This is a genomic window from Myxococcus sp. XM-1-1-1 (assembly GCF_020037095.1).
Classification (GTDB): Bacteria; Myxococcota; Myxococcia; order Myxococcales; family Myxococcaceae; genus Myxococcus; species Myxococcus fulvus.
In genome coordinates this window covers 1-230686 of the sequence record NZ_JAIQDH010000006.1, presented here as the reverse complement: position 1 = coordinate 230686, position 230686 = coordinate 1, and the positions used below count along the sequence as shown (strand labels likewise).

Genomic DNA, 230686 nt, shown 5'->3' with positions numbered 1-230686 from the left:
GGCTGCGCAGGATGTAGAGCGAGGTCTCGATGACGCCCAGCGGGTTGCGCAGCTCGTGGCCGATGGAGCCGACGAGCTGGCCGAAGGTGGCCAGGCGCTCGGTGCGCGCCTGCTGCGCGAGCAGGTCCTCGCGGTAGGTGTGGAGCATGATGGCCAGCTCCAGGTCCAGGATGCGGCCGAGCGCCGCGCGCGTGTCGTGGAGCACCTGGGGCTGGGTGGTGAACGCCGTGTCGATGATGGCGTTGAGCTCCTGGCGCAGCACGTTCATCGCGCCGAACATGTAGTGCTGCTCCAGGGAGATTCTCACGTGCATGCGGCCGATGCGGCAGCGCAGCGCGAAGTACGCCTCATCCCACGGGCCGCGCAGCAGCTGGTCCATCCAGACCTGGAGCGTGCCTCGCAGGTGGCCCACCTGGCTCTCGCCGCCCTCGAGCGCCTGGCGGGCGCCCTCGTGCTCCAGGATGCGGTCGTAGAAGACGCGCGCGATGCGGGGGAAGTGCGGCTTCGCGAGGGAGTGGAGGCCGACGAGTGACAGCTCGTCCCGCGCTCCGAACCCCACGTACCGCTTCAGCTCCTCGAACAAGGTTTCCGCCATGGTTTCGGGGCGGACATTAACCGCTCGCCCCACATCGGACGAGCAACTCCGCAGCAAGCACCGCGCCAGCCCGCAGCGGGTCCGGGCGACCCGGTGGCACGCAAGAAATGCGCGCCTCGGAGCTCATGGTCCGGGGCGCGCAAATCCTGCGCGACGGCGGCGCGTCAGTGCATCAGGGAGGTCCGCCCGCTCCGGTTCGGGGCCAGGGACTCGCGCGTCACGGTCTCGTGGCCGGTGGCCTTGCCGCGCTCGAGCAGGGACTTGAAGCGCAGGAGGTCGTCGTCCATCTGCCGCTTGGGGTCGACGCCCAGCAGGCGGGCGAAGGCGTGGCCGATGGCGCCGGCAGGCGGGTTGTATGACAGGCGGATGTCCACGCGGGTGCCGCCCTTCGCGGTGGGCTCGAAGTGGATGACGCCGGCGTTCTCCACGGAGGTGCCCTTCACGCTCTTCCAGGCGAGGAGCTGGTTGGGCACTCGCTTCGTGACGACGGCTTCCCATTCGAAGTGGAGGCCGGCGGGGCCACGGACCTTCCAGTGGGAGCGACCGCGCTCGTCGACGCGCACCTCGTCCACGTGGGTCATGAAGCGCGGGAAGTTCTGCATCGCGTCCCAGAAGGCGAAGACCTCCTCCACGGGCGCGTTCACGGTGATGTCCTTGTGCAGGGTGATGGCGCGAGGCCCCGCGCCGATACCCGTGAGCCGGCGCAGCTCCAGGTTGCTGAGCGCGCGGATGCCGAGGACCGCGCCGCCGAGTCCCAGGAGCGAGCCCAGGACACCGCGTTGCTGGAGCGCCCAGGACGCGAGGGAGATACCTCCGAGCGCGCCGAAGAAGCGTGACGAGGGGGACCAGTGCTTGGAGCCGAAGGGGCGTCGCCGCGCGATGCCGCCCTGGAGCTCGGACTGGCGGCCGGGCTGGGCGAAGGGGAGCAGTCGATTGTCCACGCCGCGCACGCCTCGGACGCGGCCGAGGTAGGGGACGGCGGACTTGAGCTCCTCGAGCAGGATGGAGCCCTCGAGCGTGACGATGCCGTCCCTAGCGGACACCTTCACGGAGCCCGGATGCGAGCAGACCCGTCCGAGGGCCGCGCGGACGCGCTCGGTGAGGGTGACGTCGTCGACGGGCTCCGAGCGGAAGCGACTGACGGACTCGAAGAACAGGCCTCGCGAGCGCTGGGCCAGGTCGCGGCGGACGACGTCGACCGCGGAGCTGGCCTCGTGGGCGGCGTGCACGGCCCTGCCCTGTAGATGAGACCTGCGCCAGCGGCCGCTGCGTGGATCGCTCCAGTACATCAGCCCCACGCCCAGCCCCAGTCCCCCGAGCCCCCAAATGGCTGCCTTCATGAAGTGCCTCCTGTTGGGTTGTCGATAAGTCCCATCGGGAGAACCTGACGGCGGACATGGCGCGATGCAGCAACCACGGGACGTCCGAGCCGGGCCCCGTGAGCACGGCCCCCTCGCGTGAGGGCCACGAGTGCCTGGGTGTCTCACGCGAGCGTGTGCGGGAAGGTGCCCGCATGGCCGGGCGTGCACACCTTGAGCGGGCAGACGGACCGAATCTCTTCAAGGAGCGCCGCAAGAATGCCCACGCAGCAGCCGCCGATCCCCGGGACTCCGCACCCGACGCCCCTGCCTCCCGAGCCCGAGCCCAACGCGCCGGTCAAGGAGCCGGACCCTCGGCAGCCCCAGCATGAGCCGCCCTTCCGGCAGCCTCCCGCCGAGGAGCCGCCGCGCAAGCAGCCGCCGGAGATCGAGCCTCCCCTGCCTCCTGACATCTCGCCGCCGGGGATTCACGACCCGCCGCCTCCCGGGCAGCCGGGCAAGCCGAACATCATCGCGTAGAGAGGCTCACGGCGACCACGGGTCGCCCGCGCGAACGTCCGCTGCGCGCTGGGCGATGGTCAGCCAGGAGAACCGGGCCGCGAGGGCGTCGAGCACTTCATCCGAGTGCACGTGCGCTCTCGCTGCGTCATCAAAGAAGAGTCGATCCAGCTCGAACACGACGCGCGAGCCGTTCGACGGGCCTGTCCTTGAGTCCTGCAAGGGAGAGATGAGGCCGCCTCGAGAATAGGCACTCTCGCAGCATCGCTCTCCGTTCGAGACCTGCAGGAGTACGCGGGATGACAACGCACTGAGTAGAATGCCGTGGCCATCGAGGAACTCCCAAGTCCTTGGGCCCCCCGCGAAAAGGTTCAACATTCTCCACTCGATGGAACTGAGGGTGGAGCGCCCACGGCCAAGAAACTCGGACGAAGAACACTGCCAGGGGCAGGTCATCTCGAATGCGGGGCCTGGCCAGAGCCGGAGCACGACCGGAAGCCGCTCGGCACCATTTCCTGTGATGGCCATGCTCTCGACAGTCAACTTGAGCAACACCTCGGCCTGCGAGCACGGATCAGAGGCACCCTCCAAGTACATCCCCGGACGAGCCCGGATGGCTTCATGCGGCCAGAGAATCTTGATGTTCACGGTCGTCATGGATGCAAACTCTCACCCTGAGTGGTCGCCCACGTCTACGTCGACCTCGCAGGACGACGAACTGCTTCACGGGCCAGAGATCATGCCCACAGGGCCCAGACGGGCCGTGCCCGAGCAGGGACCCCATCCCCTCTGCGTCGACCACGAATAGGGAATGTCCGGCAGCAGATAGCGACCCGGTCATCCCAGACAGTGGCCAACCGGCCAACCCGGGCTCCATTCTCAGAGCAACCAGACACTGGATGCAGTATCTGGCCGCCCTGGCTCTCCCCTATGACCAGGGTCTCTTCTTCAACCCCTGGCCTGAACCATGTCGATCCCCAATCGGACATTCTTGTGGATGTTGAGCTGTGCACTGATGCTGGGAGCATGTGGCCCCGAGCACAATGACAGCCTTGGCGAGAATCAAAGTCTCCCACCCATGGACAACACAGCGGAGGCGTCGCCCGAGATGTACTCCGAGACTTCATCACCAGTCTCCGGAGGCGAACCTGAATCCCTATCCGTCCAAACATGCAGACTCGAATGGCACGACGTCTGTCGGTCGGACCTCACGACCTGCAACGTAAGGTGCTGTGATGGCTACTACGACAACACGCATGTGGCCTGCTCCGACTGTGAGCCTTGGGCCCGGGGCAAGTGCATCAACCGTGGTGGAGTGAAACGCATCCGTTGGACACCGTGACGCGTACCCAAGCAGAAACATTCGCAGACCCTGAGTCATGGCGTGTGAAAAAGAGAAGCGCCATGCCACGCTCCATGGGCCCGAGCCAAACAGGGCTCGGGCAGCAGGATGTGACTAGGCCGTCCGTGCACCTCCGCTGAGTGCATGACCACGTTGAACTCCGAGGCACGTCCACCCACCCACGCACCGAGGAGCCACACATGACAGGACCCGCGTTCCAGGATCGCTCCACGGCGGGCCGGGCCCTCGCGCGGCTGCTCCGCCACCACGCCCACCGTCCCGACACCCGCGTGCTCGCGCTCCCACGCGGCGGTGTCCCTGTCGCCTATGAAGTCGCCCGCGCGCTCGGCGCCCCGCTGGACGTCTTCATCGTCCGCAAGCTGGGCACGCCCGGCCACGAGGAACTCGCCATGGGCGCCATCGCCACTGGCGGCACACGCGTCCTCAACCCCGAGGTCATCGACGAGCTCGGCATCACCTCCGCGCAGCTCGACGCCGTCACCGCGCATGAAACCCGCGAGCTCCAGCGTCGCGAAGTCAGCTACCGCCAGGGCCGCCCCGCCCTCGATGTCCACGGATGCGACGTCATCCTCGTCGACGACGGCCTCGCCACCGGCTCCACCATGCGCGCCGCCGTCGCCGCCCTGCGCCTGCAGCACCCTTCCCGCATCACCGTCGCCGTCCCCGTCGCCCCTCCCGACACCTGCGACGCCCTGGCACCACTCGTCGACGAGATGGTGTGTGCCCGGACCCCGGAGCCCTTCGGCGCCGTGGGCCTGTGGTACCGGCACTTCGACCAGACCTCCGACGAAGAGGTCCAGGACCTCCTCGCCCGCTCGGCCCATGACGCCGCGCCGCGGCCAGGAGTCTGAGCCACCCCCGCGGCGCACCCCGGACCCGCCCCCTTGCCCACCAGACGACGAGAGCACCCGTCCCTGGGCCTCGATGCACGGCGCGCCCCTGGATTCCAGGTAGGCTCGCGCGGCCCACGCCCCCATGCACGAGTTCCCCTCACGCAGTCAGATGCTCCTGGCCGCCTTCACCGCCGCCGCGCTCGCCGCCCTCATCGAATGGGCCTGGACCAGCGCGGACGCGGCCAATCCCCTGCCCCGCATCCTCGCCACCTCCGCGCTCGTCCTCACCTGCGCGGGCGTCCCCGCCCTCCTGCTCGCCCACGCCCGCGAGCGCACCCGCCGCGAGCGCGACGCAGCCCTCCGCAGCGCCGGTGACTCCAGCGCCCTGCGCGACGCCCTCATGGACGTCACCCCCGTGGGCTTCGCCTTCTTCGACCGCAACCTGCGCTACATCCACGTCAACACCGCGCTCGCCGCCATGAACGGCCTGCCCGCCGGTGGACACCTGGGCCGCCACGTCACCGAGGTCATGCCCGAGCTGGGCCGACTCCTCGCCCCACGCCTCGAGCGCGCCCTCGGCACCGACGCCCCCGTCCAGGACACCTGCCTCGAAGTCGAAACCCCCGCCGCCCCCGGCGAGCCCCGCTTCTGGTTCGGCAGCTACTCGCGCGTGCGCGGCGCCGGCGGCGAAGTCCTCGGCGTCATCGCCTCCCTCTCCGAGCTCACCGAGCGCATGCGCGCCGAGCAATCCCTCCAGGAGCACGAGGGCCGCCTCGACGTCCTCACCCGCTCCCTGCCCGACTACCTCTGGGGCGGCAAGCTGCGCGACGGCAGGCTGCGCGACTTCTACTGCACCCCCGTCATCGAGCGCACCACCGGCTACCCCGCCTCCGCCTTCGTCGAGCCCTCCCCCGGCGGCGGCCCGCCCCGCCTCTGGGCGGAGATGATCCACCCCGAGGACCGCGCGCGCTACCGCTCCCGCATCGAGTCGCTCGCCCCCGGCTCCGAGGTGGAGCTGGAACACCGCCTCATCTGCGCCGACGGCCGCGTGCGCTGGGTCCGCAGCCGCGCCGCCGCCTCCGCGCGAGACGCCCAGGGCGAGCTCCACGTCGGCTGCGTCGTCACCGACATCACCGACCGCTACCTCGCGGACGAGCTGCGCCAGCGCCTCCACGACAGCTTCCGCCGCTCCGCCCAGGAGTGGACCCGCACCTTCGACGCCGTCGCCGCCCCCCTGCTCGTGCTCGGCGCGGACGGCGTCATCCACCGCCTCAACGCCCCGGCCTGCGCGCTGTTCGGCGGCCTGGACCCCTCCGGCCAGCCCCTGTCCACCGCCGCCAGCAGGCCGCCCTGGTCCAGCACCCCGCCCCTCATCGACGAGCTGCGCCGCACCCACGGCACCATCACCCGCGAAGTCACCGACCCGCACTCGCGCCGCACCTGGGAGCTGTCCGCCGCCTGGGTCGACGAGGCCGGAGGCGACGACTCACGCATCATCCTGGTCGCCACCGAAGTCACCCGACTGCTCGAGCTGCAGGCCAGCCTGCGCCGCAGTGAGACCATGGCCGTCATGGGCGCCATCGTCGCGGGCGTGGCCCACGAGGTGAGAAACCCCCTCTTCTCCATCTCCGCCGTGGTGGACGCGGTGGAGGCCACCGTGGGCCAGCGCGCGGACCTGGCCCCGTACATGGACGTCCTGCGCGGCGAGGTGCGCCGCCTCAACCACCTCACCCAGGAGCTGTTCGAGTACGGCCGGCCCACGCGCGGCGAATGGGTGGAGGGCCCCGTGCACCCCGTCGTCGAGGAGGCCCTGGCCGCGTGCGCCCTCACCGGCGAGCAGGCCCGCGTGGCCGTCACGCCGCTGCTCACCGAGTCCCTGCCGCCCGTGCGCATGGACTCGCGGCGGCTGTTCCATGTCTTCCGCAACGTGCTGGAGAACGCCGTGCAGCACTCCCCCGCGGGCGCCACCGTGCGCGTGTCCACCGCGGTGCTCGAGGAGGAGGGCCGCGCCTGGGTGCGCTGCACCGTGCGCGACGGCGGCCCGGGCTTCCGCGAGGAGGACCTGCCCCACGTCTTCGAGCCCTTCTTCAGCAAGCGCCGGGGCGGCACCGGCCTGGGCCTGTCCATCGTCCAGCGCATCCTCGAGGAGCACCAGGGCGCCATCCGCCTGGGAAACCACCCCGAGGGTGGCGCCGAAGTCACCCTGCTGCTACCAGCGGTTTCCTCGCCTCCGGCCACCGTGCCCCTAGACTCGCTCGCCTCATGACCCGTACCCGCATCCTCCTCGTGGACGACGAGCCCGGCGTCCGGCTCGGCATGAGGGGCTATCTCACCGCCCACGGCTTCGACGTGGACGAAGCCCAGAGCCTCGCCGAGGCCCAGGAGGTCTTCCGCACGCACCGCCCCGACGTGGCCGTGGTGGACTACCGCCTCACGGACGGCACCGCCCTGGAGCTGCTCCCGCGCCTCAAGGAGATCGACGCGGCCGTGCCCCTGGTCGTCCTCACCGGCCATGGCTCCATCGAGCTGGCCGTGCAGGCCGTGAAGGAGGGCGCCGAGCAGTTCCTCACCAAGCCCGTGGAGCTCGCCGTCCTCAAGGTCGTGCTGGAGCGCCTGGTCGCCCAGCGCCGCGAGCGGCAGCGCCTGCGCGCGGACCTGTCGCGCACCGCGCGCGCCTCGGTGGACCCGTTCCTGGGCACCAGCGTCGCCATCCAGAACCTGCGCGCCGAGGCCGAGCGCATGCAGCACAGCGACAGCCCCGTGCTCGTCACCGGCGAGACGGGCAGCGGCAAGAGCGTGCTCGCGCGCTGGCTGCATGAAGGCGGCCCCCGCGCCGACGCGCCCTTCGTCGACCTCAACTGCGCGGCGCTGTCCAGGGACTTGCTCGACTCGGAGCTGTTCGGCCACGAGAAGGGCGCCTTCACGGGCGCGGTGGCCAACAAGCAGGGCCTGCTGGAGGTCGCCGACCGGGGCACGCTCTTCCTCGACGAGATTGGCGACATGGACCTCACCGTCCAGCCCAAGCTCCTCAAGGTGCTGGAGGAGAAGCGCTTCCGGAGGCTGGGCGACGTGCGCGACAGGCGCGTCGACGTGCGCCTCATCGCCGCCACGCACCAGGACCTGGGCACCGCCACCCGCGAGAAGCGCTTCCGCAGCGATTTGTACTTCCGCGTCAGCACCCTCATCCTCCACGTGCCCGCCCTGCGCGAGCGCCCTGAGGACATCCCCGTGCTGGCCCGGAGCTTCCTCGCGGAGATGGGCACCGCGCGCGGACGCGGCGGCGTGGGCCTCCAGCCGGACGCCGAGACGGCCCTGATGCGCTACGCCTGGCCCGGCAACATCCGCGAGTTGCGCAACGTCCTGGAGCGCGCCGTGCTGCTCTCCGGCGGCGGCGCCCTGTCCCGCGGCGACCTGCGCTTCGAGTCCTCCCCCGACGAGCCCGCCGCCGAGGATGACCTGACCCTCGAGGAGCTCGAGCGCCGCCACATCGAGCGCGTGCTTCGCCGGGAGAACGGCCACGTCGAGCGCGCCGCCGTCCGCCTGGGCATCCCCCGCTCCTCCCTCTACGAGCGCCTCAAGCGTTTGGGAATCAACAGATCTGGATTCCAGAAATCGGATCCGTGATCTGGACGCAAGGTGGACGAGGCACCGGGCGACAGCCCGCAAGTATCGGGAAAGTCGTATCGCGGGGGGCCTGAGTACGGTTGGCCCCAGGCTTGCTCTCCGGCGGCCGCGTGTCTCAGAACCTCCTCATCGTCGACGACGAATCCACCCTGTGCTGGGTGTTGGGGCAGTTCTTCTCGGGGGCCGGCTACCGCGTGGACTCGGCGCAAGCGCTCGATGAGGCGCTGGGGTTGATGACGACGGGCCGCTACGACCTGGTCATCAGCGACCTGCGGCTGAGCGGCACGCAGTCCGAGGAGGGGCTGGTGCTGGCGGACTTCGTGCGCCGCTTCACCCCGGATACCCGCGTGGTGCTGCTCACGGCCTTCGCTTCTCCGGAGCTGACGGCCCGGGCCCGTGAGCTCGGCGTCGACCTGGTCTTGCCCAAGCCGCAACCCCTGCCTTCCCTGGCCCAACACGTGTCGCAATTGTTGGCGGCACGTTGATGTGGGTGGTGCCCTTCTGGCACCGTCGGAGCATGCGAGTGCTTTTTCCTCCCACCCGCCCGTGGGCGTGGTTCGCGCTGGCGCTGTTGCTGGCGAACGGCGCCCAGGCTCAGATTCCGGCCTCCCAGGCCATCGACGTGCAGCAGTACAAGCCCGGCCCGGGCGCCTATGACGTGCTGGGGCTGCACGGCGCGCGCGTGGGCCGGCACCTCGACTGGAACCTGGGGCTGTCAGTCAACTACGCGGATGATCCGCTCAACCTGCTGGACCCGAGGCGGGACGCGTTCGTCTACCGCATCGTCGACAGCCAGCTCACCGTGGACGTGCTGGGCGCGCTGGCGCTGTTCGACTGGCTGGAGGTCGGCGTGGCGCTGCCCATCTCCACCACCACGTCGCAGCCCGCGGGAGAGGTGGCCCCGTCGCTGGCGCAGGGCGTGGATGCCACGGGCATCGGGGATTTGCGGCTGGTCCCCAAGGCGCGCCTCCTGTCCACGGACGGAGGCCTGCACCTGGCCGTGGCCGCGTCGGTGACGATTCCCACCTCGGGAGGCGACGAGTTCCTGGGCTCCGACGGGCTCACCTTCCAGCCGAGGCTCATCGCCGAGTGGGCCACCGAGCGCGTGCGCCTGCTCGCCAACGTGGGCGTGAACCTGCGCGGCGAGGAGCGGCTGCGCAACCTGCGCGTGGGCAGCGAGTTCGCGTACGGAATCGGCGCCGAGGTGCCGCTCACCGAGAAGCTCTCGGTCGCCGCGACGCTCGCGGGCGCGCTGGGGTTGAAGGAGACGAACACGGAGGAGCGGCCCCTGGAGGCGCTCGGCGCGGTGAAGTACCGCTTCACCCGTGAGCTCGCGGCCCATGTGGGCGCGGGCCCCGGCCTCACCCGAGGCTATGGCACCCCGAGCTTCCGCGTGCTGGGTGGACTGAGCTGGACGGCGTCCTCGGCGCCCTCGTCGGCCCCCGCGTGCACGCTCGGCCCCGAGGACTACGACGGCTTCCAGGACGACGACCACTGCCTGGACCCGGACGACGACAACGACGGCATCCTCGATGGACCGGACGTGTGCCCCGGCGAGCCGGAGACCTTCAACGGCTATCAGGACGAGGACGGCTGCCCCGATTCGCCTGGCGAGCACGCTCCCGCGTCCGAGGACGCACCCACCCAGGCCCCCGAGGCGAGCGCGCCGATGACGCTCCCCCCCGCCCCCGTGGACACGGACCAGGACGGCATCGTCGACAGCGAGGACCGCTGCCCCAGCGAGCCCGAGGACCTGGATGGCTTCGAGGACGCGGACGGCTGCCCCGACCCGGACAACGACAGGGACGGCATCCCCGACACGGCCGACGCGTGCCCGCTGGAGGCGGAGACCATCAACGGCGTGAAGGACGAGGACGGCTGCCCCGACCAGGGCACGTCGAGCGTGCGCCTGGAGGGCTCGCGCATCGTCATCCTGGAGAAGGTCTACTTCGCCACGAGCAAGGACGTCATCCTGCCCAAGTCGTTCAGCCTGCTCGCGCAGGTGGCCTCGGTGCTCAAGGCGAACCCGCAGCTCCAGTTGGTGCGCGTGGAGGGCCACACCGACAGCCAGGGCTCGGACGCGAAGAACCTGGACCTGTCGCAGCGCCGCGCCAACAACGTGAAGGCCTTCCTGGTGAAGTCCGGCATCGCGCCGGAGCGCCTGGAGGCGGTGGGCTTCGGCGAGACGAAGCCGGTGGACACCAACAAGACGCCCAAGGGACGCGAGAACAACCGCCGCGTCGAGTTCAACATCGTGAAGGCCGCCGACTCCTCGGCGGGGGAGGCCACGCCATGAGTCGGTCCACTTCCTGGCTGATGGTGCTGACGCTCTCGGGCTCGCCCGTGCTCGCGCAGTCGCAGGGCGCGGAGCCGTGCGGCGGCGTGCGCTTCAACAATGGCCGCGTGGAGCTGGGCCGCACGCTCGCGCCCCAGGGCCCGGAGACGGAGCAGTGCCTGAAGCACGTGGGACAGGCGCTCGTGGCCCGTCCCGCCATCCGCTCGGTGACGGTGGCCGCCCGGCTGCCGGACGCGGAGCGGCTGGGAGGCCAGGGCCTCGCGGTGGCGAAGGCGGCGGCGCAGGTGCTGGTGGCGGCGGGCGTGCCCCAGACGCGCGTGTCCGTGGTGGCGCCTCCCGCGGTGCCGGGACAGCCGGGGCAGCTCCAGCTCGCCTACGTCGAGCGCCCCGCTCAGCCCCGCGTGGCCCGCGTGCGCGCGGCGGGTGGAAGCATCCTGGCGGGCGCCACGGAGGACGCGCTGCAGCCGCGCGCCATCGGTGACTCGCTCCACACGGGCGAGCTGTTCCAGACGGCCAGCGACGCGAGCGCGGAGCTGGAGCTGGCGGACGCGAGCCGGGTGCGTGTGCAGCCCGACAGCCTCTTGCGGCTGGGCACCCTGGAGCTGAGCGCCCAGGGCACGCGCGTGGTCCGCCTGGAGCTCTTGAAGGGCTCGGTGGAGACGGTGGCCGCGCCCGGTGGCGAGGGCTCCGTGTTCGAGGTGCGCACGCGCGGCGCGGTGGCCGGGGTGCGCGGCACGCAGTTCCGCGTGACGGCGAAGGAGGACGGCGTCAGTCGCCTGGAGACGCTCGAGGGCAAGGTGGCGCTCGGCGCGCAGGGGGCGGAGGTCGACGTGGGCGCGGGCCAGGGCTCGCGCGTGCTGCCCGGCGTCGCTCCCGAGGCGCCCCGCGCGCTGCTCACGGCGCCGCGACTCGAAGGGCCTCGCGGCGGGACGTTCACCACGCCGCCCACGCTGAAGTGGTTCGAGGTGAAGGAGGCGAAGCACTACCGCGTGGAGCTGGCGCGGACGGCGGACTTCGCCGCGGGCGTGCGGACCCTCGATGCCACGGGACTCACGCTGACAGTGCCCGGGGAGCACACGGGCAAGTGGTTCTGGCGCGTGTTGCCGGTGGACAAGGACGACTTCATCGGCTTCCCTTCCAAGATCCATGCGTTCGAGCTGAGGCCCTGAGACGCGCCGATGAACCCGAGCCCCGACACGCCTGCGCGAGGCCCCTGGCTTCCCCGCCCCTCTCCGGGGCTGCTTCGCGTGGTGGCGGCGGGAGTGGGCGTGGCGCTGGCGTGCGTGACGGCGGCGACGGGCGGAGCGCCGGGGCCCCTGGAGCGCTCGCTCTATGACCAGGTCGTCAGCCGGCTCTTGCCGGGTGTCCCACGCAGCGCGGACCTGGTGCTGGTGGAGGTGGATGACCGGGCGCTGATGGCGCTGGGTGAGCGCTGGCCCCTGTCGCGGGCCACGTGGGCGCGGGCCTTCAAGGCCCTGGCGGCGCAGCGTCCGGCGGCGGTGGCGGTGGACGTGGTGTTCGACCAGCCCGGGCCGCGCGACGCGCTGGAGCTGGGCGAGGACGTGCTGGCGGCGCTGCGGGAGTCGGGGCTCACCGGGCAGCCCGCGGGCGCGGCGCTGGTGGCGGACCTGGAGGACCGGCTGCGCGAGCAGGACGGCGACGCGCGACTGGCGGAGGCGCTCGGGGAGAACGGCGCCGTCATCCTGGGCGCCGCGGCGTTGATGGACGAGGTCTCGATGATGGCGCCGCTCGAGGACACCGCGGCCGCCGATTCGGTGTCGATGCCCGTGGACCGGCTGCGGCTCCAGGCCCGGAGCGTCGCGGGCAGCATCGCCCCGCTGCGGATGGCGGCGCACGGCAGCGGCACCTTGAACATGCTGGTGGACGCGGATGGCGTCATCCGGCGCTACCCGTTCGCCGTCGACGTGGACGGCCGGAGGTGGCCCTCGCTGGCGCTGGCGACGGCGCTCAAGCTGATGCCGGAGCAGTCGGAGTCCCTGCTGCGCCGGGCGAGCGTGGACCAGGGCGCCCCGCTGATGCGGCTGCCTTCACCCGACTGGCTGCCGAGGGTGAGCCTGGCGGACGTGCTCCAGGCGGACCCGCGCTCGGTGGGGCTGGACCTGGCGCTGCGGGGCAAGACGCTCTTCGTCGGCGTCACCGCGACGGGGCTGCACGGCCAGAGCACGCTGCCAGGCCAGGTGGCGGTGCCGGGAGTGGAGATCCACGCCTTCGCGCTGGACAACCTCCGCGCGGACCGGCTGATGCGCTCGTCGGGCGGGGTGGCGCTCATGGGCCTGCTGGAGACCGTGGCCCTGCTGTGGCTCTTCGGCTGGCGCTGTCGCCGCGTGCGGACGCTGGGGGCCGTGGGGAGCACGGCGCTGGTGCTCGGCATGCTGCACGTGGCGCTGGTGGGGTGGCTGGCGGCGGACCTGGGCTGGGTGTTGCCGCTGGTGCCCGGGTGCCTGGGGTTGGGGCTGATGCTGCTGGTGGACTCGGCGCTCCGGGCGGAGGAGCTGGGCCGTCAGCGTGGCGCCCTGCGTCGACTCTTCGTGCGCTATCCCCAGTCCGCGCCGGGGACGTCGGCCCCGCCGGGCGAGGGCCGGTAGCGGCCGGGCGGGCAGCGTTGCCCGAACAACCTCGCGCGGTGGCGACCATCACCGGCGCGGGCCCATCCGTGGCAGCATCGGAGAGACATGGCCCGCTACGCCCTCATCGCCGAGCCCGACCCGCACCGCGCCGCCAGCCTGCTCACCCTCGTCGCGGGGGAAGGGCTCGAGGGCATCCTGGCCCGGGATGGCGCGGAGGCCCAGGAGGTGGTCCGCCAGCGCAGCGCCCCGGCCCTGTTGCTCACGGACCTGGCCTTGCCGCGCGTGGATGGCTTCACGCTGCTGTCGTGGCTGCGCGAGCGACAGGACGCGGGCGGCACGCAGGTGGTGGTGGTGACGGCGTTCGACGAGCTGCGGGTGCGCGCGTGGCAGCTCAAGGAGGCGCTCGGCATCCACTCGCTGCTCAGCCGACGCGCGCCGACGGAGACGGTGCGGGACACCGTGCGCCGGGTCCTCGCGGGACAGCGTCCCCTGCCCGCCACGCCCACGGAGAGCGGCCCCGACGACGAGCACCAGCGCCTGGCGCACATCGACGCGCTGCACCTGGTGGACGACGGCCCTCCGGAGGCGGAGCTGCAGGAGCTCGTCACGGAGGTGGCGCAGGCCTTCGGTGTGCCGGTGGCGTTGCTGACCTTGGTGCTGGGCGACAGGCAGTGGTTCAAGGCGCACGTGGGGCTGCCGCACGCGCTGGCGCGAGACAGGGGCACGCCCCGGGACTGGGCCTTCTGTCACCACGTGGTGATGGGGCGCGAGTCGCTGGTCGTCCCGGACGCCACGCGGCACCCGGTGTTCAAGGACAACCCGCTGGTGCGCGACGGCATCGTCGGCAGCTACGCGGGCGCGCCGCTGGTGACGCCGAGCGGTGAGGTGCTGGGCACGCTGTGTGTCATCGACACGCGGCCCCTGGTGCTCGGCACCGAGGACATGGCGGCGCTGCGGGAGCTGGCCCGGCGCGTGGCCGGGGACCTGGAGCTGAAGTCCCGGGCGAGGACGGAGGCGAGGGACTGGAGCCGCTCGCGGCAGGAGCCCTCGCGCTCGGAGCTGGCCGCGCTGACGCAGGTGCGGGACGCGATTCAAGCGCTCGACGTGGCGACGCTGCTGGTGGCTCCGGGCCGGCAGCCCTTCGCGGGCAACGCCGCGCTGGCGGAGCTGCTGGGGCTGCCGTTGGAGGGGATTGCGAAGCTGACCTTCGACACCTTCCGTCAGCACGTCGCCAGCCTGACGGCGGACCCGACGGGGCACTCGCCGTTGCTCGACCTGGCGTCGGACACGTCGCGGGGGCTGCACCTGTCGCTGACGCTGGAGCACCCACGTCCCCGTCGCATCCGGTGGGTGGCGCGGCCATTCGCCATCCCGGGCGGCATGGCGCAGCTGCTGACGCTCTCGGAGCCGGGGGGCGTGTCTCCGCGCGACGAGCGTGAGCGGATGCTGCGGGTGGATGCGCTGACGGGACTGGCCACGCGACGCGCGGGTGAAGAGCGCCTGCTGCGTGAGATTGGCCGATGCCGGAGGGACGGCGTGCCCTGCGGCGTGTTGCTGGTGGACCTGGTGGGGCTCGGTCGGCTCAACCTGCGGCACGGGTTCGACGCGGGCGACACGGCGCTGCGGGATGTGGCACGGCATCTGGAGCCGGTGGGGGCGCCCACGGGCTTCGCGGTGCGCTGGGAGGGCGGCACGCTGCTGGTGGCGCTGCCAGGGCTGGACGCGGGCGCGACCGAGGCGCTGCGGGAGCACCTGCTCTCCGAGCTGGAGACGTTCGAGGTCCACACCGTCGCCGTGGCGGTGGAGGGCGAGGAGGACCCGGGGCAGACGCTCGCCCGGGCCCATGCGGCGCTCGCGCGGGTGAAGGCGGAGCACCGCGGGTTGAGGGACCGGGGAACGGTGTAGAACAGGGGCTCATGGCCCCGCCCTCCGTGCCCGACCGGCTGCGATTGCCTCTTCGCTTCGACGTGAGCCGTCTCCAGGAGGAGCTGGCGCGGGTGCCCTCGGAGGCGTGGGTGCCGCACTTCAACACCCGCTTCTACGAGGGCGAGTGGAGCGGCGTCCCGCTGCGCTCGGTGGGAGGGATGGAGGGGCGCATCTACCCCGACCCCACCGCGCGACAGGAGTACGCGGACACGCCGCTGCTCGGGCGTCACCCCGCGTTCCGGGAGGCGCTCGCGATGTTCCGGTGTCCCATCGGCTCGGCGCGGCTGTTGAAGCTCGCGGCCCGCGCGAACATCCGCGAGCACACGGACTACAACCTGGCGTTCGAGGATGGCGAGGTGCGCATCCACGTCCCCATCGTCACGCATCCGGAGGTGAGCTTCGTGCTCTCGGGCCAGCGCGTGGACATGAGGCCCGGGGAGTGCTGGTACCTGAACTTCAACCTGCCCCACCGCGTGGACAACTCCGGGGACACGGACCGCGTGCACCTGGTGCTCGACTGCGTGGTGGATGACTGGCTGCGGGACGTCTTCGCGAGGGCCGCGACGGAGGAAGGCGGCGCTCGTGTCGCTTGAGGACTTCGAGCGCTTCCGCGTGCGGGTGCTGGAGGACGGGGTGCTCCAGGAGGCGCTGCGCGGGCCGAAGGATGTGCCTGGGTTCATCGCGCTCGCCATCCGGTTGGGGGCGGAGCGGGGCTGTCACTTCACGGAGGCGGAGCTTCGCGAGCTGATGCGCGAGGAGCGCAAGCGGTGGCTGGGGACGTGGGTATGAGCTCGCGGCTGGATGGGTGGATACCGGCGCGGCTGCAGGTCGAGGGTGAGCAGCCCTGGGTCGACTGGTGTCACCTGGGGAGCCAGCGCTTCACGGACCCGTTCTTCGACGAGACGCTGGAGCGCCGGCTGCGGCATCCGTTCCCCCTGCTCTTCCGACATCGGACGTCGATGGAGACGCTGGTGGAGAGACAGACGTCGCACCCGGGGTTGCCGGTGCGAGGGCTCGTGTTCCACATGTCCCGCTGCGGCTCCACGCTGCTCGCGCAACTGCTGGCGTCGCTGCCCCGCCACATCGTCCTGTCCGAGGCAGCCCCCGTGGACACGGTGCTGCGCATCCATTCGCGGCTCCCGTGGGTGGATGAGGCGCGGCGAATCGAGTGGCTGCGCGCGGTGGTGGCCGGGCTGGGGCAGAAGCGGAACCCCGAGGAGCAGGCGGTGTTCCTCAAGCTGGATGCGTGGCACGTGTTGGAGCTGCCGTTGCTCGAGCGGGCGTTTCCCGGGGTGCCGTGGCTGTTCATGTATCGGGACCCGGTGGAGGTCATGGCCTCACATCAGAAGCACCGGGGCGCGCACATGCTGCCGGGGGTGCTGGAGCCCGCACGCGTGGGGCTCGGCACGGCGCAGTTGTCCGAGCTGTCGCTGGAGGAGTACGGCGCACGGGTCCTCGCGCGACTATGCCAGGCGGGGCTGGAAGGCTATCGCGCGCGGAAGTCACCGGCGTTGCTGCTGAACCACCGGGGGCTCCAGGACACCGCCGTGTCCCGGCTCGTGGAGCTGTTCGGGTTGGAGCCTGATGCCCTCGAGCTGGAGTTGCTGACCCAGGCCGCGTCCCGTGACGCGAAGAACCCCGTGCTCCCGTTCGAGGACGACACGAGGCAGAAGGCCGAAGCGGTCAGCGAAGCCTCACGGAAGGCGGCCGAGAACTGGGTGCGCCCCGTGTACGAGGCGCTGGAAGCGGAGCAACCGCGGGCCGAGCCTCAGTAGAGCGACGACACGAACTGTTCGAGCGGCTTCGGCAGCAGGTCCTCCGGGCGGCTGCTCATGTGCGACATGCTCTCGCTCGTCGCCTTCAAGCGGGTGCTGTTCACGACCTTTCCCGTGGCAACGTCGATCAACTCGAGCTTCACGTCGATCTGATCAGGCTTCCCTGACCACTGGGTGGCGCGGTCCTCCCAGTGCACGAGGGTCGGCCGGACCAGGTACTTGCTCTGGGCCGCACGCGCGGCCTTCATCCCCTCCTCGAAGCTCTCCGTCAGGTTCCCGAGCTTCACATGCTGGGTGCGTTTGTAGAAAGCGACGAACACGGCCTTGGAGGTCGCCAGGGCCGAGCCAGCAAACCGCTTGCTTTCATAGACACCGTCCGCGGGAACGAACATGAAGGTCGCCGACCCACGCTTGTTCGAAGAGCTGTCCCAGGCCCCCGGGTTCATCTGCATCCGAGCCCGTCGAGCGGCCTGAGCCAGAAACCCGCGACGGGCGCTGGCGCCTCCGTCACCACCGGGCCGACTCGCCCGACAGCGCCGACATGGCCAGACGCGCCATGAAGGACTCCACCTGCTCGCGGTTCGGCAGCCCCGACAGCGCCCCCAGCCGCATCGTGGCCAGGGCCGACGTGGCGTGCGCGAAGCGGGCCGCGTCGGATAGAGAGCGCCGCTCACCCAATGCCACACATAGGGCCGCGGAGAAGGCATCTCCCGCCCCCGTGGTATCCACCCAGTCCACGGGGAGGTTGGGCAACCACAGCTCAGCCTCGGACCCGAGGAGCAGGTTGCCCTGCGGCGCGGCGACCACCGCGGAGCCGACGCCCCGACGCAACAGGTTCTCCGCCGCCTGACGGGCGGACTCGCGGTCCACCACCTCGACGCCCGTCAGCACCTCCGCCTCCAGGTCATTGAGCCGGATGACATGGACCGCCTCGAGCAGCTCCTCGGGCAGCGCCGTGGGCGGCGCCGGGTCCAACACCACATGCGTCCCCGCGGCCCGCGCGACATGGACCGCCGCGACGACGACCTCGAGCGGGACCTCCAGTTGCACCAGCAGGACATCCGCGCGGGAGATTCGCTCCTCGGCGGCGAGCACGTCGGGGACTCGCATCCGTCGGTTGGCCCCTTCCGCGGACAGGCTCTGCCGGTGCCCTGACTCATCCACCATCTCGAGCACGACGCCCGTGCTCGCGCCCGGGTCCCTCGTCACGGCGAGCGTGTCCACGCCCTCGCCCTCCAGTTGCTCCAAGAGCCCGAGTCCCCGGGCATCCGCGCCCACCCGCCCCACCAGCGTCGCCCGGGCCCCCAGGCGCGCGGCGGCCACCGAGGCGTTGGCGCCCTTTCCTCCCAGGCTCTCCAGGAACAGGTGCCCCTCCACGTTCTGTCCCTGCCTCGGGAGCCGAGGCCCCTGGACCAGGAAGTCCGTGCTGATTCCACCGACCACCAGGATGTCCGCCTGTCGACGCGCAGCCATGACCGTCGTCCCCCTCCCCACCCCACCGTCCGATGCCGCGACTCGCGCGGGAACACGCCGAGCACGAAGCCTCATCAAGCTAGGCATCACCGGGGCACGGCACGGCGGACGACCACTCGTGCCTCCGCCGCGCCGGCATCCCGAATGGACGGCGGCGTCGCACTCCCCGCCTCCACTCCGAACAGGGATTCAGGACCCGGGACGCACCTCGCGTCCGCTCAACAACCTCGGCCGTACGCGAGCTGGAACACGTCGTGATCCACCTGATTCACCACGCCGTTCCCGTCAATGTCCGCCCACAGGGAACCCCTGCCCCAGTACACCATGAAGGCAGCGGCATCCATCACGTCGACCACGCCGTTCGCGTCGAAGTCCGACGCGCAATACAGCAGCAGGTCCATGCTCCACGCCCCCGAAACGGCCCCCGACGCGGGGCCTCTCGCATCCACCGAGGCCGAGACATCGCCCTGCAAGGTGTACGGCCCGGCCGGCAGCCAGCCAGCCAATTCCTCCGTGTCGCTCTGCGAAGGCGACACATCGAAGGACAGGACCGGCACCCCGCTCTCCAGATTGGCCAGATGCAACAACGTCGAGACACCACCGAAGGACTGCCCCCCGTTGCTCGCGTTCGACCAGGCCGACACCGTCACGAACGCCCTGTAGCGCGCGCGGCGGTTCAACTCGAACGTGAGGTACATGTCCGCGTTGCTGATGCCCTGCCCCCGCGCGGAGGCATCCACCGCGGTGCCAGAGGCCCAGGCACTCAGCGAGGCCCGGATGCGTCGCTCCGACATCTCCGACGACTGGCTCCCACCCGCCGTCGCGTCCAGTCGTGGATTCGGAGCCTGGGGCGGCGACGCCGACAACGCGAGGGACGCGTTGAACGACTCGAACCCCTCCGTCTCCACGAAGTCCGAGTCCTCCGACTGGCCCGCCGCGTCCACCGTCAGGAAGCTCGCGGAGACGGAACGGCGGCCTTCAACCGGGGTGATTCGCTGGGCGTACGCCGACGTCGACAACAGCAAGGAAACCGCACCGGCCCACAACACGCTCGGACGCATGCCGACCTCCACGGGTGTGACGAGGGAAGCCCACCACGTTAGGCCGCTCGCTCTCCGCAACCCGAATACCCCGCGCGCAATCCCCTCCCCGAAGTCCCAGCGCTTCCCCAACCCACTGAAACTCCTATGCGGAGCCCACAACCCCCGACCCACGAGCGCGTTGACACCTCGCGTCGACCGGTGCTACCTACCGGTCGGTAGGTCGTGGCTTTTGAAAACTTTACAGTCCACCGTGACGAGGCACACGTGACGCATAGCGGACGGAAGCCGGATGAAGGCGAGCGCTACAAGGCCATCCTGGAGACGGCGGCGCGGCTCATCTGCGAGCGCGGCTACGAAGGCACCTCGATGCAGGAGATCGCCGCCGCGTGCCGGATGACGAAGGCGGGGCTCTACCACCACATCCAGAACAAGGAGCAGCTGCTCTTCGCCATCATGAACTACGGGATGGACCTGTTCGAGGAGCAGGTCCTCTCGCGCGTGCAGGACATCGCGGACCCGGTGGAGCGGCTGCGCGCGTGCATGCGCCACAACATCCTCTTGGTGACGCGCGGGTGGAGCAAGGAGGTCATCATCATCCTCCACGAGCACGCCACGCTCACCGGTGAGGCGCGCGCGTTCATCGACAGCCGCAAGAAGCGCTACGTCGACTTCCTGGAGGAGGCCTTCTCGCAGGCCGCGCAGCAGGGGCGCATCCGTCCGGTGGACCCGACCATCGGCGCGTTCTCGTTCCTGGGCATGGTGCTGTGGGTCTACAAGTGGTTCAAGCCCGACGGCCGCCTCTCGGATGAGCAGATCGCCGACGGCATGGTGGAGCTGCTCTTCCCGCCCATCGTCGCCGCCGCCGTGGATGGCCAGCCCGGGGTGTCCTCGCTGCGCATGGTGTCTCGCTCCGGAACGGAGGGGACGTGAAGACCGCGCGCTGGTGCTCGCTGGAAGACGCCGTCGCGTCCATCCCCGACGGCGCGTCGCTGGCCACGGGCGGCTTCATGCTCGGCCGCGCGCCCATGGCGCTGGTGATGGAGCTCATCGCCCAGGAGCGCCGCGGCCTTCGCCTCATCTCGCTGCCCAACCCGCTGCCCGCCGAGCTGCTCGTCGCGGGCGGGTGTCTGGCCCACCTGGACATCGCCTTCGGCGCCCTGAGCCTGGAGGGCCGCGTGCGCCCCATGCCCTGTATCAAGCGGGGAATCGAACAGGGCACCCTGTCGTGGCGCGAGCATGACGGCTACCGCGTCGTCCAGCGCCTGCGCGCCGCCTCCATGGGCCTGCCCTTCATCCCCGCGCCGGACGCCGATGTGTCGGGGCTGGCGCAAGCCGAGCCGCCACGCACCGTGGTGGACCCGTTCACCGGTGAGAGCGTCCCGGTGGAGCCCGCGTACTTCCCGGACGTGGCGCTCATCCACGCGCGCGCCGCGGACGAGCGCGGCAACCTGTACATGGAGGACCCCACCACGGACCTGCTCATGGCGGGCGCCGCGCGCCGCGTGATTGCCACGGTGGAGGAGCGCGTGACGAAGCTGCCTCGCGCCACCATCCCCGGCTTCCAGGTGGACCGCATCGTCCTCGCTCCCGGCGGCGCGCTGCCCACCGGCTGCGCGGGGCTGTATCCCCACGACGACGCGATGCTCGCGCGCTACCTGTCGCTCGCCGAGACGGGCCAGGAGGCGGAGTTCCTCGCCTCGCTGAGGACGCGGAGGGCGGCATGAGCGCGGCCCTGGACATCACCCCCGCGGAGACCGTGGTCTCCCTGCTCGCGCGGCAGATTGACGACGGCGCCGTGGTGGCCACGGGCGTCGCCTCGCCGCTGGCCATCCTCGCCATCGCCGTGGCCCGCGCCACGCACGCGCCGGGCCTGACGTACCTGGCCTGCGTGGGCTCGCTGGACCCGGACATCTCCTCGCTGCTCCCCTCCTCCGAGGACCTGGGCTACCTGGAGGGGCGCTCGGCGGAGATCACCATCCCCGACCTGTTCGACCACGCGCGCCGGGGCCGGGTGGACACCGTCTTCTTCGGCGCCGCCGAGGTCGATGCCACCGGCAGCACCAACATGACGGCGAGCGGCAGCCTGGCGCACCCGCGCACCAAGTTCCCCGGCGTGGCCGGCGCCGCGACGCTGCGCCAGTGGGTCCACCGCCCCGTGTTGCTGGTGCCGCGCCAGTCCCGCCGCAACCTGGTGCCCGAGGTGCAGGTGGCCACCACCCGGGACCCGCGCCGCGACGTGCGGCTCATCTCCGACCTGGGCGTCTTCGAGCTGGGCGCCTCCGGTGCAAGGCTGAAGGCGCGCCACCCGTGGGCCTCGACCGAGGACATCGCCGAGCGCACGGGCTTCGACTTCACGGTGGACGACTCGCTCACCATCACCCCGCTGCCGGACGCGCGCACCGTCGCCGCCATCCGCGCGCTGGACCCTCGCGGCCTGCGAGACCAGCTCGTCGGTCGCTGAATCCAGACATCCCTGTTTCGACTTTTGTGTCTCGCGGAGGTACGAGATGAAGGCCATTGTTCTGCGCAGTTTTGGTGAAGCCGGCAACTTGAAGCTGGAGGACGTCCCCGTGCCCGCACCGGGCAAGGGTGAGGTCTTGCTGCGGGTTCACGCTTGCGGGGTTTGTTATCACGATGTCATCAACCGTCGCGGAAACCTGCCTCGCACCCACGTGCCAGCGATTCTCGGCCACGAGGCCGCGGGTGAAGTCGTCGCGGTGGGGCCTGAGACACCGGGGTGGAAGACAGGCGACCGGGCGGCGACGCTCCAGCGGATGTCCTGTGGCACCTGCGCGCTGTGCCGCAGCGGGCGCAACAGTCTGTGCAAGACGGACAACCGCTTCTTCGGCGAGGAGCTGCCGGGCGGGTATTCACAGTTCATGGTGGCGCCCGTCGCGGGACTGGGCCGCGTGCCGTCGTCGCTCCCCTGGACGGAGGCCGCCACGGTGTGCTGCACCACGGGCACGGCGGTGCACACCCTGCGCACGCGCGGTCGCATCCGTGCGGGTGAAACAGTGCTCATCACCGGGGCCAGCGGCGGCGTGGGGATGTCCGCGGTGCAATTGGCCAAGCTGGACGGAGCGCGAGTCATCGCCGTGACGTCTGGCGAAGCCAAGGTGCAGCCCCTGCGGGCCGCCGGCGCGGATGAAGTCATCCTGTCTCGGGGGCTCGATTTCGCGGCGGAGGTGCGCAAGCGGACGCAGGGCCAAGGTGTCGACCTCGCGGTGGAAATCGTCGGCAGCGCCACCTTCGACCAGACGCTCAAGGCCATGGCTCCCGGCGGCCGGCTCGTCGTGGTGGGCAATCTGGAGTCGGGGCTCGTGCAAGTGAATCCCGGGCTCATTATCGTCAAGGAGCTGGAGATCATCGGTGCGTATGCCACGAATCAGGCCGAGCTCGATGAAGCACTCCGGCTGACGGCGACGGGCGGGGTGCGCCAATTCGTCACGGACACGGTTCCGCTGGCTGAAGCAGCGCGGGCGCATTTCCGACTGGAGAACCGCGAGGTGGCGGGCCGGTTGGTCTTGGTGCCGCCAGAGGCGTGAGCAGAAAAAGTCCTGCAACCCCAGACATCGACGCTCGAGTTGGAAATGAGGAAGCCCATGCAGAGAAAAGTTGGAATCGAGGCCCTGGCGGTCGCGGTGCCCTCCCGGTACGTGGACATCGAGGACCTGGCGCGCGCCCGGAACGTGGACCCGGCGAAGTTCACCTCGGGGCTCGGCGCTCGGGAGATGGCCGTCACGGACCCGGGTGAGGACACGGTGGCGCTGGCCGCCACGGCGGCGGCGAGGCTCATCCGGCAGCAGGGCGTGGACCCGTCGCGCGTGGGCATGCTCGTGGTGGGCACGGAGACGGGCATCGACCACTCCAAGCCTGTCGCGTCCCACGTCCAGGGTCTGCTGAAGCTGCCGCGGACGATGCGCACGTATGACACGCAGCACGCCTGTTACGGCGGCACCGCGGGGCTGATGGCCGCGACGGAGTGGATCGCCTCCGGCGCGGGTGCGGGCAAGGTCGCCATCGTGGTGTGCGCGGACATCGCCCGGTATGGCTTGAACACGGCGGGCGAGCCGACGCAGGGAGGCGGCGCGGTGGCGCTGCTGGTGTCCGAGCAGCCGGACCTGCTGGCCCTGGACGTGGGGCTCAACGGCACGTGCACCATGGATGTGTATGACTTCTGGCGGCCCATCGGCCGGCGGGAGGCCGTGGTGGACGGGCACTACTCCATCAGTTGCTATCTGGAGGCGCTGTCCGGCGCGTACCGGGGCTGGCGCGAGAAGGCGGTGGCGGCGGGGCTGGTGCGCTGGTCCGGCTCGCTGCCGGGTGAGCAACTGGCGCGCATCGCGTACCACGTGCCCTTCTGCAAGATGGCGCGCAAGGCGCATACGCAGCTGCGGCTGTGTGATCTGGAGGACGCGAAGGACTCGAAGGCCGGGACGCCGGAGGCTCGCGAGGAGCTGGCGAAGTCGGCCGCGAGCTATGACGCGCAGGTGGCCTCGTCGCTGGGGCTCAACGCGCGCATCGGCAATGTGTACACGGCGTCGCTGTACCTGGCGCTCGCGGGGCTGCTGCACGGCGAGGGCGCGAAGCTCGCGAACCAGCGCATCGGGCTCTTGTCCTACGGCAGCGGCTGCATGGCGGAGTTCTTCTCCGGCGTCGTCGGGGAGAAGGCCGCCGAGCGCATGGCGCGCGCGGACCTGGACACCGTCCTGGCCCGGCGCGAGCGCGTGCCCATCGAGGAGTACGAGCGGCTGATGAAGCTGGGCTCGGATGCGCCCGAGACGAAGGCTCCGCCCCCGGGCGCGTTCCGCCTCACGGAGATTCGCGACCACAAGCGCCTGTACGCCGAAGGCAGCGCGGCCTGAGGCTCACGGCTCCGTCCCACACGCAATGGGACGGAGTGAGCCTGCGGACCCGTCTCGGCTCCGCGCGGAGGACGAACGCGCGGGGCCCCCTCACCCGGGGACGGCGGGCCGCATCTCGCGCTCCGTAGCAACGAGAGTGCGAGGAGACGCGCCCACGCATTGGCCGAGTTCCTCCACGCCGCCGCTCACTCGCTGGCCCGGGCCACGTGCCGACGATGCGGGGGCGCCTGGATGTCCGCACCCGGGGACGAAGGGGGCTGGGAGCCCCTCCCCACTCCAGGACGTGAGTTCCGCCACGCCGCCGCTCACTCGCTGGCCCGGGGCCACGTGCCGACGATGCGGCGACTCCTGGATGTCCTCACCCGGGGACGAAGGGGGCTGGAGCCTCTCCCCACTCAGGGCGTGAGGTCCTCCACACCGCCACTCACGCGCTGGCCCCGGTGCCACACGCCGACGATGCGGCGGGTGTCCAGGACGTCCGCCGCGGGGTTGCCCTCCACCAGCACGAAGTCCGCGCGCTTGCCGGCCACCAGCGTCCCACGGTCGTCGAGCTTCAAGAGCGCGGCCGCATCCCGGGTCGCGTGACGCAGGGCCTCCAGCGGAGTCAGGCCCGCATGCACCATCAACTCCAGCTCCCGGTGCTCCGCGAAGCCGGGAATGCGCAGGGGGTTCGCCCCCGAGTCCGTCCCGAAGCCGATGGACACGCCCGCGTCGTGGAGCGCCTTCACGTTGCGCAGGTTCATCGCCACCGACGCCCGGTTCTGCGCCAGCGCCTTCGCATCCCCCAGCGCCTTCGCGCGCCACGCCGGGTCCGCGAACTGCGCGGCCAGCTCCGGCTGCACCGCGTGCTGGAAGAACGGCGTGCGCATCCACTCCGGCGCCTCCGCGTAGATGTAGAACGTCTCGTCCAGCCCCAGCGTCGGCACGTACCACGTCCCTCGCGCCTTCATCTCCCGCACCAGCTCGTCGTCCACCGGCCTGTCGCGGATGCCGTGCGCGAGCACGTCCACGCCCTCGCGCACCAGTCGCTTCGCGTCGTCCAGATAGTAGACATGCGCGGCCACGCGAAGCCCCTGCCGGTGCGCCTCGTCGATGATGGCCGCCTGCACCTCCGGCAACATCTTCACGGGGACCGAGTGATGGAAGTCATCCACCCAGATCTTCAACAACGCCGGCCGGCGTGACGCCGACTCCCGCACCGCCGCCCTCGCCTCCTCCACCGTCCTCGGCCGATAGAGCTGGTCCGCCCCCACGCCCACCGGTGGCGCGCCGTCCGGTACACCGAGCCCCCGGTCCGCGCCCAGGATGTCCGCGCCCTTCGGCGCCCCCGCGTTGAGCTCCTCCTGCAACTTCGGGAACAGCTCCGTGTTGAACCCGAGCGACATCACCGTGGTGACGCCGTACACCTCGTACTGCCGAGCCTGTCGCAGGACATTCTCCCGGGTGAAGTGCCCCGAGCCGGACTTCGTCCCCTCCACCACGCCCAGATGCGAGTGGTCCGCGACGAGCCCCGGGAACACGCTCCTGCCCTTCACGTCCAGCACCTGGGCGCCGGACGGCACCGTCACCTCGGCCGACGGCCCCACCGCGCGGAGCGTCTCGCCCTCGATGACCAGCGTCGCATCCTCGATGGGCGGGCCACCGTTGCCGTCAATGAGCCGCGCACCCTGGAGCACCACCACGGCTCCCTCGCCACCGCGCACCGCCTCCGGCACGTTTCGCGCGCACGCGAGCACGCCGAGGAATGAAACGAGCCACCAGGACTTCCAGCCGGCGTGCGGCGTCGACCAGGACACGAGGACCTCCCTGCTGCGAGGAGAGAAGGAGCACCACCCGAGCCAGGGGTAGCGCGCCCCACGCCCCGGAGGACACGGAATGAATCCCATGTCCCCCGGAGCGTTCAGCCAACGACATCGCCTCGCCGTGCCCGGAACGCCCCCGTGTGAAAACCAGCGCCGGCCCCCGCGCGCCACGCGTTCGCGCCTTGACGGGTGGGGCCACGCCACGTCATCCACCTCCCCCTCCACCGAAGTCACAGGAGCCCCCATGACCCAGATGACCTACCGCCGCCTCGGACGCTCCGGCCTCACCGTCTCCACGGTGGGCCTGGGCTGCAACAACTTCGGCCTGCGCATCGACGCGCAGGGCACGCGCGCCGTCGTGGACGCGGCGCTGGACGCCGGCATCACCTTGTTCGACACGTCGGACTCCTACGGCACGTCGGAGGAGCTGCTGGGCGAGGCGCTGGGCAAGCGCCGGGGCGACGTCATCCTCGCCACCAAGTTCGGCAGCGACCTGAAGGGAGACAACGGCGCGGACTGGGGCGCGCGCGGCTCGCGCCGCTACATCCGCCGCGCCATCGAGCGCTCCCTGCGGCGGCTGCGCACGGACTGGATCGACCTGTACCAGCTGCACTGGCCCGACCCGGCGACGCCGCTCGAGGAGACGCTGAGCGCGCTCACCGAGCTCGTGCGCGAGGGCAAGGTCCGCTACATCGGCTCGTCGAACCTCAAGGGCTGGCAGGTAACGGAAGCCGAGTGGCTCTCCCGCACGCGCGGGATGGAGCGCTTCATCAGCGCCCAGAACGAGTACAGCCTCATCGGCCGCGGCGTGGAGGAGGACCTGGTCCCCGCGCTGCAGGAGCACGGCATCGGCCTGCTCCCCTACTTCCCGCTCGCCAGCGGCCTGCTCACCGGCAAGTACCAGCGCGGCGCGAAGGCGGGCGAGAACACCCGCGTGAAGCAGTGGAACATGGGCGGCCTGCTCGCCGACAAGGTCTTCGACGCCATCGAGAAGCTGGAGACCTTCGCGAAGGAGCGCTCCCTCTCCCTGCTCGACGTGGCCATGGGGGGACTGGCGGCCCGGCCCACCGTGGCCTCCGTCATCGCCGGCGCCACCTCCGCCGAGCAGGTGCGCGCCAACGCCAAGGCCGGCCTGTGGACGCCCAAGCCCGAGGACGCCGCCGCGCTCGAGGCGCTCCTGCCCAAGGGCCGCGGCATCAGCGTCAACGACGTGCTGCGCGGCGAATAGCCGCCGCTACAGCTTGATGACCTCGGTGCCCCGGCGCGGCAGGCTCACCCGGAACTCGGTGTAGGGGCTGGAGCCCGACTCCACCTCCACCGCGCCGTGGTGGGCCTGGATGATCTGCTGGACGATGTAGAGCCCCAGCCCCAGACCGCCGGTGCGCCCTCGTCGCTGGGCGCCGCCCCGGAACGGGTCGAACAGGTGCGGCTGGAGGTCCAGCGGAATGACGCCCAGGTTCCTCACCGAGAAGCGCACCGCATCCACGTCCGTCCCGTCCAGCCGCAGCTGCACCGGCTCGCTCGCGTCGCCGTGCTGGAGCGCGTTGCCGATGAGGTTCGACGCCACCTGCGCGAGCCGGTCCGAGTCCCAGTCCCCCACCAGGTCTCCCTGCTGGGACACCTCGATGGCGGGCCGCGTCGACGCCGACTGGTGCTCCTGCACCATGCGCAGCACCAGCGCGCCGAAGTCCGTCTCCCCACGTCGGAGCGGGATGCCCCCGGCGAGCCGCGCCCGCGCCAGGTCCAGCACGTCCTCGATCATGCGCCCCATGCGCTTGCCGCTCGACAGCATCCGGCCCGCGGTCTTCCGGACGCGCTCGTCCTCCGAGCGCCGCTGGAGCAGGTCCGCCGCCGTGAGCATGGCGCTCAAGGGGTTGCGCAAATCGTGGCCCAGCACCGCGGTGAACATCTCGTTGAGCCGCAGCGTCTCGGTCAGCTCGTCGAGCTGGCGGGCCAGCTGCTGCTTCTGCCGGTGGAGCTGGAAGAACACCTCCGCCTTGTTGCGCAGCACCAGCGGCTCCAGCGGCTTGTAGAGGAAGTCCACCGCGCCCGTGTCGTAGCCCTTGAAGAGGCGCCGCTTGTCGGTGGAGCCCGCCGTCACGAAGATGATGGGGATGTGCCGCGTGCGCGCCATGCCGCGCATCAGCTCCGCCAGCTCGAAGCCATCCATCTCCGGCATCTGCACGTCGAGGAACGCCAGCGCCACGTCGTCGTGCTCCAGCAGCAGCTCCAGCGCCTCGGCGCCCGAGCGCGCCTGGAGGACCTCCACGTCGTCGCGCTTGAGCAGCGCGTCCAGCGCGATGAGGTTCTCCTCCAGGTCATCCACGAGCAGGCACTTCACCGCGGGCGACGACTCCATGTGTTCCTTCCTGGGAGCAATCACCGGTCACCCCTTCTGGAAGATGCGGTCGTCCCGGGACACCACCGAGAACGCCGACTCGTGTTGGGAGAAGCGAATGGACTCGCGGGCACCCAGGCCCAGGAAGCCCTTGCGGCACAGGGAGTCCTTGAACAGCCCCAGCGCGCGCTCCTGCAGCTCGCGGTCGAAGTAGATGAGCACATTGCGACACGACAGGAACTGGACCTCGGCGAACACGCTGTCGGTCGCGAGGCTGTGGTCCGAGAAGACGACATGCTTCTTGAGCGAGCGGTCGAACACGGCGTTGCCGTACGCCGCCGTGTAGTAGTCCGACAGGGAGCTTCGCGCGCCGGACGCCACGTGGTTCTGGGTGAAGGTGGCGATGCGGTCCACCGGATACACCCCCGCCTCCGCCTTCTGGAGCGCGCCGGGGTTGATGTCCGTCGCGTAGATGAGCGTGCGCTCCAACAGGCCCTCCTCTTTCAGCAGGATGGCCAGCGAGTAGACCTCCTCGCCGGTGGAGCAGCCCGCGACCCACAGCTTCAGCGACGGATAGGTCCGCAGCATCGGCACCACGGACTCGCGCACCGCGCGGAAGTACGAGGGGTCGCGGAACATCTCGCTCACCTGCACGGTGAGGTAGTCCAGCAGCGCCGGGAAGACGAGCGGCTCGTGCAGCAGCCGATCCTGGAGCTGGGAGAGCGTCTTGCAGCCGAAGTTCTCCGCCGCGAGCACCAGCCGGCGCTGCAGCGACACGGTGGCGTAGCGACGGAAGTCGTAGTGGTACTTCAGATAGATGGCATCGAGCAGGAGCCTCAGCTCGATGTCCTGGGCCATGGAGTCCATGCGCGGAAGCAGGCCCGGCCTAGGCCTTGGGCATCCAGACGCGGATGAGCGACAGCAGCTTCTCCACGTCCAGCGGCTTGGCGATGTAGTCGTTCGCGCCCGCCGCCAGGCACTTCTCCTGGTCGTCGCGCATGGCCTTCGCCGTGAGCGCGATGATGGGCAGCTTCTGCCACTCGGCGCGCTTGCGGATCTCGCGCATCGCGGTGATGCCATCCATCTCCGGCATCATGATGTCCATCAGCACCAGGTCCACGCCCTGCGTCGTCTGCGCCAGGCTGTCCGCCAGCCGCTCCAGGGCCTCGCGGCCGTTGCGGGCGATCTCCACCTTCGCGCCCCGGGGCTCCAGCACGCTGGAGAGCGCGAAGATGTTCCGCACGTCGTCCTCCACCACCAGGATGCGCCGTCCGTCCAGCGCCGCCTCCCTGTCGCGGGCGACCTGGAGCATCCGCTGCCGGTCCGGCGGCAGCTTCGACTCCACCTGGTGCAGGAACAGCGTCACCTCGTCCACCAGCCGCTCGGGCGAGCGCGCGCCCTTGATGATGATGGACTTGGAGTAGCGGCGCAGGCGCTGCTCCTCCTCGCGGGTGAGCGAGCGGCCCGTGTAGACGATGACGGGCGGGAACGACACGGTCTCCAGCTCCGCCATCTGCTCGAGCAGCTCGTAGCCGCTCAGGTCCGGCAGGTTCAGGTCCATCACCATGCAGCCGAAGGTGTTCTGCTGGAGCCGCTCCAGCGCCTCCGCCGCGGTGGCGACGCTGTCGATGCGCACGTCCTCGCTCTCCAGCAGCTTCTCGATGCTCTCGCGCTGGCGGGCGTCGTCCTCCACCACCAGCACGCGCTGCACGCCCGGCGACAGGCGCGTCTCCAGCTTGCGCACCGCCTCCATGAGCTGCTCGCGCTTGACGGGCTTGAGCGCGTAGCCCACCGCGCCGCGCTCCAGCGCCTCGCGCGAGGCGTCCGTGACGGAGATGACGTGCACGGGGATGTGCCGCGTCCTCGGGTCGCGCTTGAGCTGGTCCAGCACCATCAACCCGGACTGGTCCGGCAGGTTCATGTCCAGGAGGATGGCGCTCGGCTGGTATGCGACGGCCGCGTCGAAGGCCGCTCCGCCCCGGTCCGTGGCGACGCACAGGAAGCCCAGCTCCCGGGACAGGTCCCTCAGAATCTCCGCGAAGCGCACGTCGTCCTCGACCACCAGGATGAGGCGCGCGCCGGGCGTGTGCCGCTCGCGGTCATCCTCGATGGGCGCGCTCAGCCCCGAGACGCCGTCCGTCTCCGACGGGGCCGGCAGCTGGGCCACCGCGTTGGCCACCCACTGCGTGGACGAGGGCTCGGCGGAAGCCTCGGGCCTGGCGCCCGTGCCCGACGTGGCGAGCACCACCGGCACCGTGACGGTGAAGGTGCTCCCCCGCCCCGCCTCGCTCACCACCGTGACGTCGCCGCCCAACAGCCGCGCCAGGTCCCTGGAGATGGACAGCCCCAGCCCCGAGCCGCCGTACTTGCGGTGCGTGCTGCCGTCAGCCTGTCGGAAGGCCTCGAAGATGAGGCCCTGCAGGTGCGCGGGGATGCCGATGCCGGTGTCGCTCACCGCGAACGACACCTGCCCCGGCCCCGCTGGCGACACGCGCAGCGACACCTCGCCCCGCTCGGTGAACTTCAGCGCGTTGGCGAGCAGGTTGCGCACCACCTGCCCCAGCCGCTGCGGGTCCGTCTCCAGCGACTCGGCGCACCCGGGGTCCACGCGCGTGGAGAAGCCAATCTTCTTCTCCTGGGCCAGCACCTGGAACGAGCGCCCCAGCCCCTCCACGAAGCGCGGCAGGCTGAAGACCTCGGGCACCACCTCCACCTTGCCCGCCTCGATTCTCGACAGGTCCAGGATGTCGTTGATGAGCGCGAGCAAATCATTGCCCGCGGAGCTGATGGTCTGCGCGAACTTCACCTGCTCCTCGGTGAGGTTGCCCGTCTTGTTGTCCGCCAGCAGCTTGGCCAGGATGAGCGAGCTGTTGAGCGGCGTGCGCAGCTCGTGGCTCATGTTCGCCAGGAACTCGGACTTGTAGCGGCTGGTGCGCTCCAGCTCCGTGGCCTTCTGCGTCAGCTCCGCCTGCGCCTTCGTGAGCGAGTCGCGCTGGCGCTCCAACAGGCGCGTCTGCGTCTCCAGCTGCACGTTGGTCTGCTCCAGCTCCGCCTGCTGCTGCTCCAGCCGGCCCTGCGAGTCGCGCAGCACGCGGCTCTGCTCCTCGATCTCCTCGTTGGACGCGCGCAGCTCCTCCTGCTGGGCCTGCAGCTCCTCGGACTGACGCCGCGTCTCCTCCAGCAGCTGCTCCAGGCGCGTGCGGTCATTGGCCGAGCGCACCGCCATGGCGATGGGCTCCGCCACCCGCTGGAGCAGCTCCAGGTCCGAGGGGTGCACCGCGTGCAGGAAGCCCAGCTCCACCACCGCGTTCACCTTGCCGTCCACCTGCGTGGGGAACACCACCAGGTGCCTCGGCCGCCCCTGCCCCAGGCTCGAGTTGATGGGCAGGTAGCCCTCCGGGACGTCCTTCACGTGGAAGGTGCGGTTCTCCTTCAGCGCCTGCCCCGCCAGGCCCTCGCCGGGGCGCAGCCGCGAGTCCCCTGCTGGGAAGGAGGCGGGCAGCGCGTAGCCCGCGAAGCGGTGGAAGTGGTCCAGCCCGTCCGCCAGGTAGATGGCGCCCACGTGCGCGTCCAGGTACGTGGCCAGGAACTGGAGCACCTGGTCGCCCAGCTGCTCCAGCCCCGGCCCCCCTTGCATCCGCGCGGCCAGCAGCGTCTGCCCCTGCTGCATCCAGCCCTGGATGGAGCGGGCGCGGTAGTCGCGGGACGTCATGTACGCGGAGATGCCCATCAGGGACAGCAGCACCGCGGCGCCCAGCCAGCTGATGACCAGCGACAGCGTCGCCGAGGCCTGGAACGCCGTCGTGCGGTCCGCGAGCAGCCGCCGCTCCTCGTTCTCCATCTGGTCCACGAGGACGCGGATGCGGTTCATCAGCTCGATGCCCTCGTTCGAGCGCACGCGCACGAGGGCTATCTCCCCCTGCCCACCCGTCTTCAAATCAATGGTGGCCTGCAGCTCGGCCAGCTTCGCCTCGACGAGCGGCCTCAAGGCGTCCACCCGCTGCACCTGCGCGGCGTTGTCGGACACGCTCTCGCGGATGCCCACGAGCTGCTCGGAGACGGCGCGGCTGGCGCTGGTGTAGGGCTCCAGGTACGTGCGGTCCCCCGTGAGCAGGAAGCCGCGCTGGCCCGTCTCCGCGTCCTTCAGCGTGGACAGGAGCGTCTTCATCCGCTCGACCACTTCCATCGTGTGGCGCACCAGCGCCGCCGCGTCCGCGTGGGACTCGAGCGAGCGGTACGACAGGATGGCGATGACGAAGATGGCGAGTGCCGCGACGATGAAGCCCGCCAGGGTGGCGGTGGGCAGCAGCGGGCCGAAGCGCGTGGCCCTCGAGCGCGAGCCGTCCGGGGCAGGCGGAGTCACGACTCACGCCCTCCACGCGAGGAGGACTGTCCCTCCTGGGAAACCATCCGACGGACCCGAGGTCCGCGCACACAGCACGGGAGAACACCTGTCATGGGAGAGCGCGTCCGGCAGCGGGGGACCACACGCGGAAGCCTCCCGTAACATGGCTCCGACGACGGCCCGCACCTCCGCCTCGCGCACGATGTCGGCTTTCGTACGTTGAGCGCGGACCTCGACCCGGAGTGCCGCCCTTTCGATGCTCGCGGTCCCGGTCCGCATCAGGGATCTCCCGCATCCGGACGGCTGGAATAGGCTGCGGGCATGCCGACGGACCTCACCCGCCTCCGAGTCTCGGGCTTCCGCTCCCTGCGGGAGGTCGAGCTGCGCCCAGGCGCCATCTGTGTCCTGGTGGACACCGAGGGGACGGCGACGCGCGACTTCGTCCACCTGTTCGAGCTGCTGCGGGCCCTGGCCGAGGGACAGCTCCAGCGGCACCTGAGGGAGGCAGGCGGCTCACCGGCCGCGCCCGGGGGGGAGTCCATCCGGTTGCAGCTGGGCCTGCGGACGGACGACTACGGCGTCGAGCTGCGGCGGACGGGCACGGACACGTGGCGGGTGTGCTGGGAGCTGGCGGACCTGCTCGTCGGGTTGTCCGCGCTGCTGGTGGACCCGGACCTGGACGCGCCTCGCGAGGAGTCCTCGCTGGCGGAGCTGGCCCCCCAGGAGCCGTCGAGAGATCCCCCCGCGGGCACGAGCACCGACGACCTGGAGCGCTGGTACGTGGGCAACGTCCTGGAGAGCGTGCTGTGGGAGATGCGGTGCTTCCTGCGGGGGGTGCGAGTGGAGGGCCGGACGCCCCAGGACGTGGGGACGCTGGTGCTCTTCCAGGCCCCCGACGCGGACCCGCCGCCCGCCGCCATCTGGGACACCGTCCAGCGCGTGCGAGAGACCTCGCGCCATGCCCAGGTGCTGCTGTGCACGGCGTCGGAGTCGCTGGCCGAGGCGTTCGACCCCCGGGAGGTCCTCCGCGTGACGACGCATGACGGGAGCTCGCGGCTCGAGCTCCCCCCGGACGCCTCGCCCAGGCCCCGGTGAGGCTCACGGCGCGAAGCGCCACACCCGCACGGCCACGTCACCACCGCCCGTGGCGATGAGGTCCTCCGCGGAGCGCCACGACACGGCGGCGACGCCCCTCTCGTGGAAGCCGATGACTTCGGCGGGGCTCTCGAACCGGGCCGTGTCCCAGACCAGGACCTGTCCAGCCAGGGTCCCTCCCACGAAGCGGCGCCCGTCCGGACTCCACGTGAGCGACAGCGGCCAGACGGAGGTGGTCGCCGACATGACGAGGCTGCCCGTGGCGACCTCGCGCACGAACAGGCCGACGTTGTTGCCCAACACGAGCCGCGTCCCATCCGGGCTCAGCGCCGCGGCGCGGAACAGGTCCGCGCCATGCGCCGGGACGGTCGACACCTCGCGGGTGGTGGGGTTCCAGATGGACCAGCCCACGTCCACGAAGGTGGCGACCAGCTGGCCCTGGGGCGTCCACTGCAGCGACAGGACTCGCCGCTCGCCCTCCGGGAAGCGGAACACCTCCGCGCCCGTGCCGACACGGAAGACGCGGATGACACCCCGCTCGGTGGGCAGACCCGGCGAGCTCGCCGCCGTGGCCAGCAGGGTTCCATCCGGGCTCAGGCCGACGTGGTCGATGGCCAGCGTCGCCGGTGACTGGGTGATGGGGAGCTGCGCGAGCGTCCCGTCCGCCGCGTTCCAGAGATGCACGAGGCCGTCATCGCCTCCCGACGCCAGTCGCGTTCCATCCGCGCTCCAGGCGAGCGCCCGCACCCGCTTCCCGCCGGGGCGGGTGAGCGTCCGCAACCACTCACCGCCGGGCCCCCACAGCTGGACCTTTCCCTCGCCCCCGCTGGACGCGAGCATCGCGCCCGTCGGACTCCACGCCACATTCTCCACCGACAGGTCGTGCGCGAGCAGCTCGCTTCGGACCACCGTCGCCTTGTCCAGCTCCAGGGTGAAGACATCGAGGACCGACGTGGGCAGGTCATCCACCACCGCGAAGCGAGGCTCGGTGGGATGGAAGCTCAGCGCGTCGTAGCCCGTGGCGGTGCCCGTCGGCGGCGTCTGGCTGGCATCCACGAGCACGGCGCCCGTGGCCGCGTCCAGCACGAACAGCTTGCGCATCGGGTCGCCCACCGCGAGCCAGCGCCCGTTCGCGCTCCAGTCCACCAGCGTCGCCCGGCTCCAGTCGCCCTTGTACGTGGACTCCAGGAGGTGGCCCGCGGTGAGGTAGACCCGGACCTCGCCCTCGAAGCCCACCGCGAAGCGCGTCCCGTCCGGACTCCACGCGAAGCCGCCGGGGATCTCCAAGAGCTCCTCGAGCGTCCGCGTCCCCACGCCGTGGAACTCCACCCACTGCGAGAAGGCGCCGCCCCACCGGCCCGCCTCCATCGCGAGCCGCGAGCCGTCCGGGCTCCACGTCAGCGCACGCACGCGGTCCACCGCCGTCAGGGGCGCGCCCTCGCGCTCACCGGTGGCGGCGTCCCAGACATGGACCTCCTTGCTCGCGTTCGTCGCCGTGGCCAGGCGCGCGCCATCCGGGCTCCACGCGAGCGCCTCCACGGCCCCGCCCTGGACGGCCCACGTGCGCAGCGTGGCGCCCGTCACTGCGTCCAGCAGGACCACGCGGCCCGTCGACAGCCCCGCGGCCAGCGTGTTGCCCTCCGGCTTCCACGCGAGCCCGACGAAGCGCGCGTCGGCCGGCGCGAAGATCATCCGCGTCACCGCGCCGCTCCGCGCGTCCCAGATGCGCAGCGGCCCGCCGCTCGAGGTCCCCTCCAACGCGGTGAGCCGCGTCCCGTCGGGGCTCCACTGCGGCGACCCGGGCAGGCGCGCGCCCGAGCGCTGCCAGGACAGCGTCGCGTCGGTCTCCGGCGCGAAGAGCGCGGTCACGAAGCGGTCGCCGTCGATGACCACCTCGCAGCTTCGCGCCGCGCCCTGGCAGGGTTTCATCTCCAGCAGGCGCCACCCCTCGGCGGGCTCGGCCTCCACCGTCATGCGCGTCCCGGTGGCGAAGCGCGCGTCACACGCCTCCGAGCAGTCGATTCCCACCGGAGTGCTCGTCACGCGCCCCTTCCCCACGACGCGGACCCGCAGCTCCCAGGTGCCCGCCGGCGAGGCGTCCCGGACGGTCAGCGCCACCGCGGCAGACCACTCGCCCGCGGTGCCATGGGCGTCCACCGCGCGGCAGCGGACCTGGAACGTCCCTTCCCGCTCGAAGGTCGCGACCACGCCGGACGTCGTGCCGCTCGGGACCTCCGGAGAGGTGACCAGGCTCGTCGTACCGCCCCAGTCGAAGACATACGTCACGGCGTCGCCATCCGGGTCGGACGCGGTGCAGTGCATGGGCGTCGGCGCGCCGGGCTCCACCACCACCGTGTCGAGCTGGAGCCGGGCCACCCCGGGGGCACGGGAGGGATTGGGGGTGGGCGGCTGTCCACCGGAGGAACAGGCGCCGAGCCACGAGACCAGCAGCAGCACGACGCACAGGGACACGGGACGAGAAGTCATGGGCTCTCACTCGCGCGTCCCGGCCCCCCAGATGCGCGTTGCGCCCATCCCTAATCCCAGACCCCGCCCTTGTCAAAGCCTGTCGTCCCGGCGGCGGGGACTGGATTGCCCCCCGCGGCTACGTTTGCGCGGCCTTGCGCTCCGAATAGAGGGCCCACTCCTCCTTCACCGCCCTGGCGAAGTTCGGGCGCTCGCGCAGCCTCGCCACGTAGGCGCTCAGCGCGGGCCACTTCTTCAGGTCCAGCGGCGTGGCGCCACACCAGTTGAGGACGACGAAGAGATAGGCATCCGCCACGCTGAAGGCGTCGAGGAGGAACTCGCGACCCGACAGGTGCTGCTCCACGACGTCGAGCCTCGCGGGCGCCTTCGCCAGCGCATACTCCTTCACGGCGTTCGGTGAGTGCAGGTCGAACACGGGCGCGAACACCACCTTGTGCAGCTCCGTGGCGATGAAGGACAGCCAGCGGTGGAGCTGCTCCCGGCCCTGCGGGTCCACCGGGGCCAGCTTCGCCTCCGGCCAGCGGTGGGCGATGTACTGGAGGATGGCGGTGCTCTCGAAGAGCAGCGCCCCATCCTCCTTGCGCAGCGCCGGGACGAGCGCCAGCGGATGGACCTCGCGATAGTCCTGTCCCTCCGCGGTCTGCTTCGTCTTGCGGTCCACCGGGATGAAGCGGACGTCCGCGCCGGCCTCGTAGAGGGAGATCCGGGTCGCGAGCGAGCAGGACATCGGCAGGAAATACAGCTGCATGGGCATACCTCCACGAGGCGGGGCTGGATGCCCCTCGGGAACGCCCGCGACTCTGCCCCTCCCCACCCTATGCGTCCAACGCATCCTTGGCATAGGCTCGATGCATGGATGACATCGCTCCGCCTCCGAGCACCCGCCTGGACATCAAGGACCTGCGGGTGGTGATGGCGCTGGCCTCGGCCGGCACGACGGCGCAGGCCGCGTCCCTGCTCCACCTCACCCAGCCCGCCGTCAGCCGCGCCCTGCTCTCCGCGGAGGACAAGCTGGGGGCCTCCCTGTTCGACCGCACGCCGCGCGGGCTGGTGCTCACGGACGCGGGGCGCCGGCTCGTCGCCGGGGCCGGCAAGCTGCTGGTCGAGCTGGGAGAGCTGGAGCGCGAGGTGCGCACCCCCGCCACGCCGCCCGTCCGCCTGCGGCTGGTGTGCGAGTGCTACACGGCCTATCACTGGCTGCCGTCCCTGCTGATGGAGCTGCGCCGCTCCATCCCCCGGCTCACGGTGGACCTGGCGGTGGAGCACACGCTGTCCCCGCTCCCCGCGCTCGAGGCGGGCGACATCGACGTGGCGCTGCTCACCAACTCCCCGCTGCGCCGCTCCTCCACCTTCGAGGTGCGCCCGCTCTTCCACGACGAGCTGGTCTTCGTGGTCGCGCCGTCCCATCCCCTGGCGGCGCGAAAGACGTTCACCGCCGAGGACCTGAAGGCCCACACCCTGCTGACGTCGCACACCCCCAGGGCGCAGGACGTCTGGTTCGTGAACCAGATCTTCGGCCGGGAGCGCCCGCGCCTGCGCGTCGAGCGCATCCCGCTCACGGAGGCCCTGCTGGACCTGGCGCGGGCGGGGCTCGGTGTCGCGGTGCTGTCGGAGTGGATCGTCGCGCCCCACCTCGCGCGCGGCGACCTGGTCCTGCGGCGGCTGGACACCGGGCCACTGGAGCGGCCGTGGCGCATCGCCTGGCGGAGGGAGGCGGGGGACGCCGCCGCGCGCCTCGGGAAGGCGCTGCTCGGGCTGGCCCCCCAACGGGTCGCGGAGCTGGACGTGTCACTCCAGCGTGGGTGACGGCGCGTTCACCGGCTCGGGCGGCGTGAAGGCCGGACGGGTGATGAGCTGGTCGATGGACGGCCGCGCGCGACGCTCGAAGGGCGGCAGCTTCACCGCGCGCCCCGTGCGCGCCGACTCCTGGAGCGCGACGACCACCCGCACGTCCGCCAGCCCCTCCCAGCCCGACGGCTCCGGCTCGCGCCCCTCCAGGATGCACCGCGAGAAGTAGAGCAGCTCCGGCGCGAACTGGTCCTGGTCCGCGAAGCTCCGCTCCTTTGTCTTCCCATCCACGGTGAGGAAGTGCTTGCGCTCGGTGCCGTAGCCGAAGCCCGGCTCCACGCGCAGATCCCCCTTGGAGCCGACCACGCGGTAGGTGGAGACCTCCGACGCGGCGTGGCTGATGGCGAACTGCGCCAGCCGCCCGCCGGAGAAGCGCAGCAGCGCGAGCGCCGTGCCGTCCACGCCCTCGAAGCGCGCGTCCGGGTCCTCCTGCGTGAAGCAGACGACTTCCGTGGGCTCGGCGCCGAAGAGGTAGCGCGCGGCGTTGATGGGATAGGGCCCCTCGTCGAGCAGCGCCCCGCCGCCCACCTCCTGGCGCGTGCGGATGTCCCCCGGCCGCGCCTGCTGCGTCATCACCGCGGCGAAGAGCGACGGCTCGCCCAGCGTGCCCGCGCGCAGCAACTCGATGGCGCGCAGGTTCGCCTCCTCGAAGTGGAGCCGGTAGGCAATCATCAGCCGGACGTCGTGCTCGTCCGCGACGCGAATCATCGCCTCGCAGTCCTCCACCGTCGTCGCCATCGGCTTCTCGCACAGCACGTGCACGCCCACCCGCGCGGCGCGCTCGGTGAACTCGCGGTGCATCGTGTTGGGCAGGACGATGTAGGCGGCGTCCACGCGCGCGTCGCGGCACACCTGCTCGAAGTCCTCGTAGCCGGCGCACTCCACGCCGTACTGCTTCTTCAAGGCCGCGCGCTTCTCCCGGTCCGAGGAGAAGATGGCCACCAGCTCCGAGTTGTCCTTCGCGTTCTGGAACGCCGGGAGGATGGCCACCTGGGCCAGGTTGCCCGCTCCCACCACCGCATACCGGATTCGCCGCTCACCTTGTCGGGCCATGGACACACGTCCTCCTCTGCGCGTCACGCTGGGCGCCCGAGCCGTGCGTCACAACCCCCGCAGGCACGGCGGCGGGCCCGCACGCGTGCAGGGCGAGCGACAGGGTTCGAGGAAACGAACCGCGCTGCCCAGGTGCGCGCCTCCGCGTCTGGGAGAAGGAGGCACCCGGCGCATGCCTGGAGGCTCGTCCGTCCCGGCGGGCGGGCACGGGCGGGCCTGCCCGCGTTCCCTTCGAGGCACACGGCAGGCTCCCCTGCCCTCCGGGCCATCCGTACCGTTGGCGGGTACCGAAAGCGACGGAGGACGAAGTCCATGAGCGAGCAAACCCAGGCCAGGGCCGCGGTCGTCTGGAAGAAGGGCGGTCCCTTCCAACTCGAGGACGTCACCATCGACGCGCCCCAGGCCGACGAGGTGCTCGTCCGGATGGTCGCCACCGGCATGTGTCACACGGACATGATCGTCCGGGACCAGTACTACCCGGTGCCCCTGCCCGCGGTGCTCGGCCACGAGGGCGCGGGCATCGTCGAGCGCGTGGGCAGCCGGGTGACCAAGGTGGTGCCGGGCGACCACGTCGTCATGGCCTTCACCTTCTGCGGCAAGTGCGACCTGTGCCAGTCCGGGCACCCGGCCTACTGCCGCGAGTTCTTCGCGCGCAACATGGGCGGCGGGCGCATCGACGGCTCCACCGCCACGCAGAAGGAGGGCAAGCCGCTGCACGACCACTTCTTCGGTCAGTCCTCCTTCGGCACGCTGGCCATCGCCACCGAGCGAAACATCGTCAAGGTGCGCAAGGACGTGCCGCTGGAGCTGCTCGGACCGCTCGGCTGCGGCATCTCCACCGGCGCGGGCGCGGTGCTCAACTCGATGAAGGTCACCGCGGGGAGTTCGTTCGCGGCGTTCGGCTCCGGCGCGGTGGGCCTCTCCGCCATCATGGCCGCGAGGCTCGCGGGCGCCACCACCCTCATCGCCGTGGACACCAGGCCCCACCGGCTCAAGCTCGCGCTGGAGCTGGGCGCCACGCACGCGGTGAACGGCCAGGACGAGGACGCGGTGGAGTTCATCCGCCGCGTCACCGGCGGCAAGGGCGTGGACTTCACGCTCGAGTCCACCGGCCACCCCAAGGTGCTGCGGCAGGCCGTGGACGCGCTCGACATCCTGGGCACGTGCGGCGTCGTGGGCGCGCCCCCCATGGGCACCACCGCGAGCTTCGACGTGAATGACCTGATGGTGCCCGGCAAGAGCATCCGGGGCATCGTCGAGGGCGACAGCGTGCCGGACGTCTTCATCCCCCAGCTCATCGACCTCTACTCGCAGGGCAGGTTCCCGTTCGACAAGCTGGTGAAGTTCTACCCGCTGACGCAGATCAACGAGGCGGCCAAGGACTCCGAGAAGGGCGACACGCTCAAGCCCGTCATCCGGATGACGCAGTCGAACTGAGACCCCGAAGGAGAGTCCATGACGGAGCCATCGATTGCCGTCACCGGTTGCACGGGCAAGCTGGGCGGGCGCGTCGCGCGACAGCTCGCCGAGAAGGGCGTCCCCCAGCGGCTCATCGTCCGCGACGAGAAGCGCGCCCCCCACCTGCCCGGCGCCGAGGTGCGCGTCGCGACGTATCAGGACCGGGCCGCGCTCTCCCGGGCGCTGGAGGGCATCAAGACGGTGCTCTTCGTGTCCGCGAAGGAGGCCCCCACGCGGCTCGATGAGCACTTCGCCTTCATCGAGACCGCGGCCTCGGTGGGCGTGCAGACGCTCGTCTACACGTCGTTCCAGGGCGCGGCCCCCCACGCGACGTTCACCTTCGCCAGGGACCACTGGGCCACCGAGCAGAAGCTCCGCGAGCAGCGCTTCGCGTCGGTGGTCCTGCGCGACAGCCTCTACCTGGACTTCCTGCCGATGCTGGCCGGTGAGGACGGCATCATCCGGGGACCCGCGGGCAACGGGCGCGTCGCCGCCGTCGCCCAGTCGGACATCGCCGACGTCGCCACCGCCGTGCTGCTCCATCCGGAGCCGCATCGGGGACAGACGCTCACGCTGACGGGCCCCGCGGCGCTGGGCTTCGACGACATCGCCCAGGTGCTCACGCGGAGGCTCGGCAGGCCCATCCGCTACTACGCCGAGAGCATCGACGAGGCCTACCGCTCGCGCGCCCACTACGGCGCGCCCCAGTGGCAGGTGGACGCGTGGGTCAGCACCTATACGGCCATCGCCTCCGGGGAGATGTCCACCGTCACCTCCGACGTCGAGCGTGTCACGGGCCACCCTCCCCTGGGGCTCGAGGACCTGCCGCTGTCGCCCCCGTGAGCGTGCGTCGGGACGCACCGCGGCACGGAGGGAGGCGGTCGCGACCCACGCGGGAAAAGTGACGAAGGCCCGTAGGATGGCCGCATGAACGCATGGCTTCGTCGCGCGGCGGTTCCGGGTGTCGTCACGCTCCTGCTTACCACGGCCTGTGGAGATCCTCGGGAGGCCCGGGGGGAATGTCGAGGAACCCTCCAGGGAGAACAGGTGGACTGGCCCATCGACGGCGAGTACTCGCGCCTGACGCGAGACCGCTTCGGGGTCATCGACCCGTTGTTGTTCATCAGCTACCTGCCCGACGGGCAGGCGACGCTCTCCGACTTCGGCGTGGACATCGAGCTCGTGGATGGCGCGGCGTTCGACAGGGGCGACGCCCCTCGCACCGCGCAGCTCGTCAACACCGGCGCTGCCCTGGCCCCCGAGGAGGGCTCCGGGGTGAAGCGCTGGCGCCCCACGCGCTCGGACTCGGGGGGCAGCGGCACGGGCTACCCGGAGCGCTCGGGGGTCCCCGCGAGCGGCACGTTGACGGTGGAGGTGCTGGCGGATGATCACGCCGAGGGCCACTTCGTCTATCGCTATGCGAGTGGAGACGAGCTGAAGTGCACCTTCGACATCCCCACGCCCGCGGCCGCCGGGAGCGTCTGGGATGGCGCGGGCGACGGCGATGACGATGACGACGACTGAGCCACCGTGAAGCTCAGCCCGCGGGGAACCACCACGACAGCTTGAGCGCGAAGGTGTGTCCCCCCGGGCTCAGCAGCGCGTCGCCCAGCGCCTTGGGCGCCAGCGCGTTGCCCCCGAGCGAATCCGCGGAGCGGTCCTGCTGCCACACCGCGTAGAGCGTGCTGCCCGGGCGCCACTCCCAGCGCAGCACCACGTTGCTGCGGAAGGAGCGGACGTTGAAGTCCTGGTTGGCTAATTGGAAGCCGCTCGCGCCGTCCGTCACGTCCCAGTCCCCGCCCTCGCCTCGAGACAGCGACGTGCCGTCCTGGCCGTACCTGCGCAGCTGACGTCCGCGCGCGCGGGCCAGCTCGCCGGGCGCGCTGAAGACGCCGCTGGACGCGAACGGCTCCGCGTAGGCCTCCAGGCTCAGGTCCGGGGTGATGAAGAGGTTGGCGCGGAAGCGCAGCGCCAGCTCGCGGCGTCGCACCGCGCCGAAGACGTAGCGCCGCGCATACGTCTCCTCGCGGCCGCCGTCCAGCGTGGCCATGTACTGACGGGCCTCCGTGTACAGCGAGCCCACGGGCTCCACCGACAGGCGCAGGTTGCGCAGGGGCTGCACGGTGACGGTGCCCGTCAAGGTTCCACCGCCGCTGCCGTCCTCGTATGTCCACGCCAGCGCGTCCACCTCCCACAGGTTCGTCCCGGAGGCGTTGTTGTTCAGGAGCAGGTTCGCCTCCAGTCCCTGGGGCGTCTGCATCAGCGGACCGCCGCGCGTCAGCTGGTCCGAGAACGCGCGGGGGTAGTAGGTGACGAGCAGGCTGGCCTCCCAGAAGTTGGGGAAGGTCACCTCGCCGTTGAGCATGAACTGGTTCACGGTGCGCGTGCCGCCGTGGTTCCAGTTGCCGTACGTCAGGAGGCCCACCTTGTAGCCGCGCAGGAACGTGCCGGGGTTCGTCTCGCGGTAGTACAGCCCCAGGTTCAGGTCCACGTCGTCCGTGGTGCTCAGCCGGCCCAGCTCGTTGAGCTCGAAGCCCGGGGACTCCACGCCCACGCTGCCGTTCCACAGCCAGTGCTCGCCGCTCTGGCGCACCACCTTCGCGCCCACGGTGTAGCCCGACATCGAGCGCGCCTCCGGATCCAACCGGACGTAGGTCTGGTCCGGCCGCTGGAAGTAGCGCGCGCTGGAGCGCTGCAGCCGGCTGATGGCCGCCGGGTCGCCTCGCACCAGGCTGCCGCCCGCGAATCCGGAGACGATGTACTCGCCGTCGCGCAGCCGCAGCCGGAAGTCCGCGCCGCCCGTGTACGCCTCGCGCGCCAGCTCCCCCGTGCGCCCCTCGCCCTCGCCGATGTCTCGGTGGACGGTGGTGAGCGTGGCGCCCACCGTCGAGCCCCTGCCCAGCTCCTGCTGCGCGCGCAGCACGCCGAAGCCCGTGCGCGAGTCCACCTTCACGCGCCCCTGCTCCTGGGTCGCGAAGTCGTACGTGTCCGCGTAGCCCTCGCCCGTGAGGGCTCCCAGCACGCCCAGCGACAGCCCCGACGACAGGCGCCCGGTGAGCTTCGCCGCGCCCCAGATGGGCGTCGCCCGCGAGGGCTCCACGTAGTCCGCGCTGGCGCGCAGCCGCGGCGCCGCGCCGATGCGCCGCGAGTAGAAGTACGCGGGCCCGTTGTTGTTCGTGTTGTTGTTGTTGAACAGCTGGCTGCCCTCGGTGAAGAAGGGCCGCCGCTCGTCGACCACCACCTCGAAGTCCGTGAGGTTGACCTGGGCCGGGTCCGCGTCGATCTGCCCGAAGTCCGGGTTCACCGTCACGTCCAGGTTCAGGTTGGGCCCCAGCCCCACCTTGCCGTCCACGCCCACGCGCGCCGAGTACGCGCGCCGGTCCTCGAAGGGCGTGCCCTCGCGCGGGTTGGCGCCCGAGTCCAGGCGCCAGTCCCCCGTCACGTACGGCAGCAGCTCGACGCGACGCGATGGCGCCACGCCGCGCAGGCCCGACAGCTCGCCGAAGCGCGAGGACCAGCCGGTGATGTCGCGCGGCACCACCACCCAGAAGTCGTCCTCGTTGCGACGCGGGATGACGCGCTGGATGTTGAGGCCCCACACCTGCTCGTCGGCCGCGTCGAAGCGCAGCTGCGAGAAGGGGATGCGCAGCTCCGCCACCCACCCGTCCGCCGTCCGCGTGGTGCGCGCCTCCCACACCGGGTTGAAGGACAGGTCGACGACGTACTCGTGGTCATCCGGGTGGTACCAGTCCACCCGCACCCCGGCCGCGGTGACGGCGAAGCTGTAGGCCGTGCGCCTGTCGCGGTACGTGTCCAGGGAGATGATGAGCCGCTCGGCCGAGCCGCTCTCGTCCCGCCGGGTCATCACCGTCTCGATGTCCTCCGGGCCCAGGCTGGACATGCGCGCGCCCACGTAGAGCGCGTCCGCGTCGTACACGAAGGCGACCTCGGTCTTCACCGAGGCGGGCATGCCCTGCACGGGCTCCTTCTGGAGGAAGTCGCTGGTGAAGGCGGCGCTGCTCCACGCGTCGTCATCCAGCACGCCGTCCAGCGAGGGCCCCTTGTCCACCCGGCTCGCCTGGAGGCGGCGCCCCTCCACCTCCACCGTGGGCACCTGCGCGAGGACGGACGGCCCCCACGCCAGCAGCAGGAGGACGAGCCAGCCTGGTGCCCGGCCCACGCGTGCACCGCGCCTGTCGACGAGGGCCTCCACGCGTCCGCTCACTCCACGCTGACGGCCGCGCGAGGGGGCTCCACCCGGGGAGCGGCGCGCAGCGCGGTGACGGCCCGGGCCAGTCGGGTGCCCGCCACCAGCGCCGCCACCATCAGGATGACGCCCGCCAGCCCCGTGATCCGCCGCGTGTCCACCAGGTCGATGAGGTAGCCCGCGCTGCTGGCGCCCAGCAGCAGGCACGCGGTGCTCACGGAGCGGAAGACGCCCATCACCCGGCCCAGCAGCCCCAGCTCCACGTGCGTCTGCATCAGCGGCCCCAGGCCCACGTTGAGCAGCACGTTGCCCAGGCCGATGAACACCATGCCGCCCATCGCCACCGCGAGCGTCGGCGCCACCGCCATCAGCAGCACGCCCAGGCCACACACGCCCAGCCCCAGCCCCGGCAGCCACTCCAGCCGGAGCCGCCGGTGAAGGCTCCCCGCCACGGCGAAGCCCGCGAACATGGACACGCCCAAGGTCGTGCCCAGCCACGCCAGCCGCTCCTCGGGCAGCCCCAGCTCCCGCGTCACCAGGTAGAGCTGCACCACCTCGATGAGCCCCGAGGCCGCCATCGCCAGCGCGCCCAGCCCCAGCAGGCTGCGCACGAACACGCTGCCCCGGACGTACGCGAGCCCCTCCTTCGCCTCGCGCAGCACGGACGTGCCTTGCGCGGACGGCACGCTCACGCAGCGCGCGCGGATGGCCAGGTTGATGCACATGGCCACCAGGAAGGACGCCGAGTCGAGCGCGAAGCTCACCCACGGCCCCAGCACGAAGTAGATGCCCGTGCCCAGCGCCATGCCGAGAATCATGATGGCGCTCGTCGTGGCCTGCCTGAGCGAGCTGGCCGCCACCAGGTCCTCGCGTGGCACCGTGGAGCGGATCAACGCCACCCGCGCCGGGTCATACAGCTGCTCCACCGCGCTGGAGCAGAAGGCCACCGCGTACGCCAGCGGCAGGCTCTGCTTCGCCACCGCCACCAGCTGCAACAGGCTCAGCACGCACCGTGCGGCGTCACAGAACACCATGACGCTGCGCCGCTCCCACCGGTCCGCCAGCGTCCCCGCCGTCAGCCCCAAGAGGAGCGCGGGCGCCGTCGTCGCCACGGTGATGGCCGCCGTGGCCACGGGGGACTCGCCCCCCGTGACGGAGAAGACCCAGAACAAAAGCGCCATGTTGCGCAGCCAGTCCCCGAGCCCGGAGACCAGCTGGCCACACCAGATGAGCGCGAAGTCACGATGTCTCAGGACCGCGAAGATGGGAGCCCCCTGCCGCTCAGCTGTCGCGCTCGGAGCGCATCTCGCCCATCGCCACCACCACCCGACGCGCCCCCGCGAAGGGCGTCCGGCCATGGGTCACGAGCATGTTGTCCAGCAGCATCACGTCCCCCGCCTGCCAGGGGAAGGCGAACGTCGTCTTCAGGAACGCCTCGCGCACCTCCTCCAGGTCCGCGTCCCGGATGGGCGTGCCATCCCCGTACAGGCTGTTGCGCGGCAGGTCCTCCTCCTTGAAGACCATCCGCATCGCCGCGCTCACCTTCGGCCCCAGATTGGATACGTGGAAAAGATGCGCCTGGTTGAACCAGACATCCTCTCCGGTGAGGGGGTGCTTCATGACCGCAGGGCGCACCGAGCGGGTCCGCAAGCGGTTTCCGCCCAACCACTCCGCCTGCATTCCCACACGCTCACAGTACGCGTCCACCTGGGCCCGGTCCTCGGTCTGAAAGACTTTCTGCCAGGGGAGGTCAACGCCCGTGCCGTAATTTCTCACATACATCACCCGGTTCCGGGTGAAGCGCTCACGCACTTCGGGTGAGAGACATTCCAGGACGGCCCGGCTGTCTGCGATGGGTGTGGCGCCACCCTCCAGAGAAGGTTGTACGCAGTGAAAGAACAACTTCATCGGCCAGGCCGACGCGTACGACATTTCATTGTGTTGCGGAATGGTTTCGTTCGCGGGGTACTCGGTGGATGTGTACACCTTGCCACTGACTTCCGTACGTGGCGTGGAACGCTCCTGATACTCGGCCAGGGACGGCTGGATACACTCCGCGAAGCGCTCGAACGCCTCCACGCCCGGCACACGAAAGCCGCGAAAGAGCATGGCCGGCCGCTGTGAGAGCAGGTGCCTCAGCGCCTCTGCGTGAGCCCGTCCCCACTCGACCAGGTCCACGCCCTCCCGCTCGGGGCCGAGCGCCAGCAGACACGGCGGTGCCCCTGGCAGCGCACGCTGCGACACGTCCGACAGTACTCGCAGATCCAACGGCTTCTCCTACTCCACCAGAGCCCTCGGCTCCGCGCGGACATGGACCCTGTGTGACACACCCTCATGCCGGGCGTGCTTCACGGACCCCTCTTGACTTCCACGCATTACCACTTAAAAGATTTGAATTCGATAAGCAACAGTCACCGGGATTGAGATGGACAGACAACGAGTCGAGCCGCGCGTGCGCCGTTGTGGGTCCCCACTCCGCGAATAAATCAGACAGGGGCATTCGCTTGCCTTCCGCCAGCAATCAGCACCGGTCCCCCTCGGGCCGGCCTCATTCCCGTTGTGTCACATCCGGCCAGCGGCGCTTCTGGTTCCTGGACCAGTTGGAGCGCCACAATCCCTTCCACAATCAGCTGGTCTCGCTGGAACTTCACGGGGTGGTTGAACCGTCCGAGCTGGCGCGACGTCTCGCGGCCTTGACCCTGCGACACGACATCCTGCGCGCGCGATTCACGGCGCACGAAGGACAGCCGTTGCAACAGATACAGCTGGAGCAGCCTCCGGCGTTCCGCCGGGTGGACCACCAGGGTCTCCCGCCCACCGAGCGCGAGGCCCGGGAGGCGGCGCTCGCGAGCGAGGAGGCGTTGCATCCGTTCGACCTGGAGACCGGGCCGCTGCTCCGCGCGACGCTGGTGAAGCGGGACGCGGCGGCGCACCTGTTGCTTTTGTCATTCCATCAGATGGTCTGCGACGCGGGCTCGGTGCCGGTGCTGGTGGATTCGCTGGCGGCGGTGCTCAGCGGGCGCGACGACGTGGCGGGGCCGTACGTGGAGGTCGCCGAGCGGCAGCAGCAGTGGCTGCGCTCGGCGGAGGCGAAGCAGCAGGTGGAGGCGTGGCGCGTGGCGCTGGACGGCGCGCCCCAGGTGCTCGCGCTCCCCACGGACCAGGCGCGGCCGACGGTGCAGACGTACAACAGCGCGACCGGGCGCCAGGGCGTGCCGCTGGAGCTGACGCGCCGGCTGGAGGCGCTCGCCCGGGCGGAGGGCGCGGACCTCTTCGACGTACTGCTCGCGGCGCTCCAGGCGGTGCTGTATCGCTACACCGGCCAGGAGGACCTGTGCATCGGCACGCCGTCGAGCCTGCGTGAGCCGTCCGAGCGCGGCGTGCTGGGCTGGTTCGGGAACATGCTCGTGCTGCGCGGTCACCCGCGGGCCGCCACGTCGTTCCGCGAGCAGGTGTCCCAGGCGCGCCGGACGCACCAGTGGGCGCTCGCGCACGCGGCCGTGCCGTTCGAGCACCTGGTGGAGACGCTCCAGGTGGAGCGGAGCCTGGTCTACACGCCCTACTTCCAGGTGACGCTGGAGCTGGAGTCCGCCCCGCCCCCGTCGTTCGAGACGCCGGGCGTGAGCGTGCGGCAGCTCCCGCTGGAGAAGCGCTTCGCGCGGTATGACCTGTCGCTGACGGTGAAGCCTGGACCGGCGGGGCTGGAGCTGGCCTTCACCTACAACGCGGACCTGTTCCACGCGGACACCGTGCGCGGGCTGCAGGGCCACCTGCTCAACGTGCTGCGACACGCGGTGGAGGCGCCGGAGACCCGGCTGGGTGAGCTGTCGCTGTTGTCCGCGGAGGAGCTGGAGCGGACGCTCCGGACGTGGAACGAGACGACGGCGGCCTACCCGCGCGAGCGGCTCATCCACGAGCACATCGCCGAGCAGGCCCGCCTGCGGCCCGACGCGGTGGCCGTCACGCATGGCGAGGGGCGCCTCACGTATGGCGAGCTGGAGCGCCGCTCGAACCAGATGGCCCACGCGCTGAGGGCGCGGGGCCTGGGGCCGGGGCGGCTCGCGGGCATCTGCGTGGAGCGCTCGCTGGAGATGCTCGTCGGGCTGCTCGGCATCCTGAAGGCCGGCGGCGCGTACCTGCCGCTGGACCCGACGTATCCCCGGGAGCGGCTGCGCTACATGCTGCGCGACTCGGGCGCCGCGCTGCTGGTGACGCAGGAGCGGCTCGTGGAGCGGCTGCCGTCCCAGGACGTGCCCGTGCTGGTGCTGGAGCAGCAGGCCCTGGACGCGCTCAGCGCCGAGCCGCCCCTGGTGCGCATGACGTCCGAGCAGCCGGCGTACGTCATCTACACCTCCGGCTCGACGGGCAAGCCCAAGGGCGTGCTGCTGTCGCACCGGGGGCTGGTCAACCACGTCACCTCGCTCCAGGGGACGTACCAGCTCACCGCGGAGGACCGCATCCTCCAGTGCACGTCCATCAGCTTCGACATCTCGCTGGAGGAGATCTTCCCCACGCTGGCCACGGGCGCCACGCTGGTGCTGCTGCCCTTCGAGCGCCTGCCGTCCGTCGCCGAGTTCCTGCGCATGGTGGAGCACGAGCGTCTGACCGTGCTGAACGTGCCCACGGCGTACTGGCACGAGTGGGTCACCGACGCGACGCTCCGACAGGCCCAGCCTCCGCCGGACGTGCGGCTGGTCATCGTGGGCGGAGAGCGCGCGGCGCCGGAGCAGCTCGCCGCGTGGCGCGCGCTCACGGGGGAGCGGCTCGGGTGGTTCAACGCCTATGGCCCCACCGAGGCCACCATCACCTCCACGCTCTTCGCGCTGCCGCCCGGCGCCCCCACGCCCGGCGCGCACCTGGGCATCCCCATCGGCCGGCCCATCGCCAACACGCGGGTGTACCTGCTGGACGCGAACGGACGCCCCGTGCCCGTGGGCGTGCCGGGTGAGCTCTACATCGGCGGCGATGGCCTGGCGCACGGCTACCTGGGCCGACCGGAGCTGACCGCCGAGCGCTTCGTGCCGGACGCGTTCAGCGGCGAGCCGGGCGCGCGCCTGTACCGCACCGGTGACCTGGCCAGCCAGTCGCCGGACGGGCAGCTGCGCTTCCTCGGGCGCGTGGACCACCAGGTGAAGGTGCGCGGCTTCCGCATCGAGCTGGGGGAGCTGGAGGCGCACCTAATGGAGCACCCCGCGGTGCGCGACGCGGTGGCGGTGGCGCGCGAGGACTCGCCGGGGCAGCCCCGGCTGGTGGCCTACGTGGTGCCCTCGCCCCCGGGCGAGGCGTGGGGTGACGCCATCGACGAGCAGGAGCTCAACGACGAGCAGATCTCCCAGTGGCAGACGCTCTACGACGACGCCTACCACCGCGCCGCCGACGAGGAGGACGGCGAGTTCAACACCGCGAGCTGGAACAGCAGCTACACGGGCCAGCCCATCACGGCCGAGGAGATGCGCGAGTTCGTGGACCACTCGGTCCAGCGCATCCTGGACCTGAAGCCCCGGCGGGTGCTGGAGATTGGCTGCGGCACGGGCCTGTTGCTGGTGCGAATCGCGCCGCACTGCGAGCACTTCACCGGCGCGGACTTCGCGCAGGGCGCGCTCAAGGGCCTGCAGCGCTTCGTGGACAAGATGTCGCCGAAGCTCGGCTCGGTGGCGCTCCTGCACCGGGGCGCCGAGGACTTCACGGGCATCGAGCCCGGCTCACACGACACGGTGGTCATCAACTCCGTGCTCCAGCACTTCCCCACGGTGGACTACCTGGTGAAGGTGCTCGAGGGCGCGGTGGCCACGGTGGGCGAGCGGGGCCGCGTCTTCGTGGGCGACGTGCGCAGCCTGTCGCTGCTGGAGTCCTTCGCGCTCTCCGTGGAGCTGTTCCGGGCGCGGGACACGCTGCCGCTGGAGCAGCTGTCCCAGGCCGTCCGGCGGCGCGTGTCGCTGGACAACGAGCTGGTGGTGGACCCGGCGTTCTTCCTCGCGCTGCGCGCCCACCTGCCCCGCATCCAGCGGGTGGACCTGTGGCCCAAGCGCGGCCAGCACCACAACGAGCTCACGTGCTTCCGCTATGACGTCGTGCTGCACGTCGGCGACGCGGCCGAGGCCGTGGACCCGTACGCGGGCACGGTGCTCGACTGGAAGCGCGACGGGCTCAGCATGGCGAAGCTGCGTCGGAGGCTCGAGACGGAGCGGCCCGAGCAGCTCGCGGTGACGCGCATCCCCAACGCGCGCCTCACGGAGGTGCGGCGGGCCCGCGAAATCCTGGAGCGCGACGAGCGGCCCTCGACGGTGGGAGAGCTGCGCGCCGAACTGCGCAGCCAGCCCGAGCCCGACTGCGTCAACCCGGAGGAGCTCTGGGCCCTGGAGGCGGAGCTCCCCTACGCCGTCAGCCTGCACTGGTCCGGCGGCGAGGAGGACGGCGCCTTCGAGCTGCGGCTCCTGCGGAGGGGCGCGGTGGCGCCGCCGCTCACGCCGTCCACCGAGCGGGCCTTCGTGGCGAAGCCGTGGCGCGCGTACACGAACCAGCCGCTGCAGGCGGCGCTGACGCGGCAGCTGGTGCCGCTGCTCCAGGAGCACCTCAAGCAGCGGGTGCCCGAGTACATGGTCCCCTCGGCCATCCTCAGCCTGGATGTCCTGCCGCGCACGCCCAACGGCAAGGTGGACCGCAAGGCGCTCCCCGCCCCCAGCCAGGCGACCCTCGCGCGGCAGGTCGAAGCGGAGGCGGCGCGGACGCCGGTGGAGGAGCTGCTGGCCGGCATCTGGGCGGAGGTGCTCGGAGGCAACGCCTTCGGACTCCACGACAACTTCTTCGAGCTGGGTGGCCACTCGCTGCTCGCCACGCAGGTCATCTCGCGCGTGGGCCGGGCCTTCGGGGTGGAGCTGCCCCTGCACGCGCTGTTCGAGACGCCCACGCTTCGCGGGCTCGCGGAGAAGGTCACCCAGGAGCTGAGGACCCGGCGGGGCGTGAGCATCCCCCCCGTTCGCGCGGCGGCCCGGGGCGACACCGTCCCCGCGTCCTCCGCGCAAGCACGGCTGTGGTTCACGCAGCGGATGGACCCGACGGGGGTCTCCTACAACACGCCGTTCGCCCTGGAGCTGAAGGGGCGGCTGGACGTCCCCGCGCTGGAGAAGAGCCTCCAGGCGCTGGCGCGACGCCACGAGGCGCTGCGCACCACCTTCCGCGAGGTCGACGAGGCGCTGGTCCAGGTCATCCACGCGTTCGAGCCTAAGCCCCTGCCCGTGGTGGACCTGGGCGGGCTGCCCGAGTCCGAGCAGGAGCAGCGGCGCCAGGAGACGCTGGACGCGAACATCCGGACGCCGTTCGACCTGGAGCACGGCCCGCTGCTGCGTCAGGTGCTCATCCGCATGGGCGAGGAGGACCACCTGCTGCTGCTGACCCTGCACCACATCGTCTCCGACGGTTGGTCCATGGGCGTGGTCGTCCAGGAGCTGGGCCGGCTGTACGCGGCCTTCCGGGATGGGCTGGAGTCACCACTGGAGGAGCTGACGCTCCAGTACGCGGACTATGCCCTGTGGCAGCGGCAGTGGCTCCAGGGAGAGACGCTGGAGCGGGGGCTGACGTACTGGAAGCAGCAGCTCGGCTCGTCGTCGGGCGAGCTGGTGATGCCCACGGACCGCCCGCGTGCCTCGGCGACGCACCACCGCTCCGCCATCCAGCGGGCCCGGGTGAGCGCGGCGCTGGTCGCACAGCTCGACGCCCTGTGCCGTCGTGAGGGCGTCACCCTGTTCATGACGCTGCTGGCCACCTGGAACATCCTGCTGAGGCGCTACAGCGGACAGGTGGACATCAACGTCGGCACGCCCATCGCGAACCGGCACCGCGCGGAGATCGAGGGGCTGGTCGGCTTCTTCGTCAACTCGCTCGTCCTGCGCACGGACATGTCGGACGCGCCCTCGTTCCGCGCGCTGATGCACCGGGTGCGAGACGCCGCGCTGGAGGCCTACGCGCACCAGGACATCCCCTTCGAGCGCATCGTCGAGGCGGTGAGCCCCGAGCGCCGGTTGGACCAGCATCCGCTGTTCCAGGTGATGTTCGCGCTGCACAACGCGCCGCTCCAGCCGCCGACGTTCGACGAGCTGAGCATGTCGTTCGAGGAGCTGGGCACGGGCACGGCCAAGTTCGAGCTCATCCTCACGACCGAGCAGGACGGGTCGGAGCTGGACCTGGCGCTGGAGTACGACACAGACCTGTACGACGCGGCCACCATCGAGCGCATGCTGGGCCACTACCAGACCCTGCTCGCCTCCGCCGTCCGCGCGCCCGACACCTCCATCACCACGCTCCCGCTCCTCACCGACGCCGAGCGCCAGCAGCTCCTCGTCGACTGGAACGCCACCTCCACCGACTTCCCCCGGCACCAGTCCATCCACCAGCTCTTCTCCGAGCAGGCCCGGGCCACGCCGGAGGCCATCGCGCTCCACTTCGGTGAAGAGGTCCTCACCTACGCCCAGCTGGAGGCGCGCGCCAACCAGCTCGCCTGGCACCTCCAGTCCTTCGGCGTCCGTCCGGACACGCTCGTCGGCCTCTACCTGGAGCGCTCCCCCACGCTCATCACCGCGATGCTCGCGTGCCTCAAGGCGGGAAGTGCCTATCTGCCGCTGGACACGTCCTATCCCCCTGAGCGCCTGGCCTTCATGCTCCAGGACGCACGGGCGCCGCTCCTCGTCACCACCGAGGCCCTCTCCGCCAACCTCCCCGTCCCGAGCGGCGTGCACGTCATCGAGCTCGACTCGGATGAGCGCGCCATCTCGCGGCAGCCCACGCGGGCCCCCGCGACGGAGACGGCCCCGTCGAACCTCGCGTACGCCATCTACACGTCGGGTTCGACGGGTCAGCCCAAGGGCATCGTCGTCCCCCACCTCGGCGTCGTGCGCCTCGTGCGCGACTCCAACTTCGTCCAGCTCTCCGCGGCCGACCGCATCGCGCAGATCTCCAACGCCTCCTTCGACGCCGCCACCTTCGAAATCTGGGGCGCCCTCCTCAACGGCGGCGCGCTCATCGGTGTCCCTCGCGACGTCTCGCTCTCGCCTTCGCTCTTCGCCGAGTACCTGCGTCGCGAGCGCATCTCCGCCCTCTTCATCACCAGCGCCCTCTTCACGCAGATCGTCCACCAGGTCCCCGACGCCTTCGCCACGGTGTCCACCGTCCTCTTCGGCGGGGAGATCGCGGACACGGGGGCCGTGCGCTCCGCCCTCCTCGGCGGGCCTCCCCAGCGGCTCATCAACGCCTACGGCCCCACGGAGAACACCACCTTCAGCACGTGGCACCTCATCTCGCGGGCACCTCCGCCGGGCCACGCGGTGCCCATCGGCATCCCGCTCTCCAACTCCACCGTCTACGTGCTCGACGAGGCGCTCCAGCCCGTGCCCATCGGTGTCCCGGGTGAGCTGTACCTGGGCGGCGAGGGCCTGGCGCGCGGCTACCTCCACCAGCCCGCGCTCACCGCGGAGCGCTTCGTCGCCCATCCCTTCGAGCCCCAGGCCCGGCTCTACAAGTCGGGCGACATCGTGCGCTGGCTGCCGGACGGCCACCTGGAGTTCGTCGGCCGACGCGACCACCAGGTGAAGATTCGCGGCTTCCGCATCGAGCTGGGCGAAATCGAGGCCGCGCTCACGCGGTCCCCGGACATCGACGAGTGCGTTGTCCTGGCGCGCGAGGACAGCCCCGGAGACCGGCGGCTCGTCGCCTACTTCACGTCGTCGCGGGCCCCGGCCGTCCCGGAGCTTCGCGAGCGGCTCAAGGGCTCGCTGCCGGAGTACATGGTCCCGTCCGCCTTCGTCCGCCTGCCGAGCCTGCCCCTCACGCTCAACGGCAAGGTCGACCGGAAGGCGCTCCCCTCACCCGACGGAGTCTCCGCGCCCACCGACAGCTACGTCGCGCCGCGCACGCCCATCGAGGAGCTGCTCGCCAACCTCTGGGCCCACCTGCTCTCGGTCCCCCGTGTCGGCGTCGAGGACAACTTCTTCGACCTGGGCGGGCACTCCCTGCTCGCCACGCAGCTGCTCTCCCGCATCCGCGCGAACTTCGGGAAGGAGCTGCCGCTTCGAGCCCTCTTCCAGAACGCCACGGTGGCGGGACTCGCGCAGCTCTTGTCCTCGCCCATGGAGGACACGGAGACGGGCCCCCTGGTGCCCATCTCGCGCGACCAGGAGCTGGAGGCCTCGTTCGCGCAGCAGCGCCTGTGGCTCGTCGACCAGCTCGAGCCGGGCAGCTCGTTCTACAACGTCCCCATGGTGCTCCGCGTGAAGGGGCCGCTGCAGCCGCGAGTGCTGGAGCAGGGCCTGGATGCGCTCGTGCGCCGCCATGAAGCGCTGCGCTCCACGTTCGAGCACCGGGGTGGACGGCTCCTGGTCCAGGTGGCCGAGGACGCCCCCGGGCACACCCTCCCCCTCGTCGACCTGACCCACGTCCCGGCCGAGGAGCGGGAAGCGCGGGCACGACAGCTCATCGAGACCGAGGGCCAGCGCCCGTTCGACCTCGCCCGCGGCCCGCTGCTGCGCACCCTGCTCGTCCGCCTGGGCGAGACCGAGCACCTGCTGCTGCTGACGGTGCACCACATCATCTCGGATGGATGGTCGCTGACGGTCCTCTTCCAGGAGCTCGGGACCTGCTACGAGGCCTTCGCCGCCCACGAGACGCCGAACCTCCCGCCGCTGACCATCCAGTACGCGGACTTCGCGCACTGGCAGCGCAAGTGGCTGCAGGGCTCGGTCCAGCAGACGCAACTCGACTACTGGAAGAAGCAGCTGGCCGGAGCGCCCTCGCTGCTGGAGCTGCCCACGGACCGTCCTCGCCCCGCCACCCAGCGGCACCGGGGCGCCACGCGGTGGTTCAACCTGGAGGCCCCGCTGGTCGAGGCGCTGCGCAAGCTGAGCCGCCAGGAGGGAACCACGCTGTTCATGACGCTGCTCGCGGCGTGGCAGACCCTGCTGTCCCGCTACAGCGGGCAGGTGGACATCAGCGTCGGTACTCCCTTCGCCAGCCGCAATCGCGCGGAGCTGGAGGGGCTCATCGGCTACTGCATCAACTCGCTGGTCATGCGCACGGACCTGTCTGGTGCGCCGTCGTTCAAGGAGCTGCTGCGCCGCGTGCGCGAGGTGGCGCTGGATGCGTACGCACACCCGGATGTCCCCTTCGAGCAGGTCGTCGAGGCGCTCCAGCCCCAGCGGGACCCGCGCCACACGCCGCTCTTCCAGGTGATGTTCAACCTCCAGAGCATCTCCACGACCCCGCTGTCGATTCGCGGCTGCGAGGTCCACCCCGAGGAGGTCCAGACGGGCGCCGCCAAGTTCGACATGCTGATGGCGCTGGAGGAGACCTCCACCGGCATCGTCGGCGAGTTCGAGTACGACACGGACCTGTTCGACGCGACCACCATCGAGCGCATGCTGGGCCACTTCCAGACCCTGCTCGCCTCCGCCGTCCAACATCCGGGCGTCTCCATCACCGCGCTTCCGCTCCTCACCGACGCCGAGCGCCAGCAGCTCCTCGTCGACTGGAATGCCACCTCCACCGACTTCCCCCGGCACCAGTCCATCCACCAGCTCTTCTCCGAGCAGGCCCGGGCCACGCCGGAGGCCATCGCGCTCCACTTCGGTGAAGAGGTCCTCACCTACGCCCAGCTGGAGGCGCGCGCCAACCAGCTCGCCTGGCACCTCCAGTCCTTCGGCGTCCGTCCGGACACGCTCGTCGGCCTCTACCTGGAGCGCTCCCCCACGCTCATCACCGCGATGCTCGCGTGTCTCAAGGCGGGAAGTGCCTATCTGCCGCTGGACACGTCCTATCCCCCCGAGCGCCTGGCCTTCATGCTCCAGGACGCACGGGCGCCGCTCCTCGTCACCACCGAGGCGCTCTCCGGGAAGTTCCCGGTCCCCGATGGCCTGCACGTCATCGATCTCGACTCCGACGAGCGCGCCATCTCCCGGCAGCCCACGACGGCGCCCACGACGAACAGCGCGCCGTCGAACCTCGCGTACGCCATCTACACGTCGGGCTCGACGGGCCAGCCCAAGGGCATCGTCGTCCCCCACCTCGGCGTCGTGCGCCTCGTCCGCGGCTCCGAGTACATCCAGCTGTCCTCCCAGGACCGCGTCGCCCAGGTCTCCAATGCCTCCTTCGACGCCGCCACCTTCGAAATCTGGGGTGCGTTGCTCAACGGCGGCGCGCTCATCGGTGTCCCTCGCGACGTCTCGCTGTCCCCCTCGCTCTTCGTCGAGTACCTGCGCAACGAGAAGGTCTCCGTCCTCTTCATCACGACCGCGCTGTTCAACCAGCTCGCGAACCAGGTCCCGGGCGCCTTCTCCACGCTGTCCACCGTGCTCTTCGGTGGCGAGAACGTCGACGCCGGCGCGGTCCGCTCCGTCCTCCTCGGCGGTCCCCCCTCCCGCCTGCTCCACGTCTACGGGCCCACGGAGAACACCACCTTCAGCACGTGGCATCTCGTCCCCCGGGCCCCCCTGCCCGTGCACTCGGTGCCCATCGGCGTCCCGCTCTCCAACTCCACCGCCTTCGTGCTCGACGACGCGCTCCAGCCCGTGCCCGTCGGTGTCCCGGGTGAGCTGTACCTGGGTGGCGAAGGCCTGGCGCGCGGCTACCTCCGCCAGCCCGAGCTGACCGCGCAGCGCTTCATCCCGAACCCCTTCGCGACCGGGGGCCGGCTCTACAGGTCGGGCGACATCGTGCGCCGGTTGCCGGATGGCCATCTGGAGTTCGTCGGCCGACGCGACCACCAGGTGAAGCTCCGTGGCTTCCGCATCGAGCTGGGTGAAATCGAAGCCGCCCTGCTCACGCAGCCCTCGGTCGACGCGTGCGTCGTCATCGTCCGCGAGGACGTGCCGGGAGACCGGAGGCTCGTCGCCTACTTCACCTCCACGCAGCCGCCCTCCAGCACGGACCTGCGCGAGAGCCTCAAGCGCTCGCTGCCGGAGTACATGGTCCCGTCGGCCTTCGTCTGTCTCGCGGCCCTGCCGCTGTCCCCCAACGGCAAGGTCGACAAGAAGGCGCTCCCGTCGCCCGACGCGGAGGGCTCGCGGACCGATGACTTCGTCGAGCCCGGCTCTCCGGTGGAGAAGGTCGTGGCGGAGCTGATGGCGGAGATCCTCAACGTCTCACGCCTCGGCGCGCACGATGACTTCTTCACGCTGGGCGGCCACTCCCTGCTCGCCACGCGCTTCATCTCCCTGGTCCAGGAGATCCTCCAGGTCACCGTCCCGCTGCGAGTCCTCTTCGGGAATCCGACGGTCGCGACCTTCTCGGAGGCCCTCCTGAATCCCCCGGCGGACCGGGAGGAGCTGCTTCGCACCGCGGAGCTGGTCCTCTCGCTGTCGTCCCAGCCCGACGAAGCGGCCCTCGACTGAGCGCCGCGCCTCTCTTCGAAGAACGAGACCTTCATCCATGAGCAAGTTTTCGGACCGCATCCTGAACGCCAAGGCCCGGGCGTCGCTCGCCGCGCTCAAGAAGGACGCGCCCGCGCAGCAGGCCATCACGCCGAACACCTCGCGCGGCAATCAGGTCGCGCTGTCCTCCGCGCAGCGTCGGCTCTGGTTCCTCGACCGCCTGGAGCCGGGTCAGGCGCAGTACAACGTGCCGGTCTTCGTGCGCCTCCAGGGGCCGCTGGATGAACGCGCCCTGCGCGCGGCCCTGAACCAGCTGCTGCGCCGCCACGAGTCGCTGCGCACCTGCTTCACCGTCCAGAGGGACGAGCCCCTCCAGCTCATCGCGGAGGAGCTGTCCCTGGACCTCCAGGTCGTCGACCTCGGCGGCCTGTCCGAAGTGGAGCGCGAGCAGCGCCTCCGGGACCTCGCGACGGAGGAGTCTCGCAAGCCGTTCGACCTGAGCCAGGCCCCGCTCGTCCGAGCCACCCTGCTGCGCGTGGCCCCCGAGGACCACGTCCTGCTCCTGGCGATGCATCACATCGTCTCGGACGGCTGGTCGATGTCCGTCTTCTTCTTCGAGCTGGGGGCGCTCTACAGCGCCCTCCGGCTGGGCACCGAGCCCTCCCTTGCTCCCCTCAAGCTCCAGTACGCGGACTTCGCGCTCTGGCACAACGAGTGGCTCCGGAGTGACGCCGTCCGTGAGCAGCTCGAGTACTGGAAGAAGCAGCTCGCCGGAGCGCCGCCGCTGCTGACGCTGCCCACGGACCGCCCGCGCCTGCCAGTGAAGCGCCACCAGGGCGGGGCGGCGCGGTTCTCCATTCCGCTGGATGAGGTGAACGCGCTCAAGAAGCTGGGCCGCGAGGAGCGGACCACGCTCTTCATGACGGTGCTGAGCCTGTTCAACGTCCTGATGAGCCGCTACGCGGGCCAGACGGACGTCTGCGTGGGGACGCCCATCGCCAACCGCAACCGTCCGGAGCTCGAGGGGCTCATCGGCTTCTTCGTCAACACGCTCGTGCTCCGCACGGACCTGTCCGGCGCGCCAACCTTCCGACAGCTCGTCCAGCGCGTGCGCGAGGTCTCGCTCGGCGCCTACGGGCACCAGGACCTGCCCTTCGAGCACGTGGTCGAAGCGCTCCACCCCGAGCGCAACCTGGGCCAGAACCCGCTGTTCCAGGTGATGTTCTCGCTGCAGGAGTCCGCCACCGCGTCCGCGTCGCTCGATGGGCTCACGCTCACCACGCTGCCAGTGGAGACGGGCACATCGAAGTTCGACCTGTTGATGGCGTTGGAGGAGACGCCGTCGGGTCTCACGGGAGAGCTGGAGTACGACACCGACCTGTTCGACGCGGCCACCATCGAGCGGATGCTGGGGCACTTCCGGACCCTGCTCAGCGCCGCCGCGACGCAGCCCGACACCTGCATCACCCAGCTGCCGATGCTCACGGAGGCGGAGCGGCAGCAGCTCGTGGTCGACTGGAACCACACGTCCACCGACTTCCCGCGCCAGCATTGCATCCATGAGCTGTTCTCCGCCCAGGCCTATGCCTCGCCGGATGCCATCGCGGTCCGCTTCGGAGACGAGTCGCTCACCTACGCTCAGTTGGAGGCCCAGGCCAATCAGCTCGCGTGGCACCTCCAGGGCCTCGGTGTCGTCCCCGATACGCTGGTCGGGCTCTACCTGGAGCGCTCGCCGTCGCTCATCGTCGCGATGCTCGCGTGCCTCAAGGCCGGCGGGGCATACCTCCCGCTGGACACGTCGTATCCGGCGGAGCGCCTCTCGCTCATGTTGCGGGACTCTCGCGCGCCCATCCTGCTGACCTCACGCGCGCTCGCGGGAGCGATTCAAGCGCCCGAGGGAGTCCGCGTGCTCGGCTTGGAGGAGCTCGCGCCGACGCTCGTGAAGCTGCCCACGCGCGCGCCCTCGACGCTCACGACGCCCTCGAATCTGGCGTACGCCATCTACACGTCGGGCTCGACGGGCCAGCCCAAGGGCATCCTCGTCCCCCACCTCGGCGTCGTCCGTCTCGTCCGCGACTCCGACTACATCCAGCTGTCCTCCCAGGACCGCGTCGCCCAGGTCTCCAACGCCTCCTTCGACGCCGCCACCTTCGAAATCTGGGGCGCCCTCCTCAACGGCGCGCTCCTCGTCGGCGTCCCCCGCGACGTCTCCCTCTCTCCGCCTCTCTTCGTCCAGCACCTGCGCAACGAGAAGGTCTCCACCCTCTTCCTCACCACCGCCCTCTTCAACCAGCTCGCCCACCACGCGCCCGACGCCTTCTCCTCCCTCTCCACCGTCCTCTTCGGCGGGGAGCTGGTCGACCCTGACGTCGTCCGCGCCGTCCTCCTCCACGGCCCTCCCTCCCGTCTGCTTCACGTCTACGGGCCCACCGAGAACACCACCTTCAGCACCTGGCACCTCATCTCTCAGGCGCCCGCGCCGGGCCACACCGTCCCCATCGGCAGGCCTCTCGCCAACTCCACCGCCTTCGTCCTCGACGGTGCCCTGCAGCCTGTCCCCGTCGGTGTCCCCGGCGAGCTCTACGTCGGCGGTGACGGCCTCGCCCGCGGCTACCTCCACCAGCCCGGACTCACCGCGGAGCGCTTCGTCGCTCACCCCTTCAAGCCCCAGGCTCGCCTCTACAAAACCGGAGACCTCGTCCGCCTCCTCCACGACGGCTCCATCGAGTTCCTCGGCCGCTCCGACTTCCAGGTGAAGATTCGCGGCTTCCGCATCGAGCTGGGCGAAATCGAAGCCGCCCTGCTTCGCCACCCCTCCCTCAACGACTGCGTCGTCCTCGCCCGTGAGGACTCTCCCGGCAACCGTCGCCTCGTCGCCTACTTCTCCTCCTCCTCTCCTCCCTCCTCCGCCGAGCTGCGCGACTTCCTCAAGCGCTCCCTCCCGGAGTACATGCTCCCCTCCGTCTTCGTCTCCCTCCCCTCCTTGCCCCTCTCCCCCAACGGCAAGGTCGACAGGAAGGCGCTTCCCTCTCCCGACGGAGTGGCCGACGCCTCCGACTCCTACGTCGCGCCTCGCTCTCCCCTCGAAGAGCTCCTCGCCAACCTCTGGGCCCAGCTCCTCTCGCTTCCTCGCGTCGGCGTCGACGACAACTTCTTCGACCTGGGCGGCCACTCCCTCCTCGCCACCCAGCTCGTCTCTCGCGTCCGCGAAACCCTCCGCCTCGAGCTTCCTCTCCGCGACCTCTTCGCCAACCCCACCGTCGCCTCCCTCGCCCGCGTCCTCGCCGCCTCTCTCTCCGGCGCCCAGTCTCCCATCCTCCCTTCCCCCAGGGACGCTCGCCTCCCCCTCTCCTTCGCCCAGCAGCGCCTCTGGCTCATCGACCAGCTCCAGCCCGGCAGCGCCGCCTACAACGTCCCTCTCGCCATCCACCTCTCCGGCGAGCTCTCCCTCCCAGCCCTCCAGCGCGCTCTCGACGCCCTCATGGCGCGCCACGAGTCCCTCCGCACCTCCTTCGCTCTCCACGACGGCCAGCCCTTCCAGCTCATCGCGCCGTCTCTCCCGCTGCCATTGACGTGTGTGGACCTGCGGCAGGTTCCCGTCGACGAGCGTGAGGAGCGACTCACGCAGCTCTCCGAGGAAGCGGCGCGACTGCCGTTCGACCTGAGCCAGGGACCGCTGATTCGAGCCGCCCTGCTTCGCGCGGACGACAGGAAGCACATCTTGCTGCTGACGATGCACCACATCGTCTCGGATGGCTGGTCCATGGAGGTGCTCTTCCGCGAGCTGAACGCGCTCTACACCGCGTTCACCCGTGACGAGCCCTCGCCCCTGTCCGCGCTCCCCATCCAGTACGCGGACTTCGCGGTGTGGCAGCGTCAGTGGCTCCAGGGCGAGCGGCTCGATGCCCAGCTCTCATACTGGAAGGAGCAGCTCGCGGGTGCGCCGCCGTTCCTGCCGCTGCCGACGGACTTCCCGCGTCCCGCCATCCAGACGTTCCGGGGCGCGGTCGCGAGACGCACCCTGCCGCTGTCGTTGCTCGACTCGCTCAAGCGGCTGAGCCGGAAGGAGGGCACCACCCTCTTCATGACGCTGCTCGCGGGCTTCCAGGTGCTCCTGCGCCGCTACAGCGGACAGACGGACATCAGCGTCGGAACACCCATCGCGAACCGCAACCGCGCGGAGCTCGAGGGGCTCATCGGCTTCTTCGTCAACTCGCTGGTGATGCGCACCGACGTGTCCGGTGCGCCATCCTTCCGCGAGCTGCTGCGTCGCGTCCGCGAGGTCGCGCTCGGAGCCTATGCGCACCAGGACGTCCCCTTCGAGCAGGTCGTCGAAGCCCTGCAGCCCGAGCGGGACCCGAGCTACTCACCGCTCTTCCAGGTGATGTTCGCGCTCCAGAGTGGCGTCGAGCAGTCGCCGCCCACATCGGCCTTGTCGATGGAGTCGAGGGAGCTTCGGACGCACACGTCGAAGTTCGACCTCATCGTCGCCACGGTGGAGGGCTCCGAGGGGCTGGACTGCGCGGTCGAGTACAACACCGACCTCTTCACCCCGGACACCATCCACCGGATGCTGGGGCACTTCCAGACGCTGCTCACCGCTGCGGCGGAGCAGCCGGACACCCGCATCACCGGGCTCCCGCTCCTCACGGAGCCCGAGCGGAACAAGGTCCTCCTCGACTGGAACAAGACCTCCACCGAGTTCCCCCGGCACGGCTGCATCCATGAGCTGTTCTCCGTGCAGGCGCGAGCCACACCCCACGCGCTCGCGGTCCGCTTCGGAGACGAGTCGCTCACCTACGCGCAGTTGGAGACCCAGGCCAACCAGCTCGCGTGGCACCTCCAGGGCCTCGGAGTCGTCCCCGATACGCTGGTCGGCATCTACCTGGAGCGCTCGCCGTCACTCATCGTCGCGATGCTCGCGTGCCTCAAGGCCGGCGGGGCATACCTGCCGCTGGACACGTCGTATCCGGTGGATCGCCTCTCGTTCATGCTCCGGGACGCGCGAGCCCCCATCCTCGTCACCACACAGGCGCTCTCCGGCAAGCTCTCCTCCGAGAGTGGGGTCCACGTCGTGGCGATGGACACGCAAGCGGAGGTGCTCGCCCGGCAGCCCCCCCGCGCGCCGCCCACTTCGACACAGCCTTCGCATCTGGCGTACGCCATCTACACGTCGGGCTCGACGGGCCAGCCCAAGGGCATCCTCGTCCCCCACCTCGGCGTCGTCCGTCTCGTCCGCGACTCCGACTACATCCAGCTGTCCTCCCAGGACCGCGTCGCCCAGGTCTCCAACGCCTCCTTCGACGCCGCCACCTTCGAAATCTGGGGCGCCCTCCTCAACGGCGCGCTCCTCGTCGGCGTCCCCCGCGACGTCTCCCTCTCTCCGCCTCTCTTCGTCCAGCACCTGCGCAACGAGAAGGTCTCCACCCTCTTCCTCACCACCGCCCTCTTCAACCAGCTCGCCCACCACGCGCCCGACGCCTTCTCCTCCCTCTCCACCGTCCTCTTCGGCGGGGAGCTGGTCGACCCTGACGTCGTCCGCGCCGTCCTCCTCCACGGCCCTCCCTCCCGTCTGCTTCACGTCTACGGGCCCACCGAGAACACCACCTTCAGCACCTGGCACCTCATCTCTCAGGCGCCCGCGCCGGGCCACACCGTCCCCATCGGCAGGCCTCTCGCCAACTCCACCGCCTTCGTCCTCGACGGTGCCCTGCAGCCTGTCCCCGTCGGTGTCCCCGGCGAGCTCTACGTCGGCGGTGACGGCCTCGCCCGCGGCTACCTCCACCAGCCCGGACTCACCGCGGAGCGCTTCGTCGCTCACCCCTTCAAGCCCCAGGCTCGCCTCTACAAAACCGGAGACCTCGTCCGCCTCCTCCACGACGGCTCCATCGAGTTCCTCGGCCGCTCCGACTTCCAGGTGAAGATTCGCGGCTTCCGCATCGAGCTGGGCGAAATCGAAGCCGCCCTGCTTCGCCACCCCTCCCTCAACGACTGCGTCGTCCTCGCCCGTGAGGACTCTCCCGGCAACCGTCGCCTCGTCGCCTACTTCTCCTCCTCCTCTCCTCCCTCCTCCGCCGAGCTGCGCGACTTCCTCAAGCGCTCCCTCCCGGAGTACATGCTCCCCTCCGTCTTCGTCTCCCTCCCCTCCTTGCCCCTCTCCCCCAACGGCAAGGTCGACAGGAAGGCGCTTCCCTCTCCCGACGGAGTGGCCGACGCCTCCGACTCCTACGTCGCGCCTCGCTCTCCCCTCGAAGAGCTCCTCGCCAACCTCTGGGCCCAGCTCCTCTCGCTTCCTCGCGTCGGCGTCGACGACAACTTCTTCGACCTGGGCGGCCACTCCCTCCTCGCCACCCAGCTCGTCTCTCGCGTCCGCGAAACCCTCCGCCTCGAGCTTCCTCTCCGCGACCTCTTCGCCAACCCCACCGTCGCCTCCCTCGCCCGCGTCCTCGCCGCCTCTCTCTCCGGCGCCCAGTCTCCCATCCTCCCTTCCCCCAGGGACGCTCGCCTCCCCCTCTCCTTCGCCCAGCAGCGCCTCTGGCTCATCGACCAGCTCCAGCCCGGCAGCGCCGCCTACAACGTCCCTCTCGCCATCCACCTCTCCGGCGAGCTCTCCCTCCCAGCCCTCCAGCGCGCTCTCGACGCCCTCATGGCGCGCCACGAGTCCCTCCGCACCTCCTTCGCTCTCCACGACGGCCAGCCCTTCCAGCTCATCGCGCCGTCGCAGTCCCTGCACCTGGCCCTGTTCGACCTCTCCACCCAGCCGAACGCGGATGAGACGGCGCGTGCGCTGGCGGTGGAAGAAGCTCAGCGCCCCTTCAACCTCGCCCAAGGCCCTGTCATCCGCGCGACGCTGCTGCGGACCGCGCCTCAGCGCTACGTGTTGCTGCTGACGATGCACCACATCGTCTCGGATGGCTGGTCCCTGGAGGTGCTCTTCCGCGAGCTGAGCGCGCTCTACACCGCGTTCACCCGTGACGAGCCCTCGCCCCTCGCGCCGATGGCCATCCAGTACGCCGACTTCGCCGTGTGGCAGCACCAGTGGCTGAACGGTGAACGGCTCGATGCTCAGCTCGGGTACTGGAAGGAGCAGCTCACGGGCGCGCCGTCCTTCCTCCCGCTGCCGACAGACTTCCCGCGTCCTCCCTCCCAGTCCTTCCGTGGCGCCGTCGAGAGCATCACGCTGCCGCCCGCGCTCCTCGAATCGCTCGTGCGTCTCAGTCGGAAGGAGGGCACCACCCTCTTCATGACGCTGCTCGCGGGCTTCCAGCTCCTGCTCTCACGCTACTCGGGGCAGGACGACATCAGCGTCGGCACGGCCATCGCGAATCGCCACCGCGCGGAGCTGGAGGGCCTCATCGGCTTCTTCGTCAACTCGCTGGTGATGCGCACGCGCCTGTCCGGCGAGCCCACGTTCCGCGAGCTGCTGCGTCGCGTGCGTGAGGTGTCCCTGGGTGCCTATGCGCACCAGGATGTCCCGTTCGAGCAGGTCGTCGAGGCGCTCCAGGTTCCGAGAGACCCTCGCTACTCGCCGCTCTTCCAGGTCCGCTTCAACCTGCAGGACAGCCCCTATGGCCACCTGAAGATGGCGGGGCTCGACGTGTCGATGCTCGAGACGGAGTGGAACTACACCAAGTTCGACCTCCACCTCTTCATGAGCGAGGCCGCCGAGGGTCTGCAGACCTCCTTCGCGTACAGCACGGACCTCTTCAAGCCGGAGACCATCCGCCGGATGCTCGGCCACCTGGGCCAGCTGTTGGAGAACATCGCGGCCAACCCGGATGTGCCCATCAACTCCGTGTCCATGCTGACGCCGGAGGAGCAGCGGCAGCTCGTCCGGTGGAACACGGCCCCAGCGCTGGAGTCGCCCGCGACGTGCTTCCACGCACGGTTCGAGCAACAGGCCGCCGCCACACCGGACGCCACGGCGCTGGTCTCCGAGGACCGGTCCCTCACCTATCGACAGCTCAACGAGCGCGCGAACCAGCTCGCCGCGCAGCTGCAATCGCTCGGCGTGGGACCGGACCGCGTGGTGGGCCTGTACCTGGAGCGCTCGCTCGACCTGCTCGTGGGCCTGCTCGCCATCCTCAAGGCCGGCGGCGCGTACCTGCCGATGGACCCGGGGCTCCCGCGGGAACGACTCGCGTTCATGATGTCGGACCAGCGCCTGCCCGTGGTGCTCACGCAGGAGTCCCTCCGCGCGTCGATTCCTCCCGGTGAGGCGCACGTCTTCTGCGTCGACTCACAATGGGAGGAGCTTGAAGGACGGCCTCGCGAGAATCCGCCGCTCACCGTCGAGCCGCGGCACCTCGTCTATGTCATCTACACGTCCGGCTCCACGGGTCGGCCCAAGGGCGTGGGCATCACGCACGGCAACCTGAGCCACTACCTGTCGGGCATCGCCCGCGTCCTCGACGTGCCTCCAGGGCTTCGCTACGCCACGGTGTCCACGTTCGCCGCCGACCTGGGGAACACCATGGTCTTCCCGGCGCTCGCCACGGGCGGAGCGCTCCACATCATCTCCGACGAGCGAGCCTCGAACCCCGAGGCCATGGCCGAGTACATGCACTCGCGGAGCATCGACTGCCTGAAGATCGTCCCCTCGCACCTGACGGCGCTGCTCACCGCGTCCCGTCCCGAGCACGTCCTGCCGGGACAGCGGCTCGTCCTGGGCGGCGAGGCGTCGCGATGGGAGCTGATGGAGCAGGTGCAGACCCTGGCTCCGGAGTGCCGGGTCATCAACCACTACGGTCCCACCGAGACGACCATCGGTGTGTTGACCTGGGCGGTGCCACCGCGACTGGCCTCGAAGCCCGCGCCCACCGTGCCGCTCGGCTTCCCCATCGGGCACACCACCACGCACGTCCTCGATGCCCACCGGCAGCACGTTCCCGTCGGTGTACCGGGGGAGCTGTTCATCGGTGGACCGGGTGTGACGCGCGGCTATCTGGGACGGCCCGAGCTCACCGCCGAGCGCTTCGTGAGGTTCGGTGAGGAGCGCGTCTACCGGACGGGAGACGTGGTGCGGCGGCTCCCGGATGGAGCGCTCGAGTTCCTCGGCCGCATCGACCATCAGGTGAAGATTCGCGGCTTCCGCATCGAGCTGGGGGAGATCGAAGCCATCCTCTGCCAGCAGCCCGAGGTGCGTGACGCGGTGGTGCTCGCGCGCGAGGACGACGTGGGCACGAAGCGGCTCGTCGCGTATCTCGTCTCGCCCCCGGGCCAGACGCTCGCGACCGAGCCGCTGCGCGAGCGGCTCGCCCAGCAGATACCGGAGTACATGGTGCCGGCGGTCTTCATGGTGCTGGAGGCGCTGCCCCTCACGCCCAACGGCAAGGTGGACCGCAAGGCGCTGCCCGAGCCCGTGAGCCCCAGCGCTCCGAAGCCTGCGGAGGCACAGGCGCCCCAGTCGCCAACGGAGCTGCTCCTGGCGGACATCTGGAAGCAGGTGCTGCGCGTGGAGCACGTGAGCCCGGCGGACAACTTCTTCAAGCTGGGGGGCGACTCCATCCTGAGCATCATGGTCGTCGCCAAGGCCATCCAGGCCGGGTTGCAGCTCACGCCGCTGGACATCCTGGAGTGCCAGAGCCTCGCGGAGCTCGCCGCGCGCGTGCGCAGCCCCGAAGAGGCCGCTGACGAGCAGACGGTGTCCGGGACCTTGCCGCTCACACCCATCCAGAATCGCTTCTTCGAGCTGTACCCGACGGAGCGGCACCACTGGAACCAGGCGTTCCTGTTCGAGGTGCACCAGCGGCTGTCGCCCGCGCAGATGGAGGAGGCGGTGCGCAAGCTGATGCGGCACCACGACTCGCTGCGCCTGCGCTTCGTGCAGGGCTCCGCGGGGTGGGAGCAGTCCTACGCCGGACCCGACGTGCCGGTGCCGTTCAGCCACCACGACTTGAGCGCGCTGTCCGCGAGCCAGCGGGTCCAGGAGCAGGAACGGCTGTCGACCTCGCTCCAGAAGAGCCTGGACCTGTCCGCGGGGCCGCTCATGCGGGTGGCCTTCTTCGACTGGGGGCGCGAGGAGCCTGGGCGGTTGCTGCTCATCGTCCACCACCTGGCCACGGATGGGATTTCGTGGCGGGTGTTGATGGAGGACCTGCAGACGCTGTGGGAGCAGCTCGGCGCCGGGAAGGCGCTCCAGCTTCCGCCCAAGAGCACGTCGTATCAGGCGTGGGCGCGGAAGCTGTCGGAGTACGCGCAGTCGGACAAGGCGCGGCGGGAGCTGCCCACGTGGACCTCGGAGGTCTACGGCCGGGTGGCGCCGATTCCCCGGGACTTCCCGGAGGGGCGGAACCTCGAGGGCTCGACACGACTGGTGGAGGGTGCGCTGACGCAGGAGGAGACGCGCGTGTTGCTGCACCGGATGCGCGACGTGCACGGCGTCAACGTGGACCACGTGTTGCTCGCGGCGCTGGTGCGTGCGCTGACGGAGTGGACGGGCCGCGCGGCGCATCTGCTCGAGCTGGACAACCACGGCCGCGAGTCGATTCTGGAGGGCGTGGAGCTGTCACGCGCCGTGGGTTGGTTCACGGCGCTGAGCCCCGTGGTGGTGGAGGAGCCCGCGGGAGCCTCCGCGAGCGCGCTGCTCCAGGCGGTGAAGGAGCAGCTCCAGGCGGTGCCCAACCGCGGCGTGGGCTTCGGGGTGTTGCGCTACCTGAGCCGGGACACGGCGGTGCGAGAGCAGCTCGCGCGGCTGCCGAGGACCGAGGTGTGCTTCAACTACCTGGGCCACTTCGACCTGGTGCGCTCGGGCAACGCACCGCTGCGGCCCGCGTCGGAGTCCGTCGGGCCCGAGCGGGCACCGGCTGGCCCGCGCTCGCGCGTCCTGGACATCACGGCCTACGTCTCCGAGGGCACCTTCCACCTCGCGTGGGCCTACAGCGAGAACCTCCATGCGAGGGGCACGCTCGAAAAGCTGTCCTCGGCGTACCTCACGCACCTGAGGGCCCTGCTCGCCACGGCGGGGGCAGCGTAGCCCCGAGGAGGGCCTCGTCACCGGGGCCCTCCAAGACGTCTACTTCGTCGACTCGGTCGCGCCGTCTTCCAGCAGCCGGCCCCACAAGGACGAGTCGTCGACGACCAGGCGTCCCGAGGACAGCTTCACGCTCCGGTCGATCTGCGCCTTGCGGAACTGCCTTGGCGGGATGCTGGGCTGCTTGGGGTCCATGTCGTTGACCACCATCTGCTCCTGCAACCGGATGGCGTCCGCCGCGAAGCTCAGCGCCGCCGTGTAGTCGTAGCGACGCAGCCACCGGCTCGGCAGCGAGCGCGACGCCGTCCGGTTCAGCTGGAAGAGCGCCGGGCTCGCGCACGCCCCCTCCGCCGTCAACACCGGCTCGTTGATGAAGCGGTTGCCCCGCTGCAACAACACCCGCACCGCGCGCTGGCACGCCGTCCCCATCGGCCCCGCGCACCGCTCCCCCTCCGCCACCAGCAGGTCCACGCCCCCCATCCGCTCCAACCGCAACCTCGCGTTCTTCGTCCTCGAGCGCAGCACCCCCAACGCCCGCACCGCCAACCCTCGCGGCGTCGACTCCACCAACGCCACCGGGCCCAGCCCCTCTCCATCCGCGAAGTGACGCGCCACCGCCCACACCAGCCGCAGCTCGGGACGGATCTCGCTCACCACCACGTCCCCCGCCGTCAGCGTCGTCGGAGGCAACATCGCCGCCGTGGAGCCCGCCTCCACGCACTCCCCCGGCGCCGGGTCCTGCCAGAGCACCGGCGTCCCCATGCAGTCCGTCACCGGCGTCGCCACCTGCCACGTCCGCGTGTCGTAACCACTCAGCAGCAACGGATAGAGCACCTCCGCCCGCCACTGGTCTGGCGACAGCGCATGCACCCCCGTGGGCCGCTCCGAGAAACACAACGCCGCCACCGCCGGCGCCGCGCGCACCGGCGCGGTGCTCTTGCACCCCGCCAACGCCAACGCGCACCCCAACACCAACGACTGTGTCTTCCTCATGTCCCTGATGACTCCCGAGCCCGGCGCTTGGACACCACTGAGACCTCCCCATCACCACTCTTGTTCGCCGCGTCACCCACGATGGCGTGGTACGCCTTCGCGAACTCCGGACCGAACAACACCGCGCTCAGCTCGCGCTCCTCCTCCATCAGCGTCCTGAGCCGCTCCTCCAGCCGCTTGAGCTTGCGCGACGCCTGGAACGGCCACAGCCGCGAGAAGAACGAGCCGCCCTTGCCCTCCTCCAGCTCGCCCGGCAACAAGCGCTGGAGCAGGTCCTTCACGCCCTCGCGCATGCCGTTGAGCAAGGCAATCTGGTGGATCATCACATCCACGAACCCGCCCATCAGCTCCTGCACCCGCTCCGCGCTGTCCGGCGCCTTCCAGTCCAACAGGTAGCGCAACACCTCGCGCGTGTTGCGACTCTTGGAGAGCGGCGTCACGTCCCGCGCCAGCATCACCGCCATCTCCTGACCGAACTGGTCATGCCCCTGCCGCAGCTCCACGAACGCGCGGCCGAACGTCTCCAGCACATCCGCCAACCGGTCCAGGAAGCGGTCGATGTCCGCCCCCGACTCCAATCCCTTGCTCCCCGGCAGGTACGAGCGCACGAACTGACCCAACAACTCCCGCGCCATCACATCCAGCCGGTTGCCGCCCCCCGGCGCCGCGGGCACCGGCGTCACCTGGGAGTTGCCCCCGGACGACTGCGGCAGCGCCACCCCCAACGAGCGCGCGAACTGGCCGAACTGCGGCTCGTGCGCCACCCCGGGCAGCCGCCGCTGCAGCTGCGCGACGAGCGACGCCCGGTCCGCCTCCGGCAGCGTCCCCGCCTGACGGACCATGGACTCGTGCAGCGTCTGCCACGCGTTGCGGTACGCGTTGTAGAGCGGCACCAGCTGCTGGATGGAGCTCTGCAAGCCGTTCGAGGACGCGGCGGGCGGCGGCGGCGCCACCACGCGCACGCTGTTGCTCGTCGGCGCGCGGCGGCCCGCGGGCGCCGTCGGAGGCTCGGGGTCCGGGATGGGGATGCCGGAGATGATGGTGCGCTGCCCCGGGTCCTGTCCCTCCAGCTCCTCGTCGAGCGCCGGCACCAGCAGCGTGCGAGGGCTCACCTCCTCCTGACGGCGGGACTGCGAGATCGCCGCGTCGCTCAGGGCCGGCAGCATGGCGGTGGCCACCACCTGCTCGCGCCCCTGCACCGGCGTCGGCTTGAAGCTCATGGGCGTCCCGTCATCGGGGCCCTGCAGCGTGGCCAGCGCGCGGAACTGCGTCATGCGCGACTGCCCATCCCCCGCCGACGCCGCGGCCTCCCGCGACAGGCGCATCTCGATGGTGCCGATGGTGACGCGCGTCTCCTCGCCCACCCGCACCGGGACGTTCTTGTCGATGCGCCGCCCGTCGATGCTCAGCCCGTTCGTCGAGCCCAGGTCCACCACGTGGATGGACTTCTGGTTGAACCGGACCAGCGCATGGAACAACGACACGAACGACTTGGGGATGGAGATGTCGTTGAGCTGGTTGCGACCGATGCGCACGGGCGAGTGCGTGAAGACATACTGCCGCTCCTTCGGCGGCTGCGTCTCCAGGTCCTTGATTCGGATGACGAGGGGCAGCACGGCTCACTCCTATCCCGAAGCGGTGGGGGGAAGCCCCCCCGGGGGGTGTACCTCGCGACAGTTCGTCACGGCCCGGCGGGAGGCATCATCCCTCCCCCAGGTCCGAGATGCACCACCCGACTATCAGCTGTCTGAGAATGCGAGGTCCCAGTCGCCCCCGGCCCCCAGGCCGACCCTCAGGCGGCTCGGGACGCCTCCCGCGGCGAGCCTCTCCAGGACCTCCAACGACAGCCGGGGCATCAACGAGGCACGCAGCACGTGGTCCACGTTGCGAGCCCCCGAGTCGTTGTCCTGGCAGCGCCGGGCGAACTCCTCGTACACCTCCGGGGCGAACTCCGTCTTGACCCGGTGCGACGTGTGCAGCCGGTCCGCCAGGGCCGAAAGTTTCATCTCGGCGATCTGCTTGAGCACGTCCTTGGCGATCGGCAGGAACGGCACCACCGACATGCGCGCCAGGAGCGCCGGCTTGAAGTGCCGGCTGAGGATGGGGCGGATGGTCTCGCTGACCGTGTCCGTGCTCGGCGCCTCCGGGCCCGAGTACAGCTGCATCAGCGCGTCCGTGGCCAGGTTGCTGGTGAGGATGACCACCGTGTTGCGGAAGTCGATGAGCCGCCCCTCGCCGTCGGACAACATGCCCTTGTCGAACACCTGGTAGAAGAGGTTCATCACCTCCAGGTCCGCCTTCTCGCACTCGTCCAGCAGGACGACGGAGTAGGGCCGCTGGCGCACCGCCTCCGTCAGCACGCCGCCCTCGCCGTAGCCCACGTAGCCGGGCGGCGAGCCGATGAGCCGTGACACGGTGTGCTTCTCCTGGAACTCCGACATGTTGATGGTGGTGAGGAAGCGGTCTCCGCCGTAGAGCGAGTCCGCCAGCGCCAGCGCCGTCTCCGTCTTGCCCACGCCGCTGGGCCCCACGAAGAGCAGCACGCCGATGGGCGTGTTGGGGTTGCGGATGCCCGCGTGCGACATGCGCAGCGTCTCCGCCACCGCGCGCAGCGCCGCGTCCTGCCCGCGCACCCGCGAGCGCAGCGTCTCCTCCAGCGAGAGCACCGCCCCCACGGAGCTGCTGCGCAGCTTGCCCACCGGCACCCCCGTCCACCCCGCCACCACGCGCGCCACCACGTCCGGGTCCACCTCCACGTGGATCAGCGGAGACTCGCCCTGCAGCGTCTCCAGCTTCGCGCGCGCCTGGGCCACGTCCGCCTTCAGCTTGGCGGTGTCCGCGTCGGGCTCCGCCGCCTCCAGCGCCGCGCGGGCCTTCTTCACCTCGTCCACCGCCGCCCGCTCCTGCTCCCAGCGGGCCTTCACCGTGGCCACCTGGTCGCGCGTGGCGGAGAGCTTCTCCTCCAGCGTCGGGCCCTCGTCCTCGTCCTTCGACACGTGCCCCGCGGCGCGCTCCCGCTCGCGCACGCCCAGCTCGCGCTCCAGCGCCGCCAGGCGCGACTCCGCCTCCACCAGCTCGTCCGGCCGGGCGCTCTGCTCAATCTTCACGCGCGCCGCCGCCGTGTCGAGCAGGTCCACCGCCTTGTCCGGCAGCTGCCGCCCGGAGATGTAGCGGTGGGACAGCTCCACCGCAGCCACCACCGCCTCGTCGCGGATGGTGATGCCGTGGGACTGCGCATACGTGGGCGTCAGGCCACGCAGCATCAGCACCGCGTCCGCCTCCGACGGCTCGTCCACCTTGATGGGCTGGAAGCGCCGCTCCAGCGCGGCGTCCTTCTCGAAGTACTTCTTGTACTCGGCCCACGTGGTGGCCGCGATGGTGCGCAGCTCGCCGCGCGCCAGCTCGGGCTTGAGCAGGTTCGCCGCGTCGCCGCCGCCCTGCTGGCCGCCCGCGCCGATGAGCGTGTGCGCCTCGTCGATGAACAGGATGATGGGCTTGGGCGAGCCCTTCACCTCGGAGATGACCGCCTTGAGCCGGTTCTCGAACTCACCGCGCACCCCCGCGCCCGCCTGCAGCGCGCCCAGGTCCAACCCGAGCACCTCCAGGTTGCGCATGGACTCCGGCACGTCGCCCGCGACGATGGCGCGCGCCAGCCCCTCCACCAGCGCTGTCTTCCCCACGCCCGGCTCGCCCACGATGATGGGGTTGTTCTTGCGCCGCCGCGCCAGCACGTCGATGACCTGACGAATCTCCCGGTCCCTGCCGAAGATGGGGTCGATCTTCCCGTCGCGCGCCTTCTGCGTGAAGGAGTTGGTGAAGCGCGTGAGCGCCTCCTCGCCCCGGCCCCCTCCCGCCGCGGGCGCCGCCGAGGCCGCGCTGCCCACCTCCGCCGCCTCCTTCGAGCCGCCCACCACCTCGTCGAAGACCTTCTTGAGCGCCTCCACGGAGATGGCGTCCAGCGCCGGATAGGACTCCGCGGAGTAGCGCGAGGAGCGGGCGATCCACTGCCACATCAGCGCGCCCGAGCGCAGCCGCGCCGCGCCGTGCTCCAGCGAGGCCACCAGCCACGCGTCCTCGAACCACTGGAACAGGCTCTCGGAGAACACGGGCCGGCCCGCGTTGCCCGTGCGCAGCTCGCGCAGCGCGTCCTCGATGGAGCCGATGACCTTCGCGCGGTCCACCTGGAAGTGGCGCAACAGCCGCGAGGCCTCGCCGTCCTCGTCCTCCAGGAGCTGGCGCAAGAGGTGCTCGGGGATGATTTCGTAGCAGCGCGCGGTGCTCGCGCGCGACACGGCGGCCTCCAGCATCCGCGTGGCCGAGGGCGTCAGGCGCCGCACGAGGGTCTTGGGTTCAACGCGCATGATTACGCTCCAGGGGTTTGGCTGGCGGCGGGTGGGAACACCGGAAGGACGGCGTCATGACGGCGAAGGCGGCGCGGCGCGCCGGGGGGCGGCCGGCAGTGGCACGGTGCGCAGGCGCAGGCGCGTGTCGCTCCGGCGCTGCCCCAGGTAGCAGTCGTGGCCCAGCCGCGAGGGGGACTGCGTCGCCAGACGGAAGCGCGGCAGCTCCGCCTCGCGCACGCCCAGCACCAGCGAGCAGTCGAGCGGGTCCCTCACGACCAGGTCCACCACCTCGCGCACCACCGGGGACAAGTCCCCCTCAGGCATCAGCCGCCGGTAGACGTCCCCCTCCAGCGGCGCGATGTGGATGTCGAAGCTGCCCGAGCGGTCGAACATCCTGGAGCCGAGCAGCGCGGTGCGGCTCAGGTTCGTGTTCGTCCGCCCCAGCCGCATCCGGTTGTCCGCCTCGATGTCCACCCAGTGGCCGGAGAACTGACGCAGCGACACCTTCGCCTCGCCCAGCACGGGCGCCAGCACGTCCGTCAGCGCCAGCTCCAGCGTGCCCGCCGTGCGCGCGCGGGCGGCGAGCAGCGGAGCCAGGCGCAACAGCTGCGCGGACGACAGCGCGCCCGGGTACGGCCGCTCGTAGGTGTCCAGCCCCGCCAGCGACAACAGCCGCTGGGACCAGACGTCGCTGCCCTCCCGCGTCGTCTCCGCCTGCAGCGAGTAGCGCGACAGCGCCCGGTACAAGAGCGACAGCAGCCGGTGATGGAACAGGTCCAGGAAGTCGCGCCGGCGCGCGGAGTCCGGGTCCTCCTGGGCAATCTCCTCCGGGATGTAGTCCGGCAGCGGCGACACGGCGCCGGTGAGCCCCAGGAACGTGGTCATCACCTCCACCACGTGCGAGGAGCCACCCAGCTCGCCCGACGGGGGCACGACGCGGATGCGGCTGACGTCCCCCGCGCTGAAGGTGAGCGACGGGTCATGCCGGAAGCGGATGGCCTCCTCCACGACGGGCCCCGTGCCGCCCACGGGCACCGCCTCCGACGTCAGCCGCTCCAGCAGCGCCACCAGCGGCCTGAAGGCCCACTGCCCGGGGCGTTCGCTCAAGCGCTGGACGGCCTTCAGCAGATCGTCTGTCGGCCGTTCCGGGGAAGCCACCGGTACTCCAGTCGAGAGGGTTGGAGGCGCAGCACGAGCTCGCTGAAGGAGTTGAGGCTCACGTGCGAGGCGAACAGCTCGTCGAGCACGCAGCCGAAGAGGAACGCGTCCCCCGGGCCCGTGAAGCCCGCCTCGTCCAGCTCCACCGTCACCTGCACGCCTCGCACGGGGGCGCCCTGGAGGAAGCGCGTCAGCGGCTGTCCCCTCACCTCCCGCAGCGCGCCCACGCGCAGCTCGTTGGCGCGCGCGGTGGACTGGTCCGCCGTCGCCTGGAAGTTGTAGAGCGCCAGCATCGACTGCAGCGCGCCGGGCTCCAGCAGCGAGCGCTGGTTGAGGCTCAGGTGGGAGAGCAGCCGCCAGTGCAGCTCCGAGCCCATGGGCGGCCTGGACGGCCGCGTCACCGCGACGATGTTGCGAAAGCGCGCCGTGGTGGGCGACGCCGCGGTGGGCACGCTCAAGTCCCCCACCTGCAGCCGCGAGGGCAGCGAGCGGTTGGTGCACGTCAGCTCGATGGACAGCGTCTCATCCGCCAGCGACGGCGTCGCGTCGCGCGGGCTGCCCAGCGACAGCGAGACGTCCATCGCGTCATCCAGCGGCGACAGGGCATGGTGCAGCCGATAGAAGCGCGACGCGTCGCCCGTGGCGTGCGCGAAGTCGAAGTACGGCCGGTACTGCTGGCGCTCGGTGCGGCCCTGCGGCAGCCCCGTGACGGAGTCCACCGAGTACACCTCCATGTGCCCCGGCTCCACGCCCGAGGCGCGCACCAGGTGCTCGTGGCCCAGGGAGCCGGTGCGCACCGGGTCCGCGGACGCGGCGAAGAGGTTGACCACCGGCGCGCAGTGCAGCCGGAAGACGTCCTTGGGCAGGCGCCCGGGCAGCGTGGGCGGCCGCTCGAACTCGAAGAGCAGCTCCAGCTTCTGGCCGGTCAGCTCGCTGGCCGCCTGCAGCCCCTTCACGTCGATGAAGAGGAACTTCTGCGGCAGCGTGAAGTACTCCTGCAGGAGCCGGTAGCCCTCCGGCACCGTGGCCGGCCAGGGCCACAGCGAGTTGCCCGCCTCCAGGCCCGTGGCGCGGATGCACTCCGGTCCCAGCCGCACGGACGGACCGCCCGCAGGGTTGCGCAGCACCACGCCCTTGCAATGGCGCAAGAGCCACACCAGCAGCATGGACGCCACCGGCAGCTCCGCGTGGAGGAACAGCGACAGGCCCTCCTCCGTGAAGATCTCCGCCCGGCCCTGCTCCACCAGCTGCAGCTGCGCGCGCAGCACGGGCGCCGCGGGCGAGGACTGGTCCAGCGTCGTCTCCGTCAGCGTCAGCGGCAGCAGGTCCACCGCGCGCGTCGTGCGGAAGGTGCAGACGGTGCCGTCCACGGGCTTGGCGCCCACCTCCGTCCCCGCCGCAATCCGGGAGCGGCCGCGCAACAGGCGCGCGTGGGGCGTGAACTCCACCACCGAGCACGCCGGCACCACCCGCAGGTAGTGCGGCAGGAGCAGCTCCGTCAGCCCGTGAATCACCTCCGGCACCGCGCCGTCGATGCGCTCGCGCACGCGCGCCGTCAGGAACGCGAACCCCTCCAGGAGCCGCTCCACGTCCGGGTCGCCACCGCGCTCCACCAGGAGCCCGGCCAGCGCCGGGTTGACGGTGCCGAACGCGCGGCCCATCTCCCGCAGATATGTGAGCTCGCTCTGGTAGTACTTGCTGAACACCGCGACTCCCCCGCCGTACCGGTTCGCTTACCAGACCTCGACCTTGCCTCCCGGCGACATCTGCGTCCGGAAGCGGAGCATCCCCCGCGCGCCCTTGCCCGCGGGCTGCGCGGTGATTTCGAAGCGCAAGAGCAGCGGGTCCACGTCCGGGACGTGGCGCACGCTCACGTGCTGGATGCGCGGCTCGAACTCCAACACCGTCGCGCGGATGGCCGACTGGAGCGTCTGGATGGCCGTGGGGAAGGTGTGCACCAGGTCGGTGAAGTCCATGACTCCAAAGCCCGGTACCGTGGCCGAGCCGCCCTTGCGCGCGTTGAGCAGCACGCGCAGGTGTTGGGCAATGGAGTCAGTCATGTCCTGCTCTCGCTCGGCCGAGCCCGTCCCCACCTCGATTCGCGACAACAACCCGCGTCCCATCCCGTCGCTCCCTCCTGCCTCGCCGCCCTGGCCCGCGCTCCCTCCAGGGAGCACGCGCCATGGCTCCCCTTACTGCTGCTTGTCCCACGTATCCTCGTGCGTCACGCCACCCTCGCTGACCGTCCAGCTGATGGTGTGGAACACGAAGGAGACCTCCTCCAGCGGAGGGTTGGTCGCCGTCGCGGGGACGATGGTGTTCTCCACCACCTGCTTGACGCTGGCGACGCGGCCCTTGGAGAACGTCACCGTGTAGAACTGCTCCGTGGTGCCGTCACCGGTGGGGCTGGGGCGGAAGAACTTGAACGTGGCGTCGATGGCCTCGTTGTTCGTCAGCGCCTTCATCAGGAGCGGCGTCGCCTTGTCGATGCGCTTCCGGATGAGCAGCGGCTGGTACTGGCGGCGGCCCGTGGCGATGCCGGAGCCGGCCTCGCGCGCGGTGACGACACCCTGCTCGTAGTAGACGCACTCGATGGAGTCCTCGCGTCCGAGGCTCGTCTGCGTGCTCGCGCCCTTGATGTCCTTCCCGTTCGCCTTCAGGTACAGATGTACTGTCTCGGCCATGTGGCTCTCCCCCTGCTTGTTGGTGGTGTGACGCCTGCGACGTGGAACAGGAGCCCTCGTGCCGCGGGGCTCCGGACTGCATGGTGGCCGCCGTCCCTGATGGGTACGGCGACCGGAAGGACCCTTCGGCTCCGGGTCTCACGCCCGCTCAGCTCACTCCTTGTCCAGCTTGCCGACGAGCGAGAGCGTGAAGGATGCGCCCATGTACTTGAAGTGCGGGCGGACCTGCAGGTTGCAGCGGTACCAGCCCGGCTGCCCCTCCACGTCCTCCACCTTGATGCGGGCGGTGCGCAGCGGACGGCGCGAGCGCACGGACGGCGCCGGGTCGTCCATGTCCGCGACGTACTGGTTGATCCACTGGTTGAGCTCGCGCTCCAGGTCCGAGCGCTCCTTCCAGCTGCCGATCTGCTCGCGCTGGAGCACCTTCACGTAGTGCGCCAGGCGGGACATGATGAACATGTAGGGCAGCTGGGTGCCCAGCCGGTAGTTCGTCTCCGCGACCTTGCCCTCGGGGCTGTTGCCGAAGAACTTGGGCTTCTGCACGGAGTTGGCGGAGAAGAACGCCGCGTTGTCCGTGTCCTTGCGGAACACCAGGCCGATGAAGCCCTCCTCCGACAGCTCGTACTCGCGCCGCTCGGTGAGGAGCACCTCGGTGGGGATCTTCGTCTGGATCTCCCCCATGGCCTCGTACTGGTGCAGGGGCAGTTGCTCCACCGCGCCGCCCGCCTGGGGACCGATGATGTTCGGGCACCAGCGGAACTTGGCGAACGAGTCCGTCACGCGCGTGGCGAACGCCGTGGAGGCGTAGCCCCACAGGTAGCGGTCATGCGAGCCGACCACGTCCTCGGTGAAGTTGAACGACTTCACCGGCACCGTCTTCTCGCTGTAGGGCAGCCGCAAGAGGAAGCGCGGCATGCACAGGCCCACGTAGCGCGCGTCCTCGCTCTCGCGGAACGAGTGCCAGCGCGCGTACTGCGGCCCCTCGAACAGGGACTTCAGGTCCTTGAGCGCCGGCAGCTCCAGGAACGACGGCTGGCCGAAGAACTCCGGCGAGGCGTTGGCCACGAAGGGCGTATGGGACATGGCCGCCACGGAGGCGATGCTGCGCAGCAGCGTCAGGTCCTCCGCGCCCGGGCCGATGTCGAAGTTGCCCACCACCAGGCCGTAGGGCTTGCCGCCGAAGACGCCGTACTCGTTGGAGTAGACGGTGCGGTACAGGCCGGACTTCACCACCTCGGGCGCGTCCTCGAAGTCGGTGAGCAGGTCCTGCTTGGAGGCGTTGAGCACCTCCACCCGGACGTTCTCCCGGAAGTCGGTGCGCTCCACCAGGAACTTGAGCGAGCGCCACGCGGACTCCAGCGACTGGAGGTCCTTGTGGTGGAGGATCTCGTTGACCTGCGCGCTCAGCCGCTGGTCCACCTCCGCGATCATCGCGTCCACCAGCGCCTTGTCCACGCGCTCGGCCGACCGGCCCGGGGCCAGCATCTCCGCGATGAAGGCCTGCACGCCCCGACGGGCCACGTCGTAGCCGTCGTCGTTGGGCTTCATCTTCGTCTCGGACAGGATTTCGTCCAGGAGCGAGGGGGCGGCATCGGCGGTCTCGACCGGGGCCAACGCCTTGGCTTCAGTGCTCATCTGTGTCACGCCTTTTCTGAGTGCGTTTGCGAATGCCGCCCTACTCCGACTTCTTGTCCAGCCCCAGCTCCGCCATCAATCGCTGACGTCCCTCGGTGTCCCCGAGCAGCGCCTGGATCTTCTTGCGGAAGGCGGGCACGTTGCCCAACGGGCCCTTCAGCGCGTTGAGCGCCGCGCGCAGCTGCAACAGCTGGTGCAGCTCCGGCACCTGGTTGACGATGCCCTCCGGGGTGAAGTCCGCCAGCGTCTGGAACTTCAGCGAGACAGACATGGACGCGTCCGGCTCGTTGGAGAGCTTGTTGGGCACACTCACGTCCAGTGAAAGCCCCTGCTTGGCCATCACCTCGTTGAAGTTGCCCTTGTCGATGTTGATGGGCGCGCGCTCCTCCACGGGGCGCTCATCCTGACGACCGGTGTAGTCGCCCACCACGAGGACCTTGAGCGGCAGCTCGACCTCCGACTGCGCATTCCCGGTCTCCGACTTGTAGACGATGTTGACGCGCTCCTTCGGAGCCACAGACCCTTCCTTGCTCACCGCACGACCTCCTGGTTGGGGATGGCTTCGCTGCCCCCCGTCACAGAGACACCTTCAGCGCAGCACCGGGATCAAGCAGACACAGCCGATGATAACGGGCAGTGAAGTCAGACACCAGCGCCTCCGGCGACTTTGGAGGAGGCCGCGTGAGCGCAAGCCATCCTTCCAGACACTCCGCCGCGAGCGCCGGCTCCCAGACATCCAGCCCGTGCGTCACCGACTCCCGGTCCAAAGACTCATAGAGGGCCCGCGCCACGGGGGCCTGCCCCGCCGCCGCGCACAGCCGCGCGAGGGAGAGCCGGGCCACGAATCGCTTGCGGCCCGTGCCCGCAGCGCCCACCTGGGTCTGCAACAGCCCCACGGCGCCCGCGGGGTTCCCGCCAGCCAATAGCTTGCGCGCCTCGGCGAGCACGTCCGCGCTGGCGTCGTCCTTCTCGTCGCGTGAGGCGGGTGTAACGGCTGGCGCCACAGGCGTGGCGAGCACCGTGTCCAGCCAGGTCCGCGTCTCATTGGAGGCCACGGGGGTGCCGTCGCCGAAGAGCAGCCCCGGGACGGTGGGCATGCGCTTGAGCCACGAGGCCAGTTCGCCCATCAGCGCCTGGCGCGCGGCGGCGTGTCCCAGCTCGCCCAGCGCCCGGGCGCTGAGGAAGTGCGGGTCCAGGAAGAAGCGGTGCTGGACGAGCGCCGACTCGGACTCCTCGAGCAGCTCCACCCAGCGCGAGTTCGCCGCCATGCGCTCCAGGTTGGCCCGCAGCGCGGCGGGCGGCGCGGGGATGCTCGTCTTGCCGCTGGCGTCCCCCGGAGGCGGCTGGGCCAGGTGCAGGTAGAGCCCCACCCGCAGGAGCCGGTAGGGCATGGGCTCCGCGGGCGACGCGCGCCGCACGAGCCCCGCCGCGCTCGCCAGCGCGGTGCCCGTCTGACGCAGGAAGTCCACCGCGCCCTCCGCGCTCGCGAGCGCGCCCACCTCGGGCATCGCCGCCGCGGGCGCGGCCACCGGAGCGATCTTCGGTGGCGGCGGAGGCGCCACGGCCGGAGGAGTCGGCGCGCTCGGAGCCGGTGCGGGCTTGTACGTGACGGGTGCGACGGGCGGCGGGGGCGGCGCGGCCTCGGGCAGCGACGCGAGCAGGCGCTGGACGCTCTCCAGCAGCGGGCGCATCGCGGGCCCGTTGGTCTCGAACTTCTGGCGCGCCACCTCCGCCAGGCGCCTGGCCGCGACGTCGAGCGCCTCCACGCGCTCGCGGTCCGACGCGCCCACCTCCAGCGAGGGCAGCTGATTGGACGCGCGCTCCACCAGCCACGTCACCGCGTTGGAGCGGCCGCGCATGCGCGTCAGCTCCGGGAAGAGCTCCGGCCAGTAGCGGTCCATCAGCTCGGAGACGACGACGAGGCCCGTGGCGAGCCCGTCCAGGCCCTGCGTCTGGTACAGGCCCTGGGCCAGGTACGTGGCGATGCGCAGGTCCTTCGAGCTGGTCTGGAGCACCTTGCCGCTGGAGTCCAGGACGAGCGCCCAGTCGACGGCGCCACCGGTGACGGCCTCCAGCTTGGCCACCTCCGCGAGCACGGCCAGGTAGCCCGGCTCCGACTTGGCCGCCTTGCCCGCGGGCGACGCCGCCGACACCGGCTCCAACCACTCCTTCGCGCGCTGCTTGAGCTGCTCCAACGTCATCGCCATCCGCCCTCCTTTCGCCGTGCGGCCTTCGTGCTCAGGTCCCGAACGCGGCGAGCAGCGACTCCACCGGGGTGGTGGGGTCCTCGAGCGCCTGCCGTCTCGCGGGGGTGAGCGCCTTCTGCGCGCTGTCGATGGCGGACTGCTGCCGGGTGAGCAGCGGCCACACCTTCATGCTGGAGTGCTCGGGCTTCGCCAGGTGCATCAGCAGCGCGACGCCCGGCGTGCCGATGGACAGCAGCAGCCGTGGCGACGGCCCCAGGTGCCAGAACATCGCCGGAGGCATCGAGCGCCAGCCCAGCTGCCGCTTCGCCAGCTCCGCCCAGCAGAAGGGCCCGAGCGCCTCCGGGAACGGACACTCCAGTGTCACGCCCGGCTTCGCGGGCTCCTTGCCGCGCTCGGCCTGGCAGGCCTTCAGGAAGGTGTTGAACGCGTAGTAGGCCACGCCGGGCGCGGCGCCGTCGCCCTGCAGTCGCTGGACGAGCGGCCCCGCGGGGCTCGACTCCAGGCGTCGGCGCTGCGCGCTCGCGCCCATTGTGTCCGCGGAGGACACGGCCGAGAGCGCCTCCACCCGAGACTCCAGCTCGCTGGCGGACAGCGTCGCGGCGTCGGCGAGCAGGCGCGCGCCGGCGGCGAAGAAGGCCCGGAAGCTGTCGGGAATCGAGGGGAACTGCTCCGCCGCGCCCGCCGCGTCGACGGCGACGTACACGGCGAGCGGGAAGACGCGCCCCACCTTGTCCGTGCTCGTCGCCAGCGTGCCCACCAGGGCCTGGCGTCCGCCGGGCATGGTGAAGACGAAGCACGTGGGCTCCGAGGGCAGCTGGGTGTTGGCGCGCCGCACCGCCTCGTGCGACTCCTCCAGCCACCGGTGGAAGGCCTGTGACACCGCATCCGCCGCGTTCCAGCGGATGAAGTCGCCCTGACACGGCGCCTTGCCCAACAGCGCCACCTGGTTGCGGCCGACTACCCCGAGCATCCCACGCCTCCCTTCGCGATGACGCGTGGAGGACTCATCCCCGGCGCGCGGAATGGCTGCATCATCTTGGGGGTGCGGCCCGGGGACACGCCGAAGAACGGCGAGGCGCTGCGCGTCGGCCGGAAGTCGATGATGACCTCGGTGTCCAGCGAGGGCATCGCCCACGTCACCGAGAACGTCCGCCCGGCGCCCGCGACACTCGGCGTGCCCTCCTCCATCAGGCGGAACAGGCCCCACTCGCCCTCCTGCTCGAGCGTCTCCGTCTTGCCCTGGTTGTTGCGCACGCGGATGGTGGCCCCCACCGACTTGCCGCCCTTCCCCGGCCACTCGAAGTTGTGCCACTCCTCGGGGCCGTTGTTGTACTCGACCGTCTGTCCGTCCACCGTGAAGCGGATGGAGGACAGCTTCGGCGAGGGGCGGATGTGAAAGGCGAACTTCACGCCCGGCTCGGCGTCACGCGGGGCGAAGAGTGATTCGGAGATCTCCCGCGAGCGCGCGAGGAAGGAGAGCACGGAGCCGTAGTACATGTTGCCGCCCGCGCGGCCCGCGCGCGTGACGAACTTGAAGCGCGTCCCCGACTGCTCGACGTGGCTCTTGAGCACGCCGCCGTAGAAGCCCCACAGCGTGCCGGACTCGAAGCGATAGAAGTCCCCCACGTCCGCCACCGCCGCGTCCTGCCCGTTGCGGTTGAAGGGGTAGTGTCCCGCCAGCTTCTGCTTGAAGGCATTGGCCACCTCACTGCACCACTGGTCGCTCGCCTTGCCGCCCTGCTCGCGGATGGTCAACTCGGAGATGGCCTCGATGGGCGGCCACAGCAGCGAATGGATGAGCGGGCGCCACCCCTCCTGCGCATTGATGAGCGTCTGGATGCTCACGCGCGCCGTCTGCACCCGCGTCATCATCGCGGCCGTCTCCGACTGGCTCTCCATGGAGGCGCGCTGCGCGTCGCGAAGGAACTGCAACTGCTCCTGGTAGATGTCCAGGGGGATGGCCTCGGGAGGAGGCGCATCGGGCCCCTTGGCCTGCGGTGGCGCGGCGCCGAACTTCAAGAGGCCCGCGAAGGCCGGCTCCACGTCGTCCGCGGCGTAGTCGCGCGCTTCCTCCCTGGAGTCGTCTGCCGGCTCCTCGTCCTCGCCCAGCTTGCCACTGACATACCGGGCACCCTTCTCGATGGCCTTCCCCTTGGGGCCCAGCTTCTGCTTGAGCTTGTCGAGCATGCCCTCCGCGTCGGACTTGCCCTCCGCCTGCTCGCCGCCCAGCCGCACGTTGAAGGCCACGGCGCGGAAGAGCTTTCCCAGCAGAGGAGGCTCGCCACGAGTGAGGTCCTCCAGCATGGCCAGCGCCACCGTCGTGTCCGTGGGCGCCTTCATGCTCAGCTTGCTGAGGAACTCCTGCCACTCCTCGATGTACTGCTTGTAGTAGGCGGAGCGCAGCGCCCGCTCCTGGCGCGCCAGCTCGATTTCGTTGGTGGAGTCGGCGTCCTTGTCCAGGACCCAGATGTCCGCGCCCTGCAGCGGGTGCTCCAGCCTGGGCGCCACGACCTTCTCCCATGCCCTGCGCGTGAAGGCGGCGCGCACGCGCCCGGGGGGGTCATGGGGCTCCTTCACATGGCCGTCCTTGATGTGCTGGGCGGAGCTGCCCAGGATCGAGGAGAGGGTGACGTCGTACTGATCCTTCTTGCGCGACACCTCCGAGATGAGCTGCGCCAGCGCGAGCTCGGAGAACGGCAGCCGGTCCAGCACCACGCGCACGTCGCGCACCACCTGGTCGTTGCGCGTGAAGGCGAGCGCCGGGTCCTGCGCCAGCAGCTTCACGTACAGGTCGATGTGGTTCGCCATCTGCGTGGTGCGGTGGGCGCTCTCGGTGAAGCCCGCCTTGCGTCCCCACCGATCCCGGAGGCTGGTGACGATCCACTCGCGCTCCGCCTCACCCAGCTCCGGCTCACGGGGCGTGCGCGGTCCGGAGAGCAGCAGGTGCAGCTTCAGCCGGTCAAAGTAGAGCGCGTATGAGTTCGCCGAGGGCCGCTCATCCTCGCGCGACCTCGCCACCCAGGCCTTCGCGTCCTTGAGGTCCCCCGTGAGCACCGGGTCCACCAGCACGCGGCGCACGGTGGCGCCGTAGAACGCGCCGAGCGGCCCCAGCAGGTCGTCGCCCCGGTACATGCCGAAGCGCATCCCGGTGGGCGGGCCGTCCTCCTTCCACTGGAGCAGCTGGTCGAGCTGCTGCCGCATGGGCATCATCGCGTCGACCATCTTCCCGGCGCCGCCCTCCTTGTTGGCCTCCTCCAGCTTGAGCGCCTGCGCCATCACCCGCGTCGTCTGGATGAACTTGCGGTTCTCGAAGAAGGAGATGGCCGGGAAGAGCAGGATGAGCAGGGCGACGGCGAGGCAGCCTCCGGCGTAGGCCAGCTGCATGCGCTTCTGGCGCTGCACCTCCGCGGAGCTGCGCATCGCCAGGTTCTGGTCCGGGAACACCACGTCCGCGAACATGTCCCGCAGGAAGTAGGAGCGGGACTCCACCGCGGGGCGGCTGCCCGAGGGCGTGGTGGTGCGGCGGATGCCGAAGGCCTCCGCCATCTTGTTCATCACCCGGTCGATGGGGCTGCCTTCCTGCGTGCCGCTGGTGAAGTACACCCCGCGCATCACCGGTGTGTCCGCGTAGACGTTCTCCGCGAACAGCGCCTGCACGAACTCGATGAGGTTGCCGCGCAGCCCCTCGAACTGCTGGGGGAAGCGGAAGATGCGCTCGCGCGTCTCGGGGTGCCGCTCCGAGCCCAGGCGCACGATGGAGCGCTGCTCCACCACCTCCGCCAGCTCGTCGAAGCGCGCGGCGAACGTCTCGCCGATGGCCTCGCGCGCGTCCTCGGGCCGCAGCGTGAAGCCCCAGATCTGCCCGCGCTCCGCCTTCGCCAGGTCGCCGAAGAGGTCCACGAAGCCCGCGAGCAGGTCGCACTTGGTGAACATCACGTAGACGGGGACGATCATCTTCAACCGCTCCATCACCTCGTCCACGCGCTCGCGGATGGTCTGCGCGAGCTGCACCGTCTGCTCCTCGTCGATGCCGATGAGCTCCCCCACGCTCACCGCCACCACCAGCCCGTTGACGGGCTTGCGCGGTCGGTTGCGCTTGAGCATGTCGAGGAAGCTCAGCCACTCCTCGCGGTCATCGTCCTCCGTGGTGTAGCGGCCGGCCGTGTCGAGGATGACGCCCTCGTTGGTGAGCCACCACTCGCAGTTGCGCGTGCCGCCCACGCCCTTCACGCCGCCGCCGCGCGCCGACAGGTAGGGGAACTGGATGCCCGAGTTGCGCAGCGCCGTGCTCTTCCCGGAGCCCGGCGGGCCGATGATCATGTACCAGGGCAGCACCGACAGCGCGTCCTTGCCCTGCCGCGCTCGCGCGAGCTTCGAGGACTTGAGCGACTGGAGCGCCTTGGAGAACTCGGCCTGCATGGCCTGGATCTCCTCCTGCTGATCCGGCCGCACGTTCTGCAGCTGGGCGTCCGCCTGCACGCCCAGCTCCCGCTCGATGTCGCGCGCGGCCTTCGACGCCAGGTGGCGCTGGTACAGGTACGCGCCGATGACGATGGCCACCAGCAGCACGGTGGGGACGATGGCGCCCCACAGCGGCAGGCTGAAGAGGATGACGACGGTCCACACCATGACGATGAAGACCGCGATGAACAAGGTGAGCAGCAGCATCGCGAGCGTCCTAGGGCTGCTGGGGAGAGGAGGCCGCGACCTCCTCGACGAGGGAGGACACGCTGCTGGACAGGCCGATGCGCAGGCCCGTGTAGACCAGCAGCGCGAAGACCACCGCGGCGGCGGAAATGGCCAACAAGGGCAGCGTGCGCTTGGCGCTCACCGCGCTGTCGGGCGGCCGGTCTCCATGGGGGGAGAGCGTCTCGGTGTCGAACTTGTGCGTGCGGGCCAGCTCCCGCTGGAGCGTCTCGGTGAGCTGCATCAGCTCCAGCTCGCCGCCCCGCACCCGGAAGCGGCCCTTGAAGCCGAAGATGAGGCACAGGTAGTAGACGCGGAGGATTTCGGTGCGCTGCGAGTCCTTGCGCACCTCCTCCAGCCGCGTGAAGAACCCGTCACCGGCGCGGTTCTCCCGGAAGTAGTGGAACTGGAGCAGGTTCGCCAGCCAGTACTCCCGGAAGGTGTCGGCGCGCGCCAGGGCCAGCTCGTCGGCGAGCGCGACGATGGGATAGGCAATCTCCTGCGCGTCCTGCTGGTTGAAGCCCAGCTCCCCGGCGCGCTTGAGCAGCCGGTCGAAGAACGTGCGCAGCTGCCGGTGCACGAGCTCCGCCGAGGGGAGCGCATGGTCCCCGAACTGCCTCAGCTGCAGCAGTGCCCCGAAGCACTCCTGCGTGATGGAATTGATCCGGTCCATCCTGTCGATGCCTCCACCCCATGTCGACAGGGAGCCTCACCGCGAACCGCCGCTCGCCGGTGATTGGACGGCCCCCCGCACGACCTTGTTTCAACGACTGACGGCGTTCTTCTTCGCCGGAGGCCCCCCGCTCCCCCCCTTGGGGACCGCGAGCAGCTCCAGCTTCGTCTTCGACGGCTCGAACGGGCGCGGCAGGTACACGGCCACGTTCTGCTCGCTCATCACGTTCTTCCAGTAGGGGTCGCCGCTCTCGAGCGAGAAGTACACGACGCCCGGCTTCACCGGCACCTCGGCGGGCGGGCGGAAGGTGACCTCCACCGGCACCCCCGGGGCGGCGGCCTTGATGATGTCGCGTATCTCCGCGAAGTTGGCGATCTTCGACAGCACCGGCAGGCTCTTGGCGACGTCCGCCTCGGGCAGGTCGCTGCGCACCGCGAGGATGAACTGCGAGCACTTCAGGAAGCGCTCGTCCTCGATGCGCCCCAGGTGCATGCCGTCCTTGCGCGGCTCCAGCGACACGGTGATGCACTGCTCGATGGCGACCACGTCCAGGAGCTTCTGGAGCACCTGGAACAGGCCCTCGAAGGTGGCGCGCAGGTTCGTGTACTGGAACTTGGGCAGGTCCCCCGGGTCCGCCTCCGCGGAGAACGTGGAGAGCTGACCCGCCGCCTGGCACAGCAGCAGGTACACCATCTGCGGGTTGAGGTCCGCGACCTCCACCACATGCGCCACCTGGGGGATGAGCCCGTTGAGCGCGCTCAGCTGCAGGTACTTCGTCACGTCCCCGGCGGTGAACTCGAGCGCGGTGGCGTCGCGGTGCCGGCGCCCGTCCGCCAGCTCCCGCTGCTTGCCCTGCATCGCCTTGAGGATGCTGCGCATGCGCTCCAGGATGAAGGGCGAGGCGGACACGCGCAGGCACGGGGGGATGTAGTTGCTCGCCAACGCCACGCCGCCCGTCTTGTCGCGCACCAGCTCCGCGATCTTGATGACGTCGTAGTCCTCGCGCGGCTCGGTGCCGAAGAGCAGCCGGAGGTTTCGCTGCGCGAAGGCCACCGGCACCACGGACTCGGCCGCCGCCAGGTCCGGCACCGTGCGGTTGACCAGGGAGAAGCGCGGCGACGTGGTGGACTCGTCCGGCGCGCCGTAGCTGGCGATGCCCTCGCGCTCGCGCGCCACGCCCAGGTACACGTCCAGCGAGCGCTTGTTGGCGCTGAAGTGCTCCTCGATGGGCCGTGTCTGCGGGGCCTCGGGCTGGCCGCGCTCGAAGGACAGCGGCAGGCCATCCGGGAGGATGCCGGAGAAGCGCAGCAGCTGGAGCTGGCCGGCGGAGAGCGCCTTCTCGTCCACCTCCTGCTCCACCACGCCCCAGTCGTAGGGCGTCAGCGCGCCGAGCCGGGCCGCCAGCAGGCCCTCGTGGTAGAGGTCCGACTGCTGCAGGTGCTGGGGATTCATGAACATCCCCTCGGACCAGACGACCCGCTGCGGCGTCTTCATCTGCGGACCTCGCCGGCCCGGGCCTCGACGCGGTAGTCCTCGACGAGGAAGCGCAGCGACGTCTCGCGCGGCGCGCCCGGGCGGCAGTCCTCCGGCTTCACCGCGGGCAGCCGCTCCACGTCGCGCCACACCACGCCCGCGGGACGGCGGAACACGCCCACCACGGCGAGGTACTCCGCCTTGGGCGTGCGGTTCACCTCGCGCGACAGGCGCTGGCCCGGCTCCAGGGTGAGCTCGTCCACGGCGAGCAGGTCCTCCTCCAGCACCTCCTTGGGGCGCTGCCAGAGGTCCTGGAACTCCGCGGCCTCGAAGCGGCGCGAGTCCTTGAGCTGGTACACCTGGATGTTCGTCGGCAGCGAGCGGCCCTGGTCATCCGGGTTCAGTCGCGTGCCGGCCTCCAGCTGGATGAGGAATGGAGGCGGCTGCTCACACGCCGCCGGGGGCGGCGGGTTGTGGGCACAAGCACCCGCGAGCAGCCCCCAGAGCAATGTCACTCCCGGGAACCCCCCGACGCAAACCCGCGCCCGTGGGCCGAAGCCCCCCCCACTAACCGGCATGGCATCCTCTCTGAAAGTCGCTGCGCGCCAGCAGAATCGCTCACAACGTGCCACAGCCACCCCTTTCAGTTCAAGACAGGGCACAGCCAGCGTCCGGGATGTCATTGACGCATGACGACGCGACATTTTCGCGGGAATTATCTCCCGCCACTGTTCACGGAAAGTGCGAGGGCTCACGCTTCACCAGGGGTCCGTCAGCGCATCGAGCGCTCGTCTAGAGGGGGTCGCCGCCAGCCTCCACGGGTCCTCCAGGAGTACGGGTCGCGGACTTGTGACCGAAGACTTCACACCGTCCGCGTTCACCCCACCCAGGGAGGTGTTGGCCGCCAGGGATGAGGGCGACCGCGCCACATGGAGTTGCATATGGGCAAGGATGTCCTTGAGACTGACATCCTGAACGACGAGGGGGAGACAGCATGGAGGTGCGTGCCCATATCGACCATGCGAGCCTTCCCGCGGAAGCCATCGTGTTGCGGGCCACGGCTCGCGAGGGATTGTCCGAGCTCTTCGACGTGGAGCTCGAGTTCGCCTGTGATGATCCGGATCTGGACCTGACGGCCCTCATCGGGACGGCGGGGACGCTGAGGCTCTCCCCCACCTTCTCGGAGGGCAGCTTCGAGGAGCGCTGCTTCCACGGCGTCGTGGAGGAGGCGGAGTACCGCTCCAGGCTGGCGACCCATGGCTTCGTCTACCGGCTGCGCCTGCGGCCCCGGCTGCACGGCCTGCGCTACCGCAGCCGCAGCCAGATATTCCAGGACATGACGGCGGTGGAGATCATCCAGGCCGTCCTGGAGAAGGCGGGCCTTCCGGCCGAGTCCACCGAGTGGCACCTGTCCCGCGATTACATGAAGCGGGAGTACTGCACCCAGTGGAAGGAGAGCGACCTGGACTTCGTGCTCCGGCTGCTGGAGGACGAGGGCATCTTCTTCTGGTTCGAGCACCTGCCCACCGAGCACGTGCTGAAGCTCGCGGACGCCCCTTCCGCCCACGAGCCCATCCTGGGGACGCCCGCGCTCGGCTTCACGCGCGACTCGCTCATCCACGCGGAGGACGAGCGCGTGGCGGAGCTCACCTTCACCTCGCGACTGGTGCACGGCCTGTACACCACGCGGGACTGGAACTGGCGCAGCCCCAGCGAGCCGCTGGAGGCCGAGGAGCGCTCCAGTGAGGCGGACTTCCCGCGCTACGAATACCCGGGCTCCTTCTCCAGCCCCTCGGATGGCGTCCGCCGCGCGCGCAACCGCCTGAGCGGGCTGGTGCAGGAGCGGATGGTCCTGGAGGCGCGCAGCAACAGCTTCCGGCTCCAGCCCGGGCGCCTGTTCTCCCTGCTCGACGCCCTGCCCTCCTTCCTCTGCCAGGAGTACCTGCTCCTGCAGGTCACCCACGACTACGCGCTGGTCCAGGCGGACGACGGGGAGTCCACCCGCTTCGGCACCCGCGTGCGGGCCATCCCCTCGGCGGGCGCCGACTTCCGCCCCCCGCGGCGCACCCCGCGCCCGCGCGTGTGGGGCAAGGAGAGCGCGGTCGTCACCGGCCCGCCGGGCGAGGAGATCCACGTCGACGAGTTCGGGCGCATCAAGGTCCACTTCTATTGGGATCGCGAGGGCAAGGTGGACGACACCGCCTCGTGCTGGATGCGCGTGCAGCAGCAGAACACCAGCGGCAGCATGCTCCTGCCGCGCGTGGGGTGGGAGATGGAGGTGGGCTTCCTGGACGGAGACCCGGACCGCCCCGTCGTCCTGCAGAAGCTCTACAACCAGGAGACGATGCCGCCGTACGCCCTCCCGGACGAGCGGACCCAGTCCACGCTCCAGTCAGCCACCTCGCCCGGCGGCGGGAGCACGAACGAGGTGCGCATCCAGGACGGCAACGGGGGCATGGAGTTCTTCATCCACTCCTCCAAGGACTTCAAGCTCGTCACCGGGCACGACCTCTCCGAGGACATCGTCAACAACGCGCAGGAGGAGGTGGGCGACCAGTCCACTTCGCTGGTGGGAGGCGACGAGTCGGTGGACATCGGCGCCAACCAGGGGCTCAGCGTGACGAGCAACGCGGTGCTGGAGACGACGGGCTCCAAGGTGGTCCAGGTCGGCGCGGTGGACGACTGGGGCGTCACCGGCAACTTCTCCCAGACGGTGGACGGCCAGCGCAGCGACACCATCGGCGGACCGATGAACGTCCTGGCCAACCACGTGCTGGAGACCTTCAACGCGGACTGCTCGCGCACCGTGGGCGCGGCGTTCTCCATCAACGCGGCGACGGCCATCGTCGAGACGGTGGGCGGCGGGAAGACGGAGACGGTGGGCGGCGCCAAGGTGGAGCTGCTCAAGGGCGCCAAGTCCGAGGACGTGGGCGCGGCGAAGGTGCTCACCACGGGCCTGGCGGACTTCAAGACGGGCGAGGACCTCATCCTGGAGGCCGTGGGCGCGGTGGCCGTCACCTCCGCGGGGCCCATCTCCGAGAAGGTGGGCAAGGACTTCGCGATGTCCGCCAAGACGGTGACCCTCACCGCGCCAGGCGGCGCGAAGCTCAAGGGCGGGGGCAAGGTGTTCGAGCTGTCGGGCTCGACGCTGACGGTGGACGCGGAGGGCCTCAAGGGCGGCGCCAAGGTGCAGCTCAAGGGGAAGATTCACTTCAAGAAGTAGGGGGCGCTCATCATGGGGATGCGTCGACTGAGCCTGGAGCTGTCCCTGGAGGGGTTCGACCCCACCAGCTTCCGCGTCCTGCGGATGGAGGCCACGGAAGGGCTGAGCGAGGGCTGCCGGGTCCAGGTGGAGGCCGAAACGCCGGAGCAGGTGGACCTGGACGCGCTGCCGGGCACGCCGGCGGCCCTGTGGCTGCGCTTCCATGACGACTCGGAGGACCGCCCCTTCCACGGCGTGGTGACCGAGGCGCACCTGGAGGCCACGCAGAGCCATGCCTTCCGGCTGGTGGTCGTCATCTGCGCCCCGGTGGAGCTGCTCAAGCTGGGCCGCACCTCGCGCATCTTCCAGGAGCAGAGCGTCCAGGAGGTCGTCTCCAGCGTCCTCGACGACGCGGGCCTGGGGGACGCGTCCAGCTGGGATTTGATGGAGCCGCCCCCCACGCGCGTCAACGTGGTCCAGTACAACGAGAGCGACTTCGCCTTCATGTCGCGGCTGCTCCACTCGGAGGGCATCGCCTTCGCGGTGCACCACGAGGCGGACGGCGCGCGGATGCTCTTCTTCGACGACAGCACCCGGCTGGAGCCCATCCGGGGGCAGAGCCTGCTGGTGGACCGGGACAGCAGCCAGCTCGACGACGACGTGGTCATCGACCTGCGTGATGGCCGGAGCATGGCCTCCGACCAGGTGTTCCTGCGCGACTACGACTTCAAGCGCCCCGCGGTCGACCTGTCCGCGACCCACAGCGCCGAGTCCACCACGGGGCGCGAGGTCTACGAGCATCCGGGTGACTTCGTGGAGGCGGCGGCGGGCCGCACGCGCGCCAGGCGTCTGATGGAGCGGCTGCGACTGGGGACGCGCACGCTCCAGGGCCAGAGCACCTGCCCGAGGCTGGAGCCCGGCAGGACGTTCTGCGTGACGGGGCATGGCCGGACGGAGGCCAACGTGGACCTGCTCATCACCCGCGTGGTGCACCACGCCTCCAGCGAGCACGACACGCAGCGGCCCGGCTTCTACTCGAACGAGGTCTGGGCCATCCCGCACACCGTGCCCTACCGGCCGGTGACGGCGCCGCCCAAGCCGCTCATCGGAGGCACGCAGCTGGCGTTCGTCACCGGGCCCTCGGGCGAGGAGATCCACACGGAGTCCTTCGGCCGGGTGAAGGTGCGCTTTCCGTGGGACCGCTCCGGCCTGAAGGATGACCGCAGCTCCACGTGGCTGCGCGTGGGCCAGCTTCCGCTCAGCGGCTCGCTCATCATCCCCCGCGTGGAGTTCGAGCTCCTGGTGGACTTCGAGCTGGGGGACTTCGACCGGCCCTTCGTCGCGGGCCACCTCTACAACGCCGAGCACACGCCTCCGTACGCGCTGCCGGACGGCGCCACGCGCAGCTCCATCCAGAGCGCGACCACGGGCGGCGGACCGGGCGCCAACGAGCTGCGCTTCGAGGACGCGGCGGGCGCCGAGGAGATCTTCATCAACGCGTCCAAGGACTACACGCTGCTGGTGGACAACGACGCGGAGATGACGGTCGCCAACGCTGAGCGCTGCTCGGTGGGCGTGGACAACACGGTGAGCGTGGGAGGCAACCACTACGCCAACGTCACCGGCAACCGGACGCTCAGCGTGGGCGCCAACCAGGACATCAACGTGGGGGGCGACTACACGGATGGCGTCGGCGGGGACTTGAGCGTGAGCGTCGGCGGCGCGCGCATGGTGAAGGTGGGTGGGGACATGGCCGAGAGCATCCAGGGCACCCTGGACCGGAAGGTGGCCGCGATGCAGGTGGTGACGGCGCTCGTCGCCTACACTCGCAAGGTGGTGGGGGCCTCCTCGACGAAGGTCGGCGCGGCCTGGATGGAGCTGGCGGGGAAGAGCCGGCTCGTTTCGGTGTCGACGAACTTCACGGAGACCATCGGCGCCCTGAAGTTCACCAAGGCCAAGCAGATGTCCGTCTCCTGCGGCGCGGGCTACGTGATGAACGCGGGCGTGGAGAAGGTGAAGTGCGGCGGCAGCAGGACCGACACGGCCAAGGGCCTGGTGGCCATCACCGCGGGCGGAGGCATGAAGGTGAAGGCCACCAACGTCACCTTCTCCGCCCAGAACAAGCTGGTCCTCCGGGGCGGCGCCTGCACGGTGGAGCTGCTGGCCAGCGGGCAGATCAACATCAAGGCCCCCACCGTCGTCATCAAGAACAACAAGGTGCTCAACCAGCTGCTGCACAAGAGCGCCTGAGGCTTTATGAGCGACTCGCCCTCGGCAGTGTCCGTCACCGCCAGCATCCCCGGTCAGCGGGGGGACCTGGTCGTCCACGCCCTGCGTGGCGAAGAAGAGGTGTCACGGCGGTTCGTGTTCGAGCTCGACCTGTCGGCAACGGAGCTGGCGCCGGAGGAGGCGCGCGGCGGGTTCGCCCACGTGGTGCTGGAGGACGCCTTCGGGCAGGTGCGCGAGGTGTCGGGGGTGGTGGACCGGGTCGACGTCGTCGCCACGGACGACCCGGCGCAGCTCGTGCGCTACCGGCTCACGCTCGTCCCGCAGCCGTGGCTCGTCGCGTACCGGTACGGCTTCCGCATCTTCCAGGAGCTGTCCGTCCCGGACATCGTGAAGGCCGTCTTCAAGGACGCGGGGCTCGAGGACAAGCTGTTCCGCTGGTCGCTGGAGGGCGCGTATCCCCGGCGTGAGTACTGCGTGCAGTACGACGAGTCGGAGTGGGACTTCGTGTGCCGGCTGCTCGAGGAGGAGGGCATCTGGTTCGCGTTCGAGCACAGCGCGGACGGGCATGTGATGGTGCTCTCGGACGCGAGCGAGTCCGCCGAGGTGATGGAGCCGGACGCCCTGCCCTTCCGCTACGACGCCTCGCTCGGAGGCGACGCGGTGGCGGTGTGGGACTGGCGCAGCGGCGTGCGCGCCAGCGTCTCCAAGGTCAGCCTGGACGACTACGACATGCTGCACCCCTCCAAGAAGCTGGCCGCGGACCAGCTCGCCGAGGACTCCGTGCAGGCGGAGTGGTACGAGTACCCGGGCCGCTACACGCAGCCCGCAGACGGCAAACGACTGGCGAAGCGTCGCCTGGAGGAGCTCCGGGGACGGCGGAAGTCCGCGCGGGCGCGCACCAACGCGATGACGCTGGCGCCGGGCCGGCGCGTGTCGCTGGTGGGCCACCCCTTCGCGGATGGCGAGTACTTCATCACCGCCTCGCGGCTGCACCTGCGCTTCCACGGCCAGCAGGAGCCCGGTCCGCTCGTGGACACCGGCGCGGCGCACTGCGAGGTGGACTTCGACGTGGTGCCCTCCGCGCAGGTGTTCCGTCCCCGACGTGAGACGCCTCGGCCGCGCATCCTGGGACTCCAGACGGCGCGAGTCACGGGGCCCTCGGGGCAGGAGCTGCACTGCGACGAGCATGGCCGCGTGAAGGTGCAGTTCCATTGGGACCGAGACGGCATGCTCGACGACAAGTCGTCCTGCTGGGTCCGCGTCACGCAGGCGCACACCACGGGCTCCGTGATGATTCCCCGCATCGGCTGGGAGGTGCTCATCGAGTTCGTGGAGGGAGACCCGGACAGGCCCGTGTGCCTGGGGCGCCTCTACAACCCGCTGAACCCGCCGGACTACAGCCTGCCCGCGCAGAAGACGGTGTCCGGGCACCGCTCCAATTCGTCGCCCGGCGCGGGGGGCTCGAACGAGGTCAGCTTCGACGACTCGGCGGACAGCCAGCGCGTCTACGTCAATGGCGCCTACGACATCAACATCAAGGCCGCCAACGACAAGAGCGCCAAGGTCGCGGTGAACCAGAAGCGCACCATCGGCACGAATCGGGAGATGTCCGTCGGCGCCAACGAGAAGATGGCGGTGAAGGGAATTCACAACGCCTCGGTGGGCAAGGACCACAAGGTCACCGTGGGCGCCAACCGCGCGGTCAAGGTCAGCGGCATCATCGGCGAGGAGATCACCGGCGCCGTCACGCTGAAGGTCGGCGGGCTGGAGAACATGCAGGTCGGCGACCCGGCGGAAGGGCTGCTCGAGAGCATCGAGACACTGGCCCTCGAAGGGGCGATCGCCCTCGCGGGCAAGGCGGCGAGCCGCGCCGAAGCCGCCCTGCTCGGGCCCTTGATGCCGGGGCTGAACGCTGCCCGGGAAGCGCTGGGCACCGCCGCGGAGCTGGCCGGCCCGGCAGCGGCCCTCCTCGGAGGCGACAACACCGCAGTGGCCGTCTTCGGCTCGGAGGTGGGCCAGCTCGCCGAGGACGGGAACCTGTCCCTCTCGAGCGTCATGGCATCCGGCATGGCGCAAGCCGTGTCGAGCGGCGCGCTGACGCGAGGGGGAGCATCACCCCAGGGCGGAGGCGCGTCACCGCGCGGTGGTGGCGCTGGGGGACAAGGCTTCGGGGGCTTCGGAGGGGGAAGTGGTGGCGGAGGCGGCGCGTCGGGGTCGTGGGACGCTCCGGCCACCGGGAACGCGGGGAGTGATGGCCGCGGTGGAGGTGGGGATGGAGGAGGAGGTGGTGGTGGTGGTGGTGGTGGTGGTGGTGGTGGTGGCGGCGGCGGAGGTGGTGGCGGCGGCCCCGGTACGTGGGGCACGACGGTCGAGGGCTCCGTCACCGAGAAGATCGGCGCGCTGGCGGTCATCAACGCGGTGACGGGAGTCTCGTTCGCGGTCGGCGGAGACTCGACGGAGACGATCGGCGCTGCCCGTATCGAGTTGATCAACGGTGGCAAGAACGAGCAGGTGGGTATCGCGAAGCTCGAGACCGTGGGCGCGTACATGGTGAAGGTGGCCAAGGCGCTCGCCATCGATGCGAAGGGGGCCGTGGCCATCAACGTGGCCAGCCAGACCCAGGACATCACCGGAGGCCACTCCATCACCGCGGGCGCCGCGGGCGTGGTGACCGCCGCCAATCTCAAGCTCGAGGCGTCCGGGAAGATCACCCTGACGTGTGGAGCCTCCGAGGTCGTCATCGATTCCAGCGGCGTGGCCATCAAGGGCGCGCTGGGCGTCACCATCGAAGGCACCTCCGAAATCAAGATGCACCCTCCCGCCATCATGCCGGGATGAGGAGAAGGACATGAGCATGCAGGCACTCAAGAGCGTGGCACGTGAAGAGGCCGAGACCTCCGAGGAGTCTCCGCGTCAGGTGAGGCTGGCACCGGCGCCCGCGGCCGCCCTGCCTCCGATGAGCCTGGGGCGACTGGTGGCGCGGGAGGGCGAGGGGTGGCGCGTGCGCATCGGCGCCACGGAGCACCTGCTCCAGGTGGACCCCGCGGTGGACCCCGCGCTCCTCGACGAAGCGCTCGCCTCGGGCGCGAGGGTCATCGTGGATGCCTCCGACGAGACGCCGCTCATCGCGGGCCTGCTCACCACGCAGCGCGCGCTGCACCTGGACCGGCAGGGAGCGGTCAACGCGCGCGTGCGCAGCTTCTCCGTGACGGCGGACGAGAAGGCGCTGCTGCGCGTCCCCGGCGCGTTCCTCCAAGTCACCGCGACCGAGGTCGAGCTGTACGCCGACCGGGTCATCACCCGTGCACGCGAGGTGGCCAAGGTCCTGGCCACCCTCATCAAGCTGAACTAGGAGCCCGCGCCATGAGCGTCACCGCGCTTGGAATGACGGTCGTCGGAGAGAAGAGCAAGCACACCGTGGTGCCCATGGCGCCCAACATGTGCCACACGCCCGCGGCGCCCAGCCCGCTGCCCATGCCCTACCCCATCACCGGGGACTCGGGCTCGCTGAGCGTCAAGTGCAGCAACATCGAGATCGAGAGCAAGCACGTCCACAGCTCGTTCTGCAAGACGGGGAACATGAAGGGCAACGAGCCTGGCGTCGCGCTCACCAAGGACATCACCGTCGCGGGCGTCAACCGCGGCGTGGCGTGGGGGCTGCCCGTCCCCGCCGTCACCGTGCACTTCGAGGGCAAGCCCGTCTGCGTGACGGGGAACGTGGGCTTCGGGGACTCCCGGTAGGGGCGTGGGCGTGACGGAGCGGATGGGCATCCAGACAGTCCAGGCGTTGCTCGATGAGGCGTTGCTCGGCTTGAGGGCGGTGACAGACCCGGCGCTGCCCGTCCGGCAGGCCGAGGAGCAGCTCGCGCTGGCCCTGCGTGAGGCGTACGAGGCCCACGCGGCGCGCGCGCAGTTCAACGTCCGGCGCGAGCGCATCCGCGCCATGGCGACGAACCTCCACGCGGCGGCGCGGCTGCTCGCGCAGGTCCCCACGGAGGACCCGGGCGGACTCGCGGAGCTGGCGCTGCTCCAGCAGGCCATGAAGGCGGCCATCGGCGCCCTGGGCGAGCCCTTCTCCACGGGCGCCGACGCGCGCCCACTGCCGCCCAAGGTCCGCGCCGAGCCCCTGCGCGCGAGCCTCCGCGAGCCCCGGCTGCTCGAGCCGGTGCGCGAGGTCCTCCTGCCGGCCATCCCCCTGCCGGAGCTGCCCGAGCCGGAAGCGCCGCCCCCTGCCCCACCCGCGGCGCCTCCGCCCGTGACGACGCTCGCGCAGCTCGACGCGCTGCTCGCCAAGGCGCACGCACGGCTGGCGGCGTTCGAGGCCGAAGAAGACGACGACGAGGACGCCGCGCCGGAGGAGGACGAAGCGAGGGTCGCGGCGACGGACGCGCAGGCCCTGCCCCTCCACTTCGGCCACCCGAAGGCCGAGGAGGACGTGCTCTTCGGCCATGCGCGCACCTGCCTGGAGGAGCTGGGGATGTTCGGGCTGATGCGGCGGGCCCGGTCCCTCACGCCCTGGTCGAACAGCGAGCGCACCGAGCAACGGCTGGTGCGCCGCGTGGACGCCATCGTCGCCTGTGGCCCTCCCATCCTGCCGCGCCTGGTGAAGCTGCTGGAGGAGCGTCCCGAGCCGGACCCCGAGCTCACCTGGGCCAACGTGTTCCTCTTCGGCTCGCTGGCCGGGGACGACGCGCTCGACCAGGCCCTGCGCATCATCCGGACCGTGGAGCTGAGCGAGCCGAGGATGGCCGAGGCGGTGACGGACGCGCTCTCGCTCGCGCCGCATCCCGGCATCGAGCGGGCGGTGCGCCCGTGGCTGGACGCGGAGCTGCCGGCGCGGAGGGCCGCGGGCCTGCGCGTCCTCGCGCGGCGCGGCGCGCTCTCCGTGTCTGACGTGGAGCGAGGACTGGAGGACCCGGAGCTGGAGGTGATTCGAGCCGCGAGCCAGGCGCTCGGAGCCACCCAGGGTCCCGTGCCTCACCGCGCGCTCGAGCAGGCGCTGCGCCACGAGGACGAGGAGGTCGTCCGCGCCGCGCTGGAGAGCACCCTGCTGCGAAGAAGCGAGCAAGGCCTGGAGCGAGCGCGCGCGTTGGTGCTGAAGGGTCAGGGCGCCTTCGCGGACGCGGCCCTCTTCCTGGCGATGTCCGCGGACGCGTCCGGAGCGGACGACCTGCGCGCCGCGCTGGACTCGGGTGACGTGCCCGCGGTGCTGCGGGCCCTGGGGTGGTTCGGGGACCTGTCGTTCATGGAGGTGCTGCTCGAGCACCTGGCGATGGACGCTCCCGACACGAAGGTCGCGGCGCTGGACGCGCTGCAACGGATGACAGGCGCGTCCCTGACGGAGGACGTCCCGAGCCCCGAGTACACGCGGGACGCCCTGCCCTTCCAGCGACCCTTCACGCCGCCCACGCCCGTGCTCGACCTCACGGACCGGGCCGTCGTGTGGGCGGACTGGTGGGCGAAGCATGGTCGCCATGCCAGGAAGGGCACGCGCTACCGCTTCGGACATGCGTGGAGTCCGAAGGTCTCCCTGTGGGAGCTGGAGGCTCCGGAGTCACTGCCCGCGATGCGCCGCTGGGTGCACGTGGAGCTGGCGGTGCGCACGGGCGGAGCCGTTCCGTTGGACCGCGCGGACTTCGTCGTCCGGCAGCTCGCGCAGCTCGAGGCCTGGAGGGTTCATGTGGAGTCGGGCAGCCGGCGGAGCCCGTCGGATGGATGGACGACGCGGTATGCGAGGTGACGTGACGTGAACACGCCCGAGCTGCTCAACGGCACCTCATCCACGGTGGCCCTCGTTCCCCAGTTGGGGATGGACGGAGGCATCCTGATGGTGGTCCTCATCAAGGAGCTCTTCTCCATCGCCCCGGGCAGCGCGCGGGTGACACGCGTCGGTGGCGCCCAGGTCCGCCACGCCGACGAGCCCTGGGACAAGAAGGCGCCCGAGGCCAGCAGCATCCAGCTCCCCGCGGACGTGTGCATCCGCAAGCCCTCCACGGATGTGGTGGTGGTGGGCAACGCCATGAGCAAGGGCGGCCAGGCCGTCAAGCAGCTGGACGTCCACATCGAGGTGGGCCCCGTCGCCAAGAGCCTGCGCGTGTTCGGCACGCGGGTCTGGTACCGGGGCGCGCTCGGGATGGCGCTGGGACCGCCGCAGCCCTTCACCAGCGTGCCCCTGAAGTGGGAGCTCGCGTATGGGGGCTTCGACGCGAGTGACGCCAACAAGCCGCCCGTGGAGGAGGCACGCAACCCCCTGGGGCGCGGCGTCGCGCGGGACTCGGACGCGCTGGTGAACCAGCTTGCTCCGCAGATCGAGGATCCACGCGACCTCATCTCCTCCGCCAGGACGCGGCCCGCGCCCGCCGGCGTTGGCGCCATCGGCAGACACTGGGAGCCCCGTCGTCGCTACGCGGGGACCGCGGACGAGAAGTGGATGAAGGAGCGCATGCCGCTGCAGCCGCTGGACTTCGACGAGCGCCACAACCAGTGCGCGACGCCCGAGCTCATCTGCCCCGAGTACTTGAAGGGGGGCGAGATGGTGAAGCTGCTCAACCTCTCCGCGGGCGGCTCGTATCACTTCGCGCTCCCCCGCCTGCACTTCGCGGTGACGGCGCGGACGGCGCAGGGGGACACGGACCACCGCCCGGTCCTGGACACGGTGCTGCTGCGGCCCTCGGACGAGGAGACGCTGGAGCTGACCTGGCGCACCGTGGTGCCCATGCCGCGCCCCGCGCGCCGCCTGCACTACATTCAGGTGCACGAGAAGGAGGTCGTCCGATGAGCACCGCTCGACACCTGGACTCGGCGCACTACGGCGGACGGTGGGGTTCGGCGCCCGTCATCGTGGGGACGGCCGCGTGGAACGGGCTGGCCTTCGCTCCGTACCAGACGTGGGCCTTCCGCCGCGCGGAGCTGTCCGCCTACGCGGAGACGCCCTTCCGCGCGCCCAACGGGAAGCGCGTGACGATGGCGCCCATCCGGACGCTGCCCACCCGGGACTCGGGCGCCGAGCGGCTGGTGCCCATCGCCACCCGGACGTTGACGCAGCTGCTGACGAACCTGGAGGAGCTGCCGCCGAACGCGACCGTGGCCCTGGTGCTCTGTCTTCCCGAGCGGATGGGGGAGCGGACGCAGGAGGGCTTCGCCACGCAGCGACGCCAGGTGGAGAAGGCGCTGGTGCGGCTCCTGGAGGAGCGAGACGTCCGGCCCGTGGTCCACGTGGTGCCGCGGGGGCATGCCTCGCTGGCCTTCGCGCTCATCGAGGCGGGCGAGGCGCTGCGAGGCCGCAAGGTGGACGTCGCGCTCGTCGGAGGCGTGGACACGTACTACGACCCGGAGGTGGTCCAGACGCTCATCGACCAGCAGCGCATCTTCGATGGGGAGAACCTGGACACCTTCGTCGGAGGAGAAGGCGCGGCCTTCTGCGCGCTGACCCGGACGGACGTGGCGAAGCGGACGAAGTGGCCGGTGCTCGCGCGGCTCGACACCGTGGCCACCGACGTCGAGCTGGCCACCCAGGACAACGACATGCCCTGCATGGCGGCGGCGCTGACACGCGCGGGCCGCGTGGTGTCCGAGCGGCTCCGTGAAGAGCGACGCACGCTGGACTGGTGGCTCTCCGACATGACGGCGGAGGAGCTGCGCGTGCACGAGTTCAAGCTGGCCTGGCCTCGGGTGGCCCACGACGTGATGCCGCCGGAGGCCACGCTCGAGTACCTGTCCGAGTGCCTGGGGGACCTCGGCGCCGCGGCGATGCCGACGGGGCTGGCCGTCGCGGTGGAGGGCATGCTGCGAGGTGACCCGGGCGCGGCCACCTGCCTGCTGACGGGCTCGAGCGCGGGCGGCGCGCGCGGCGTGGTGCTGCTCTCACGGGAGCCGTGAGATGGGCTCAGCGCAGGTCCTCCGGGAAGACGAAGCGGCGCAGCCAGGCCCCTGTCTTCTGCTCCTCCTGGAAGCCCCCCCAGAACTCGGTGGGCTTCTTGACGAAGTGGGGTTCCAGGACACGCGCCACCTCGGCGTAGGCGGAGGGGTACTCGAGCGCGTTGACGTCACCGAGCGTCGGGGCTTCACCCGCCTGGATGAGCGTGGTCCCCTTCAGCGTGTGCACGTGGACCTCGGACGTCCAGGCACGGGCCTTGAGCGCGGCGACGTCCAGCGCGAGCTTCCCGGCGAGGCCGTCACCCACGAGCGTGAGCCAGTTGCTCCCGGGCAGCCCTTCGCCCACGCACCAGGACATGGCATCCGGGTCCTGGATGTCGAGCCCGAGGTAGCGCTGGCTGGAGCGGTACAGACTCCAGAACGCGGTGGACTTGACCCACTCGTTCCAGGTGCCCACGTAGCCGCCCACGCCGCAGAGAAGGGGCCAGCGCTCGCCAACCTCCTTGGCCAGTTGAAGCAGCTGCTTCGGGTCGAGGGTCTCCGGCAGCAGCACCTGGAGGAAGCCTCGACGGCCCCGTGCCGCGTCCAGCTCCCGGTAGATGAAGCCGAGCCCTGGCGCTCCGAGGTCATCCACCAGGCGGAACGTGAACAGGTGCCTGACGCGGACATCGGCCCAGGAGACGGAGAGGGAGGCGAGCACGTCGTCGGCGACCCGAGGCGTGAAGCGGTGCCACTCCGGAAGCGTGGAGGTGGTGTACCAGGTGAGTCGCTCGGCGGGAGCCAGCTGGAGGAAGCGCCGGAGCAGGGCCGCGGCGCCCTCGGTGGCCCAGACGTAGGGCTCATCCAGGTACAGCGTCAGCCCGAGGGCATATCGGGTCAGCGTCACCTCCGGGTTCTCCGCGAGCACGTCGCCCCCCGGTCCACGCAGCTTCGACATCGTCACCGCCTCCTGGCAACACCCCGAGCGATGTACGACTATCACGAGACCGTGGCTTCCAGAGACCCAGGCGAGCTTCCCGCCGCCGCGAGGCGCCCCGTACCCGAGGACCCCACATCATGAAGCTCGCACACGCATTCCGCCGGGCCAGCGGCGAGTCGGCCTGGGATTGCCATTTCCTGGCGGACCGGTGGGATGGCAAGGACTGGATGGAGGACCACGCGGAGTCGTGGGTGGGCCAGGTGGTGGACGGGCGCGTCTACACGTTGCTGGGCCAGGTGGGGTGGCTCACGTCGCTCTGGCGCTCGCCGTCGGGCACGGTCTACGTGGCCGAGGGCAGCTTCCGTCGCGGAGGGGTGCACATCAACCGCTCGGAGAATCCCTCGCGTCCGGCGTGGGAGTTCCACGAGCTGCCGTGCGTCGTGTCGGGCATCTGGGGATTGGATGACCGGTTCGTGTTGGCCTGGGGACCGCATTCACAGCAGCGCAAGGAGTCGTTCTACCGCTGGGATGGCAGGCAATGGCATGAGCTTCCCTGCCCTGGCGAGGTCTTCGCGGTGCATGGGCTGGCGCCGGACCTGGTCTACGCGGTGGGTGGGGAGGGGCTCATCGCACGCTGGGATGGAGCGCGGTGGCATCCGGCACCGTCCTTCACGGAGGCGGTGATGACGGCTGTGCATGTCGTCAGCAAGGATGAGATGTATGCGTGCAGCGACGCGGGGGTGCACGAAGGCAGCGTCTATGGTTGGTCGGAGGTGGCGGAGTCCCCCGGGATGTTGATGAGCGTGGCGAAGTACCGGGAGCAGGTCTGGGTGGCGGGTGGGACGTATGGGCTCTTCACGCTGCGCGGCAATCAGCTCGAGGAGGTGGAGGCGCCTGTGAAGCCCCTGAGCCTGGACACCCGGAAGCGGCTGGTGATGGCCACGTCGGAGGGGTTGGTCGACACCGAGGACGCGAAGGAGTTCCGGACCATTCCGCTCGCGGACTTCGTCGCCTGCGTCCAGGACATTCCACGCAAGTGGTGAGAGACTCGATTCACGAAGGTCAGCGAAGCCGTCCGTTCGAGGGGGACCCGACATGACAGCCAGCGCGCCCACGCCACCACCGCACACACCCGTCAACTACCTTGAGGGCGGTGGCAGCAGCTTCTTCTCCCGGCAATGCCAGCAACTGCTCATCAAGGCCAAGCTGAACCCGGAGTGGTTCGGCTCGTATGACCACGTCGCAAAACTCAACAGAGAGGCGAAGGCCAAATGCGCGCGGTGGGACACGGCGACCGCCGCGGAGCATGCGGCTGGGATGAAGGACGGAACTCCGTTGGAGCGCCCCACCGCGGGTGACCGCTACCTCCGAAGTTGCCAGTCAGGCCATCTCGTCCGCGACTCCAACTTCCGGGAGAGCGGTGCGGATGACATGGGCAACGATGCGCGTGGGGACCCCTGCCGGAACGTCATCGACGGCTATGAGTCGGATCGCGCGCCCGCCGTTCCGCAGCAGGGCATGGCATCCGAGAACATGGAGCACGGACGTCATACCCGTCGGGAGAACGCGGATGCTCAGCGGCGACGGTATGACAACTCAGAGTCAGGTCGGCCAGAGACCGAGTACGGACAACGTCAACGCCACGCGGATGAGGACGCGCGCGTCAACCAGTACGTGAGAGAGCACCAACAACGCTGGCGTACCTCCGAGCGCGCCGCCAACCAACAACCCCCGGGGCTGGCTGGAACCAGTGGGAGTGGCGCCAGCGGCTCGGCAAGCGCTTCGGGCGGACCAGGAGGTGCAGCGGGCTCAGGCCTGGGGTCGGTAAAATCCCCCACCTGTCCTCCAGCCGACGTCATCGATGGGAAGTCCGCCGCCAAGTGCATCAACAACTGGCGTAAGAAGGCCGAAGCACAGATGAAGCAGAAGATGGCGGATGACATGGCCAGGCATGAGCGAGACAGTACTGTGCCCGCCTCATTCACCGGCTCACCTCCGCCCCCTTCTCGCCAGGACCAGTACCAGGCTCATCTGGACCAGAACGTCCACAATGCCGAGGCGGCCGAAGCAGCCGCACAAGGCACCCCAGGGGCAGCCGCGGCGGCACGCACAACCAGCACCGCCAAGCGCAGGGCCACCTCCTTCCGGAGGGCACGCTGCAGAGCCGAACAAGGTGCGCGCCTGCGAGGAGACCCAGGCGCGGGCCCGCCTCGCACCAAGGGCAATGCTCGCTGAGCCCCCATCCACCGACTCAAAAACACTTCTGGAGATCTCTCGAATGAGCCCTACCCATATCGACACCGTCGCAGATACCGCCACGTCCTTCATCGACGACTACCTCACCCAACACGGGAACTTCACGCCTGATGAGGAGGTTGACTCATCGGATCCCGGTGCCCTGCGGCTCTCGCTCTACAGAGCCATGCCAGACCAGACTACACCAGGAACCATCGTGTACACCTTCATCTATGGGTCGAAGGTCGAGAAGGACAGTCCCGAACTCCAGAATTGGCTGCAGCAGATCATGGTCGCGCTCAAGGAGGCCCATCCAGAGATTTCCCAGTACAAGAGCGTCATCGAGCTGAATTCATCGGACTACTGAGGGCCCATTCAATGCGCGGGCCGCGAGACCCATCACGCGAAACACACGTTTGAAGCCCTCCTGCGAATGAGTCCCCCTGACATTCATACGGTCGCCAGCACGGCAACGTCATTCATCAAGAACTATCTCACCGAGCACGGGTACTTCACGCCCGACGACGAGGTGAACGAAGAGGAACCCGGTTCGCTGCGCTTCTCCTTCTACAGAACCATGCCGGACCAGACCTCGTCCGGAACCCTTGTCTACACCTTCGTGTATGGGTCGAAGTACAGCGAGAAGAGTCCCGAGCTTCAACAGTGGGCCCAGCAACTCATGACCGCGCTGAAGGACGCCCATCCCGAGGTCTCTCAGTTCAAGAGCACCATCGAGCTCGACCCGGCAGCCGACTGAGTACCCATCAACCAAACTGGGCCGGCGGGATCACCTCTCGGCCTGCCTCGTCTGCACTCTCACAGGTTGCCGCGAGCCGCCGACAGGGGACCACAAGAGGCCACGTTCGGAACTCTCCTCGAATGAATCCCACGACCATCGACACCGTTGCCGATACCGCCACGTCCTTCATCAGCGACTATCTCGCCAAGCATCATTACTTCACGCCCTCAGACGAGATAGACGAGAACGACGACGGGGCCCTGCGGCTCTCGCTCTACAGAGCCATGCCGGACCAGACCGCTCCCGGAACCATCGTGTACACCTTCATCTATGGGGCGAAGGTCGAGAAGGACGGTCCCGAACTCCAGCGTTGGCTGGAGCAGATCATGGTCGCGCTGAAGCAGGCCCATCCCGAGGTCTCTCAGTACAAGAGCACCGTCGAGTTGGACGCCTGGGACTACTGAGCCTCTACTCCACCCTGAGCAACGAACCCCACCGCGGGTGGCGACGAGCGCGCCACCCGCGGAAGGAAGCCCGGCTCACTCCATGGCGGAGACGACCTGCGCGTCACACGTGGTCGGGTTGATCCACGACTGCGCATTGTCCAGGTAGCAGAGGACGCCCTGCGTACCGTAGGCCGCCTGACCGATGGTGGCCGAACAGGTCGCGGTGCCGGCGTTGTACGTCACCGCCAGCTGCCAGAGGCACGTCTTCGCCGCGCCCGTCGGGTCCGCCGGATTGGTCGTGTAGTAGTACGTCTGCGTCACCGAGGTGGCCGGAGCAACCTCAATCTGGAAGACGCCGTTGACCGACGGCTTCGCGACGGGGCCGAGCGGGTTCGGAGGGGGAATGGGCAGGCGGACGCCGGAAAGCGTGCCACCGAAGCTGACATTGACGCCCGTCCAGTTGCCCACGGCGAAGGTCTGCAGAGGGTTCGCCAGGAGCGACACGCCACCCTCGGCGTGACGCGCCTTCAGCTCGAAGGTCTCCGTCTTCACCGCGGTGACGTACTCACCCCGGAAGAACTCCAGCCCACCAAAGTCGAACTGCTCGGCGGCGGCGACGGACGGCGCGAGGGACAGCAGGGAGACGGCCAGGAAACGCTTCACGTTCCTCGTCATGGGTATTTCTCCTGTGTTGTCTGGTGTTGGCCTGAGCCGCAACCTTCCTAACATCGGGCTCCCTTTCATTGCAAATCACAACAAGGAAAACACGCATTTCCAGTTAAAATGGAGGATTTCAATCAGCACTTGTCTGCCATTGCCCGGACCTGGAAGAACGCCACGGATGGGTCAGCGGCGCACCCAGGTGTCATTCGAGAACCGTGGATTCGTCCGCTCGCGGACACTCATCAAGTCAGACATCGAGAGCCGTGGAAAAATCCAGACGACTCCTCAAAGACACACACCCGAACCTCCCAGTGGGGTTACGAGGAACCATGCTTCGAGCCTGGAACCCCACGTCGGCTGCAGCGCCCTGACGCGGCCCTCACCTGCTCCGGCCGCCACGTCCGCGAGCGCGTCGTGCTCGCCCCCGCTTCGAAGAGACCTGGAGGAGTGGAGCCCCGCGCGGCGGCTTCCGGACACAACGACCGCGGGAACGCACGGAGGCGCGGAGCCCCCCCATCCCGGAGCCTCGAGCGCAAGCCCGCCCGCCTCCAGGGCGATGAGGCAAGCCCGGGAACCCGGCCGCCCGGCGAGCAGCACGCCGAAAAGAAAAAGGGCCGGCTGCTTTCGCAACCGGCCCTTCTCTACTCTCTAGCCGACACCCAGGCTTGAACTGGGGACCTACTGATTACGAATCAGTTGCTCTACCGCTGAGCTATGTCGGCGCAAGGCGGCGCGGGAAGTACCATGGCGTTCCGGGTAGGGCAAGCCGAAATGAAGGCCCTCCCGTTTTCAATCCGGCCCAGGTGCTTCGTTCCCCAACGAACAAACCCACCCCACCGTGACATCCATGACACGGTGCATCCGCCGTCGGTGACACAGCGCGTTGCCATAAGTCCCCGTCATCGCTCCGGTTTTTCGGGAGGAAGCGTGGCGCCACGGCGGTTGAACTCGGTTGGCGCATATGCACATAAGGGCGCCGCTATCCCCGCGTCCCCGGCCCGAGCGTGGCTGGGACCACAAGGAGCCGTTTTCGACATGGCCAGCGAAGAGAACTTCATGCGCGCTCCGGCGCCGACGCCGAAGCGCACCGTCTACACCGAGGCGATGGAGATCTTCCATCGGGCCGCCGACCTCATCAAGCTGGACAAGCGCGTCCGGCTGGAGCTCGAGGAGCCCGACTACGAGCACATCTTCTATGTGACGGCGAAGCTGAAGGATCGCCTCGTCCCGCTCATCCCCGAGCGCGCCAAGCAGTTCGCGGACCTGCCGGAGACGCAGGTGCGCAACAAGGAGGGCCTGGAGGCCCTGGCCAACGGCAGCATCATCCTCAACGGCCGCGCCCTCCTGGGCTCCGACGTGGCCATCCGCCAGGGCCACCTGCGCCTGCCGGACGGCAAGGTCTACCAGCTGGTCCCCGGCGAGTCCCAGCGCTTCAAGGCCTACCGCGTCCAGCACAACCAGGCCCGTGGCCCCTACAAGGGCGGCCTGCGCTACCACCGCGAGGTGTCCCTGGACCTCTTCAAGGCCCTGGCCGCGGAGATGACCTGGAAGACGGCCATCGCCGAGGTGCCCTTCGGCGGCGGCAAGGGCGGCATCCAGATCGACCCGCGCGAGTACGGCCGCGAGGAGCTGGAGGCGATCACCCTGCGCTTCATGTACCGGCTCAAGAGCCTCATCGGGCCCAACATCGACATCCCGGCCCCGGACGTGGGCACCAACCCGGAGATCATGGCGCTCCTGTACCGCCAGTTCTCCGACGGTGAGCGCGAGCGCCACAACCTGCGCGGCATCGTCACGGGCAAGGACGTGCGCATCGGCGGCTCCGAGGGCCGCGGCAAGGCCACCGGCCAGGGCGTCGCGTTCTGCATCGAGGACTACTACGCGGACCGCGGCGAGAGCGTGAAGGGCAAGACCTTCGTCATCCAGGGCTTCGGCAACGTGGGCAGCCACGCCGCCAACATCCTGGGCGGCATGGGCGCGCGCCTGCTGGCGGTCAACGACGCGGACGGCACCATCTACAACGGTGACGGCATCGACGTGCAGGCGCTCACCGCCTACGTGCAGGACCCCAAGAACCTCAAGCGCAGCGTGCTCGGCTTCCCGGGCGCCCAGCGCATCGAGAAGAAGGACCTGTGGGATGTCCAGGCGGACATCCTCGTCCCCGCCGCCCTGGGTGGCGAGATCACGGCGGACATCGCCGAGCGCCTCAAGGTCAAGCTCATCGCCGAGGGCGCCAACGGCCCCACCACCCCGGAGGCCGACCGCGTCCTGCAGAAGCGCGGCATCGAGCTCATCCCGGACATCATCGCCAACGCCGGCGGCGTGACGGTGAGCTACTACGAGTGGATCCAGAACAAGCGCATGGAGCGCTGGAGCGAGGCCGAGGTCGACCAGCGCCTGGAGCGCGCGATGAAGCGCAACTACCGCATCATCCGCGACATCTCCCGCAACCAGCCGCGCAAGACGGACATGCACGACAGCCGCCAGTACTGCGTCGGCGAGGCCGTGGACAGCCGCTGCGCCGCGATGATCCTCGCGCTCAAGCGCATCGAGGCCCACTACCTGCTCGAGGGCTTCTCGCAGTAGGCCCTCCCGCCTCCTGAAAGCACCAAGGGCACGGCTCTCCTCGTGAGGACCGTGCCCTTGTCATGTCGTGGCGCCCGCTGTGGCGGCCCCAGGCGGCCCCCTGTCCCGGGAGCGTCGTCGGGCCACCGGGCCGCTCAGCCAGGCGGCCACGCTACGAACCTCAGTGCATCACCCGCTCGCGGTCCACCAGGAGCAGCGGCGCGTCGTCGTGCGTCTCGTACGCCACGATTCGCAGCCCCACCCCGCGGCTGGAGCCCTCGCGCCCGTCCTTGCGGCCGAACGCCAGCGCCACCTGGTAGCGCACCTCGCACAGGCACGTCATCTCCGTGCCGTCCTCGCCCGCGAACGTCACCTTCAGCTTCTCCCCCAGCCCCACCGCGTCGCGGACCTCCACGAACATGCCTCGCGCGCTGATGTTGCGCCCCACCCCCCTCATCATCCCGTCCTGGGTGGTGAGGTAGACGGTGAAGACCTTGTCGAAGCGCAGGTGACTGCGGCGCTCTTGCGGACGCTCGAACACTGGGGGTGCCTCCCGGCAACAGGTGGTGACAGGCACACCCTACATGGTAGCCACATGTAGGCAATTTATTCACCTACATCCACCCTCACACACCTACGAGAAGGCTGCCCCCTGTTGCGCGGGGACATGGCACCATCCGGATTCCCCCCGTACCCCGGAGCCCCTCGTCTTGAGCCGCTTTCTGGTCGCCGCCGTCGCCCTCCTCCTGCCCACCCTGGCCCTGGCCGACGTGGACTCGCGCTTCGCCAAGCTGCGCGACGAAGCCGAGCCGCTGGGGGGCCTGGGGGCCTTCCTCGAGAAGTACATCGGCGCGTGTGAAGGGGCGCTGGTGGACCCGAAGTGCAAGTCGGACGCGGAGGCCTTCCGCAAGAAGTACCAGGGCAAGCGGCTGTACATGATCATCGGCGAGGACGACGCGACCATGCTGTCGCCGGGGCCGTACAACCCGGGCGCCGGGGAGTACACCATCAACATCACCCCGTTCTTCCCGGGCGGCCGCTACGCGCTCACCCACGGGGCTCCGAAGAAGCAGGACGGCAACGGCAACCCGGTGCTGCCCTTCCTCACCGTCACGGGCACGCTGCCGGAGGGGTGGAACGGCTCGCTCTTCTCGCGCATGTTCTCCATGCGGCAGGTGCGCGCCCAGGTCGTCTTCACGCCGCAGGCCGTGTGGTCCCTGCCGAAGAAGGGCGGCGGGAAGAACCACGGCGTGACGGCCCGCATCGACGGGCTCATCCTCACCGAGGGCCGCACGGGCCACCCGCTGGGCCTGTGGCTCAACGGCAAGGACGCCAACGCCAGCCGCTAGGCGGACGTCCTCGGGGGCTCCCTCACCGGGCGATGGCCAGGTACTGCTGGGAGTCCCCGCGCTTGACGCGCAGGAGGATGCTGGCCCCGGAGCTCCCCTTGGAGAGGGCCGCGCGCACCCCGGCCGCGTCCTTCACCCGCTTGCGGTTGACCTCCGTCACCACGTCGCCCATGCGCAGCCCCGCCGCCTCCGCGGGGCTTCGGGGCGACACCGCGGCCACCAGCGCCCCGTCCCAGGCCACCTGGTTGAGCGGCGCGGCCACCTCGGGCGTCAAATCCCGCAGCGTCAGCCCCAGGTCCTCGTCGCTCGTCACACGCTGGACCAGCCCCTCGGCGGCCTCCTGCGCGGGGCGCTCCACCAGCCGCACCGCCACCTCCTGCGTCGTCCCCTGGCGCAGCAGCGTCAGCTTCGCTTCCGTCCCGGGCGCCAGCAGCGCCACCTTCCGGAGCAGCTGCAGGTAGGAGCCGATGGTGCGCCCGTTCACCGCCACCAGCCGGTCCCCGGAGCGGATGCCGGCCGCGGCCGCGGGGCTGCCCTGGTAGACGTCCTTCACCAGCGGGGCCCGGCGCTCGGCGCTCTCCCGGTCGTCGTTGACGATGACGCCCAGCCAGCCGCGCGTCAGCTTCCCGTTCTCCCGCAGGTTCGGCAGCAGGTCCTTCACCAGGTTGATGGGCACCGCGAAGCCGATGCCCTGCCCCTGGCTGATGATGGCCGTGTTCACCCCCACCACCTCGCCCTTCATGTTGAAGAGCGGCCCGCCGGAGTTGCCCGGGTTGATGAGCGCGTCGGTCTGGATGAAGTCGTCGAACTGGCCCACGCCCAGCACGCGCTCCTTGGCCGAAATCATCCCGTGCGACACCGAGTGGTCCAGGCCGAAGGGGTTGCCGATGGCCACCACCCAGTCCCCCACCTCCAGCCGGTCCGAGTCCCCCAGGTAGAGCGCGGGCAGGTCCCCCATCTCCGAGCCGCTGAGCCTCAGCAGCGCCACGTCCGTGGACGCGTCGCGGCCCACCACCTCGGCGGAGAACTCGCGGCCGTCCGACAGGCGCACGGCGATCTTGCTCGCCCCCGACACCACGTGGCTGTTGGTGACGACCAGCCCGTCGGGCGTCAGCACGAAGCCCGAGCCCGTCGAGCGCTTCATCCCGGCAAGGCCACTGTCCCGGGGGCTCACCGTGGTGATGTTGACGACGCCCGCCTCCACCGCGCGGATCAACGGCGCCAGCGACGTGGGCGGCACGAAGGCGGGCAGGCCCGTCTCCCCGGCGGGGCGCTCGCGCCACAGGCCCAGCGCGCCGCCGGGGCGGGCCTCACCCGAGCCCTGGTACGAGAACCAGGCGGCATGCTCTCGCATGCGCGCCTGCAGCCAGGGCCCCACCGGCCCCTCCTCGGCGGACGCCGTCAGGGGGAGCACGGCCACGGACAACAGGACGAAGAGCAGTCGGGAAGCCACGAGGTGGCAGCTTATACGGCGGCGCATGACGAGCGACGGGAACAACCCACCCCGCCGCCGTCTTCCTCGTTTTCCGGTGGGGACGTCCTCAGGCCTGGGCGGGCGCCACGTACTTGGCCACCTTCACCCGGGCCGGGCGGATGACGCGCTCCTTGAGCCGGTAGCCCGCGCGAATCTCCGCCACCACCTTCTGGTCCTCGTCGGGCGAGGTGGTGATCTCCATGTCCGTGGCCTCGGCCACGTTGGGGTCGAACGGCTGCCCCGTCACGCTGATGCGCTCGATGCCCATGCCCTGGGCCTTGCTCAAGAGCGAGTCGCGGATCATCCGCACGCCCTGCGCCAGGGGCGAGTTGTCCTGGCCGCTCATGGAGAGCGCCCGGTCCAGCTCGTCGATGGCCTCCAGGAGCGCCACGGCCACGTTGCCGCGCTCCACGTCCATCATCCGCTCGCGCTCGCGGGTGAGCCGCTGCTTGAACTCCTCGCGGTCCTTGTTCACCGCCTGGTAGGCGCGCGCCAGCTCGTCCACCCGGCGCCGGGAGGACTCCAGGTCGGCGCGCAGCCGCTCCTTCTCCGCGTCGGCCGCCTCGGAGACCACGTCATCGGCGGGCGTCCTGGCCTCGGCCTCGCCCGCCGCACCGGCCTCCGGGCCCGGCGGACCTCCGCCGTTGGCGGACTGGGCGTGCTGGGATTCCTGGGAGGGGTCGGAGTGCGAGGGACCGGACATGTCGAACCTGAAGTCGAGGTGGAAGAGCGCGCTTCACGCGCGGGTAGGCGTCAACAGGCGCAACCTAACCGCGCGCGAGTGCGTGTCAACGAGCGGAGCTAGTGCTCCTGGGCGGCGGGGGACTCGGCCATGAACCCATGGTCGACCTGTCCCGTCACCTCGTCGATGATCTCCACCTGGGCGGCCCGCAGCGAGTAGTAGAGGAGCCAGCGCTCCGCCGCCGTCAACGTCCCCGCCGGCAGCGCCTCCTCTATCTCCTGAACCGTGAGCCGCCCCTCCTTGAGCCCCTTCGCGAAGAGGGCCTTCCGGGCCATGTAGCTCTTGCCGATCCTGTTCTCCACGGCGACGCCTCCTTTAGGTCTCAAGATAATTTCGCCCCCCGGACACCGCAGGAATGCGCGGTGGCGGGGGGCGTGGGCCAGGCCGGAGAGCAGGCGCCCGGACGTCGGCTACGAGTCCAGGGGCTTGTCGGCGTGCTGCGTCGGCGGAGGCGGCTCCTCGTTGCTGCCCACCGGGTGGGCGGAGATGACCTGGCGGGCCTCGGGGTGCAACAGCCCCCGCTGCGCCAGCACCTTGGGGCCGAGGATGGTCACCATCGTGTCCTCCTCCACCACCTCCACCGCGAGCAGCCGCGCCGCCAGCGCCTGCACCTTGTCCCGGTGCTTGCTGAGCACCTCCCGGGCCCGGTCCAGCGCCTCGCTGACGAGCTTGCGCACCTCCTCGTCGATCATCCGCGCCGTCTGCTCCGAGTACGTCCGCGACTCGGGCAGGCCCGCGGAGCGCAGGAAGTTGGGGCCGTGGTCCGCGCTGAGCGCGACGGGCCCCAGCGTGCTCATGCCGTAGTCGCGCACCATCATCTTCGCGACCTCGGTGGCCTGCCGGATGTCGTTGGACGCGCCGGTGGACACCTCGCCGATGAAGATCTCCTCCGCGGCGCGGCCCCCCATCATCCCCGCCATCTTGTCGCGCAGCTCGTCCAGCGACATGAGGTAGCGGTCCTCCAGGGGCAGCGACATGGTGTAGCCCAGCGCCGCGAGACCGCGCGGGATGATGGAGACCTTCGTCACCCGCTCGGCGTGCGGCAGCATCCACCCCACCACCGCGTGGCCCGCCTCGTGGTGCGCGACGATCTCCTTCTCGCGCTCGTTCATCCGGCGGTTCTTCTTCTCCAGGCCCGCGACGACGCGCTCGATGGCCTCCTCGAAGTCCGCCCGCATCACCGCGTCGCGGTTGCGTCGGGCCGCCAGCAGCGCCGCCTCGTTCACCACGTTGGCCAGGTCCGCGCCCGCGAAGCCCGGCGTGCGCGAGGCGATGGTCTTCAGGTCCACGTCCGGGCCCAGCTTCACGCCGCGGGCGTGGATCTCCAGCACCCGCTCGCGACCGCGCTTGTCCGGACGGTCCACCAGCACCTGCCGGTCGAAGCGGCCCGGCCGCATCAGCGCGCTGTCCAGGATCTCCGGACGGTTGGTCGCCGCCAGGATGATGAGGCCCGCGCGGCTGTCGAAGCCGTCCATCTCCGCGAGCAGCTGGTTGAGCGTCTGCTCGCGCTCGTCATGGCCGCCGGCCACGCCCGAGTTGCGGCTCTTGCCGATGGCGTCCAGCTCGTCGATGAAGATGATGCAGGGCGCCTTGGCCGTGGCCTGGGCGAACAGGTCGCGCACGCGGGCCGCGCCCACGCCGACGAACATCTCCACGAACTCCGAGCCGGACAGGCTGAAGAACGGCACGCCCGCCTCGCCCGCCACCGCGCGCGCCAGCAGCGTCTTGCCCGTGCCCGGCGGGCCCACCAGCAGCACCCCCTTGGGGATGCGGCCACCCAGGCGGCGGAACTTCTCCGGCGTCTTGAGGAACTCGACGATTTCGCGCAGCTCGTCCACCGCCTCGTCCACGCCCGCCACGTCCTTGAAGCCCACGCCGGTGTCGGCCTCCGCCTGCACCTTGGCGCGCGTCTTCCCGAAGCTCATGACGCTCTGCGGACCCTGGCCGATGCCGCCGGCCACCCGGCGCATCATGAAGCTCCAGAAGAGGAAGAACAGCCCCAGCGGCAACAGCCAGATCCACAGGGCCTCGCCCAACCCGGACTGCGGCACCGCCTCGAACTGGACGCCCTTCTGCTCGAGCAGCGGCACCAGCGACTCGTCCCCCTGGACGCGGTAGGCCATCCACGGCAACGCGCTGGGCTCGCCTCGCAGCGGACGATCCCCCTGCGCCGGCGGAGGCGGCTGGGCGGTGTCCTTGAGGAAGCCCTTCACCCACTCGTTGGAGATCTGGACCCGGCTGAAGTTGCCGGACTCCACCGCGTCCCGGAACTGGCTGTAGCTCACCCGGCGGACGCCCGCGTCCTGGAACACGTTCCGGAAGAGAAGGAAGCCCAGGACGAGCAGCAGGATGTAGCCCAGCGGTGAGCCGAACTTGAACCCCTTGCCCGGCGTCCCTGGCTTGTCGGACTTCTTTCCCCGCGGGCCCACACCCGGCGGGAGCTCCTGTGGCTTCATCGTCGGCACGCTCGCCCTCCCCCTCCCCGCTCATTCGGGCCCCGTGCCCGGATGGCGTCACACTCAGCCGGGCAAAGATGTTCACCGGCGCCAGAGCGTCAACCCGCTGGACGGTTTCCCTGCACCCCGGACGCACCCGAGTCGCGAGATCAGCGACACCCGACGCGCCACAACGGTTGACCGGTGAACTCCGTCCCCAGCAGATACCCCTCGCCATCCGACAGGTACGACACCGCCTCGGCCTGGGCCTGGGGTCCGCCCGGCACCTCGACGAGCGAGCCCTTCAAGAGCGACTCGAAATCCTCCGCCCCCGGCTGGCGCAGCTCCCACACGCGCGAGTAGGTGCGAATCAGCATCCGCTGTCCGGAGGCCTGCAGCGACGCGCCCGTCGTCGCGCGGTCCACGCCCCCGGGCGCCTCCAGCGCTCCCAGCTTCGTCGCCTGGATGGCGGCGCCGGGCTTCAGGCCGTCCAGCGCGAAGACCTCCCCCAGCGAGCGCCGCGTCTTGGTGAAGACCATGAGCCGCCCCGAGCGCGCGTCCGCCACCAGCGCCTCCACGTCATGGGCGCCGTCCGGATAGGTGAAGGCCAGCACCTCCACGGCCACCGTCGCGTCGCCGAGCGCGTCCGGCTCCGGCAGCCGGTACAGGCGCACCTGGTCGCGAATCTCGAAGTTGTCGCCCGTGTCCGCCAGGAAGACACACGTGCGCGTCTCCCCGGGTGAGCACGGCCCCACAGCCACGTCCTCCAGATCCCGGGGCTGGGCGCCGGTGAGCTTCAGCCGGGCCCGCACTCGGCCGGTCTCGTCGATGGCGAACAGCTCGAAGTCGTTGCCGGAGTCGTTGTGGGCCCAGAAGACGCCGGGGAAGCGGCGGCTGGCGGCCAGGCCGGACAGCTCCGGCAGCTCGGAGGGCACCTCACCGCTGCGCAGCGGCACGCCGTACCAGGTGCACCCGGGCAGGCCCGTCGCCGGGGGCTGGGCGCCGGCGTCCTCGACGCCCGAGTCGGGCGGCAGGGGCTTGGGGCTGGAGCAACCGGCGAGCCCCATCCCCACGAGGAGGGCCCAGGTCCAGCGGGGCCACACGTCAGGAGTCCAGGTCCAACAGCTTCGCCAGCGTCTTGGCGTCCGCGTCGGGGAAGCGGTACTGCGACATCTCCTCCAGCGTCACCCAGCGGTGGTCATGCACGCGCAGGTGGCGGATGTGGTGCTCGGCCTCGGCCAGACGGCAGCGGAACACCCGGAAGTCGATGTCGTAGGTGGGATACTCGTGGCGGGTGTGCATGGCCTGGTCGAGCACCTCCACGGCCACTCCCATCTCCTCGTGGATCTCCCGGATGAGCGCCTCGGGGTCGCTCTCCCCCTCTTCCACCCGTCCGCCGGGGAACTCCCACAGCAGGGGGAGCGACGCGGTGGGGGGGCGCTGGGTGATGAGGTAGCGTCCCTGCTCGTTCTCGAGCATCGCACCGACGACGCGGACGTGGCGACGGGCCATTCGCTTCTCCTGACTCCTGGGCAGGCCAACGAGGGAGGGGCGGCCTAACACAGCCCTCGCCCGGCGCCAATGCCACAGCCCCCATTCAGGCAGCCTAGGCACGCCCCAGGCAGGCGCCCAGCCCTCCTCCAGGGTGGCACTCCACCCTGCGCCGGGCACCCCGCCGGCCGAGGCCTCCCCGGCTCCGACTCCAGCCCCACGTCAGTGTTGGAGGCCGGGCGTCGGCGACAAAGCATGTGGTGAATTGGATGACGAGCGGGCCGGATGGCGTCATGCTCGCATCCATGAAGACGAGTCGCGCGGAAAGGGCCGAGGTGCTCGGGGCGGCACTGAAGGCCGCCCGCCAGGCAAAGGGGTTCGGCATGGAGGAAGTCGCCGAGCGCCTGGAGATGCCCGTGGAGGTTCTTTCCCGAGTGGAACGCGGGGTGATGGTGCCCACCATCTCCACCCTGGTACGGCTGTGCATCATCCTCCGGTTGGATCCGGACAATCTGCCGGAGGAGCTGCCGGAGATGAGTGACTGAGGATGCGTCCGGAAGCGCGCCGGGACGAGGGCTGATGGCCCCGACCGGCGCCTGACGGATGGACGGGGGCGTATCGGGGGAGGTCTTCCGTCCATGCCGCCGAGAGGCGATGCTTCGACGGGCCCGCTCGCACGTCGGACTCTCTCTCCCCCCTCGCCGCCGCCATCGATGCGCTGTCCCGCCTGTCATCGCCGTGTGGTGGAGCACTGTCCCCTCCACCCCTCGGCCGAGCTCCCGCCGAGAGTCCCCCCGGCCCCCCTTCCGGACGTCCCGGGGTACCAGCGGGGCGTCTCCGTGGGACGAGGCGGCTTCGGGCGTGTGCTCGCGGCGCGGCGGGAGTCCGACGGCCGGCCCGTGGCCCTCAAGGTGCTGGAGCCGCTCGCCGCGGAACGATTGGCGCGGGAGCTGGAGGCACTGCGACGCATCGGCCCGCCCGTGACGCCGGAGCTGCTGGGCGAGGCCCGCACGCTGACGGGTGAGCCCGTGGTGGTGATGGAGTTGATCGCCGGGCAGACGCTCGCGCAGCGGTTGGCGGAGCTGCCCCGGTCGGGCGCGATGCCGTGGGAGGAGGCGAGGCCGGTGATGCTCGCCCTGGCGCGCGCGCTGGCGCGGGTGCACGCCGCGGCAGTGGTGCACCGCGACCTCAAGCCGGAGAACATCATGCTCTCCGGAGAGCGGCTGGTCCTGGTGGACTTCGGGCTGGCGCGCCTGGGCGCGGAGCGGGACGCGGCGCCCGCGCCGACGGTGACAAGGACCGGGCAGCGCCTGGGCACGCCCGAGTACATGGCGCCCGAGCAGTGCCTCGATGCGCGAGCCATTGATGCGCGCGCGGACCTCTACGGGTTGGGCGTCGTCTTCTTCGAGCTGCTGTGTGGGCGTCCGCCGTTCGTGGGAGACACCGCGTCGGTCCTCCAGGCGCATGTCGCCCGGAGGCCACCGGTGCTCTCGAAGCTGGCGCCGTGGGCGGTGCCGCTCGAGTTGGATGCCCTGGTGTCCCGCTTGCTGGCGAAGGCCCCGGAGGAGCGCGGGCCCGGCGCGGCGGGCGTGGCGGATGCGCTCGAAGCCGTGCCGCGGAAGGGGACCTCTGGGAGGCCACGGGGCAGCTCGACGCAAGAGGCGGTCGTGGCGGATGCGCTCGATGCCGAGACCGGGGCGAGGACCTCCGCACCGCCGCAACTCACCTCGACGCAAAGGGTGGTCGTGGCGGATGCGCTCGATGCCGAGACCGGGGCGAGGACCTCCGCACCGTCGCAACTCAGCTCGACGCAAAGGGCGAACGTGGCGGATGCGCTCGATGCCGAGACCGGGGCGAGGACCGCCGCACCGCCGCAACTCAGCTCGACGCAACGGGCGGACGTGGCGGATGCGCTCGAAGCCGAGACCATTTCGAGGGCCTCTACCCCGCCACTACTCAGCGCGACGCAAGGCGCGGACGGGGTCCCGATGGGGACCTCCGCGCCAGTGCTGGAGTCTCCCGAACCGCGCACGGTCGCCACGACGGGTGAGAGCCCCCCGGGCCTTTCGGAGACCTCCGCACAACGAGCCAGGGACGTCGCCCTGCTGGGCGTCAAGACGCCGCTCGATGTCCCCACGCTGCGGGGACTGCTCACCAGCACCGGCGCGGAACTGGCGCGCATGGAGCCGGGGCTCGCCATCTTCGCGTTTCCCCATGAGCCCCAGGTCGAGTCGGGGCTGCGCGCCGCGCTCAAGGCCGCGGAAGCCCTGACGAGCCAGCTTCCTCCCGGCTCGATGCGCGTCGTGCACCAGGCACGGCTCCGCGTGCGCGAGCGAGGTGGCCGATGGGTTCTCGGTGGCGTCGCGCTCGAACAGGAGGGCAGGTGGTGGCCCGAGCCCGCGGCCCCATCCGACACACTCCTGCTGACCGCCGAAGCACGTGAAGGACTCGGCGCGCTCGACCCTGTCAGCACACCCACGCCATCGGACCTCGCCCCCCTCCCCATCGCCACCGTGCAGGGCCGCGACGCGGAGCTGGACTGGCTGCGCGCGCGCATCACGAAGGTGCGCGAGCAGCGCTCGCCCATGCTGCTGACCCTGCTGGGCGACGAGGGGCTCGGCAAGACGCGGCTGTTGACCGAGCTCCACGGTGAGCTGCTGACAGCAGGCGCTCTGTCCACCCTGCTGGTGGGAGCGCAGCGGGACGAAGGCAGCGCCACCGAGAGTGGCTTGGGTCACCTCATCTCCACCCTCCTCGGCCTGCCGCCAACCACCTCTTCTGACGAAGGGGTGCGCAGGCTCATCGAGAGCACGAACACGACGCTGGACCTGGCGACCGCGCATCCCGCGGCGCGCAGGCAGCACCTCGCACGAGCGCTCGCGTCGCACCTGCGCCGCCGTGCCGAGGAGCGCCCCCTGGTGCTGCTCGTGGACGATGCGGAGACGCTGGACCCCACCGCGCTCGACGCGCTGGAGCTGGCCACGCTCTCCGGCCTCACCTCGCCGCTTTGCATCGTCCTCACTGGACGCCCTCGACTGCTGGAGCTGCGCCCATACCTCGGGGAGCGCGCGGCGGACAGCGCCCGGCGCACGCTCGCGCCCCTCGATGACGAAGCCGCGAGCCATGTGCTGCGGCAGCTCCTGCGTCCCGTCGATGTCCCCGCGGAGAGCATGCTCCGTGAGCTGGTGGAGCGCTGTGGCGGTTCGCCGCTGCGCCTGGTGGAGACGGTCCGCGCGCTGAGGGCCGCCGGCGCCATCCGGACTCGCGCCGGAGGAGGAGGCTATCTCGCGGCGGAGGCCCTGGATGCGCTGGCCGTGGAGAGCCCGGACGAGCGCGTGGCGGAGCGCGGCCTCCTCGCCCTGCCCTCCGGGCTGCGCGCGCTGCTCCAGGTGGCGGCCGTGCTCGGCGAAGACGTGCGCTGGGAGGAGCTGTCCGCCACGCTCACCCGGCTCGACGGGAGCGAAGCGCTGGACCTCTCCCTGGACCCGGGCGTCGGACTGGAGCGACTGGCGCGGCTCGGGATGCTCGAGCCCCGAGGCCCCCGCCGCTGGCGCTTCGAGCACGCCCTGTTGCGCGAGGCCTTCGCCGCGAGGCTGCCTGGAGCGCTCCGTCGCCGCATCTGCTCCGCCGCCCTGGAGTCCCTGCCCGACGCCCCCTTGCCCCGGCGCGCCCGATGGGCCGAGGGCGCGGGCGAGACAATCCTGGCGCTCGAGCTCCACCACGCCCTGGCGGAGTCGAGCCGCCGTGGACACCGGTTGCTCGAGGCAGAGCGCCACTTCTCCGCCGCGTTGGAGTGCGCGCCTCGCGAGCATGACGTGCGTCGACTGGAGCTGCTGTCGGGCCGGGGCCGCGTCCGCTACCGGCTCCAGCGCATCGACGACGCCCTCGAGGACCTGCGTGAGGCGCGGCGAATCGCCGTCTCGCGAGGCGCCGTGCTGCGCGAAGCGGACCTGCTCCTGGAGGAAGCCACCGCGCTCGACTGGCGGGACGACACGGACGAGTCCACCGCCCTGCAGGAACAGGCGCTCCAACTGCTCGGAGAACCCGTCCCCTCCGAGCTGGCCGCGCGCCACGCCTTGGCCAAGGCGCGCGCCTTCGTGCGTCGGGAGGACATCACGGGGGCCATCGCGCCCCTCGAAGAAGCCGTGACGCTGGCACGCGCGACGGGCGACGAGGAGACGGAGGCCATCGCCCTGGCCATGCTCGGCGCGATGCTGGGCTGGACGGGGCAGCTCGACGACGCCGAGCGCCGCTTCGCCGAGGCCATCGCACTGTGCGAGTCCACCGGAGACACGCTGCACCTGGGGGTCGCGCTCAACAACCGCCTGGTGCTCCACGTCCAGCGTCGCGACGTGGCGGGGGCGCGCACGGACCTGGAACGCGCGGTGAGCCTGGGACGCGAGCTCGGCAACGTGCAGATAGAGCGCACCTCGGCGTTCAACCTCGCCGTGCTCCTGGGCTACCAGGGCCTCGCGGAAGAAGCCCTGCCGCTGGCCAGACGCGCGGGAGTGCTCAGCCAGCGCTGCTTCCCCCACTCCATGGCGCAGGACGCGTTGCTCGTGGCGCGCCTGTGCTGCGAGCTGGGCGACCTGTCCGAGGCCACGAAGCAGCTCGCGTGGCTCGATGAACAGGCCTCACGCGTGCGCCTCACGTCGGCGGACCAGCTCATGGGCGAGGTGGTGCGCCGCGTGGTCGCCGAGGCCTCTGCCTCGGTGCCCTACTCCCGCGAGCATTGGGAGGCCCAGGTGGAGGCCTCGCGAACACGGATGCCGCCCGATGAACGGATGGAGGTCCTCGTCTGGGCGGCGCGAGCGGCCCGTGCGGCGGGCGACGACGAAGCGCTGGGTGCCCGGGTGGCCGAGGTGGAGCAGACCGCACACGAGGCTCCACTCTGGACCTCGCGTGTGCGAGGGCTCGAGTCGGCCGTGAAGGGCCAGTGGCCGGATGGCGCTCCCGCGAGTACGCGTGCCAAGACAGGTCCATAGGCACCCGATGGGACGTCCTGGAAGGACGCGAGCGCAGGGGATGGAGGGCCGGAATGAGTGAGTGGGAAAAGCGCGAGGGCAACGCCCAGGTCGCCCTGTACGGCGACGAGCTGGAGCCCGGAGCCCTCGTCGGCGCGTGGATGGTGGAGCGGCGGGTCCACTCCGGCATCACCGCGTCGCTCTATCGCGCCATCCACCTGGACACCCGGACGCCCGCCGCCGTGAAGGTCGTGCGGGCCCACCTCAACCACGTCAGCGAGGTCCTCCTGCGCTTCAAGCAGGAGGCGGACACCCTCCTGGCGCTCGACCATCCCCACATCGTCCGCGTGCTGGAGTACGGGGAGCTGCGAGACGGAAGGCCCTGGCTCGCCATGGAGTGGCTGGAGGGGGAGAGCCTGGACCGGTGGCTCTCCCAGCGAGGCCCCTTCTCGCTCGCCGAGGCCCACACGGTGATGGAGGAGCTGGGGAGCGCGCTCGCGGCGGCACACGGGCAGGGCATCCTGCACCGCGACCTGAAGGCCCAGAACGTGATGTTCCTGCCGCGCCCCGAGGGCTTCACGGTGAAGCTGGTGGACTTCGGCATCGCCAAGGTGGCGCCCCTGTCCGGAGGCACGGCGCTGACCACCGCGGGCGCGGTGCTCGGAACTCCGGTGGCGATGGCGCCGGAGCAGATCCTCGGCCAACCCGTGGACGCGCGCACGGACCTGTACGCGCTGGGCGTGCTGCTCTACCAGCTGCTCGTGGGACGCCCCCCGTTCGACGGCGAGAGCGCGGTGGAGGTCGAGGAGCAACACCTGCACGCGCCTCCGCCCCGCTTGAGCGAACACGTCCGGGTGCCCGCGGCGTTGGAGGCGGTGGTCTCACGCTGTCTGGCCAAGAGGCCCGAGGAGCGTTGGCCGGACGTGACGAGCTTCCTCGCGGCGCTGCGCGCGGCGCTCATCGCATCCTCCGACTCCAACACCTGGGCCTCGGCGCTGTACCTGGACCTGCGCTTCGCGACCTCGGACGTGGACCCGACGGACGAAGCGCTCGACGCGAGGGACGCCGCGCTCGACGCGGGCCGTGAGCTGCTGGAGTCCGAGGGGTGGACCCTGGCGCTGGAGGGAGGCAATGCCCTGCTCGCGTGGCGCGCGCTGTCCGACGAGGCGCCGGCGCGGGCGCTGGAGCAACGGGGTTGTCGGCAGCTCGCCGAGCGGCTCCTCGCGCGTGTCCTGGAGCTCGCGGGGACGGAGCTCGAGACGCGCGTCTATCTGCACGCCGAGCCCGGAGCGCTCTCGACGGATGCGCGAGGCGCGCGGCAGCTCGCGGGGAGCCCCCTGGCCCGGCTCGAGGGTTGGACCACGGGTGGCGTGCCCGGCCAGGTGACCGAGCACGCGGCGCGCTAGCTACGTCCGCAGTCCGCGCTTGCGCAGCAGCCGGTAGAGGTACACGCGGTCCATCTCCGCCGCGGTGGCGGCCTGGGACACCTTGCCGTGGTGAAGCTGCATCAGCGCGTCCAGGTACTCGCGCTCGAAGATCTCGAGCGCCCTGCGACGTGCATCCGCGTAGGGCTGCTTCGGGTCCACCAGGCTCCCCATGACACCCTGGGCGCCCACGGTCTCGGTCTCGGGCGGCAGCGCGTCCTGGAACACGAGGCAGCGCTCCAGGTGGTTGCGCAGCTCGCGCACGTTGCCGGGCCACGCGGCGTGCTGGAGCTGGTTGATGAACTCGGGTGTGTTGAGCGCGGAGACCTGCTCGGGCGCGGCGCCGAAGCCCGCGAGGATGCGCTCGGCGATGGCGGGGATGTCCTCGGGGCGCTCGCGCAGCGAGGGGATGAGGATGCGCACCACCGCGAGGCGGAAGAAGAGGTCCGGCCGGAAGCGGCTCGCGTTCACCTCCGCGCGCAGGTCCCGGTGGGTCGCCGCGATGACCCGCACGTTGACGGGCTGATACGTGTTCGCGCCCAACCGGCGAATCTCGCGCTGCTCCAGCACGCGCAGGAGCTTGGGTTGCAGCTCCGCGGGCATTTCACCCACCTCGTCGAGGAAGATGGTGCCGCCGTCGGCCTCCTCGAAGGCGCCGATGCGCCGCTGGAGCGCGCCGGTGAAGGAGCCCTTCTCGTGCCCGAACAGCTCGCTCTCCAGCAGGTTGCCGGGGATGGCGCCGCAGTCGACCGTGAGGAAGGGACCGGCGGCACGCGAGCCCGCGCGGTGGATGGCCAGCGCGGCGCGGCTCTTGCCGGTGCCCGTCTCTCCCTCCAGGAGCACGGTGGCGTCACTGGCCGCGGCGCGCTCCATGAGCGCGAAGCTGGCGCGCGCGACGACGGAGGTGCCCACCAGCTCGCCGAAGGCGGTGCGCTCGGAGATCAGCAGCCGGTTGCTCTCCGCGCTGAAGTCGAAGCGAAGGCTGACGCGGCCCAGGCGCAGCACGCTGCCTCCGCGCAGGTAGGCCTCGCGCACGTGGACCCCGTCGAGCACCGTCCCGTTCAGGCTGTCGAGGTCCCGCACCCGGGCGCCATCACGCTCGATGCGCACCTCGCAGTGGAAGCGCGAGACGGTGGGCTCGTCGATGACGAAGTCGTTGAGCCCGTGCGAGCCGATGGAGAAGGTGTCCGCGTTGGAGTCTTTGTAGACGCCGGGCTGGGGGCCTTCCAGGACCGTGACCCGGAAGCGGCGGACCGCGCCCGTGAAGCCGGGGCGTCCGGTACCCGTGGGTCGGGTCTGCTGGGCGTCCTCGCCCTTGGAGGGTAAGCGGTCTGCCCCGGGGGGACGCTCGGAGGTACTCATGAGCATCCCACGCTAGCACGGTAGACTGGGGGTCATGGCCTCCCTCCATTTCCTCGGCGCCGCCGGAACCGTGACGGGTTCCAAGTTCCTCCTCGAGCATGACGGGCAGCAGGTGCTCGTGGACTGTGGGCTCTTCCAGGGACAGAAGGAGCTGCGACAGCGCAACTGGCAACCGCTCCCGCTCCCCGCGCGTGAGCTGGACGCCATCGTGCTCACGCACGCGCATATCGACCACACGGGTGGGCTGCCGCGCGTGATTCGCGAGGGCTATGACGGCCCCATCTACGCCACGCCCGGCACCCGGGATTTGACGGCCCTGCTGCTGCCGGACTCGGCGTACCTCCACGAGGAGGAGGCGCGCTACGCGAACAAGGAGGGCTACTCCAAGCACCACCCCGCCCTGCCCCTCTACACGGTCCCGGACGCCGAGCGCGCGGTGAGGATGATCGAGACCTTCGGCTACGAGCGGCCGAAGGAGATCCTCCCGGGCATCACCCTGACCTTCTATCGGGCGGGACACATCCTCGGCTCGGCCGTCTGTGTCTTCGACTTGAAGAGCACGCGCCAGCGCGTGGTCTTCAGTGGAGATCTGGGTCGCTATCAGGCGCCCATCTTGAGGGATCCGCAGAGCGTGGACTCGGCGACGACGCTGGTGGTCGAGAGCACGTATGGGGACCGGCAGCACCGCGAGCAGAAGCCGATGGAGGCGCTGCGAGACGCGGTGAAGGGCGCGTTCGACCGTGGGGGCGTGGTGGTGATTCCCGCGTTCGCGGTGGGGCGCACGCAGGAGCTGCTCTTCCACCTGCGCAACCTGGAGGAGGCGAAGCAGATCCCCGTGGTGGATGTGTTCGTGGACTCGCCGATGGCCTGTGACGCGACGCCCGTGTACCTGGCGCACCCCGAGGAGCACGACCTGGTGATGAAGTCGCTGGTGGAGCGTGGGGCGTCACCGTTGGCGACACAGAAGACACGGTTCGTCACGTCGGCGCAGGAGAGCAAGCGGCTGAACCTGCACGAGGGGCCGGCCATCATCATCTCCGCGTCCGGCATGGCGACGGGAGGCCGCGTGCTGCACCACCTGAAGCACCGGTTGCCGGACCCGCGCAACACGGTGTTGTTCGTGGGCTACCAGTCCGTGGGCTCGCGTGGGCGCAAGCTGCTGGATGGGGAGAAGGAATGCCGCATCCACGGGCAGGTGGTGCCGGTGGGCGCGGAGATCCGGACGGTGAGCGGGTTCTCCGCGCACGCGGACTGGACGGAGACGATGCGCTGGATGGAGGGGTTCGACTCGCCGCCGCGCCAGACGCTGCTGGTGCACGGCGAGCCGGACGCGCTGGAGGCCCTCCGGCGGCGGGTGCAGTCGAAGGGCTGGAAGGCGTACGTGCCGGGCTACCTGGAGAAGGTGGAGCTGGAGCTGGCGGTCTGACACTCAAGGCCTCGGCGTGCGGGCCCCCGAGTGGAAGGAGCACCGGACGACGAAGTCCGGTGCGTTCGGGGACTCGGGGGAGACGTGTTCGAGGAACGCGGTCCGCTCGTCTCCGGTCCAGAGGTTCACGAAGTCGCCCATCCACCACTGGGAGAGGGAGCGCGCGGCGCGGGCCACGGAGTCCCGGGACACGGTGGTGAGGGAGCGCTGGGCGTCCATCAGGTCACGCACCAGTCGGGCTGGGAGCATCCAGCACTCGGCGCGAGGGATGGGCGGGACGAGGAAGAGGCAGTAGGCCGAGTCGGTGCGTGACAGCAGGCCATCGACCATTTCACGGCCGAGCCGGAAGTGGGGCAGCCACTGGCCCTCTCCACGTTGCTCCAGCTTCACGACCTGGACGAGCACCGCGCGCTCCGTGTCCACGAAGCCGTCGACCTCGGCGTTCATCATGAACGCCACCTCGGTGCCCGAGGTGCGTGAGTCCGGGACCCGGTCCGACGAGCCTCGTCTGCCTCGGCCGCGCCGCGAGCGTGCGGAGGGGTCTTCGTCGGGGAGACGTGCTTCGGAAGCGGAGGTCTCCGTGGGCGCGACCAGCGGAGGCAGCGGCTCCGCCTGGGCCGTTTCGGCGGCGGCCGAGGGCTCAGCTGCGGAGGCGTCGACCTGTGAGCCGCCGTCAACCTCCGCATGGGCCGTTTCGGCGGCGGCCGAGGGCTCAGCTGCAGAGGCGTCGACCTGTGAGCCGCCGTCAACCACGCCATCAGCGGCCGGCGTGGCGATGACCATGGAGGAGGCGCTCTCGACGACGGCCTCCACCTCCCGCGGGCCCCGTGCATCGGCGGCAGGCACAGACTCCCCGACGGCCAGTCCGACAGAAGGCCCCTCGTTCACCTCCGCGAGCGACGTTTCGTCGGAAGCCTCGACCCGCGACAGCGCCTCCGCCTCCAACAGGCGCGAGACCTCGTCCTCCATCGACAGCGATTCGTCCCCACTCCGCGCGCTCTCATCCTCGGCCATCACGGACTCGACCACGGGAGCCCAGGAGGTCGACATGTCCAACACGCCCACCGGCCCCACCTCGGTGGCCACGGGCGCGGCTGGCGCCCTCCCCCGTCCTCGCCTCGAGGGCTTCGGCGCCTCGACCACCCGCTCCGCGACACGTCGCACCGTCAGCTCGAAATCGAGCGGCGGCGGCTGGCCCTGGGCCAGCAACGAGAACAGGTCCGCCTTCACGCGGCCCAGCTCGCCACTCAGCGCCTCGAGCAGCGAGTCCACCAGCTCCACCGTGTCCTCACGGAACCGCTCCGGATAGCGCGCCGAGAAGTCCGCTTCCACGCGAGACACCGCGCCGAACAGCAGCTCCTCCAGGTCACGGTCCCTGAGCCACGTCCGGCCACTCAGCGGCACCGCACGCGTCACGTGCAGATGCCTCAACGCATCCGTGAGCGACGCCGGAGCCACCGCGCCCGTGGGCGGCGGAGCCTTCGCGCCATCCTTCGCCGTGGCCCCCTGGAACCAGCGCTGCAACGTCCGGACGCGCAGCCGAACCCGGGACGACGGATGGTCCTTGAGCCGCCGCACCTGTCGCCGGTCCGTCTCCGTCCGCGTCAGCGACAGCACCACGAGCTCCGCCTCGGACGACGCCGCGTCCGGCGCACACCACAGGAAGAACTCGATGGCCGCCTTCCGAGGCATGGGCTTGCGAGCAATCCGCTCCGCCACCTCGTCCCGCCACGCCGCCAGCTCGTCCAACCCGGGCCGATTCTCCGACCCCAGCTTGGGCCACAAGTCCGCGCACTCCTCCGCCAGCCAGCACAGGTGCGCGAAGCCCGTCGCCATCGGCTCCAGCTTCGCCCGCATCCGCTTGCGCCGCTCGAACGCGTCCGACAAGCCCTTGCGCACCGACGCGCGGAACAGCCGCTCCTCCAGCCACACCTGCGTCAGCACCAGCCCCGGCTCACCCTTGCGCAGGTTCGCCTGACAGTGGTCCAGCACGAAGCGCACGGGCCCCAGGTCCGTCAGCGTGTCGAAGTCACTGCCCACCAACGCGCCCAACGCCCCGCGCAGCCCATCCACCGGCGGCGCATCGAAGCGCGCCAGCAGCTCGCACAGGTTCTCCACCACCGCGGGCGCCCCACCCACCTCCAGCGTGCGCGCCAGCAACACCCCCGCGCGGGCACACCACTCCGGCTCCTTGCGCCCGTTCGGGTAGCACGCCAGGAACCCGCGCATCGCCCCGCGTCCATCCGGAGACGTCGCCAGCGCGAACAGCCGCTCGGCCAGCACCTCCGAGGCCTCCTGCCACGGAATCCGCGAGGCCCGCGTTCGGATGTAGTCCGCCAGCTTGTCGCGCCCGGCCTCCGCCGTCGCCGGCAGCAGCAGGCGCAGCTGCTCCAGCATCCCGATGGCCTTGTTCCCCGAAGCCATCACCCGCTTGAGGTCCACCTCCACCGAGTCGAGGAAGCGAAGTGCATGCCCGTCATACGTACACGGCACGTTCCCCACCAGCGACAGCAGCGAGTCCGGGTGACGCTTCAGGTACCGCGTGAGCACCGTCGACAGCGCGGCCTCGCTCTCACGAAGCACCCGCGCCGCGACCTCCGGCTCACCCGTGCCCCGCAGGATCTCCAGCATCGCGCCCTGCCGCGACAACAACCGCTCCAGCAAGCCCGCCGGCGGCGCCGCATAGGGCCACAGAAGCTCACTGCACGAGCCCACCAGGAACAACAGCTCGCCGAGCCCGCGCTCTCCCCGGGCCAGCCGCTCCCAGGCGGCGAGCTGCGCCAGCGTCCGCTCCTCCAGCGACGCCCCGCGCACCCAATCGGCGAAGGACGTGCTCCAGCGCGCGGACGCCTCCACCGCCTCCGTGGCGGGAGTGCTCGCGACTTCCTCGTAGAGCGGCCGGAGCGACTCCGGCCACGCGGCTTCACCGGGCGGGTGCATGCGCGCTCACGGACCTCATGAAGTCGAACCCTCGACGAGGGAAGGCGCCTCGACCGACGGCGCCACGGTGATGACCACGGACTTCGAGGCCGGCGTGCGGCTCTTCTCCGCGAAGCTGTCCACCGGCACCAGCACGTTCGTCTCCGGGAAGTAAGTCGCCGCGCACCGCCGGGGGATGTTGTACGGCACCACCACGAATCGCCTCGCCACCCGCGTCTCGCCCCGGAAGTGGCTCGTCAGGTCCACCACCTGGCCCTCGGTGAGCCCGCGCTCCTGGATGTCCTTGGGATGCATCAACACCACGCGCCGCCCACCCTTGATGCCACGGTAGCGGTCATCCAATCCATACACCGTGGTGTTGAACTGGTCATGCGTGCGCAGCGTCATCATCATCAACTGCCCGGGCTCCAACTCCTCGCCCGGCATGGTGTGCACCGTGAAGTGCGCCTTCCCACTCGCCGTGGTGAAGCGCCCTTCCCGAGGCCCGTTCGGCAGGTAGAACCCGCCCGGCTCCTGGACGCGCCGATTGAAGTCGGCGAACCCCGGGATGACCCGGGCAATCAAGTCCCGCACCCGGGAGTAGTCCTCCACCCATGACATCCACGGCACCTTCGAGCGCGAGCCCAACACCGCCGTCGCCAGCCGCGCGACGATCACCGGCTCGCTGAGCAGGTGCTCGGACGCCGGGGCCACCGCGCCGCGCGTGGCGTGCACCACGCCCATCGAGTTCTCCACCGTCACGAACTGAGGCCCCCCCGCCTGCACATCGCGCTCCGTCCTTCCCAGGCACGGGAGGATGAGGGCGCGCCGTCCGTGGACCAGGTGCGCGCGGTTGAGCTTGGTGGACACATGCACCGTGAGCCGGGTGCGCCGCAGCGCCCGCGCGGTGAACTCCGTGTCCGGCGTGGCCGACAGGAAGTTGCCCCCGAGCGCGAAGAACACCCGCACCTGTCCCTCGTGCATGCCGTGGAGCGTGTCCACCACGTCCTTGCCATGGTGCCGGGGAGGCTCGAAGTCGAGCTCCCGCGCGAGCGCGTCCAGGAACTCGGGCTTCGGCCGCTCCCAGATGCCCATGGTGCGGTCGCCCTGCACGTTGCTGTGCCCGCGCACCGGACACAGGCCCGCGCCCGGCTTGCCGATGCTGCCGCGCAGGAGCGCCAGGTTGACGATCTCCTGGATGTTGGCCACCGCGTTGCGGTGCTGCGTCAGGCCCATGGCCCAGCAGAAGATGATGCGCTCGGAGCGGGCCAGCAGCTCCGCAGCCGCCTGAATCTGCGGTCGCGGCACCCCGCTGCGCGCCACCACGTCGTCCCAGCTCACCGCGCTCACGTTGCGCGCGTACGCGTCGAACCCGAGCGTCTTGTCCTCGATGAACCCGCGCGCCACCACCGTGCCGGGCCGCTCGGCCTCCATCTCCAGCAGCGCCTTGCCCAACCCCTGCAGCAGCGCCACGTCCCCGTTGATGCGCACCTGGAGGAACTGGCTGTTGAGCGCCGTTCCCGGGCCCAACAACTGGAACACCTCCTGCGGATGCCGGAAGCGATTGAGCCCCGCCTCGGGCAGCGGGTTGATGCTGACGATTTCGCAGCCCCGGCGCGCCGCGGCCTGGAGCGTGGAGAGCATGCGCGGATGGTTGGTGCCTGGGTTCTGGCCGATGACGAAGACGGCCTGCGCCTGCTCGAAGTCCTCCAGCGTGACGGTGCCCTTGCCGATGCCAATCGTCTCGCCGAGCCCCGTGCCGCTGGACTCGTGACACATGTTCGAGCAGTCCGGCAGGTTGTTCGTTCCGAACTGCCGCACGAACAGTTGGTACAGGAACGCCGCTTCGTTGCTCGTGCGCCCGGAGGTGTAGAAGCACGCTGCGTCGGGCGACTCCAGCGCGTTGAGCTCCTCGGCCACGAGCGCGAAGGCCTCGTCCCAGGAGATGGGCGTGTAGTGCGTGGCGTCCTCGCGCAGCACCATCGGGTGCGTCAGTCGCCCCTGCTTGCCCAGCCAGTGGTCCGACTGCGCGCACAGCTCCGCGACGCTCCACTGCCGGAAGAAGTCGGGCGTCACGCGCTCCTTCGTGCCCTCCTCCGCCACCGCCTTCGCGCCGTTCTCGCAGAACTCCGCCACCGAGCGATGCCCTGGGTCCGGCCACGCGCAGCCCGGACAGTCGAAACCGTCCTTCTGATTTACCTTGTGCAGGAGGAACGTGCCGCGCACCGGGCCCATCTCGCCCCACGCGTGCTTCATCGAGGAGACGATGGCGGGCACGCCACCCGCCACGGTGGGAGGGAGACTGACCAGGGGAGGCCTCGGCTCGTCGGGCGGTTGGACCGGTGGCAGGGGCCGGGCCAGCGCCGCGCCCTGCCCACTCCGGGTGTCCTCGTCGTCCCGCTGTGTCTCGGCCATGCCCGCCCTCTCCTGGTGCCCTCCGGACGACCGTCCGCTCGTGGCGCGCGCGACTCTACCGCTCCCGGGCCTCGCGGTAACGCCTGCTCGAAGCCCGTCGGGCCCCCGCTCCCCGCCCGGCCCACGCCCGGACGACCGACGAGGCGAGGCGGCGTTGCCGGGAACGCTCGCGGTCAAAACCCTCTGGAGGACAGGACCCCACGCGCGAGCCGGAATCCAAGGAGGCGGATGACATGAGTGGAAGGCGCCATGATGACCCCGACCGACGGGGCAAAGAGCGACACGGCCGCGGAGAGCACGAAGGCAGACGCCACCCGCGCAGCGAACACGAGGGCCCGCCTGCCTGGCGCGCCGGGGACCCGGGCCACCACCGGGGCCCGCCCCGTCACGAGCACCCTGAGCACCATGCTCGTCCGGGCCGCGACTCCCACCGCTCTGACTGGGACGCCCGGCGCGACTTCGAGCACCCCTCCCGGGACCTCGACCGCGACCGGGACTACCGCACGCTCCGAGGCGACCGGGACTCGCTCGACTATGAAATCGACCGGGACTTCGGCGACGCGGCCAGGGCGCTGGACCGGGCCCACGAGTATGGCCGGGACTTCGACCGCGACCGAGAGATGGACCGCCGCGCCCGGCACTTCGACCCGGAGCGGATTGCCCGACGACCGGGCTACAGCCCGAGCGGCACCTTCCGCGCGCTCGACGAGGATGCGCCACGACGCCACGGCCCGCCCGACGACCGGGGCGGCGCGCACCGGGCCTCCTGGAGAGACGCGCCCTCGGACTCGCTCCGTCGCGGGGACGTGAGCCCGAGCCACTCGCGCCACGGCCCGCCCGACGACAGGGGCGGCGCGCACCGGGGCCGCTGGAGGGATGCGCCTTCGGACTCGCTCCGTCGCGGGGACGTGGGGCCGGGCCACTCGCGCCAGGGGCGACGCGGCGCGGATACCTGGGATGAACCCGAGGCGTGGATGGACGAACTCCGGGAGCTGCGCCCTCGCGAGCGGCCCGCCGAGGCGGATGTGCGGCTGGGCGGCACCCAGCCCTCGGGACACGGACCGGGCGTGGAGAACATGGCGCCGCCCCGGGTGGGGTTCTCCACCAGCGCGACGCGCGCGGATGACCACGACCTGGGCCATGGTGGCTACGCCGGAGGCCCCATCCGCCCCCGCGCGCCCCAGGGACGCGGGCCCCGCGGCTACCAGCGAGGCGATGACCGCATCCGCGCCGACATCTGCGACCGGCTGATGCAGGAGTGGATGGACGCCTCGGACGTGGGGGTGCAGGTGCAGGACGGCGTGGTGACGCTCGCCGGGAGCGTGCGCAGCCGCGACGAGAAGCGCGCCATCGAGGACGTCACCGAGTCGGTGCTCGGCGTGAAGGAGGTCCTCAACCACCTGCGCCTCCACCGGAGCGAGGGCGTGGCGCGGCCTCCCACCTCCCAGGCGCCGCTCCAGGTGCCGGACGACGACGGCTCGCTGCACTCCTGAAGCGGGCTTCGGCCCCGCGCGTCATGGACGGAGCGTGCCCGTCCCCACCTCGGGGACGGGGCGCGCCCCAAGCCTCCAGCGGACACTGCGCGCGAAGGCCCTCACGGTGCTACCCCCGCGCTCCACGGGTTCGGGTAGTGTGCCGGGCCTTTCCGTCAGCCATTCCTCAGGAGTCCGTTCATGTCCCGCGTCATCCGCGCCCCCCGTGGTTCCACCCTCTCGTGCAAGGGTTGGGTCCAGGAGGCCGCGCTCCGGATGTTGATGAACAACCTCGACCCGGAGGTCGCCGAGAATCCCGCGGACCTCGTCGTCTACGGCGGCACCGGCAAGGCCGCTCGCGACTGGCCCTCCTTCGACCGCATCGTCTCCAGCCTCCAGGGCCTCGCCGACGACGAGACGCTGCTCGTCCAGTCCGGCAAGCCCGTGGGCGTCTTCCGCACGCACCCCGACGCGCCGCGCGTGCTCATCGCCAACTCCAACCTCGTGGGCCGCTGGGCCAACTGGGAGCACTTCCACGAGCTGGAGAAGAAGGGCCTGATGATGTACGGCCAGATGACGGCCGGCTCGTGGATCTACATCGGCACCCAGGGCATCCTCCAGGGCACCTACGAGACGTTCGCCGCCGCCGGCCGCTTCCACTTCGGCACCGACGACCTCTCCGGCCGCCTCATCCTCTCCGGCGGCCTGGGCGGCATGGGCGGCGCGCAGCCGCTCGCGGCCACCATGAACAACGCCGTGTTCCTGGGCGTGGAGATCGACCCGTGGCGCGCCCAGCGCCGCGTGGAGACGCGCTACCTGGACGTCGTCGCCAAGGACCTCGACGAGGCGCTGGCGATGGTGAAGGAGGCTCAAGCCAAGCGCGTGGGCCGCTCCATCGGCGTCATCGGCAACGCGGCCTCGGTGTTCCGCGAGCTGTACCGCCGCGGAATCAAACCGGACCTCGTCACGGACCAGACCAGCGCGCATGACCCGCTCAACGGCTACATCCCCACGGACCTGTCGCTGGAGGCCGCGGCCGAGCTGCGCAAGAGAGACCCGGAGGGCTACGTGCGCCGCGCGCGCGAGTCCATGATTGAACACGTGGAGGCGATGAACGACTTCCAGGCCGCCGGCTGCCACGTGTTCGACTACGGCAACAACCTGCGCGGCCAGGCGCAGCTGGGCGGCATGGAGAACGCGTTCGAGTTCCCCGGCTTCGTGCCCGCGTACATCCGCCCGCTGTTCTGCGAGGGCATGGGCCCGTTCCGCTGGGTGGCGCTGTCCGGAGACCCCGAGGACATCCGCGTCACGGACCGCGTGGTGCGCGAGCTGTTCCCGCAGAAGGCCTCGCTGCAGCGCTGGCTGAACATGGCGGAGGAGCGCGTGGCGTTCCAGGGCCTGCCCGCGCGCATCTGCTGGCTGGGCTACGGCGAGCGCGCCAAGGCGGGCCTCGCGTTCAACGAGCTGGTGCGCACGGGCAAGGTGAAGGCGCCCATCGTCATCGGACGAGATCACCTGGACTGCGGCTCGGTGGCGTCGCCCAACCGCGAGACGGAGGCGATGAAGGACGGCACGGACGCGGTGGCGGACTGGCCCATCCTCAACGCGCTGGTGAACGCGGTGAATGGCGCGTCGTGGGTGTCCTTCCACCACGGCGGCGGCGTGGGCATGGGCTACTCGCTGCACGCCGGTCAGGTCATCGTCGCGGACGGGACCGCCGAGGCCGCGCGCCGCATCGAGCGCGTGCTCACCAGCGACCCCGGCATGGGCGTGCTGCGCCACGCGGACGCGGGCTACCCCGAGGCCATCGAGGTGGCCAAGGAGCGGGGCGTGAAGATTCCGGGCATCACCGTGTAGCCTTGTGCCTCGCCATGGCCCACCCCGCGCGCCCGAGCCTGACGCTGTTGCTCGCCCTTGCTCTCGGAGCGCTCGCGGGGTGTGCGCCCTCCGCCGTTGGCCCCATGGTGATGCGCCTGGGGCCCGGCTCGGCCCAGCAGCGGATGCTCCAGGCGGGCATCCGCACCGGCCCCCGGCTCAGCGCGCCCATCGCGGGGACGGTGCCCTCCGTCGGCACCGATGACCGCTTCCGCGGCGACGACGCGAGCTTCTCCACCCAGCAGTGGGGGCTCGCCTTCGACGCCGCGATGACGTGGCCGCTCACCGAGCGGCTGCACCTGCACACGGGCCTGCAGGGCGAGATGTTCCTGCCGCTGCCCGTGCCCGGCTACGGCGTCTACGCGGGCATGTCCTATTACATCGGCTCCGAGCAGCTGGGACTCGCGCCCTCGCTCGCGGTGCGCGGGGCGTCCGACTTCGGCATCTCCTCGAGCAAGGGCGGACCGGGCAGCATGGCGGGCGCGGAGGCGACGTGTGCCCTGAGCTTCTCGCCGGAGCCCGGGGTGTCGGTGGGCCTGGTCCCCTTCGTCGCCGTGCACACGCTGTCGTCGCATGGCGTGAGCAACGGCTCGCTGTACTACGGCGGTGTCGTCGCCGCGCGCTTCACGTGGGGATGGCTGGACACCCTGGAGCTGTCGGGGGGCTTCGGTCGCGCGCGGGTCGGAGACAGCACCAGTTGGAACGTTCCCATCGTGGGTGTGCGTGGAGGTCGTTGACGTCATGGATGCGCTGGACTTGCTGGTCCGAAACACGTCCGAGGTCCTCACCCTGGAGGGCACGCACCGCGAGCCCGCCGAGGCCGCCCTCACCTCGCGTCCCCACGCCTGCGTGGGCATCCGCGCCGGTCGCATCGCGTACGTGGGCGCGGAGGCCACGCTGCCGCCGGGCAGCGTGGGAACGGGCACGGAGGTGCTCGACGCGAAGGGCGGCTTCGTGGGCCCCGCCTTCGTGGACCCGCACACACACCTGGTCTTCGCCGGCGAGCGCTCCGCGGAGTTCGACCTGCGCAACCAGGGCGCCACGTACCTTGAAATCGCCAAGGCCGGCGGCGGCATCGTCAGCACCGTGCGCGCCACGCGCGCGGCCAGCGAGGAGGAGCTGGTGCGGCTGGCGCTGCCCCGCGTGCAGCGGCTGCTCGCGCAGGGCGTGACGGTGGCGGAGGTGAAGAGCGGCTACGGGCTCGACGTGGAGACCGAGCTGAAGATGCTGCGCGTGGTGCGCAGGCTCAACACGATGACGCCCGTGGAGCTGGTGCCCACGCTGCTGTGCGCGCACGCCATCCCCGCGGAGTACCGCGAGCGCCGCGAGGACTACGTCCGCCTCTGCATCGACGAAATCCTGCCCGCCGTCGCCCAAGAGAGCCTGGCGCGCTTCTGCGACGTCTTCGTCGAGGACAGCGCCTTCACCGTCGACGAGGCCCGCCGCATCCTCACCGCCGGCCGCGAGCTGGGGATGCAGCCGCGCCTCCACGCCGACCAGCTCACCGCCTTCGGCGCCTCCGAGCTCGCCGCCGAGCTGGGCGCCGCCACCGCCGACCACCTGGAGCAGGTCACCGACGCCGGCCTGCGCGCGCTCGCCGCCGCCAACGTCACCGCGGTGCTCGTGCCCACCTCCACCCTCTTCCTGCGCATGCGCCCCTACGCGCCGGGACGTCGCATCCGCGACGCGGGCCTCAATGTCGCTTTGGGCACCAACGTCAACCCGGGCTCCGCCATGAGCGAAAACACGGCGTTGGCGCTGGGGCTCGCGTGTCTGGAGAACGGCCTCAGTGCCGCGGAGGCGTACTGGGCCGCGACCCGTGGCGCCGCGTTGTCATTGGGACTGCAACGACAAGGGCGGTTGGCCGTGGGTGATGCAGGCGACCTGGTGTTGTTCAGTTGTGCGTCTTTCCGCCATCTGCCCTACCATTTAGGAATAGGGCACGCGCGCACGGTGGTGAAAGCCGGGCGTGTGGTCGTCCAGCAGGAGCTGAATTCCTGCGGGTGAAGCGACGTCGACTGGTGACACGTGCGTCGCACGGGAGTGCAGGAGAACTTCCCGTCGGGGCCGGCCGTTATAAGTACCAACTGCAGCCATGTGCCGACTTTTTGGATTCAGATCGTCAGTCCCTTCCGCGGTCCACCCCTCGCTGGTGACGCAGAAGAACTCGCTCCTCATCCAGTCACGCGAGCACAAGGATGGATGGGGAATCGCCGCCTACGGCGCCGAAGCGGCGCCTGTCGTGGCCCACGGTGTGGGGCCCGCGCACAGTGACCCCGACTTCGAGCGCGTCAGCAGCCGTGTGTCCTCACACACGGTGGTGGCGCACATCCGTCTGGCGTCGGTGGGCGCGGTGGAGCTGCGCAACTCCCACCCCTTCCACCACGGCCGCTGGACGTTCGTCCACAATGGGACGTTGAGGGAATTCGCCCGGCACCGCGCCGCGGTGGAGGAGCTCATCTGTCCGACACTGCGCGTGGGCATCCGGGGCACCACGGACAGCGAGCGGTGCTTCTACCTCTTCCTCACCCGCCTGGCGGCCAGGCATCCCATCGTCGGCTCGGTCCCCGTCGAGGACGTCGCGCGGGCGCTCGCGGAGACGATGGGGCTGGTGGCGGCCATCACGGATGACTCGCAGGCGCAGCAGCGCTCCGCGATGAACTTCCTCGTCACCAACGGCGAGGTGATGGTGGCCTCGCGGCGCAACCGGACGCTCTTCGTCTCCGTGGGCGGCGCGCGGTGCGAGCTGGGCGGCCTGCCCGTCGCGGGCACGCGGCTTGAGCAGCTCATCGTCTCCAGCGAGGCGCTGTGCGGCGGGCCGCACTGGGCGCCCGTCCAGGAGGAGGACGTCATCGGCGTGGACGCCGGGCTCGTCTTCCACCGCTGGCGGGTGCCGGAGCTCGCGGGCGACGTCGTCCCGCCGCCCACGCCCGGCCCCAGCCAGCACGCCGCCTGACGTCAGGGCAGCCAGGACGTCAGCAGCGTCGAGGCCCGGGCCCCGAAGGCCTGGGCCTCCAGGGTGCGCGAGTCCTCGCCCGCGTGGGCCAGCGTGACTCGCAGGTGCTCGCGAGGCGCGGCCTCCGGCACCCGGTCCAACCACTCCACCAGCACCGCGCCCTCGCCGCCCACCAGGTCCATGAAGCCGGTGGCGTAGAGGTCGTCGTAGCCCGTCAGGCGGTACAGGTCCGCGTGGTACAGCGGGATGCGGCCGGAGTACGGGTACACAATCGCGAAGGTGGGGCTGGCCACCTCGGAGCGAGGCACGCGCGCGCCCTCGGCCACGCCGCGCACCAGGTGCGTCTTGCCCGCGCCCAAATCGCCAATCAGGCCCACGAAGTCCCCCGGCTCGAGCAGCTCGCCCAGCCGGACTCCGAGCCGATGGGTCTCCTCGGGCGAGGCCAGCGTCACGCGCCGCTCCACCGTGTTGGACTCCCTCATCGCCGCACCTCGCTCGACAGCACCGTGTCGCTCATCGCTCCCACCGCAGCCACACCTCGCAGAGCCCCTGCTCGATGAGGTCCCCCGCCACCAGTCCCAACTGCCCGCGTCGCGCCGCCGCCAGGTCTCCGGCGAGGCCATGCGTGTAGACCGCCGTCCAGATGGCGTCGGGCAGCGGGAAGGCCTGCGCCAGGAGCGCGCCGCACACGCCGGACAACACATCCCCGGAGCCACCCGTGGCCATGCCCGGGTTGCCCGTGGTGTTGATGAACACCCGGCCATCCGCGTGCGCGGTGAGCGTGCGGTCCCCCTTGAGCACCACCGTCGCGTTGAGCCCGGCCGCCAGTCGACCCACGAGGTCCAACCGGTGTGACTGGACCTCCTTGGTGGACCTGCCCGTCAGGCGCGCCATCTCGCCCGGGTGGGGCGTGAGCACGACGGGCCCCTTGGCGCGGCGGAGCACGGAGAGGTCCTCCGCCACCGCGTTGAGCGCGTCCGCGTCCAGCACCGCGGGCAGCTCCACGCGCGAGAGCAGCTCGCCGATGAGCCGGCCCGTCTCGGGGCCCCGGGGGATGCCCGGACCCATCACGAGCGCGTCCTTGCCCTCGGCCGCCGCGAGCAGCGCGTCCAGATCCCCCAGCCCCAGCGGGCCCGAGCCGTCCAGGGGGATGCCCATGATTTCGGCGGAGTGCGACTGCACGGACTCCAGCGCGTCGCTTCGCGTGGCCACCGTGACCAGCCCCGCGCCGGAGCGCAGCGCCGCCTTCGCGACCAGCGCCGCGGCGCCCGTCTTCCCCCGGCTGCCGGCGACCACCAGCACGTGCCCGTAGGTGCCCTTGTGCGTGTCCGCCTTGCGCGCGGGCAGCGTGCGGCGCGCGTCGGCCTCCTCCACCACGAACAGCTCGGCGCCGGTGATGTCGCGCGACGCCGCGCCCCCCATGCCGATGTCCACGCGGTGCACGCGGCCACACAGCGAGGCCCCGGGCTCCAGGACCTGGCCCGGCTTGAGGAAGCCGAAGGCCACCGTCGCGTCCGCCTCCACGCAGGGAGAGAAGGGCTCGCCCGTGTCGCTCCGCAGCCCGGAGGGCACGTCCGCGGCCACCACCTTCGCGCCCGCGCGTCGCCACCGGTGGAGGGCGGAGATGGCCTCCGCGAACGCGCCCGCCGGCGCCCGGCTCAGCCCCGTGCCGAACAGCGCGTCCACCACCACGTCGCCCGTGGAGGGAGGCTCCACCGACTCCAGCGCGAGCGCCGAACCACCGAAGCCCCGCAGCGCCTCCAGGTTGCGCTTCGCCTCGGGCGTCAGCTTCGCGGTGTCGCCCACGAGCGTCACCGAGACGCGCGCGCCGCCCTCGAGGAGGAAGCGCGCCGCGACCAGCCCGTCGCCGCCGTTGTTGCCCGGTCCACACACCACCACGAAGCGGCCATCAGGCCCCGCGAGCTTGCGCGCCACCTCCGCCAGCCCCCGCCCCGCGTTCTCCATCAGCAGCGCGGAGGGCATGCCGTGGCGCTGCTCGGCGGCCTCTTCGGCCTGACGCATCTGGGCGGCGGTGAGGACGCGCAGCATGGCTTCACTCCCCTTTCGACTGCAGCACCACCGTGGCGGCGGCCACGTCGGCGTCGTGGGTCAACGCGAGGAAGGCCTCCAGCCCCCGGGCCTCCATCACCTCGAGCGCCACGCCGGACAAGCCGAAGTACGGCGCGCCGCCCTCGCGACGCACCTCCATGTCCTTCCAGCGGATGCCCGGCGGCGCGCCCAGGGCCTTCACCAGCGCCTCCTTGGCCGCGAAGCGCGCGGCGTAGGCGCTGGCCGCGTCGTGACGCTGGCCACACAGGGCGCGCTCGTGTTCGGTGTAGACGCGGTTCAGGAACGGCTCCGCGCGAGGCCCGTCCAGGATGCGCTGGATGCGGGAGATGGAGCAGATGTCCAGACCCAGGCCCCGGATTCCCATGGCGCGCTATCCCGGGTTGCGCATCAGGTCGAGCATCTCCCGGACCGCCCGGTCGAAGCCCACCAGCACCGCGCGCGCGACGATGGCGTGGCCGATGTTCAGCTCGTCGATCTCCGCGATGCGGGCGATGGGCTGCACGTTGTCGTAGTTGAGCCCGTGGCCCGCGGCCACGCCCAGGCCCAGCTTGGTGCCCGCCTTCGCCGCATCGACGATGCGCGCCAGCTCCCGCGCGCGCTCCTTCTCGTTGCGCGCCTCGCAGTAGCGGCCCGTGTGCAATTCAATCCGGTCCGCGTTCACCTTGTGCGACGCGCGCACCTGGTCCAGGTCCGGGTCGATGAACAGCGAGACGGTGATTTCGCCGTCCTTGAGGTTCTTGATGATCTTCGCGACGTGCTCGCGCTGGCCGGCGACCTCGAGCCCACCCTCGGTGGTGAGCTCCTCGCGGCGCTCGGGCACCAGCGTCACCACGTCCGGCTTGTGCTCGTAGGCGATCTTCACCATCTCCGGGGTGGCCGCCATCTCCAGATTGAGCAGCGTCTGCGTCGTCTCACGCAGGATGCGCAGGTCGCGGTCCTGGATGTGGCGGCGGTCCTCGCGCAGGTGGATGGTGATCTGCTGCGCGCCGGCCAGCTCCGCCAGCGCGGCCGCCGTCACCGGATCCGGATACGTGGTGCGCCGCGCCTGCCGCAGCGTCGCCACATGGTCCACGTTGACACCCAGTCGCTGTCCCATCGACCGCACCTCGCTTGACGCGCGGTGCCGGGATTGTCGGGGGCCCCGGCACGCGCTGGCCCCTCTAATCGCGGCCAGCGTCCGGAAGTCAACCGTCGTGAACGACGACTAGCGGTTGAGCGCCTTCGCCAGGGCGTCGGCGATGTCCTTCGCGTAGGCCTCGTTGCGAGCGGCGTCCTCGCCCTCCACCAGCACGCGCGCCTTGGGCTCGGTGCCGGAGAAGCGCACCAGCACGCGGCCGGAGTTGCCGAGCTTCTGCTCCACGGACTTGATGATCTTCATCACGTCCGGCAGCTCGCCCAGCTCCTTCTTCTGCTTCACCACCACGTTGACCAGCGTCTGGGGCACCGGCTCGAAGATGGAGGCCAGCTCGCTCAGGGGCTTGCCCGCGCGGCACATCACCGCGAGCAGCTGGAGCGCCGCCAGCGTGCCGTCCCCCGTCGTGGTGTGGTCCAGGAAGATGAGGTGGCCGCTCTGCTCGCCGCCCAGGTTGTAGCCGTTCTTGCGCATCTCCTCGACGACGTACCGGTCCCCCACGCGCGTGCGAGCCACCTTCACGCCCCAGCGCGCCACCGCGCGCTCCAGGCCGACGTTGCTCATCACCGTGGAGACCAGCACCTTCTTCTTGAGCTGCTTTCGGGCCACCAGCTCGCCGGTGCAGATGGCCATGATGGCGTCGCCATCCACGACCTTGCCCTTCTCGTCCACGACGATGAGCCGGTCGGCGTCACCGTCCAGCGCGATGCCCAGGTGGGCGCCGTGCTTGAGCACCGTGCGCGCCAGGTTCTCCGGGTACAGCGCGCCGCACTTGTGGTTGATGTTCTTGCCGTCCGGCGAGACGCCCAGCGTGATGACCTTCGCGCCCAGCTCCTCCAGCACCGCGGGCGCCGTCTTGTAGGCCGCGCCGTTGGCGCAGTCGACGACGATGGTCATCCCCTCGAGCGTCAGCTCGCGCGGGAAGGTCGCCTTGAGGAACACGATGTAGCGGCCCCGCGCGTCCTCCATGCGGAACGCGCGGCCAATCTTCGTCGCCGTGGGACGGATGGAGTCGATGGCGCCCGTGGACAGCAGCTCTTCAATCTTGCCTTCCGTCTCGTCCGGCAGCTTGAAGCCGTCGCGCCAGAAGAACTTGATGCCGTTGTCCTCGTACGGGTTGTGGGACGCGGAGATGACCGCGCCCGCGTCCGCGCGCATGGACGTGGTGATGTTGGAGATGCCCGGCGTCGGCAGCGGACCGACCAGCTCCACGTCGACGCCCATGGACGTCAGGCCCGCGGCCAGCGCCTGCTCGAGCATGTAGCCCGACAGTCGCGTGTCCTTGCCCACGATGACGCGGTGGCGGTGCGGTCCATTGCGGATGAGGTACGCGAGCGCCCGCCCGAGCTGCATCGCGACTTCCGCTGTCATCGGGTAGACGTTCGCCTTTCCGCGAACCCCGTCCGTGCCGAACAGCTTCTGCGACGCGCGCTCCTCCTTGGGAGGCATGTTCATCCTGTACGCCATGGCTTTCCGCTCCACCTTTCCCACGCCGGGCCTGCGCCGGTCGCTCGACGTCGGGGCTTATACCCCGCCCACCGCCGGGGCTCGAAGGTAGGGCCCCGATGCTCCCCCGGCAACGGCCCGGGCTTGCAGGCTGTATCACCGTTGAAGGTCAGTGCGAAAACGATACCAGCCCCCGCCCCACGCCTACACGCGGCTCCACCGCCGCCGTGTGGCGCGCGGCCCACGCCGGCTCAGCGTCCGAGCAGGGTCCCTCCGTCGCGCGCCACGCGAATCGCATCCGCCACCAGGAGCGCGTCGCGAGCCTCCGCCACGTCGTGCACCCGGACGATGTCCGCGCCGCCCATCACCGCCATCGCCGCCACGGAGCCCAGCGTCGCCGCCAGACGCTCGCCCGCCGGCTTGCCACCCGTCAGGGCGCCGAGGAAACCCTTGCGGCTGGTGCCCACCAGCAGGGGCAGCCCGAGCACGCGCAGCTCCCCCAGCCGTCGCAGCAGGTAGAGGTTGTGGTCGAACGTCTTGCCGAAGCCGATGCCCGGGTCCAGCAGGATGCGCTCGCGCGGCACCCCCGCGGCCGCCGCCACGGCGGAGGAGTCCTCCAGGTACGTCAGCACCTCGTCCACCAGGTCCTCGTACGACGGCGCCTGCTGCATCGTGCTGGGGGTCCCCTGGATGTGCATCAGACAACAGGCGGCGCCGAACTCCGCCACCACGCGGGGCAGCTCCAGGTCCGTGCGGAAGCCGGTGATGTCGTTGATGAGGTGCGCGCCCGCCTGGAGCACCTCGCGCGCCACGGCCGACTTGGTGGTGTCCACCGACAGGGGCACGGCGGTGCGGGCCCGCAGGCCCTCGATGACCGGCAGCACCCGGGCCACCTCCTCCTCGGCCAGGACGGCCCGTGAGCCGGGACGCGTGGACTCACCGCCGATGTCCAGGAGGTCCGCGCCCGCCTCCGCCAGCGCGAGCCCATGCGCCACGGCCGCGTCGACATCCCGGTAGCGCCCTCCGTCGGAGAAGCTGTCCGGCGTCACGTTGACCACGCCCATGAGGTACGTACGCGAGCCCCACTCGAAGGTGCGCTCGCCGAGCACCAGCGGCGTCGGCGCCACGTGAGCGCCCAGGGCCCGCTCCAGCGCGCCCGCCAGAGCGACGAGCTCGCAGCCCTCGGCGCGCGCGAGCGTGATGAGCCGCTCGAGCTGCTCCCTGCGCCCGGACAACAGGCCCGCGCCGGGGCGGGTGCGCACGTCACCCGAGACCCACGAAGGGAACTCCTCGCGGCCCGGCGCGTTCGAGCGCTCCCCCAGCCCGTGGAGGAACTGGCCGACGTCCTTCGAGACGCCGGTGAGCAGCCACTGGCCATGCGGCACCTTCTCCAACAGGTACTCGCGCGCGGGCGTGGGCAGCCCCATGCGACGCAAGGCCAGCGTCAGGTCCTCCGGACGGTCGACGCTGATGGGGCGGGCGCGAAGCATGGGCGAGGACTCCTGCGAGGGACGTGGCGTCCACCCTACCCCCTTGGCGCCGCCCGCCTCCCCACAAACGAAAAGGCCCTCCCCGGGGTGGGAAGGGCCTTCGTTCAGCGCCGCAGGGCGGCCGCTGGAGCTACGCCTTGTTCGGCTCCATCTTCGGCAGGCCCTCGAGCGCGTCGAGGATCTTCCGCTTGTCCTTCTTCTCCGTCGCCTTCGGCGGAGCGTTCACGCGCGGGGGCGGACGCTCACGGGTGAGCTGGCCACCCTGCAGGAGGATGTTCACGTCCTCGGCGTCGAGCGTCTCGTACTCCACCAGGGCGTCGGAGACGCGCTTGAGCGCCTCCAGGTTCTCCGTCAGGAGGCTGCGACCCTTCTCGTAGCAGCCGACGACGATGCCGCGCACCTCGGCGTCGATCTGCCGCGCCGTGTCCTCGGAGTAGTCCTTGGACGAGTTGAAGTCGCGGCCCAGGAACACCTCACCGTCGCTCTTGCCGAACGCCAGGGGCCCCAGCTTCTCGCTCATGCCCCAGCGGCACACCATGGCGCGCGCCGTCTCCGTCGCCCGCTCGATGTCGTTCGCCGCGCCGCTGCTCATCTCGTTGAAGAGCAGCTCCTCGGCGATACGGCCACCCATGGCCATGGAGATCTGGTCCAGCATCTGCTTCTTGTAGCCGTTGACCTTGTCCTCGGTCGGCAGGCTCCACGTGACGCCGAGCGCCTGTCCACGCGGGATGATGGTGACCTTGTGGAGCGGGTCGCACCCCGGCAGCAGCTTGGCGAGCAGCGCGTGCCCCGCCTCGTGCACCGCGGTGTTCTTCTTCTCCTTCTCGGTCATGATCATCGAGCGCCGCTCGGGGCCCATGAAGACCTTGTCCTTGGCGGCCTCGAAGTCGCTCAGGTCCACGCGCTCCTTGTTCTGCCGCGCGGCCATCAGCGCCGACTCGTTCACCAGGTTCTCCAGGTCCGCGCCCGTCATGCCCGGCGTACCGCGAGCGATGACCTCCAGGTCGACCTCCGGCGCCAGCGGCACGCGGCGGGTGTGCACCTTCAGCACGCCCAGGCGGCCCTTCAGGTCCGGCCGCGGAACCACGATGCGGCGGTCGAAGCGACCCGGGCGCTGCAGCGCGGGGTCCAGCACGTCCGGACGGTTCGTCGCGGCGATGAGGATGACGCCGTCGTTGGACTCGAAGCCGTCCATCTCCACGAGCAGCTGGTTGAGCGTCTGCTCACGCTCGTCGTGACCGCCGCCCAGACCGGCGCCACGGTGACGACCCACGGCGTCGATTTCGTCGATGAAGATGATGCAGGGGGCGTTCTTCTTGCCCTGCTCGAACAGGTCACGGACGCGGCTGGCGCCGACGCCCACGAACATCTCCACGAAGTCCGAGCCGGAGATGGAGAAGAACGGCACGCCCGCCTCGCCGGCGACCGCGCGGGCCAGCAGCGTCTTGCCCGTGCCCGGAGGACCCATCATCAGCACGCCCTTGGGGATGCGGCCGCCGAGCTTGGTGAACTTCTTGGGGTCCTTCAGGAAGGCGACGATCTCCTCGAGCTCTTCCTTGCACTCGTCCACGCCGGCCACGTCCGCGAACGTGACCTTGTTGTGGCTCTCGCTGAGCAGCTTGGCCTTCGACTTCCCGAAGGTCATCGCCTTGCCACTGCCGCCCTGCAGCTGACGCATGAAGAAGATGAAGAAGAGGAACAGGAAGACGACGGGCATCCACTGCCCGAGGATGGTCAGCCAGAGGCTGTTCTGCTCCTCCCGCTCATACTTGACGTCCACTCCGTTGTTGCGGAGCTGGTTGAGCATCGCCGCATCCGGCGCGGGCCCCGTCGTGCGGAACCGCTCGCTCGTGTCCACGAACTTGCCGGAGTAGGTGTTGCCCTTGACCGCCACTTCCTTGACCTTCTTCTCCTCCACCTTCGACAGAAGCTGGGTGAAGGAGGGCTCCTGGACCTGGTCGTTGCCCTGGGAGAAGAAGTTGTAGAAGGCGACGAAGAGGACGATCAGGATGACCCAGAGCCCGATGGTCTTGTAGGTCGAACGCACGTGTCAGCTGCCCTTTCGGTACTCGGCGGGTGAGGGCCGTGCCGGGAGAAACCCAGCCTTTTCAATCATTTGCCCGACACCAGGCGAGCTCCCAGTCGTCGGACCGTATCAGCAACAGCAAAAAGCCCTCAACTATTTAGGGGGCACGGCCAACCCCCGACAACACTCATTCCACTCTATAACGAAGGGTCCTGGTGATTGCTCGGACCCACGGGTGCGGCCCACAGGTAGTGTCCGGAAACCTCCGCCCGTGACGGAGGTGTCCACAGCCCTGGGAGCCACACCACGGTGCCCTCGGCGTCCAGCACCACCGGCCGCGAATCCCTCGACTCCGCGGGCACCCGAAGATCCACCAACACATCCTGCAGCCGGCGTTGTTTCTCGCCCGCGCGCACCCGGTCTCCCGGCCTGCGCGTCCGCACGGTCAGCGGCCAGAGGACATCGCGCGCCAGCGCCAGCCCGTGCATGCCCGGAGGTGGCTCGCGCGACTCCACGCTGAAGCACCACCCCGTGCCCTCCAGGACGCCGGAGGCCCCCTGCCCCGTCAGCACCATGGCCCGCACCGAAGGCGTCCTCACCTCCGACGACGCCACGCAGCGCACCCGCCCGCCCGTGGCCCGGAGCCGCAGCGCGCGCCCCACCGTCGCCGAGCCTCCCTGCTCCACCGCCCGCAGCGCGCGCTCCACCATCGCCGCGTCCGCCACCACGTCGTGCGCGGCCAGCAGCCTGGCGAGCACCCTGCGCCGCAAGGGCACCTCCAGCGCGCGCACCGCCACGGCGTCCAGCGCGCCGTCGGCGAGCCGCACGCGCTCCCAGGCCGCGTCCGCCAGGTCGCTCAGCAGCGCGTCGTCCTCGGCCGCCAGCCGCGCGTACGACGCGAGCCGCGCGTCCACCGGGAAGCCCGCCGCGCGCGACAGGGCCGGCAGCGCGTCGTGTCGCACCCGGACGCGCAGGAAGGCGGGGTCGTCGTTCATCTCATCTGTCGCATAGCCGACGTCCTGCTCCTTCAAGGAGGCCACCAGCTGGGCCCGCGTCAGCGACAGCACCGGCCGCACCAGCGTGCCCCGAGCCTCGCGGATGCCCACCGCGCCCCGCGTCGACGCGCCCCGCGCCAGCCGCATCAGCAGCGTCTCCGCCTGGTCGCTCGCCGAGTGGGCCGTCGCGACCAGGGACAGGCCCCGCTCGCGCCGCACCGCCTCCAGGGCCTCGTAGCGCGCCTGCCGCGCGCGGGCCTCGAGTCCGGGGCCCCGCGCCAGGGCCAGCGTCCGCACGTGACAGGGCACGCCCAGCTGCTCGCAGAGCGAGCCCACGGCCCGGGCCTCCGCTCGGGATTCGGGACGCACGCCATGGTCCACCGTGCAGACCTCCACTCGCAGCCGCAGCCGCTCGCGCACGCTCGCCGTGCCGACGAGCAGGGCCACCGAATCCGCGCCTCCGGACACGGCGCACAACACGGACCGGCCCTCCAGTCCGAGGCGCGCATACGTGTCCATCAGCGTCCTCTTCAGCAACTGCGTCGCGGGTCCAGTGGGTGACATCTGCGGGGGCGGAATGGAATGTCGGGTAACAGGGTTACAGAGGCGCGCGCGGTTGAAGGCAGGGGGGTCGGTTCTTATGATCGTCACACCGGATGGGCGCGGTCGCGGAAGCGGAAATATGCGCGACACCGGGCGTTGTTGAGGGGACGGTCGACTTTTCAAGGTGTTGGACCTAGGGGTCCCCCCCCTCCCCCTCTGGGTCCACGGGTCCGCTGGGAGATCCACTCCCGGCGGTCCCTCTTTCCGAAACGCCCCGGTCCTCCCATCGCGAGGCCCGGGGCGTTTCCTTTTTCGCGCCCGGCTGGATACGTCAGGCGGCACTGAACATGTCCGAGCAGGGAGCCGACGGGCGCGGAATGAGTCGTCCTAAACCGTTGACCCTCTTGGGCGTCTGTCGGATAACGGCACCGGTGTGTTCAGGTCGTCACCTCGAATCCGCCCCGGAGACTCAAGTATGGCAGGCACCGACAAGCGCAAGCAGTCGCTGTACTTCCCCGAGGAGATGCTGAAGGAGATTCAGGAAGAAGCGAACCGACAGGACCGCTCTCTTTCCTGGGTTGTCCAGCAGGCGTGGAAGATCGCCCGCGAGCGCATCAAGTCGTTCCCCGCCGTCAACGACGTGACTGGCGACGAGCGCCAGGACCCGCGCGAGGAGTAGCGCAGGCATGGCCACCACCGACCATCGCAAGCAAAGCCTCTACTTTCCGGAGGACATGCTGGAGGAGATCCAGCGTGAGGCCACGCGGCAGGACCGCTCGCTGTCGTGGATCGTCCAGCAGGCGTGGAAGGTGGCGCGTGCCGAGATTCGGAGGATGCCGTCGGTCAACGACGTGCTGAGCGCGCCTGCCCGTCCCGCCGCCGTCGCGGCGAGCCCGGCGGCGACGCCCGCGGCCACCGCCACGTTGGTGGCGGCCGCTCCGAACCCGGACGAGCCGAAGTCCTGAAGGTCCCCGCGAACGGCCCCCGGCACTCAACCTCCGGCGGGCCGCGCGGGTCTTGCGCAGTTCGAGAACGTGATTCGCGGCTTCTCGGTGAGCGACAGCTCGGGTGAGGGGTGCATCTCCCGCAGGTACGCCGAGGTGATGTTCGCGTCCGTTCCTCCCAGCTTCCGCGCCTGCACCGGGAAGCGGTCCGGATTCTGTCCCGCGTTGCCGAACGCCTCCCCGTAGCCGTCGCCGCCTCCGAGCAGGAAGCTGGGCATGGCCACGCGGTAGCGGATGCTCGCGTCGTCACGCGGCGGCAGGGGCACGGTCTGCCCGTTCACCGTCAGCGCCTCCACGCGCTGGCCCCGGGGGTTCGCGCAGTTGACGTGCATGGTGGTGCCCTCGGACAGGTGCAGGAACGCGCCGGACGGTGACGCGATGAGCTCCCCTTCCCGGTAGAGGCTGCCCACGCTGTTCTCCATCATCTTCACCAGCTCCGTCTCGGTGAGGTCCACGGACACCACCAGGTTCTCGAAGAGGATGACCTCGTGGAGAACACCGTCGGTGAGCGGGCCCTTGCGCAGCGCCTGGCGCGTGAAGCACAGGCCCTCCGCGCGCAGCGAGCCGCCGTTGATGACGCCCAGCACCGCGGGCCGGGCCGAGCCGTCCTCCGCGTGGCGGAACGCATCCGCGGCGGCCTGCGCCAGCGCGTTGTTGTCGTGCCAGACGAAGGGCTTGTCGAGCAGGACGTCCTGGCCCAGGTAGCCGACGACGGCGTCGGGGTCCGCGACGAGCGGCTGGCAGGAGTCGTTGTAGGAGATGCACCCGGCCAGGGGCGAGGCCAGGGCGCACGCGAGCGCGGCGACGAGGGACTTGGGCAGTGGCATCAGAAGTGAGCCCTCACGGTGAGGTAGCCGGACATGCCCTCGCGCGGGAGATTCCCGGTGACGCGGTCGGGCCGCGGCACGTCGTCGCGAAGGTCGTGGTCGAAGACGTTGTGCGCCACCAGCGAGACCTCCCAGATGTCCAGGATGGGCTCGGTGCGAATCTGCGCGGTGACCAGGCTGTAGGCGGGGATCTTGTAGCGGCGCACCAGCTCCAGCACGGAGCGGCTGTTGTTGCGACGCTCGGCGCCCGTGCGCACCACCACGTCGAAGTTCACCCACGCGCCGATGGGCATGGACACGCCCGCGTTGAAGCGCGCCTGCGGCGTGTCGGTGAGCAGCCGCGACTGCGAGGGCAGCTCCATGTCCTGCGCGCGGGAGATGCTCGCGTTGAACCAGGCGTTGGCGCGCTTGGAGGCCTCCAGGCGGGCCTCGCCCTCGATGCCGTACACGCGCACGCCCAGCTCGCGGTTGCGCAGCGGGACGATGTTGCCGGACGTGTCCACCGGGACGATGGGCGACGAGAAGAGCTCCAGGTACGCGTTGGCGCGCAGCCGCACGCGCGCCTCGCCCGCGGACTGGATGAGGTCCGCGCCCAGCTCGAAGGTGTCCACGATGGCGGGCTGCAGGCTCGGGTTGCCCTCGAAGCGGCCCTGGTTGTAGTCGGTGTCGGGGATGCGCTCGACCAGCTCCTGCAGCGTGGGCGCGCGGAAGGCGCGGCCGTACAGGGCCTTGAGCACCAGCGCGTCCGTGGCGGAGAACACCAGGCCCACGCGTGGGTTGACGCGCGCCACGAAGCGGGTGCCGGTGATGTCGCCGCTCGTCCCCACGGTGGGCAGCTGCGTGGCATCCACGCGCACGCCGAAGGTCAGCGTCAGCGGGGCGATGACGGTCCACTGGTCCTGCGCGAAGGCGCCCACCGTCAGCCGACGGGACGCCGCGCCGCCGGCCAGCTCCAGCAGGTCCGCCAGGCCCTCGGGCGTGGTGAAGCCGCCCGGGCGCACGCGCGCGTCCAGCGTGTAGTTCGTCTCGTAGGTGTAGTCGCCCAGCGACTGCTGCTCCACCACCGCGCCCACGGACAGGCGGTTGTTGGACGACAGGACGATGTCCGCGTCCACGCCGCCGGTGAGCGAGCGCACCGAAATCTGCGTCTGCTCCCGCAGGCCGTTGTCGAACAGCTGGTTCGAGTCCGGACCGGTGCGGAAGTTGCGAGGCGTGATTTGAAAGAGGCGGTCGGTGGTCTGCTGGTCGAAGCCGGCGCGGGCGCGCAGGAGGATCGACGAGCCGATGTTCTTCTCCCAGTGGACGTCCGCCATGAGCACGTTCCACTTCAGCTCGGAGTCCTCGGCCACGACGTCGAACAGGCCCAGCAGCGCGGTGCGGTTCTCGGAGAGGTAGCGCACGGAGGCGGCCAGCCGTCCGGCGTCGCCCATGGAGTACGTCGCGCCGCCGCCCACGTTGAGCAGGAAGCGGTCATCGCGCGTCCTGCCGGCGGGGTCCTCCACCGAGCGCAGGCCCTGGGAGGTGGACTCGTCGTCCAGGCCGTCGTGCTCAATGATGTTCGCGTCGCCGGACTGGTTCCACACGTCCACGTCCGCGAACAGGCGAAGGTCTCCAAAGGTGTGCCCCGCGGAGGCGTGCCCGTTGACGGTGACGGCGAGCCGGTCGTCCTTCTCCGGGAAGCCGCCGGCGGACACGGCCGTGCGGACTCCGTCCGAGGTGTCCGTGACGATGTTGACCACGCCCAGGAACGCACCCGCGCCGTACAGCGCGGATCCCGGGCCACGGATGACCTCGATGCGCTCCAGGTTCTCCACCGGCAGGTTCATCAGCGCCTTGCCGTCGAAGAAGTTGTTGAGCCGGTGGCCGTTGAGCAGGAACAGCACCTCCGCGTCGTTGCGCAGGCCGCGCACCGCCGTGCGGTGAAAGCCCTGCACGTCGCGGCTCACGGTGAGGCCGGGCACCACGTCCAGCACGTCCGCCACCGTGCGCGCGCCGAGCACGCTGATCTGCTCGCGGTTGAAGGACGCGCCGATGGCCGGCACCTTGCGGACCTTCTCCTCGTGACGCGTGGCCAGCGCCAGCGTGTCCTCGGCGCTGTAGAGGGCCAGGTCGTCCTCCAGCTCCGTGCGTTGTGGGGCCGCGGGCTCGCCACGCGAGGAGCCCGTGTCGCGCGTGGACACCAGGTCGCGCGAGGTCGCATCCCGCGTGACGCCCGGCTCGCGTGCGGTCACGGCTTCGCGTGAGGGCGACTCGCGCGAGGCCACCACATCGCGTGAGGGTGACTCGCGCGACGGCTGCGATTCGCGCGTGGGCACGTCTCTCGAGGTCGATGAGGTATCGCGAGACGCACGCGAGGAATCGCGCGACGTCGCGGACGTCCCCTTCGGCGGAGGCGTGGACGACCCGCGCGAGTCCCGGGAGTTCTTGGGCGTGGGTGGAGGAACCCCCTCGTTCAGGTCCGCGGTGAGCGCGGCCATCGAGTCATCGTCATCGGAGGACGACGGACGCGGGCGCTCCTGGGTGGCCGGCGTCCGCGTGCTGGGACGCTCGTCGACGGTGGCCAACGGAGGAGGTTCGGACGCTCCGGGCTTGCGCGCGGACGCGGGCGCTTCTCCGGCAACGAGCACGCGGGCGGGCCGCGACGCGGACTGGAAGATGGCGATGCGCTCGCCGTCGGCGGTGAGGCCCTCGACGTAGTACTCGATGCCAGGAGGCACCATGTGCTCGGGAGGGATGACGGCGCGATACAGGTCGCCGTACTGGCGCTCCATCGGCACGCGGGCGAACGGCTCTCCCGGGCCCCGGTAGCGCACCTGCATCTCCAGGATGCGTGCGCCCTCCACGAGGGTGCCGTCGAGCCGCAGCGGCACGTTGGCCTCCGCGCGTGCCGGAGCGGAGTGGAGAAGAGAAGGCTCCTCGGCACGGACAGGCACCGCCAGGAAGAGCACGAGGCTGAGGAGGGTCGCGCGAGCGAGTGTGTTCTTCAAGCTGACGCAGATGGTCCATTGAGGCCCTCCCCGAGTCAAGGAAGGTGGGCCCGAGGGCCAGAGCGCCGCCGATTTTTTGCCGGGTCTCCGAGGCCGTGCGAGGGATCGCCGCACTCCATGCGCGACTCGCTCGCCCTGCACCTTGCCCTCTTCCGTCGACAGCGGGCACAAATCGCCCGCGTGGTGGACGGGCAGACAGATGCCTTCCGCTCCTACGAGGCCCGCTACCGGCGGCGCACCGCCAGCTATCGGCGCGTCCTGCCGCTGAGCGACGTCCACCAGCGCGTGCGCGCCTCGGACGTGGTGTACGTGGGCGACTACCACACGCTGCCCCTGGCCCAGCAGACGTACCTGGACCTCGCGGAGCGCGCCCTGTCCTCGGGCCGCCGCGTCGTGCTCGCCCTCGAGTGCATCGAGGGGCGTCACCAGGCCTCCATCGATGCGTGGGGCTCGGGGCGCCTGTCGGAGCGCTCCCTCTTCGCACGCCTGGGTGCTGGCACGGAGGGTGCGGGCTTCGGCCCAGGAAGCGCGCCGCGTGGCCTGCTCGCCTTCGCCCGCAAGCACCGCCTGGAGGTCCTCGGAATCGACCGGCGGGCCCAGGGTGAGCGCTCGCTCGCGCTGCGGGATGCGTACGCCGCCGAGCGCATCGCCCGCGCCGCCCGGGCCGAGGACCGTCCGCTGATCCTCGTCCTGGTGGGCCAGTACCACGTCGCGCCGTGTCACCTGCCCGCGCAGGTGGAGCGCGCCCTGGGTGACACCCAGCGTCGGGGCCTGGTCGTCTACCAGAACGCGGAAGGCGTCTGGTGGAAGCTGGCCCGCGACGGACAGATGGGCTCGGCCGAGGCCGTGGAGCTGGCCGACGACACCCTGTGCCTGCTCAACGCCTCCCCTGTCGTCTGTCAGCAGAGCTTCCTGGATTACCTGGAAGCCGAGGCGGGAGATGCGCCGTGGATGGACCGGGGCGCGGCGGAGCGCTTCCGGGAGATGGCGGCGCTCATCGGTCGACTGGCGGGTGTGCCGGTGGGTCGCGCACTGGAGTCAGTGGAAGTCACCACGGTGGCGGACGGCGACGTGCTGGCGCGCATCCAGCGTCGGGGGCGCTTCACGCAGACGGAGCTGTCGCAGCTTCGACGGCACATCCTGTCGCGGGAGAGCAGCTACATCCCGCGTGCGCGCACGGCGTATTTGGCCTCGTTGTCGCTGAACCACGCGGCGGAGGAGGCTGCGCACTTCGTCCGGCACTGCGCGGTGGGCAGCGCGATGGAGGAGCCCCGCACGGCGTCGGAGGCGTTCTACGCGCGGTGCATGGAGGAGGCGCTGGGATTCTTCGGCTCGCGGTTGGTCAATCCCCGGCGCACGTGCCTGAACCTGGCGGACTGGGTGCGCCGCTTCGGCGAGACACGAGGCGTGGACCGGCAGGTCTCCGCGTTCGTGCTCGCCCACGCGGCCGCCGAGCTGGAGGCGCCCGAGGAGGCGGTGAAGCTGCTGCCCCTGCGCAAGGACCGGCTGTTCCATGGCGTCAGCCACGGACTGGGGTACCTGCTCGGCGACAAGCTCTACCGCGCCTTCGACGCGGGACAGGTGGACAAGGCCGAGGTCCGCGCCCTCTTCCGCGACCCGTTCGTGGACGCGCGCGCCGCGTACTTCACCTGGGCGGAGCGCCTGCGCGACTGAGAGGCGGTGGCGCCCGGCATCCCCTTCTCCCAGGGTGACGGGCGCCGGCCTTCATCAAGGTGTCTCGAGCGTGCCATCCGGATTGAGGACGCGGACAATCTTCTCCTCGGTCGCGCTGACGACGTGGATCGCTCCCTCTCCCGTCAGGACATAGGCCGTGTTCGACTCCAGGGAGACCACGACCAGCACGCCGAGCAACCCGGGGTAGAGCATCATCAGCGCCAGCTCCGTCTCGAGCGGTCCCTCGAAGAGCAGATGGTCGTGCGCGACCCCCTTGTCCGAGCCTCCTGGCAGTTGCTCGGAGTCGACCTCCAGGACGCTCGTGTGGAGCTTCACCTGCTCGACCACGCGCCGGCCATCCGCGGAGAAGCGGAACCGGAAGTCGCCACCGAAGTACAGCATCCCCCGCTCACGGGTTCCCTGGAGCGTGTAGACGGTGAGCTCTCCCGATTCCTCGCCGAGCACCACGGGGTTCACCCTCTTCCGTCCGAAGGTCTCCACCGTGATGCGCTGCGCGGTCGCCACCGCGCGAGCCTGCGGACTGAAGTCCTTGGGAAGCGACTCGACGGGAACGCGCTCCATCCGAGCGGGCTCTTCGAGTGGTGCCTTCCAGGCGAGCGACGGGATGAAGTCCTCGTTCTCATCCAGGCTTCCGAAGAGCCCGTACCAGGCGCCTCCATGAGACGCGGTGACATTCATCCGCCTCCGAGCCGGTTCCACCCCGTGGTCCTTCGTCGCCAGGAAGGCATCCGTGGCGGCGATGGCCGCGTTCTCCGCGGCCACGATGGCGCGAGCGCGCGCCTGCACACGCACCAACTCCGCGTCGTCGACCCGAGCCCGTAAGGGTGACCGCGCTTTCACATCACCCGGGGACACACTCCTCGCCGGAGCCCCACAACCGACGACGAAGAAGACGAACGACACGACCACCAGCATGCGCATGAGAGACCTCGCTCCAAGTTGTCGAGGTCCTTCAGTGTGAGGGACGCGCCCGGCAGCGTCATCGTGTCCGCGGTGACGTGATGAAACGATGATGAGCGGGTCTCAGCCACAGCGTGGTTCATCACGAATGCTCGCGAGGCCATGATGAAACGATGATGAAAGAGGCCTCGCGTGCCGCGTGAGTCATCCGCACGGCCAAGGCTCACGGCGCCCCTTTCACCTCGAGTTCCACCACCGCGTCAGGACCTCGACGCGGCCCGGTATGGCCCGACACGCTACAGTCGCAGACGCACCGCTCAAGTCTTCGCGGGCGCGGTGGCCTTCAGCGCGGCCTTCACCTTCTCGTGGAAGGCGCGGAAGCGCTCGCGGCCCTGCTGCCGCTGCTCCTCAGTGAGCTGGCCTCCGGAGGCCTCGCGCAGCGCCTTGCGCTCCTCCTGGAGCTGCTTCGCCTCGGCCTTGAACTGGTCCGCCTGCGCCTGGGTGAGTCGCCCATCCACCACGGCGCGGTCCAACCGGTGCTCCATCCGGGCCAGCTTCCGCTCGCCCTTCATGCCCCGCTTGCCATGACGGCCGTGCCGCTCGCCGCACTCCGCCGCCTTGTCCTCCATCGAGGGCGCCGCGCTCTGCGCGAACACCGGGGTGGCCAGCAACAGCGACGCCGTGACGAGGGACCGCATGAGGAAATTCTGACGCATGGTGAGACGCTCCATTGGTTCGAGGAGCACGAGTCCAGCCCTGCTCGCGCCCTGTTGCCTTGGAGAACCCCACGCGAAAACGAAGGTTAAATCCCGCCCCGGCGCCACACCGGAGCGGGCCTGCCCGCCTGCTCTGCTACTGCTCCGCCACGCAGTCGTTGAGCGGGAACGACAGGTCGTGCCGCGGCGTCTGTCCCGGGTCCTGGTTCACGACGGTGACCTCCAGCAGTTGGTCCGACGTCTCGATGGGATTGGCGAACACCAGCGACTGCCGGGTGATCTTCGCCGACGACATGAACGCCTTCGTCGTCGAGCCGTTGGCGTCACGACGCCAGCAGTTGGCGATGCGCGGGTCCGACGCCGCGAAGTTGCAGGACGTGTACTGCCCCACCACCTCGCGCTTCAACCGGATGCAGCGGCAGTCCCAGGGGTCGTACTCGAGCGTCGCCACCACGCCCTCGAACCCCGTCGCCGTCTCCTTCAACTCGAAGTAGCTCCCGTCCTGCGTCGTCTCGCAGTACAGCCGCACGTCACCCACCGCGCGGTCCTTCTTCTCTTCCAGCACCGCGCCCTCCCGCGACGTCACCGGCGAGGCCGACGGCTCACACCCCACGCCCAGCAGCGCGAGGCTCACGACACAGAACGAGGAGAGATTCCTGAGGGTACGCATATGCGCTCCTTGCGGGACGTCCTGGGGCATCCAGGACAGCCCGCATGGGAGTCCCCTCGGACTCCACGGCGCAATGAACTTCCACGTTCCTGGGACGAACGGTTACGGGAGCGGAGGCTTCACGGCGCGGGTGGCGATGAAGCCATCGATGTACTCGGAGAGCTTGTCGCCCGGGCCGAAGCCGTCCTCGAAGAAGCCGGTGAGGACGAAGCCCGCGCGGAGCTGTCCGCCCATCTGGTCCTCCAGCGAGTGGCCCACGCTGAGCGGCTCGTGCTTGTCGGTGTACCTGCGCCGCTCGGCCTCCGTGAGGCTGGTGAAGTCCGAGTACGGCATCTTGTACTTGAGCTGCATCACGCCCTGGTCCTGCAGGTCCGGATCGAGCAGGAAGATGAGCGGGTTGCAAAAGCCCGTCAGCAGCGCGCCGCCGGGGCGCAGCACTCGGAACGCCTCGCGCCAGACCGGCTGGATGTCGTCCACGAAGCCGTTGGAGCACGGGTGGAAGATGAGGTCGAAGCTGCCGTCCTCGAAGACGGACAGGTCGCGCATGTCCCCCTCCTCCAGTCGCAGCGTCAGTCCCTCACGCTCGGCCACCAGCCGGTCCTGCCCCAGCTGCGCCGGCGAGTTGTCGAGCACCGACACCTTCGCGCCCGCCGCCGCGAGGATGGGCGCCTGCTGTCCACCGGAGCCCGCCAGACACAGCACGCGCTTGCCAGCGACCTCACCAAACCACTCGCGAGGAACAATCTTCGTCGGCGTGAGCAGGATGCCCCACTCGCCCTTGCGCGCCGCCGCGATGACCTCCGGCCCCACCGGCACCGTCCACCGGTTGCCCAGGGACACCTGGCGGTTCCAGGCGTCGCGGTTGTGCTTCCGTACATCGATGGCATCAGTCGTCATGTAGCACCCGTCCTTCCATGCCTCCGGCGACGGTGACGACCTCACCCGTCACGTGGCCGGAGACGAAATCCGACGCGAGCATCACCACCGCGCGCGCCACGTCCTCGGGCTGGCCCACCTTGCGCAACGGCATGGTGCGCGTCACCCGCTTCACGAACCCCTCCGCCTTCAGCTTGTCGCGGTTGCGGTCCACTTCCGTCCAACCGGGGCACACCACGTTGACGCGGGCCCCCGGCGCGATGCGGCCCAGCTCGTTCTTGAGGCTGCGCAGGAATCCGCTCGCCAGCGCGCCCTTGGCCGCCCCGTAGTCGGCGTGTCCCGCCTCGCCGAACAGGCCCGCCGTCGAGCTGACGATGACGATGTTGCCTACGCCCGTCGTCTTCACGTGGCGCAGGAAGGCGCGGCAGCACAGGAAGACACTGTCCAGGTTCTCCGCCAGCGTGCGGCGCCAGCGCTCCAGCGACATCTCCCACACCGGCACGTCCGGGGCCGGGTACACGCCCGCGTTGCACACCAGCACGTCCAGTCGGCCCAGCGCCGCCACCGACGCGGGCACCAGCGCGTCCACCTGGGCCTCCACCGTCAGGTCCGCGCCCACCGCCGCGCCGCCCACCTTCCCCGCAAGCTCGCGCGCCTTGGCCTCGCGGGAGTGGTAGTGCACCGCCACCTTCGCGCCCTCGGCGGCGAAGGCCTGGACGATGGCCGTGCCGATGCCGCCCGCGCCGCCCGTCACCAGGACGCCCTGCCCCTTCAGCTCCGTGTCCATGCGTACGACTCCTCGGAAGTGAGTGGGACCCTCACGCGCCGGAGTCCGGGCGAACGAGCGGCGTCCGGCGAACGCCGACGCGAAGGGGCCCAGGTTGCTGACATGTTCTGGAAAGAAAACCGCCGACACACTTGAGTGTGTCGGCGGCGGGGTTCAGCTCAGTCTCAGCAGCTTGCGAGCCTGCTCGGGAGTCGCGGGCTCCCGGCCGTGGGCCCGGGCCCTTCTGGAGGCCTCGGCCACCAGCTCCCAGTTGCCCTTCGCGAGCACGCCCTTGGACACGTAGATGTTGTCCTCCAGGCCCACGCGCGCGTTGCCGCCCCGCTTCGCGGCCTCGTCCACGAACGCGAGCTGGAAGCGCCCCACGCCCGCAACCGTCCAGGTGCTGCCCTCCGGCAGCGAGGCGATCATGAAGTCCAGCACCTCCGGCCGCGCCTGCAGCGTGCCCGGCACCCCGAGCACGAAGTCGAAGTGCGCGGGCAGATCCACCAGGCCCTCCTTGGCCAGGTAGCGCGCCTCGTCGATCATGCCCACGTCGAAGCACTCCAGCTCCGGCCGCAGCCCGAGCGCGCGGATGCGCCTGGCGATGTCACGCACCAGCGGGCGGGGATTCCAGAAGACCTCCTCGCCGAAGTTGACGGTGCCCGTGGTGAGCGTGGCCATGTCCGGCCGGTCCTCCCCCGTCAGCGTGAGCGGCCCGCAGCGCTGGTCCACCGTCATGCCCACCGCACCACCGGTGGACGTCTGGATGAGCACGTCGGTGCGCTTGCGGATGGCGCGGATGGCCGCCCGGAACAGCTCCGCGTCCTGGGACGGCTTGCCGTCGGGCGTGCGCACGTGCAGGTGCACCATGGCCGCGCCGGCCTCGCGGCAGCGCGCCGCGTCCTCGGCGATCTCCTCCGCGGTGATGGGCAGGTGCGGCGTCTGCTCGCGCGTCGTCTCCGCGCCCACCATCGCCGCGGTGATGACCATGGGAGTGCTCATCGCTGACCTCGCTGCTTGTCCTTGGGAACCACGCAGGTGCCCGAAGCACGGCACACGACGATGGGCTCCGGCAACAGGTCCGCGGCCGAGTCATTCACATCCGGACGCGGGCGGATGACCTTGCGCGCCTCGAAGCGCATCTTGCGCGACGTGTTGCCCGCGCTGACGATCTCTCCCTCCGCCTCGATGAAGTCCCCCGCGTACACCGGCGCCAGGAACTCCACCGAGTCGTACGCCCGGAACAGGCCCTCGTCGCCGTCGGCCCGGATGCACAGCTCCGTGGCCACGTCGCCGAACAGCCCGAGCATCCGCGCGCCGTCCACCAGGTTGCCGCCGTAGTGCGCGTCGTGGCTGCTCATGCGCAGGCGGATGATGGCCTTGGTTCCCGTGCTCATGAGGGCTCTCCCTGGTAGTGCATGTCCTGGGGCTCCTTGCCCAGCTTCTTCAGGAGCGCGTGGACGATGTAGTTGGCCACGTCGGAGGGCTTGGTGCCCGGACCGAAGCCCGCGTCGAAGCCCAGCTCCAGCGCCAGCTTGTGGTCCACGCGCGGGCCGCCCAAGAGCAGCTGCACCTTGCCGTGGATGCCCGCCGCCTTGGCCGCCTCGATGAACTGGCGCGAGTTGTCCTTGTGCACGTCGCGCTGGGTGACGACCTGGCTCACCAGGATGGCGTCGGCGTTCTTCGCCATGGCCCGCTTGATGAGGTCCTCGTTGGGCACCTGGCTGCCCAGGTTGAACGCCTCGAACCCGGGGTAGCGCTCCAGGCCGTAGTCGCCCGCGTAGCCCTTCATGTTCAGGATGGCGTCGATGCCCACCGTGTGCGTGTCGGTGCCGGTGCACGCGCCGAACACGACGATGCGCCGGGCGACCTTCTCCTTGATGAAGGCGTTGAGGTCGTCGAAGGACATCTTCTTCACGACGACTTCGGGCACGTCGATTTCGGCGTAGTCCAGCGTGACGCCCGAGCGGGCGTACACGATGAAGAACGTGTAGCTGTCCGCGGCGCGCTCGGCGGCGGCCACCTTCACGTCGGTGAACCCCATCTTGCGCGTGAAGACGGCGGCGGCCTCCTTGGCCTTCTCCGACAGGGGCACCGGCAGCGTGAACGACAGCTGCACCACGCCGTCGTCCCGCCTGTCTCCGTAGGGACGGATGATCTGCTTGCTCGGCTTCACCATCGCGTCATTTCCCCCGCGCCCGCTGGAACTTCACGCTCCCGGCCACCTTCTCCGCCAGGGGCGCGAAGCGCTCCTTCTTGCCCTGCTCCAGGTGGAAGACCACCGACCACGTCGTGCGGCCGTCACAGCCCACGTACGTCCAGGTGTCCACCAGCGCCCCGTTCGTCGACGCGTCCGTGTCCAGCCGCCGCGCCGCCGGCTGCCCGCCGACCTTGAGCTTCTCCCAGCCCGTGCCGCCGCTGCCGGTGACGATCTTGTCCACGCAGACCTGCGCCTTCATGCCCGCCGTCTGCACCGCGCCCACGTCGACCAGGAAGTACGCGTCCCCGCTGGGCGCCGTGAACTTCGCCGTCCCGTCCTCGTTGGAGCGCGTCCACGCGGCCGGCACCTGCACGGCCACGTTCTTGACCTGGAACTGCGTCAGCGCGTCCGCCGAGCCACCCGCCGCCATCACCACCGTCAGGATGGTACCGACAATCATTGTGCCTCCAGGATTTCCAGGAACGGATTGAAGTAATCGGGGGCCTTCTCCAGCACGCCGTCCAGACCCTTGCCGCCGGTCTCCTCGCGCTTGACGTCGCCGAAGTGCCCCTTGCCGATGGCGGCCACCATGCCCTCATCCCGGCACTCCTGGAGCAGCTTCATCGCCTGGGCGAACACCTCACGCGCCCGGTTGGCGATCTTCCCGTCCTCGCGGACGGTGAACTCCTCGTCGATGCCGCGCGCCGCGCGGTGGATGTAGTTGGCGGACTTGAGCGCCACGTAGCGGTCCGCGAGCAGCGGCGTGTGCATGGCCTCGGTCATCATGCCGAGCAGCTGGATGCCCTGCCGCGTCCAGATGGCCACCAGGTCCGCCATCACGTCGTACGCGTGGCTGAAGAAGATGTCCGTCTCCTTGTGCTTGGTGGGCGGCATGTACTTGAGCGGCGCGTCCGGGAAGCAGCGGCGCACCAGCATCGCCTGGGACAGCTCCAAGAGGAGCGTGTCGTCGCGGTACGGGTCGATCTCGTACGAGTGGCCGATGCCCAGCTGCCAGTCCTTGAGGCCCGCGCGCTTGGCGAAGCACTCGTTGATGAACTGGCTGGCGATGACGGTGTGGGCCGCGTCGTACGCGTCCGCGGTGGTGATGTAGTTGTCCTCGCCGGTGTTGATGATGATGCCGGCCAGGGCGCAGATGCGGCGGCTGAAGTACTGGTCGATGAACGTGCGCCGCATGTTGATGTCACGGAAGAGGATTCCGTACATCGCGTCGTTGAGCAGCATGTCCAGCTTCTCGTAGGCCGCGCAGAAGGCGATCTCCGACATGCACAGGCCGGACGAGTAGTTGGTGAGCTGGATGTAGCGCTTGAGCTTGCGGCTCTCGTCGTCCAGGGCCTCGCGCATGATGCGGAAGTTCTCCTGGGTGGCGTAGGTGCCGCCGTAGCCCTCCGTCGTCGCGCCGTGGGGCACGTAGTCGAGCAGCGACTGCGCGGTGGAGCGGATGACGGCGATGACGTCCGCGCCCGCCTGGGCCGCGGCCCGGGCCTGGTCCACGTCGTCGTAGATGTTGCCCGTGGCGACGATGACGTACTTGTGCGGCGCCGGCGACATGGGGAACTGCTTGCGCAGCTCCTCGCGCGCGGTGATGCGCGCCTTCATGTCCTCGAAGGCGGAGCGCGCCTCCGAGCGGACCTCGTCGCGCAGGTTCTGCTCGACGTCGGGGGACAGGGGGCCCAGCTTGTCGGTGGGCAGCGCCGTCAGCCGCTCCACGGCCTCCAGCGGGCTCTTGGCGCCCAGGTGCAGCGCGCGGCCATACCAATAGGCGGCGCCCCGGTTGAGGACGCCCGCGGCCTTGAGCTTGTCGACCATCAGGTTGGCGAGCGGCACCCCTCGCGCGCCTGCTCCGGAGATTCCGAAGAAGCGCAACACGGTGCGCTCAATCGATACAGTGGTGTTACGGCGGATGAGGTCGAAGATCGGATTGACGATCTCCTCCGCCAGAGTGCGCGCATGCGCAATCTGCGCGTCGTCGATGAACGGGCCTGGCATGGGCGCACCTTACCCGCCCGAACGCCTACAGGAAGCGCTGAAGCATACCGGGATGGCGCTGCCGCACCGCATTATCGGTTGGCCAACCCCGACACCGAAATAACAGCGCCCACCCCACCGAGGGAGCGGTGCCGCCACCGAAATACCGGTGAGCCTGGCCTTCCAACCACCTTCAAGCGCTCGGAATTATTGGATTCCAAGAGACGGCACGGTGCGTGCTCTGGAGCGGCTCCGCCTCATCCCCCGAGAGGAGTTTCCGCATGAAGACGCGTTCGCTGCTGCTGTCCGCCGTACTGCTGAGTGGTCCCGCGCTCGCGGCCAATCCGCCGCCGCTCACCACGGATACGGGTGCCGCCGTGGGCACCAACCAGAGCTCCAAGACGGCGGGTCCGCGCGGCGGAATCCTGCTGGAGGACTTCCACCTCATCGAGAAGCTGGCGCGGTTCGACCGCGAGCGGATCCCCGAGCGCGTGGTGCATGCGCGCGGCGCGGGTGCGTACGGCGTCTTCGAGAGCTACGGCAACTTCTCCCACCTGACGCGCGCGTCCCTGTTCGCCAACAAGGGGAAGAAGACGCCGATGTTCGTGCGCTTCTCCACCGTCATCCACCCGTCCGGCTCGCCGGAGACGCTGAGAGACCCTCGCGGCTTCGCGCTCAAGTTCTACACGGACGACGGCAACTGGGACCTGGTGGGCAACAACCTGCCGGTCTTCTTCATCCGCGACGCCATCAAGTTCCCGGACATGGTGCACTCGCTCAAGCCGTCGCCCGTCACCAACAAGCAGGACCCGAACCGCTTCTTCGACTTCTTCTCCCACATCCCCGAGTCGACGCACATGCTGACGCAGCTCTACTCGGACATCGGCATCCCGGCGAACTACCGGCAGATGAACGGGCACGGCGTGCACGCGTTCAAGTTCGTCAACGCCAAGGGCGAGTACAAGTACGTGAAGTTCAACTGGGCCTCGCAGCAGGGCGTCAAGAGCCTCACCAACGAGGAGGCCTCGCGCATCGCCGGCGAGGACCACCAGAACGCCACCACGGACCTGTACGCGTCCATCGGCGCGGGGAAGTTCCCCTCGTGGGAGCTGTCGGCGCAGGTGCTGGACCCGAAGGACCTGGACAGCTTCGCGTTCAACCCGCTGGACCCGACGAAGGTCTGGCCCGAGGACAAGGCCCCCTCCGTCAAGCTGGGCAGGTTCACGCTCAACAAGCTGCCGGACAACTTCTTCGAGGAGACCGAGCAGTCGGCGTTCTCCCCCGGCGTGCAGCCCTCCGGCATCGAGCCGTCCGAGGACCGCCTGCTGCAGGGCCGGCTCTTCTCCTACGCGGACACGCAGCGCTACCGCGTGGGCGCCAACTACCAGTCGCTGCCCGTCAACCGCGCGCGCGCCTCGGTGAACAACAACAACCAGGCCGGCGCCATGAACGTGGCGAACACGAAGTCGGACGTGAACTACGAGCCGAGCATCGCCCGCGAGTCGCAGGAGGCCCCCCAGCACCTGTTCTCGCGACTGCCCCTGTCCGGCACCTCCCAGCAGCAGCCCATCGAGAAGACGGACAACTTCTCGCAGGCGGGCGCGTTCTACGTGGCGTTGGACCCGGCGGCCCGTGAGCGCCTGGTGAAGAACCTGGCCGGGGACCTGGGCCAGGTGCGTGACGCCCGCGTGAAGGCGCGCATGGTGGGCCACTTCTTCGTCGCCAACGAGGAGTTCGGCACCAGGCTGGCCAAGGCGGTGAACGTGAAGGTGGATGACGCCCGCGCCGCCGTGGCGCCGCTCGCCACCCGCTGAAGCGCTCCTGAGTGAAGCACCGGGGCCCGTGCCTGAGCACCGGCGCGGGCCCCTCCCCTCTCGTCCGCCTGGAGGATGGACATGTTCCGCAAGCTGCTCCTCGGAGCCCTCGGTCTGCTGGTGCTGGTGTGCGGGGTGGTGACGGCCGCGTGGTACTCACTGAAGGCCGAGCCCGCGCCCCAGGGACGGCTGCTCGCCGCGAACGAGGCGGAGCGATACCTGCTCGCCGCCGCGCGGGTCGGTGACACGGAGATCGTCTCCGGTCTGGTGAAGGCGGGCGCTTCCGCGGAGGCCCGGGACGAGCGCGGCTTCACACCGCTCATCCTCGCCGCCTACCACGGGCACCTGGACACCGTGCGCGTGCTGCTCGCGGCCGGGGTGGACGCGTGCGCCGGGGACAAGCGCGGCAACACGGCGTTGATGGGCGCGGCCTTCAAGGGCCATGCGGACATCGTCGCGCTGCTCAACGCGCAGCCCTGCGCCGTGGACCAGGCCAACAGCCTGGGCCAGACGGCGCTGATGTTCGCCTCGCTGTTCGGTCGGCAGGAGGTGGTGGACGCGCTCCGAAAGAAAGGCGCGTCCGAGGAGCTCAAGGACGCCAGCGGTCGCAGCGCGGCCGACTGGGCCCGGACGCAGAGCGCGCCTCAGGCCCCCGTGGCGCCCGCCCCCGTGTCACCGGAGGACACCGCCGCCGCGAGATAGCCTCGCGACGGGAGGCCGCCGCTCAGACGTAGCGCGTGGCGAAGAGCTGGAGCAGCGCGGGCTCGGTGCGCAGCAGGGCCAGGGTGAGCGAGGCGTGGCCGGGCACGTAGCCGTTGCCCACCAGCATGGTGACGTCCTTGCCCACGCCCTCCGCGCCGAGCGCGGCCGTGGTGAAGCTGGTGGCCATGGAGAAGAAGATGGCCGTGCCGCCGTCCTTCACCGAGAGGATGGTGGCCATCTCCGTGTTGCCCACGCTGGCGCAGTTCACCACCAGGTCACAGAGCTGACCGCCCGTGGCCTGGCTCACCGCCTCCATCACGTCCACGCCCTGCGTCGCGTCCACCTTCAGCGCGACGTCACACAGGCCGATGGCCGTCAGCGCGTCCAGCGCCGGCTGCGACACGTCCATCGCGATGAGCTGTCCCCGGCTCTCCAGGTTGCGCCGGGCCTGGGCCAGACACAGCGCGCCGCTCTTGCCCGCGCCCAGCACGGCCACCGTCATGCCCGGCCGCACGTAGCGCGCCACCAACGCGGGCGCGCCACACACGTCGAGCGCCGCCAGCGCCAGCGTGTCCGGGAGGTCCGCCGGCAGCTTCGCGTAGATGCCCGTGGCGAAGAGCAGCGCGTGGCCGCGGATGTCCAGGCGGTCGATGTCCACGTGGACCGCCTTCACCTCCTCGATGACCAGCGGCGTCAGCGTCAGGCTCACCAGCGTGGCGATGCGGTCGCCCACCTGGAGCTGCCCCCGCGCAGGGTGCTTCGCGCCGATCTCCTTCACGCGGCCAATCAACATGCCGCCCGAGCCCGTCACGGGGTTCTGCATCTTGCCGCGCTCCAGGACGATCTCCTGGATGCGCGCGCCGATGCGCGCCGGGTCTCCGCCCACCTCGCCCTTGATCTGCTTGAAGGACGCCGCGTCGATGTTGAGGCTCTCCACGTCGATGAGCACCTCCGAATCACGGCACGGCAGCGAGGGGTCCAGCTTGCGCGCGCGCTGCGGCAACACGCCCTTCTCGCCGACGACGCGGGACAGCCCGTAGAGGTCGTTGCTCATGTTCCATCTCCCTGAAGGTCCATCCGCGCCCACAGCCGAGCGGCCTGTCGCGCGGGAGTCCTGCGTCTATCCGCTCCGCCGGGGGGATGGCCAGCGTCACGTCGCGCGGCCCCCACTCCCGAGGGCCCTCCTGTCAGCAAGAGGGCCCTTCCGGACACAGCACCGCGCGAGCCTGGGTGAAGGGCTACTCCTGGGAGAGCTTGGGCAGCAGCACCGAGAGCGAGCGCTCGAAGCGATAGGACACGCCGGAGTGGCCGTCCTCGAACTCCTCGTGCACCAGGTCCACGCCCGCGTTCTTGAGGTCGTCCGCCAGCATGCGCGTGCCCCAGCGCAGGTTGAACTCGTCGCGCGTGCCGCAGTCCAGGAAGACGCCCTTCAGCTTGCGGAAGGCATCCAGGAACTTGGGGACGAAGCGCACCGGATCATGCACCAGCCACCGGTTCCACACGTCCAGCTTCAGCCGGCCCGTCTGCGCGTCGAAGGGCAGCTCCAGGTTGAGCGGCTCGCCCTTCTTCGGCGAGTACGCCGCCGCCATCGCCAGCGTGTTCACCACCGGGAAGTCGTCCCCGCGCATCTTCGTCTCGCGCACGCGCTGACGGAACTCGCCCTGCCACGACTCGATGCCGCCCGACTTCAGCAGCGAGCTGGCCGCCTTCGGGAGATCCGGCAGGTAGCAGTACTCGAAGTAGGCGTCCGCCGAGTGCGCGCCCAGGAGCGAGAACACCTCCGGGTGGTAGCGCCCCATCACCAGCGCGCCGTAGCCGCCCGAGCTGTGCCCCAGCACCGCGCGCGACGCGGCCCTGGGCAGCGTGCGGAACGTGCGGTCCACGAAGCCCACGATGTCCTTGGCCAGGTAGTCGCGATACCGGCCGATGGCGTCGCTGTTGATCCACTGGCTGCCGCCCAGCGACGTCCACGCGTCGGGGAACACGCCCACCACGGGGGGCACCGCGCCGGACGCGATGAGCGCGTCCAGCCGCTCGGGCACGGACGGCGCGAAGCCCGAGGCGTTGGTCCACGTGCCGCCGCTGTTGCCGAACGCGTGCAGGAAGTACACGGCCGGGTAGCGACGGTCCGACTCGGCGTACCCCGGCGGCAGGTACACGGTGAGCTTGCGCCGGGCCGGGTCGCCCAGCGGGTTGGACTCCAGCGCGGGCGACTGCACCTCGCGCGTCTCCAGCAATCCCTTCATCCGAGTCTCCCCCTTCGCGGCCGCGCTATGCGCGCGAGCCCGGGTTCTTGCCGAATATCTTCATCACGGCTTGCAGGTCCTCCCACGCCTTGCGCTTCTCCGCGGGATTGCGGAGCAGGTACGCGGGGTGGAAGGTGGGCATGAGCTGAATGCCCTCGTAGACACGCCAGGCCCCGCGCATGCGGGTGATGGGCGTCGAATCTCGAAGCAGCGTCTGCGCCGCGAACTTGCCCAGCGCCACCACCACCTTCGGCTGGAGGGCCGCGAGCTGCGCGCGCAGGAAGGGCTCGCACGCGGCGATCTCATCCGGCTCCGGGTTCCGGTTGCCCGGGGGCCGGCACTTCACCACGTTGCAGATGTAGACGTCATCGCGACGGAAGCCCATCGCCTCGATCATCTTCGTGAGCAGGTCTCCCGCGGCGCCCACGAACGGGAAGCCCTGCAGGTCCTCGTTCTCGCCCGGCCCCTCGCCCACGAAGACCAGCTCCGCGCGGGGGTTGCCCGAGCCGAAGACGATGTTCTTGCGCCCCGTGCACAGCTTGCAGCGCTGGCAGTCGCCCAGCTCCCGGCGCACCTGGTCCAGCGTCGGCCGCTCGCCGTCCACCACGCCCGGCAGCGGTCCGCTGCCCGTGGGGGACGACCTCGGCACGTCGAGGAGCATCCCGTTCGAGGCGGAAGGCGCGGTGGTCCCCCGCGCCGCGAGGGGCGCGGGGCCCGGCGCGCGGGGAGCGGGCTCCGAGGGGGCCAGTGGACGGCCCGACAGCGAGGGAGTCGCCTGGCTCGGAGCACTGGCGGCGCCCACGGGCCGCTCGAAGCGCGAGGTGCCCGGGCCCGGCGGCGCGTCGCCCGGACGCGACATCGGCGTGGTCGCCGTGGACGGAGCGGGCTTGCGCTCGGCCGGTGCGGGCTCGGTCGCTGGTCCGGAACGGGCGAACCGGGAGCGCAAGGAGGGCGTCAGGCGCTGGAGCTCGGCCGCCGCCTTGGCGTCGATCATCAGCTGACGCCCGCCACCGTCCTCCTGCCAGAGCAGGTGACGGCGCACATCCTCCAGCACGGCGCTCAGTTCCTGCGTGGCTTCGGGCGAATCGTCGTTCACGATGACCGATCGGTATCGGAGGGCAGGCCCGGGCGCAAGGAAGCGGACATCCATCCTGGGCGGACGCTCCTCCACGGGGCGGCCCGGACCTCCCTCACAGCGTCAAGTTCCCCACCACACCGCGTCACGGCCGGCCTGTCACACCTCCGTCGTGGGCCTCCGGAGCCACGGGCCGCGGGTTCGATTCACCGCACACCGGGTCGACCCGCGCGCCGGCCCCCCGGGTGGGTCCCCCTGATGGCGGGCTACCCTGCTCCCCATGAATCCACAGAACCCGGACTACCGTCAGGACACGGAGGCCCTCTTCCGCGCGGCCCCCTTCGTCACCGACCTCGGCATCGAGCCCGTCTCCATCCTCCCGGGCGAGGTGGAGGCACGACTGGTGGTTCAGCCCCGCCACCTGCAACAGGACGACGTCATCCACGCGGGCGTCCAGGCGACGCTGGCCGACCACACCGCGGGCGGCGCCGCCTTCACCCTCGTGCCCCGCCCTCAGCGAGTCCTCACCGTGGACTTCACGATCCACCTGCTCCAGGCGGCACGAGGCGAGGCGCTGCGCTGCAAGGCCAGGGTGCTGCGCGCGGGCCGCCGGCTCATCGTCGTCGAGTCCGAGGTCCACACCGTCGCCGGAGGCCAGGAGCAGCGCGTCTCCAAGGCCACCGTCACGCTCGCCGTCGTCGAGCCCCGGACGCCCTGAGGCTCACACGCCGGACGCCGCGCGCTGCACCAGCAGGAGCTCGAGGAGGCTCCGGGCCACGGCGTCCTTGGTGCCCTGGAGCTCCCGTGGCGAGCCGGTCCGGGTCAACACCGTCACCCGGTTCGTGTCCGTGCCGAAGCCCGCGCCGGGCGCCGTCACGTCGTTGGCGACGATGGCGTCCAGCCCCTTGCGCTCGAGCTTCTCGCGCGCGTGCTCCACCACCCGCTCCGTCTCCGCCGCGAACCCCACCAGCACCGGCCGCCGCGCCTGCCCCGCCACCTTCCGCGAGGCCTCGGCCAGCACGTCCGGCGTGCGCACCAGCTTCAGCGTCTCCGGCCCTGCAATCGAGCCCTTCTTCACCTTCTGCGGCGCGCGCGTCTCCGGCCGCCAGTCACTCACGGCCGCCGTGGCGATGAACGCGTCGGAGTCGGCCACCCGGCTCAGCACCTCGCGCGCCATCTCCTCCGCGGAGACGACGTCCACCACCTCCAGCCCCGTGCGGTCCACCGCGCCCACCGGCCCCAGCACCACCGTCACCGAGGCCCCCAGCGCACGCGCCGCATGCGCCAGCGCGAGCCCCATCTTCCCCGTGGAGGGATTGGAGATGAATCGCACCGGGTCCAGGAACTCACGCGTGGGCCCCGCCGTCAGCAGCACCCGCTTGCCCGCGAGCGGCCCCGGCGCGAAGCGCGCGGCGACTCCCGCCACGATTGCGGGAACGTCCGCCAGTCGCCCCTCGCCCACGTCGCCACAGGCCAGCAGCCCCGCCCCCGGCCCCACGAAGCTGAAGCGCGCGTGCGCCGCCAGCGCCGCCACGTTCTCCTGCGTCTGCGCGTTGTCCCACATGGCCACGTTCATCGCCGGGGCGAGCACCACCGGCCCGCGGAAGGCCAGGAGCGAGGTCGTCACGGCGTCGTTCGCCATGCCCGCGCGCACCCGCGCCAGCAGGTCCGCCGTGGCCGGCGCCACGACGAACGCCTCCGCCCAGCGCGCCAGGTCCAAATGGCCGAAGTTCCCCTCCTGCGAGGGGTCGAAGTAGTCGGTGAGCACCGGATGCCCGCTGAGCGCCTGGAAGGTCAGCGGGGTGACGAACTGCCGAGCGGCCTCCGTCATGGCCACCCGCACCTCGGCGCCCGCGCGCCCCAACTCGCGCACCAGCTCACAGGCCTTGTACGCGGCGATACCACCGGCCACACCCACCACGATGCGACGGCCCTTCAACGCGGTCACGTCCATGCGGCTTCCTAATGCGCCCGCATGCCGGCTCGCAACCCGAGCCGCACGAGCAGCAGGCCCGGCGCCTCAACGTCCCAGCGTCACCTCACCGCTGGAGGGCACGTCCACCACCCGCACCTCGGGGCCTCCCGGCGTCTCCACATGGAACGCCCCCCACACCAGCGTGTAGCGCCCGGGTGGCAGGCCAGTGACGACGACCTGCTCGGAGCGTGGCTGGTAGATGAGGTGCGCCCAGCGTGAGCGCATCAGCTCCTGCGCCGGCGGATTGCTCGTCACCGGGACGTCCCCGGCCACCACCCACAGCGCCTTGCCGCGCTCGGGCTTGAGCTGCACGGTGAGCGACGCGCTGCCCGGCGCGGGCCCCAGGTCCAGGTGCATCTGCGCGCCACCCACCTGGACCACCAGGGCGGGCTCGCCCGCGAAGTCGCGTCCCGTGCCCAGCATGAAGCGATAGCTGCCGGGCGCCACGTCGACCGAGTAGGCCCCATCCGGCCCGGTGACGATGTTGAGTGGCTCGCCCCGGTCTCCGTTCACCGCCTCGATGCCGATGCCCGCGGCGGGCTGGCCTCCCGGCAGGAACACGCGACCGCTCAACCGCGTCGCCTGCTTCAGTGTCAGCTCCAGCGCTGCGCCACTCCCACGCTCCACCGCCTGCGTCCCACTCAGCCGCCCCTTGCGCGCGGACACGGTGTAGCGGGCCACATACGGCGGACTCGCCAGCGTGAAGGTGCCGTCCGGGCCCGACATCACGGACTCGTCGCACACCTCACAGGACACCACGGCGTCCGCCACGGGCCCGCCGCTCGCGTCCCGCACCCTCCCGCTGATGCTCGGCAGCTTCTCCAGCACCAGGTCTCCCAGTTCGGCAGACACCGGACGGTCCACCATCAGCGGCTCGTAGCCGGAGGCATCGACCGCGACGATGACGCGGTCTCCCGCCGTGGGCAGGGGCAGCTCGAAGCGACCGTCGGGGCTGTCCACCTGATGCTCGTCCATGCGGAAGCGGCGCACGGGCGCGCCGTCATTGCCCACCACGCGGCCGCGGAACATGTCGCGCTTCTTGAGCACCACCTTCACCGGAGGCCCGCCCGCCTTGCCCTCGGCGCGCTCCGTCTGGTCGTAACCGGAGTGCTTCACCTCCAGCCGGTAGCCCCGGTCGGGCCGCAGCGAGCGGAACTCGAAGTGGCCGCGCGCGTCGCTCACCACGGGATCCGCGCCGCGAGGCACCACCGACAACGCGGCCCCCGCCACCGGCGCCCCTTGCGTGTCCACCACGTCGCCCGTGAGCGGCGCGCCGGGCTTCAGCTCGGCCTCCAGCTTCAGCGTCTGCCCCTCCGTCACCGTCACCTGCTTGCGCTCGGAGGGCTGGAAGTCCGGATGCGAGGCCACCATCGAGTACGTCCCCTCCGGCATCCCGCGCATCGGCACGACGCCGTCGGGCCCCGAGGAGCGGTCGCTGCGGAAGATGCCCTCCTGGTCCACCCAGAGCACCACGTCCGCGCCCTCCACACGTCGGCCCCCGGAGGACACCGTCACCTCCACGGAGGCATGCGGCTCCAGCGGCAGCTCGACGTCCTTCGCGGGTGCCGTCACCTTCACCTGTCCACCGCCCCACTCGGAGTGGTGCGCGTGCAGCTCGTACAGGCCCGGCGTGGGCACCGACGCGGAGAAGTGCCCGTCCCCATCGGCGAGCACCGTCTCCCCCGTCGGCTGGACCAGCACCGACACGCGCGGCGCGGGACGGCCGTACACGTCCATCACCCGTCCGGTGATGAGCGTCGCGCGCTCCAGCTCCAGCTCCAGCGAGGTCTCGCCCTTGCCCACCCGCGCGGGGAGCTGCGCCTCGCGGAAGCCCTCCGCCTTGCCCTCCAGCACGTATTCGCCGACGGCGAGCGGCCCCAGTTCCACCAGCGCGCCCGTGCTCGCGCGCTCCCGGCGGACGACATCTCCGCGAGCGGTGCGCAAGAGCAGCTCCGGCGATGGAACGGGCTCGCCCGCCTCGTCCACCACCGTGACGAGCAGCTTGCCGGCCTCCTCCAGCTCCAGCGTCACCTGCGTGACGCGCGCCTCCAGCGTCAGCGTGCGCGGAATCGAGCCCAGTCCCGGTGCCTCGGCCGTCACCACCAGCTCATCCGGATACAGGCCGGTGAAGCGGACGACCTCACCCTCCGTGCGCAGGTCGCGCGACAGGTGGTCGCCGCGCACTCGCACCGTCGCGGCCGCGGGCTGGCCCTCGCGGGTCACGCGGACCTCCAGCGTCCTCGACGGTGTCAGCTGCAGGCGCACGGGCTGGGAGCCCGCCTCCACCAGGGACTCCACGGCGGGCAGGTAGCCCTCCGCCATGGCCAGCACGTAGAACGGGCCCTCGCCCAGCCCCTCCAGCGAGAAGGCACCATCCGCTCCGGACCGCGCCTCGAAGGGCAGCGGTACCCGTCGAGACACCGCGTACACGCGCGCCTCGCGCAAGGGCTGTCCGGACTCGTCCACGACCTGGCCGAGGATGGAGCGCAGCGGCGGCAGAAACAGCTCCACCGGGTCACCCGGCGCGGCCCGGTCCCTCAGCGCGACACCCAGGCCGGGAGCGCGGGCCCACACGGAGAAGGACACGCCGACCAGGTGCTCGAAGCGGAAGCGTCCCTCGGCGTCCGTCCGCGCCGTTGCCCGGGGACTGAGGAAGCCGCGTTGTTGCTCGAAGAAGGCCAGCGTGTGCAGCGTCGACTCACGCGCCGGACAGGACAGGAGCGCCTGGTCGCACTCGTCACAGCGCACGTCCACCAGGGTGCGCTCCGCGCTGGCCGAGAGGAACACCTCCGCGTCCGGCACGGGCCGCCCCGAGGCATCCAGGACACGGCCGGTGAGCGCCAGGCCCTCCTGGCTCCCGGAGGTGACCTCCACGGCGGAGAACTCGGGAAGTGACCTGGACGTCGCGCCCAGGGACGCGGACGCGCGGAAGTCTCCAGGCGCTCGCTCCGAGCGAGACCAGAGCCAGGCGGCCCCAGCCACCACGAGGGCGGACAGAACCCCTATGAGAATCCAGTTGCGCATGCGCTCGTCACGAGGACCTTAGCCCGCGGCGGGCCCGGCAACGGCCGATTCCCACCGGAAATTCCGGACCCAGTCCTCTCCCCGACGCTCTCCCCCACTCCACGTCGTCCCCAGCGCAGTGGGGCGACAACGTCACGCAGCCATCACTGCTTCGTGTCGTCCTCGAGTGCGTCCAGGCGCTTCTCCACCCGCTCGAAGCGCTCGTTCGTCGTCTCGCTCAACGAGCCCAACAGCCGGGCCATGCGCCCGACACTCGTCTCCATCCGATGGAAACCGTCCGACACCGTCCGGACGACGCCGACCACGGACTCCATGGTCGTCATCATCAAGCCCATGCTCTCCTGTGTCGCGCCCAGGGACAGCTGCGTCGCGCTCAAGGACACCTGCGTCGCGCGCAGGGCCGCCTGCGTCTCGCTCAAGGCCGCCTGCGTCGCGGTGATGGCCTCCTGCATCGCGCCCATGTTCGCCTGCATCGCGCCCATGTTCGCCTGCGTCACGGACATGCTCTCGCGCATCTCGCCCATGTTCTTCAGCATGGAGCCCATGCCCGAGGCCAGGATGCGCGTGTGCATCCGCGAGGACTTCATCTCCTCGCGCAGCTCCACCACCTCACCCATCAACTTCACCATCACGTCCCTGCCCGCCGCCCTCGCCATGCGACCTACCGTGACATCCTGCCGGGACCTTACGCGGCGGGTCTGACGTGAGCTGGCGGTGCTCGGACGACGGGTGCGCGTGCTCATGGCGTGGCCTCCCTCACTCCTCGGCGAAGGGCTGGATGGCCTGAGCCACCGCGAGCTCCTGGCGGGCCTCGCTCAACTCGGAGTTCGTCGCGCGCAGCCGATCGCTCAGCACCTGCACGAAGCTCCAGAGCATCTTCACCGCGAGGATGGACTCGCGCTTCATCAGCCCCATCAAATCAGGCCGGGAGATGACCATGGTGCGCGTGGGCTCCGTCGCCCTCACCGTCGCCGAGCGCGGCGCGTTGTCGATGAGCCCCATCTCCCCGAAGTGGCCGCCCGAGCGCAGCTCGGCGATCTCCACCCCGTTCTTCTCGATGGCCACCCGGCCCCGGATGACCACGAACAGCTCCTCGCCCGGCTGCCCCTCCACCACGATTTCACGCCCCGCCGGATACGTGCGCGTGGTCGCGATGGACAGCACCGCCGTCTGCTCCTTGTACGTGAGGTGACGGAACAGCGGAATCTTGCGCAGCGCCTCCATCCGCGACTGCGCCTCGCTCGACTCCTCGCTCGCCAGCGCGGCGCTGTCCCCGGCGATCTTCACCACCACCGCGGTGATGTTGTCCTTGCCGCCCCGCTCGTTCGCGATGTCGATGAGCCGCTTGGGCAAATCCCCCGGCGCCAGCCCCGACACCAGCGGCAACAGCTCCTCGTCCTCGACGTACCCATGCAGGCCGTCCGAGCACAGGACGAACATGTCCCCGGGCACCAGGTCCACGATGAGCGTGTCGACCTGGACGGACTCCTGGATGCCCACCGCGCGCGTAATCACGTTGCGGTACTGCGAGGTGGCCGCCTGCTCCTTGGTGATGGTGCCAGCCTTCAGCTGCGCGGCGACCAGCGTGTGGTCCTCCGTCAGCCGGTGACACTGGCCGTGCCTCACCAGATAGACGCGACTGTCACCCACATGACCGATGACGGCCTTGTTGCCCCCCACCGCGAGGCACACGAACGTCGTCCCCATGCCCCGCTTCGTCGAGTCCGACATCGCCGTGCGGTAGATGTCCGCGCACGCGCGCTGCACGGCCACCTCCACCAGCGCCGCCGCCGCCGAGCGGCTGTCCGCCGTGGGGTTGTTGCCCAGGTCCTTGAGCAGGTGCCGGTTCGCGGTGATGTGCTGCTTGACGACCTCGGTGGCGCGATTGCTGGCGACCTCGCCGGCCGCGTGCCCGCCCATGCCATCGGCGACGACGTACAACCCGAGCGACACGTCCACCAGCATCGCGTCTTCGTTGTGCTGCCGCTTGCGGCCGACGTCGGTCAGTCCGAAGGCTTCTGTGGTCAAGGCCACCGCGAACACTCCCGTGTGTGACTGTAGGCGACTTCGTACGTTACGCAGGCCACTTGAGACGTGGCAAGGCTCAGGGAGCCATCCGTACGGAGAGCATCCGGACAAAACCGCTTGCCGTGTAGAACGCGAGTTCCACCTGTCCAAAGCGCAACCGCGCGCCATCCTCCAGCAGAACGGGCTTGCGCGGGGTGAGCCGGACGCCCCCCATCCACGAGCCGTTCTTGGAGCCGGCGTCCGTCAGCAGGAAGCCCGCCTGGGCCTCGTCCCGGGCGAACCAGGCGTGGAAGCGCGACACGCTGCCGTCATCCAGCACCACGTCGTTGTTGCCCGTGCGCCCCACCGTGATGCCCCGGCCGAAGGCGTTGCTGCGGGCCTTCACCACCGGGAAGACCACCGACTCGCTCGCCCCCAGCGTCGGGGGCCCCGCGTTCGTCACCGTCTTGAGACGGTACTCCTCCTGCTCCACCGGGCTGTCGTCGGCGGGCGAGGGGGAGAAGAGGAGCAGCCCGGGCGGCAGCTGCCGCTCCAGGTCGCCCCGGTTGCGCAGGTACCGCGAGACATGGGCGCTCAGAAGCTCGGGCATAAGGGCGGCGCGGGAAGAGGGAGGTTCCCGCGCACCCCAGTCTACGCGGACTTCAGCGCCAATCCATGAACAACCCGATCATCGGGCCACCCACGAAACCCCGGCCCAGGTAGCGGCGCTTGAGGCCGAAGGGCTCGCCGTAGCCCACCGCGACGCCGGCGGCGACCTTGTCGAACTGGTAGCCAATCTGGATGCGGCCCTCGACGATGCCGGCCACGTTCTTGTCCGGCAGCGGGCCGCCGTCGAACTTGGCGCCATAGAAGACCGGGCCGCCCGTCACCTGGAACCCCCAGTGCGCGGCGTTGGGCAGCTGGTTGCGGTAGCCGAAGCCCACCTGCGCGGTGTGCTCGTAGTAGGCGCCCAGGTTGGTCTCGGGCTTGCCCGCCTTGGGCGTGGGCATGCGCGCCCCCCACCCCAGTCCGCCCTCCACCAGGAAGACGAAGGCGTCCTTGCGGTCCTGGAAGAAGGTCAGCTCCCACTGCACCTTCAGCCGGGGCGTCAGCAGCGCATCGTTGTACGAGGTCCCCAGGAAGGCGCCACGCGGGAGCCAGAAGGGCGTGGGCGAGGTGTGCACGCGACGAGGAGCGCTCGTCATCGTCTGCGCCTGCGCCGTGGAGACCAGACCCAGCGTGAAAACCAGCAAAAAGAGGAGCTTGCGGTGCATAGAATCCATCTTTGCGCCACGGAGCGGAGCGCTTGTCAACGAAGTGTTCGTTTGGCTATGACGCGTTCGTTACCTGCGGATGGGCCCGGAGCCAGGTCGTACCTGGAGCCACCTGCCGTGGGGCACAAGGAGCGGGACACCGCATGCCAGTCGTGACAGTCCGGGCCAGCAGCAAGCAGAGCTCGGGTAGGTTCGACACCCTCGTCCGCAAGGCCACGGAGAAAGCCTCCGACCTGCTCGAGCAGAGTGATCGCGTCCTCGTCGTCTACGAGAAGGGTTGCGCCAGCATCTATTACGAGGGCGACGGCGTGCGTCCCCTCCCCGCGGCGCCCCGCGCGTCCTGAAGGGGCGTCCAGGCTCCGGCCCGACTCCGGGCCGTCGAGCTGGAACGTCGAGCCCGGCGGGTGTGTCCTGAGAGGACCGGTTCAACGGACCTCTCCCCTTCACAAGGAACCCGCGTGCGCTCGCTCCTGGTCGTCCTCGCCCTGACCCTCACCGCCTGCTCCACCCACCGAGCCCACGAGCGCGTCGCGTTCGCCGAGGGCCTGGCGGCCGGAGGTGCGCCGGGGACCGCCGTGCCGCTGGAGAGTCGCTCCATCATCCACCGGGCGTCCCTGACGCTGGAGCGGGACGAGCCCGAGTCGGGGCCGGCGCAGGCCGTCCAGCTCGCGAAGACGCATGGGGGTTACGCCGAGCACGTGACGACCCGTTCCGCGGTGGTGCGCATCCCCGCCGAGCGGTTGGACGGCTTCCTGGCCGCGGTGCCCGCGCTGGGCGAGGTGGAGCGCAAGAGCGTCTCCGCCAGCGACGTGACCGACGTGCACCGGGACTTGAAGGTGCGCCTGGCCAACGTGACGCGCATCCGGGAGCGCTACCTGGAGCTGCTCCAGCGCGCCGTCAGCGTCGAGGACACGCTCAAGGTGGAGAAGGAGCTGGAGCGAATCACGGTGGAGTACGAGACGCTCAAGGCGCGCCTGGAGGGGCTCGAGGGCGAGGTCGCCCTGTCCACCGTGAACCTCGACTTCGAGCGCCCCGTGCGCCCCGGCCCCGTGGGCTGGGTGTTCTACGGCCTGGGGAAGGCCGTGAAGTGGCTGTTCGTCTGGGACTGACGAGGCGTCACTCCTCGCCCAGCTTCCGGTAGAGCGTGCGGCGGTTGATGCCGAGGATGCGCGCGGCGGCGGCCTTGTTGCCGTTCTGCGCGTCCACGATTCGCCGCACGTAGGCCCGCTCGACGTCCTCCAGGGGCAGCTCCTCGCCGCTGGCCCGGGTGAACAGCGCCTGCATCCCGCCGTTGTCACCCGGCAGGTCGAAGTCCTCGGGCACGAGCGTGTCGTGGTCCGCCAGCGCCACCGCGCGCTCGAGCAGGTTCGCCAGCTCCCGGACGTTGCCCGGCCACGCGTGCGCCACCAGCCTGCGCATCGCCGCCGCGGACACCCCGAGCACCTCACGCGCCTGCGCGCCTCCCAGCCGCCCCAGGAAGAAGTCCACCAGCGGGACGATGTCCTCGCGCCGCTCGCGCAGCGGGGGCACCTCCAGGCGGATGACGTTGAGCCGGTAGTACAGGTCGGGCCGGAACCGCCCGTCGCGCAGCAGCTCCTCGAGCGGCCGGTTCGTCGCGGCCACCACCCGCGCGCGCACCGTCACCTCCGCGCTGGCGCCCAGCGGCCTCACCTTCCCCGTCTCCAGCGCCTGGAGGAGCTTGGCCTGCACCTCCAGCGACAGCTCCCCCACCTCGTCCAGGAACAGCGTCCCCGCGCCCACGGCCACGAAGACACCCGCGCGGTCCTCACGCGCGTCCGTGAACGCACCACGCCTGGCGCCGAACAGCTCGCTCTCCGCGAGCCCCGGTGGCAGCGCCGCGCAGTTGAGCTGGAGGAAGGGCTCCGCGCGCCGGGCACTCGACTCGTGCACCAGCCGCGCGAGCGCGCTCTTGCCCGTCCCCGTCTCCCCCGTGAGCAACACCGTCGAGTCCGTGCGCGCGGCCCGTCGCGCCATCTCCAGCACCTTGCGCATCGCGGGGCTGCGCGCCACCAGTCCCCCCGGCGCGTCCGTGGGCACCGCCGCGCGCAGCCGCACAATCTCCCTGCGCAGCTGACGCTCGCGGAACGCGCGGTCGATGGAGAGCACCAGCGCGTCGATGTTGAAGGGCTTCGTCACGAAGTCGCAGGCCCCCGCCTTCACCGCCGCCACCGCGAGCTCGATGCTCCCGAACGCCGTGATGAGCAGCACGAGTTGCCCCGGCCTCCGCGCGAGCACCGCCTCCAGGAACTCCGTCCCCCGCATCCGAGGCATCTCCACGTCGGAGATGACCAGGTCGAACGCCTCCTCCGCGCAGCGAGACAGGGCCTCCTCGGGGGACGTCATCCCCACCGTCACGTAGCCGCGCTCCGTGAGGCTCTCGCAGAGGAAGTCCACCACCGCCGCGTCGTCATCCAGGACGAGGATCCGCTGTCCACGCGCGCTCATTCTGCCTCCTCCTTCATGTCCTCGTCCTCGGCCGCTGGGAGCTGGACGAGGAACCGGCTGCCCTCGCCCGCTCGGGACGTCACCGAGACGGCGCCTGCGTGGTCCGCGACGATGGACTTCACCACCACGAGCCCCAACCCCGTGCCGCCCAGCTCCGTCCAGGTGCTGAAGAAGGGCTCGAAGATTCGCGCCTGTTGCTCCTCCTCGATGCCCACGCCCGTGTCCTCGACGCACAGGCAGACGCCTCGGCGCTCGGACAGCCCGGGAGCGCTCCGGAAGACGGACGGCGCCAGCGTCACCCGCACGCGACCTCCGCGAGGCGTGGCGCGCAGCGCGTTGGTGAGCAGGTTGAGCGCCACCTGCTGCACGCCGTCCCCATCCGCGAGGACGCGGGGCAGCGGGGCCTCCACCTGGAACTCCAGCGTCACGTCCCGCTTGCGAGCGTCGTGCTCGAGCAGCTCCACCACGGCGCGCACGGGCTGGTGGACATCGAGCACCTCCCGACGCGGAGGCTTGCGGCGCGTGAGGTCCAGGAGCTGTCGCACCGTCCGGGTGATGCGCTCGCACTGCTCCACCAGGATGCCCGCGTTGCGGCGCACGTCGTCGGGCAGCTCCGTCCTCGACGCGAGCGCCTGCGCCCGCCCACCGAGGATGAGCAGCGGCGAGCCAATCTCATGGGCCAGTCCCGCCGACAGCTGTCCGAGCGTGACGAGCTTGTCCACGCGGCGAAGCCCCGCCTCCATCGAGATGCGCGCCTCCGTCTCGACGTTGAGCCGGCCCCGCGCCTCGCCCAGCTCCTTCACCATCGCGTTGAAGGCATGCGCCATCTCCCCCACCTCGTCCTCGCGCTCCACCACCACCGTGGCGGAGAAGTCACCGCCGCGCACCGCGCGCATCGCCCGCACCACGCGCTCCAGCGGACGCTGGAGGTGGAGCCACAAGAGCAGCCACCCCACCACCGAGATGCCCGCGATGAGCGTGAGCACGGACAGCAGCGTCGACCGACGCGTGCGCTCCAAATCCATGCGCAGCCCATCCAGCGGATTGACCACCGCGAGCGCGCCCACCGTCCCGCCCTCGTCGCTGCGCAGCGGCACCACCACGGACAGGTGGGACAGGCCCTCCGGCCCCTCGAAGCGCGACGTCACGCCGTGCGCCTCCATCACCCGGAGCGCCTCCGCCTCGACGAGCGGCAACGTGCGCGAGCTCCCCAACGAGCGGGCGACCAGCCCCTTCTTCGCATCGAACACGAAGACGTCGACCGTGGGGTCCTTCACCTCCAACGACTCCAGCATCTCCCGCACGTCCGCGCCCTGCCCGTCCCTCAGCGCGTTCTCCATGGCCACCTGGAGCGCCGTGGCCAACAGCCGGGAGGACTCCTCCGTGGCCGTGCGCAGCTCGTGCTCCTCCCGCCGGAGCTGTCGGTACCCGTAGGAACCCAGGATGAGGGCGCTGGTCAGCGTCAGCCAGAGCCCCAGTTTGGTGGCGATGCGCACGCCGCCCACTGTGGCGAAAGTGCACAGATGATTCAATTCGCCTCGCTCCTACCTGCTCGCTGGGCGAGTTCACTCCCTGTGATTTCAATGAGTTGAGTACGCGACACGCTGGACCAGGACTTGCCCTGGTGCCCAGCCATGAAAAGGACCGTGCTCCTGGGCCTGCTGGCCCTCTCCTCCGCCTGCTCCAGCGCCGCCGCGACCACCGCCACCCCGGAGCGGCCTCCTCCCAAGGCGCTGAAGGAGGGGGTGGTGCAGCTCGCCGAGGCCTCCCAGGCCTTCGTCACCGTCACCCCCGTCCAGCCCGATGCCGGCGGGGCGAGGCTCCAGGCGCCCGCGCGCGTGGCCTTCCGGGACGGGGCCGTGTCCCGGCTCGGCGCGCCGCTGGCCGGCCGCGTGGTGGGCGTGCACGTGCGCACCGGCGAGGTGGTGAAGCCCGGAGACCCGTTGGTGACGCTCGACTGCCCGGAGGCCGCGGCGGCGCGCACGGCGGTGGCCACCGCGGCGGCGGCGCTGCGCGAGGCGGAGTCCGGCTTCGAGCGTGAGCGGCGCATGTTCGACCAGGGCGTGAGCACGGAGCGCGAGCGGCTGTCGGCGGAGACGCGCCTGGCCGAGGCCCGCGCGGAGCTGGCCCGCGCCCAGGCCTCCGTGGGCTTCGTGGGCGCGGGGAGCGGCACCACTGTCGTCCTGCGCGCACCGCTGGCCGGCACGGTGCTCGCGCGCACCGCGACGGAAGGTGTCTCCGTGCAGCCCGGAGGCGAGCCGCTGGTGGAGGTGGGCGACGCCTCCGCGCTCTGGGTGGTGGCGGAGGTGTTCGAGCGGGATTTGCCGCAGGTGCGCGAGGGCACGCGGGCGAGCGTCACCCTGCCCTCGCTGCACGAGCCGCTCACGGGCCAGGTCGTCTCGGTGGGCGCGGTGGTCACCAGCGGCTCGCGCACGGCGCCGGTGCGCATCGCGCTGGACAGCCCGTCCAAGGGGCTGCGTCCAGGAATGTTCGGCCGCGCGCGCATCGACGCGGCCGAGGCCAGCCTGACGCTCCCGGTGGAGGCGGTGCTGCTGCGCAACGGGAAGGACTCCGTGGTGTACGTGCGGCAGGACGCTCGCACCTTCGTGCGCCGGCCCGTCGTCGTCGCCACGCCCGTGGATGGGCGCGTGCAGGTCATCGCGGGGCTGTCCGCGGGTGAGCCTGTCGTCACCCGGGGCGCGCTGCTGCTCGACGGCGCCGCGGACCAGCTGCTCTAGCGGAGACCGCACCCCATGTTGCGACGACTCATCGAATTCTGCGTCCGCAGCCGCCTGCCGGTGTTGCTGCTGACCCTGGGCATCGGCCTGTTCGGCGTGAAGGCCTATCTGGACACGCCCGTCGAGGCGTTCCCCGACGTCACCAACCTCCAGGTCAACGTCATCGCGCAGATGCCGGGGCTCGCCCCCGAGGAGATCGAGCGCCAGGTGACGGTGCCGCTGGAGCGCGTGCTCAACGGCACCCCGGGCATGCTCCAGATGCGCAGCGAGAGCCTCTTCGGGCTGTCGCTCATCTTCCTCACCTTCGACGACGGCGTGGACCCGTTCAAGGCGCGCACCATCGTCGGTGAGCGCCTGTCCAACGCGGACCTCGCCGACGAGGCCGACGTGCGGCTCGCGCCGGAGGCCACGCCCCTGGGCAAGGTGTACCAGTTCCGCGTCCTGAGCGACCGGCACACCCTCACCGAGACACGCTCGGAGATGGAGTGGAGCATCGCGCGGCACCTGCGCCAGGTGCCGGGTGTCGCCGACGTGCTCAGCCTGGGCGGCTTCCTCAAGGAGTTCCACGTCCAGGTGGACCCGTCGCGGCTGCTCGCGCACGAGCTGACGCTGGCGGACGTCACCGAGGCCCTGGAGCGCTCCAACCGCAACGTGGGCGGAGGCTTCCTGCGTCAGGGCGACCAGGAGCTGCTCATCCGCGGCGTGGGCTACCTCAAGGGCGCCAAGGACGTGCAGGACATCGTGCTCAAGAGCGAGGACGGCACGCCGGTGACGGTGGGCGACGTCGCGCGCGTGGTGGCCTCCCACACGCCGCGCCGGGGCACGGTGAGCCACGACCTGGACATGGACGTCACCGAGGGCGTCGTCCTGCTGCGCCGGGGCGAGAACCCGAGCACGGTGCTGGAGGGCGTGCACGCCAAGGTGAAGGAGCTCAACGGGCAGGTGCTGCCCAAGGGCATGCGCATCGAGCCGTTCTATGATCGCAACGTGCTCGTGGGCCAGACGCTGTCCACGGTGCACCACAACCTGCTGCACGGCGCGCTCCTGGTGGTCGCGGTGGCGTGGCTGTTTCTGCGCAGCATGCGCTGCTCGCTCATCGTCGCGTCCGTCATCCCGCTGGCGCTGCTCACGGCCTTCATCGGCCTGCGCATGGTGGGGCTGCCCGCGAACCTCATCTCCATGGGCGCCATCGACTTCGGCATCCTCGTGGACGGCGCGGTGGTGCTGGTGGAGAACGTGCTGCACGAAGCGGGCGTGAAGCGGCCCCGGAAGCGGCGCGAGATGCTGGGCCTCATCATCCACTCGGCGCTCGACGTGGCCCGGCCCACCTTCTTCGCCATGGCCATCATCATCGCGGCCCTCATCCCCGTCTTCACCCTGGAGCGCGTGGAGGGCCGCATCTTCCGTCCTCTCTCCCTGACGTACAGCTTCGCGCTCGTGGGGGCGCTCGTCTTCGCGCTCACGGTGGTCCCCGCGCTGTGCGCCCTGCTCTTGAGGCCCAAGGACGCCGAGGTGAAGGAGCCCCGGCTGCTCGTCACCCTGCGCGAGTCCTATGCGCGCGCGGTGACCTGGCTGATGCCGCGTCGCACGCTGGTGTTCGGTTCCATGGCGGCGCTGGTGGTGCTCACGGGAGTCGTGGGCTCGCGCGTGGGCAGCGAGTTCCTGCCCGAGCTGGACGAGGGCGACATCAACGTCTTCGTGGAGATGCCCGCGAGCATCTCCCTGGCCAAGGGCGCGGACATCCTCCTGGAGGTGCGCAAGCGCCTGTTGGACTTCCCCGAGGTGAAGGAGGTGCTCGTCGAGCAGGGCCGCCCGGAGGACGGCACCGACAACGAGGCCGTCAACATGGGGAAGACGTTCGTGCGCTTCACGCCGTCGGAGACATGGCGGGACGGCTGGGACAAGGAGCGGCTGGTGCGCGAGATGCGCGCGTCGCTGCTGGAGATTCCGGGCGTGAGCTTCAACTTCTCGCAGCCCATCAAGGACAGCGTGGAGGAGGCCATCAGCGGCGTGCGCGGGAAGGTGGTGCTCAAGGTCTTCGGCACGGACCTGGAGGCCATGCGCGGCACGCTGGAGCGCGCCGTCACCGCGCTGCAGAGCGTGGAGGGCGTGGTCGACCTGGGGCTCTATCGCGACTCGAGCGTGCCGCAGCTTCAGGTGGTGCTGGACCGGCAGGCGCTCGCCCGCGCGGGCGTGGACGTGTCCACGGCGCAGGACCTGGTCGAGACGGCGCTGGGCGGCAAGGTGGTGACGGAGCTGTGGGAGCAGGAGCGGCCCGTGCCCGTGCGCGTGCTGTTGCCCGGCACCGAGAAGGAGGACGAGTCGCGCATCGGCGACATCCTCGTGCCCACCGCGGGCGGCGGCCATGTCCCGCTGCGCGAGGTGGCGCGGCTGGAGAAGGCGCTGGGCCGCGCGAGCATCAACCGCGAGGCGAACAGCCGCACGCTGGCGCTGAAGTTCAACGTGGAGGGACGTGACATGGGCTCCACGATTCAGGAGGCCATGGCCACGGTGGAGCGCGAGGTGACGATTCCCGAGGGCATGTTCCTCAAGTGGGGCGGCGAGTTCGAGAACCAGGAGCGCGCGCTCGGGCGGCTGGCGGTCATCGTGCCGCTGTCGTTCCTGGTGGTGTTCGCGCTCTTGTACGCGGCGCTGGGCTCCATGCGCAGCGCGGGCGCGGTGCTCGCGGGCGCGCCGTTCGCCATGTGCGGCGGCGTGCTGGCGCTGGCGCTCACGGGGATTCCGCTGTCCGTCAGCGCGGCGGTGGGGTTCATCACCCTGCTGGGCCAGGTGTGCCTCGCGTCGCTGCTGGTGGTGAGCGCGGTGGATGACCGGCGGAAGCTGGGCGAGGCGTTGGAGACAGCCCTCCCGCGCGGCGCGGCGAGCCGGTTCCGCGCGGTGTTGATGACGGCGCTGCTCGCGATGCTGGGGTTGATGCCGGCGGCGCTCTCCAGCGGCGCGGGGAGCGAGACGCAGCGCCCGTTCGCCATCGTCATCATCGGTGGACTGGTGACGGCGGTGCTGGTGTCGCTGTTCGCGCTGCCCGCGTTCTACTCGGTCATCGTGGGGAACCGCGGCCCCCACGCCGCCTCCGAGGAGGAAGAAGAGGCGGAGGACCCGGGCTTGACGCACGTGGTGCCGGGCTCCGGCCATGAAGCAGGCAAGCCGGAGGGGGTGGCGGCATGAAGCGCCTGGTGTCGATGTGGGGATTGTGCTGGGCGCTGACGTCGGTGGGGGCCCTCGCGGAGGAGGCCGCCGCCGTGCCACCCGAGGTCATCACCCTGCCCCAGGCCCTGGAGCTGTTGTCCAAGGACAGTCCGTGGATGGCGGCGGAGAAGGCCCGCGTGGACGTGGCGCAGACCGAGCGCATCGCCGCGGGCATCCTGCCCAACCCGTCGTTCAACTACGGCGGGCAGCGGCTGCTGCACGGGGCCAACACGGGCTCGTCGATGTCGCACCAGTTCACGGTGGAGCAGCCGCTGTTGCTCTTCGGGCAGCGTGGCGTCCGGCGGGAGCTCGCCGAGCGGAGCGTGGCGGCGGAGAAGGCCCGGGTGACGGCGTCGCTCGCGGAGCGGGAGCTGGCGGTTCGCGAGGCCTTCGCGGCCCTGCTCTCCAGTCAGGAGGCGCTGCGGCTGCTGGAGGAGACCTCCGTGGACCTGGGGCGCGTGGAGAAGGTGGTGAAGGGTCGCGCCGCCGCGGGTGACTCCAGCCGGTACGACGTGGAGCGCATCGAGGTGGAGGGGCGCACGCTGGAGGTCGAGGTCCTCAACGCGAGGGCCAGCGTCGACGACGCCGCGGGCCGGCTGGCGGCGCTCCTCGGTCGACCGGGCTGGAGCCCGCGGGCCTCGGGAACGCTGGGGGCCACGGGCGCCCTTCCGGAGCTGAGCCGACTGTGGGAGGCGAGCGCGCGGCACCGCCCGTCGCTGGTGGCGGCGAGGCAGCGGCAATCCGTGGCGCAGGGCGGGCTCGCGGTGGCGAAGAGGGAGCGGATGCCGGTGCCCTCGCTCGAGGCGGGCGCGGTGGTGACGCGGCGGGAGGACAGCACGATCGGGTATCTGGGGCTGTCGCTGCCGATGCCGCTGTTCGACCGGAACCAGGGCGCCATCGCCCGCGCCTCGGCGGAGGTGGACGCGGAGACGCGGGCGCTGGACGCGGAGGTCGCCGAGGCCCGAGCGGAGCTCACCCGCGCACACGCGGTGCTGGCAGGCCGGCATCGCGCCCTGGCCACGCTGGAACGGGACGTGGTGGAGCGCCTGCCCACGCTGCGGCGCATGGCGGAGGACGCCTACCGGGAGGGACGCGGGAGCATCCTGGAGCTGCTCGACGCGTTCCGCTCGCTGAAGGACCTGCGGCTGCAGCACCTGGAGCAACGAGAGGCCGTGCAGCAGGCGGAGGCGGCCGTGCTCTTCGCCTCGGGGCTGGAGACGCTGCCCCAGACGCCCTGAGAGGAACCGGGCCCGCGAGCGCTCCGTCTCGCGGGCACGGGTGTCCCAATCCCTCTCGAAGAGCGGGAGCTGGCTGGCCTTGGGCGTGCTGAACATGTCCATCAATCCGAACTGGAACATCCGTCTGCGGAAGCTGCCCATGAAGAAGAAGACCTTCCGTCGGGTCAGGTCCAACTGCTCCCGGAGGAAGCTCTCCAGCTTGGACTTGCGTCGGGAGTCTCCCGCCAGCGCCTGATAGCGCTCGTGCAGGTCCCATTTCTTCAAGGAATGGCAGTGCCCCCGACAGCTCCCGTCATCACACTTCCACTCGATGACGAACTCCACGTCGGGGAATGGGAGGGGCTTCGGCGGCGCGAACAACCAGCCCTGACGCAACACGCGTTGCTCGGTCTTCAGCCAGGCCTTGCGGTCCTCCTCCGTGCGAGGCCTGAGATAGGCGTCCACGATGACCTTCGGCTCGACGATGGGATGGGATGGAGCCGGACCATCCTCAAACCCTCACTGTCCAAGCCGCCCGTGCAGACATTCTCCACGCGTCTGCGTGAGTAGCTCGGATAGGTCATCCCCAAGATGAGAATGCGCCGCTCGGCCCATTTCTCCATGTGACCGTCCCCCGGAGGTCCATCGCAGCCTGAATCCTAACAGCGAGGGATGACCTCCGAGCGAGCCGGACCCGCAGTGGCAAGCCATTGCCTCCGAGTCGGGAGCGACCTTGTATCGTGGCGCCCAGGCGTTCCAGCCGTGGCGGAACCAGGGTCGGCGAAGTACCGTGGGTCCCCGATATGGACTGCACACACGCCTCACTTCGACCCACGCCGGAGCAGGACGCCTCTTTCGCCGCGGAGGCGCTCTTCGCGCGCGAGCTTCCCCACGCGGCCTACCATGTGGGCTGCGCCCTGAGCTCGGATGTCACCCGTCCCGAGTGGTTGGAACTGCTGCGGCGCATCAAGCAGGACGCGGGCCCCGACCCGCTGCGAATCGTCCCCTTGCAGGGGCGGGTGTCCTTCGCCACCGTCGCGGTGCGCGCGTGGATGCTCCACGAGGAAGGCCAGCCCGCACAGGCCATCGAGCTGCTCTCACAGGTGGTCCACGCGAAGCGCGACACGGACTTCGTGCGCTGGGGCCTCCCCTGGCTGGAGGCCCAGGGCGTCGCCGAGCAGGCCCCCATCGAGCCCACGCTGAGCCTGCTCAGCGTCACCCTCGCGAGGACCGGACCTTCCGACCAGACCGTGCTGACCCGGGTGCTGAGCGTGATGGAGCGACTGTCGACGCGACATCCCACCCACGCAGGGGTGGTGTGGCTGCACGGCACCCTGCTCCACCGCGTCGGCCGGCTGGACGAGGCGCTCGCCTTGGCCACCAAGGCCCACGCCACCATCCCGAACTGGCTCACCGCCGTGCTCCTGGCCACCGTCCACCGCGCACGTGGCGACGTGACGAACGCGCTCGCGGCCTATCAAACGGCGCTGCGCCACGACGCCACCCAGAACGCCACGCGCCTGGATATCGCGGACATGATGCGCGAACAGGAGCGGCTCGACGAAGCGCTCAACTGGTATCAGTCGGCACTGGGCCATGAGCCGGGCAGCACCTGGGCCCAGGCCGCCGTGGCCTCCATCCAGTTCCTCCAGAGCGGCGGGCGCGACGCCCTGGAGCGCCTGCTCTCGGTGTCGGACACGATGCCGGGGCCCTCGCGCGAGGGGCAGCTCGCGGCCTCCGTCACCCGCGAGATGGTGCCCTGGGTGGACTACCTGCCCCAGAGAATCGACGCGGGCATCCATGCCCTGCGGCAGATGAGCCTCCAACCTCCCGCCGCGACGGGGAACCTGCCGCCGAAGGTGAAGCTCACCACGCAGTGGCTCGAGGCGCCCAGCGTCCAACTGGCGTGGGAGCTGCACCGTGAGTGGCGCGGCTTCCCCTGCATCGTCGACGTCGTCGTCCAGCAGGTGCAGAGGCCCGACCCGCGCCAGCCCGTCGAACCCGTGGACTTCACGCTGTGGAGCTACACCGACACCCGTCCGACCCGCGCTGTCCCTCCGCCTCCCGAGGAAGTGGTCACGGCGCTCGCGGAGTTGGCCAGCGTGCCCTTCCGGCTCGAGGACTGGTGGCGGGAGGCGGCACAGACGTCCCGCGCGTTGAGCGCCCACGCGCCCGAGGAGATCGCCCGGGCCATGGTGCATCCGCCGCCTCCGCGGGGCCCCCACTCCACCTGGGCGTGGCTGCAGCGCATCCAGTTGGCCGCGGCCTTCGTCATCGCGACCCGCGAGGAGGGCTGGCTCGACTCGCGGCGACGGACGCTCCTGCTCGCCCTGGCGAAGGGCCCCATGGACTGGACAGTGGAGGCCGCGCTCGTGACGCTCGCGCACGTGGCACGGACGACGCCCGAAGCCCGCGCCGAGGTTCGCGCGATCTACCAGTCCCTGGACCAGCACACCCAGGACTACGCGAGCTACGAGTACGCCCTGCTCTGCGCCTGGCTCCAGTGGCCCGAGCTGTCCGACGCGGAGCGTGCGCCCCTGGAGGAGCGCCGCAGGAACATCGAGAGCCACGCGGGCCCGTGAGGCCTCAGCACGGAGGCGGGGCCTGAAGGATGCGGGCGCCCTGCGCGGCGAGCCAGGCGATGGCTCGCTCCCGCTCCTCGGGCCCCACGCCCACCTCGAAGTCCTCGGAGGAGCGGGAGCGGTCGCGCCCCAGCCACATCGAGAGGCCTCCCACGTCACCGACCCAGTGGTCCCCGAGACGCGAGTCCGGGAGCTCGAAGTGGCGGAGCGAGGACAACAAGGTGGAGAGTGACGACAGCCCCGTGCATGAAATCACCTGCCCCGGAGGACGCTCGCAGTTGCGCAGCATCCGCCCGTCGAGGCTTCGCACGAAGTGGATGAGGCCTCGGAACGAGCGGTAGGCGACCTGATTCGCCACCGCCGACGGAGACGCGTCATCCGACCAGGCGAGGAGTTCTTCCTCGAGCTGCGCCAGGTTCGGCTGCAACAAGGGAAAGGGCCTTGGCCCCTCGTCGGGCCTGAGCGTGATTCGCGCGTGCTCCCAGGTGGACAGCGCCACGCGGAGCAAGGCGTTCGAGACGAAGTAGAGATAGCTCGGGGAGTACAGCATCGGCTCCGAGGCGGACTCCGACACATCCATCACGGGCGCATCATCGCCGTCCCCGGACTCATCCGTGATGCGAAACCCGCCCTCCAGTTCCTCCACCAGCCGGAAGCGCGCGGGAAGAACTTCCGCCACGCCAGCACCGGGCTCATGCTGCCGACGCCAGCGGGCCAACACCGAGCGCACGCGGCGCTGCCCCGCCGCCTCCACGGGTGAGGCGACGAACGGCTTCATCGCAGCACCATATCCGACCGCGTCCCAGAAGAGCCGGATGCCCTCGGGGGTCTCGGGCGAGAGCGTCACCTTGCGCCGTGTCTGACGGTAGTGCGGTAACCACCGGGCCAGCCAATCCGACCATCGCCGTGATTCTTCTCGCAAGCGCTCACGCTCTTCGGGCCGCATCTGCGTGGGTCAATCGAACGAAACGCCGCCAGGAATGGCGAACTGCTCTTTCCACGGAGTGACATCCCTCACCCGGAACCCCTGCTTCTCGACCCACTTCAGCAGGGCCTTGCGTGCCTCGGGCGTCACACGGAAGCAGTACATCTGAGGTCCGATGGGATCGACGCTGACCTCCACTCCGCCCACCTTCCCGACCCCCAGACGCTGGGGCCGCTTCTGGAAGGTCCACGAGAACCACTTCAACGCCAGCGCCTGCATCGACTCGTCGGAAACGCCTTCGACGGTGACGAGGTCCCCACGAGGACGTCCCGTGTAGGAGATGGCGTGCTCGCAGAGCCCATGGAGGTAGGAGACGAAGCGGTCCAGCGAGGTATAGCCGATGAACTCCGCGGGCTCGCCCACCGGGCCCACGGCCGGCTCGGGGACAATCTTCCAGAGGCCCTCCCCCAAGCTCAGCGCCGAGGGCGCGAGCACTGGGAAGGCCGGCGTCCCCACCAGCGGTGGACTGAACGCCATCGTGCACCGGGTGGGGCCCACCGAGAACGCCAGGCGGAGGATCTCCAGCGTGACGAAGCGGAGGTAGCTGTCGCTGAACTTCATCCGCTCCAGCCCTCCGGACGAGAGCACCAGGACCGGAGGGTCGACGTCACCTCCCGACTCGTCCGCGATGAACAGCTCGTGCTCCTCCGCATTCACGGACACCACCCGGAAGGACGCGGGCACGAGCCCGGCCTCCGCTTCGACCCCAGGTCCCTTCCGCCGCGAAGCCTTGCCGCGCCACTTCTCCAACAACCGGGTGGCGGCGAGCACCTCCTCGTCCTCGGGAGAGCTGACGAGGAACTTCAAGGCCGGGCTGTAACCGAGCTCCTCCCAGAAGGCCCGGACGAGCGTGGGCGCTCGCTCGGACAACCGCACGGGATGGCGAGTGGAGGCGAACCTGGGAAGCAATTGCTCACAGAGCCTCCGCAGTTGACCGGCGTCCCGACGCACGGCGTCCACTTGGTTGTTCTTCACTGGCTGCATCGACCCTCCCACGGCGCACATGCGCGGCATCCCGGAACGACTCGTCAACAATACGTCCTGATTCGCCCCTTGGAGTCGCGATATGTGACGTGCAGGTCCACGCCATTCGCGCGGGCTTGATGCACCAGCCCGTGGAGCGCGTGGTCGCAACTGCCTCTGCCGGACTGTCCGTGCCGACACGGCGGCCGGTCGATATGCAGCACCACCGGCCCTCCCTGGTAGGCCCCCGGGTTGTGGAGGATGTGGCTCATCGCGTGCATTTCCGCATGCGTCCAGTTGCCATTCATCCCGCCGGAGGTGGCTTCGCGGACCGCCGGATGAACTGTGACAGGGCCACTGAAGTCATTGCCCGCGGTCCGGGGGTGTGAGCCATTGACCGCGCCGTCCGGAACGCCGCTGATGAACGCCTGGCTCTGCCCGTTGTGGGAGACCACCGCCATGCACTTTCCCCCCGGCGTCGTGAAGGCATCCTGGTTGCCGGTCGTGGGGTGGTTGTTGCGTCCCACGCCGGAGTAGTTGCGGCCACCGTCGTACTGGAACGGGCCGCCGCTGGGGTAGCGGGCGGAGAGCCCCGAGGGGTCGATGGCCTCCAGCGGACTGGGCACATAAGCATAGAGGTTGTGTCCACCCACCAGGCCGATGGGGTCCGGGCTGATGTACCGGCCCGTCTCCGGCGCGTAGTAGCGGTAGCGGTTGTAGTGCCAGCCGGTCTCCGCGTCGTACCACTGGCCAGGGAAGCGCAGCGGGAAGGCACCCGCGTCGGGCCCCGGCTCGGACCAGGTGCCCTGGCGGCTCACCCACTCCAGCCGTCCCTCCGGAGTGACGACCTCCGAGGCACCACCCACCCCATCCGGAAGGACGAAGTGCAGCCCCGCGTCAGCCAGCAACACGGCCCGGTGGTTGTTCGGTTCGAACAACCACTGCCTCACGGCGCCTCGCGGGTCATCCTCCTGGAGGATGACCTCTCCATCCCACAAATATCGGTGCTCTCCCCGAGGTCCGCGCCGAGCGATACGCCGCCCCAGGCCGTCATAGACATACGTCCACGACTCGCCGTCCGGCCGCACCACCGACGCCAGCTCACTGGAGCCCGTCCAGCCATAGCGCCAGACCTGCTCGGGCCCCTCGTCCTCGCGGACATACCGGGCCACCAGCCGCCCCTCGTCGTCGTAGGCGTGCGACTCGGCGCGCCGCGCACTCTGGACCGACGCGAGGCGGCTGCCCTTCTCGTACGCGAGTCGGGTGACGGCCCGCTCGGGGACATCGGGCTGCTCCCAGGACAGCAGCGCGTGCGCCATCCGGTTGCCCGAGGCGTCGTACTCGTATGCCTCCGAGGTCCCTCCAGGCCGCAGAACCTGCGTCAGCCGACCGGTGGCATCGTGCTTGAACAGGCTCAGTCCACGCAGCGAATCCTCCGTGCGCGACAGGTGGCCGAAGTCGTCATGGTGATAGCACCGCTTGAACGGCGCCACCGCGTCCGGATCCCCAGGCGTGGGGGGCCAATCGAGCCCACGGTCCACCCAGCCCGGCGGATGGTAGGCCTGCTCGAGCAGTCGCGACATCGCGTCGTAGCGGGTCTCCAGCACACCGCCACCGGGCAGCACCCGCCGGACCTCCCGGCCGAGAGCATCGCGCACGAACTCCACCACCGCGCTCCCTCGCTGGATGGCGAGGCAGTCCCCGTTGCGACTCCAAGCGTAGCGGACGGGCTCCCCCGAAGGAGGCGTCATCTGCGTGCGCCGGCTCATCGCGTCATAGGTATTCGTGATGCGCTGCCCGTCCAGGCTCTCCCCGAGGATGTTGCCGTAGACGTCGCGCTCGAACGCGACCTTCACGCCGGACTCCACGCCCGTCAGGAGCCGGTTGGCGTCATACGCGTACTTCGTCTCGACACCATCCGGTGCCACGCGGCGCAGGACGTTGCACCATTCGTCGTAGGCGTACTCGGTCCTCGCACCCGAGGAGGAGATGATGGCGGTGCAGTTGCCCACCCCGTCGCGCTCGTAGCGAACGGACCTGCCATCCCAGAATGTCTCCGACACCGGCCGCCCGTCCGCGTCAAACTCACGCCGGTACGTCTCTCCCAGCGGGTTTCGTATCTCCAACAGCCGGTTGGGCTCGCTGTCCCAGCGGTAGGTCGTCACCCCGCCGCGCGCGTCCACGCTCTCCAGCAGGTGACCACAGCTGCTGGTGCGAAGCCGGGTGACCCCTCCGTCCGGCGCCTGGTAGCGCACGACGCGCCCCCCGGCGTCGTACTCAAAGTGCCAGGCACGCCCGTCCGGAGGGAGGATGCTCGTGACGCGGCTGGCGGCATCGCGCTGGAACTCGGTGCGCTGGCCCAGCGGGTCCACCTCCGCGAGTACCCAGCCATCCGCGTCGAACTCCGTACTCCAGACGTTGCCCTCCCAGTCGATGCGCCGCACGGGGCGGCCCAGCCGGTCCCGCTCCAGACGGAAGACGTGTCCCAGCGGGTTCGTCACCTCCAGGCACTCGCCCTGGGGATTGAACTCCAGGCGCCACGTCAGCCCGGTGGGCTCCAGGATCCCCGTGAGGTTGTTCTGCGCGTCGTAGGTGTAGCGCCAGAGCTGGCCCAGCGGGTCGATGAGCGCCACGGGCCGATGCTCGTCGTCATGCTGGAGCCGGACCTGCTTGCCTCCGGGGAAGTGCGCGGCACAGTACCGCCCGAGCGCGTCGTACTCCCGCTCCGCGCGGACCTTGTTGGCGTCCGTCTCAGCCACCAGCCGCCCGGCGTCGTCGAACTCGTAGGCCGTCAGCGCGCCCAAGGGCGAGCGGACCGAGGTGACCTGCCCCGCGATGTTGTACTCGTAGACCGTCACCTCGCCGTGGCTGTCGCGGACGCGGGTAATGCGCCGGCCCGGCTGGTATTCGAGCCAGCGCTCCTCGTAATGGTCCGTGCCGGTGGCGTGAATGCAGCGGCCCGCATCGTCGTAGGCGAAGCGGAAGACGGCCCCCGTGAACTTGCTCTCGGACACCATTCGCGCCCGGGCGTCGTACTCGTACACCGCCAGCACGCCCTGCCTGTCCCGCACACGCCACAGCCGGCCCTGTCCGTCGTATTCGTAGGCCACGCGAGGCGGCCCCGACTCGCCTTCCAGGGAGATGGACTCGAGCAGGCCCCTGGTGCCATAGCGCAGCCGCAGCGCCTTGTTCGTGCGCGTCTGCACCAGCCGGATGGGCTGGGCGAGGGAGTTGTACGAGAGGTCCACCCGGCTCTGCTCGGTCCCCCGCAGCTCTCGCAGGACGTAGTGCACGCCCTTGGACTGCTTCTCGAAGACGAGCCGCAGCGGATGGGGCTCGTTGGCGTAGCGGATGAGCAGCAGGCTGTCGTCCGCCTGCCGTCGCAGCTCCAGGCCCGAGGAGGGCGAGAGCAGCCGTCCCGTCTTCTCGAAGGCGTTCGTCGCGTCCTCGAGCGCCAGCTCCGCGCCCTCGTTGTTGACGTAGACGAATCCCTCGAGCGTCTGGCGCAGCGCCATCTGGAAGCCCAGCCGCCACCCTGGGCCGAGCAGCGCGGGGCCCACGGTGCTCCCCAGCAGCGCGGTGCTGTAGTAGCGCTCCACCATCAGGGGGACCCGCCCGGGCAGACTCAGGTCCATCCAGGTGTTGAACAACACCCCCGATGCCACGTCGATGGGGTGCCCCACTGCCACGCGGCCTTGCATGGAGACCTCGTCAGTTGATCTTGATGAGCGCGCCGGTGATTTCGTGGATGCCCACCGCCGAGGACGTCAGCTTGGGCGCCGACAGCGAGCCTCCCGCGGCCTCGAGCTTCAGCGTGCTCTGCTGCGCCCCCACGTTCACTTCCTTGGCGCCGTTGATCTCCACCGTGCCGTCGCTCTTGAGCTTGATGCTCGCAGCGCCACAGACGAGCGACAGCTCCTTCGTCGCCGTGACTTCAATCTTGTTCCCGTCGAACACCACCTGGCCCGAGCTGTTGTGCAGGGCGATCTTCTTGCTGGTCCCCTCCACCGTGATGCTGTCCTTCAGCGTGACGCTGCACTCGCCCTGCACCGCCTGGAGCTGGACGTCTCCCGTCATCACGTAGTTCTTGGCGACGTGCTCGGACTTGTCCCCCGTGACGTCCAGCGAGTCCTTGCCCTGGATGCTCTCCTGTCGGTTGCCGGTGACGGTGAGCTTCTCCAGCGTGTTGACGGTGGCATCCCGCCCCGCGTGCAGGGAGAGCTTCTCCTTGCCCGTCACGTCCTCGGTGCGCGCGCCGGTGATGGTGATGGTCTCGTCCTTGTCCACCGTCTCGGTGCGCTTGCCGTGCACCGTGGTCGTCTCGTCCTTGTCCACCGTCTTGGTGCGCTGGCCATGCACCGTCATGGCCTGGTCCCCGCCCACCGTCTCCGTCTGCGAGCCGTCCACCGAGTTCGTCTGGTTCGCCTTCACCGAGGTGGAGTGGTTGTTGAGCACCACCTCGTTGAAGTCCTTCTGGGCGTGCAGGAAGATCTCCTCCGCCTCCTTGGCGTCCTCGAAGCGCAGCTCGTTGAAGCCGTCGCTGTCCTTGGAGCTGGAGGTGCGGATGGTGCTGCGCGTCTTGTGCTCCGGCAGCGCGTACGGCGGCTTGTTCTTCCCGTTGTAGACGCTGCCCACCACCACGGGCCGGTCCGGGTCTCCCTCCAGGAAGTCCACCAGCACCTCCATGCCGATGCGCGGCAGGAAGATGAACCCCCAGCCCAGGCCCGCCCAGGCCTGCACCACCCGCAGGAAGCAGGAGCTCTTCTCGTCCCGCTTGCCCTGCCTGTCCCAGTGGAACTGCACCTTGATGCGGCCGTGCTCGTCGGTGTGGATCTCCTCGCTCGCCGGGCCCACCACCGTCGCCGTCTGCAGGCCCGCCATCCGCGCGCGCGGCCGCCGACGCTCCGCCCGGAAGGGCACGTCCAGCGGAACGCACTCGAAGGTGTTGTGGTAGCGCTCCCGCGGCGGCCCCTCGCGGCGCAGCGACAGCGAGTCGCTCGTCAGCTCCTCGGAGGCGTCGCCGTGGTGCTCCACGCGCGTGAGCAGGTACCACTGGTCCAGCGCGGCGTGACCGTGGCCCGTCAGCTCGAACATGTAGCCGGGCGTGAAGCCGGTGACGTACCCCACGCCCCGCCCGCGCTTGCCCTCCGCGTGGAAGGCCTGCCGGCGCAGCAGCTCCTGCTTCTGGGCCGGCTCGTACTGGTACTTCTTCTCCCCGCTGTCATAGGGCCCCAACAGCGGCGCGGGGTACTCGTAGGACTCGCGCTCCTTGCCCATCGCGTCCTTGGCGCGCGACTCGCGCGTCAGGTCGTAGTCCGGATGCGTCCAGTTGAAGTCGCGCACCACCACGCTGGTGGTGTGCAGCTGTTGGGAGAAGTCGAAGTGCCGCAGGCACTCGTCCGAGGCCGTGGTCGCCTCCGGGCCCTTCACGGTGATGGGCGTCCCCAGCACCGCCTCGCAGGTGGGGCTCTGCTCGTTCTCCTCGACGAGCACCAGCTCCTCCTTGTCCCCCGAGTGGTCGAAGTAGAAGAAGATGCCCTCCTCCTCCATCAGCCGCAGCACGAAGTCCAGGTCCGACTCGTGGTACTGCACGCAGTACTCGCGCGGCAGGTACTCGCGGTTGAGCTCGAGGCGGAACGGCCGCTCGAAGGGCCGCAGCGCCTGGGTGAGCACCTCCTCGAGGATCTCCGGGACCTTCTTCTCCTGGAAGATGCGCTGGTCCTTGCGCTGCGAGAGCGCCCAGAGCGCGGGCACCACGTGCGCGCGCGCCAGCAGATGCCCGGCCTGCGTGCCCAGGTGCTCCACCCGGTGGACGATGCCGCACAGCCGCCGCGCCCCCGCGTCGTGCGCGATGAGCACCTCGGCGGACGAGCCGAGCAGCCCGTCCACGTCCGCGTCCAGGTGCTCGTTGGCCAGGTCCACCGTGCACGTGTAGAGCTCGGAGAGCCCCTCGCGCGAGTGCAGCTCCACCACGCGCCAGTCCGCCGAGGGGTCCGCGCTGGACTGGAAGGAGAAGCGCACCTTGTCCAGGGGCGTCCCTCCGCCGATGGCGCGCGCCAGCTCGGAAAGGGCCTCCAGCCCCCCCGTGGCGCCCAGGACGCCCTGGGCCACGGCGCTCACCTGCTGCACGGCCTGTCGGGCGCGCTGCGCCTGCTGTGTCGCCTGCTGAACTGCGGGAACCTGGCGCAGGGCGCTCTCCAGCGGCTTCGTCGCCTGGGCGGGCAGCTCGCCGGCCCGAGCCTGCCGCGCGGCCTCCTGCGACTCGCTGACCACTTGCGCCGTCTGCTCGACCTTGCGCAGCACGTCGTCGGGTGAATCGGACACGAGGCCTCCCCCCTGTCAATCGGAGCCTTCCTGAGAGGCCTTTCATATCGCGGAGCGAGCCCGGACAGATAGTGCCGCGAGCATTTGACGGAGCGTCTCGTCTGGACAGGCACGGTGGGGTTACACTCATCAAAACCATGCGGCGCAAGCTCCAGGAACTCCAAGACACACTCGGTGGCTTCGTGGACCAGCGAGACCACCTGCTGCTCGTCATCGGCTGTCACGAGGCCGAGGCGGCCTGGGTCCACAAGACACTCAAGGGATTGGACGAGGAGACGCCCTCGGACCTCTTCCTCCTCTTCGCGCACGAGGCCCGCTCCGCCACGCAATACGTCACCGACGTGCTGGCCAACCTGGAGGCGCAGCTGGAGGGCGCCAACCTCACCCGCAAGCAGAACGGCGAGGCCCCCTGGCCCGCACTGCCCGGCCGCTGTCAGGACCCTCGCGAGAGTCCGGGCGCACGGCTGCGCTCCGCCATCGAGCACGTGCGGGGCCTGCTGCCTCCGGATGGGGACCACCGGCTCGTCTGGGCGCTCGTGCCCATGAAGATCGAGGACCGGACGGGCTACTCCCACCTGGTGGGGCAGCTGTTGCCACACGACGGCTTCCAGCCCTGGATGCGCTCGCTGCGCATCATCGTGCGCGATGAGAAGGAGCCGCCCTTCCTCGTGCCCGCGCTCAGGAAGCTCCAGGTGCCGGGCGTGCTCGTGTACGAGCCGGACCTGAGCACCGCGGCGCTGACGGACAGCCTGGCGCAGGAGTCGGTGGACCCCGCCCTCCCCGTCCCCGAGCGGATGCAGGCCCTGCTCCAGCTGGCCGCGCTGGACTACGCGCACAAGCGCTACCCGGCCGCGCTGGAGAAGTATGGGCTGCTCCACACGTACTACGCCGAGCAGGGGCTGAAGGAATTGCAGGCGCTGTGTCTGCAAGGCGCTGGCGACGTGCTGCGGGCGGTGGGCAAGCTCGCGCTGGCCAAGGAGCGCTACCAGCAGGGGCTGGCGGTGGCGGTGAACACCCTGGCGCTCCCCATCCTCATCAACCTGTCCATGGCCGCGGGGGACGTGAGCATGGAGCTCAAGCAGTACACGGAGGCGGAGGGGTACTTCGACATCACCGACAGGGTGGCCGCCAAGGCGCTCAACCCCTATCCCAAGGCGGACGCCCTGGAGAAGCTGGGGCTCGCGCGCTACCTGCGCAAGGATTTGGGCAAGGCCGTGGTGACGTGGACGGGCGCGGCGGCGTTCTGTCGCTCCGTGGAGTACACTGCGAGGCTGAGGTCCGTGCTCCAGCGGCTGGAGAAGGTGTATGGCGAAGCGGGGATGGTGACGGAGCAGCGCGCCTGCAAGAAGGAACTCCAAAGCCTGCCGAGGGAAGGCCAGACATGAGCAACCCCAGGGCCAGCACCTCCGCGAACAGCGCGGTCCGCGACGCGCAGCAGCCCCCCCAGCCCGCACCGCCGCTCATGCAGCCCACGGGGGAGAACGTCGCGGTCGACTCGTTCGCCTCGGTGGTCAACCGGACCACGGACCCCTTCCGGCAGGCGCCGCCCGCGCACCAGGGGGCGGTGGGCGCCGTCAACCAGGCGCTGGGGGGCGTGCTGGGCCTCATCAACGCGCCGGTGGAGCTGCTCAACACGGGCTTCGCGCTGGCGACCGCGCCCCTCGCCGCCCTGTTCCCCGCGCTGCCGGCGGCGACGCTCACCGCGCTGCACGTGGGCCTGCCCCACCCGCACGCCCATCCTCCGAGCCTCATCCCTCCGGCGCCGCCCATCCCGCTGCCCAGCATCGGCACGGTGCTGCTCAGCGGCTGTGTGTCCGTGCTCATCAACGGCCTGCCCGCCGCGCGCGCGGGGGACGTGGGCCTGGCTGTGACGTGCGGCAGCTTCATGCCGCCGCTGGAGGTCTTCACGGGCTCGAGCAAGGTCTTCATCGGCGGCTCGCGGGCCGCGCGCATGGGCGACATCACCAAGCACTGCACGCCATCCGCGGGAGGGATGAGCAAGCTGGCGAAGGTGATGGCGGCGGCGGGGATGGCGGCCGGCGCGCTCGGGGTGGTGACGAGCGCCATGGATTCGGCGCACTCGAGCGCCGAGGCGGCCGCCGCCGACTCCGCGAACGCCGCCGCCGCCAGCGCCGCCACCGCCGCGGGGCAGGCGATAGGCGCCGCCGTGGCCGCCGCCCAGCTCGCCGCGGACGCGGCCGCCATGGCCCTGTCGATGATGGTGGGCAAGGACCCGGGCCTCATCCCGGACTTCGGCGCCATCGTCCTGGGGCAGCCCAACGTGTTGATCGGCGGCTTCCCCATGCCCTCGTGGAGCGAAGTGGCCGGCGGGCTGATGAAGCTGGTGAAGGGCCTGCGACGCGGCGTCCGCGGCGGTCGCAAGCAGGGCCGGCTCTTCTGCGCGAGCTGCATGTAGCGGGCGCGCTCACGGCATGAACAGCTCCGCTTCCCAGTGGACCCCGCCGTTGTAGCCATACCCTCCCACCACCAGCACCTTCCCCAGGGGCAGCAAGGTGGCCGTGGCGTTCTCGCGAGGCGTCAACACGCCGCTGGTGGGCGACCACTGCCCGGTGGCCGGGTCATACAGCTCGCAAGGCGAGAGGTAGAACCGGTCCTCGAAACCACCATGGCCCGTCGCGATGAGCACCTTCCCGGAGGGAAGGAGCGTGGCGGTATGCGCACCCCGCCCCTCCACGAAGGACGGGGTCTCGGTCCACGTCCCGGTGACCTCGTCGTAGAGCTCCGCGGTCGCCAGCGCGCCCTGGTCCAGCTTCTCCGAATAGCCCCCGGCCACCAGCACCTTCCCCGACGGCAGGAGCGTCGCCGTGTGGCTGCCGCGCTTGAACGTGAGGTCCTTCACGGGGGACCACCGCTCCGTCGTCGGGTCGTAGACCTCCGCGCCCTGGAGCGGTGCCGCCGTGCCCGACGTGTCCGAATAGCCGCCCGTCACCAGCACCTTGCCCGAGGGAAGCAGGGTCGCGGTGTGGGCGCTGCGCGCCGTCGTCATCGTGCCCGTGGGAGCCCAGCTCCCCGTGGCAGGGTCATACAGCACCGCCGTGGCGAGCGAGCCGTCGTCCCCATGGCCTCCCGCGACCAGGACCTTGCCCGAGGACAGCCGGGTGGCCGTGTGGAGGTCGCGTCCCTTCTCGAGCCGGCCTGCCGGGAGCCACTGCTCCGTGGCGGGGTCGAAGAGCTCCGCTTCCGCCACGTGGCTGCTGTTGTAGCCGCCGACGACCAGGACGCCACCCGACGTCAGCAAGGTCGCGGTGTGGCCATCACGCGCCACCCGCAGGGGCGGCAACGCGCGCCAGGTCCCCGACGCGGGCTCGTACCGCTCGACCGACGAGAGATAGACGAGGGTCTCGGCCACCTTGTTGCTGCCGCCCGCCACCAGGACGTGTCCGCTCGCGAGCAGCGTGGCCGTATGGTTGCCCCGCTGCACGAACAGCCGCCCCGTGTTCGTCCACGTCTTCGTTCCCGGGTCATAGACCTCGGCCGACGCCAGCGCGCCTCCGGTCCCCACGCCCCCCACCAGCAGCACCCGCCCCTCGTCCAGCAGGACGGCCGTGTGGTCACGCCGGGCCGCCGCGAGCGGCTTCGTGGATGACCAGGTCCCGGTCTCCGGGTCGAAGAGCTCCGCCGAGGCAAGCGCCTCGCCTCCCGCACCGACTCCACCGGTGATCAACACCTGGCCGGAGCGCAGCAACGTCGCCGTGTGGCCGTGCCGAGGTGCCGCCAGGGGCGGACCCGGGGTCGCCACCCGATTCTCCACATCGACCAGCACCGTCGAGCCCAGGGCCCCTCCGGCATTCCACCCCCCCGTCACCAGCACCCGCCCGGATGCGAGCAACGTCGCCGTGTGGCGGATGCGGCCCTCCCCCACCGCGTCCAGCTGCGTCCAGGTCTCCGTCGCCGAATCAAAGACATCCGCGCTGGTCGGATACCGGCCCCCCTCCGTCGTGCCTCCCGTCACCAGCACCTTCCGCCCCGCGCCCACGACGGTGGCCACGGGGCGGTCGCGGGCCACGGGCGCGCTGGCGGTCATGCTCCACCTGGGCACCGGGTCGACCCCATCCCCCGGGAAGTAGAGCTCCGAGGTGGTGACCACCGCGCTGTCATCGGAGCCTCCCGTCACCAGCACCTTGCCGCTGTATAGGAGGGCCGCGGCGTGGCCATGGCGCGCCGTCGCGGGACTCAGTGCCGCGGTCCACGTGAAGTCCTGGCTCACCAGCTCCGCGCTCTTCAGCGCGCCGCTCGCGTTGCGGCCCCCCGTCACCAGCACCGTGCCCGACGACAGCCGCACCGCCGTGTGTCCGACGCGCGCCGTGGCCATCCTCCCCGCCGGAGACCAGGCCTGGTCCCTGGGGGAATAGCCCTCCGAGACATCGAGTTCGGCGCCCGAGGACTCACCGCCGGTCACCAGCACCACGCCGGAGTACAGGAGCGTCGCCGTGTGGCCCGAGCGCGCAGCCGTGAGCCCCTGCGTGTCGCCCATCCTCGGGCACTCCGGAATGCCGATGGCGGAGACCGTCACCTGCGTGGACGCTCCCAACCGGCTGCTCGCGGTGAGCGTGACGGTCGCCGAGGAAGTCTCGACGCACTCCGGCGCGGTCCACTCGACCTCCGTCGTCGTCGCCGTGTCGCGAGCCTGGCCCAGGCTCCCCACGTTCGAGGACCAGGTGAACTGGAGCGGGTCACCCGCCGGGTCCTTCGCGCCCGCCTGGAGCCGCAGCGTCCCCTTCTTCTCCACGTAGAGCACCGAGGCCGGCACCTGCTCGAAGGCGGGCACGCACACGTCTGGATGGCGCTGGCACCAGGTCTTCTCGCCCTCATCGAAGTCGACACAGCCCGCGAGGAACACCAGGGCGCCGGAGAGCAGGACGACGAGCCACGAGCACGGCTTCACGGCCACCTCCCGGAGACGAAGGCCGAGGTGCCATCCGTGCCCAACACCACCCCGGGTTCCCGGGGCCGAGACGCTCCGCCCCAGAGGTGAAGCCCCGTGGCCACGCCCAGTCCCACCACGCCCGCGCCGGCGAGCACCGCGCTCACCGTCTGCAAGGTCCTTCCCCGCGAGGACGTGTCCTTCATCCCGGACATCGTCTCGGGGGCGCCGGACGCCTGGGTCAGCTTGGAGTGCTGCCCCCTCGCCATCAGCCACGTCACGCCCGAGCCGACCAGGAGCCCTCCCCCCACCGCGCCCGTCAACCACACCCGCCGCGGCATCGAGGCCTTCGCGCTGGAATCCGAGACCTCCGCTGCCACTGCTTGCCCGCGCGGCGGCGCCGCCGCGTCCAGCTCACGCTTCACCTGTCCTCGCAGCGACTCGAAGCGCTCGGAGACCTTGGGCGAGACGGAGAGCGGGAGCTTCGCGTCCGGCTGGAGGAACAGGGCCGCCTTGAAGGCCGCGTCGGACGAGGTCGACTGCCCCAGGTCCGCCAGGATGACGCCCTCGTAGAGCGACAACAGCGCGTCATCCGCCTGGCTCTTCGACAGCCGCTTGGCCCGGGAGATCTGCTCCAGCGCCTGCTCGTACTCGAGGTCGTTGTAGAGGCGGGTCGCGGCCAGCACATAGGGCCGCACCGTGCCCTGCTCCTGCGCCCTCGCCGGGAGCGGCGCGCTCCCCAGCACCAGGCTCATCACCACCACGAGAATGGGACGCGTCCGAACAGAAGTCTTCATGGGCTCCACGAGCAGGCACTCCGTCGTGAAGCCCCAGCTGAAGACAGACACCGGCACGCTGGCGACAGGGCCTCGCAAGACTGTCCCCCATCCAACAGAAACCCAGACCCAGGGCTCCCATGTCTGGAGAAAGCTCGACCCGAGGCGGAAATGAGCGCCGCCTCGTTGGCACGTCCTCCGCGAGCAGGGGGAGCCCGCGGAGGACGTTGGCCCACCGTGGAGGACACGATGGGGGCCGACTTCAGGGACGACAGTCGGAGGCGTTGTTGTCGCTGGTGTCCTTGTTGTTGAGGACGAACGGGAACCCGCACCCGGCCGGAGAGCCGCACGACTCGCGGCCCGCGAGCGGGTTGCCGCAGCCGTCACCGTCGCGGTCCTCGTACCAGATCAACCGCTGGAAGACGCCCGAGCGGGTGTCGTCGCAGTCATCCGGCTCGGTCGCCAGATAGGTCCCCTGCACCAGGACGTTGCCCGTCGCGGGGTCCACCAGGTTCGTCGGGTTGGTGCACCAGCGCAGCTTGAAGCCCGGGCCCGCGTGGCCGTCCCGGTCCGCGTCGCCGTACCAGAGCCGCGTCCCGCCCGCCGAGGCCGGCAGGTCCGGGTCCACGTCGTTCTTGTCCCCGTCGCAGTCGTTGTCCACCTGGTCGGAGAAGGCCCCCGCCTCGCACAGCTCCGTCCGGCCCGGGTTCACGCTCGCGTTCGCGTCGTTGCAGTCGCTGGAATCCTCCACGTAGCCCGCGGGGCGGACGCACCGCTTCTGCGTGTCCGTCTTCACACCGTACCCATCCCCGTCCGCGTCGCGGTACCAGGCGGTGCCGTTGACGGCGCCCTCCGTGTTCCCATCGCAGTTGTTGTCCACCTGCGGCCCCGTCAGCTCACAGACCTCCGACTGCGCGGGGCTGATGCTGGCGCTGGTGTCGTCACAGTCCGTGCGGTTGTTGACGTAGCCGGGGCCAGGAGACGCGCACGACGCCACGGGGCTCACGGCGCCGTTGCCATAGCCATCTCCATCCGCGTCCGGGTACCAGGACCGGGTGGCGATGCCCTCGTCCACGGCGCCATCGCAGTCGTTGTCCAGGGAGTCGCACAGCTCGGGCGCGCCGGGCTTCACCGTGGCGTTGCCGTCATGGCAGTCCACCTTGCTGTTCACGTAGCCAGGGGGCGCGGTGCAGGCGAGCACGCGGAACGTCTCGTTGCTGGTGCCCACGCCGTCTCCATCCGCGTCCGGGTACCAGGCGTTCAGCACGCCCTCGTCCACGGCGCCGTCGCAGTTGTTGTCCCGACCGTCGCAGACCTCCGTCGCCCCCGGGCGGACCGCGGAGCGGGAGTCATCACAGTCCTGGTTGTTGGAGACGTGGCCCGCCGCCGAGCAGGCGACGACGACGACCAGCGGATTGCCGAAGCCGTCTCCATCCGCGTCACGGAAGAAGTTGGACTTCACGCCTTCGTCGGTGTCGAAGTTGCAGTTGTTGTCGAGACCATCGCAGACCTCCGCGGCCCCCGGATACATCCTCGGTCCGTTCGGTCCGGTGTCGTTGCAGTCGTCGCTGACGGCGGAGTAGCCATTGGGACGGGTGCACGCCAGGGTGGTCGCCGTCGGCACGCCGTGACCGTCGCCATCCACGTCGCGGTAGAAGGTGGTCTGGACGCCCTCGTCCACGGCGCCGTCGCAGTTGTTGTCCCGGAGGTCGCAGACCTCGCTGGCGCCCGGATACGTGGTGTCGCGGGTGTCGTCGCAGTCCGTCCTGCTCGCCACGTGCTGGGGCGGAGCCGCGCAGGCCTTCACGGCCGTCGCATCGCTGCGACCGTGGCCGTCACCGTCGCTGTCCGGGTACCAGGACGGCCAGTGGCCCTGGTCGTCGTCGATGGCGCCGTCACAGTTGTTGTCCTTGAGGTCGCAGACCTCGGGCGCGCCCTGGTAGATGGAGGCGTCATTGTCCGTCGTGTAGTCGGGGTTCTCGGGCGGCGCGTCGCACTCCTGTCGAACGTCGGGCCCATAGACAATCCAGCCCGAGCTCTCCGGAGGCGCACAGCGCAGTTGCACGGTGCTGAGATAGACGGCCCTGTCGCCATCCAGGTCCAGGACCCAGTCCTTGGGGTTGAGCGGATTGGCGCCCGGGTCATCCCCCTTCAGCCCGTCACAGTTGTTGTCGATCTCCGACTCCGGCGTGGCCTCGCAGAGCTCATCGGCGCCTGGATAGACGGTGTTGAGCGTGTCGTCGCAGTCGCCGTCGGTGAGCGCCCGCCGGCTCCCCGCCGCGGGCTCGCCACACACGCGCGAGGAGCCCGCGCTCGTTCCGAACCCATCACTGTCGTTGTCGACGAACCACGTGCGAGGCCCATGGCCGAGCACCAGGTAGACGGCGCCCGCGTTGCTGCTGAACCCAGGCGCGCCGACGGCGAAGTCGGCCGAGCCGTCCGCGTCCACGTCGCCGAGCGCCACCAGGGACCTGCCCAGCTCGCTGGCCGCCGCGGGCCCCATGAGTCGGCCGCCCGCCGACAGAGAGACGTTCCCCGTGAACCGCGTCGCCGAGCCGTAGACTCCATACACGGCGCCCGTGCTGGCGGTATGGCCGGGAGCGCCGATGAGGAGGTCCTTGAAGCCGTCGCCGTTCATGTCCCCCGGCGCGAGGACCGCGGAGCCCGCGAGGTCTCCCGCGATGCCCGAGAAGCGCGGCTGCGCCGCCAGGGAGGACGACGTCACGCCACTGCCGCCGTAGACGAGGTAGGCCTTGCCCGCGATGCCGCCCGTGGACGGAGCGCCGATGAGCAGGTCCTCCAACCCGTCTCCATCCAGGTCTCCCGCGCTGGCCACCGCCGAGCCCACGAGCTCGTTCGCCACGGTTCCCGTCAACACGACGTTCGCCGTCGCGAAGTTCTGCAACCCCGCCACCGGACCGAAGAAGACGAAGACCGCACCGGCGTCCGCCACCGCGCCCACGTCATAACGGGGCGCGCCCACCACCAGGTCCTTGATGCCGTCACCGTTCACATCCACCACGGCCACGGACGTTCCCGCCTGGTAGTTCGTCTGCGTCAGTCCACCCAGGACCTTGATGGGCGCGGAGGCGAGCTGCCCGCTCGAGGACGTCGTCACCGCCCCGCTGAAGGCATAGATGGCACCCGTGTCCTGATACGTCGCGGACGAGTCGTAGAAAGGCGCCCCCACGATGACGTCGGGCTGCCCGTCCCCGGTGATGTCTCCAATCGCAAGCGAGGTGCCCGCCTGCTCCGCGGACGTCGTCACGCCCCTCCACCGCTGGCTCGTCGACGTGAGCGGCCGGTCTCCACCGAAGATGGCGCTGCCCTCGACGGGATACGCAATGCCTTGCGAGGTGCTGAACCCCGGGGCGCCCATGAGCAGGTCGTTCGCGGGACCCGTGACGAAGTCCCCCACCGCGACCGCCGCCCCCAGCCTGTTCGCGGCCACCTCACCTTCGTAGCGCGTCGAATAGAAGCGGATGTCCAGCAGGTGCGGCTGGGGCGGCCCCAGGGGAACGACGTGGGTGTAGCCCTTGAGCGCCGTCGTGGCCCCTGGCGCGCCGATGACGAGCTCGGGGACACCGTCGCCATTCAGGTCACCCGCGGCGAGCGATGCGCCCGAGCGGGAGCTCGCGGCACCCGTGAAGCGTCTCGCGGCGGATGCGGGGAGCGCGGTCGCGGCGGCGGGAGTCCACTTGCAGAGGGGGTCGCCCGGCAACTCCTGCGCCTGGGTCGCGGAGTCCTCGGTCTCGCTCGTCTCCGGCTCGGAACACGAAGCCAGGGCGAGCCCCGACAGGAGCAATGCCAATCGTCTATTCACGGACATGCCTTTGGTGGAAGGGCCCCGGGAAAGGGCAAGCGCCTTCTACACGCACACGGAAAGTATGAGCACGCAATTTCGCATTTCAATCAATCGGGCCCGTTCCGCGTGATTCCAAGTCCAGACAAGGCTTTGCGAGTGTCTCCAGGGTGCCCGGAGGGGGTTCAGCTCTACCCCACCCCGGGCCCGCACCGTGCTACGAGGGCCCCATGTCGAAGACGCCGCCCACCTCCCGCCCGCCTGTCGTCCTCGTGGGCGTCCAGTTCCCCACCGTGTCGGACACGGAGCACGCCGCGGACCTCGCGGAGCTGACGCGGCTGGTGCACACGCTGGGCTACGACGCCGTGGCGACGGTGAGCCAACGCCGGGGCGCGCTCGCCACCGGGACGGTGCTCGGCAAGGGGAAGCTCAAGGACCTGGCCGCGCTCACCGGGGGCCCGGGCGTCGTGTCGTCGGGCGCGCGTGACAGGACCAGCAAGGCCCGCGCGAAGTGGGAGGCCGCCCAGGAGGAAGGCGCCGAGGACGACGCCCCCGAGCCCTCTGGCGACGGGCCGGAGGCGGTCGACGCTCCCGAGGAGGATTTCGACCCCGAGGACGAGGAGACGTCCGAGACCGAGCTGGACGCGAGCGGCCCCCGGCCCACGATGGTGGTGGTGGACCACGAGCTGTCGCCCAGCCAGCTTCGCAACCTGGAGAAGGCCACGGGCGTCCCGGTGATGGACCGCACCGGCGTCATCGTCGACATCTTCCACCGACACGCGCGCAGCCACGAGGCCCGGATGCAGGTGGAGATCGCCCGGCTCAGCTACCTGGCGCCGCGGCTCAGGGAGTCCTCGGGCGGGAGCGAGCGCCAGCAGGGGCGCGGCTCCGGAGACTCCGCGCTGGAGCTGGACCGGCGGAAGATCCGCGACCGGCTGGCGGAGCTGCGCGCGGGGCTCGCCTCCATCGAGAAGGAGCAGGACCAGCGTCGGTACGCCCGCCGCGAGCAGCTCCGCGTGGCCCTGGTCGGCTACACCAACGCGGGCAAGTCCTCCCTGATGCGCGCGCTCACCGGGAGCGAGGTCCTGGTCGCCGACCAGCTCTTCGCCACGCTGGACACCACCGTGCGCGCGCTGCATCCGGAGACACGCCCCCGCGTGCTCGTCTCCGACACCGTGGGCTTCATCCAGAAGCTGCCGCATGACCTGGTCGCCTCGTTCCGCTCCACCCTGGACGAGGCGCTGGAGGCGTCGCTGCTTCTGTACGTGGTGGACGCCTCCGACCCGACGTGGCCCTCACAGCTGGAGGTCACCCGGACCGTGCTGCGTGAGATTGGCGCCGACGTGGTGCCGAGCAAGCTGTTGCTCAACAAGTGCGACCGGCTGGAGGAGGCCGCTCGCGACGCCCTGCGCGCCGAGCACCCGGACGCGGTGCTGCTGTCCGCCCACCGCCCCGAGGACGTCGCCTGCCTGCGCCTGGACATCCTCCGCTTCTTCGAGGCGTCCATGGTGGAGGCCCAGTTGAACATCCCGTACTCGAGCCAGGGACGCCTCGGCGAGGTGTATGAGCACACCACCGTGCTGGCCGAGGAGTACGACGAGCACGGCCGGAAGCTGCGCGTGCGCGGCCTGCCCGCCGCGATTGCAAGGCTCACGCGCGCCTTTCCCGCGGAACAGACGGAGCCAGGCTGATTCCCATCCAGTACGTCGTGACACTCGGCCATTGAGAAAACAGGGCAACGATTCAACAGACGGACCGTGCGTTCATCTGGCGGATGGTTGTCCGTGCATTCCTCTTGTTAGGAATCCGGGTCCACCTTGAAAAGGGGTTCCCGATGTCTCACTGGAGAAGTGTCGTCGCATTGGTCGCGGGGTTGTGGAGCACCACCTCGCTCGCGCAGGCGCCCGTCTTCCGCGCGGAGCAGGGCCGCGCGGGGCAGCTTCGCGACGAGCGTGGCCGAACCCTCTACCTCGTCGACCTGGAGGAGTCCGCGACGCACGCGTTCCTGGCGAAGGCAGCGCCCCCGGCCGACGGCTTCGACAGCCACCACGACCTGCCGACCCGGCACCTGGTCAATGACTTGCGTCTGGCGCACGCCGTCACGCCCACGCACCTCGTCAGTCACGTCGGGAAGAGCTTCTCGGCCTATCTCACCGAGGAGCAGGTGGAGCGGCTGAGCAAGGACCCTCGCGTCAAGCGGCTCACCGAGGACGCGCCCGTGGACTTCAGCGCCGTGTGGAGCAACTCCGGGACGACGACCGTCACGCCCTGGGGCATCCAGGCCGTCGGCGGTTCACAGACGAGCAATGGCTCGCGCACCGTCTATGTGCTCGACACCGGCGTGGCGCCTCACACGAACCTCCCGTTCCTCGAGCGGCTCGTGGCCATTCCCGGGAACTCCCCCACGGGCTGCTATCCGCACGCGACGCATGTGGCGGGAATCATCGGCGCCAGACCCACACCCCAGGGCGGAGTGGTGGGCGTCAACAAGGGAGCGCGCATCGTCTCGGTGGCCGTCGGACAGAATGAGCCGGGCGTCACGACCTGCTCGTCCGGGGGGACCTACGTGGGAATCGGGCTGGGGCTGGACCTCATCTATTCGCGCATCCTCGCCTCCGGCACGGTCGGCATCATCAACATCTCGATGAACGGCCCCGACTTCAAGGAGGGCAGGACGCTCGGCGACAAGATGCGGGTCCTCGCGACCCCGAACCCGTCCGTGGGATATCCCGGCGCGTTCATCGCCCAGTCCGCCGGGAACGACCACCGGGACGCGTGCAACTCCTCGTTCAACACGCCCAGCCCCAGCGACGGAATCATGGTCGTCGGCGCCATCGACAGCAACGCCCAACCTGTCCAACTGCTGGCGGGCGTGAACGCCATCCGCAACCAGCCGCTCGCGGGCGATGGCGCGGGCTCGAACTACGGCCGGTGCGTGGAGACGTGGGCTCCCGGCAACGTCATCCGCTCGACGTGGCCCGGGGGCTACGCCGACCTGTCCGGCACGTCGATGGCGGCGCCGCACGTCGCGGGCCTCGCCTCGTTCCTCGCGGAATCGCAAGGACTGACGACCCCCGCGCAGATCGAACAGGCGGTCCGGGCGCACCACGTGACGAACTCCGGCTCCACCGCGACGGTGCCCAACCTGCAGCTTCAGTCCGTCATCGCCCAGCCCACGGTGGCGCTCGGCAACAACGGCCTCGCCGGCCACTTCCAGCAGTACAACAGCGACCCGTTCATCCTGCGCTACGGCTCGAGCGGCGCGGCGCGGTGCTCCATCAAGTCCTATCGGAACAACGTCCTCCAATCCCAGGCCGTGAACCTCACGCCCAACGGCACGGTGCCCACGGCGCCGCAGACACCGGGCCAGTACCGGTGGGTGCTGGAGTGCGCGAACGCCGCCAACACGCGCCTGGCCACCAGCCAGATCACGGCGACCATCGTTCGGGGCATCACCAAGGTGGTCTGGGTCATCAGGAGCACGAGCACGGGCAATGTCCCGCAGGAGTTCTCCGGGGCGAGCGTCCGCATCGACACGAACCGGTTCTCCTGGGCCCCCGACACGATGGTGTCCCAACGCTACGAGAGCGTGGGCGCCGACGCGTGCGTGGTGACGACCACGGGGCTCAGGAACTTCGGTTGGGACACTCATGAGTTGTGGAACAGCGGCACCTATCCCCCGTCGCTCGACTTCGGGACGCTCCTGCTGGGCAACCCGGCCACGCTGCCGGCGCCCGGGCCCTTCGACCTGATTCGCTGGCACGTCGAGTGTACCAACGCCGAGGGCAGCTCCCTGGGCGCCACGATCCACGGCTTCCAGAGCCTCTGAGGCGAGCACGCCCCCAGGACGCCGGGCTTCCCAGGGCGGAGGCCCGGCATCCCTGGCCGCGCGTTACTTCACGCAGTTGCCCCAGCCGCGCTTGCCGTTCATGACGGACATCTCCCAGTAGCGCGTGCCCGCGTTGTAGTCGACGCTCACGCCATCGGTGAAGCTGTTGTCATCGAACTTCCCGCCCACGCCGGAGAGCGCGCACGCGACGCCGCCCGGGTTGTACGCCAGCGTCTCCGTGAAGCCGCCCGGGTCCCCGGCGATCCACAGCCAGCCGCCATGGTCCTCGGGCACGTTCACGCAGACGGCCCGGCCGCCGCCGGCGCCCGACAGGTTGCCACCCAGGTACCAGTTGAGGCCGTCGTTCCACACGCGCACGTAGTCGGAGTTCGACGCGAAGCCGCCGGACGCCGTCACCTGCGTGAGGAAGCAGCGCCGCTGCGCCGTCACGGCGCCGAGCAGCCGGGCCGCCTGGCCCTGGGCCCAGGACATCTCCGTCGTCCGTCCGGCCGACGTGTAGATGCACTGCACGCCCACTCCCAACGCCTTGCTGTTGTTGTGGCTCACGAAGAGGATGTAGTCGCCCGCGGACTGGAGCACGCCACCGGTGGCCCAGCGGCCCGCCACCGCGGGCTTCAGGTTGCCTTGCACCCCCGAGAGGAAGCACGTGCGGCCCGTCGTCGTCCCGATGTTGGTGGACGTGTAGCCGTTGGCCGTGGTCCCCCACCAGTAGGCGTTCTCGACGCCGACGGCCTGCGTGGTCTCGCCCGTCTCCTCCGCCACGGGCGCGGGAGCGCCCTCGGTGCCTGGAGCCTCCTGCTCCACCCCACAGCCCACCGCGAAGGCCGCCAGAGGCATGGCCAGACACCAGCGCTTCATCACAGTCATCCGGTTCATCGTCCCAACCCTTTCCAGAGAGACATCGGAACGCTCCTCGCGTGACGCCACGGGATGCGGCGCAGCGGGACAGAGCGGGTTGGCCCCTGAGCAACGGGGGTGCCAGCGGGCGCGCCCTCGGAGCACCTGCATTCTCCAGCAAGCGTTGCCGTGAATGCGTGCGATGGGGGCGGCAAGGCCGGCCGGGGGACGGCAGGGATTGCCGCCCACGAGCGAGCCTGGTTCAGGAACGACCCCTCCCCCAGTGAATCCTTCTTGACAGAGAGTCGCACTGCGGGCGAGATTCCTCTTCACCATGAACAATCTCAGCTCACTCCCCAAGTCTCAGTCGGCTCGGTCTCCGCAGAACGTCGAGACCGAAGAGTTCAAGCTGGAAATGCTCGACTGCGGCCCTGGCTATACCTACTCCAACAGCGAGGCGGTCTGTTTCAGCTGCTTCTGTGGCAGCGGCTGTCTGTGTGGCTGCACGGGCACGTCCGACCCCTCCGCCTGATTCAACGCCCGGACGCCGACGCCCCGTGGTCTCTTTGCGTGAACTGCCATTCCTCGGCGTCGGCATCGGCTTCCGGCCGGAGCTGCAGAAGGAGCAGTCGAGGCATCTGGATCGGATCGACTGGTTCGAGCTGATCGCCGACCGCTACCTGCGATCCGTGCCCGAGAGCATCGAGCGCGCCCGGGCCATGAAGGGCCGTCAGGCGCTCGTGCCCCATGGTCTCGAGCTGTCCGTCGGGACCGAGGGGCCTCTGGACCCCGCCTACTGTGACGAGGTCGCGGAGCTGGTGCGCACGCTGCGCGCGCCCTTCTACAGCGACCATCTGTGCATGACGAAGGCCGGGGGGTTCGAGATCGGCCAGCTCACCCCGCTGCCGTTCACGGAGGCCGCCGCGCGTCGAGCAGCCCGGAAGGCCCGCGACATCCAGCGGATGCTGGGCGTGCCGTTCCTGCTCGAGAACGTCTCCTACAGCTTCGCCTTCCCCAGCCCGATGACCGAGCAGGCCTTCGTGTCGCGGGTCGTCACCGAGGCGGACTGCGGCCTGCTGCTGGACCTCACCAACGTCTTCATCAACTCCCAGAACCACCGGTACGACCCGTACGCCTTCCTGGAGGCGCTCCCCCTGGAGCGCGTCATCCAGATCCACCTGGCGGGGGGCGAGAAGCACGGCGGACGCTGGGTGGACAGCCACAGCCAGTCCGTCGACGCGCATCCGGAGGTGTGGCGCCTGCTGGAGTACGTCGTGGCTCGCAGCCCGGTGCGCGCCGTGCTGATTGAACGGGACCAGAACTTCCCCGAGGAGTTCCAGGAGATGCTCCAGGACATCGAGCACGCCCGGGACATCCTCGGACGCCGGGGCACCGTGGAGCCCCCGCTCCCCGCCGCCCGCCCGCTGGACCTGGACGCCTCCCCCACGCCCCTGCCCGTGGATGAGCCGCGCTTCCAGGCCGCGCTGGCCCGCATCATCGTGGACCCGGGCCTGCGCCAGCGCTTCCTGGAGGCGCCGGCCGCGACGTGCGCCGCGCTGGAGCTGAGCGCGCCCGCCACCGAGGCCCTGCTCCAGGCGGGTCCGGCGCACATCGACCTGTTCGGGCGCGAGGTCGCCGCCAAGCGCTTCGCCCTGCTGGCCAAGATCGCGCCAGCGACGCTCAAGCTGCTCCAGAAGGAGCGGCTGCTGCACGGCCTCACCACCCGCTTCGTCGCCACGTACCTGCCGCGCGAGTCACGGGAGTATCCCAATCGCTCCGTGCGCGACGGCTTCTGGCTGTTGGACCTGGTGGAGCAGCTGTTCACCGACGGCGAGCTCCAGCTTCCGCACCTGCGAGACATCGCCCGCTTCGAGCGCGCCCAGCTGAGCCTCTACTCCACGCTGCCCCCGGTGGAGAGCGCGCTGGCCGCCCACGCCGCTCGCGACGCGCGCCCGGAGCCCACCGACGCCGAGCTGCTCACGGCGCGCCCCCACCTGGGTGCCCACACGCGGGTGGAGCGCTTCGGGTGTGACGTCATCGAAGCCATCCGCCGGGTGACGAGCGGGGCCTCGCTGGAGGACGTCGCCACCACGCCCACCCTCATCCTCTTCCTCAAGGCGCCAGGCTGGCGCAACGTGCAGCCCCTGGGCATCAACGAGCGCACGGCCACCGTGCTCTCGCTGTGCGATGGCCAGTGCACCACCGAGGAGCTGCTCGCGCGGCTCGCGTCGCGGGGCTCGCCAGGGGACAAGGACCGGACCGAGGCGGGGGGGCTCAAGCTCATCCGGGACCTCCACCGCCTGGGCGCCGTCATGCTGGACTTGGGCTTGAAGCAGTGAAGGTCGGGCGTCCGCCACCAGGAGCATCACTTGCGCATCTGTGCCGTCATGAAGTACCCGCCGATCCAAGGCGGGGTGAGCGCCCAGTCCTATTGGATGGCACGAGGACTGGCCGAGGCGGGCCACGAGGTCCACGTCGTCACCAACGCGGACGAGGTGGAGCCGGAGCACCGCATCATCTTCGACGAGGATGACCGGGAGTGGCTGGCGCCCGCCTTCGGGCAGGGCCGCGTGCATCTCCACGGCACCGAGCCGCTCTCCCCGACGCTCACGCACATCCCCCAGTCGAATCCCTTCACGGGCAAGCTGGCCGGCAGCGCGGCGGAGGTGGTCCGTCGATATGGCTGCGACCTCATCTACAGCTACTACCTGGAGCCCTACGGCGTGGCGGCGCACCTGGCGGCGTCCTGGACGGGCGTGCCCTATCTGGTGCGCAACGCGGGCAGCGACGTCGGCCGGCTCATGAACCACCTGGGCCTGGCCACCACCTACCGCGAGGTCCTTCGCCGCGCCGACGGCATCTGCTCGGGCAGCCCCTATCCCTATCTGGGCATGGGCGTTCGCCCCGAGGCGCTCTACCGCGGCCCTCCCTCCCATCTGCCACGCTCGTGCTTCAGCCCCCAGGTGGTCCCGCTGGACATCCCCCTGCATGCGGCGCGCATGCAGCGCGAGCATCCGCACCTGGTCTCCAACGCGCGCCCCATCGACCCCGCCGTCCCCATCATCGGCGTGTACGGCAAGCTCGGCATCGCCAAGGGCTCGTATGATCTGCTGCGCGCGCTCGCGCGGCTCAAGGCCGAGGGGCGCCGCTTCCAGCTCGTCGCGCTGGCGCGCAGCCGCAACATGGACACCTACTTCCGGGTGCTCGAGGAGCTGGGGCTGGCCGCCAGCACCTGGGTGCTGCCCTTCGTGCCGCACTGGAAGGTCGGCCGCTTCATCCGCGCCTGCCGCGCGGTCTGCTTCCTGGAGCGCGACTTCCCCATCACCTTCCACGCGCCCACCGTCCCGCGCGAGGTGCTCGCCTCCGGGACCTGCCTCATCCTGTCGGGGGAGATCGCCAGCAAGCAGCGCTTCCGCGAGCGCATCATCGCGGGGGAGAACGCGCTGGTCGTCCCCGACCCCAAGGTGCACGCGGACCTGGCCAATGCCCTGCGCCTGGTCATCGACGACGCGGCGCTGGCGGCAAGCATCGGCCAGAAGGGCGCGGAGCTGCTCGTCGACGGTCGTGAGGAGCAGCCGGCGGGCCGGGGCTACGAGCCCATCTTCCAGGACGTCCTCGAGCGGCGTGGCGGTCGTCCCTCCACCCTGCCCCTCGCGGACCGGGGACTGCCCGAGACGCGGGAGGAGGCGCTGCGCACCCTCGTCCCCGCCCTCTTCGAGGCGCTCGGGGCGCGCGCCGGCGCCGCGGTGGAGTCCTTCGTGTCGGCGCACCCGAGCCCCGGGGCCGGCTGCTTCGCGGACGCCGCGGCCTTCTGCGAGTGGGTCCTGAACCACCAGACACAAGGGGACGCGCAGCTGCGGGACGTCGCCCGCTACTGCGAGCGCCTCGTCTGGCTGGGGACGACCCGCGCCGAGGAGGAGCGCCTGCCCCTCTACGACCGCGTGGACCGGTGGGGCGCCGACAATCGGAACGCGCCCATCCAGGCGATGCTCCGCCTGGTGCCCACGCGCTCCAACCTGCTGCGCATCGAGCGGTTCGAGGTGCTGCCGCCCGGGCTCCCTCCCGGCAGGGAGGGCTCCGGCCCCGGCGCGTGCATCGTCGTCTTCCACAAGCAGCCCAACATGAACGGCCACCACTTCCGGGTGAACACCTGGACCGCGGGCCTGCTCGAGCGGTGCGACGGGACGAAGACGGCGCAGGCGCTCCTCGACGCGGAAGCCGCGCGGACAGGGCGCCCCGCCGAGGAGCTGGAGCGCCCCCTGCTCGAGGCCTTGCAGCTCTTCCATCAGAAGGGCCTCATCGTCCTCTCGGCGCCGGACAGCTCCATCAACGTGGCGTTCAGTCACGCCTGAGCCCGAGCGACCTGGCATGTGCGGCATCGCGGGGATGTTCGGAGGGGTGGACGAGCGCGTGCTCTCGCGGATGAGGCAACGCCTCGTCCACCGGGGGCCGGATGGCTCGGGCACGGCCGTGCTGGGCCACGCGGGCCTGACCAGCACGCGGCTGAGCCTGCTCGACTTCGAGACGGGCTCCCAGCCCATGCGAGGGCGGACGGGCCAGCCCGTGCTCGTCTACAACGGCGAGCTCTACAACCATCAGGCGCTGCGCTCCCGGCTGGAGGCGCGAGGCGTCCGGTTCGAGGGACGGAGCGACACGGAGGTGGTGCTGCGCGCCTTCGAGCACGAGGGGCTGCGCTGCGTCGAGGAGCTGGAGGGCATGTATGCCTTCGCGGCGACGGATGGCGAGCAGCTCTGGCTGGCCCGGGACGCGTTCGGTATCAAGCCGCTCCTCTACGCCCTGGTGGATGGAGGACGGCGGCTCGTCTTCGCCTCGGAGTTGAAGGCCCTGCTGGAGGAGCCCGCGGTGCCTCGCCAGCTGGACCGCGCCTCGCTCTTCGAGTGGTCCACGCTCCACAACGTGCTCGGGGACAAGACCTTCTTCCACGCGGTCCGCGAGCTGCCCGCCGGGGGCACCCTCACGGTGCGCCGCGGTCCGGAGGGGGTGTTGCAGCTCGAGCAGGGCCGGCACGGAGGGACGCGGCCCGTGGAGCTGCCCACGGAGCCCGAGGCGCTCGTGGAGGCGCTGCTCTCCCGACTGCGTGCCTCCGTGGAGGGGCAGCGGGTCGCGGACCACGCGGTGGGGGTCTTCCTCTCCGGCGGGCTCGACAGCTCCCTGCTCACCGCGCTGCTCACCGCGCAGGGGGCTTCCCCGGTCCACACCTTCACCGCCGCGGAGTCCGTGGACCACCCCGACGTGCGGGCGAGCCGGGAGCTCGCGGCGCTGCTCGGCACCGAGCACCACGAGTACCTCTTCTCTTCCGAGCGGCTGGTGCGGGCGCTGCCCGAGACCATCGTCACCTTGGAGGCGCCAATGGAGGCCTCCCTCGTGGAGAGCGCGGCGCCGCACATCCGAGGCCACGTCAAGACGGTGCTCTGTGGCGACGGCGCGGACGAGCTGTTCGCCGGCTACGCCGTCCATGCCTCCCCCGAGCCGTGGGTCCGCTCCTCGATGGAGAACTACAACCGGCTCATCCGCACCCGCCGGGTGGCGCCGGAGGAGTGCCGCGAGACCAAGGCGGTGCTCTCCACCCTGTCGACGCGGGAGCCGCAGGTGTTGCGCGAGGCCGTCCACCGCTTCTTCCTCGACAGCCCGCTGCGCTACTCCCACCTGCGGGTCTGGGACCACGGCTCCATGGCGCATGGCCTGGAGGTGCGGGTGCCGTTCCTGGACACCCGGGTTCGCGACCTGGCCCTCGCGCTGCCGTGGTCCTGGCGCCTGCGAGGAGAGACCCGGAAGGTGCTGCTGCGCGAGGTCGCCCGACGCGTGCTGCCCGCGTCCATCGCCGAGCACATCATCCAGCGTCCGAAGCTCGCGGCGCCCTCCGCGGTGGCGGGTGCCTCCGAGCAGCTCAGGCGGCTCGCGGAGACGCTCGTTCCGGCGGAGCACCACGAGGGACATCCCTTCGGCCATTACTGCGCCCGTCCCATCGACCTGCTGCGGCTCGACCTGTTCATCCTCCTCTTCGTCGGACGAGGAGGCAGGCTGCCCGAGGGCTTTCGCACGGAGGACCTCTATGGCGCGTACCGCGAAGAGCTCCTCGCGGCGCTCGCGCGGGCCGCCGGCTGAAGCGCGCGCGCCTCGCGCGGCACGCTCTCGACAGGCCCCCCACCCCTCACGCTAGAAGCGCGTGAAGTCAATCTGCAGGACGGGGGTGTCCGCTTCGATGTCGCGCTTGAACCGCCCCCACCGGTCGAGCGTGCTCTCGTCGAGCACGGCCGGGTCGCGATACTGGTGGAACAGCGCGTAGTTCATCGAGCGCTGGAGCGCGAGCAGGTCCGGCACGGCCGCGAGCCACTCGGCGTCCATCCGGCGGTGCTCCCGATACCCTTCGAGGAAAGGCCCCAGGAACGCGGTGACCGCCGCGTCCCGCGCATCCCGCTCCTCGCCTCGCGCGATGTAGAAGAGCAGGACCGCGATGTCCTTGACGAACCACGCGTACTCGCAGTTGTCGAAGTCGAACGCGGTGATCTTCCCTTCAGCGAAGCAGAAGTTGTGCATGTGGAGATCGGCGTGGATCAGCCCGTAGCTCTCCGGAGTTCGCGGCAGCTGGTTCAGTCGCGCGATGATCGCCGCGGTGCGCTCGCGGACGAGCTTCTCCTCGGGGGGCGCGAACCGGTCGATGTCGACCACGTCGTACTCATGCCACTCCTGGCGCTTGAGCCGGGGGTTCGAGGGCGCGTAGGTCTGGGCGCGGTTGTGGAGCCGCGCGAAGAGCCGGCCCAGGTCGCGGAACAGGGGGGGCTTCCAGTAGCGCTCCTTGAGCGGAGGCGCGTCGTCGAAGACGATGCCCGGCGCGCGCTCGAACGCGGTGGCGACGAAGTAGCTGCCGGGCTCGCGGTCCTCGATGCGCTCCACGAACTGCCCCGACTCGGAGAGGACCGGCGAGGCGATGGGGATGCGCGCGGCGGCCAGGTAGCGAACGAACTCGACCTCCCCCAGCGTGTAGTCGAGGGTTCGCCGCGTGCTGTGCGAGATGCGCAGGATCAAGCCCTCGCCGTCTTCGTTCTCCGCCTCGTAGACGAAGTTCTCGAAGGCCGTGAGCTCGGTGAGCTGCTCAGGCGAAAGGCCATACCGGCGCGCGGCCTCATCGCGAATCGGTTCATGGAAGCGGCGGACGAGCTCTGGATGCATCGAACCCTCTAGTCCTTCAACGTGAGGCTGCTCTCACCGTGGCTCAGCACGGTCGAGGCAGCGTGGCTGGTGACCGAGATGCCCAGGCCGCGCGCGAGGGTCTCCGCCAACGGGGGGCCATTGCGCGGCCGCGTGAACGCGGCCAGGTCCGCGCCCGTCAGCGGGTGGTCCGAGCGCCGGAGCCGCTGGTTCAACATCGACTGCTCGCGCTCGACGACGCCCAGGCACCGACGCTCCAGGGCGAACGCGCTGGCGACGACCCCCGCGAGCTCACCGCGGAGCGGCTCCGCCACGACCTTGTCAGCCGGCAGCCCATGCGCGAAGAACTCGGCCAGTCGCCGCTGGCTCGTGGCCTGCTCGGCGGGGTCCAGCTTCGCCAGCGCGTCCAGCGAGGCCCCCTGGGGCGTGCCCGGCAGGGCCTCGCCGATGCGCGCGAACAACCAGCGGCTGAGGTTGATCTCCCGCTGGTAGGTCTCGGCGAGCGGGAAATCGTCCCGGAGCAGCGGGTAGCGCGCGACGTCGATGGGCGCCTCCACGAACTCCTGCAGCGCGGTGCGCGGGAGGTGCCCGGCGAACGCCGCCCGGAGCCGCTCGTGGAGCAGTCCCTGGCTCGCCCCGAGGAAGCGGACCACCGCCTCGACGCGCTGCCCAAGCAGACCGTAATCGAGCGCGGCGTCGAGATCGCCCAGGCGCGCCGCGATGTCGGGCTGGACATCGATGGGCGCCGGGGCCGCGCCGGTCAACACCTGCATGTACTCGTTGATCAGCGCCGGCGGTCCGGCGCACACGCCGTGCGGACCATGGAAGACCGCGTGTCGCTCGGCGTAGTCCACGATGGTCTGCGCGGTGACGGGCTGCTCGGGGGCGTCGCGCACCAAATCATTGGTGACCAGGCGGACTCCGTCGATCAACCGGAACATGGCCGCCAGTCCGCTGTCGAGCTCGCCGTTCCGCGCCGGATCGACTCCCCGCACCATCACGTACCCCACCGACGCGAGCGTGCAGACGACCTGCATGTGGAGCTCGCCCGCGGTGAGCACGCCTGGGGTCCGAGGCGGCATGCGCGCGAGGAAGGCCCGGCGGAACTGCTCGGTCAGCGAGAGCAGCTCCGGCCACTGACGCGCCATGGCCTTCATCGCCGTCACGTTCATCGGGAGCTCGCTCTGATAGCGGCTCCCCGCGTAGTGGCACTGCTTGCGCACGGTCGGGAGGTCGAGGAACAACGTGCGCGGTGTGACGTTGTTCTCGCCCACCTGCCGGCCATCACCGTCGACCGCCGGATGCGCCACGCGGTAGACCGGCACGACGACCTCGAGGTTCGACAGCTCGAAGGCCCGTCCGAACGCCTGTTCCGTCAGCACAGGGCAACGATTGTCGTGGGCGCTGAACGTGAGCGGCTCACGCCCGGCGGGCACCTCCCCCAACCGCTCGGGATAGGACACCGCGGCGCGGCTCGCGGGCCCATCCGAGACCCGCCGCAACACCCGCTGCTCCATCAACATCTCGAGCAGGTCCCGGATCTTCTCCCAGGAATGGGGCGCGCCGTCCGACCACGCCATGGCGTCGGAGGCCTGGAACTGCTCGACCTGGAGCAGCTTCTCGCCCAAAGGCGCGATGTCCGGCTCGTCGAAGATGAGCTCCACCTCGCCATAGAAGAGGTGCAGGACCTTCTGGCCATCGCCTGCGTCGAGCCGGTCGTGCGTGAGCCGCCTTCGATTGGGAATGTAGAGCATCTCATCCGCTTGCAGCTGTGCCATGGCTTCTCACTCCCGCTTCAGTGTGACGTCGCGCGACCAGGTGCCGCCGAGCGAACGATAGACCGCGACGCGATGGTTGAGCAGCAGCCGTTGTGCTTGCAGACTCGCGCGCTCGAGCCCGACCAGGTTCGTCAGGGCGGAGAGCACCGTCAGGTAGTCCGAGCGCCCCTGCTCGAAGAGCCGCCTCGCCTCGTCCAGGAGCTGCTGCCCCAGCAGGACCTGCGCACGCAGGGCGCGCAGGCTCGTCGCCCCGGTCTCCTCCTGGACCACGGCATCCTGCACCCGGCCGATCGCCGTGTTCAGCGCGAGCTCGTATTGGACGTGGCGACGGTGGAGTTGGATGGGCAGTCGCTTGTGCTCGGTGAAGCGCCTGCCATCGAACATCGCCCAGGTCAGGTTCACGCCGACGACGGACTGGTGGAGGACCGGCTCCGAGAGGCCGACCTTCGCGGCGCCCACGCTGCCCACCAGCTGGATCACCGGAAGCCAGCTCGCCCGGTTCGCGTTGATGCGGTGCTCGACCTCGGCGACGCGCAGCTCCTGGAGCCGCATCTCCGGCGTGTTCGCGTTCAGGTCTCCTGGCGTTCCGAGGTTGGGCGAAGGCGGGAGATCTGGAAGCTGTCGCTCGAGGGGAACGATGTCGTCCGCGGGGCTGGGGACCCGGCCCAGCAGCGCCTTCAGCTCCGAGTTCAAGAGCGCGTTCCGGGCGGAGATGAGCGGCACCTGCGCCTCGAGGTTCAAGAGCAGCTGCTCCTGCTGCAGCACCGCGAGCCGGGGCGTGAGGTGCTGCTCGAACCGCGCTTGAATCAGGCGGAGCAGCTCTTTGTTGTAGTCGATCTGCCGCTGAGTGAGGTCCCTGAGCGCGCGGGCCTCGAGGATGTCGAACCAGACCTGGGCGATGCGCTGCGCGAGGTCCTGGACGCGGGCCTCGGTGAGCTGACGCTGCTGCTCGGCGAAGTTCAAGCCCGCGCTCCGCTGCGCGGCGAGGTTGCCGAACAGGTCGACCTGGTAGGTCAGACCGACATCCGCGGTGGCGATGCTGTACCGGGCCTGGGTCGCCGGCGCGGGCGGGACGATGGCGACGACCTGACTCAGCCCCGCCGGGTTGAGGACGCCGACCTGGAGCGGGTACCACCAACCTTGCGGCACGTTGGGGTCGAGCTGGTTCTCGTAGATGAGGTCCCGCACGTCGTGCAGGACCAGGCTGTTGCTGAAGCACTCCTGGATGGCCGCGTCGAGCGCCGGGTCGGCGAACGCCGACCACCAGACCTCGTCCTGGGTGACGTGCTCGGCGGGCCGCGCGGGCCCACCCTCCTTCGACGGCCGCGGGTCTGGAGCCCCGCCCTCGGGTGCGGTGGACGGCGCGGGCGGCTCGGTGCGCGGCTCGATGGCGGTCGAGTAGCTGCTCGGTGCCGGTGGCGGGGTGACGACGACGGGACGGACCAGCCCACAACCGGAGAAGGTCGTCGCGAGGAGGGCGAGCGGGAGTCGAAGTCTCATGGGTGGCTGACGACCACGAGGGCTTTCGCGTGGTTGAGGACGCAGCGCTGCGCGACCCTCATGGTCTCCGGATCAAGTGAGGCGAAGCTCTCGTCGAGGATGACCAGCTCGACCCCCTGCAAGAGCGTGCGCGCGATGTAGAGCCGGCTCTTCTCGCCATGCGAGAGCTGCCAGCCGGTCTCGCCGATCATCTCCTCCAGGCCGGCGGGCATCTTGGCGATCAGCTCGTCCAGCCCGAGCTCCTTGCACAGCGCGGCGGCCTTGGCCCGCAGCTCGGGCGACGTCGGCCACTCGCGCCCGAGCAGGAGGTTGTACGCGAAGCTGCCGGACAGGACGTGGTTCTCGTGGAACTGCGGCGCGGCGGTGACACGCTTGCGCCAGCCCGAGGCGCCGAACGTCGCGCGGTCCAGCGCGTGCAGCAGCATCACACCGCCCTGCGGCGAGCGCAGGCCCGTGAGCAGCGACACCAGCGTCGACTTGCCACCGCCGGAGGGGCCCTCCAGCAGGATGCGGTCGTCCTTCGCGATCTGGAACGAGCAGTTCTCGATCACCGGCCGGGTGCGCGCGTCGTGCCGGAAGGTCAGGCCCCGCGCCTCGATGAGCGTCCCACTGTCGGCGTCCGTGGGCTTGCCTCCCTCCATCTCGAGGGGGACCTTCGATTCGAGCTCGGGGCGGCCCACCGCGGCCAGCAGGTCGCGGATCTGCTCGAACGACACCGCCGCCTGGGAGACCTGCTGGAAGTAGACGGCGACCTCGTCGAAGGCCCGCAGCGCGAGCAGGATGCCGCCCACGGACACCGCCAGCGCGCTGGCATTGGCCGTCCCGGTGCTGAACGCCGGCAGCAAGGTCAGCAGGGCGAGCACCAACCAGCCGTCGCGCAGCAGCGCGGTCAGCTGCATGGTCCGGCGGTCCATGACCTTCGAGACCTCGGAGTAGGCGCTCAAGCGGATGTCTTCGCCATCGTGCCAGCGCTCGAGGGGGAGCTGCGCCAGCCGCGTGCGATGGCCGAGCATGCGCTCGAGCAGGTCGTGGGTGATCTCGACGCGCGCGCTCGACCACGCCCGCTGGACGCCGTAGTGACGGCGCGCGAGGACGAACGCGACCACGACCCACAGCACGAGCACCAGCGTCTGGGGCCACCCTCCCGCCCCGAGCACGAGGATGCCCCCCGCCAGGACCAGGTCGACGAGCGACAACACCGCGAGCAGGGCGCCGCCGACCGCGAGCTGCTCGACGACCTCGGACTCGGCGACGCGGCCGAAATGACGGCCGATGCCGTCCAGCCGCACCTCGTCGGGGGTCAGCTTGAGGGTTCCCGTGAGGAGCTGCTGCTTGAGCAGCGTCCCGAGCCGGATGGAGAACACGCCCTGCCACCACACCTCGAGCATGCGCAGCGGAATCGCGCACGCGATGACGGCGATCCACCCCAGGAACCAGCCGGTCTCCAGGTGGGCCTGGAGCGCGGCCCGGCCGAGCAGCCAGAACGAGAAGGCCAGCACCAGCGAGAGCAGCGTGTGGCTCACGAGGATGCCGGCGATGAGCGACGGGATGTCGCCGAGCAGCGTCCGCCGGCTCGCGGTGCGCCGGGGGCGCATGATCCAGCCGGTGCGCAGCTGCGCCTGGCCGAGCCGCTGCAGCAGCATCTGTGAGCGGGCGTGCTCGCGCGCGCGGGGCGACATCTCCACGCCGCCGAGCAGCTGGTCGACCTCCGCGGCGGTGGCCTCCTGCTCCTCGCGCAGGAGCGCGAGCGCGCTCTTCTTCGGGACCAGGACGGCGGTGCCGTCGCACGCGAGCAGGCGCAGCTTCCCGCGCCGTGTCCCCAGCAGCACCAGATAGGACGGGACGCCGTCTCGCCGGACCTGGAGGATGCAGGGCGCGGCGCGCGCGAGGACGTCGGGCAGCTCATGGTAGAGCGGCGTGATCGGCTCGAGCTCCACGCCGAGCCGGTCTCCGAGCGCGAACATCCAGACCCGGCTCGGCTCGACGGCCGCCGCGGGCGGCGATATCTCGCCTCCGGCCCTGCCATAGCCTTGCCGCTGCGCCAGCTGCTCCAGCGCGTCCGGCAGTCGCTCGACCGGCCACAACAGGTCGGAGTTCGCGCGCGTCATCCCACCAGCTCCAACCCGCCCGAGCCGGGCTTCGCGGCAGGCGTCTCCACCGGCTCTGGCGCTGGCGTCTCCGCCGGGTTCGGCGCCGGCCTCTCCACGAGCTGGCCGCCCGACAGCCACCAATGGCGCCAGCGCCCACCGCCCCACAGCAGGGTGCGATTCTCCTGGTCGGCGCGAAGGAGCACCGCGTACCGCGACTCCTGGTTCGCGAGCAGCTCCTTCGGCGACCCGTTCTCGAGGATCCGGCCGTTCTCGACCACGAGCACGCGATCGAACTCCTGGGTGTGCTCGACGTCGTGGGTGACGCAGAGGAGCGTGATGTCCTTCCAGAGCCGCCGGGACTCGGCGAGCAGCCGCGCGCGCCGGTCGCGATCGAGACCGCGAAAGGGCTCGTCGAGGATGGCCAGACGCACGCCGGAGCGAAGCATCGCGCGCGCCAGGCGCACGCGCTGACCCTGGCCACCGGAGACCAGCCCTCCGCCCTCGCCCAACGACGTCTGCAGCCCGTCTGGAAGCGCCTCGAGGATGTCGAGCATCTCCGCGCCCTTGAGCGCCCCCGACAGGGCCCAGCCGTGCGCGCCGTCGTTGCCGTACCGGAGGTTGTCGAGGAGGCTCTGGTTCCAGAGGCTGATCGCCGGGTCCACCCAGGCCGTGGTGCGCCGCAGCCGCTCGATGGCGGCCTGGTCGAGCACCTGCCCGTCGACCCGGATCTCACCACGCGCCGGCCGGAGCCAGCCGAGCAGGAGGCCGACCAGCGTCGACTTGCCTGCTCCGGAGGCACCGACCACGGCCACGTGCTCGCCGGGGGCGATGTTCAAGGAGACCTTGTCGAGGATGGTGTGACCGCCGCCCTTCACGCGGACCTTCTCCATCACGATGGAAACGCCGCTCGCGTCGGCCGAGGCCGCGGGCGCGACGGGCGCCTGCACCGGCGCCTCGGGCCGGGCCTGCGGCTCCTTGATATCGCCGATGACGTCGAGGAGCCGGCGGACCCGGTTCATCGCGTTCGGGAACGCGCGGCTCAGCACCATCAGCCGCTGGCCGAGGATGGGGAAGCGCAGCGCCCAGTAGACGACCAGCAACACCAGCGAAGCCCGGCTCGTGCCCGCGAGGTACGAATAGACGAGCAGCATGACCAGGCCGTAGCTCACCAGCATCAACACGCCCTCGAACCCGACCGACAGCGTCTGCAGCCAGTAGCGCGCCTTGGTCCAGCTGACGAGCAAGGTCTCCTGCGCGCGGCGCAGCGACCGCTCGGCGCCGTGGATGCGGATCGGCGTGAGCCCGACGAGCGCGTTCAGGGTGAAGCCGCTGAGCGCGCCCGAGTGCATCTGCACGCGCAGGTCGGGCTCGAAGAGCAGCTTCTGGGCCATCAGGGGCACCAGCAGCGTGACCGCCGCGAGCGCGAGCACGATGTGCCATGCGTACGGCGCGGCCCAGATGAGCGCGACGGTGATGCTCACGACCTCGAGCGACAGGATCAAGGCCTGCGAGAGCAGGAGCGGCAGCGAGCGCATCGCCTGGATGTTGTGCGTGCGCGACGCCATGTCGGAGGCGAGCCGGCTCTGGAAATAGCGGTCCTCCATCTCCGGGAGCTTCTCGAAGTACGCCTTGCGCAGCCGCACCTCCAGCCGGCGGCCGATGCCGAGCAGCCCCAAGGAGATGGGGATCTGGATGAGCATGAAGCAGAGCGCGACGCCCGCGAGCACGGCCATGCCCGTCGCACGCTGCGCGAACGTGCCCAGGTCGCGCCCCAGGTCGAGCACGCCACGCAGCATCAGCGCTTGCAGGAGCCGCCCGAAGGTGGCGAACACCAGGCCCATCACAATCAGGCCCGGAACGAGCCACGAATCCTGGCCTCGAAGGCGCAGCAGCGTCCGCGCCGGGCTCACCTGCTTGGCGACGAGCTCCGTCGCCAGGTCGCTCGCGAGCACCGCCCGGGGGGCGTCCTCGCCCTCGCGCGGAGCCTCGCGCCAGCCGCGAATGCGCATCAGCACCGCGCCGGTCATCGACAGCTCGCCGTCCACCTCGGGGTTGGGGCGAACGGACCAATAGGTCGCGGGAATGGGCACCTCGCCGGAGGCGTCCTTCGCGACCATGGATTGCAGCAGACTGGCCGCCGTCCGGCCTCTCCGGACGGCGCCCGCGCGAATCATCGCCTCGGACGCCCGGCACGCGGCGTCGAGCCTGGCGATCGACAGGTACCCGGGGTCCTCGAGCGCCTGGGCCACCAGCGCCCTCGCCCGCGTCGCCCCCAGGTCCAGCAGGCGGCGCTCGAACGTGGCGACCGCCTCCTCGGACCCGGCCCACTCGCGCCAGCCGTCCGCCGGGACGGAGGTGGTGTGCTGGTACAGGTGGCTCAGCAGCGTCGAGATCCGGGTCCAGTGGCGGCCCGCCGCCGGGTCCATGACCTGGATGAACGGGCCGATGCGATTCCACAGCACCACGAAGTGCGGCCGCCCTCCCGCGCTGAGCGTGACGATGATGGCGGGAAGCGCCTTGGCTTCGGGGACCACCACGTGGTCCAGCGGGAGCATCACCTGCTCGGAGTCGAGCCCGAGCTGGTTGGCGACCTCGTCCAAGGTGACGATCGAGGTGCCGTCGACGTCCGTCTGACACACCTCGCGGAGGACGCGATAGTTGAGCTCGGCGCCCATCCCCGCGAACAGGCTCTTGAGTGAAGCAGGGCCGCAATCCGTCGCCGAGATCTGGATCACCTCGGGAATGATTGAGGACCGACGCCTGGGAGGAGTCATGGTCAGCGGGCCTCGGCTTCGGGCCGAAACACGGTCACGGGCGGCTCATCGGGCTGCGGATTCCATTCGCCGACCGCCCGCATCAGCAGCGCGACGGGCGACGCCCGCGCGACCTCGACCTCCACCGACAGGGTCATGCCGTGGCGAAGCTGGATGCGGGGGTCCTCCGGCGGCGCGAACTTGAGCTCGACGCGCACCGTGCCCGGGATGGCCTCGGGCGTGGCGGTCTGGCCGGGCTCGGTCCCGACGGCCGTCACCCTGGCGGGGACCGTCCCGTAGATGGTCATCGGGTAGCCGTCGAGCTTGAGTCGCGCGGCCTGACCGGGCTCGATCAACCCGACGACCTCCTTCGGGAAGCGGGCGCGCACGCGCACCTCGGCGTCGCTCGCGACGATGGTGCCGACCCGCTGCCCGTCGGCGATGAACGCTCCCGAGCCGAGCTCCGCCACGTCGACCAGGTGGCCCGTGGCCGGCGCCCGGTACAGCTTCCGGTCAATCTGGTACTCGAGGCGGTCGATGGCGCCCTGAAGCTCCCGGATGCGCCCCTCGGCGCCCAGCGCCTCTCGCTCGAGCTCCAGCAGCTGCGCGGCGAGGGCTTGACGGCGCACGTTCTGCTCGCGTCGCAGTCGGGTGAGCGCCAGGCTCTGCGCCGCCTTCGCGGAGCGGAGCGCGTCGACATCGGTCGTGCGCTCGAGCTTCTCCATCTCGGAGACCGCGCCCGTTGGGCTCTTGAGGGCCAGCTCCGCGCGCTCCACCGCGAGCCGGTGCCTGGGCGCGAGCTCCTGCTCCCGCTCCAGCGCCTCCTTGATGGCCACCTCGTCCACCGCCGCCGTCAGGGCCGCCTCGTCGCGCTTGTTGGTGATCTGCTGGCGGATGATGGCGAGTTCCTTCTCGGTCGCGGCGAGCGTCGCCTGGCTCCGCTCGAGCTCGAGGCGTTCGGCCCGTGCGTCGAACTCGATGAGCAGGTCGCCTTCCTTGACCGTCTGGTCGAGCTTGAGCAACGAGCGCACGACCCTGCCCGCACTGGGCGGCTCGATGCGATGGACGGCGTTATGGGGCTCGATCCGCGCCTGTGAGCTGGCCTTGACGAGCGGGACCTTGGCGAACAACGACCAGGCGACGAGCCCGCCAGCACACAAGACCATCAGAGCGACGAACACGAGGCGCGTGTCCGACTCGTAGTTCAGGGAACGAAGGGTCCGCTCGAAGGGATATGCCATGGTCCGTGAACGAAAGTCGCCTTAATGGTCGCACCGTGTCAACACCTCGGCCGCTGCTGAATGATGCACTCTCCCTCTGACTCAATACAGGCACCTCGATGCGACACGGACGCTCGTTCACATCGCCGCAATGCGTCGCACATTGATCGCTTGTTCGATTTGACATCCAGACTCGATTACACTTAGCGTTCGTCTTGAAAGGAGGCACACATGAAGATCAAGATCCACGTCCGCGGCGGCCCCAAGGCTCGCTAAGTAGTGAGTTGTCTTGACGCCGGATGTCTCGGCGGGTCGTACCTCATTTCAAGATCGTCCGAGAGGAGTTGATGGGGATTATTCCATCAGCTCCTCTTTTTTTATTTCTGGCGACGTCTTCAAGTCGGGCGCCACCTCAATCCCAACCTTGCAAGTCGGACAGGCTCCCCGCCATGTATCTCTGCTTCACCGTGTGTCGCACCAGCATTGATGAGCAAATCGGCCTGATTGAGCTGGTTTCGCGCCCAGTTCTGGCGTGTGAAGGCGGGCGCGGGTGCAGAGGCCTACCCGAGAAGTACGGCCAACCCTCTCAAGCAATGCTGCGGGGCGTTCTCGGGGCACCTTGACGCCCTCGTGGAACTTCTTCGCCGTCACCGGAACCACGCGGCCGTCGGAGCCGTCGCCCCGAGCCTGGAGTCACAGGGTCGCGCCCAGGTGCGTGCCCGTCGGCGATGACGAGCCTCATGCCCGTCAGCCCCCGCTCCAGCAGTTGGCGCAGTAGTTCCAGCCACGAGTCCTGCGACTCGCTGCCGCCCAGAGTCACGGACAACAGGTGCCGGTGCCCACATCCTCTCCCACGCCGTAGGCCACCAGGGCGGAGACATTCTGCCCAATCCCGCAGTAACCGAGTCAGCAGGTGGAGAGGCTGCGCATGTTCCCCCCCCCCGCTCCAACTTCTCCGGAATGACACTGGCCAGCTCCCGAACATTGGCGCTGGCCGGTGTTGAACTCCATGACGCACCTCATCCCTCCATGTGGCAGTCACACAACGGGCTGGCGCCAAGCGCGAGACAGGTGCTCCTGGCCTTCCTGGCCGAATCGCCGCACCAGCTCGTCCCGGCCGCGCTTTCCGTGCTCCAGCAGGTACGCCAGCTCCATGGGCATCAGCACCTTGACGGTGACCAGCCGCACCTCGCCGGCCGGCATGGTGAAGCGGCTTGGCAGCGTGCTCGGCGCCATGCCCAGCAGCACCCCCACCCTGCCCTCCTTCGTCAGCAGCGGCTCGGGTACGCCCTGGCCAGCGACCTCCATGGAAAGGAAGCCCGCCTTCACCTTCTCGCGCACGCTCTCGTGTCCCGCGAGTTCGTTCCCCACCCGCTCCAGGAGCAGCACGGGCCAGCTCTTCTCGACGTCTCCGAGGGGCTCGTCCGTCTCCAGGGCAAGCTCCAGGCCGAAGCCCACGGACGGCTCCGCTCGGTCCACAAAGAAGTCTGACAGCCCGTCCGTCACCAGCAGAGTCCGCCCCTCGGGGCGGTGGATGACACGCCAGACCTGGCGCCGGGCGGGCCAGTTGCCACCAACGACGATGGGGATGATGACCTCGTCGTCCAGCTTTCCCAGGGTGCGCCAGAAGGCTTCGCGGGCCACGTCCGTCTCATCCCGAAGCGCCAGGAGCTTCCGGTTGCGGTCGCGCGCCTCCAGACTGATGGCGCTCGGGCCTGTGACCTCCTCGAACTTCGCCCCAATGACGCGCGCGCGTTCCAGCGCATCCTTGACATCCTCAGACACGATGAGCGCGATGGTCCATCCCCAGGTCCGGAACACCTTGGTGCCGCCTACCTTCGTCGGGTCGATTCGCATGCCCGACACACCGCGGTATTTCCCGACCTTCTCCGGGCGTCCATCCTCCGGCTTCCAGTACCGCACCTCCTCCGAGGCGTTGTCGTCGATGCACCGGATGAGCCGAGTAGCAACGAGAATGCAGTACGGCTCGGACTGTCCGTCGACGTCAACCGGAAGGAGCTGCACGTCGTCAGGCGCCAGCTCCGCGAAGATGTTCGCAACCCTCTTGTGAACGATAGGAGTGTTACCAACACCCGCCAGGGAATAATCGAGAGGGCTCCCGGGATGGTCGATGGGGATCTTGAGTCGCGTTTCAATCTGGACGGGGCAGCCAGCCTTGAACTGCCAGGGGTCATCAACTTCCTGGCCCTGCGAATCTGTGGGGTCTCCCAGCAACCAGCGCGCTTGGAGGCTCATGTCATCGGAGAGTTTGAAGTATCTCATCGTCATGACTCCTCCTTTGCGTCAGTTTCGAGTGACCAGAGCATTGAGCCGGGAGCCAGATTTGGTGATCTCCTCGGCCAGAACCCGAAGTTCTCCAACGAGCGCCTCTCTGCATTGCTGGATGCTGCGACAGCCCTCCATTGCATCCTCCAGCCGCTCGTATATCTCTTCATGATACTTCTGCGGGTGAGGCCCTTTGTGGCCCGACACGCGAACCTTGTTGGCCGCGTCATCGAGTGACATGCCCGCTCGATTGAAGAGCTTCTGGAACCTGGGCGACCACGGACCACCCAGGTTGGTGGAGTCCCACCACTTGTTCGTGGCGATGTGGTGCTCGTGGGCCGAGGTCGCCACCGGCTCGGACGCCACGGCGCGCGTGCCGCGTGCCGTCTCCGCGACCGCCTCCGGGTCCAGTGCGATGGTGATGACGCCTCCCGGGGCCACCGCCACCGAGGTGACCTGGCCCCCCGCCGCCAGCCGGAAGCCGCCCTGCCCCGCCCCCACCAGCGAGGCTTGCGCGGAGCCGGGGAGCGTGGGAACCCTCGTCGCCAGTGTCTGCGCCGTGCTGCCCAGCGCCGCCATCGCGAGCATGATGAACGCCCGCGCCGCGTTCTGCCCCATCACCTTCCC

159 protein-coding genes, 1 tRNA gene and 1 pseudogene (1 of these 161 cut by a window edge) are annotated in these 230686 nt (G+C 70.3%); 69 read left to right on the top strand and 92 right to left on the bottom strand.

The annotated features are described in order from the left end of the window. Both K8640_RS14730 and K8640_RS14725 read right to left on the bottom strand, forming a co-directional pair. Positions 1 to 595, bottom strand: the start of a protein-coding gene (locus tag K8640_RS14730; RefSeq protein ID WP_223747612.1) for a sensor histidine kinase. Its footprint begins 599 nt before the window's first position; only the first 595 of its 1194 coding nucleotides appear in the window; the start codon lies at positions 593 to 595; the stop codon falls past the left edge of the window. A gap of 164 nt (positions 596 to 759) precedes the next feature. Further along, entirely contained in the window at positions 760 to 2001 is a 1242-nt protein-coding gene (locus K8640_RS14725; protein WP_267701204.1) for an SRPBCC family protein, read from the bottom strand. Between the two features lie 171 nt (positions 2002 to 2172). Here K8640_RS14725 and K8640_RS14720 point away from each other — a divergent pair, with 171 nt between their 5' ends. Further along, positions 2173 to 2433: a hypothetical protein gene (locus tag K8640_RS14720; protein ID WP_223747610.1), complete on the top strand. Its 261-nt coding sequence runs from the start codon at positions 2173 to 2175 to the stop codon at positions 2431 to 2433. Positions 2434 to 2439: 6 nt separating this feature from the next. Here the strand turns inward: K8640_RS14720 and K8640_RS14715 are convergent, their stop codons facing one another. Further along, positions 2440 to 3069, bottom strand: coding sequence for a hypothetical protein (locus K8640_RS14715; RefSeq protein ID WP_223747609.1), 630 nt, complete (start codon positions 3067 to 3069; stop codon positions 2440 to 2442). 885 nt (positions 3070 to 3954) lie between these two features. Between K8640_RS14715 and K8640_RS14710 the strand changes: the two genes are divergently transcribed. The 11 genes from K8640_RS14710 to K8640_RS14660 all read left to right on the top strand — a co-directional run bounded on the left by K8640_RS14710 (position 3955) and on the right by K8640_RS14660 (position 16817). Beyond that, a complete protein-coding gene (locus tag K8640_RS14710) occupies positions 3955 to 4626 on the top strand; it encodes a phosphoribosyltransferase (protein ID WP_223747608.1) in 672 nt (223 codons plus the stop codon). Positions 4627 to 4750: 124 nt separating this feature from the next. Beyond that, positions 4751 to 6874, top strand: coding sequence for a PAS domain-containing protein (locus K8640_RS14705; protein WP_223747607.1), 2124 nt, complete (start codon positions 4751 to 4753; stop codon positions 6872 to 6874). Beyond that, on the top strand, positions 6871 to 8232 hold the full coding sequence (locus tag K8640_RS14700; protein ID WP_223747606.1) for a sigma-54 dependent transcriptional regulator: 1362 nt from the start codon (positions 6871 to 6873) through the stop codon (positions 8230 to 8232). The genes K8640_RS14705 and K8640_RS14700 overlap by 4 nt, the downstream gene beginning before the upstream one ends. Before the next feature lie 110 nt (positions 8233 to 8342). After that, on the top strand, positions 8343 to 8717 hold the full coding sequence (locus K8640_RS14695; protein WP_046718138.1) for a response regulator: 375 nt from the start codon (positions 8343 to 8345) through the stop codon (positions 8715 to 8717). Further along, a complete protein-coding gene (locus K8640_RS14690) occupies positions 8717 to 10528 on the top strand; it encodes an OmpA family protein (protein WP_223747605.1) in 1812 nt (603 codons plus the stop codon). The genes K8640_RS14695 and K8640_RS14690 overlap by 1 nt, the downstream gene beginning before the upstream one ends. Then, complete coding sequence (locus tag K8640_RS14685) at positions 10525 to 11697, top strand: FecR domain-containing protein (RefSeq protein ID WP_223747604.1); 1173 nt, start codon at positions 10525 to 10527, stop codon at positions 11695 to 11697. Before K8640_RS14690 ends, K8640_RS14685 begins: the two co-directional genes overlap by 4 nt. A 9-nt stretch (positions 11698 to 11706) precedes the next feature. Continuing rightward, complete coding sequence (locus K8640_RS14680) at positions 11707 to 13134, top strand: CHASE2 domain-containing protein (protein ID WP_223747603.1); 1428 nt, start codon at positions 11707 to 11709, stop codon at positions 13132 to 13134. 87 nt (positions 13135 to 13221) lie between these two features. Further along, a complete protein-coding gene (locus K8640_RS14675) occupies positions 13222 to 15021 on the top strand; it encodes a diguanylate cyclase domain-containing protein (RefSeq protein WP_223747602.1) in 1800 nt (599 codons plus the stop codon). A gap of 11 nt (positions 15022 to 15032) precedes the next feature. Further along, positions 15033 to 15635: an aspartyl/asparaginyl beta-hydroxylase domain-containing protein gene (locus K8640_RS14670; RefSeq protein WP_223747601.1), complete on the top strand. Its 603-nt coding sequence runs from the start codon at positions 15033 to 15035 to the stop codon at positions 15633 to 15635. Next, positions 15625 to 15831, top strand: a complete 207-nt coding sequence (locus K8640_RS14665) for a Nif11-like leader peptide family natural product precursor (protein ID WP_223747600.1) — start codon at positions 15625 to 15627, stop codon at positions 15829 to 15831. Before K8640_RS14670 ends, K8640_RS14665 begins: the two co-directional genes overlap by 11 nt. Next, positions 15828 to 16817 (top strand): sulfotransferase family protein, encoded by a 990-nt coding sequence (locus K8640_RS14660; RefSeq protein ID WP_223747599.1) that lies wholly within the window; start codon positions 15828 to 15830, stop codon positions 16815 to 16817. Before K8640_RS14665 ends, K8640_RS14660 begins: the two co-directional genes overlap by 4 nt. Here the strand turns inward: K8640_RS14660 and K8640_RS14655 are convergent. From K8640_RS14655 to K8640_RS14645, 3 genes are all read right to left on the bottom strand, one after another. Beyond that, positions 16811 to 17269, bottom strand: a complete 459-nt coding sequence (locus tag K8640_RS14655) for a DUF4823 domain-containing protein (protein WP_223747598.1) — start codon at positions 17267 to 17269, stop codon at positions 16811 to 16813. The genes K8640_RS14660 and K8640_RS14655 overlap by 7 nt on opposite strands. A gap of 55 nt (positions 17270 to 17324) precedes the next feature. Further along, positions 17325 to 18290 carry a ribokinase gene (locus K8640_RS14650; protein ID WP_223747597.1) on the bottom strand — a complete coding sequence of 322 codons (966 nt, stop codon included), beginning with the start codon at positions 18288 to 18290 and terminating at the stop codon, positions 17325 to 17327. A gap of 218 nt (positions 18291 to 18508) precedes the next feature. Continuing rightward, positions 18509 to 19351, bottom strand: coding sequence for a hypothetical protein (locus K8640_RS14645; protein ID WP_223747596.1), 843 nt, complete (start codon positions 19349 to 19351; stop codon positions 18509 to 18511). 246 nt (positions 19352 to 19597) lie between these two features. Between K8640_RS14645 and K8640_RS14640 the strand changes: the two genes are divergently transcribed. The 5 genes from K8640_RS14640 to K8640_RS14620 are packed head-to-tail and all read left to right on the top strand — an operon-like array spanning position 19598 to position 24198. After that, entirely contained in the window at positions 19598 to 20263 is a 666-nt protein-coding gene (locus K8640_RS14640) for a TetR/AcrR family transcriptional regulator (protein ID WP_223747595.1), read from the top strand. Beyond that, positions 20260 to 21057 carry a malonate decarboxylase subunit alpha gene (locus K8640_RS14635; RefSeq protein ID WP_223747594.1) on the top strand — a complete coding sequence of 266 codons (798 nt, stop codon included), beginning with the start codon at positions 20260 to 20262 and terminating at the stop codon, positions 21055 to 21057. Before K8640_RS14640 ends, K8640_RS14635 begins: the two co-directional genes overlap by 4 nt. Then, positions 21054 to 21794: a CoA-transferase subunit beta gene (locus K8640_RS14630; RefSeq protein WP_223747593.1), complete on the top strand. Its 741-nt coding sequence runs from the start codon at positions 21054 to 21056 to the stop codon at positions 21792 to 21794. The genes K8640_RS14635 and K8640_RS14630 overlap by 4 nt, the downstream gene beginning before the upstream one ends. Positions 21795 to 21840: 46 nt before the next feature. After that, positions 21841 to 22878, top strand: coding sequence for an alcohol dehydrogenase catalytic domain-containing protein (locus K8640_RS14625; protein ID WP_046714462.1), 1038 nt, complete (start codon positions 21841 to 21843; stop codon positions 22876 to 22878). A 57-nt stretch (positions 22879 to 22935) separates the two neighbouring features. Beyond that, positions 22936 to 24198, top strand: coding sequence for a hydroxymethylglutaryl-CoA synthase family protein (locus tag K8640_RS14620; RefSeq protein WP_223747592.1), 1263 nt, complete (start codon positions 22936 to 22938; stop codon positions 24196 to 24198). A 395-nt stretch (positions 24199 to 24593) separates the two neighbouring features. Here K8640_RS14620 and K8640_RS14615 read toward each other — a convergent pair whose 3' ends face one another. Further along, positions 24594 to 25994, bottom strand: a complete 1401-nt coding sequence (locus K8640_RS14615) for an amidohydrolase family protein (protein WP_223747591.1) — start codon at positions 25992 to 25994, stop codon at positions 24594 to 24596. A gap of 250 nt (positions 25995 to 26244) precedes the next feature. Here K8640_RS14615 and K8640_RS14610 point away from each other — a divergent pair, with 250 nt between their 5' ends. Beyond that, positions 26245 to 27228 carry an aldo/keto reductase gene (locus K8640_RS14610; RefSeq protein WP_223747590.1) on the top strand — a complete coding sequence of 328 codons (984 nt, stop codon included), beginning with the start codon at positions 26245 to 26247 and terminating at the stop codon, positions 27226 to 27228. A gap of 6 nt (positions 27229 to 27234) precedes the next feature. Here the strand turns inward: K8640_RS14610 and K8640_RS14605 are convergent, their stop codons facing one another. Genes K8640_RS14605 through K8640_RS14595 form a run of 3 tightly spaced genes read right to left on the bottom strand, consistent with a single transcriptional unit; the run spans position 27235 to position 32701 of the window. Beyond that, a complete protein-coding gene (locus K8640_RS14605) occupies positions 27235 to 28359 on the bottom strand; it encodes a HAMP domain-containing sensor histidine kinase (RefSeq protein ID WP_223747589.1) in 1125 nt (374 codons plus the stop codon). Between the two features lie 27 nt (positions 28360 to 28386). Then, positions 28387 to 29196, bottom strand: a complete 810-nt coding sequence (locus K8640_RS14600; RefSeq protein WP_223747588.1) for a protein-glutamate O-methyltransferase CheR — start codon at positions 29194 to 29196, stop codon at positions 28387 to 28389. Between the two features lie 28 nt (positions 29197 to 29224). Continuing rightward, positions 29225 to 32701: a response regulator gene (locus tag K8640_RS14595; protein ID WP_223747587.1), complete on the bottom strand. Its 3477-nt coding sequence runs from the start codon at positions 32699 to 32701 to the stop codon at positions 29225 to 29227. 303 nt (positions 32702 to 33004) lie between these two features. Between K8640_RS14595 and K8640_RS14590 the strand changes: the two genes are divergently transcribed. Next, a complete protein-coding gene (locus K8640_RS14590) occupies positions 33005 to 33778 on the top strand; it encodes a hypothetical protein (RefSeq protein WP_223747586.1) in 774 nt (257 codons plus the stop codon). Positions 33779 to 33781: 3 nt separating this feature from the next. Here K8640_RS14590 and K8640_RS14585 read toward each other — a convergent pair whose 3' ends face one another. After that, positions 33782 to 36265 carry a WD40 repeat domain-containing protein gene (locus K8640_RS14585; protein WP_223747585.1) on the bottom strand — a complete coding sequence of 828 codons (2484 nt, stop codon included), beginning with the start codon at positions 36263 to 36265 and terminating at the stop codon, positions 33782 to 33784. Positions 36266 to 36383: 118 nt separating this feature from the next. Beyond that, positions 36384 to 37013, bottom strand: a complete 630-nt coding sequence (locus K8640_RS14580; RefSeq protein ID WP_223747584.1) for a glutathione binding-like protein — start codon at positions 37011 to 37013, stop codon at positions 36384 to 36386. Positions 37014 to 37117: 104 nt separating this feature from the next. Between K8640_RS14580 and K8640_RS14575 the strand changes: the two genes are divergently transcribed. Beyond that, entirely contained in the window at positions 37118 to 38071 is a 954-nt protein-coding gene (locus K8640_RS14575; RefSeq protein WP_223747583.1) for a LysR family transcriptional regulator, read from the top strand. Here the strand turns inward: K8640_RS14575 and K8640_RS14570 are convergent. Beyond that, positions 38054 to 39166, bottom strand: coding sequence for a Gfo/Idh/MocA family protein (locus tag K8640_RS14570; RefSeq protein WP_223747582.1), 1113 nt, complete (start codon positions 39164 to 39166; stop codon positions 38054 to 38056). The genes K8640_RS14575 and K8640_RS14570 overlap by 18 nt on opposite strands. Before the next feature lie 312 nt (positions 39167 to 39478). Between K8640_RS14570 and K8640_RS14565 the strand changes: the two genes are divergently transcribed. From K8640_RS14565 to K8640_RS14555, 3 genes are all read left to right on the top strand, one after another. After that, positions 39479 to 40603, top strand: a complete 1125-nt coding sequence (locus K8640_RS14565; RefSeq protein WP_223747581.1) for an NAD(P)-dependent alcohol dehydrogenase — start codon at positions 39479 to 39481, stop codon at positions 40601 to 40603. An 18-nt stretch (positions 40604 to 40621) separates the two neighbouring features. Then, the gene (locus K8640_RS14560; protein WP_223747580.1) at positions 40622 to 41467 is read left to right on the top strand and encodes an SDR family oxidoreductase; all 846 of its coding nucleotides are present in this window, start codon (positions 40622 to 40624) and stop codon (positions 41465 to 41467) included. A gap of 84 nt (positions 41468 to 41551) precedes the next feature. After that, on the top strand, positions 41552 to 42148 hold the full coding sequence (locus tag K8640_RS14555) for a hypothetical protein (RefSeq protein ID WP_141325854.1): 597 nt from the start codon (positions 41552 to 41554) through the stop codon (positions 42146 to 42148). 13 nt (positions 42149 to 42161) lie between these two features. Here the strand turns inward: K8640_RS14555 and K8640_RS14550 are convergent, their stop codons facing one another. Genes K8640_RS14550 through K8640_RS14540 form a run of 3 tightly spaced genes read right to left on the bottom strand, consistent with a single transcriptional unit; the run spans position 42162 to position 47075 of the window. Next, entirely contained in the window at positions 42162 to 44837 is a 2676-nt protein-coding gene (locus tag K8640_RS14550; protein ID WP_223747579.1) for a DUF5916 domain-containing protein, read from the bottom strand. Positions 44838 to 44845: 8 nt separating this feature from the next. Continuing rightward, positions 44846 to 46189, bottom strand: coding sequence for an MFS transporter (locus tag K8640_RS14545; RefSeq protein WP_223747578.1), 1344 nt, complete (start codon positions 46187 to 46189; stop codon positions 44846 to 44848). Then, positions 46113 to 47075 carry a TauD/TfdA family dioxygenase gene (locus tag K8640_RS14540; protein ID WP_223747577.1) on the bottom strand — a complete coding sequence of 321 codons (963 nt, stop codon included), beginning with the start codon at positions 47073 to 47075 and terminating at the stop codon, positions 46113 to 46115. The genes K8640_RS14545 and K8640_RS14540 overlap by 77 nt, the downstream gene beginning before the upstream one ends. Between K8640_RS14540 and K8640_RS14535 the strand changes: the two genes are divergently transcribed. Both K8640_RS14535 and K8640_RS14530 read left to right on the top strand, forming a co-directional pair. Next, entirely contained in the window at positions 47048 to 58204 is an 11157-nt protein-coding gene (locus tag K8640_RS14535) for an amino acid adenylation domain-containing protein (RefSeq protein WP_370640345.1), read from the top strand. The two genes, K8640_RS14540 and K8640_RS14535, sit on opposite strands and share 28 nt — an antisense overlap. A 37-nt stretch (positions 58205 to 58241) precedes the next feature. Further along, entirely contained in the window at positions 58242 to 69158 is a 10917-nt protein-coding gene (locus K8640_RS14530; RefSeq protein WP_223747575.1) for a non-ribosomal peptide synthetase, read from the top strand. 39 nt (positions 69159 to 69197) lie between these two features. On the opposite strand, the gene K8640_RS14525 is transcribed toward K8640_RS14530, so the two are convergent. From K8640_RS14525 to tssJ, 15 genes are all read right to left on the bottom strand, one after another. Then, complete coding sequence (locus K8640_RS14525) at positions 69198 to 70148, bottom strand: hypothetical protein (RefSeq protein WP_223747574.1); 951 nt, start codon at positions 70146 to 70148, stop codon at positions 69198 to 69200. Then, positions 70145 to 71764 carry an FHA domain-containing protein gene (locus K8640_RS14520; protein WP_141326409.1) on the bottom strand — a complete coding sequence of 540 codons (1620 nt, stop codon included), beginning with the start codon at positions 71762 to 71764 and terminating at the stop codon, positions 70145 to 70147. The genes K8640_RS14525 and K8640_RS14520 overlap by 4 nt, the downstream gene beginning before the upstream one ends. A gap of 123 nt (positions 71765 to 71887) precedes the next feature. Continuing rightward, positions 71888 to 74509, bottom strand: a complete 2622-nt coding sequence (gene tssH, locus K8640_RS14515; protein WP_223747573.1) for a type VI secretion system ATPase TssH — start codon at positions 74507 to 74509, stop codon at positions 71888 to 71890. 54 nt (positions 74510 to 74563) lie between these two features. Then, positions 74564 to 75598 (bottom strand): type VI secretion system baseplate subunit TssG, encoded by a 1035-nt coding sequence (tssG, locus tag K8640_RS14510; RefSeq protein WP_223747572.1) that lies wholly within the window; start codon positions 75596 to 75598, stop codon positions 74564 to 74566. A 14-nt stretch (positions 75599 to 75612) separates the two neighbouring features. Further along, entirely contained in the window at positions 75613 to 77355 is a 1743-nt protein-coding gene (tssF, locus tag K8640_RS14505) for a type VI secretion system baseplate subunit TssF (protein ID WP_223747571.1), read from the bottom strand. Positions 77356 to 77382: 27 nt separating this feature from the next. Then, positions 77383 to 77772 (bottom strand): type VI secretion system baseplate subunit TssE, encoded by a 390-nt coding sequence (tssE, locus tag K8640_RS14500; RefSeq protein WP_141326401.1) that lies wholly within the window; start codon positions 77770 to 77772, stop codon positions 77383 to 77385. Between the two features lie 69 nt (positions 77773 to 77841). Further along, the gene (tssD, locus tag K8640_RS14495) at positions 77842 to 78333 is read right to left on the bottom strand and encodes a type VI secretion system tube protein TssD (protein WP_046714479.1); all 492 of its coding nucleotides are present in this window, start codon (positions 78331 to 78333) and stop codon (positions 77842 to 77844) included. Between the two features lie 153 nt (positions 78334 to 78486). Next, positions 78487 to 79968 carry a type VI secretion system contractile sheath large subunit gene (gene tssC, locus K8640_RS14490; protein WP_141326399.1) on the bottom strand — a complete coding sequence of 494 codons (1482 nt, stop codon included), beginning with the start codon at positions 79966 to 79968 and terminating at the stop codon, positions 78487 to 78489. A gap of 40 nt (positions 79969 to 80008) precedes the next feature. After that, on the bottom strand, positions 80009 to 80485 hold the full coding sequence (tssB, locus tag K8640_RS14485) for a type VI secretion system contractile sheath small subunit (protein ID WP_223747570.1): 477 nt from the start codon (positions 80483 to 80485) through the stop codon (positions 80009 to 80011). Positions 80486 to 80543: 58 nt separating this feature from the next. Then, a complete protein-coding gene (gene tssA, locus K8640_RS14480) occupies positions 80544 to 82175 on the bottom strand; it encodes a type VI secretion system protein TssA (RefSeq protein ID WP_223747569.1) in 1632 nt (543 codons plus the stop codon). Positions 82176 to 82206: 31 nt separating this feature from the next. Then, positions 82207 to 83145, bottom strand: coding sequence for a type VI secretion system-associated protein TagF (tagF, locus tag K8640_RS14475; protein WP_141326393.1), 939 nt, complete (start codon positions 83143 to 83145; stop codon positions 82207 to 82209). Next, positions 83133 to 86843 carry a type VI secretion system membrane subunit TssM gene (gene tssM, locus K8640_RS14470; RefSeq protein WP_223747568.1) on the bottom strand — a complete coding sequence of 1237 codons (3711 nt, stop codon included), beginning with the start codon at positions 86841 to 86843 and terminating at the stop codon, positions 83133 to 83135. Before tssM ends, tagF begins: the two co-directional genes overlap by 13 nt. Before the next feature lie 10 nt (positions 86844 to 86853). Beyond that, complete coding sequence (locus K8640_RS14465) at positions 86854 to 87534, bottom strand: DotU family type IV/VI secretion system protein (protein ID WP_223747567.1); 681 nt, start codon at positions 87532 to 87534, stop codon at positions 86854 to 86856. A gap of 90 nt (positions 87535 to 87624) precedes the next feature. Further along, positions 87625 to 89028, bottom strand: coding sequence for a type VI secretion system baseplate subunit TssK (tssK, locus tag K8640_RS14460; protein ID WP_223747566.1), 1404 nt, complete (start codon positions 89026 to 89028; stop codon positions 87625 to 87627). Beyond that, positions 89025 to 89522, bottom strand: coding sequence for a type VI secretion system lipoprotein TssJ (tssJ, locus tag K8640_RS14455; protein WP_223747565.1), 498 nt, complete (start codon positions 89520 to 89522; stop codon positions 89025 to 89027). Before tssJ ends, tssK begins: the two co-directional genes overlap by 4 nt. Positions 89523 to 90001: 479 nt before the next feature. On the opposite strand from tssJ, the gene K8640_RS14450 reads away from it, so the two are divergent. The 8 genes from K8640_RS14450 to K8640_RS14415 are packed head-to-tail and all read left to right on the top strand — an operon-like array spanning position 90002 to position 102316. After that, positions 90002 to 92230 carry a type VI secretion system Vgr family protein gene (locus tag K8640_RS14450; protein ID WP_223747564.1) on the top strand — a complete coding sequence of 743 codons (2229 nt, stop codon included), beginning with the start codon at positions 90002 to 90004 and terminating at the stop codon, positions 92228 to 92230. Between the two features lie 12 nt (positions 92231 to 92242). Next, positions 92243 to 94459 carry a type VI secretion system Vgr family protein gene (locus K8640_RS14445; protein ID WP_223747563.1) on the top strand — a complete coding sequence of 739 codons (2217 nt, stop codon included), beginning with the start codon at positions 92243 to 92245 and terminating at the stop codon, positions 94457 to 94459. 6 nt (positions 94460 to 94465) lie between these two features. After that, positions 94466 to 97276 carry a type VI secretion system Vgr family protein gene (locus K8640_RS14440; RefSeq protein WP_223747562.1) on the top strand — a complete coding sequence of 937 codons (2811 nt, stop codon included), beginning with the start codon at positions 94466 to 94468 and terminating at the stop codon, positions 97274 to 97276. 10 nt (positions 97277 to 97286) lie between these two features. Next, complete coding sequence (locus K8640_RS14435; protein WP_223747561.1) at positions 97287 to 97790, top strand: hypothetical protein; 504 nt, start codon at positions 97287 to 97289, stop codon at positions 97788 to 97790. Positions 97791 to 97801: 11 nt separating this feature from the next. Beyond that, positions 97802 to 98179, top strand: coding sequence for a PAAR-like domain-containing protein (locus K8640_RS14430; protein ID WP_046714488.1), 378 nt, complete (start codon positions 97802 to 97804; stop codon positions 98177 to 98179). 10 nt (positions 98180 to 98189) lie between these two features. Then, the gene (locus tag K8640_RS14425) at positions 98190 to 100178 is read left to right on the top strand and encodes a hypothetical protein (protein WP_223747560.1); all 1989 of its coding nucleotides are present in this window, start codon (positions 98190 to 98192) and stop codon (positions 100176 to 100178) included. A 6-nt stretch (positions 100179 to 100184) separates the two neighbouring features. Beyond that, positions 100185 to 101216: a DUF2169 domain-containing protein gene (locus K8640_RS14420; protein WP_223747559.1), complete on the top strand. Its 1032-nt coding sequence runs from the start codon at positions 100185 to 100187 to the stop codon at positions 101214 to 101216. Then, positions 101213 to 102316 (top strand): hypothetical protein, encoded by a 1104-nt coding sequence (locus tag K8640_RS14415; RefSeq protein WP_223747558.1) that lies wholly within the window; start codon positions 101213 to 101215, stop codon positions 102314 to 102316. The genes K8640_RS14420 and K8640_RS14415 overlap by 4 nt, the downstream gene beginning before the upstream one ends. Before the next feature lie 7 nt (positions 102317 to 102323). Here the strand turns inward: K8640_RS14415 and K8640_RS14410 are convergent, their stop codons facing one another. Further along, positions 102324 to 103250, bottom strand: a complete 927-nt coding sequence (locus K8640_RS14410) for a type VI immunity family protein (RefSeq protein ID WP_223747557.1) — start codon at positions 103248 to 103250, stop codon at positions 102324 to 102326. Between the two features lie 119 nt (positions 103251 to 103369). Here K8640_RS14410 and K8640_RS14405 point away from each other — a divergent pair, with 119 nt between their 5' ends. The 5 genes from K8640_RS14405 to K8640_RS14385 all read left to right on the top strand — a co-directional run bounded on the left by K8640_RS14405 (position 103370) and on the right by K8640_RS14385 (position 106670). Beyond that, complete coding sequence (locus K8640_RS14405) at positions 103370 to 104275, top strand: hypothetical protein (RefSeq protein ID WP_223747556.1); 906 nt, start codon at positions 103370 to 103372, stop codon at positions 104273 to 104275. Positions 104276 to 104327: 52 nt separating this feature from the next. Next, on the top strand, positions 104328 to 105467 hold the full coding sequence (locus K8640_RS14400; protein ID WP_223747555.1) for a hypothetical protein: 1140 nt from the start codon (positions 104328 to 104330) through the stop codon (positions 105465 to 105467). Between the two features lie 43 nt (positions 105468 to 105510). Beyond that, positions 105511 to 105834: a hypothetical protein gene (locus K8640_RS14395; protein WP_223747554.1), complete on the top strand. Its 324-nt coding sequence runs from the start codon at positions 105511 to 105513 to the stop codon at positions 105832 to 105834. A 66-nt stretch (positions 105835 to 105900) separates the two neighbouring features. Further along, a complete protein-coding gene (locus tag K8640_RS14390; RefSeq protein WP_223747553.1) occupies positions 105901 to 106224 on the top strand; it encodes a hypothetical protein in 324 nt (107 codons plus the stop codon). Positions 106225 to 106346: 122 nt separating this feature from the next. Further along, on the top strand, positions 106347 to 106670 hold the full coding sequence (locus K8640_RS14385) for a hypothetical protein (protein ID WP_223747552.1): 324 nt from the start codon (positions 106347 to 106349) through the stop codon (positions 106668 to 106670). A gap of 75 nt (positions 106671 to 106745) precedes the next feature. Here the strand turns inward: K8640_RS14385 and K8640_RS14380 are convergent, their stop codons facing one another. Beyond that, positions 106746 to 107327, bottom strand: coding sequence for a hypothetical protein (locus tag K8640_RS14380; RefSeq protein WP_223747551.1), 582 nt, complete (start codon positions 107325 to 107327; stop codon positions 106746 to 106748). A 638-nt stretch (positions 107328 to 107965) separates the two neighbouring features. Continuing rightward, positions 107966 to 108037: transfer RNA gene (locus tag K8640_RS14375), tRNA-Thr, on the bottom strand. 313 nt (positions 108038 to 108350) lie between these two features. Between K8640_RS14375 and K8640_RS14370 the strand changes: the two genes are divergently transcribed. Next, the gene (locus tag K8640_RS14370; RefSeq protein WP_223747550.1) at positions 108351 to 109901 is read left to right on the top strand and encodes a Glu/Leu/Phe/Val dehydrogenase; all 1551 of its coding nucleotides are present in this window, start codon (positions 108351 to 108353) and stop codon (positions 109899 to 109901) included. Between the two features lie 160 nt (positions 109902 to 110061). On the opposite strand, the gene K8640_RS14365 is transcribed toward K8640_RS14370, so the two are convergent. Beyond that, entirely contained in the window at positions 110062 to 110421 is a 360-nt protein-coding gene (locus K8640_RS14365; RefSeq protein ID WP_046714499.1) for a PilZ domain-containing protein, read from the bottom strand. A gap of 169 nt (positions 110422 to 110590) precedes the next feature. On the opposite strand from K8640_RS14365, the gene K8640_RS14360 reads away from it, so the two are divergent. Further along, on the top strand, positions 110591 to 111229 hold the full coding sequence (locus tag K8640_RS14360) for a DUF6066 family protein (RefSeq protein ID WP_223747549.1): 639 nt from the start codon (positions 110591 to 110593) through the stop codon (positions 111227 to 111229). Positions 111230 to 111251: 22 nt separating this feature from the next. Here the strand turns inward: K8640_RS14360 and K8640_RS14355 are convergent, their stop codons facing one another. From K8640_RS14355 to K8640_RS14330, 6 genes are all read right to left on the bottom strand, one after another. Beyond that, complete coding sequence (locus tag K8640_RS14355; RefSeq protein WP_223747548.1) at positions 111252 to 112709, bottom strand: trypsin-like peptidase domain-containing protein; 1458 nt, start codon at positions 112707 to 112709, stop codon at positions 111252 to 111254. Between the two features lie 61 nt (positions 112710 to 112770). Continuing rightward, a complete protein-coding gene (locus K8640_RS14350; RefSeq protein ID WP_223747547.1) occupies positions 112771 to 113406 on the bottom strand; it encodes a nucleotide exchange factor GrpE in 636 nt (211 codons plus the stop codon). 98 nt (positions 113407 to 113504) lie between these two features. After that, positions 113505 to 113747, bottom strand: coding sequence for an RNA polymerase sigma factor region1.1 domain-containing protein (locus tag K8640_RS14345; RefSeq protein WP_046714502.1), 243 nt, complete (start codon positions 113745 to 113747; stop codon positions 113505 to 113507). Positions 113748 to 113855: 108 nt separating this feature from the next. After that, the gene (ftsH, locus tag K8640_RS14340) at positions 113856 to 115901 is read right to left on the bottom strand and encodes an ATP-dependent zinc metalloprotease FtsH (protein ID WP_223747737.1); all 2046 of its coding nucleotides are present in this window, start codon (positions 115899 to 115901) and stop codon (positions 113856 to 113858) included. A gap of 149 nt (positions 115902 to 116050) precedes the next feature. Next, positions 116051 to 116947: a hypothetical protein gene (locus K8640_RS14335; protein ID WP_223747736.1), complete on the bottom strand. Its 897-nt coding sequence runs from the start codon at positions 116945 to 116947 to the stop codon at positions 116051 to 116053. A 37-nt stretch (positions 116948 to 116984) separates the two neighbouring features. After that, positions 116985 to 117392 carry a (deoxy)nucleoside triphosphate pyrophosphohydrolase gene (locus K8640_RS14330; protein WP_141328948.1) on the bottom strand — a complete coding sequence of 136 codons (408 nt, stop codon included), beginning with the start codon at positions 117390 to 117392 and terminating at the stop codon, positions 116985 to 116987. A gap of 272 nt (positions 117393 to 117664) precedes the next feature. Between K8640_RS14330 and K8640_RS14325 the strand changes: the two genes are divergently transcribed. From K8640_RS14325 to K8640_RS14315, 3 genes are all read left to right on the top strand, one after another. Continuing rightward, positions 117665 to 117916, top strand: a complete 252-nt coding sequence (locus K8640_RS14325; RefSeq protein WP_223747546.1) for a helix-turn-helix domain-containing protein — start codon at positions 117665 to 117667, stop codon at positions 117914 to 117916. Between the two features lie 294 nt (positions 117917 to 118210). Then, positions 118211 to 122356, top strand: coding sequence for a protein kinase domain-containing protein (locus K8640_RS14320; protein ID WP_407940306.1), 4146 nt, complete (start codon positions 118211 to 118213; stop codon positions 122354 to 122356). Between the two features lie 53 nt (positions 122357 to 122409). Further along, complete coding sequence (locus K8640_RS14315; RefSeq protein ID WP_223747544.1) at positions 122410 to 123741, top strand: serine/threonine-protein kinase; 1332 nt, start codon at positions 122410 to 122412, stop codon at positions 123739 to 123741. Here K8640_RS14315 and K8640_RS14310 read toward each other — a convergent pair whose 3' ends face one another. Next, on the bottom strand, positions 123742 to 125121 hold the full coding sequence (locus tag K8640_RS14310; RefSeq protein WP_223747543.1) for a sigma 54-interacting transcriptional regulator: 1380 nt from the start codon (positions 125119 to 125121) through the stop codon (positions 123742 to 123744). 34 nt (positions 125122 to 125155) lie between these two features. Between K8640_RS14310 and K8640_RS14305 the strand changes: the two genes are divergently transcribed. Further along, complete coding sequence (locus K8640_RS14305) at positions 125156 to 126547, top strand: MBL fold metallo-hydrolase RNA specificity domain-containing protein (RefSeq protein WP_223747542.1); 1392 nt, start codon at positions 125156 to 125158, stop codon at positions 126545 to 126547. Positions 126548 to 126550: 3 nt separating this feature from the next. On the opposite strand, the gene K8640_RS14300 is transcribed toward K8640_RS14305, so the two are convergent. Beyond that, on the bottom strand, positions 126551 to 129487 hold the full coding sequence (locus K8640_RS14300) for a hypothetical protein (RefSeq protein WP_223747541.1): 2937 nt from the start codon (positions 129485 to 129487) through the stop codon (positions 126551 to 126553). 15 nt (positions 129488 to 129502) lie between these two features. Next, on the bottom strand, positions 129503 to 131881 hold the full coding sequence (locus tag K8640_RS14295; RefSeq protein WP_223747540.1) for an FdhF/YdeP family oxidoreductase: 2379 nt from the start codon (positions 131879 to 131881) through the stop codon (positions 129503 to 129505). Positions 131882 to 132114: 233 nt separating this feature from the next. Between K8640_RS14295 and K8640_RS14290 the strand changes: the two genes are divergently transcribed. From K8640_RS14290 to K8640_RS14270, 5 genes are all read left to right on the top strand, one after another. Then, positions 132115 to 133374, top strand: a complete 1260-nt coding sequence (locus K8640_RS14290) for a BON domain-containing protein (RefSeq protein WP_223747539.1) — start codon at positions 132115 to 132117, stop codon at positions 133372 to 133374. A gap of 180 nt (positions 133375 to 133554) precedes the next feature. Then, a complete protein-coding gene (gene hutU / locus K8640_RS14285; RefSeq protein ID WP_223747538.1) occupies positions 133555 to 135210 on the top strand; it encodes a urocanate hydratase in 1656 nt (551 codons plus the stop codon). Positions 135211 to 135224: 14 nt separating this feature from the next. After that, a complete protein-coding gene (locus tag K8640_RS14280; RefSeq protein ID WP_223747537.1) occupies positions 135225 to 135965 on the top strand; it encodes a hypothetical protein in 741 nt (246 codons plus the stop codon). 4 nt (positions 135966 to 135969) lie between these two features. Beyond that, entirely contained in the window at positions 135970 to 137235 is a 1266-nt protein-coding gene (gene hutI, locus K8640_RS14275) for an imidazolonepropionase (protein WP_223747536.1), read from the top strand. A gap of 88 nt (positions 137236 to 137323) precedes the next feature. Then, entirely contained in the window at positions 137324 to 138184 is an 861-nt protein-coding gene (locus K8640_RS14270) for a class II glutamine amidotransferase (protein ID WP_223747535.1), read from the top strand. 2 nt (positions 138185 to 138186) lie between these two features. On the opposite strand, the gene tsaE is transcribed toward K8640_RS14270, so the two are convergent. From tsaE to tilS, 8 genes are all read right to left on the bottom strand, one after another. Then, positions 138187 to 138666, bottom strand: a complete 480-nt coding sequence (gene tsaE, locus K8640_RS14265; RefSeq protein WP_223747534.1) for a tRNA (adenosine(37)-N6)-threonylcarbamoyltransferase complex ATPase subunit type 1 TsaE — start codon at positions 138664 to 138666, stop codon at positions 138187 to 138189. Between the two features lie 31 nt (positions 138667 to 138697). Continuing rightward, positions 138698 to 140233, bottom strand: coding sequence for an NAD(P)H-hydrate dehydratase (locus tag K8640_RS14260; protein ID WP_223747533.1), 1536 nt, complete (start codon positions 140231 to 140233; stop codon positions 138698 to 138700). 4 nt (positions 140234 to 140237) lie between these two features. Beyond that, positions 140238 to 140618, bottom strand: a complete 381-nt coding sequence (gene acpS, locus K8640_RS14255) for a holo-ACP synthase (RefSeq protein ID WP_141324197.1) — start codon at positions 140616 to 140618, stop codon at positions 140238 to 140240. A gap of 6 nt (positions 140619 to 140624) precedes the next feature. Then, entirely contained in the window at positions 140625 to 141350 is a 726-nt protein-coding gene (locus K8640_RS14250; RefSeq protein ID WP_141324198.1) for a pyridoxine 5'-phosphate synthase, read from the bottom strand. A gap of 108 nt (positions 141351 to 141458) precedes the next feature. Beyond that, positions 141459 to 142853, bottom strand: a complete 1395-nt coding sequence (gene glmM / locus K8640_RS14245; protein ID WP_223747532.1) for a phosphoglucosamine mutase — start codon at positions 142851 to 142853, stop codon at positions 141459 to 141461. 230 nt (positions 142854 to 143083) lie between these two features. After that, positions 143084 to 144322, bottom strand: coding sequence for a dihydropteroate synthase (folP, locus tag K8640_RS14240; protein ID WP_223747531.1), 1239 nt, complete (start codon positions 144320 to 144322; stop codon positions 143084 to 143086). A 130-nt stretch (positions 144323 to 144452) separates the two neighbouring features. Next, positions 144453 to 146369, bottom strand: a complete 1917-nt coding sequence (gene ftsH / locus K8640_RS14235) for an ATP-dependent zinc metalloprotease FtsH (protein ID WP_223747530.1) — start codon at positions 146367 to 146369, stop codon at positions 144453 to 144455. A gap of 176 nt (positions 146370 to 146545) precedes the next feature. Next, complete coding sequence (tilS, locus tag K8640_RS14230) at positions 146546 to 147862, bottom strand: tRNA lysidine(34) synthetase TilS (protein WP_223747529.1); 1317 nt, start codon at positions 147860 to 147862, stop codon at positions 146546 to 146548. 499 nt (positions 147863 to 148361) lie between these two features. Here tilS and K8640_RS14225 point away from each other — a divergent pair, with 499 nt between their 5' ends. Both K8640_RS14225 and K8640_RS14220 read left to right on the top strand, forming a co-directional pair. After that, positions 148362 to 148565 carry a TIGR04563 family protein gene (locus K8640_RS14225; protein ID WP_015350409.1) on the top strand — a complete coding sequence of 68 codons (204 nt, stop codon included), beginning with the start codon at positions 148362 to 148364 and terminating at the stop codon, positions 148563 to 148565. A 7-nt stretch (positions 148566 to 148572) separates the two neighbouring features. Continuing rightward, complete coding sequence (locus K8640_RS14220; protein WP_141324203.1) at positions 148573 to 148851, top strand: TIGR04563 family protein; 279 nt, start codon at positions 148573 to 148575, stop codon at positions 148849 to 148851. 26 nt (positions 148852 to 148877) lie between these two features. Here the strand turns inward: K8640_RS14220 and K8640_RS14215 are convergent, their stop codons facing one another. Together K8640_RS14215 and K8640_RS14210 are read right to left on the bottom strand one after the other, a co-directional pair. After that, positions 148878 to 149717, bottom strand: coding sequence for a 5'-nucleotidase C-terminal domain-containing protein (locus K8640_RS14215; RefSeq protein WP_223747528.1), 840 nt, complete (start codon positions 149715 to 149717; stop codon positions 148878 to 148880). Continuing rightward, positions 149717 to 152704 (bottom strand): TonB-dependent siderophore receptor, encoded by a 2988-nt coding sequence (locus K8640_RS14210; protein WP_223747527.1) that lies wholly within the window; start codon positions 152702 to 152704, stop codon positions 149717 to 149719. The genes K8640_RS14215 and K8640_RS14210 overlap by 1 nt, the downstream gene beginning before the upstream one ends. A gap of 117 nt (positions 152705 to 152821) precedes the next feature. Here K8640_RS14210 and K8640_RS14205 point away from each other — a divergent pair, with 117 nt between their 5' ends. Next, positions 152822 to 154378, top strand: a complete 1557-nt coding sequence (locus K8640_RS14205) for a ChaN family lipoprotein (protein WP_223747526.1) — start codon at positions 152822 to 152824, stop codon at positions 154376 to 154378. Between the two features lie 54 nt (positions 154379 to 154432). Here K8640_RS14205 and K8640_RS14200 read toward each other — a convergent pair whose 3' ends face one another. The 10 genes from K8640_RS14200 to K8640_RS14155 form a co-directional block, all read right to left on the bottom strand. Continuing rightward, positions 154433 to 155320: a hypothetical protein gene (locus tag K8640_RS14200; RefSeq protein WP_223747525.1), complete on the bottom strand. Its 888-nt coding sequence runs from the start codon at positions 155318 to 155320 to the stop codon at positions 154433 to 154435. Between the two features lie 296 nt (positions 155321 to 155616). Then, the gene (locus K8640_RS14195) at positions 155617 to 156015 is read right to left on the bottom strand and encodes a hypothetical protein (protein WP_223747524.1); all 399 of its coding nucleotides are present in this window, start codon (positions 156013 to 156015) and stop codon (positions 155617 to 155619) included. Between the two features lie 136 nt (positions 156016 to 156151). Continuing rightward, the gene (locus tag K8640_RS14190; protein ID WP_223747523.1) at positions 156152 to 156685 is read right to left on the bottom strand and encodes a hypothetical protein; all 534 of its coding nucleotides are present in this window, start codon (positions 156683 to 156685) and stop codon (positions 156152 to 156154) included. A gap of 102 nt (positions 156686 to 156787) precedes the next feature. Next, positions 156788 to 157582, bottom strand: a complete 795-nt coding sequence (locus K8640_RS14185) for a class I SAM-dependent methyltransferase (protein WP_223747522.1) — start codon at positions 157580 to 157582, stop codon at positions 156788 to 156790. Next, a complete protein-coding gene (locus K8640_RS14180; protein WP_223747521.1) occupies positions 157572 to 158348 on the bottom strand; it encodes an SDR family NAD(P)-dependent oxidoreductase in 777 nt (258 codons plus the stop codon). The genes K8640_RS14185 and K8640_RS14180 overlap by 11 nt, the downstream gene beginning before the upstream one ends. 153 nt (positions 158349 to 158501) lie before the next feature. Then, positions 158502 to 159329, bottom strand: a complete 828-nt coding sequence (locus K8640_RS14175) for a 3-keto-5-aminohexanoate cleavage protein (RefSeq protein WP_223747520.1) — start codon at positions 159327 to 159329, stop codon at positions 158502 to 158504. After that, the gene (locus tag K8640_RS14170) at positions 159326 to 159724 is read right to left on the bottom strand and encodes a hotdog fold domain-containing protein (protein ID WP_141324212.1); all 399 of its coding nucleotides are present in this window, start codon (positions 159722 to 159724) and stop codon (positions 159326 to 159328) included. Before K8640_RS14170 ends, K8640_RS14175 begins: the two co-directional genes overlap by 4 nt. Further along, complete coding sequence (locus K8640_RS14165; protein WP_141324213.1) at positions 159721 to 160506, bottom strand: OAM dimerization domain-containing protein; 786 nt, start codon at positions 160504 to 160506, stop codon at positions 159721 to 159723. The genes K8640_RS14170 and K8640_RS14165 overlap by 4 nt, the downstream gene beginning before the upstream one ends. A 4-nt stretch (positions 160507 to 160510) precedes the next feature. After that, entirely contained in the window at positions 160511 to 160987 is a 477-nt protein-coding gene (locus K8640_RS14160; RefSeq protein WP_046714529.1) for a hypothetical protein, read from the bottom strand. After that, positions 160984 to 162534 (bottom strand): lysine 5,6-aminomutase subunit alpha, encoded by a 1551-nt coding sequence (locus K8640_RS14155; protein ID WP_141324214.1) that lies wholly within the window; start codon positions 162532 to 162534, stop codon positions 160984 to 160986. The genes K8640_RS14160 and K8640_RS14155 overlap by 4 nt, the downstream gene beginning before the upstream one ends. A gap of 260 nt (positions 162535 to 162794) precedes the next feature. Here K8640_RS14155 and K8640_RS14150 point away from each other — a divergent pair, with 260 nt between their 5' ends. Together K8640_RS14150 and K8640_RS14145 are read left to right on the top strand one after the other, a co-directional pair. After that, positions 162795 to 164327: a catalase gene (locus K8640_RS14150; RefSeq protein ID WP_141324215.1), complete on the top strand. Its 1533-nt coding sequence runs from the start codon at positions 162795 to 162797 to the stop codon at positions 164325 to 164327. An 81-nt stretch (positions 164328 to 164408) separates the two neighbouring features. After that, positions 164409 to 165029, top strand: coding sequence for an ankyrin repeat domain-containing protein (locus K8640_RS14145; protein ID WP_223747519.1), 621 nt, complete (start codon positions 164409 to 164411; stop codon positions 165027 to 165029). A 22-nt stretch (positions 165030 to 165051) separates the two neighbouring features. Here K8640_RS14145 and K8640_RS14140 read toward each other — a convergent pair whose 3' ends face one another. From K8640_RS14140 to K8640_RS14130, 3 genes are all read right to left on the bottom strand, one after another. Beyond that, positions 165052 to 166083, bottom strand: a complete 1032-nt coding sequence (locus K8640_RS14140) for an L-erythro-3,5-diaminohexanoate dehydrogenase (protein ID WP_223747518.1) — start codon at positions 166081 to 166083, stop codon at positions 165052 to 165054. A gap of 184 nt (positions 166084 to 166267) precedes the next feature. Then, on the bottom strand, positions 166268 to 167275 hold the full coding sequence (locus K8640_RS14135; RefSeq protein ID WP_223747517.1) for an esterase family protein: 1008 nt from the start codon (positions 167273 to 167275) through the stop codon (positions 166268 to 166270). Positions 167276 to 167300: 25 nt separating this feature from the next. Continuing rightward, the gene (locus K8640_RS14130) at positions 167301 to 168371 is read right to left on the bottom strand and encodes a uracil-DNA glycosylase (protein ID WP_223747516.1); all 1071 of its coding nucleotides are present in this window, start codon (positions 168369 to 168371) and stop codon (positions 167301 to 167303) included. Between the two features lie 259 nt (positions 168372 to 168630). Between K8640_RS14130 and K8640_RS14125 the strand changes: the two genes are divergently transcribed. Further along, entirely contained in the window at positions 168631 to 169068 is a 438-nt protein-coding gene (locus K8640_RS14125; protein WP_223747515.1) for a PaaI family thioesterase, read from the top strand. Positions 169069 to 169071: 3 nt separating this feature from the next. Here K8640_RS14125 and coaBC read toward each other — a convergent pair whose 3' ends face one another. From coaBC to K8640_RS14095, 6 genes are all read right to left on the bottom strand, one after another. Next, positions 169072 to 170304, bottom strand: a complete 1233-nt coding sequence (gene coaBC / locus K8640_RS14120) for a bifunctional phosphopantothenoylcysteine decarboxylase/phosphopantothenate--cysteine ligase CoaBC (RefSeq protein WP_223747514.1) — start codon at positions 170302 to 170304, stop codon at positions 169072 to 169074. 66 nt (positions 170305 to 170370) lie between these two features. Continuing rightward, on the bottom strand, positions 170371 to 173349 hold the full coding sequence (locus tag K8640_RS14115; protein ID WP_223747513.1) for a carboxypeptidase regulatory-like domain-containing protein: 2979 nt from the start codon (positions 173347 to 173349) through the stop codon (positions 170371 to 170373). 143 nt (positions 173350 to 173492) lie between these two features. Further along, complete coding sequence (locus tag K8640_RS14110; protein WP_223747512.1) at positions 173493 to 174005, bottom strand: hypothetical protein; 513 nt, start codon at positions 174003 to 174005, stop codon at positions 173493 to 173495. 100 nt (positions 174006 to 174105) lie between these two features. Further along, a complete protein-coding gene (locus K8640_RS14105; protein WP_141326419.1) occupies positions 174106 to 175392 on the bottom strand; it encodes a Stp1/IreP family PP2C-type Ser/Thr phosphatase in 1287 nt (428 codons plus the stop codon). A gap of 61 nt (positions 175393 to 175453) precedes the next feature. After that, on the bottom strand, positions 175454 to 175966 hold the full coding sequence (locus K8640_RS14100; RefSeq protein WP_141326421.1) for an FHA domain-containing protein: 513 nt from the start codon (positions 175964 to 175966) through the stop codon (positions 175454 to 175456). 52 nt (positions 175967 to 176018) lie between these two features. Further along, positions 176019 to 176630 carry a hypothetical protein gene (locus K8640_RS14095; RefSeq protein WP_141326423.1) on the bottom strand — a complete coding sequence of 204 codons (612 nt, stop codon included), beginning with the start codon at positions 176628 to 176630 and terminating at the stop codon, positions 176019 to 176021. Between the two features lie 143 nt (positions 176631 to 176773). Between K8640_RS14095 and K8640_RS14090 the strand changes: the two genes are divergently transcribed. Together K8640_RS14090 and K8640_RS14085 are read left to right on the top strand one after the other, a co-directional pair. After that, positions 176774 to 176974: a hypothetical protein gene (locus K8640_RS14090; RefSeq protein WP_223747511.1), complete on the top strand. Its 201-nt coding sequence runs from the start codon at positions 176774 to 176776 to the stop codon at positions 176972 to 176974. A gap of 114 nt (positions 176975 to 177088) precedes the next feature. Beyond that, positions 177089 to 177739, top strand: a complete 651-nt coding sequence (locus K8640_RS14085) for a DUF4349 domain-containing protein (protein ID WP_194869249.1) — start codon at positions 177089 to 177091, stop codon at positions 177737 to 177739. Between the two features lie 7 nt (positions 177740 to 177746). Here the strand turns inward: K8640_RS14085 and K8640_RS14080 are convergent, their stop codons facing one another. After that, complete coding sequence (locus K8640_RS14080) at positions 177747 to 179096, bottom strand: sigma-54 dependent transcriptional regulator (protein WP_223747510.1); 1350 nt, start codon at positions 179094 to 179096, stop codon at positions 177747 to 177749. After that, a complete protein-coding gene (locus tag K8640_RS14075) occupies positions 179093 to 180592 on the bottom strand; it encodes an ATP-binding protein (RefSeq protein WP_223747509.1) in 1500 nt (499 codons plus the stop codon). Before K8640_RS14075 ends, K8640_RS14080 begins: the two co-directional genes overlap by 4 nt. Before the next feature lie 138 nt (positions 180593 to 180730). Here K8640_RS14075 and K8640_RS14070 point away from each other — a divergent pair, with 138 nt between their 5' ends. From K8640_RS14070 to K8640_RS14050, 5 genes are all read left to right on the top strand, one after another. Further along, entirely contained in the window at positions 180731 to 181834 is a 1104-nt protein-coding gene (locus K8640_RS14070) for an efflux RND transporter periplasmic adaptor subunit (protein WP_223747508.1), read from the top strand. Positions 181835 to 181849: 15 nt separating this feature from the next. After that, a complete protein-coding gene (locus tag K8640_RS14065) occupies positions 181850 to 185020 on the top strand; it encodes an efflux RND transporter permease subunit (protein ID WP_223747507.1) in 3171 nt (1056 codons plus the stop codon). After that, positions 185017 to 186279 (top strand): TolC family protein, encoded by a 1263-nt coding sequence (locus K8640_RS14060; protein WP_223747506.1) that lies wholly within the window; start codon positions 185017 to 185019, stop codon positions 186277 to 186279. The genes K8640_RS14065 and K8640_RS14060 overlap by 4 nt, the downstream gene beginning before the upstream one ends. A 40-nt stretch (positions 186280 to 186319) precedes the next feature. Beyond that, positions 186320 to 186514 carry a hypothetical protein gene (locus K8640_RS14055; protein ID WP_223747505.1) on the top strand — a complete coding sequence of 65 codons (195 nt, stop codon included), beginning with the start codon at positions 186320 to 186322 and terminating at the stop codon, positions 186512 to 186514. A 547-nt stretch (positions 186515 to 187061) separates the two neighbouring features. Further along, on the top strand, positions 187062 to 188840 hold the full coding sequence (locus tag K8640_RS14050) for a tetratricopeptide repeat protein (RefSeq protein WP_223747504.1): 1779 nt from the start codon (positions 187062 to 187064) through the stop codon (positions 188838 to 188840). Positions 188841 to 188844: 4 nt separating this feature from the next. Here K8640_RS14050 and K8640_RS14045 read toward each other — a convergent pair whose 3' ends face one another. The 4 genes from K8640_RS14045 to K8640_RS14030 are packed head-to-tail and all read right to left on the bottom strand — an operon-like array spanning position 188845 to position 197112. Further along, positions 188845 to 189762: a hypothetical protein gene (locus tag K8640_RS14045; RefSeq protein WP_141326440.1), complete on the bottom strand. Its 918-nt coding sequence runs from the start codon at positions 189760 to 189762 to the stop codon at positions 188845 to 188847. A gap of 33 nt (positions 189763 to 189795) precedes the next feature. Next, on the bottom strand, positions 189796 to 190809 hold the full coding sequence (locus tag K8640_RS14040; RefSeq protein WP_223747503.1) for a hypothetical protein: 1014 nt from the start codon (positions 190807 to 190809) through the stop codon (positions 189796 to 189798). Between the two features lie 44 nt (positions 190810 to 190853). After that, on the bottom strand, positions 190854 to 194489 hold the full coding sequence (locus tag K8640_RS14035) for an RHS repeat-associated core domain-containing protein (RefSeq protein WP_223747502.1): 3636 nt from the start codon (positions 194487 to 194489) through the stop codon (positions 190854 to 190856). Between the two features lie 10 nt (positions 194490 to 194499). Then, positions 194500 to 197112: a type VI secretion system tip protein TssI/VgrG gene (locus tag K8640_RS14030; protein ID WP_223747501.1), complete on the bottom strand. Its 2613-nt coding sequence runs from the start codon at positions 197110 to 197112 to the stop codon at positions 194500 to 194502. A gap of 137 nt (positions 197113 to 197249) precedes the next feature. On the opposite strand from K8640_RS14030, the gene K8640_RS14025 reads away from it, so the two are divergent. Both K8640_RS14025 and K8640_RS14020 read left to right on the top strand, forming a co-directional pair. After that, a complete protein-coding gene (locus K8640_RS14025) occupies positions 197250 to 198497 on the top strand; it encodes a tetratricopeptide repeat protein (protein WP_223747500.1) in 1248 nt (415 codons plus the stop codon). Then, the gene (locus tag K8640_RS14020) at positions 198494 to 199528 is read left to right on the top strand and encodes a PAAR domain-containing protein (protein WP_141326449.1); all 1035 of its coding nucleotides are present in this window, start codon (positions 198494 to 198496) and stop codon (positions 199526 to 199528) included. Before K8640_RS14025 ends, K8640_RS14020 begins: the two co-directional genes overlap by 4 nt. Before the next feature lie 9 nt (positions 199529 to 199537). Here K8640_RS14020 and K8640_RS14015 read toward each other — a convergent pair whose 3' ends face one another. The 3 genes from K8640_RS14015 to K8640_RS14005 all read right to left on the bottom strand — a co-directional run bounded on the left by K8640_RS14015 (position 199538) and on the right by K8640_RS14005 (position 206584). Next, positions 199538 to 202018: a kelch repeat-containing protein gene (locus tag K8640_RS14015; RefSeq protein WP_223747499.1), complete on the bottom strand. Its 2481-nt coding sequence runs from the start codon at positions 202016 to 202018 to the stop codon at positions 199538 to 199540. Next, the gene (locus K8640_RS14010; protein ID WP_223747498.1) at positions 202015 to 202794 is read right to left on the bottom strand and encodes a hypothetical protein; all 780 of its coding nucleotides are present in this window, start codon (positions 202792 to 202794) and stop codon (positions 202015 to 202017) included. The genes K8640_RS14015 and K8640_RS14010 overlap by 4 nt, the downstream gene beginning before the upstream one ends. 241 nt (positions 202795 to 203035) lie before the next feature. Then, positions 203036 to 206584, bottom strand: a complete 3549-nt coding sequence (locus K8640_RS14005; protein WP_223747497.1) for a MopE-related protein — start codon at positions 206582 to 206584, stop codon at positions 203036 to 203038. Between the two features lie 221 nt (positions 206585 to 206805). Here K8640_RS14005 and hflX point away from each other — a divergent pair, with 221 nt between their 5' ends. Together hflX and K8640_RS13995 are read left to right on the top strand one after the other, a co-directional pair. After that, positions 206806 to 208266: a GTPase HflX gene (gene hflX, locus K8640_RS14000; protein ID WP_223747496.1), complete on the top strand. Its 1461-nt coding sequence runs from the start codon at positions 206806 to 206808 to the stop codon at positions 208264 to 208266. 143 nt (positions 208267 to 208409) lie between these two features. Continuing rightward, positions 208410 to 210404, top strand: a complete 1995-nt coding sequence (locus K8640_RS13995) for a S8 family serine peptidase (RefSeq protein ID WP_223747495.1) — start codon at positions 208410 to 208412, stop codon at positions 210402 to 210404. 63 nt (positions 210405 to 210467) lie between these two features. Here the strand turns inward: K8640_RS13995 and K8640_RS13990 are convergent, their stop codons facing one another. Further along, positions 210468 to 211301, bottom strand: a complete 834-nt coding sequence (locus K8640_RS13990) for a hypothetical protein (protein WP_223747494.1) — start codon at positions 211299 to 211301, stop codon at positions 210468 to 210470. 527 nt (positions 211302 to 211828) lie between these two features. Between K8640_RS13990 and K8640_RS13985 the strand changes: the two genes are divergently transcribed. From K8640_RS13985 to asnB, 3 genes are read left to right on the top strand one after another with little or no spacing between them, the layout of a single operon-like run. Then, a complete protein-coding gene (locus tag K8640_RS13985; protein ID WP_223747493.1) occupies positions 211829 to 213601 on the top strand; it encodes a DUF692 family multinuclear iron-containing protein in 1773 nt (590 codons plus the stop codon). 30 nt (positions 213602 to 213631) lie between these two features. Further along, positions 213632 to 215614 (top strand): glycosyltransferase, encoded by a 1983-nt coding sequence (locus K8640_RS13980; protein WP_223747492.1) that lies wholly within the window; start codon positions 213632 to 213634, stop codon positions 215612 to 215614. Between the two features lie 16 nt (positions 215615 to 215630). Further along, positions 215631 to 217388, top strand: a complete 1758-nt coding sequence (gene asnB, locus K8640_RS13975; RefSeq protein ID WP_223747491.1) for an asparagine synthase (glutamine-hydrolyzing) — start codon at positions 215631 to 215633, stop codon at positions 217386 to 217388. A 51-nt stretch (positions 217389 to 217439) separates the two neighbouring features. Here the strand turns inward: asnB and K8640_RS13970 are convergent, their stop codons facing one another. The 9 genes and pseudogenes from K8640_RS13970 to K8640_RS13930 form a co-directional block, all read right to left on the bottom strand. After that, positions 217440 to 218453 (bottom strand): phosphotransferase enzyme family protein, encoded by a 1014-nt coding sequence (locus K8640_RS13970; protein ID WP_141330216.1) that lies wholly within the window; start codon positions 218451 to 218453, stop codon positions 217440 to 217442. A gap of 8 nt (positions 218454 to 218461) precedes the next feature. Continuing rightward, entirely contained in the window at positions 218462 to 220210 is a 1749-nt protein-coding gene (locus tag K8640_RS13965) for a hypothetical protein (protein WP_223747490.1), read from the bottom strand. Between the two features lie 6 nt (positions 220211 to 220216). Continuing rightward, positions 220217 to 221710 (bottom strand): TolC family protein, encoded by a 1494-nt coding sequence (locus tag K8640_RS13960; protein WP_223747489.1) that lies wholly within the window; start codon positions 221708 to 221710, stop codon positions 220217 to 220219. Continuing rightward, positions 221707 to 223818: an ABC transporter ATP-binding protein gene (locus tag K8640_RS13955; RefSeq protein WP_223747488.1), complete on the bottom strand. Its 2112-nt coding sequence runs from the start codon at positions 223816 to 223818 to the stop codon at positions 221707 to 221709. Before K8640_RS13955 ends, K8640_RS13960 begins: the two co-directional genes overlap by 4 nt. Further along, complete coding sequence (locus tag K8640_RS13950; RefSeq protein ID WP_255653059.1) at positions 223815 to 226574, bottom strand: ATP-binding cassette domain-containing protein; 2760 nt, start codon at positions 226572 to 226574, stop codon at positions 223815 to 223817. The genes K8640_RS13955 and K8640_RS13950 overlap by 4 nt, the downstream gene beginning before the upstream one ends. A gap of 2 nt (positions 226575 to 226576) precedes the next feature. Further along, positions 226577 to 227734, bottom strand: a complete 1158-nt coding sequence (locus K8640_RS13945; protein ID WP_223747486.1) for an HlyD family secretion protein — start codon at positions 227732 to 227734, stop codon at positions 226577 to 226579. Between the two features lie 751 nt (positions 227735 to 228485). After that, positions 228486 to 228658 (bottom strand): annotated as a pseudogene (locus K8640_RS13940) (transposase); the annotation flags it as partial. Positions 228659 to 228811: 153 nt separating this feature from the next. Beyond that, entirely contained in the window at positions 228812 to 230008 is a 1197-nt protein-coding gene (locus tag K8640_RS13935; protein WP_370640344.1) for an imm11 family protein, read from the bottom strand. Between the two features lie 69 nt (positions 230009 to 230077). Continuing rightward, on the bottom strand, positions 230078 to 230686 hold a 609-nt coding region (locus K8640_RS13930), incomplete at its 5' end, for an AHH domain-containing protein (RefSeq protein WP_223747484.1).

Bases quoted from the DNA above. Each gene is read 5' to 3' on its own strand.
- K8640_RS14220 (WP_141324203.1), top strand. From the start codon at position 148,573: ATGGCCACCACCGACCATCGCAAGCAAAGCCTCTACTTTCCGGAGGAC.
- K8640_RS14715 (WP_223747609.1), bottom strand. From the start codon at position 3,069: ATGACGACCGTGAACATCAAGATTCTCTGGCCGCATGAAGCCATCCGG.
- K8640_RS14585 (WP_223747585.1), bottom strand. From the start codon at position 36,265: ATGACTTCTCGTCCCGTGTCCCTGTGCGTCGTGCTGCTGCTGGTCTCG.
- K8640_RS14370 (WP_223747550.1), top strand. From the start codon at position 108,351: ATGGCCAGCGAAGAGAACTTCATGCGCGCTCCGGCGCCGACGCCGAAG.
- K8640_RS14145 (WP_223747519.1), top strand. From the start codon at position 164,409: ATGTTCCGCAAGCTGCTCCTCGGAGCCCTCGGTCTGCTGGTGCTGGTG.
- K8640_RS14305 (WP_223747542.1), top strand. From the start codon at position 125,156: ATGGCCTCCCTCCATTTCCTCGGCGCCGCCGGAACCGTGACGGGTTCC.
- hutU (WP_223747538.1), top strand. From the start codon at position 133,555: ATGTCCCGCGTCATCCGCGCCCCCCGTGGTTCCACCCTCTCGTGCAAG.
- K8640_RS14050 (WP_223747504.1), top strand. From the start codon at position 187,062: ATGGACTGCACACACGCCTCACTTCGACCCACGCCGGAGCAGGACGCC.
- K8640_RS14200 (WP_223747525.1), bottom strand. From the start codon at position 155,320: ATGCGCATGCTGGTGGTCGTGTCGTTCGTCTTCTTCGTCGTCGGTTGT.
- K8640_RS14175 (WP_223747520.1), bottom strand. From the start codon at position 159,329: ATGAGCACTCCCATGGTCATCACCGCGGCGATGGTGGGCGCGGAGACG.
- K8640_RS14225 (WP_015350409.1), top strand. From the start codon at position 148,362: ATGGCAGGCACCGACAAGCGCAAGCAGTCGCTGTACTTCCCCGAGGAG.
- K8640_RS14070 (WP_223747508.1), top strand. From the start codon at position 180,731: ATGAAAAGGACCGTGCTCCTGGGCCTGCTGGCCCTCTCCTCCGCCTGC.
- hutI (WP_223747536.1), top strand. From the start codon at position 135,970: ATGGATGCGCTGGACTTGCTGGTCCGAAACACGTCCGAGGTCCTCACC.
- K8640_RS14555 (WP_141325854.1), top strand. From the start codon at position 41,552: ATGAACGCATGGCTTCGTCGCGCGGCGGTTCCGGGTGTCGTCACGCTC.
- K8640_RS14440 (WP_223747562.1), top strand. From the start codon at position 94,466: ATGAGCGACTCGCCCTCGGCAGTGTCCGTCACCGCCAGCATCCCCGGT.
- K8640_RS14380 (WP_223747551.1), bottom strand. From the start codon at position 107,327: ATGACGAGGAACGTGAAGCGTTTCCTGGCCGTCTCCCTGCTGTCCCTC.
- K8640_RS14575 (WP_223747583.1), top strand. From the start codon at position 37,118: ATGGATGACATCGCTCCGCCTCCGAGCACCCGCCTGGACATCAAGGAC.
- K8640_RS14525 (WP_223747574.1), bottom strand. From the start codon at position 70,148: ATGAGGAAGACACAGTCGTTGGTGTTGGGGTGCGCGTTGGCGTTGGCG.
- ftsH (WP_223747737.1), bottom strand. From the start codon at position 115,901: ATGAAGCCACAGGAGCTCCCGCCGGGTGTGGGCCCGCGGGGAAAGAAG.
- K8640_RS14355 (WP_223747548.1), bottom strand. From the start codon at position 112,709: ATGCGCCGCCGTATAAGCTGCCACCTCGTGGCTTCCCGACTGCTCTTC.
- K8640_RS14705 (WP_223747607.1), top strand. From the start codon at position 4,751: ATGCACGAGTTCCCCTCACGCAGTCAGATGCTCCTGGCCGCCTTCACC.
- K8640_RS14660 (WP_223747599.1), top strand. From the start codon at position 15,828: ATGAGCTCGCGGCTGGATGGGTGGATACCGGCGCGGCTGCAGGTCGAG.
- K8640_RS14350 (WP_223747547.1), bottom strand. From the start codon at position 113,406: ATGTCCGGTCCCTCGCACTCCGACCCCTCCCAGGAATCCCAGCACGCC.
- K8640_RS14270 (WP_223747535.1), top strand. From the start codon at position 137,324: ATGTGCCGACTTTTTGGATTCAGATCGTCAGTCCCTTCCGCGGTCCAC.
- K8640_RS14150 (WP_141324215.1), top strand. From the start codon at position 162,795: ATGAAGACGCGTTCGCTGCTGCTGTCCGCCGTACTGCTGAGTGGTCCC.
- K8640_RS14280 (WP_223747537.1), top strand. From the start codon at position 135,225: ATGGCCCACCCCGCGCGCCCGAGCCTGACGCTGTTGCTCGCCCTTGCT.
- K8640_RS13950 (WP_255653059.1), bottom strand. From the start codon at position 226,574: ATGACTCCTCCCAGGCGTCGGTCCTCAATCATTCCCGAGGTGATCCAG.
- tssD (WP_046714479.1), bottom strand. From the start codon at position 78,333: ATGGCCGAGACAGTACATCTGTACCTGAAGGCGAACGGGAAGGACATC.
- tssA (WP_223747569.1), bottom strand. From the start codon at position 82,175: ATGGCGATGACGTTGGAGCAGCTCAAGCAGCGCGCGAAGGAGTGGTTG.
- K8640_RS14415 (WP_223747558.1), top strand. From the start codon at position 101,213: ATGAGCACCGCTCGACACCTGGACTCGGCGCACTACGGCGGACGGTGG.
- tilS (WP_223747529.1), bottom strand. From the start codon at position 147,862: ATGGACACGTATGCGCGCCTCGGACTGGAGGGCCGGTCCGTGTTGTGC.
- K8640_RS14315 (WP_223747544.1), top strand. From the start codon at position 122,410: ATGAGTGAGTGGGAAAAGCGCGAGGGCAACGCCCAGGTCGCCCTGTAC.
- K8640_RS14390 (WP_223747553.1), top strand. From the start codon at position 105,901: ATGAGTCCCCCTGACATTCATACGGTCGCCAGCACGGCAACGTCATTC.
- K8640_RS14430 (WP_046714488.1), top strand. From the start codon at position 97,802: ATGAGCGTCACCGCGCTTGGAATGACGGTCGTCGGAGAGAAGAGCAAG.
- K8640_RS13960 (WP_223747489.1), bottom strand. From the start codon at position 221,710: ATGAGACTTCGACTCCCGCTCGCCCTCCTCGCGACGACCTTCTCCGGT.
- tssM (WP_223747568.1), bottom strand. From the start codon at position 86,843: ATGCTGCTGCTCACCTTGTTCATCGCGGTCTTCATCGTCATGGTGTGG.
- K8640_RS14215 (WP_223747528.1), bottom strand. From the start codon at position 149,717: ATGCCACTGCCCAAGTCCCTCGTCGCCGCGCTCGCGTGCGCCCTGGCC.
- K8640_RS13990 (WP_223747494.1), bottom strand. From the start codon at position 211,301: ATGAACCGGATGACTGTGATGAAGCGCTGGTGTCTGGCCATGCCTCTG.
- K8640_RS14330 (WP_141328948.1), bottom strand. From the start codon at position 117,392: ATGGCCCGTCGCCACGTCCGCGTCGTCGGTGCGATGCTCGAGAACGAG.
- K8640_RS14625 (WP_046714462.1), top strand. From the start codon at position 21,841: ATGAAGGCCATTGTTCTGCGCAGTTTTGGTGAAGCCGGCAACTTGAAG.
- K8640_RS14205 (WP_223747526.1), top strand. From the start codon at position 152,822: ATGCGCGACTCGCTCGCCCTGCACCTTGCCCTCTTCCGTCGACAGCGG.
- tssH (WP_223747573.1), bottom strand. From the start codon at position 74,509: ATGCGCGTTGAACCCAAGACCCTCGTGCGGCGCCTGACGCCCTCGGCC.
- K8640_RS14680 (WP_223747603.1), top strand. From the start codon at position 11,707: ATGAACCCGAGCCCCGACACGCCTGCGCGAGGCCCCTGGCTTCCCCGC.
- K8640_RS14135 (WP_223747517.1), bottom strand. From the start codon at position 167,275: ATGAAGGGATTGCTGGAGACGCGCGAGGTGCAGTCGCCCGCGCTGGAG.
- glmM (WP_223747532.1), bottom strand. From the start codon at position 142,853: ATGGCGTACAGGATGAACATGCCTCCCAAGGAGGAGCGCGCGTCGCAG.
- K8640_RS14530 (WP_223747575.1), top strand. From the start codon at position 58,242: ATGAGCAAGTTTTCGGACCGCATCCTGAACGCCAAGGCCCGGGCGTCG.
- tagF (WP_141326393.1), bottom strand. From the start codon at position 83,145: ATGCTCGGGGTAGTCGGCCGCAACCAGGTGGCGCTGTTGGGCAAGGCG.
- K8640_RS14080 (WP_223747510.1), bottom strand. From the start codon at position 179,096: ATGAGCGCGCGTGGACAGCGGATCCTCGTCCTGGATGACGACGCGGCG.
- K8640_RS14325 (WP_223747546.1), top strand. From the start codon at position 117,665: ATGCTCGCATCCATGAAGACGAGTCGCGCGGAAAGGGCCGAGGTGCTC.
- K8640_RS14560 (WP_223747580.1), top strand. From the start codon at position 40,622: ATGACGGAGCCATCGATTGCCGTCACCGGTTGCACGGGCAAGCTGGGC.
- K8640_RS14655 (WP_223747598.1), bottom strand. From the start codon at position 17,269: ATGCAGATGAACCCGGGGGCCTGGGACAGCTCTTCGAACAAGCGTGGG.
- K8640_RS14310 (WP_223747543.1), bottom strand. From the start codon at position 125,121: ATGAGTACCTCCGAGCGTCCCCCCGGGGCAGACCGCTTACCCTCCAAG.
- K8640_RS14335 (WP_223747736.1), bottom strand. From the start codon at position 116,947: ATGGGGCTCGCCGGTTGCTCCAGCCCCAAGCCCCTGCCGCCCGACTCG.
- K8640_RS14385 (WP_223747552.1), top strand. From the start codon at position 106,347: ATGAATCCCACGACCATCGACACCGTTGCCGATACCGCCACGTCCTTC.
- K8640_RS14110 (WP_223747512.1), bottom strand. From the start codon at position 174,005: ATGGCGAGGGCGGCGGGCAGGGACGTGATGGTGAAGTTGATGGGTGAG.
- K8640_RS14180 (WP_223747521.1), bottom strand. From the start codon at position 158,348: ATGGACACGGAGCTGAAGGGGCAGGGCGTCCTGGTGACGGGCGGCGCG.
- K8640_RS14020 (WP_141326449.1), top strand. From the start codon at position 198,494: ATGAGCAACCCCAGGGCCAGCACCTCCGCGAACAGCGCGGTCCGCGAC.
- K8640_RS13965 (WP_223747490.1), bottom strand. From the start codon at position 220,210: ATGGCACAGCTGCAAGCGGATGAGATGCTCTACATTCCCAATCGAAGG.
- folP (WP_223747531.1), bottom strand. From the start codon at position 144,322: ATGCTTCGCGCCCGCCCCATCAGCGTCGACCGTCCGGAGGACCTGACG.
- K8640_RS14060 (WP_223747506.1), top strand. From the start codon at position 185,017: ATGAAGCGCCTGGTGTCGATGTGGGGATTGTGCTGGGCGCTGACGTCG.
- K8640_RS14295 (WP_223747540.1), bottom strand. From the start codon at position 131,881: ATGGCCGAGACACAGCGGGACGACGAGGACACCCGGAGTGGGCAGGGC.
- K8640_RS14195 (WP_223747524.1), bottom strand. From the start codon at position 156,015: ATGCGTCAGAATTTCCTCATGCGGTCCCTCGTCACGGCGTCGCTGTTG.
- K8640_RS13995 (WP_223747495.1), top strand. From the start codon at position 208,410: ATGTCTCACTGGAGAAGTGTCGTCGCATTGGTCGCGGGGTTGTGGAGC.
- K8640_RS14610 (WP_223747590.1), top strand. From the start codon at position 26,245: ATGACCCAGATGACCTACCGCCGCCTCGGACGCTCCGGCCTCACCGTC.
- hflX (WP_223747496.1), top strand. From the start codon at position 206,806: ATGTCGAAGACGCCGCCCACCTCCCGCCCGCCTGTCGTCCTCGTGGGC.
- K8640_RS14125 (WP_223747515.1), top strand. From the start codon at position 168,631: ATGAATCCACAGAACCCGGACTACCGTCAGGACACGGAGGCCCTCTTC.
- K8640_RS14565 (WP_223747581.1), top strand. From the start codon at position 39,479: ATGAGCGAGCAAACCCAGGCCAGGGCCGCGGTCGTCTGGAAGAAGGGC.
- K8640_RS14250 (WP_141324198.1), bottom strand. From the start codon at position 141,350: ATGGGACAGCGACTGGGTGTCAACGTGGACCATGTGGCGACGCTGCGG.
- K8640_RS14690 (WP_223747605.1), top strand. From the start codon at position 8,717: ATGTGGGTGGTGCCCTTCTGGCACCGTCGGAGCATGCGAGTGCTTTTT.
- K8640_RS14685 (WP_223747604.1), top strand. From the start codon at position 10,525: ATGAGTCGGTCCACTTCCTGGCTGATGGTGCTGACGCTCTCGGGCTCG.
- tssK (WP_223747566.1), bottom strand. From the start codon at position 89,028: ATGAAGACGCCGCAGCGGGTCGTCTGGTCCGAGGGGATGTTCATGAAT.
- K8640_RS14140 (WP_223747518.1), bottom strand. From the start codon at position 166,083: ATGAGCAACGACCTCTACGGGCTGTCCCGCGTCGTCGGCGAGAAGGGC.
- K8640_RS14700 (WP_223747606.1), top strand. From the start codon at position 6,871: ATGACCCGTACCCGCATCCTCCTCGTGGACGACGAGCCCGGCGTCCGG.
- tssC (WP_141326399.1), bottom strand. From the start codon at position 79,968: ATGAGCACTGAAGCCAAGGCGTTGGCCCCGGTCGAGACCGCCGATGCC.
- K8640_RS14580 (WP_223747584.1), bottom strand. From the start codon at position 37,013: ATGCAGCTGTATTTCCTGCCGATGTCCTGCTCGCTCGCGACCCGGATC.
- K8640_RS14185 (WP_223747522.1), bottom strand. From the start codon at position 157,582: ATGACGACTGATGCCATCGATGTACGGAAGCACAACCGCGACGCCTGG.
- K8640_RS14010 (WP_223747498.1), bottom strand. From the start codon at position 202,794: ATGAAGACTTCTGTTCGGACGCGTCCCATTCTCGTGGTGGTGATGAGC.
- K8640_RS13970 (WP_141330216.1), bottom strand. From the start codon at position 218,453: ATGCATCCAGAGCTCGTCCGCCGCTTCCATGAACCGATTCGCGATGAG.
- K8640_RS14620 (WP_223747592.1), top strand. From the start codon at position 22,936: ATGCAGAGAAAAGTTGGAATCGAGGCCCTGGCGGTCGCGGTGCCCTCC.
- K8640_RS14645 (WP_223747596.1), bottom strand. From the start codon at position 19,351: ATGCGTCCGAGCGTGTTGTGGGCCGGTGCGGTTTCCTTGCTGTTGTCG.
- K8640_RS14160 (WP_046714529.1), bottom strand. From the start codon at position 160,987: ATGATTGTCGGTACCATCCTGACGGTGGTGATGGCGGCGGGTGGCTCG.
- K8640_RS14260 (WP_223747533.1), bottom strand. From the start codon at position 140,233: ATGCTGCGCGTCCTCACCGCCGCCCAGATGCGTCAGGCCGAAGAGGCC.
- K8640_RS14155 (WP_141324214.1), bottom strand. From the start codon at position 162,534: ATGCCAGGCCCGTTCATCGACGACGCGCAGATTGCGCATGCGCGCACT.
- K8640_RS14100 (WP_141326421.1), bottom strand. From the start codon at position 175,966: ATGCCCGAGCTTCTGAGCGCCCATGTCTCGCGGTACCTGCGCAACCGG.
- K8640_RS14410 (WP_223747557.1), bottom strand. From the start codon at position 103,250: ATGTCGAAGCTGCGTGGACCGGGGGGCGACGTGCTCGCGGAGAACCCG.
- K8640_RS14465 (WP_223747567.1), bottom strand. From the start codon at position 87,534: ATGGACCGGATCAATTCCATCACGCAGGAGTGCTTCGGGGCACTGCTG.
- K8640_RS14065 (WP_223747507.1), top strand. From the start codon at position 181,850: ATGTTGCGACGACTCATCGAATTCTGCGTCCGCAGCCGCCTGCCGGTG.
- K8640_RS14450 (WP_223747564.1), top strand. From the start codon at position 90,002: ATGGAGGTGCGTGCCCATATCGACCATGCGAGCCTTCCCGCGGAAGCC.
- K8640_RS14090 (WP_223747511.1), top strand. From the start codon at position 176,774: ATGCCAGTCGTGACAGTCCGGGCCAGCAGCAAGCAGAGCTCGGGTAGG.
- acpS (WP_141324197.1), bottom strand. From the start codon at position 140,618: ATGGGAATCCGGGGCCTGGGTCTGGACATCTGCTCCATCTCCCGCATC.
- K8640_RS14300 (WP_223747541.1), bottom strand. From the start codon at position 129,487: ATGCACCCGCCCGGTGAAGCCGCGTGGCCGGAGTCGCTCCGGCCGCTC.
- K8640_RS14115 (WP_223747513.1), bottom strand. From the start codon at position 173,349: ATGCGCAACTGGATTCTCATAGGGGTTCTGTCCGCCCTCGTGGTGGCT.
- K8640_RS14405 (WP_223747556.1), top strand. From the start codon at position 103,370: ATGAAGCTCGCACACGCATTCCGCCGGGCCAGCGGCGAGTCGGCCTGG.
- K8640_RS14290 (WP_223747539.1), top strand. From the start codon at position 132,115: ATGAGTGGAAGGCGCCATGATGACCCCGACCGACGGGGCAAAGAGCGA.
- K8640_RS14395 (WP_223747554.1), top strand. From the start codon at position 105,511: ATGAGCCCTACCCATATCGACACCGTCGCAGATACCGCCACGTCCTTC.
- K8640_RS14675 (WP_223747602.1), top strand. From the start codon at position 13,222: ATGGCCCGCTACGCCCTCATCGCCGAGCCCGACCCGCACCGCGCCGCC.
- K8640_RS14590 (WP_223747586.1), top strand. From the start codon at position 33,005: ATGCCGACGGACCTCACCCGCCTCCGAGTCTCGGGCTTCCGCTCCCTG.
- K8640_RS14710 (WP_223747608.1), top strand. From the start codon at position 3,955: ATGACAGGACCCGCGTTCCAGGATCGCTCCACGGCGGGCCGGGCCCTC.
- coaBC (WP_223747514.1), bottom strand. From the start codon at position 170,304: ATGGACGTGACCGCGTTGAAGGGCCGTCGCATCGTGGTGGGTGTGGCC.
- K8640_RS14400 (WP_223747555.1), top strand. From the start codon at position 104,328: ATGACAGCCAGCGCGCCCACGCCACCACCGCACACACCCGTCAACTAC.
- K8640_RS14165 (WP_141324213.1), bottom strand. From the start codon at position 160,506: ATGGTGAAGCCGAGCAAGCAGATCATCCGTCCCTACGGAGACAGGCGG.
- K8640_RS14630 (WP_223747593.1), top strand. From the start codon at position 21,054: ATGAGCGCGGCCCTGGACATCACCCCCGCGGAGACCGTGGTCTCCCTG.
- tssE (WP_141326401.1), bottom strand. From the start codon at position 77,772: ATGGGACGCGGGTTGTTGTCGCGAATCGAGGTGGGGACGGGCTCGGCC.
- K8640_RS13955 (WP_223747488.1), bottom strand. From the start codon at position 223,818: ATGACGCGCGCGAACTCCGACCTGTTGTGGCCGGTCGAGCGACTGCCG.
- K8640_RS14600 (WP_223747588.1), bottom strand. From the start codon at position 29,196: ATGGCCCAGGACATCGAGCTGAGGCTCCTGCTCGATGCCATCTATCTG.
- tsaE (WP_223747534.1), bottom strand. From the start codon at position 138,666: ATGAGGGAGTCCAACACGGTGGAGCGGCGCGTGACGCTGGCCTCGCCC.
- K8640_RS14650 (WP_223747597.1), bottom strand. From the start codon at position 18,290: ATGGCTGCGCGTCGACAGGCGGACATCCTGGTGGTCGGTGGAATCAGC.
- K8640_RS14570 (WP_223747582.1), bottom strand. From the start codon at position 39,166: ATGGCCCGACAAGGTGAGCGGCGAATCCGGTATGCGGTGGTGGGAGCG.
- K8640_RS14435 (WP_223747561.1), top strand. From the start codon at position 97,287: ATGAGCATGCAGGCACTCAAGAGCGTGGCACGTGAAGAGGCCGAGACC.
- K8640_RS14545 (WP_223747578.1), bottom strand. From the start codon at position 46,189: ATGGCCGGACGCCCTTCGCGGGGGCGCGTCGGGTGGTGGTGGCGATGG.
- K8640_RS14670 (WP_223747601.1), top strand. From the start codon at position 15,033: ATGGCCCCGCCCTCCGTGCCCGACCGGCTGCGATTGCCTCTTCGCTTC.
- K8640_RS14035 (WP_223747502.1), bottom strand. From the start codon at position 194,489: ATGCAAGGCCGCGTGGCAGTGGGGCACCCCATCGACGTGGCATCGGGG.
- K8640_RS14170 (WP_141324212.1), bottom strand. From the start codon at position 159,724: ATGAGCACGGGAACCAAGGCCATCATCCGCCTGCGCATGAGCAGCCAC.
- K8640_RS14190 (WP_223747523.1), bottom strand. From the start codon at position 156,685: ATGCGTACCCTCAGGAATCTCTCCTCGTTCTGTGTCGTGAGCCTCGCG.
- asnB (WP_223747491.1), top strand. From the start codon at position 215,631: ATGTGCGGCATCGCGGGGATGTTCGGAGGGGTGGACGAGCGCGTGCTC.
- K8640_RS14445 (WP_223747563.1), top strand. From the start codon at position 92,243: ATGGGGATGCGTCGACTGAGCCTGGAGCTGTCCCTGGAGGGGTTCGAC.
- K8640_RS14720 (WP_223747610.1), top strand. From the start codon at position 2,173: ATGCCCACGCAGCAGCCGCCGATCCCCGGGACTCCGCACCCGACGCCC.
- K8640_RS14040 (WP_223747503.1), bottom strand. From the start codon at position 190,809: ATGCAGCCAGTGAAGAACAACCAAGTGGACGCCGTGCGTCGGGACGCC.
- K8640_RS14605 (WP_223747589.1), bottom strand. From the start codon at position 28,359: ATGGAGTCGTCGCCCGCGGTGAAGTGCCTGCTCGTGGATGACCTGGAG.
- K8640_RS14095 (WP_141326423.1), bottom strand. From the start codon at position 176,630: ATGCACCGCAAGCTCCTCTTTTTGCTGGTTTTCACGCTGGGTCTGGTC.
- K8640_RS14025 (WP_223747500.1), top strand. From the start codon at position 197,250: ATGCGGCGCAAGCTCCAGGAACTCCAAGACACACTCGGTGGCTTCGTG.